This window comes from Nonomuraea sp. NPDC049141, assembly GCF_040648415.1.
GTDB lineage: Bacteria > Actinomycetota > Actinomycetes > Streptosporangiales > Streptosporangiaceae > Nonomuraea.
The window spans coordinates 1-225,953 of sequence record NZ_JBEZDR010000013.1 but is presented as its reverse complement, the minus strand read 5'-3'; the positions used below and the strand labels follow the sequence as shown (position 1 = coordinate 225,953).

211 protein-coding genes and 1 pseudogene (1 of these 212 running past the window's edge) are annotated in these 225,953 nt (G+C 70.5%); 78 read left to right on the top strand and 134 right to left on the bottom strand.

Annotated elements, in window-relative coordinates; all coding sequences use genetic code 11:
- Together AB0B91_RS36310 and AB0B91_RS36305 are read left to right on the top strand one after the other, a co-directional pair.
- Positions 1-1,838 carry the 3' portion of a family 43 glycosylhydrolase gene (locus AB0B91_RS36310; RefSeq protein ID WP_358329518.1) on the top strand. The gene continues 286 nt to the left of window position 1, outside the view, so the window shows 1,838 of its 2,124 coding nt (coding positions 287-2,124); its start codon lies beyond the left edge, outside the window; it ends in the stop codon at positions 1,836-1,838.
- A gap of 3 nt (positions 1,839-1,841) precedes the next feature.
- Entirely contained in the window at positions 1,842-3,308 is a 1,467-nt protein-coding gene (locus AB0B91_RS36305; RefSeq protein ID WP_358329516.1) for an alpha-N-arabinofuranosidase, read from the top strand.
- Between the two features lie 138 nt (positions 3,309-3,446).
- Here the strand turns inward: AB0B91_RS36305 and AB0B91_RS36300 are convergent, their stop codons facing one another.
- The 3 genes from AB0B91_RS36300 to AB0B91_RS36290 form a co-directional block, all read right to left on the bottom strand.
- Complete coding sequence (locus tag AB0B91_RS36300; protein ID WP_358329512.1) at positions 3,447-4,646, bottom strand: MFS transporter; 1,200 nt, start codon at positions 4,644-4,646, stop codon at positions 3,447-3,449.
- A gap of 8 nt (positions 4,647-4,654) precedes the next feature.
- Entirely contained in the window at positions 4,655-4,801 is a 147-nt protein-coding gene (locus AB0B91_RS36295) for a hypothetical protein (RefSeq protein WP_358329509.1), read from the bottom strand.
- Between the two features lie 131 nt (positions 4,802-4,932).
- Complete coding sequence (locus AB0B91_RS36290; protein ID WP_358329506.1) at positions 4,933-5,508, bottom strand: TetR/AcrR family transcriptional regulator; 576 nt, start codon at positions 5,506-5,508, stop codon at positions 4,933-4,935.
- Positions 5,509-5,622: 114 nt separating this feature from the next.
- Here AB0B91_RS36290 and AB0B91_RS36285 point away from each other — a divergent pair, with 114 nt between their 5' ends.
- The gene (locus tag AB0B91_RS36285) at positions 5,623-6,243 is read left to right on the top strand and encodes a DUF2218 domain-containing protein (RefSeq protein ID WP_358329503.1); all 621 of its coding nucleotides are present in this window, start codon (positions 5,623-5,625) and stop codon (positions 6,241-6,243) included.
- Between the two features lie 46 nt (positions 6,244-6,289).
- On the opposite strand, the gene AB0B91_RS36280 is transcribed toward AB0B91_RS36285, so the two are convergent.
- The 3 genes from AB0B91_RS36280 to AB0B91_RS36270 all read right to left on the bottom strand — a co-directional run bounded on the left by AB0B91_RS36280 (position 6,290) and on the right by AB0B91_RS36270 (position 7,826).
- Positions 6,290-6,637 (bottom strand): nuclear transport factor 2 family protein, encoded by a 348-nt coding sequence (locus AB0B91_RS36280; protein WP_358329500.1) that lies wholly within the window; start codon positions 6,635-6,637, stop codon positions 6,290-6,292.
- Positions 6,634-7,101 carry a MarR family winged helix-turn-helix transcriptional regulator gene (locus AB0B91_RS36275; RefSeq protein WP_358329497.1) on the bottom strand — a complete coding sequence of 156 codons (468 nt, stop codon included), beginning with the start codon at positions 7,099-7,101 and terminating at the stop codon, positions 6,634-6,636. Before AB0B91_RS36275 ends, AB0B91_RS36280 begins: the two co-directional genes overlap by 4 nt.
- Positions 7,102-7,187: 86 nt before the next feature.
- Positions 7,188-7,826 (bottom strand): NAD(P)H-binding protein, encoded by a 639-nt coding sequence (locus AB0B91_RS36270; protein WP_358329494.1) that lies wholly within the window; start codon positions 7,824-7,826, stop codon positions 7,188-7,190.
- 263 nt (positions 7,827-8,089) lie between these two features.
- On the opposite strand from AB0B91_RS36270, the gene AB0B91_RS36265 reads away from it, so the two are divergent.
- Positions 8,090-8,944 (top strand): helix-turn-helix transcriptional regulator, encoded by an 855-nt coding sequence (locus tag AB0B91_RS36265; RefSeq protein WP_358329491.1) that lies wholly within the window; start codon positions 8,090-8,092, stop codon positions 8,942-8,944.
- A gap of 172 nt (positions 8,945-9,116) precedes the next feature.
- On the opposite strand, the gene AB0B91_RS36260 is transcribed toward AB0B91_RS36265, so the two are convergent.
- Positions 9,117-9,737 carry a pentapeptide repeat-containing protein gene (locus AB0B91_RS36260; protein WP_358329488.1) on the bottom strand — a complete coding sequence of 207 codons (621 nt, stop codon included), beginning with the start codon at positions 9,735-9,737 and terminating at the stop codon, positions 9,117-9,119.
- Positions 9,738-10,117: 380 nt separating this feature from the next.
- On the opposite strand from AB0B91_RS36260, the gene AB0B91_RS36255 reads away from it, so the two are divergent.
- On the top strand, positions 10,118-12,595 hold the full coding sequence (locus tag AB0B91_RS36255; RefSeq protein ID WP_358329486.1) for a glycoside hydrolase family 3 N-terminal domain-containing protein: 2,478 nt from the start codon (positions 10,118-10,120) through the stop codon (positions 12,593-12,595).
- A gap of 143 nt (positions 12,596-12,738) precedes the next feature.
- Positions 12,739-13,809 (top strand): PQQ-dependent sugar dehydrogenase, encoded by a 1,071-nt coding sequence (locus tag AB0B91_RS36250; RefSeq protein ID WP_358329483.1) that lies wholly within the window; start codon positions 12,739-12,741, stop codon positions 13,807-13,809.
- 68 nt (positions 13,810-13,877) lie between these two features.
- Here the strand turns inward: AB0B91_RS36250 and AB0B91_RS36245 are convergent, their stop codons facing one another.
- Positions 13,878-14,096: a hypothetical protein gene (locus tag AB0B91_RS36245; RefSeq protein WP_358329480.1), complete on the bottom strand. Its 219-nt coding sequence runs from the start codon at positions 14,094-14,096 to the stop codon at positions 13,878-13,880.
- Positions 14,097-14,181: 85 nt separating this feature from the next.
- Between AB0B91_RS36245 and AB0B91_RS36240 the strand changes: the two genes are divergently transcribed.
- Together AB0B91_RS36240 and AB0B91_RS36235 are read left to right on the top strand one after the other, a co-directional pair.
- On the top strand, positions 14,182-14,775 hold the full coding sequence (locus AB0B91_RS36240; RefSeq protein WP_358329477.1) for an MFS transporter: 594 nt from the start codon (positions 14,182-14,184) through the stop codon (positions 14,773-14,775).
- Positions 14,739-15,368 carry a copper resistance CopC family protein gene (locus AB0B91_RS36235; RefSeq protein ID WP_358329474.1) on the top strand — a complete coding sequence of 210 codons (630 nt, stop codon included), beginning with the start codon at positions 14,739-14,741 and terminating at the stop codon, positions 15,366-15,368. Before AB0B91_RS36240 ends, AB0B91_RS36235 begins: the two co-directional genes overlap by 37 nt.
- A gap of 51 nt (positions 15,369-15,419) precedes the next feature.
- Here AB0B91_RS36235 and AB0B91_RS36230 read toward each other — a convergent pair whose 3' ends face one another.
- Positions 15,420-17,066 (bottom strand): L-lactate permease, encoded by a 1,647-nt coding sequence (locus AB0B91_RS36230; RefSeq protein ID WP_358329471.1) that lies wholly within the window; start codon positions 17,064-17,066, stop codon positions 15,420-15,422.
- A gap of 88 nt (positions 17,067-17,154) precedes the next feature.
- On the opposite strand from AB0B91_RS36230, the gene kduI reads away from it, so the two are divergent.
- Genes kduI through AB0B91_RS36215 form a run of 3 tightly spaced genes read left to right on the top strand, consistent with a single transcriptional unit; the run spans position 17,155 to position 19,478 of the window.
- The gene (gene kduI, locus AB0B91_RS36225) at positions 17,155-17,961 is read left to right on the top strand and encodes a 5-dehydro-4-deoxy-D-glucuronate isomerase (protein WP_358329468.1); all 807 of its coding nucleotides are present in this window, start codon (positions 17,155-17,157) and stop codon (positions 17,959-17,961) included.
- Positions 17,962-17,964: 3 nt separating this feature from the next.
- Positions 17,965-18,696 carry an SDR family oxidoreductase gene (locus tag AB0B91_RS36220; protein WP_358329465.1) on the top strand — a complete coding sequence of 244 codons (732 nt, stop codon included), beginning with the start codon at positions 17,965-17,967 and terminating at the stop codon, positions 18,694-18,696.
- A 14-nt stretch (positions 18,697-18,710) separates the two neighbouring features.
- Positions 18,711-19,478 carry an IclR family transcriptional regulator gene (locus AB0B91_RS36215; RefSeq protein ID WP_358329462.1) on the top strand — a complete coding sequence of 256 codons (768 nt, stop codon included), beginning with the start codon at positions 18,711-18,713 and terminating at the stop codon, positions 19,476-19,478.
- 23 nt (positions 19,479-19,501) lie between these two features.
- On the opposite strand, the gene AB0B91_RS36210 is transcribed toward AB0B91_RS36215, so the two are convergent.
- From AB0B91_RS36210 to fxlM, 3 genes are read right to left on the bottom strand one after another with little or no spacing between them, the layout of a single operon-like run.
- Entirely contained in the window at positions 19,502-19,972 is a 471-nt protein-coding gene (locus AB0B91_RS36210) for a DUF6653 family protein (RefSeq protein WP_358329459.1), read from the bottom strand.
- 2 nt (positions 19,973-19,974) lie between these two features.
- Positions 19,975-20,571: a TetR/AcrR family transcriptional regulator gene (locus tag AB0B91_RS36205; protein ID WP_358329456.1), complete on the bottom strand. Its 597-nt coding sequence runs from the start codon at positions 20,569-20,571 to the stop codon at positions 19,975-19,977.
- Positions 20,572-20,598: 27 nt separating this feature from the next.
- Positions 20,599-21,837 (bottom strand): methyltransferase, FxLD system, encoded by a 1,239-nt coding sequence (gene fxlM / locus AB0B91_RS36200; RefSeq protein WP_358329453.1) that lies wholly within the window; start codon positions 21,835-21,837, stop codon positions 20,599-20,601.
- A gap of 157 nt (positions 21,838-21,994) precedes the next feature.
- Here fxlM and AB0B91_RS36195 point away from each other — a divergent pair, with 157 nt between their 5' ends.
- Complete coding sequence (locus AB0B91_RS36195) at positions 21,995-22,240, top strand: Fe-S cluster assembly protein HesB (protein ID WP_358329450.1); 246 nt, start codon at positions 21,995-21,997, stop codon at positions 22,238-22,240.
- Between the two features lie 99 nt (positions 22,241-22,339).
- Here AB0B91_RS36195 and AB0B91_RS36190 read toward each other — a convergent pair whose 3' ends face one another.
- Positions 22,340-23,320 carry an acetylxylan esterase gene (locus tag AB0B91_RS36190; RefSeq protein ID WP_358329447.1) on the bottom strand — a complete coding sequence of 327 codons (981 nt, stop codon included), beginning with the start codon at positions 23,318-23,320 and terminating at the stop codon, positions 22,340-22,342.
- Positions 23,321-23,479: 159 nt separating this feature from the next.
- Here AB0B91_RS36190 and AB0B91_RS36185 point away from each other — a divergent pair, with 159 nt between their 5' ends.
- The 3 genes from AB0B91_RS36185 to AB0B91_RS36175 are packed head-to-tail and all read left to right on the top strand — an operon-like array spanning position 23,480 to position 26,745.
- Positions 23,480-25,237: a glycoside hydrolase family 75 protein gene (locus AB0B91_RS36185; RefSeq protein ID WP_358329444.1), complete on the top strand. Its 1,758-nt coding sequence runs from the start codon at positions 23,480-23,482 to the stop codon at positions 25,235-25,237.
- 29 nt (positions 25,238-25,266) lie between these two features.
- Positions 25,267-25,542 (top strand): hypothetical protein, encoded by a 276-nt coding sequence (locus AB0B91_RS36180; RefSeq protein WP_358329441.1) that lies wholly within the window; start codon positions 25,267-25,269, stop codon positions 25,540-25,542.
- A 51-nt stretch (positions 25,543-25,593) separates the two neighbouring features.
- A complete protein-coding gene (locus AB0B91_RS36175; RefSeq protein ID WP_358329438.1) occupies positions 25,594-26,745 on the top strand; it encodes an alpha/beta hydrolase family protein in 1,152 nt (383 codons plus the stop codon).
- Between the two features lie 4 nt (positions 26,746-26,749).
- Here AB0B91_RS36175 and AB0B91_RS36170 read toward each other — a convergent pair whose 3' ends face one another.
- Complete coding sequence (locus AB0B91_RS36170) at positions 26,750-30,769, bottom strand: hypothetical protein (protein ID WP_358329435.1); 4,020 nt, start codon at positions 30,767-30,769, stop codon at positions 26,750-26,752.
- A 1,377-nt stretch (positions 30,770-32,146) separates the two neighbouring features.
- Here AB0B91_RS36170 and AB0B91_RS36165 point away from each other — a divergent pair.
- Complete coding sequence (locus AB0B91_RS36165) at positions 32,147-32,824, top strand: hypothetical protein (RefSeq protein ID WP_358329432.1); 678 nt, start codon at positions 32,147-32,149, stop codon at positions 32,822-32,824.
- A 269-nt stretch (positions 32,825-33,093) separates the two neighbouring features.
- Here the strand turns inward: AB0B91_RS36165 and AB0B91_RS36160 are convergent, their stop codons facing one another.
- The gene (locus tag AB0B91_RS36160) at positions 33,094-33,411 is read right to left on the bottom strand and encodes a hypothetical protein (protein ID WP_358329428.1); all 318 of its coding nucleotides are present in this window, start codon (positions 33,409-33,411) and stop codon (positions 33,094-33,096) included.
- 56 nt (positions 33,412-33,467) lie between these two features.
- Positions 33,468-34,031: an NADPH-dependent FMN reductase gene (locus tag AB0B91_RS36155; protein WP_358329425.1), complete on the bottom strand. Its 564-nt coding sequence runs from the start codon at positions 34,029-34,031 to the stop codon at positions 33,468-33,470.
- 19 nt (positions 34,032-34,050) lie between these two features.
- Between AB0B91_RS36155 and AB0B91_RS36150 the strand changes: the two genes are divergently transcribed.
- Positions 34,051-34,260, top strand: coding sequence for a hypothetical protein (locus tag AB0B91_RS36150; RefSeq protein ID WP_358329422.1), 210 nt, complete (start codon positions 34,051-34,053; stop codon positions 34,258-34,260).
- Positions 34,261-34,302: 42 nt separating this feature from the next.
- On the opposite strand, the gene AB0B91_RS36145 is transcribed toward AB0B91_RS36150, so the two are convergent.
- The 5 genes from AB0B91_RS36145 to AB0B91_RS36125 all read right to left on the bottom strand — a co-directional run bounded on the left by AB0B91_RS36145 (position 34,303) and on the right by AB0B91_RS36125 (position 38,104).
- Positions 34,303-34,479 (bottom strand): hypothetical protein, encoded by a 177-nt coding sequence (locus tag AB0B91_RS36145; protein ID WP_358329419.1) that lies wholly within the window; start codon positions 34,477-34,479, stop codon positions 34,303-34,305.
- Positions 34,480-34,496: 17 nt separating this feature from the next.
- A complete protein-coding gene (locus AB0B91_RS36140; protein WP_358329416.1) occupies positions 34,497-35,162 on the bottom strand; it encodes a nitroreductase in 666 nt (221 codons plus the stop codon).
- A gap of 513 nt (positions 35,163-35,675) precedes the next feature.
- Complete coding sequence (locus AB0B91_RS36135; protein ID WP_358329412.1) at positions 35,676-36,161, bottom strand: MarR family winged helix-turn-helix transcriptional regulator; 486 nt, start codon at positions 36,159-36,161, stop codon at positions 35,676-35,678.
- Between the two features lie 101 nt (positions 36,162-36,262).
- Positions 36,263-36,850 carry a TetR family transcriptional regulator gene (locus tag AB0B91_RS36130; RefSeq protein ID WP_358329408.1) on the bottom strand — a complete coding sequence of 196 codons (588 nt, stop codon included), beginning with the start codon at positions 36,848-36,850 and terminating at the stop codon, positions 36,263-36,265.
- Between the two features lie 99 nt (positions 36,851-36,949).
- Positions 36,950-38,104 carry a hypothetical protein gene (locus AB0B91_RS36125; RefSeq protein ID WP_358329405.1) on the bottom strand — a complete coding sequence of 385 codons (1,155 nt, stop codon included), beginning with the start codon at positions 38,102-38,104 and terminating at the stop codon, positions 36,950-36,952.
- Positions 38,105-38,226: 122 nt separating this feature from the next.
- Here AB0B91_RS36125 and AB0B91_RS36120 point away from each other — a divergent pair, with 122 nt between their 5' ends.
- A complete protein-coding gene (locus AB0B91_RS36120) occupies positions 38,227-38,772 on the top strand; it encodes a GNAT family N-acetyltransferase (RefSeq protein ID WP_358329402.1) in 546 nt (181 codons plus the stop codon).
- On the opposite strand, the gene AB0B91_RS36115 is transcribed toward AB0B91_RS36120, so the two are convergent.
- Positions 38,769-39,386 (bottom strand): hypothetical protein, encoded by a 618-nt coding sequence (locus tag AB0B91_RS36115; RefSeq protein WP_358329399.1) that lies wholly within the window; start codon positions 39,384-39,386, stop codon positions 38,769-38,771. The genes AB0B91_RS36120 and AB0B91_RS36115 overlap by 4 nt on opposite strands.
- Positions 39,387-39,515: 129 nt before the next feature.
- Between AB0B91_RS36115 and AB0B91_RS36110 the strand changes: the two genes are divergently transcribed.
- Positions 39,516-40,280 (top strand): SDR family NAD(P)-dependent oxidoreductase, encoded by a 765-nt coding sequence (locus tag AB0B91_RS36110; protein ID WP_358329396.1) that lies wholly within the window; start codon positions 39,516-39,518, stop codon positions 40,278-40,280.
- 88 nt (positions 40,281-40,368) lie between these two features.
- Here AB0B91_RS36110 and AB0B91_RS36105 read toward each other — a convergent pair whose 3' ends face one another.
- From AB0B91_RS36105 to AB0B91_RS36060, 10 genes are all read right to left on the bottom strand, one after another.
- The gene (locus tag AB0B91_RS36105; RefSeq protein ID WP_358329393.1) at positions 40,369-41,514 is read right to left on the bottom strand and encodes a hypothetical protein; all 1,146 of its coding nucleotides are present in this window, start codon (positions 41,512-41,514) and stop codon (positions 40,369-40,371) included.
- Positions 41,511-42,023 (bottom strand): SigE family RNA polymerase sigma factor, encoded by a 513-nt coding sequence (locus AB0B91_RS36100; RefSeq protein WP_358329390.1) that lies wholly within the window; start codon positions 42,021-42,023, stop codon positions 41,511-41,513. Before AB0B91_RS36100 ends, AB0B91_RS36105 begins: the two co-directional genes overlap by 4 nt.
- Before the next feature lie 124 nt (positions 42,024-42,147).
- Positions 42,148-43,584 (bottom strand): aldehyde dehydrogenase family protein, encoded by a 1,437-nt coding sequence (locus tag AB0B91_RS36095; protein WP_358329387.1) that lies wholly within the window; start codon positions 43,582-43,584, stop codon positions 42,148-42,150.
- Between the two features lies 1 nt (position 43,585).
- On the bottom strand, positions 43,586-44,692 hold the full coding sequence (locus tag AB0B91_RS36090; RefSeq protein WP_358329384.1) for a P1 family peptidase: 1,107 nt from the start codon (positions 44,690-44,692) through the stop codon (positions 43,586-43,588).
- A 31-nt stretch (positions 44,693-44,723) separates the two neighbouring features.
- The gene (locus tag AB0B91_RS36085) at positions 44,724-45,905 is read right to left on the bottom strand and encodes a M20 family metallopeptidase (protein WP_358329381.1); all 1,182 of its coding nucleotides are present in this window, start codon (positions 45,903-45,905) and stop codon (positions 44,724-44,726) included.
- The gene (locus AB0B91_RS36080; RefSeq protein ID WP_358329378.1) at positions 45,902-46,702 is read right to left on the bottom strand and encodes an ATP-binding cassette domain-containing protein; all 801 of its coding nucleotides are present in this window, start codon (positions 46,700-46,702) and stop codon (positions 45,902-45,904) included. The genes AB0B91_RS36085 and AB0B91_RS36080 overlap by 4 nt, the downstream gene beginning before the upstream one ends.
- Positions 46,671-47,600 (bottom strand): ABC transporter ATP-binding protein, encoded by a 930-nt coding sequence (locus tag AB0B91_RS36075; RefSeq protein WP_358329375.1) that lies wholly within the window; start codon positions 47,598-47,600, stop codon positions 46,671-46,673. The genes AB0B91_RS36080 and AB0B91_RS36075 overlap by 32 nt, the downstream gene beginning before the upstream one ends.
- On the bottom strand, positions 47,587-48,420 hold the full coding sequence (locus tag AB0B91_RS36070; protein ID WP_358329372.1) for an ABC transporter permease: 834 nt from the start codon (positions 48,418-48,420) through the stop codon (positions 47,587-47,589). The genes AB0B91_RS36075 and AB0B91_RS36070 overlap by 14 nt, the downstream gene beginning before the upstream one ends.
- Complete coding sequence (locus tag AB0B91_RS36065; protein WP_358329369.1) at positions 48,417-49,355, bottom strand: ABC transporter permease; 939 nt, start codon at positions 49,353-49,355, stop codon at positions 48,417-48,419. Before AB0B91_RS36065 ends, AB0B91_RS36070 begins: the two co-directional genes overlap by 4 nt.
- Complete coding sequence (locus AB0B91_RS36060; RefSeq protein WP_358329366.1) at positions 49,352-50,851, bottom strand: ABC transporter substrate-binding protein; 1,500 nt, start codon at positions 50,849-50,851, stop codon at positions 49,352-49,354. Before AB0B91_RS36060 ends, AB0B91_RS36065 begins: the two co-directional genes overlap by 4 nt.
- An 87-nt stretch (positions 50,852-50,938) precedes the next feature.
- Between AB0B91_RS36060 and AB0B91_RS36055 the strand changes: the two genes are divergently transcribed.
- The gene (locus tag AB0B91_RS36055; RefSeq protein WP_358329363.1) at positions 50,939-51,691 is read left to right on the top strand and encodes a FadR/GntR family transcriptional regulator; all 753 of its coding nucleotides are present in this window, start codon (positions 50,939-50,941) and stop codon (positions 51,689-51,691) included.
- 47 nt (positions 51,692-51,738) lie between these two features.
- On the opposite strand, the gene AB0B91_RS36050 is transcribed toward AB0B91_RS36055, so the two are convergent.
- Positions 51,739-52,557 carry a PaaX family transcriptional regulator C-terminal domain-containing protein gene (locus AB0B91_RS36050; protein WP_358329360.1) on the bottom strand — a complete coding sequence of 273 codons (819 nt, stop codon included), beginning with the start codon at positions 52,555-52,557 and terminating at the stop codon, positions 51,739-51,741.
- 110 nt (positions 52,558-52,667) lie between these two features.
- Between AB0B91_RS36050 and AB0B91_RS36045 the strand changes: the two genes are divergently transcribed.
- Entirely contained in the window at positions 52,668-54,257 is a 1,590-nt protein-coding gene (locus tag AB0B91_RS36045; RefSeq protein ID WP_358329357.1) for a benzoate-CoA ligase family protein, read from the top strand.
- Positions 54,258-54,477: 220 nt separating this feature from the next.
- On the opposite strand, the gene AB0B91_RS36040 is transcribed toward AB0B91_RS36045, so the two are convergent.
- The 9 genes from AB0B91_RS36040 to AB0B91_RS36000 form a co-directional block, all read right to left on the bottom strand.
- Complete coding sequence (locus tag AB0B91_RS36040; RefSeq protein ID WP_358329354.1) at positions 54,478-55,995, bottom strand: acyl-CoA synthetase; 1,518 nt, start codon at positions 55,993-55,995, stop codon at positions 54,478-54,480.
- Between the two features lie 89 nt (positions 55,996-56,084).
- On the bottom strand, positions 56,085-58,220 hold the full coding sequence (locus AB0B91_RS36035) for a choice-of-anchor J domain-containing protein (protein ID WP_358329351.1): 2,136 nt from the start codon (positions 58,218-58,220) through the stop codon (positions 56,085-56,087).
- 160 nt (positions 58,221-58,380) lie between these two features.
- Complete coding sequence (locus AB0B91_RS36030; protein WP_358329348.1) at positions 58,381-59,358, bottom strand: LLM class flavin-dependent oxidoreductase; 978 nt, start codon at positions 59,356-59,358, stop codon at positions 58,381-58,383.
- A 28-nt stretch (positions 59,359-59,386) separates the two neighbouring features.
- On the bottom strand, positions 59,387-60,406 hold the full coding sequence (locus AB0B91_RS36025; RefSeq protein WP_358329345.1) for a hypothetical protein: 1,020 nt from the start codon (positions 60,404-60,406) through the stop codon (positions 59,387-59,389).
- Positions 60,403-60,885: a SigE family RNA polymerase sigma factor gene (locus AB0B91_RS36020; RefSeq protein ID WP_358329342.1), complete on the bottom strand. Its 483-nt coding sequence runs from the start codon at positions 60,883-60,885 to the stop codon at positions 60,403-60,405. The genes AB0B91_RS36025 and AB0B91_RS36020 overlap by 4 nt, the downstream gene beginning before the upstream one ends.
- 52 nt (positions 60,886-60,937) lie before the next feature.
- Positions 60,938-61,909 (bottom strand): adenylate/guanylate cyclase domain-containing protein, encoded by a 972-nt coding sequence (locus AB0B91_RS36015; protein ID WP_358329339.1) that lies wholly within the window; start codon positions 61,907-61,909, stop codon positions 60,938-60,940.
- A gap of 38 nt (positions 61,910-61,947) precedes the next feature.
- Positions 61,948-62,775 carry an NUDIX domain-containing protein gene (locus tag AB0B91_RS36010; protein ID WP_358329336.1) on the bottom strand — a complete coding sequence of 276 codons (828 nt, stop codon included), beginning with the start codon at positions 62,773-62,775 and terminating at the stop codon, positions 61,948-61,950.
- Positions 62,776-62,821: 46 nt separating this feature from the next.
- A complete protein-coding gene (locus AB0B91_RS36005) occupies positions 62,822-64,063 on the bottom strand; it encodes an ATP-binding protein (protein ID WP_358329333.1) in 1,242 nt (413 codons plus the stop codon).
- Entirely contained in the window at positions 64,060-66,432 is a 2,373-nt protein-coding gene (locus AB0B91_RS36000) for a TerB N-terminal domain-containing protein (RefSeq protein WP_358329330.1), read from the bottom strand. The genes AB0B91_RS36005 and AB0B91_RS36000 overlap by 4 nt, the downstream gene beginning before the upstream one ends.
- Before the next feature lie 322 nt (positions 66,433-66,754).
- Between AB0B91_RS36000 and AB0B91_RS35995 the strand changes: the two genes are divergently transcribed.
- Together AB0B91_RS35995 and AB0B91_RS35990 are read left to right on the top strand one after the other, a co-directional pair.
- Positions 66,755-68,149 carry a tetratricopeptide repeat protein gene (locus AB0B91_RS35995; protein ID WP_358329327.1) on the top strand — a complete coding sequence of 465 codons (1,395 nt, stop codon included), beginning with the start codon at positions 66,755-66,757 and terminating at the stop codon, positions 68,147-68,149.
- Positions 68,150-68,208: 59 nt separating this feature from the next.
- Positions 68,209-69,030: a PIG-L family deacetylase gene (locus tag AB0B91_RS35990; RefSeq protein ID WP_358329324.1), complete on the top strand. Its 822-nt coding sequence runs from the start codon at positions 68,209-68,211 to the stop codon at positions 69,028-69,030.
- Positions 69,031-69,067: 37 nt separating this feature from the next.
- Here AB0B91_RS35990 and AB0B91_RS35985 read toward each other — a convergent pair whose 3' ends face one another.
- Genes AB0B91_RS35985 through AB0B91_RS35970 form a run of 4 tightly spaced genes read right to left on the bottom strand, consistent with a single transcriptional unit; the run spans position 69,068 to position 72,848 of the window.
- On the bottom strand, positions 69,068-70,078 hold the full coding sequence (locus AB0B91_RS35985) for a LacI family DNA-binding transcriptional regulator (protein ID WP_358329321.1): 1,011 nt from the start codon (positions 70,076-70,078) through the stop codon (positions 69,068-69,070).
- Between the two features lie 10 nt (positions 70,079-70,088).
- Positions 70,089-70,895 carry an ATP-binding cassette domain-containing protein gene (locus AB0B91_RS35980; RefSeq protein WP_358329318.1) on the bottom strand — a complete coding sequence of 269 codons (807 nt, stop codon included), beginning with the start codon at positions 70,893-70,895 and terminating at the stop codon, positions 70,089-70,091.
- Positions 70,892-71,854: an ABC transporter permease gene (locus AB0B91_RS35975; protein ID WP_358329315.1), complete on the bottom strand. Its 963-nt coding sequence runs from the start codon at positions 71,852-71,854 to the stop codon at positions 70,892-70,894. The genes AB0B91_RS35980 and AB0B91_RS35975 overlap by 4 nt, the downstream gene beginning before the upstream one ends.
- Before the next feature lie 10 nt (positions 71,855-71,864).
- Complete coding sequence (locus AB0B91_RS35970) at positions 71,865-72,848, bottom strand: sugar ABC transporter substrate-binding protein (protein ID WP_358329312.1); 984 nt, start codon at positions 72,846-72,848, stop codon at positions 71,865-71,867.
- Between the two features lie 150 nt (positions 72,849-72,998).
- Here AB0B91_RS35970 and AB0B91_RS35965 point away from each other — a divergent pair, with 150 nt between their 5' ends.
- Entirely contained in the window at positions 72,999-73,928 is a 930-nt protein-coding gene (locus AB0B91_RS35965) for a carbohydrate kinase (protein WP_358329309.1), read from the top strand.
- Positions 73,929-73,977: 49 nt separating this feature from the next.
- On the opposite strand, the gene AB0B91_RS35960 is transcribed toward AB0B91_RS35965, so the two are convergent.
- Both AB0B91_RS35960 and AB0B91_RS35955 read right to left on the bottom strand, forming a co-directional pair.
- A complete protein-coding gene (locus AB0B91_RS35960) occupies positions 73,978-76,128 on the bottom strand; it encodes a DEAD/DEAH box helicase (RefSeq protein WP_358329306.1) in 2,151 nt (716 codons plus the stop codon).
- Positions 76,129-76,164: 36 nt separating this feature from the next.
- Entirely contained in the window at positions 76,165-77,709 is a 1,545-nt protein-coding gene (locus tag AB0B91_RS35955; RefSeq protein WP_358329304.1) for a beta-N-acetylhexosaminidase, read from the bottom strand.
- A gap of 161 nt (positions 77,710-77,870) precedes the next feature.
- Here AB0B91_RS35955 and AB0B91_RS35950 point away from each other — a divergent pair, with 161 nt between their 5' ends.
- Positions 77,871-79,340, top strand: a complete 1,470-nt coding sequence (locus tag AB0B91_RS35950) for an alpha/beta hydrolase (RefSeq protein WP_358329301.1) — start codon at positions 77,871-77,873, stop codon at positions 79,338-79,340.
- Between the two features lie 41 nt (positions 79,341-79,381).
- Here AB0B91_RS35950 and AB0B91_RS35945 read toward each other — a convergent pair whose 3' ends face one another.
- From AB0B91_RS35945 to AB0B91_RS35930, 4 genes are all read right to left on the bottom strand, one after another.
- Positions 79,382-79,858 (bottom strand): DUF6328 family protein, encoded by a 477-nt coding sequence (locus AB0B91_RS35945; protein WP_358329298.1) that lies wholly within the window; start codon positions 79,856-79,858, stop codon positions 79,382-79,384.
- Positions 79,859-79,924: 66 nt separating this feature from the next.
- A complete protein-coding gene (locus AB0B91_RS35940; protein ID WP_358329295.1) occupies positions 79,925-81,946 on the bottom strand; it encodes a xanthine dehydrogenase family protein molybdopterin-binding subunit in 2,022 nt (673 codons plus the stop codon).
- Complete coding sequence (locus tag AB0B91_RS35935; RefSeq protein ID WP_358329292.1) at positions 81,943-82,914, bottom strand: xanthine dehydrogenase family protein subunit M; 972 nt, start codon at positions 82,912-82,914, stop codon at positions 81,943-81,945. The genes AB0B91_RS35940 and AB0B91_RS35935 overlap by 4 nt, the downstream gene beginning before the upstream one ends.
- Complete coding sequence (locus AB0B91_RS35930) at positions 82,911-83,399, bottom strand: 2Fe-2S iron-sulfur cluster-binding protein (protein ID WP_358329289.1); 489 nt, start codon at positions 83,397-83,399, stop codon at positions 82,911-82,913. Before AB0B91_RS35930 ends, AB0B91_RS35935 begins: the two co-directional genes overlap by 4 nt.
- A gap of 98 nt (positions 83,400-83,497) precedes the next feature.
- On the opposite strand from AB0B91_RS35930, the gene AB0B91_RS35925 reads away from it, so the two are divergent.
- Together AB0B91_RS35925 and AB0B91_RS35920 are read left to right on the top strand one after the other, a co-directional pair.
- Positions 83,498-83,860, top strand: a complete 363-nt coding sequence (locus tag AB0B91_RS35925; protein ID WP_219539445.1) for a cupin domain-containing protein — start codon at positions 83,498-83,500, stop codon at positions 83,858-83,860.
- Positions 83,861-83,953: 93 nt separating this feature from the next.
- Positions 83,954-84,544: a DUF4291 domain-containing protein gene (locus AB0B91_RS35920; RefSeq protein WP_358329286.1), complete on the top strand. Its 591-nt coding sequence runs from the start codon at positions 83,954-83,956 to the stop codon at positions 84,542-84,544.
- A gap of 145 nt (positions 84,545-84,689) precedes the next feature.
- Here AB0B91_RS35920 and AB0B91_RS35915 read toward each other — a convergent pair whose 3' ends face one another.
- Positions 84,690-85,466, bottom strand: a complete 777-nt coding sequence (locus tag AB0B91_RS35915) for an AraC family transcriptional regulator (protein WP_358329283.1) — start codon at positions 85,464-85,466, stop codon at positions 84,690-84,692.
- Between the two features lie 70 nt (positions 85,467-85,536).
- On the opposite strand from AB0B91_RS35915, the gene AB0B91_RS35910 reads away from it, so the two are divergent.
- Together AB0B91_RS35910 and AB0B91_RS35905 are read left to right on the top strand one after the other, a co-directional pair.
- Positions 85,537-86,343: a phytanoyl-CoA dioxygenase family protein gene (locus tag AB0B91_RS35910; RefSeq protein WP_358329280.1), complete on the top strand. Its 807-nt coding sequence runs from the start codon at positions 85,537-85,539 to the stop codon at positions 86,341-86,343.
- Positions 86,340-86,600 (top strand): hypothetical protein, encoded by a 261-nt coding sequence (locus AB0B91_RS35905; protein ID WP_358329277.1) that lies wholly within the window; start codon positions 86,340-86,342, stop codon positions 86,598-86,600. Before AB0B91_RS35910 ends, AB0B91_RS35905 begins: the two co-directional genes overlap by 4 nt.
- A gap of 6 nt (positions 86,601-86,606) precedes the next feature.
- Here AB0B91_RS35905 and AB0B91_RS35900 read toward each other — a convergent pair whose 3' ends face one another.
- The 3 genes from AB0B91_RS35900 to AB0B91_RS35890 all read right to left on the bottom strand — a co-directional run bounded on the left by AB0B91_RS35900 (position 86,607) and on the right by AB0B91_RS35890 (position 89,423).
- On the bottom strand, positions 86,607-87,593 hold the full coding sequence (locus tag AB0B91_RS35900) for an NAD(P)-dependent alcohol dehydrogenase (protein ID WP_358329274.1): 987 nt from the start codon (positions 87,591-87,593) through the stop codon (positions 86,607-86,609).
- Positions 87,594-87,706: 113 nt separating this feature from the next.
- Positions 87,707-88,408 carry a TetR/AcrR family transcriptional regulator C-terminal domain-containing protein gene (locus AB0B91_RS35895; protein WP_358329271.1) on the bottom strand — a complete coding sequence of 234 codons (702 nt, stop codon included), beginning with the start codon at positions 88,406-88,408 and terminating at the stop codon, positions 87,707-87,709.
- Positions 88,409-88,472: 64 nt separating this feature from the next.
- The gene (locus AB0B91_RS35890) at positions 88,473-89,423 is read right to left on the bottom strand and encodes a YafY family protein (RefSeq protein WP_358329268.1); all 951 of its coding nucleotides are present in this window, start codon (positions 89,421-89,423) and stop codon (positions 88,473-88,475) included.
- A gap of 89 nt (positions 89,424-89,512) precedes the next feature.
- Here AB0B91_RS35890 and AB0B91_RS35885 point away from each other — a divergent pair, with 89 nt between their 5' ends.
- Complete coding sequence (locus tag AB0B91_RS35885) at positions 89,513-89,929, top strand: VOC family protein (protein ID WP_358329266.1); 417 nt, start codon at positions 89,513-89,515, stop codon at positions 89,927-89,929.
- A 30-nt stretch (positions 89,930-89,959) separates the two neighbouring features.
- Here AB0B91_RS35885 and AB0B91_RS35880 read toward each other — a convergent pair whose 3' ends face one another.
- On the bottom strand, positions 89,960-91,081 hold the full coding sequence (locus AB0B91_RS35880) for a glycosyl hydrolase 53 family protein (RefSeq protein ID WP_358329263.1): 1,122 nt from the start codon (positions 91,079-91,081) through the stop codon (positions 89,960-89,962).
- Positions 91,082-91,278: 197 nt separating this feature from the next.
- Positions 91,279-92,532 (bottom strand): adenylate/guanylate cyclase domain-containing protein, encoded by a 1,254-nt coding sequence (locus AB0B91_RS35875; protein WP_358329260.1) that lies wholly within the window; start codon positions 92,530-92,532, stop codon positions 91,279-91,281.
- 86 nt (positions 92,533-92,618) lie between these two features.
- Between AB0B91_RS35875 and AB0B91_RS35870 the strand changes: the two genes are divergently transcribed.
- Positions 92,619-95,015 (top strand): DUF4132 domain-containing protein, encoded by a 2,397-nt coding sequence (locus AB0B91_RS35870; protein ID WP_358329257.1) that lies wholly within the window; start codon positions 92,619-92,621, stop codon positions 95,013-95,015.
- A 30-nt stretch (positions 95,016-95,045) separates the two neighbouring features.
- On the opposite strand, the gene AB0B91_RS35865 is transcribed toward AB0B91_RS35870, so the two are convergent.
- On the bottom strand, positions 95,046-95,633 hold the full coding sequence (locus tag AB0B91_RS35865) for a restriction endonuclease (RefSeq protein WP_358329254.1): 588 nt from the start codon (positions 95,631-95,633) through the stop codon (positions 95,046-95,048).
- Between the two features lie 189 nt (positions 95,634-95,822).
- The gene (locus AB0B91_RS35860) at positions 95,823-96,389 is read right to left on the bottom strand and encodes an NADAR family protein (protein WP_358329251.1); all 567 of its coding nucleotides are present in this window, start codon (positions 96,387-96,389) and stop codon (positions 95,823-95,825) included.
- A gap of 107 nt (positions 96,390-96,496) precedes the next feature.
- On the opposite strand from AB0B91_RS35860, the gene AB0B91_RS35855 reads away from it, so the two are divergent.
- Complete coding sequence (locus AB0B91_RS35855; protein WP_358329248.1) at positions 96,497-97,153, top strand: hypothetical protein; 657 nt, start codon at positions 96,497-96,499, stop codon at positions 97,151-97,153.
- A gap of 3 nt (positions 97,154-97,156) precedes the next feature.
- Here the strand turns inward: AB0B91_RS35855 and AB0B91_RS35850 are convergent, their stop codons facing one another.
- Entirely contained in the window at positions 97,157-97,555 is a 399-nt protein-coding gene (locus AB0B91_RS35850; protein ID WP_358329246.1) for a hypothetical protein, read from the bottom strand.
- 85 nt (positions 97,556-97,640) lie between these two features.
- Here AB0B91_RS35850 and AB0B91_RS35845 point away from each other — a divergent pair, with 85 nt between their 5' ends.
- Positions 97,641-98,123: a MarR family winged helix-turn-helix transcriptional regulator gene (locus AB0B91_RS35845; RefSeq protein WP_358329243.1), complete on the top strand. Its 483-nt coding sequence runs from the start codon at positions 97,641-97,643 to the stop codon at positions 98,121-98,123.
- A gap of 2 nt (positions 98,124-98,125) precedes the next feature.
- On the opposite strand, the gene AB0B91_RS35840 is transcribed toward AB0B91_RS35845, so the two are convergent.
- A complete protein-coding gene (locus tag AB0B91_RS35840) occupies positions 98,126-98,947 on the bottom strand; it encodes an integrase (protein WP_358329240.1) in 822 nt (273 codons plus the stop codon).
- A 97-nt stretch (positions 98,948-99,044) separates the two neighbouring features.
- Here AB0B91_RS35840 and AB0B91_RS35835 point away from each other — a divergent pair, with 97 nt between their 5' ends.
- Both AB0B91_RS35835 and AB0B91_RS35830 read left to right on the top strand, forming a co-directional pair.
- Positions 99,045-99,425: a helix-turn-helix transcriptional regulator gene (locus tag AB0B91_RS35835; protein WP_358329820.1), complete on the top strand. Its 381-nt coding sequence runs from the start codon at positions 99,045-99,047 to the stop codon at positions 99,423-99,425.
- A gap of 5 nt (positions 99,426-99,430) precedes the next feature.
- On the top strand, positions 99,431-99,847 hold the full coding sequence (locus AB0B91_RS35830) for a VOC family protein (RefSeq protein WP_358329237.1): 417 nt from the start codon (positions 99,431-99,433) through the stop codon (positions 99,845-99,847).
- Between the two features lie 79 nt (positions 99,848-99,926).
- On the opposite strand, the gene AB0B91_RS35825 is transcribed toward AB0B91_RS35830, so the two are convergent.
- Together AB0B91_RS35825 and AB0B91_RS35820 are read right to left on the bottom strand one after the other, a co-directional pair.
- Positions 99,927-102,320, bottom strand: coding sequence for an excinuclease ABC subunit UvrA (locus tag AB0B91_RS35825; protein WP_358329234.1), 2,394 nt, complete (start codon positions 102,318-102,320; stop codon positions 99,927-99,929).
- 96 nt (positions 102,321-102,416) lie between these two features.
- Complete coding sequence (locus AB0B91_RS35820; protein ID WP_358329231.1) at positions 102,417-102,806, bottom strand: VOC family protein; 390 nt, start codon at positions 102,804-102,806, stop codon at positions 102,417-102,419.
- 14 nt (positions 102,807-102,820) lie between these two features.
- Between AB0B91_RS35820 and AB0B91_RS35815 the strand changes: the two genes are divergently transcribed.
- Both AB0B91_RS35815 and AB0B91_RS35810 read left to right on the top strand, forming a co-directional pair.
- Positions 102,821-103,171 carry an aldo/keto reductase gene (locus tag AB0B91_RS35815; protein ID WP_358329228.1) on the top strand — a complete coding sequence of 117 codons (351 nt, stop codon included), beginning with the start codon at positions 102,821-102,823 and terminating at the stop codon, positions 103,169-103,171.
- Positions 103,114-103,392, top strand: coding sequence for a hypothetical protein (locus AB0B91_RS35810; protein WP_358329225.1), 279 nt, complete (start codon positions 103,114-103,116; stop codon positions 103,390-103,392). The genes AB0B91_RS35815 and AB0B91_RS35810 overlap by 58 nt, the downstream gene beginning before the upstream one ends.
- 8 nt (positions 103,393-103,400) lie before the next feature.
- On the opposite strand, the gene AB0B91_RS35805 is transcribed toward AB0B91_RS35810, so the two are convergent.
- The 7 genes from AB0B91_RS35805 to AB0B91_RS35775 all read right to left on the bottom strand — a co-directional run bounded on the left by AB0B91_RS35805 (position 103,401) and on the right by AB0B91_RS35775 (position 111,762).
- Positions 103,401-105,089, bottom strand: coding sequence for a CBM35 domain-containing protein (locus AB0B91_RS35805; protein WP_358329223.1), 1,689 nt, complete (start codon positions 105,087-105,089; stop codon positions 103,401-103,403).
- The gene (locus tag AB0B91_RS35800; protein ID WP_358329220.1) at positions 105,082-107,007 is read right to left on the bottom strand and encodes a beta-L-arabinofuranosidase domain-containing protein; all 1,926 of its coding nucleotides are present in this window, start codon (positions 107,005-107,007) and stop codon (positions 105,082-105,084) included. Before AB0B91_RS35800 ends, AB0B91_RS35805 begins: the two co-directional genes overlap by 8 nt.
- A gap of 16 nt (positions 107,008-107,023) precedes the next feature.
- Entirely contained in the window at positions 107,024-107,821 is a 798-nt protein-coding gene (locus AB0B91_RS35795; protein ID WP_358329217.1) for a carbohydrate ABC transporter permease, read from the bottom strand.
- The gene (locus AB0B91_RS35790) at positions 107,818-108,750 is read right to left on the bottom strand and encodes a sugar ABC transporter permease (protein ID WP_358329214.1); all 933 of its coding nucleotides are present in this window, start codon (positions 108,748-108,750) and stop codon (positions 107,818-107,820) included. Before AB0B91_RS35790 ends, AB0B91_RS35795 begins: the two co-directional genes overlap by 4 nt.
- 24 nt (positions 108,751-108,774) lie before the next feature.
- Positions 108,775-110,034, bottom strand: coding sequence for an extracellular solute-binding protein (locus tag AB0B91_RS35785; protein WP_358329211.1), 1,260 nt, complete (start codon positions 110,032-110,034; stop codon positions 108,775-108,777).
- Between the two features lie 67 nt (positions 110,035-110,101).
- Positions 110,102-111,133, bottom strand: a complete 1,032-nt coding sequence (locus tag AB0B91_RS35780; protein ID WP_358329208.1) for a LacI family DNA-binding transcriptional regulator — start codon at positions 111,131-111,133, stop codon at positions 110,102-110,104.
- A gap of 257 nt (positions 111,134-111,390) precedes the next feature.
- Entirely contained in the window at positions 111,391-111,762 is a 372-nt protein-coding gene (locus AB0B91_RS35775; RefSeq protein ID WP_358329205.1) for a helix-turn-helix domain-containing protein, read from the bottom strand.
- Positions 111,763-111,828: 66 nt separating this feature from the next.
- On the opposite strand from AB0B91_RS35775, the gene AB0B91_RS35770 reads away from it, so the two are divergent.
- Positions 111,829-112,665 carry an SDR family oxidoreductase gene (locus tag AB0B91_RS35770; protein WP_358329202.1) on the top strand — a complete coding sequence of 279 codons (837 nt, stop codon included), beginning with the start codon at positions 111,829-111,831 and terminating at the stop codon, positions 112,663-112,665.
- 4 nt (positions 112,666-112,669) lie between these two features.
- Here the strand turns inward: AB0B91_RS35770 and AB0B91_RS35765 are convergent, their stop codons facing one another.
- Both AB0B91_RS35765 and AB0B91_RS35760 read right to left on the bottom strand, forming a co-directional pair.
- Entirely contained in the window at positions 112,670-116,380 is a 3,711-nt protein-coding gene (locus AB0B91_RS35765) for an AAA family ATPase (protein WP_358329199.1), read from the bottom strand.
- A 65-nt stretch (positions 116,381-116,445) separates the two neighbouring features.
- Positions 116,446-117,333, bottom strand: a complete 888-nt coding sequence (locus tag AB0B91_RS35760; protein ID WP_358329196.1) for an NAD(P)H-binding protein — start codon at positions 117,331-117,333, stop codon at positions 116,446-116,448.
- 86 nt (positions 117,334-117,419) lie between these two features.
- Between AB0B91_RS35760 and AB0B91_RS35755 the strand changes: the two genes are divergently transcribed.
- Positions 117,420-118,058, top strand: a complete 639-nt coding sequence (locus AB0B91_RS35755; RefSeq protein ID WP_358329193.1) for a TetR/AcrR family transcriptional regulator — start codon at positions 117,420-117,422, stop codon at positions 118,056-118,058.
- Between the two features lie 30 nt (positions 118,059-118,088).
- Here AB0B91_RS35755 and AB0B91_RS35750 read toward each other — a convergent pair whose 3' ends face one another.
- The 3 genes from AB0B91_RS35750 to AB0B91_RS35740 form a co-directional block, all read right to left on the bottom strand.
- Positions 118,089-119,588 carry a carboxylesterase family protein gene (locus tag AB0B91_RS35750; RefSeq protein ID WP_358329190.1) on the bottom strand — a complete coding sequence of 500 codons (1,500 nt, stop codon included), beginning with the start codon at positions 119,586-119,588 and terminating at the stop codon, positions 118,089-118,091.
- Positions 119,589-119,716: 128 nt separating this feature from the next.
- Positions 119,717-120,445 (bottom strand): nucleotidyltransferase domain-containing protein, encoded by a 729-nt coding sequence (locus tag AB0B91_RS35745; RefSeq protein ID WP_358329186.1) that lies wholly within the window; start codon positions 120,443-120,445, stop codon positions 119,717-119,719.
- A 566-nt stretch (positions 120,446-121,011) separates the two neighbouring features.
- Positions 121,012-124,173, bottom strand: coding sequence for a BTAD domain-containing putative transcriptional regulator (locus AB0B91_RS35740; protein ID WP_358329183.1), 3,162 nt, complete (start codon positions 124,171-124,173; stop codon positions 121,012-121,014).
- Positions 124,174-124,346: 173 nt separating this feature from the next.
- Between AB0B91_RS35740 and AB0B91_RS35735 the strand changes: the two genes are divergently transcribed.
- A complete protein-coding gene (locus AB0B91_RS35735) occupies positions 124,347-124,829 on the top strand; it encodes a hypothetical protein (protein WP_358329180.1) in 483 nt (160 codons plus the stop codon).
- A 45-nt stretch (positions 124,830-124,874) separates the two neighbouring features.
- On the opposite strand, the gene AB0B91_RS35730 is transcribed toward AB0B91_RS35735, so the two are convergent.
- Positions 124,875-125,381, bottom strand: coding sequence for a MarR family winged helix-turn-helix transcriptional regulator (locus AB0B91_RS35730; RefSeq protein WP_358329177.1), 507 nt, complete (start codon positions 125,379-125,381; stop codon positions 124,875-124,877).
- A 151-nt stretch (positions 125,382-125,532) separates the two neighbouring features.
- Between AB0B91_RS35730 and AB0B91_RS35725 the strand changes: the two genes are divergently transcribed.
- Positions 125,533-126,825, top strand: a complete 1,293-nt coding sequence (locus AB0B91_RS35725; protein ID WP_358329174.1) for an amidohydrolase family protein — start codon at positions 125,533-125,535, stop codon at positions 126,823-126,825.
- A gap of 71 nt (positions 126,826-126,896) precedes the next feature.
- Here AB0B91_RS35725 and AB0B91_RS35720 read toward each other — a convergent pair whose 3' ends face one another.
- Both AB0B91_RS35720 and AB0B91_RS35715 read right to left on the bottom strand, forming a co-directional pair.
- Positions 126,897-127,313, bottom strand: coding sequence for a hypothetical protein (locus tag AB0B91_RS35720; RefSeq protein WP_358329171.1), 417 nt, complete (start codon positions 127,311-127,313; stop codon positions 126,897-126,899).
- Between the two features lie 83 nt (positions 127,314-127,396).
- The gene (locus AB0B91_RS35715) at positions 127,397-128,509 is read right to left on the bottom strand and encodes a HAMP domain-containing sensor histidine kinase (protein ID WP_358329168.1); all 1,113 of its coding nucleotides are present in this window, start codon (positions 128,507-128,509) and stop codon (positions 127,397-127,399) included.
- Between the two features lie 212 nt (positions 128,510-128,721).
- Here AB0B91_RS35715 and AB0B91_RS35710 point away from each other — a divergent pair, with 212 nt between their 5' ends.
- From AB0B91_RS35710 to AB0B91_RS35700, 3 genes are read left to right on the top strand one after another with little or no spacing between them, the layout of a single operon-like run.
- Complete coding sequence (locus AB0B91_RS35710) at positions 128,722-129,657, top strand: ATP-binding cassette domain-containing protein (protein WP_358329165.1); 936 nt, start codon at positions 128,722-128,724, stop codon at positions 129,655-129,657.
- Positions 129,654-131,171 (top strand): ABC transporter permease subunit, encoded by a 1,518-nt coding sequence (locus AB0B91_RS35705; RefSeq protein ID WP_358329162.1) that lies wholly within the window; start codon positions 129,654-129,656, stop codon positions 131,169-131,171. The genes AB0B91_RS35710 and AB0B91_RS35705 overlap by 4 nt, the downstream gene beginning before the upstream one ends.
- Positions 131,168-131,944 carry an ABC transporter permease subunit gene (locus AB0B91_RS35700; RefSeq protein WP_358329158.1) on the top strand — a complete coding sequence of 259 codons (777 nt, stop codon included), beginning with the start codon at positions 131,168-131,170 and terminating at the stop codon, positions 131,942-131,944. The genes AB0B91_RS35705 and AB0B91_RS35700 overlap by 4 nt, the downstream gene beginning before the upstream one ends.
- 60 nt (positions 131,945-132,004) lie before the next feature.
- On the opposite strand, the gene AB0B91_RS35695 is transcribed toward AB0B91_RS35700, so the two are convergent.
- Entirely contained in the window at positions 132,005-132,667 is a 663-nt protein-coding gene (locus tag AB0B91_RS35695; protein ID WP_358329155.1) for a response regulator transcription factor, read from the bottom strand.
- Positions 132,668-132,818: 151 nt separating this feature from the next.
- Here AB0B91_RS35695 and AB0B91_RS35690 point away from each other — a divergent pair, with 151 nt between their 5' ends.
- Positions 132,819-134,348 carry a hypothetical protein gene (locus AB0B91_RS35690; RefSeq protein ID WP_358329153.1) on the top strand — a complete coding sequence of 510 codons (1,530 nt, stop codon included), beginning with the start codon at positions 132,819-132,821 and terminating at the stop codon, positions 134,346-134,348.
- An 80-nt stretch (positions 134,349-134,428) separates the two neighbouring features.
- Positions 134,429-135,001 (top strand): hypothetical protein, encoded by a 573-nt coding sequence (locus AB0B91_RS35685; protein WP_358329150.1) that lies wholly within the window; start codon positions 134,429-134,431, stop codon positions 134,999-135,001.
- 133 nt (positions 135,002-135,134) lie between these two features.
- Here AB0B91_RS35685 and AB0B91_RS35680 read toward each other — a convergent pair whose 3' ends face one another.
- The 10 genes from AB0B91_RS35680 to AB0B91_RS35635 form a co-directional block, all read right to left on the bottom strand.
- On the bottom strand, positions 135,135-135,710 hold the full coding sequence (locus AB0B91_RS35680; protein WP_358329148.1) for a sarcosine oxidase subunit gamma family protein: 576 nt from the start codon (positions 135,708-135,710) through the stop codon (positions 135,135-135,137).
- A complete protein-coding gene (locus tag AB0B91_RS35675; RefSeq protein WP_358329145.1) occupies positions 135,703-138,465 on the bottom strand; it encodes a 2Fe-2S iron-sulfur cluster-binding protein in 2,763 nt (920 codons plus the stop codon). Before AB0B91_RS35675 ends, AB0B91_RS35680 begins: the two co-directional genes overlap by 8 nt.
- On the bottom strand, positions 138,462-138,740 hold the full coding sequence (locus tag AB0B91_RS35670; RefSeq protein WP_358329142.1) for a sarcosine oxidase subunit delta: 279 nt from the start codon (positions 138,738-138,740) through the stop codon (positions 138,462-138,464). The genes AB0B91_RS35675 and AB0B91_RS35670 overlap by 4 nt, the downstream gene beginning before the upstream one ends.
- 9 nt (positions 138,741-138,749) lie before the next feature.
- Positions 138,750-139,982, bottom strand: coding sequence for a sarcosine oxidase subunit beta family protein (locus AB0B91_RS35665; protein ID WP_358329139.1), 1,233 nt, complete (start codon positions 139,980-139,982; stop codon positions 138,750-138,752).
- A complete protein-coding gene (gene glyA / locus AB0B91_RS35660; RefSeq protein WP_358329137.1) occupies positions 139,979-141,235 on the bottom strand; it encodes a serine hydroxymethyltransferase in 1,257 nt (418 codons plus the stop codon). Before glyA ends, AB0B91_RS35665 begins: the two co-directional genes overlap by 4 nt.
- 13 nt (positions 141,236-141,248) lie before the next feature.
- Positions 141,249-143,651, bottom strand: a complete 2,403-nt coding sequence (locus AB0B91_RS35655) for an FAD-dependent oxidoreductase (protein ID WP_358329134.1) — start codon at positions 143,649-143,651, stop codon at positions 141,249-141,251.
- A gap of 202 nt (positions 143,652-143,853) precedes the next feature.
- Complete coding sequence (locus AB0B91_RS35650; protein WP_358329132.1) at positions 143,854-144,840, bottom strand: ABC transporter substrate-binding protein; 987 nt, start codon at positions 144,838-144,840, stop codon at positions 143,854-143,856.
- 46 nt (positions 144,841-144,886) lie between these two features.
- A complete protein-coding gene (locus AB0B91_RS35645) occupies positions 144,887-146,947 on the bottom strand; it encodes an ABC transporter permease subunit (protein WP_358329129.1) in 2,061 nt (686 codons plus the stop codon).
- Positions 146,944-148,005, bottom strand: a complete 1,062-nt coding sequence (locus AB0B91_RS35640) for a glycine betaine/L-proline ABC transporter ATP-binding protein (RefSeq protein ID WP_358329127.1) — start codon at positions 148,003-148,005, stop codon at positions 146,944-146,946. Before AB0B91_RS35640 ends, AB0B91_RS35645 begins: the two co-directional genes overlap by 4 nt.
- 24 nt (positions 148,006-148,029) lie before the next feature.
- Positions 148,030-149,490 (bottom strand): aldehyde dehydrogenase family protein, encoded by a 1,461-nt coding sequence (locus tag AB0B91_RS35635; RefSeq protein ID WP_358329125.1) that lies wholly within the window; start codon positions 149,488-149,490, stop codon positions 148,030-148,032.
- A 214-nt stretch (positions 149,491-149,704) separates the two neighbouring features.
- Here AB0B91_RS35635 and purU point away from each other — a divergent pair, with 214 nt between their 5' ends.
- A complete protein-coding gene (purU, locus tag AB0B91_RS35630) occupies positions 149,705-150,568 on the top strand; it encodes a formyltetrahydrofolate deformylase (RefSeq protein WP_358329122.1) in 864 nt (287 codons plus the stop codon).
- Between the two features lie 76 nt (positions 150,569-150,644).
- Here purU and betA read toward each other — a convergent pair whose 3' ends face one another.
- On the bottom strand, positions 150,645-152,282 hold the full coding sequence (gene betA / locus AB0B91_RS35625; RefSeq protein ID WP_358329119.1) for a choline dehydrogenase: 1,638 nt from the start codon (positions 152,280-152,282) through the stop codon (positions 150,645-150,647).
- Between the two features lie 127 nt (positions 152,283-152,409).
- Between betA and AB0B91_RS35620 the strand changes: the two genes are divergently transcribed.
- Entirely contained in the window at positions 152,410-153,189 is a 780-nt protein-coding gene (locus AB0B91_RS35620; RefSeq protein WP_358329116.1) for an IclR family transcriptional regulator, read from the top strand.
- Here the strand turns inward: AB0B91_RS35620 and AB0B91_RS35615 are convergent.
- The 8 genes from AB0B91_RS35615 to AB0B91_RS35580 form a co-directional block, all read right to left on the bottom strand.
- Positions 153,155-155,407 (bottom strand): FdhF/YdeP family oxidoreductase, encoded by a 2,253-nt coding sequence (locus tag AB0B91_RS35615; protein ID WP_358329114.1) that lies wholly within the window; start codon positions 155,405-155,407, stop codon positions 153,155-153,157. The two genes, AB0B91_RS35620 and AB0B91_RS35615, sit on opposite strands and share 35 nt — an antisense overlap.
- Positions 155,407-156,522 (bottom strand): aromatic ring-hydroxylating dioxygenase subunit alpha, encoded by a 1,116-nt coding sequence (locus tag AB0B91_RS35610; protein ID WP_358329111.1) that lies wholly within the window; start codon positions 156,520-156,522, stop codon positions 155,407-155,409. The genes AB0B91_RS35615 and AB0B91_RS35610 overlap by 1 nt, the downstream gene beginning before the upstream one ends.
- 29 nt (positions 156,523-156,551) lie before the next feature.
- The gene (locus AB0B91_RS35605) at positions 156,552-157,175 is read right to left on the bottom strand and encodes an MBL fold metallo-hydrolase (protein WP_358329108.1); all 624 of its coding nucleotides are present in this window, start codon (positions 157,173-157,175) and stop codon (positions 156,552-156,554) included.
- Positions 157,175-158,260: an S-(hydroxymethyl)mycothiol dehydrogenase gene (locus tag AB0B91_RS35600; RefSeq protein ID WP_358329105.1), complete on the bottom strand. Its 1,086-nt coding sequence runs from the start codon at positions 158,258-158,260 to the stop codon at positions 157,175-157,177. Before AB0B91_RS35600 ends, AB0B91_RS35605 begins: the two co-directional genes overlap by 1 nt.
- Before the next feature lie 14 nt (positions 158,261-158,274).
- Entirely contained in the window at positions 158,275-159,447 is a 1,173-nt protein-coding gene (locus AB0B91_RS35595; RefSeq protein WP_358329102.1) for an FAD-dependent oxidoreductase, read from the bottom strand.
- Positions 159,444-159,794 carry a bifunctional 3-phenylpropionate/cinnamic acid dioxygenase ferredoxin subunit gene (locus tag AB0B91_RS35590; RefSeq protein ID WP_358329099.1) on the bottom strand — a complete coding sequence of 117 codons (351 nt, stop codon included), beginning with the start codon at positions 159,792-159,794 and terminating at the stop codon, positions 159,444-159,446. Before AB0B91_RS35590 ends, AB0B91_RS35595 begins: the two co-directional genes overlap by 4 nt.
- Positions 159,795-160,036: 242 nt before the next feature.
- Positions 160,037-161,245: an acyl-CoA dehydrogenase family protein gene (locus tag AB0B91_RS35585; protein ID WP_358329096.1), complete on the bottom strand. Its 1,209-nt coding sequence runs from the start codon at positions 161,243-161,245 to the stop codon at positions 160,037-160,039.
- Positions 161,246-161,399: 154 nt separating this feature from the next.
- Complete coding sequence (locus AB0B91_RS35580) at positions 161,400-162,746, bottom strand: MFS transporter (RefSeq protein ID WP_358329093.1); 1,347 nt, start codon at positions 162,744-162,746, stop codon at positions 161,400-161,402.
- A gap of 88 nt (positions 162,747-162,834) precedes the next feature.
- Here AB0B91_RS35580 and AB0B91_RS35575 point away from each other — a divergent pair, with 88 nt between their 5' ends.
- Positions 162,835-163,413: a TetR family transcriptional regulator gene (locus AB0B91_RS35575; protein WP_358329090.1), complete on the top strand. Its 579-nt coding sequence runs from the start codon at positions 162,835-162,837 to the stop codon at positions 163,411-163,413.
- Positions 163,414-163,679: 266 nt separating this feature from the next.
- On the opposite strand, the gene AB0B91_RS35570 is transcribed toward AB0B91_RS35575, so the two are convergent.
- From AB0B91_RS35570 to AB0B91_RS35550, 5 genes are all read right to left on the bottom strand, one after another.
- Entirely contained in the window at positions 163,680-165,911 is a 2,232-nt protein-coding gene (locus AB0B91_RS35570) for a heavy metal translocating P-type ATPase (protein ID WP_358329087.1), read from the bottom strand.
- A gap of 31 nt (positions 165,912-165,942) precedes the next feature.
- A complete protein-coding gene (locus AB0B91_RS35565) occupies positions 165,943-166,902 on the bottom strand; it encodes a hypothetical protein (RefSeq protein WP_358329084.1) in 960 nt (319 codons plus the stop codon).
- Positions 166,899-167,111: a cation transporter gene (locus AB0B91_RS35560; RefSeq protein WP_358329081.1), complete on the bottom strand. Its 213-nt coding sequence runs from the start codon at positions 167,109-167,111 to the stop codon at positions 166,899-166,901. The genes AB0B91_RS35565 and AB0B91_RS35560 overlap by 4 nt, the downstream gene beginning before the upstream one ends.
- Positions 167,112-167,129: 18 nt before the next feature.
- Positions 167,130-167,411: a metal-sensitive transcriptional regulator gene (locus AB0B91_RS35555; protein WP_358329078.1), complete on the bottom strand. Its 282-nt coding sequence runs from the start codon at positions 167,409-167,411 to the stop codon at positions 167,130-167,132.
- Between the two features lie 746 nt (positions 167,412-168,157).
- The gene (locus AB0B91_RS35550; RefSeq protein WP_358329817.1) at positions 168,158-169,603 is read right to left on the bottom strand and encodes a helix-turn-helix domain-containing protein; all 1,446 of its coding nucleotides are present in this window, start codon (positions 169,601-169,603) and stop codon (positions 168,158-168,160) included.
- Positions 169,604-169,903: 300 nt separating this feature from the next.
- Between AB0B91_RS35550 and aceA the strand changes: the two genes are divergently transcribed.
- Both aceA and AB0B91_RS35540 read left to right on the top strand, forming a co-directional pair.
- The gene (aceA, locus tag AB0B91_RS35545) at positions 169,904-171,190 is read left to right on the top strand and encodes an isocitrate lyase (protein ID WP_358329075.1); all 1,287 of its coding nucleotides are present in this window, start codon (positions 169,904-169,906) and stop codon (positions 171,188-171,190) included.
- Positions 171,191-171,404: 214 nt separating this feature from the next.
- Entirely contained in the window at positions 171,405-171,713 is a 309-nt protein-coding gene (locus AB0B91_RS35540) for a hypothetical protein (RefSeq protein WP_358329072.1), read from the top strand.
- Positions 171,714-171,877: 164 nt separating this feature from the next.
- On the opposite strand, the gene AB0B91_RS35535 is transcribed toward AB0B91_RS35540, so the two are convergent.
- Positions 171,878-172,108, bottom strand: a complete 231-nt coding sequence (locus AB0B91_RS35535) for a GTP cyclohydrolase I (protein ID WP_358329815.1) — start codon at positions 172,106-172,108, stop codon at positions 171,878-171,880.
- Positions 172,109-172,511: 403 nt separating this feature from the next.
- On the opposite strand from AB0B91_RS35535, the gene AB0B91_RS35530 reads away from it, so the two are divergent.
- Entirely contained in the window at positions 172,512-172,685 is a 174-nt protein-coding gene (locus tag AB0B91_RS35530) for a hypothetical protein (protein ID WP_358329836.1), read from the top strand.
- Positions 172,686-173,317: 632 nt separating this feature from the next.
- Positions 173,318-173,422 (top strand): annotated as a pseudogene (locus AB0B91_RS35525) (glyoxalase/bleomycin resistance/dioxygenase family protein); the annotation flags it as partial.
- A gap of 8 nt (positions 173,423-173,430) precedes the next feature.
- Here the strand turns inward: AB0B91_RS35525 and AB0B91_RS35520 are convergent.
- The 4 genes from AB0B91_RS35520 to AB0B91_RS35505 form a co-directional block, all read right to left on the bottom strand.
- Complete coding sequence (locus AB0B91_RS35520; protein ID WP_358329069.1) at positions 173,431-175,416, bottom strand: serine/threonine-protein kinase; 1,986 nt, start codon at positions 175,414-175,416, stop codon at positions 173,431-173,433.
- Positions 175,417-175,418: 2 nt separating this feature from the next.
- Positions 175,419-177,542 carry a serine/threonine-protein kinase gene (locus tag AB0B91_RS35515; RefSeq protein ID WP_358329066.1) on the bottom strand — a complete coding sequence of 708 codons (2,124 nt, stop codon included), beginning with the start codon at positions 177,540-177,542 and terminating at the stop codon, positions 175,419-175,421.
- Between the two features lie 119 nt (positions 177,543-177,661).
- Positions 177,662-178,495, bottom strand: a complete 834-nt coding sequence (locus AB0B91_RS35510; protein WP_358329063.1) for a siderophore-interacting protein — start codon at positions 178,493-178,495, stop codon at positions 177,662-177,664.
- Positions 178,496-178,651: 156 nt separating this feature from the next.
- On the bottom strand, positions 178,652-179,626 hold the full coding sequence (locus tag AB0B91_RS35505; RefSeq protein ID WP_358329060.1) for an alpha/beta hydrolase: 975 nt from the start codon (positions 179,624-179,626) through the stop codon (positions 178,652-178,654).
- A 174-nt stretch (positions 179,627-179,800) separates the two neighbouring features.
- Here AB0B91_RS35505 and AB0B91_RS35500 point away from each other — a divergent pair, with 174 nt between their 5' ends.
- The 3 genes from AB0B91_RS35500 to AB0B91_RS35490 are packed head-to-tail and all read left to right on the top strand — an operon-like array spanning position 179,801 to position 182,185.
- Positions 179,801-180,640, top strand: coding sequence for an ABC-2 family transporter protein (locus AB0B91_RS35500; RefSeq protein WP_358329058.1), 840 nt, complete (start codon positions 179,801-179,803; stop codon positions 180,638-180,640).
- Positions 180,633-181,421, top strand: coding sequence for an ABC-2 family transporter protein (locus AB0B91_RS35495; protein WP_358329055.1), 789 nt, complete (start codon positions 180,633-180,635; stop codon positions 181,419-181,421). The genes AB0B91_RS35500 and AB0B91_RS35495 overlap by 8 nt, the downstream gene beginning before the upstream one ends.
- A gap of 2 nt (positions 181,422-181,423) precedes the next feature.
- Positions 181,424-182,185 (top strand): ATP-binding cassette domain-containing protein, encoded by a 762-nt coding sequence (locus tag AB0B91_RS35490; protein ID WP_358329053.1) that lies wholly within the window; start codon positions 181,424-181,426, stop codon positions 182,183-182,185.
- Positions 182,186-182,201: 16 nt separating this feature from the next.
- On the opposite strand, the gene AB0B91_RS35485 is transcribed toward AB0B91_RS35490, so the two are convergent.
- Positions 182,202-182,639, bottom strand: coding sequence for a hypothetical protein (locus tag AB0B91_RS35485; RefSeq protein WP_358329049.1), 438 nt, complete (start codon positions 182,637-182,639; stop codon positions 182,202-182,204).
- 146 nt (positions 182,640-182,785) lie between these two features.
- Here AB0B91_RS35485 and AB0B91_RS35480 point away from each other — a divergent pair, with 146 nt between their 5' ends.
- Positions 182,786-183,340, top strand: coding sequence for an MFS transporter (locus AB0B91_RS35480; RefSeq protein WP_358329046.1), 555 nt, complete (start codon positions 182,786-182,788; stop codon positions 183,338-183,340).
- A gap of 50 nt (positions 183,341-183,390) precedes the next feature.
- On the top strand, positions 183,391-184,122 hold the full coding sequence (locus AB0B91_RS35475; RefSeq protein WP_358329043.1) for a YcnI family protein: 732 nt from the start codon (positions 183,391-183,393) through the stop codon (positions 184,120-184,122).
- A 60-nt stretch (positions 184,123-184,182) separates the two neighbouring features.
- Here the strand turns inward: AB0B91_RS35475 and AB0B91_RS35470 are convergent, their stop codons facing one another.
- Genes AB0B91_RS35470 through AB0B91_RS35460 form a run of 3 tightly spaced genes read right to left on the bottom strand, consistent with a single transcriptional unit; the run spans position 184,183 to position 187,302 of the window.
- On the bottom strand, positions 184,183-185,169 hold the full coding sequence (locus tag AB0B91_RS35470; protein WP_358329040.1) for an ABC transporter permease: 987 nt from the start codon (positions 185,167-185,169) through the stop codon (positions 184,183-184,185).
- Entirely contained in the window at positions 185,156-186,139 is a 984-nt protein-coding gene (locus AB0B91_RS35465; RefSeq protein ID WP_358329037.1) for an ABC transporter ATP-binding protein, read from the bottom strand. Before AB0B91_RS35465 ends, AB0B91_RS35470 begins: the two co-directional genes overlap by 14 nt.
- Positions 186,136-187,302: a DUF2092 domain-containing protein gene (locus tag AB0B91_RS35460; protein ID WP_358329035.1), complete on the bottom strand. Its 1,167-nt coding sequence runs from the start codon at positions 187,300-187,302 to the stop codon at positions 186,136-186,138. Before AB0B91_RS35460 ends, AB0B91_RS35465 begins: the two co-directional genes overlap by 4 nt.
- 127 nt (positions 187,303-187,429) lie before the next feature.
- On the opposite strand from AB0B91_RS35460, the gene AB0B91_RS35455 reads away from it, so the two are divergent.
- A complete protein-coding gene (locus AB0B91_RS35455; protein WP_358329032.1) occupies positions 187,430-188,104 on the top strand; it encodes a response regulator transcription factor in 675 nt (224 codons plus the stop codon).
- Positions 188,097-189,443, top strand: coding sequence for an ATP-binding protein (locus AB0B91_RS35450; RefSeq protein ID WP_358329029.1), 1,347 nt, complete (start codon positions 188,097-188,099; stop codon positions 189,441-189,443). Before AB0B91_RS35455 ends, AB0B91_RS35450 begins: the two co-directional genes overlap by 8 nt.
- 74 nt (positions 189,444-189,517) lie before the next feature.
- Here the strand turns inward: AB0B91_RS35450 and AB0B91_RS35445 are convergent, their stop codons facing one another.
- Positions 189,518-190,387 (bottom strand): LysR family transcriptional regulator, encoded by an 870-nt coding sequence (locus tag AB0B91_RS35445; protein ID WP_358329026.1) that lies wholly within the window; start codon positions 190,385-190,387, stop codon positions 189,518-189,520.
- A 589-nt stretch (positions 190,388-190,976) separates the two neighbouring features.
- Between AB0B91_RS35445 and AB0B91_RS35440 the strand changes: the two genes are divergently transcribed.
- Entirely contained in the window at positions 190,977-191,960 is a 984-nt protein-coding gene (locus AB0B91_RS35440) for a neutral zinc metallopeptidase (RefSeq protein ID WP_358329023.1), read from the top strand.
- 136 nt (positions 191,961-192,096) lie between these two features.
- Positions 192,097-193,950 (top strand): LCP family protein, encoded by a 1,854-nt coding sequence (locus AB0B91_RS35435; protein ID WP_358329019.1) that lies wholly within the window; start codon positions 192,097-192,099, stop codon positions 193,948-193,950.
- A gap of 43 nt (positions 193,951-193,993) precedes the next feature.
- Here the strand turns inward: AB0B91_RS35435 and AB0B91_RS35430 are convergent, their stop codons facing one another.
- From AB0B91_RS35430 to AB0B91_RS35370, 13 genes are all read right to left on the bottom strand, one after another.
- The gene (locus tag AB0B91_RS35430; protein ID WP_358329016.1) at positions 193,994-194,755 is read right to left on the bottom strand and encodes a maleylpyruvate isomerase family mycothiol-dependent enzyme; all 762 of its coding nucleotides are present in this window, start codon (positions 194,753-194,755) and stop codon (positions 193,994-193,996) included.
- Between the two features lie 108 nt (positions 194,756-194,863).
- Entirely contained in the window at positions 194,864-195,358 is a 495-nt protein-coding gene (locus tag AB0B91_RS35425) for an ATP-binding protein (protein WP_358329014.1), read from the bottom strand.
- A gap of 108 nt (positions 195,359-195,466) precedes the next feature.
- Positions 195,467-196,420 carry a sugar-binding transcriptional regulator gene (locus tag AB0B91_RS35420; RefSeq protein WP_358329011.1) on the bottom strand — a complete coding sequence of 318 codons (954 nt, stop codon included), beginning with the start codon at positions 196,418-196,420 and terminating at the stop codon, positions 195,467-195,469.
- A 122-nt stretch (positions 196,421-196,542) separates the two neighbouring features.
- Positions 196,543-197,553: a D-ribose ABC transporter substrate-binding protein gene (locus tag AB0B91_RS35415; RefSeq protein ID WP_358329008.1), complete on the bottom strand. Its 1,011-nt coding sequence runs from the start codon at positions 197,551-197,553 to the stop codon at positions 196,543-196,545.
- A gap of 27 nt (positions 197,554-197,580) precedes the next feature.
- Positions 197,581-198,687 carry an ABC transporter permease gene (locus tag AB0B91_RS35410; protein WP_358329005.1) on the bottom strand — a complete coding sequence of 369 codons (1,107 nt, stop codon included), beginning with the start codon at positions 198,685-198,687 and terminating at the stop codon, positions 197,581-197,583.
- On the bottom strand, positions 198,684-200,198 hold the full coding sequence (locus tag AB0B91_RS35405; RefSeq protein ID WP_358329002.1) for a sugar ABC transporter ATP-binding protein: 1,515 nt from the start codon (positions 200,196-200,198) through the stop codon (positions 198,684-198,686). The genes AB0B91_RS35410 and AB0B91_RS35405 overlap by 4 nt, the downstream gene beginning before the upstream one ends.
- Positions 200,195-200,839 (bottom strand): DUF2291 domain-containing protein, encoded by a 645-nt coding sequence (locus tag AB0B91_RS35400; RefSeq protein WP_358328999.1) that lies wholly within the window; start codon positions 200,837-200,839, stop codon positions 200,195-200,197. The genes AB0B91_RS35405 and AB0B91_RS35400 overlap by 4 nt, the downstream gene beginning before the upstream one ends.
- Entirely contained in the window at positions 200,836-202,368 is a 1,533-nt protein-coding gene (locus tag AB0B91_RS35395) for an FGGY family carbohydrate kinase (RefSeq protein WP_358328996.1), read from the bottom strand. The genes AB0B91_RS35400 and AB0B91_RS35395 overlap by 4 nt, the downstream gene beginning before the upstream one ends.
- Entirely contained in the window at positions 202,361-203,314 is a 954-nt protein-coding gene (locus AB0B91_RS35390) for a transketolase C-terminal domain-containing protein (RefSeq protein ID WP_358328993.1), read from the bottom strand. Before AB0B91_RS35390 ends, AB0B91_RS35395 begins: the two co-directional genes overlap by 8 nt.
- Positions 203,311-204,198: a transketolase gene (locus AB0B91_RS35385; protein ID WP_358328990.1), complete on the bottom strand. Its 888-nt coding sequence runs from the start codon at positions 204,196-204,198 to the stop codon at positions 203,311-203,313. Before AB0B91_RS35385 ends, AB0B91_RS35390 begins: the two co-directional genes overlap by 4 nt.
- Positions 204,198-205,181, bottom strand: a complete 984-nt coding sequence (locus AB0B91_RS35380) for a TIM barrel protein (protein WP_358328987.1) — start codon at positions 205,179-205,181, stop codon at positions 204,198-204,200. Before AB0B91_RS35380 ends, AB0B91_RS35385 begins: the two co-directional genes overlap by 1 nt.
- Positions 205,182-205,297: 116 nt before the next feature.
- Entirely contained in the window at positions 205,298-206,344 is a 1,047-nt protein-coding gene (locus AB0B91_RS35375) for an aldehyde reductase (RefSeq protein ID WP_358328984.1), read from the bottom strand.
- 101 nt (positions 206,345-206,445) lie between these two features.
- Positions 206,446-206,742, bottom strand: a complete 297-nt coding sequence (locus tag AB0B91_RS35370; protein WP_358329833.1) for a hypothetical protein — start codon at positions 206,740-206,742, stop codon at positions 206,446-206,448.
- Here AB0B91_RS35370 and AB0B91_RS35365 point away from each other — a divergent pair.
- From AB0B91_RS35365 to AB0B91_RS35355, 3 genes are read left to right on the top strand one after another with little or no spacing between them, the layout of a single operon-like run.
- Positions 206,690-206,875, top strand: a complete 186-nt coding sequence (locus tag AB0B91_RS35365; protein WP_358329812.1) for a hypothetical protein — start codon at positions 206,690-206,692, stop codon at positions 206,873-206,875. The genes AB0B91_RS35370 and AB0B91_RS35365 overlap by 53 nt on opposite strands.
- 31 nt (positions 206,876-206,906) lie before the next feature.
- Complete coding sequence (locus AB0B91_RS35360) at positions 206,907-207,182, top strand: hypothetical protein (protein WP_358328981.1); 276 nt, start codon at positions 206,907-206,909, stop codon at positions 207,180-207,182.
- Between the two features lie 29 nt (positions 207,183-207,211).
- Positions 207,212-207,553 (top strand): hypothetical protein, encoded by a 342-nt coding sequence (locus AB0B91_RS35355; RefSeq protein ID WP_358328977.1) that lies wholly within the window; start codon positions 207,212-207,214, stop codon positions 207,551-207,553.
- A 137-nt stretch (positions 207,554-207,690) separates the two neighbouring features.
- Here the strand turns inward: AB0B91_RS35355 and AB0B91_RS35350 are convergent, their stop codons facing one another.
- The 3 genes from AB0B91_RS35350 to AB0B91_RS35340 form a co-directional block, all read right to left on the bottom strand.
- Complete coding sequence (locus AB0B91_RS35350; protein ID WP_358328974.1) at positions 207,691-208,587, bottom strand: hypothetical protein; 897 nt, start codon at positions 208,585-208,587, stop codon at positions 207,691-207,693.
- Positions 208,584-209,096 (bottom strand): RNA polymerase sigma factor, encoded by a 513-nt coding sequence (locus AB0B91_RS35345; protein ID WP_358328971.1) that lies wholly within the window; start codon positions 209,094-209,096, stop codon positions 208,584-208,586. Before AB0B91_RS35345 ends, AB0B91_RS35350 begins: the two co-directional genes overlap by 4 nt.
- Before the next feature lie 267 nt (positions 209,097-209,363).
- Positions 209,364-210,131, bottom strand: coding sequence for an alpha/beta hydrolase (locus AB0B91_RS35340; protein ID WP_358328968.1), 768 nt, complete (start codon positions 210,129-210,131; stop codon positions 209,364-209,366).
- Positions 210,132-210,372: 241 nt separating this feature from the next.
- Between AB0B91_RS35340 and AB0B91_RS35335 the strand changes: the two genes are divergently transcribed.
- Positions 210,373-210,975 (top strand): AAA family ATPase, encoded by a 603-nt coding sequence (locus AB0B91_RS35335; RefSeq protein WP_358328964.1) that lies wholly within the window; start codon positions 210,373-210,375, stop codon positions 210,973-210,975.
- Between the two features lie 167 nt (positions 210,976-211,142).
- Here the strand turns inward: AB0B91_RS35335 and AB0B91_RS35330 are convergent, their stop codons facing one another.
- Both AB0B91_RS35330 and AB0B91_RS35325 read right to left on the bottom strand, forming a co-directional pair.
- Positions 211,143-212,348, bottom strand: coding sequence for a prolyl oligopeptidase family serine peptidase (locus tag AB0B91_RS35330; RefSeq protein WP_358328961.1), 1,206 nt, complete (start codon positions 212,346-212,348; stop codon positions 211,143-211,145).
- Positions 212,349-212,388: 40 nt separating this feature from the next.
- A complete protein-coding gene (locus AB0B91_RS35325; RefSeq protein ID WP_358328958.1) occupies positions 212,389-213,339 on the bottom strand; it encodes an AraC family transcriptional regulator in 951 nt (316 codons plus the stop codon).
- Between the two features lie 61 nt (positions 213,340-213,400).
- Between AB0B91_RS35325 and AB0B91_RS35320 the strand changes: the two genes are divergently transcribed.
- The 8 genes from AB0B91_RS35320 to AB0B91_RS35285 all read left to right on the top strand — a co-directional run bounded on the left by AB0B91_RS35320 (position 213,401) and on the right by AB0B91_RS35285 (position 220,268).
- Positions 213,401-214,129 carry an SDR family NAD(P)-dependent oxidoreductase gene (locus AB0B91_RS35320; RefSeq protein WP_358328955.1) on the top strand — a complete coding sequence of 243 codons (729 nt, stop codon included), beginning with the start codon at positions 213,401-213,403 and terminating at the stop codon, positions 214,127-214,129.
- Positions 214,130-214,208: 79 nt separating this feature from the next.
- Positions 214,209-214,442 carry a hypothetical protein gene (locus AB0B91_RS35315; RefSeq protein WP_358328952.1) on the top strand — a complete coding sequence of 78 codons (234 nt, stop codon included), beginning with the start codon at positions 214,209-214,211 and terminating at the stop codon, positions 214,440-214,442.
- 602 nt (positions 214,443-215,044) lie between these two features.
- Positions 215,045-215,335, top strand: coding sequence for a hypothetical protein (locus tag AB0B91_RS35310; protein ID WP_358328949.1), 291 nt, complete (start codon positions 215,045-215,047; stop codon positions 215,333-215,335).
- Between the two features lie 132 nt (positions 215,336-215,467).
- Complete coding sequence (locus tag AB0B91_RS35305; protein ID WP_358328946.1) at positions 215,468-216,259, top strand: trypsin-like peptidase domain-containing protein; 792 nt, start codon at positions 215,468-215,470, stop codon at positions 216,257-216,259.
- Positions 216,260-216,279: 20 nt separating this feature from the next.
- Positions 216,280-217,269, top strand: a complete 990-nt coding sequence (locus AB0B91_RS35300; RefSeq protein WP_358328943.1) for a MoxR family ATPase — start codon at positions 216,280-216,282, stop codon at positions 217,267-217,269.
- 3 nt (positions 217,270-217,272) lie between these two features.
- On the top strand, positions 217,273-218,157 hold the full coding sequence (locus tag AB0B91_RS35295) for a DUF58 domain-containing protein (RefSeq protein WP_358328941.1): 885 nt from the start codon (positions 217,273-217,275) through the stop codon (positions 218,155-218,157).
- A 110-nt stretch (positions 218,158-218,267) separates the two neighbouring features.
- On the top strand, positions 218,268-219,218 hold the full coding sequence (locus AB0B91_RS35290) for a VWA domain-containing protein (RefSeq protein WP_358328939.1): 951 nt from the start codon (positions 218,268-218,270) through the stop codon (positions 219,216-219,218).
- The gene (locus AB0B91_RS35285; RefSeq protein WP_358328936.1) at positions 219,219-220,268 is read left to right on the top strand and encodes a VWA domain-containing protein; all 1,050 of its coding nucleotides are present in this window, start codon (positions 219,219-219,221) and stop codon (positions 220,266-220,268) included.
- A 290-nt stretch (positions 220,269-220,558) separates the two neighbouring features.
- On the opposite strand, the gene AB0B91_RS35280 is transcribed toward AB0B91_RS35285, so the two are convergent.
- Entirely contained in the window at positions 220,559-221,650 is a 1,092-nt protein-coding gene (locus tag AB0B91_RS35280) for a saccharopine dehydrogenase NADP-binding domain-containing protein (RefSeq protein WP_358328933.1), read from the bottom strand.
- A 111-nt stretch (positions 221,651-221,761) separates the two neighbouring features.
- Between AB0B91_RS35280 and AB0B91_RS35275 the strand changes: the two genes are divergently transcribed.
- Both AB0B91_RS35275 and AB0B91_RS35270 read left to right on the top strand, forming a co-directional pair.
- Positions 221,762-222,709 carry a helix-turn-helix domain-containing protein gene (locus AB0B91_RS35275; RefSeq protein ID WP_358328930.1) on the top strand — a complete coding sequence of 316 codons (948 nt, stop codon included), beginning with the start codon at positions 221,762-221,764 and terminating at the stop codon, positions 222,707-222,709.
- 179 nt (positions 222,710-222,888) lie between these two features.
- Positions 222,889-223,725: an HIT family protein gene (locus tag AB0B91_RS35270; RefSeq protein WP_358328927.1), complete on the top strand. Its 837-nt coding sequence runs from the start codon at positions 222,889-222,891 to the stop codon at positions 223,723-223,725.
- On the opposite strand, the gene AB0B91_RS35265 is transcribed toward AB0B91_RS35270, so the two are convergent.
- Positions 223,668-224,408, bottom strand: coding sequence for a class I SAM-dependent methyltransferase (locus tag AB0B91_RS35265; protein ID WP_358328924.1), 741 nt, complete (start codon positions 224,406-224,408; stop codon positions 223,668-223,670). The two genes, AB0B91_RS35270 and AB0B91_RS35265, sit on opposite strands and share 58 nt — an antisense overlap.
- Positions 224,409-224,562: 154 nt before the next feature.
- Here AB0B91_RS35265 and AB0B91_RS35260 point away from each other — a divergent pair, with 154 nt between their 5' ends.
- Both AB0B91_RS35260 and AB0B91_RS35255 read left to right on the top strand, forming a co-directional pair.
- Complete coding sequence (locus tag AB0B91_RS35260) at positions 224,563-225,495, top strand: hypothetical protein (RefSeq protein ID WP_358328921.1); 933 nt, start codon at positions 224,563-224,565, stop codon at positions 225,493-225,495.
- Positions 225,492-225,953: sulfotransferase (locus AB0B91_RS35255; RefSeq protein ID WP_358328918.1), on the top strand; the 462-nt coding region annotated here is incomplete at its 3' end. The genes AB0B91_RS35260 and AB0B91_RS35255, both read left to right, overlap by 4 nt.

Sequence of the window (225,953 nt, the reverse complement as noted above, 5' to 3'; positions counted from 1 at the left end):
TCCGTTACCTCGACGGCCGGTACGTCATGTACTTCACCGTCACCGACACCGCCACCACGCCCGCCAACTGGGACTACTCGATCGGCGCCGCCACGGCGCCCACGCCGACCGGCCCGTGGACGCACCTCGACGCCCCGGTCGTCGCCCCGCGCCCCTCGGGCAACTCGTACTGGAACACGATCGACCCCTCGCAGTTCACCGACGTGGACGGGCGCAAGTACCTGTATTTCGGCGGGTTCTTCGGCGGCCTGTGGGTGACCGAGCTGTCCGCCGACGGGCTGCACGCCACCGGGCAGCCGCAGCAGGTCGCGATCGACAACAAGTTCGAGGGCGCGTACGTGGTGCGCCACGACGGCTTCTACTACCTGCTCGGCTCCTCGGCGAACTGCTGCGCCGGGCCGACCACCGGCTACTCGGTGCTGGCCGGGCGCTCGACCAGCCCGCGCGGCCCGTTCACCGACCGCGAGGGCGTGCCGTTGCTGGCCTCGCGCGCCGGTGGCACCCCCGTCCTGGACCAGAACGGCAACCGCTTCATCGGCACCGGCCACCATGCCCAGCTCACCGACCTTTCCGGTCAGGACTGGATGCTCTACCACGCCATCGATCGAAGCGACCCGTTCCTGGACGAGCCGTACGGGATCAACGAGCGGCCCATGCTGCTGGACCGGCTGGACTGGATCGACGGCTGGCCGGCCGTGCGTGCGGGGGCCGGGCCTTCCGAGCAGTCGCGGGAGACGCCGGTGACCCGCGGCGTCGTGGACGATCGGTTCGCGGGCGATCTGTCGGGCTGGCGGAACACGGCCGGCTGGACCGTACAGGATGGACATGTCCATGGCCAGGGCACGCTCATCAGCCGCAGGTCGCTCGGCGGGGACGTCCGCGTCGAGACCGACCTCAGGACGGACAAGTCCGCCGGGATTCGCCTCGGCGGCACGACCGCGGTCGTTTCGCGCGACGGGTTGACGCTTACCTCGGGTGGCGCGTCCCGTACGGTGGCGCTGCCCGGAGGGGCCGCGACCTGGCACAACCTGGCCGTCACCGTCAAGGGACGGACGATCACCGCCGAGGTGACCGAGGCCCGGCTCCGTGACCCGCGGGCGAGCGTCACCGTCACGGGCAGCGCGAACGGCCCGATCGGGCTGGTCGCCGACGGGGGCGCCGACTTCGACAACGTCTCCGCCGCCCCGCTGTTCAAGGCCGTCACCAAGGCGGCGCCGACGCCGCGTACGGGCAGGCTGCTGGACGCCGACGAGTTCAACGGGCCGCTCGACTCCCGCTGGACCTGGGTGCGGCAGGACGCCGCAACCAAGATCGAGGAGGGCGTGCTGCGCTGGCCCGTCCAGGGCGCCGACCTGGTCGGGGCCGGCAACAAGGCGTCGGTGCTGCTGCGCGAGGCCCCCAAGGGCGACTACGTCGTGGAGGCCAAGGTCACGCTCGACCTGGGCGAGGACGCCGTACGCAACTACCAGCAGGCCGGCCTGGTCGCCTACGCCTCCGACGACGACTTCGCCCGCCTGTCCCAGGTCGCCATCTGGAACACCCGCCAGGTCGAGTACGGCCGCGAGCTGACCTTCGCCGGCCGCCTGTCCTACGGCGGCAACATCGTCGGCCCGCCGGCCAAGACCACCTGGCTGCGGCTGGCGCACCACGTGGACCCGGCCAACGGGGAGCACGAGTTCCGCGCCGGATCCAGCCGCGACGGCAAGACCTGGACCTGGGGCGGCGTGTGGACCTTCCCCAAGGACACGGCCGTGCGCATCGGCCTGGTCGCCCACGGAGGGGCCCAGCCGGCCGTCAACGCCGACTTCGACTACGTACGCGTCTACCGAGGAGCCTGACCTGTGCCGCAAGCACACCTGACCCTTGACCCCTCTTTCCGCATCGCCCCCGTCAACCGGCGCCTGTTCGGCTCGTTCGTCGAGCACATGGGCCGGTGCGTCTACACCGGCATTTTCGAGCCGGGGCACCCGGCGGCGGACGACAACGGCTTCCGCACCGACGTGCTGGAGCTGACCCGCGAGATGGGCGTGAGCGTGGTCCGCTACCCGGGAGGCAACTTCGTCTCCGGCTACCGCTGGGAGGACGGCGTCGGCCCCGACCGGCCCTCCCGGCTGGACCTGGCCTGGCGGCAGATCGAGACGAACGCGTTCGGGCTCAACGAGTTCATGACCTGGACCCGGGCCGCCGGGGTGGAGCCGATGATGGCCGTCAACCTCGGCACCCGGGGTATCCAGGAGGCCTGTGACCTGCTCGAATACACCAACCACCCCTCGGGTACGCAGTGGTCGGACCTGCGCGTCAAACACGGAGTGACCGACCCGTACGGGATCAAGCTCTGGTGTCTCGGCAACGAGATGGACGGACCCTGGCAGATCGGCCACAAGACCGCGCACGAGTACGGACGGCTCGCCAACGAGACCGCCAAGGCCATGCGGCTCGTCGACCCCGACCTTGAGCTGGTGCTGTGCGGCAGCTCCAACAGCGGGATGCCGACGTTCGGCGCGTGGGAGGCCACCGTGCTCGAACACGCCTACGACGCGGTCGACTACCTGTCGCTGCACAACTACTACGAGGAGAACGGCGACCTGCCCGGCTTCCTCTGCAGCGCCGTGGACATGGATCGCTACATCTCGGCCATCGTGGCCACGGCCGACCACATTGGGGCGAAACTCCGGCGCACGAAGAAGATCAACCTGTCCTTCGACGAGTGGAACGTCTGGAACCAGAGCCGGTTCACCGGGCGCGAGCGCTCGCCGTTCCAGGAGGCGCCGGAGCTGATCGAGGACACCTTCACCGCCGCCGACGCCGTGGTGGTGGGCGACTTCCTGATCACGCTGCTGCGGCACGCCGACCGGGTGAGCATCGCCTGCCAGGCGCAGCTCGCCAACATCATCGCGCCGATCAGGACCGAGCCCGGCGGCCCGGCCTGGCGTCAGACGATCTTCCACCCGTTCGCGCTGACGGCCCGGCACGCGCGCGGCACCGTGCTGCGGGTGGAGCCGTCCGGACCGCTCCTGGAGACCGAACGGTACGGCGAGGCGCCCGCGCTGTCGGCGGTGGCCACCGTCGACGGGTCCCAGGTGGCGCTGTTCGCCGTCAACCGGTCGCCCGACCAGGACCTCGACCTCACCGTCCGGCTCCCGGCGGCGGTCAGGCCGGTGTCGGCCTCGGTGATCGCCGCCGGGGACGACCCGCACCGGGTGGAGGCCCTTCCGCGGCCGCTGACCGTACAGGCTGACGGTGACCGGCTGACGGCGCGGTTGCCCGCCGCCTCGTGGACGATGATTCTCGCGGAGTGCGACCTGTAGACCGGAGGCATGACCGGGCTACTGCTCTGTCGAGGCCGCGCTCCAGCTCGCGCTGGAGCGCGGCCTCGACGACGTCCGGGTCGAGGACATGGCGGAGGCGGCGGGTGTCCATCTCTGCCGCCGGGCTGAATGCGGTGCTCAGCGAGATGTCCTTTCCGTAGGGAGGCGGGAGATCAGCCACGTGACCAACAGGGCGGCGGCGCACAGACCGGCCAGCGTCCACAGGCCGCCGTCGAAGGAGCCGGTCGCATCCTTGAACGCGCCCAGCCCGAAGGAGAAGACCACTCCCCCGAGGTTGGCGCAGAAGTTGCTGAAGCCTGTGACCAGGCCCGTGTTGGCGGTGCCGACGTACTGCAGCGGCACGGCGAACAGCGGCCCGAAGTAGAGCTGAAGGAAGATCGAGTTCACCGCGATCACCGCGATCAGCGCGGGGAGAGTGTCGACGAAGGGGATCAGGAAGATCGTGACGGCCAGCATGGCCAGGGAGGTTCCGACGACGGCCAGGGGCCGGCCGAGGCGGTCGGACACCCAGCCGCCGAGGAAGTTGGACGGGGCCGTGACCGCCGCTCCGATGGCCACGACGACGCCGGCCATGCCCAGGGAGTAGCCCTTTTCCTCGACGATGAGGCTGGGTAACCAGAACGCCATCCCGGTGACCACCGCGAGGCGGACGAACTGGATGAAGCCACTCAGCCACACGGCACGGTGAGACAGGAGCTCGCGGGCGTCCGCCCAGGTCGGCGGCCTGGCATCGGCCTTGGGCGGGGCCGAGTCGCCCAGCTTGGCGAAGGCCAGCACAACCAGCATGCCGGTGGCCGCGAAGAGCACCATCAGCCAGCGCCAGCCCAATGGACCGACCAGCACCGGGCCGAGCGCGTTGAGCAGGATGTTGGAGGAGAATCCGCCCGCCACGTAGAGGCCCATGGCCGTGGCCCGGCGATCCTCGCGGAACTGGCGGCTGATCAGCATGAGGCCAGGTGCGAACACCAGCGCCCGGAAGACTCCGGAGACCGCCTGGTTCGCCAGCAACCAGCCATAGGAGTCGAGCAGGGAGAAGGTGAGCGAGAGCACGTTGACGCCGAGCAGGCCCACCACGAACAGGCGTTTGGTGTCGAACCTGTCCGAGAGATACCCGGACGGGATCTGCATGAGCGCGTACGTGAATGTGCCGGAGGCGGCCAGCAGCCCCGCCTGCGAGGGGCTGATGCCGAGGTCGTGCCGGATGAGCGGGAGGAACAGGGCGATAGCCCCGAAGGCGAGACCCTGCATGCTCTGGCACACCACGATCAACGTGGAGTTGAGCGCCCGGGCCGGAGGCGCGCCGGCCTCTACGGTCACGCCCCCCATCAGAAGCGCATGATGGACGCGGGCGACGGTAGCTCGCCGATGTAGACGTTCTTGGTGTCGGTGGGATCGTGCGAGGCGAACGTGCGGGCGGCGAGTCGCCGCATCATCAGCGGGTCCTCGATCGGTGTCGTGAACTGCGGCGTCATACCCCGCTTCATTGTGCGCACATATTGGACCATAGCGTCCAGCGCACCGACGCCGACGCCCGCCACCTCGCTCGACGAAGCCGCACCCCAGGAGTTGTGCGAGCGGGTGCGGCACCAGTTTTTCGGAGCGGTCATGGACGTAGTCCGGCCAGGGTGACGGCGACCAGGCGGTGGATCGCGTCGTGGCCGGGGGCGGCGCCGGCCGCCGTGAGGGCGTGCAGGCAGTAGTCGGCCAGTTCATCAGCCGGTACGTCGTCGCGCACCTCACCCGCCCTGGCGGCCTCGGCGAGCAGACCCTGAACGAAGTCGCGTAGTCGTCGCCGCGCGCGGTCGACGTGCTCGTCGCGGTGCAGCAGCGTGGCGAGTTCGCCGCCGTGGTGGGCCGCCGCCGAGTGGTGCTGGATCCGCGCGTAGGTCTCCAGGACAGCTTGCAGGCGTGCAAGTGCCGGGTCAGCGGGCTCGGCGGCGGCGGCGAGTTGGTCGAGGTGCGTGGTGATCTGACGTTCGTGCCAGGCGGTGAGGACGGCGTGGGCGTCGGGGAAGTACTTGTACAGCGTCGCCCGGCCGATGCCGGCCCGCTCGGCGATCTGCGACATCGTCAACGCGACCAGGCCGTGCTCCGCCACCAGCGTGGCCATGGCGTCCAGGGCCGCGTCCCGCACCGCGGCGCGATGCTTGTCGATCGTCTCGTTCCACAACTTGGGCACGGCCTCGATCGTACATGCCGTTGATGACCGAAACATAGTGACGTTGACAGAGACAGTATGTATCGATAAATCTGATGTCGGCAGAACGCCACCCCGGCGACCAGAAGGAATGCGATGCCGACCCTGACAGCCCAGATCGAGACCGAGCGTGCGAGCCGGTACCTCGTCCAGTTCTGCAAGCACGCCGCCGCCATGGGCCGCGGCGGCGGTCACACGCCGCGCATGCACCTGCGCGGCATGATGGCCCGCCGCGAGTTGCAGGTCACCGCTGAATGGTCCGACACCGACGGGACGGTCACCTTCGTCCCGTGGGGCCGGTGCACGCTCACCGCCGAGGCCGGCGCCCTTACACTGCTCATCGAGGCCGCCGATGAAGACGGCCTACGTCAGATCCGGGACGTCGTCAGCCGGGACTTCGAGCGCTTCAGCCAACGCGATCCGCTGACCGTGACCTGGCATCAGTCCGAGACCTCCGACGCTCCGGAGACGTTGACACCCACGCGCCGGCGAGGCCGGCTGCGCTCCAACCTCCAGGCGATCCTGCTCGCGGCGGCCGTGGTCGTGATCATCGGCCTGCATGTCGGGCTGGCCGGCACCGTCGTGGCGAACTCGGCGTGGACCGGCATGGCCGCCAACGTCGTCGTGGCGCTGGTCGTCCTGAAGGTCGCGTTCATCGCCCTGGCCCGCTTCGGCTTCCGGCGCCGCAAGGCCGCCAAGACGCCCGACGGCGGCTGAAGGAAGGCCGCGTCACGCGGTCAGTACAGCTCTCCCCACCGGGCGGTCACCTCAGTGTGGACACGCCCCACAACTCGGCGATGCGCCCGTCCCGCACTCGGAAGATCTCCAGCATCGTCGGCGGACGCTGCTCGACGGCGTCGGCCGGGATCCCGCGCAGGGTGGTGCGGACGGCGACCTTGTCCCCGTCGACGAGCATGTCCTCGACGACCACCCGGACGTCGGGGAACCTCTCGTGGAACCGCGTCCACGCTCGGGTGACGCTTTCCACGCCCGTGGTGCCCAACGGGTGGCTGACGAAATCCGCCGAGAAGATCCCCTCGGCGGCCCCGAAGTCCTGGGTGTTGAACGCCTCGTACATGCGCCGCCCAACGGCCCTTACGTCGTCGGTCATCTGCTCGTTCCTGTCTCAGGGCGGGCTTTCGGCCCGGCAGCCGGGTCGATCCCGGCCATGGTGGCGCGCAAGCGCTCCAGGGCGCTCAGGACGATCTCCCGTTCATGCGCGGGGATGCCGTCGAGCAGCCGCACCTGGTAGGCCTGATGAGACCGCTCGAGGTCGGCGGCGGCTCGTTCGCCGACGGGTGTCAGGCTGGCCAGCGTGTAACGGTTGTCCGCCGGATCGATGCGGCGGCCGACCATCCCCTCGGCCTCGAACTCTTTGATCAGCCGGGTGACGCTCGCCCCGTCGAGAGACAGGGCCTGACGCAGATCGCTGTGGCTGGTCTCCCCGTTCCTCCACAGCCGCATCAGCAACTGAAGCCTGGACGAACTCATCCCCACATGCCGCGCGAACGCCTGGCGCATCTCGGCGCAGGCGCCGCCCAACTCGCGGAAGAACCGGTCCTCGGAAGTCTCCACGCCTCATCTTTCTGCCATCGGAACGATCACCTCTACTCTTTCTATCAACAACTCTTGATGGCATCAAGAGTATGCGGCGTCAAGAATTAGGAGGCCACCGAGACGGCGTGGCGCACCGACGCGGGATCAGCGGCCAGCGCGAGCAGGCAGTGCGCCAGGTCGGCGCGGGTCGTACTGAGGCCGCCCCGGAGATTGGTGTCCCACGCTGTGCGGTAACGGCCCGTCAGTCCGGCGTCGGTCAGGCGGCTCGGCCGGACGATGGTCCAGTCAAGGTTCGTCGCCCGCAGCCGCCGTTCGGCTTCGCGCAGGTCGGCATAGGAGTGTTTGAAGAGCCGCTGCACGATGAGCGGCTTGACCACGTACCGGACGATCACTCCGTCGCCCGCGTCGGTCACGAGGCCGCCGGCGCTGGTCATGAGCAGGCGCCGCGCGCGGCCGAGCGCCATCGCCGCGGCGATGGCGCTGATACTGTCGGCGCACACCGTCGTGGGCGCCCGACCGCGGGAGCCCATCGCGGACAGTACGGCATCGCGGTCCTTCACGGTGGGCGCGATGGCGTCGGGGTCCATCAGGTCGGCCTGGCGGATGTCGAGACCGGACGGCAGGTCGGCGGGCAGCCGCCGGGGATCGCGGACCACCGCGGTCACCTCGTGCCCGGCGGCGAGCGCCTGACGAAGCAGCTCGACGCCGGTGCCTCCGGTAGCTCCGAAGATCGTCAGCTTCATGGTGGATCCTCCTCAGCTCATCGCCTATCGTGAGTGAGCACTCACCAACCCGTCAAGTCCGAAGTGCCGGTGGTCGCCGGCGCGCCCGGCTCTCAGCGGCGAGCCCTACTCGGTGACCCACCGCGCGGCCGAATCGGCCCTGCCGATCAGCACCGCGGGCTTGAGAATCTGCGTCTTTGTCATGTACGCGCCGTCCACCTCCCTGGAAGGCGGGCACTGACAGGGCCACGATCCGCCGGAGCCGGGCCGGTAGTGTCCGTGGCGTGAGTACGAACGAGCTGGGCGCCTTCCTGCGTGCCCGACGCGAGGCCATCACGCCTGCCGAGGCCGGGCTGCCCAGCGGCGCCCGCCGGCGCACGCCCGGCCTGCGCCGCTCGGAGCTGGCCACCCTGGCCGGGATCAGCGTCGAATACCTCGCGCGCCTGGAGCAGGGCCGCGACCGCCACCCTTCGAGCCAGGTGCTCGGCGCCCTCGCCGACGCCCTGCGCCTCGGCTCGGCCGAACGCCTCCACCTGCGCCGCCTGTCCAAGGTCGTCGACGGCGACTCCCTCTGCCCGTCCGCCATCCCGCCGGCCCGCGTCGTCCGGCCCACCGTACGAGCCCTGCTCGACCGGCTTGAGCCGGCGCCCGCCATTCTCGTCAACCGGCTGGGCGAGATACTCGCCCACACCACCGGTTATGAACGTCTCGCCGCCCCCATCGGCCTGCTCGACGGGGAGCCGCCCAGCCTCGTCCGGTTCGTGTTCACCGATGTCCGGGCGCGGGCGGCCTACCCCGACTGGGAGCGGGTCGCGGACGAGCAGGTGGCCAGCCTCAAGATCGAGTCGTCCCGCGCCGATCCGCATGTCCGTCACCTGTCGGAGGAGCTGACCGTCCTCGCGGGCGCCCCGTTCGCCACCCGCCTGTCGAAACCGGCCGGCCTGCCCCAGCGCGCGGGGACGCAACGGCTGGTGCATCCCCTGGCGGGCGAGCTGCGGCTGTCGTACGAGACGCTCGACCTCCCGGACATCGAGGGCCAGCGCCTGATCGTCTACCTGCCGGCCGACGAGGCCACCTCGACCGCCCTCGACCGCCTCACCGGCCGCCAACCGGGAGCCCTCCGCGCGGTCACCGGCTGACGAAGGCTGCCGATGCCGGTGGCTTCGCGGACGCCGGCACGCTCCTCGATCCCCCGGGGGTGACGTCCGCCCCCGCAGTCAGCGGACTCCCGTTCGCTCCTCGACCTCTTCGGGCGTTCGGCACGCCGCACGCGACCATGGGGACGATGTGATCATCATCAAGGCGACCCTCCTACGCGCGGACGTCGAAGCCCAGTGCGGTGGCCACCACGGTCGCCTGGAAGGAGTCGATGATCGCCTTCTTCAGCGTGACGGTCGACGGGTCCAGGTCGGACAGGTCGCTGCCGCGCAGATCGCAGCCCGTGAGGTCGGCGCCGTTGAGCCACGCCCCCGAAAGGTCGCAGCGCAACACCTCGGCCTTCTCCAGCCGGGCGCCCGTCAGGTCGGCCTCGCGTAGGCGTACTCCGTGAAAGGCGCTGCCCCGCAGGTCGGCGCCGGGCAGACCGGTGAACGACCAGTCGCCACCCTCGACCTTCAGCAGCCCGTAGGAGCAGCCGTCGAACATGCTGCCCGTCATCTTGCACGCCTTGAACCTCGCGTCGAAGAACGAGCAGCGCGAGAACGTGCAGTTGAGGAACATGGCGTCCTCGTGCTCGGACACGTTGAAACGGACGCCGCTGAACGTGCACTCCTCGAAGACGCAGCCGCTGTTCGTCAGCTCCGTCATGTCCACATCGACGAACAGGACCTGATGGTAGGTCTCCTGCGCCAGGTCGCGGCCGTCCCAGTCGGCCGATCGGACCGCCGTGCGGGTCGGGAGCGCGGGACGGCCCTGTCTGCGGTCGGCCATCATCCGGCGCCCTCCGTTCGCTCGACGGCGACCACAACCGGGCTGTCCGTGATCTCCCGCGCCTCCATGAAGCCCCTCCTTCCGCGTCCTCGCGAGCCTCCCACGCGCGACCGACAGAAACCGTTCCGGCCCGCGTGCAGGATGTGGCACGGCTCGCTCGATACCGGAGCGACGCACAGCCGCTCCCGCTGGTTGAGCGCGTCGGGGGCCAAGCGACAAGTGAAAGTTTCACCCGATCTCGGCTGTTTCCGCTGGTGTCGCAGGCGGGCCAGGGTGGGGTTGTGGGCGGGCAGGGGAATGGCGGAGCGGTGACCTAGAGTCGAGGTTGGGAGCGCTCCCAACCTTCACCTCGACGCACTGACCAAGAACGGCGGGCCAGGGCCATGAGAAACGCGAGCCTGAAATGGACGACGCGGGCGGCCGTGACGTTACTGGTCGCCGCCGTGCTGAGCGTTCCCGGGGGGCCCGGGCCGGCCGTTTTCGCGTCGGCCGCGTACCCGTACCAGGATCCGAGCCTGCCCGTGCCGACCCGGGTGGCCGACCTGATGGGCCGGATGTCGCTGGACGAGAAGCTCGGGCAGATGACGCAGGCCGAGCGCGGCTCGGTCAGCGCCGCCGACGTCACGACGTACCGGCTCGGTTCGGTGCTGTCGGGCGGCGGCTCCGGGCCGTCCCCGAACACGGCCGCGTCCTGGGCGGACATGTACGACAATTTCCAGAACGCGGCCCTGGGCACGCCGCTGGGCATCCCCATCCTGTACGGCGTCGACGCCGTGCACGGCCACAACAACGTCGTCGGCGCCACGATCTTCCCGCACAACATCGGGCTCGGCGCGACCCGGGACCCCGCGCTGGCGCAGCGGGTCGGCCGGGCCGTGGCCGAGGAGGTCTCCGGCACCGGCGTGGACTGGAATTTCGCGCCCTGCCTGTGCGTGGCACGCAACGACCGATGGGGCCGCACGTACGAGTCCTTCGGCGAGACGCCCGAGCTGGCCTCGTCGATGACCACGATCGTGACCGGCCTGCAGGGCGCCGTGCTGAACGGCCCGGCCTCCGTACTGGCCACGGCCAAGCACTACCTCGGCGACGGCGGCACCACGGGCGGCGTGGACCAGGGCGACACCCAGCTGCCCGAGAGCGACCTGCGGGCGATCCACCTGCCGCCGTTCAAGGCCGCGGTGGAGCGCGGGGTGGGCTCGGTGATGATCTCGTTCAGCAGTTGGAACGCCGCCAAGCTGCACGGGCACCAGTACCTGATCACCACCCTGCTCAAGGGTGAGCTGGGCTTCTCCGGCTTCGTGGTCTCCGACTGGGACGGCATCGACCAGATCGACGGCGCCGCCGGCACCTCCGCGCTCGACGTGCGCACGGCCGTGAACGCCGGCATCGACATGGTGATGGTTCCCACGGCCTGGCGGCGGTTCATCGACCTGCTGCGGGCCGAGGTGCAGGCGGGCCGGGTGACCACGGCCCGGGTCGACGACGCGGTCCGGCGCGTCCTGACGAAGAAGTTCGAGCTCGGCCTGTTCGAGAAACCGCTGACCGACCGGTCCTACACCGCGACCGTCGGCAGCTCGGCGCACCGCGCCCTGGCCCGCGAGGCGGTGGCCAAGTCGCAGGTCGTGCTGAAGAACGGCGGGAACATCCTGCCGCTCGCCCGGGGTGGCAAGATCTTCGTGGCGGGCAAGAGCGCGGACGACATCGGCAACCAGAGCGGCGGCTGGACGATCTCCTGGCAGGGCTCGTCCGGCGCCATCACCCCCGGCACCACCATCCTTCAGGGCATCAGGAACAGCGCCGGCTCGGCCACAACCGTCACCTACGGCCGCGACGGCAGCGGCATCGACGGCTCCTATCGCGTGGCGATCGCCGTGGTCGGCGAAACGCCGTACGCCGAGGGCCAGGGCGACCGCCCAGGCGGCCTGGGCCTGGACACCACCGACCTGAACACCATCGCCACCCTGCGCGCGGCCGGGGTGCCCGTCGTGGTCGTGCTGGTCTCGGGGCGCCCGCTCGACATCGCGGCCCAGCTACCCGGCTGGAACGCCCTGGTGGCCGCCTGGCTGCCGGGCACCGAGGGCCAGGGTGTGGCCGACGTGCTGTTCGGCACGGTGCAGCCCACCGGCAAGCTGCCCGTGACCTGGATGAGCAGCGCCTCCCAGCAGCCGATCAACGCGGGCGACGGCAAGACGCCGCTGTTTCCGTACGGCTTCGGCCTGACGTACGGGCAGCCGCAGGACGACACCAGCCCGCCCACCGCGCCCGGCACACCGATCGCGTCCGAGATCACCTCCTCGTCCACGAGCCTGTCGTGGTCCGCCTCGTCCGACAACGTGGGTGTGACCGGCTACGACGTGGTCCGCGTGCAACCGACGGGCGAGACGACGGTGGCCACGGCCGCGACCGCGACGGCCACCGTCACCGGCCTGGCCGCGAGCACGTCCCACACCTTCGCCGTCTACGCCAAGGACGCCGCCGGCAACCGCTCGCCGCGCTCGGGGACGGTCACCGTGACCACGCGCGCCGACGGCGGGACGGGCGGCTGCACGGTCACCGCGACGGCGCAGAGCCAGTGGAGCACCGGCTACGTCATGCAGGTGGCGGTGACCAACACCGGCACGAGCACCGCGAACGGCTGGGGCGTCACCTTCACCCTGCCGTCCGGCCATCAGATCACCGGGTCGTGGAACGCCTCCCTGACGGTGAGCGGCCAGGCCGCCACGGCAGGCAACGCCACGCACAACGGGACGCTCGCGCCCGGCGCGAGCACCTCCTTCGGTTTCCAGGCCAGTCGCCCATCCAGCGACACCCGCCTGCCATCCGGCTACGCATGCGCGTTGAAGACCGCCCGCGGACCCTGAAAATTACATCGTCGGCGGCGGCCGAACGCGCAGCTTGCGGGCCCGCGCCGCGGCAGGTGACGGATCAGATCATTGTTGACGCGTCGAAAACTGCATAGGGTGCCATTGACAATGATCTCGACAGATCAGTCAAGGAGCCCGCCATGCGCGTGCGAACGACCCCGTCCCTGATCATGATTCTCTTAGCCGCCGTGGGGCTCGTGGTCACGAGCCCCACCGCCGCGCAGGCGATCGGCGGATTCGACTACTCCCGGGCGCAGGTGTCCACCACCGGCCTGCAGGTGCCGTGGGGGCTGGCCTTCCTGCCCGACGGCAGCGCGCTGGTCTCCGAGCGCGGCACCGCCAGGATTCTCCAGGTACGCCCCGGTCAGACCCCGGTTCGTGTGGCCACCGTCAACGGGGTGGCCGCCTCCGGCGAGGGCGGGCTGCTCGGCATCGCCGTGTCGCCGACGTACGCCCAGGACCAGTGGGTCTACGCCTACTTCTCCACGAGCAACGACAACCGGCTGGTCCGGTTCCGGCTGAGCGCGCCGCAGACCCAGAACGTCCTCTTCTCCGGCGTGCCGCGGGCCGCCAACCACAACGGTGGCCGCATCGCCTTCGGCCCCGACGGCCAGCTGTACGTGTCCACCGGGGACGCCGGCAACACCGCCAACGCACAGAACCTGAACACCCCGGCGGGCAAGATCCTGCGCATGACGCCGAGCGGCGGCGTCCCGCCGGACAATCCCTTCGCCGGCTCCCGGGTTTACAGCTACGGCCACCGCAACGTGCAGGGCCTGGCCTGGGACGCGCAGGGCAGGATGTACGCCTCCGAGTTCGGTCAGAACACCCGGGACGAGGTCAACCGGATCGTCGCCGGCGGCAACTACGGCTGGCCCACCTGCGAAGGCGTCTGCGGCAACCCGTCCTTCCGCGACCCGATCGTCACGTGGTCGACGGCCGAGGCGTCGCCGAGCGGGCTCGCGTACGCCAACGGCACGCTGTTCGCCGCCGCCTTGGGCGGGACCCGGCTGTGGACCGTCCCCCTGACGAGTAGCGGCGGGGCCGGGACCCCGGTCGCCGAGCTGCGGGGAGCCTACGGGCGGCTGCGCGCGGTCGCGGTGGGGCCGGACGGCTGGCTGTGGGTGACGACGAGCAACCGCGACGGGCGCGGCTCCCCGGTGGCCCAGGACGACCGCATCATCCGCATTCCGCCCACCGGCACGCCCTGAGGCATGGCGGTGGGCTCGGCTCACGTGCCTGGTGGCTGACGGCGCCCTGCGGGCGATTCGCGCGGACGTCAGTGCCCGGCGTGCTCCTGAGGCTTGGCCACCACCCAGGCCCGGGCGGAGCCCACCTGCCGCTCCAGGTCGGACAGGAGGGCGGCGAGGTTCTCGTGGTCCATGTACGCGGTCTGCTCGATGCTCGATCGGTGTGCCTCCACCTGCCCCGCCAGGCTGTTGATCTTGCTCAGGGTGTCGCCGAGGTCCCGACTTTCCTGCTGACTCAGATCGCACATGCCTTAACAGTAAATACAGTCCCTCAGGCCGTACATATGTCTGACAAGTAGGTTGTGCGTGTCCGAACGCTGAAAGGATGGGCGTATGCGCCTCGCCCGAGCCATCGTCTTCGCGGTGGTGTGTGCCGCCGTGTCGGCGGCCGGGCATGCCTTCGCGGGCGGCGCGGCGGTCGCGCCCGGCGTCATGGTGGTGGGCGGGCTGGGCGCGCTCGTGCTGGCGTACGTTCTGAGCGGGCGCGAGCGTGGCCCCGCGGTGGTGCTGGGCGCCACGGTGGGGGCGCAGGTATCGCTGCACAAGCTGTTCGAGCTGACCGCGCCCGGCACCGGGCACGTGCATTTCGCCGTGGGCATGGCGCTGGTCCACCTGACGATCGCCGTGCTGACGGGCTGGTGGCTGCATCGGGGTGAGAGCGCGTTCTGGCTCATGCTGCGCCTGTCGGGGCGGCCCCGGCTCGCCCTGCCGCGGCCGTTCCGCGCGATTCCCGCGATCGACCCGGCTCCGCCACGGCCGGCGCCGGCTCGGCGGGCGCCGCTCAGGCCGTCGGTCACGGGCCGGATCGCGACCGCGGAGCCACGGAGAGGACCTCCCACGAGGGGAGACACCGCATCGCCAACAAAGCTTCCCTCGTCATGGAGTTCACCTTGTCCTTTCTTCTTCGCAGAACCCTTGTGGCGGTGATCGGGTGCGGGCTGTTCCTGGCCGCTACCGCGCCCGCCGCGCTCGCCCACGACAGTCTCAAGAGCAGTTCGCCCGCCAAGGGCGCCACCGTGTCCAGCGTCGAGACGATCGAGCTGGAGTACTCCTCTCGCGTCCGCTTCCCGCTGGTGGTGCTGCGCACCGCCGCCGGCCAGCTGATCAAGCTCGGCGAGCCGCAGGCCGACGGGCCCAAGGTGCGGACCGCCGTGCCCGGCCCGCTGGCGGGCGGCTCGTACGTCATCGCCTGGCGGGTGGTCTCGTCCGACGGCCACCCGATCGAGGGCGAGATCCCCTTCACCGTGAAGGGGACCTCGTCCGGCACGACCGCGCCCGCGGCGGCGGCTGCCACGACCGCACCCGCCGCCTCGGCGCAGACCACCCGACCTGCCGCTGCGGCGCAGGGCGGGGGCGGCATCCCCGGCTGGCTCTGGGCCGGACTCGCCGCGCTGGTCGTGCTCGGCCTGGTGATCTGGCTGCTGTCCAGACGGACGAGCGGCCCCGGCGAGCCCGCCGGGCAACCGGACGCACCAGCCGAACCGGCCGGGCAGCCGGACGGCCCGGTCGGACGTACCTGACCGGTCGAACCGGGCCAGGCCAGGCAGGCCGGGCGGATCGGCCGCCCGGCATCAGGGCACCAGCCACCCCAGCACCGGCGTCGACTGCAGGAACACCAGCACGCACAGGATGAGCAGCAACACCGCGCTCCAGCCGATCACCCGGCGGAACAGGTTGCCCTCCTCCCCCACCAGGCCGACCGCGGCCGTGCCGATGGCCAGGTTCTGCGGCGAGATCATCTTGCCCATCACCCCGCCCGAGCTGTTGGCCGCGCCGAACAGCTCCGGCGGGATGTTCAGCTGGCCCGCCGCGGTGGTCTGGAGCTTGGCGAACAGGGCGTTGGCGCCGGCGTCCGTACCGGTGATCGCGACGCCGAACCAGCCGACGACCGGTGACAGGAACGCGAAGAACGCGCCCGCGCCCGCCAGGAACAGGCCGAGCGTCTGGATCTGCCCCGAGAACTGCATCACGAAGGCCAGGGCGAAGACCGACAGGATGGTGACGATGGCCCAGCCGAACTGCCGGATCGTCGCCCCGTAGGTCGCCAGCGCCGAGGCCGGACTGATCCGCAGCACCAGGAGCGTGAGCAGCCCGGAGACGAACAGCAGCGTCCCGGGGTGCGCCGCCCAAGGCAGTTCGTAGACCACGGGCACCGCCTTGCCCGCCGGGTTCACCAGGTCGAGCCCGGGCCAAGTGGGCTTGACGGTGAAGCCGGCGAGGAAGGTCTTGATCGCGGGGATCTGCGCGATGGAGAACAGCGCGATGATGATCGCGTACGGGGCGAAGGCCGTGAGCTTGTCGCCGGTGGTGTCGCCGCCGGGGCGGCCGTGGACGCGGACGAACGCGGGGTCGTCCACGGACCCGCCCGCGATCGGCGTGGGGCTCGGCGTGAACCCGACCGTCTCGGCCGGCTTCCAGATCTTGCCGAAAGCGACCAGCACGATCGCCGAGACCAGGGCCGCCGCGATGTCCGTGAGCAGATAGTTGACCTGCGACATCAGGATCTGCGTGGCGCCGAAGCTGACCCCGGCGACGAGCGCGGCGGGCCACGCCTGGCGCAGGCCGCGCCGCCCGTCGGCGACGAAGACCAGGATGAACGGCACGAGCAGCGCGATGAACGCGGTCTGGCGGCCCGCCATCACGCCGAACGGCTCGGGCGGCAGTTCGGTGACGCTGCCCAGGATCGTGATCGGGTTGCCCATGCCGCCGAAGGCGACGGGCGCGGTGTTGGCGATGAGCGCGATGACCGCGGCGCGCATCGGCTCGAAGCCGAGCGCGATGAGCATGACCGCGCAGATGGCGATCGGCGAGCCGCCGCCGGCCAGGGCCTCGATGAGCGCGCCGAAGGAGAACGCGATGACGATCGCGGTGATCCGCTTGTCGTCGCTGATGCCCTGGAAGGCCCGGCGCAGTACGGCGAAGTGGCCGCTGCGCTCGGTCATCTTGTAGATCCAGATGGCGTTGAAGGTGATCCACAGGATCAGGAGCACCGCCCTGGCCGCGCCGTACACGGCGGAGTCGAGTGCCTGGCCGATCGGCATGCCGTACGCGAACGGCAGGACCGCGATCAGGAAGCCGACGACCAGGCCGGAGATGCCCGCCCAGTGGGCTTTCCACTTGAAGACGCCCAGCAGCACCAGCACCGCGAGCAGGGGCAGGGCGGCAAGGAGGGCGGACAGCCATAAGGAGCCGGTGGGGTTGAAGTTCTGCTGGTACACCGCGCGCCTCCGAGGGTTAGGCGTTCCATTGGATAGAACAGTGTTCCGTGTCTAGGATCGTAGGACGCGGATCAACCGGAGGGAAGAGATGGAAATACGGCATGCCACCGCACCCGATCAGATCCACCACTTCGGCACCGCGGAGCTCCGCGCCCGCTACCTCGTCGAGGGCCTGTTCGGGCCGGAGGTGGACGGTGTCTACACGCATCAGGACCGGATGGTCGTCGCCGGGGTGCGGCCGAGCGGGAAGGCGCGGCTGACGGCGTTCGACCCGCTGCGCTCGGAGCACTTCCTGGAGCGCCGCGAGCTGGGCGTGATCAACATCGGGGAGACGGGCACCGTGGAGGTCGACGGCGTGCCGTACGAGCTGGACCCCAAGGACTGCCTGTACGTCGGCAGGGGCGCGCGCGAGGTGACGTTCGAGCGCGGCACGTTCTACCTGGTCTCCGCCCCCGCGCACGAGACGTTCCCGACCACGCACGCGCGGCTGAAGGACGTGGATCCGGTACGGCTGGGCAGCGCCGGCGGCTCGAACGACCGGACCATCTACAAGTACATCCACCTCGACGGCATCCGCAGCTGCCAGCTCGTCATGGGCGTGACGGTGCTGGAGCCGGGCAGCATGTGGAACACCATGCCGTGCCACACCCACGACCGCCGTACCGAGGTCTACCTGTACTTCGACCTGCCGCGCGACGAGCGCGTCGTGCACCTGATGGGCCGCCCCGACGAGACCCGCAACCTGATCGTGGCCAACGAGCAGGCGGTGATCTCGCCGAGCTGGTCGGTGCACTGCGGGTTCGGCACCCGCAGCTACGCGTTCGTGTGGGCGATGGCCGGGGAGAACCAGGCGTTCGACGACATGGACCAGGTCGCGATCACCGAGATGCGGTGACGGATGGAGCCGTTCTCTTTGACCGGCCGGACGGCATTGGTCACCGGGGCGCGGTCGGGGATCGGCCGGGCGATCGCGGTCGGCCTCGCGCGGGCCGGGGCCGACCTGATCCTGCACGGCCACCGCGACGACCTCGACGAGACCGAGCGCCAGGTGAAGCCGCTTGGGAGCGACGTGCGCAAGCTCGTCCTCGATCTGAGCGACCCGGCCGCGATCAGGCCCGCGCTGGAGCCGGTCCTGGCCCGGCGCGAGGTGGACATCCTGGTCAACAACGCGGGCACGATCAGCCGGGGCTCGACCAGCCTGGACGACTGGCGCCGGGTGCTGGCCGTCAACCTCGACGCCGTGTACGTGCTCAGCCAGGCGCTGCTGGAGCACGGCGCCACGAAGGTGATCTCGATCGCGTCGCTGCTGTCGTTCCAGGGCGGCATCAACGTGGCGTCCTACGCGGCGGCCAAGCACGCGGTGGCCGGGCTGACCAAGGCGCTGTCCAACGAGTGGGCGCCGCGCGGCGCGCAGGTCAACGCCATCGCCCCCGGCTACATCGCCACCGACAACACCACGGCCCTGCGGGAGGACGCGCGGCGCGAGCAGGAGATCAGGTCGCGGATCCCGGCCGGGCGCTGGGGCGAGCCCGCGGACCTGGCGGGCGCGGCCGTCTTCCTCGCCTCGCGCGCCTCCGACTACGTCACGGGCCACATACTGGTCGTGGACGGCGGCTGGCTGGCCCGCTGAGTATGCTTGATCGGGTGGACAACCGGCCGAGCACCGCCATCGACAAGGCGCTCTGGGTGCTGGAGGCCCTCGCCGAGCACGAGAGCGTGACCAAGATCGCGACGGCGACGGGCCTGCCCAAGTCGACGACCCACCGCATCCTGCAGTCGCTGGCCGAGCACGGCTTCGCCCGGCCCGACGGCACCGGCGGCTACCTGCCGGGCCCCAAGATCCTCACGCTGGCCGGCCGGATGCTGGCCCGCTTCGATCCGGTACGCCAGGCGTCGCCGGTGCTGCAGCGCCTGCACGACCAGACCGGCTACACCGTGCACCTGGCCGTGCTCAACGGCGACGAGGCCGTCTACGCCGCCAAGCTGGAGGGGCGCAAGCCCTACCAGATGCCCTCGCGTGTCGGCATGTCGCTGTGGCTGCACACCAGCGCGATCGGCAAGGCGATGCTCGCGGCCATGTCCGACGACGAGGTGGCGGGCATCACCACCCGCACCGGGCTGACCAGGCGCACGCCCGCCACGATCACCACCCTGGCCGCGCTCCGCCGCCACCTGGCGCGGGTGCGGGAGTGCGGCTTCGCGATCGACGACGAGGAGAACGAGGCGGGCATCCGCTGCGTCGGCGCGGCCGTGTTCGACCACACCGGGCACGTGGTGGCCGGGGTGAGCATCTCGACGCTGACCCACGAGCTGTCGGTCGACGACGCGCAGGAGCTGGGACCACTGGTCGCGGGCACCGCCCACGAGGTCTCCCGCACCCTGGGCGCGCCGATGGAGCTACCTACTGCCTGAGCGGCTGCCCGTGCAACCGGTCTCTAAGCGGCCCGGTGCTGCTCGTACAGCTGGCCGAGGCGGTCGATGCGCCAGAGCTGGCCGAGCACGATCAGCGTCGCGCCGAAGACGGCGGGCCACACCTCCAGCGCGACCAGCCCCCAGGCCAGCAGTGCGAACCCGGCCGAGCCCACGCCGATGAGCAGGCGCTGCACCTTGCGGTGGTCGCCGGACACCAGCGACCGGTCCCGCAGCCACATCTTCTCGCCATAGATGCCCTTGGCCGCCCAGCTCGACGGACGCTCGACCGCCGGGAAGGCGTGCGGGTTGACGATCAGCCAGACGACGACCAGCGCCACGGGCACCAGCGACCACCAGCCGATCCACGTCCGGCTCCAGATGGCCAGCATCATCAGCGGGATCGCGGCGAACCTGGTCCAGACGCTCCACGGGTTGGCGTGCCGCTTCCACGCCTCGTCGGTCATCCCCACGGCCCGTGCGTATCTCTTCAGCACGCTCATACGATGAGCCCCCTTGCCAGCGTGTCGATGGTGGCGTCGAGCACCTGCTCGAAGTCGGGTCCGTACCTGTCGCGGTTGACCACCAGCAGGCCCGCGGTGCGCAGCACGCCCATCAGCACCTCCGGCGGGACGTCCGCGACGATGACGCCGTCGCTCTGCCCCTGGGCGAGGTAGTCGATCAGCGGCGTCACCAGGTGCGGGGTGACTCGGGCGAGCTCCTCGGGGCCGACCCTGCGGGCCACCGCCGCCAGCTCGTCGGGGCGGGTGAGCAGCCGCCGGTAGAACGGGTCAGTGGTGAGCGCCTCGACCATGCCCCGCATGAGGCCGGCCAGCGCCGCCACACTGGGCGGCTGGTCGAGCGCGGCGAGGAGCAGCTTGCCCATCAGCGGCGCCCGGCGGACCATGACCTCCTTGTAGAGCTCCTCCTTCGACTCGAAGAACGCGTAGAAGCTGCCTTTCGCGATGCCCGAGGGGGCGACCAGCTCGTCGAGCGAGGTCTTCTTCAACCCTTGGGCGGCGAAGAGCTCTTCGGCGGTGTCGAGCAGGCACGCGGTGATGCGCGCCCGGTCGTCCGCCGTGAACGCCACGGCCATGTGAATCCCTATGACTGGTTCGGATATTCAGTCATAGCTTAACACCAGGCGGGTGTGCCGCTTGGCGATGACGACCATGCCATCCGGCGCGGGGCCGGGGTAGGCGTCTATGCGCAGGTCGCCGGCCTCCGGGCGGCCCGCCGCGTCCCACGCCTGGACGTGCGCGGCCAGCTCCGCCGCCAGCCCGGCCCCGTCCGGCCCGTATCCGCGGACCAGCAGTTCCTGCCCGGCCTCGCCGGGCCCGGATCCGCGGCCGAGGCGCTCCTGCCCAGCCCCGCCGGGCCTGGATCCGCGGGCGAGCAGCTCCTGCCCGGCCGCCAGTACGGCCAGGCCGTCCGGGCCGGTGAGGCCCACCGTCATGCCGTACCCCTGGGTGGCCACCGGGGCCCACGGCAGCCGCCCGGTCAACGCGCACCAGCGGGGCTCGTGCATCGCCAGCCACAGGCCGATCCCGCCGCCCATCAGCGACATCCGCGGCAGCGGCGGCACACCGGCGGCCAGCTCGGCGGCGGGGCCGTCCAGCATCGCCAGGACGTCGCCCACCTCGCGCGGCTCCGGCAGCGTGAGCATCAGGTCGGCCTCGCCGTCCAGCATGAGCATGACCTCGGGCCCGGCGGAGGGGCCGCGCATGCGCATGAAGCCGCACGGCTCCACCGACCGGCTGGACCAGTGGTCGCCCGCGTACTCCATGGCCACCGACACCTGCACGCCGCGCAGGTCGAGCGGCACCACGAGCCGGCCGCCCGGCGCCAGCTGCGCCAGCCAGGCCGGGGACAGGTCCCACACGCCGACGGTGGCGATCACCCGGTCGTACGGCGCCGCGTCCGGGAAGCCGGCCGCGCCGTCGGCGCACGCGACGACCACCTCGGGACATCCGGCGGCGTCGAGATGCCGCCGGGCCGCCGCGACCACGTCGGCGTCGATGTCGACGCTGACCACGCGGCCCTCCGGCCCGGCCAGGTACGCGAGCAGGGCGGCGTTGTAGCCGGTGCCCGCGCCGATCTCCAGCACCCGATCGCCGGGCCGGACGTCGAGCTGGTCGAGCATGATGCCCATGATCGCGGGCTGCGAGGAGGAGCTGATCGGCCGGCCCTCCTCGTCGCGTTTGGTGACGATGGGCTCGTCCCGGTAGGCCGCCGCCGGGTCGAACTCCGGCAGGAAGAGATGGCGCGGGACCAGGCGGAAGCCCTCCGCCACCCGATCGCTCACCTCCCCGCGCTCCAGCAGCTGGGCGACCATGGCCTCGCGGTGCTCGTCGAACTCCATATCTGACATGATCCCCCGCAGAAATGCCGGTAAAGATGTCAAGCCAGAGGGTTTGACCCGCTAAATGAGGGAAGGGCGGGGAGTTCATGTACGTCGATCGTGAGGAGGAGCCGTAGTGCTCACCCTGACAACTAACGCAGCTCAGGCGATTCGTGACTTGACCGCGTCTGCTCCTGAGCCTGCCCAGAGCGGCATCCGCATCTCGTCGCAGGGCGAGGGCGCGAGTTCGCTGACCCTGTCTCTGGCCAACGCGCCGGAGCCGGCCGACGAGGTCGTCGAGGCCGAGGGTGCGCGTGTGTACCTCGACCCGGTGGCCGCCACCGTCCTGGAGGACAAGTCTCTGGACGCGGGAGCGGACGACCAGGGCTCCGTGTCCTTCCTGGTGACCGACCAGCCCGCCTAGACGGGCCCTATCGGCCTGGCGGCCGGCCAGGCCGACCTGAACGGACCACCGCTGGTCCGGTATGACCGGATGTATCGGACGTACCGGACCAGCGGTCTGTCAGCCGTCGGCGAGCAGCTTGTGCAGGTAGTGGATCTGCTCCTCGCCCTGGAAGCCGCCGCCGCCCTCGTGCCCGTTCCACGGCCAGACGCTGATCTCCTTGGGCCCGCGCCAGTGGTTGTAGGCCGCGAAGACCGTGGAGGGCGGGCAGACCTGATCCATCAGCGCCACCGAGTAGAGCGCGGGCACCTGTCCGCGGGCGGCGAAGTTCACGCCGTCGAAGTACGACAGCGTCCGGAACACTTGCTCGGCGCTCTCCCGCCGGGTGGACAGGAAGCGGACGATCTCCTGGTACGGGTCCTTGTCGGTGATCTCCACGGCCCGGCGGAAGTGCGTCAGGAACGGCACGTCGATCAGCGCCGCCTTGATCGACGGGTGCAGCGCGGCCGCCGCCTGGGCGATGCCGCCACCCTGGCTGCCGCCCGAGGCGACGATCCGCGAGGCGTCCACGGCCGGGTGCGCGGCGGCCACGTCGACCGCCCGGACCGCGTCGGTGAAGACCCGCCGGTAGTAGTACTGGTCGGGGTCGAGGATGCCGCGGGTCATCATGCCGGGGGCCTGGGCGTTGTCGCCGCCGTACGGGTCGCCGGTGACGCCGGGGCTGCCCGGGTTGGCGCCGCCATGGCCCCGGGTCTCCATCACGAACACCGCGTAGCCCACGGCGGGCCAGCCCAGGTGATCCTTCGGGAAACCGCGGCCGCCGCTGTAGCCGATGTAGTGCATCACGCACGGCACCGGCCCCTCCGCGCCACGCGGCACCAGGAACCAGCCATTGATCCGATGACCTCCCCAGCCCGCGAAGGAGACGTCGTACACGTCGACCGAGGCGAGCGGCAGGTCGTAGCGAGTGAACTCGGCCGCCGGGTCGAACTCGCGCGCCTCCGCCAGTGTGCGCGTCCAGAACTCGTCGAAGTCGGCGGGCTCGTCACGGTCGGGGAGATAGGAACGGAGCTGCTCAAGCGGCAGGTCGAACAGGGCCACGTAGGTCTCCAGCCTTGTAGAAGGGTGGTGCTATTTCATCGCATTGATAGGCGTTCGCGCTATTTGGGCCCCTCTACGGGGTTGACTGTGCATTGACGGAGTGGTCCCATCTCCAGTTGTTAGGAAGCCTTCCTAACGAATTCGGCAGAAGGGCCAGCCGTGCACTCTCCAGCCCGGGCTCGCTTACGCCCGCTGATCCTGCTTCCCCTCCTCACCCTCCTCGCCGCCGGCCTGACCGCGCTGCCCGCGCGGGCGGCCACGGTCCGCTACGAGGCCGAGAACGCCACCGTCAGCCAGGGCGTGGTCGAGGCCAACCACACCGGCTTCTCCGGCACCGGTTTCGTCAACGGCGACAACGTCGTAGGCCCGTACACCGAGTGGACGGTCAACGCGCCCTCGGCGGGCACCGCGACGCTGGCCATCCGCTACTCCAACGGCACCACCTCGGCCCGCACCGCGGACGTCTCGGTGAACGGCACCGTCGTCTCGGCCGGCCGCTCCTTCGGCACCACCGCCAACTGGAACACCTGGGCCACCTCCACGCTGACCGCGACGCTGAACGCGGGTGACAACAAGATCCGCGTCATCTCGACGAACGCCGGCGGCAACCCGAACCTCGACTACCTGGAGGCCACGGTCGCCGGCGCCCCCGCCACCGAGTACCAGGCGGAGGCGGCCACCCTGTCGGAGGCCAGCGTGGCGACCAACCACACCGGCTACACCGGCACCGGCTTCGTCGACTACGTCAACGCCGTCGGCGGGTACATCGAGTGGAGCGTCAGCGTCGCCGACGCCGGCACCCACACCCTGACCTTCCGCTACGCCAACGGCACCACGGTGACGCGGCCGATGGACATCGCGGTCAACGGCTCCGTGGCCGCCGCCGGCGTGAACTTCGCCAGTACCACCAACTGGGACACCTGGGCCGACGGCCAGGTCACGGTCACCCTGAACGCCGGAGTCAACACGATCCGCGCGACCGGCACCTCCGCCAACGGCGGCCCGAACGTGGACCGGCTGTCGGTCAGCGGCTCCGGCGGCCCGGACGGCCAGGCGCCGAGCGTGCCCGCCAGTCCCCGCGTGACCGGCACCTCGGCCAGCAGCATCTCGCTGGCCTGGAACGACTCCTCGGACAACGTCGGCGTGACCGGCTACAAGGTCTACGAGGGCACCACCGTGGTGGCCACCTCGCCGACGGCCAGCGCCACGATCAACGGCCTGACCTCCGGCTCCACGCACAGCTACACGGTCACCGCCGTGGACGCGGCCGGCAACGAGTCCGGCCACAGCGCCACGGTCACCGGCACCGCCACCGGCGGCACCACCGGGCCCACCGCCGACCAGCTGCTGGCCAAGGTCACGGCGTGCAGTCAGATCTCCAACGGCAAGTACAAGACCGACTCCGACGTCAGCACGGCGACGGTGGCGGTGTGCGAGAAGACCGGCGCGGTGTTCTGGAAGGGAGACATGGACATCGACTGCGACGGCGTCCGCACGACGCAGTGCAACGAGGACACCGACTGCTGCTTCCAGAACGAGACGTTCTGCCAGACCACCTCCGACGGCCCGCTCAACGCGGCGCAGCTCGCCTACATGGTGGTGCCCAGCCCCAGCAGCACCTGGGACTACCGGACCAAGGGAATCGGCTGCGGGACGGTGGTGGCGATCGTCTACAACGGCCAAGTGGAGTACGCCGTCATGGGTGATACCGGGCCGACGGGCATCATCGGTGAGGCGTCGTACCGTACGGCCGCCGACCTGGGCATCAACCCGGACCCGAGCAACGGCGGCACCGACTCCGGCGTCACCTACATCGTGTTCACCGGGTCGGGCACCAAGGTGTCGACGATCGAGAACCACACCCAGGCCGTGAACCTGGGCAGGACGCTCGCACAGCAGTTCCTCAACAACAACTGAAACCGCCCGGCCGGGGTAGGGGCGTCCGGGTGAACGACCACGTGATCCGGATCCCGGACCCCCACCTCCGTCCCGGCCTCATCCTCGACACCCCGGCCGATCCGGCGGACTTCCTGCTGATCTTCGCTGACGACTCGGAGTCGCGGGTGCAGCTCGTCACCGACGACACCGGACGTCCCGTGCTCCGGGTGGGCGGATACGTGACCACCCGGGGCGACGTCGTACAGGAGCGGGTGTGGACGGTGCGGGAGATGGCGCGCCGCGACGGCCACCTCCGGCTCCGGCTGGGGCGCTCGCTCCCCTGACGGCTTCTCGATTCACCCTCCCGCGCGGGTGGTTTCAGCTAGTTTCGGCCTGTGCGTACTTTTGCCAGACGAGCCGGCCGGCTGCTGACAGGGCTCGTGATCCTGGCGCTCTCCCCGATCCCGGGCCTGGCGGCGCTGGCCGGCATGGCGATGCTCGGCGCCGGGCCGGACGTCTTCACCGTGACGGGGCTCGCGGTGTTCGCGTCGGTGTTCTTCCTCGGCCTGCTGCTGTGCGTGCCGAGACCGCGCCCGGTCTGGGGGCGCTGGCTGCGGGCCCTGGTCATCCTGTCGGTGGAGGCCGCCGTGGTCTGGCAGGTCGCGGCCGCCACCCTGCACGCGCCGCCGGGCGACCCCGCGCCGCTGGAACCGGCGGCCGGTCAGCGGGAGTGGCGGCTGGCGACGGGCTCCCAGCTGGCCTACGTACGGCTGGCGCCCAAGCGGGTCACGCGGCCGGAGCCGGTGGTGTTCCTGCACGGCGGGCCCGGACTGGCCGACCTGGCCGGCGACTCGGCGTTCTTCGCCGGGCTGGCCGCCGACGGCTACACCGTCTACGTCTACGACCAGCTCGGCGCGGGCCGGTCCGAGCGGCTGGCGGACCCGCGCGGGTACAGCCTGCCCCGCGACGTGGCCGACCTGGAGGCGGTACGGCAGGAGATCGGCGCCCAACGGATGATCCTCATCGGCCAGGACTACGGCGCCCGGCTGGCCGCGGCCTACCTGGCGGAGCATCCCGACCAGGTCGCCAAGGCCGTCTTCGCCGCCCCCGCCGCCCTCGACCGCCCGCAGGCCGCCTCCTTCTTCACCGGCCCGGACGTTCTCTCACCCCGTCTGCTCGCGGTCTACACGCTCCTGAGATCGAGTCCCCCGGCCGCCCACGCCTTCGCCGGAGACCGCGAACTCGAGCACGACCACGCCGGCGGCTACGCCCGGCTGGCCCAGCGCACCGCCCCCACCGGCCTGCGGCAGGGCCTGGCCGACTCGGCGGTCCCGGCCCTGATCGTCAAAGGGGCTCGTGACCGGCAGGAGTGGTCGGCCGTGGACGGTTACCACGCCGCCCTCCCCCAGGCAGGCATCGCCTACCTGGCGGACGGCTCGTACCGGGGCAAGCCCTACCTGAGCACCCTGCGCGCCTTCTTGGCCGGCCGCCCGGTGCGTACGTATGACGGCGCCGGCCCGCCACCCGGCTACCTGGGCCCCCGCTGACGACTCAGGCTTTGGGACTGCCCGTGGCGCAGTGTCCGGCCTTGGCCCCCGCCACCTTCCAGTCGGCGCCGGGGAACGGCGACATGAAGTGCGTCAGCAGGTCCACCGCGTAGTCGGGCACCTGCCCGCCGGGGTCGAGCAGCGAGACCATCTGCGGGCCGTCCGCGCCGCGCAGCGTGATCGAGTTCGTGCCCTTGGCGGCGTAGCCCGGCTTCGCGTCGACGGTCAGGCAGGCCAGCTGCACGCCGGCCGCGCTGATCGCCTGCTTGGCGCCGATCCGCCGCATCCGCTGGTCGTAGCGGCGCATGGCGAGCGAGGTGGCCGGGCCGATACGGACCGCGTCACTGAAGATGTCGTTGCCGAGCTTCCTGCTCAGCTTGACGTTCAGGTTGACGTCGGGGCGCAGGTTCACCCCGCTCGCGGCGAGGGCGAGGCGCCCGTAGTCGCCCTCGAAGCCGGGGGCGACATAGCCCAGCGCGGGCGGCGCCTTCATGCCGAACGGGATCTTGCCCGGCCTGACGCGCAGCCACGCCATGCGGCGGACGTCCAGCGACACGTCCTTGATGGTGCTCTTGCCGAGCCCGAAGGCGCCGCCGACCTGGTAGGACAGGAAGCCCGTGGTGTACGGGATCTCCTTGCTGACCGCGATGCGCTGTGGCGCGACCGGGTCGATGGCGAGCCCGGCGTGCACCTGGATCCGCCCCGTGGGCACCGGCTTGGACACCAGGTCGAGCGACTGGTCGGGGTTGAGCCGCACGGTGGTGTCGGCGGCCAGGTCGGTGACGGCGAGCGACACGTCGCCCAGCTTCCCCTGCGGGTCGATCAGCCCGCCTTCCACGCCGAGGTAGCCGTCGAGCGTGTTGACGCCGCCCAGCGCCTTGTAGGTGACGGCGGGCATCCGCAGGTTCGCGCCGGACGCGTCCGCGTCCACGCCGAACCTGGCGGGCACGTCGCCGAAGCGCAGCTCGCCGGTGCCCGCCCCGTCCACGGTGACCTTCGCGCTGAGGCGCTTGACGGCCGCGGAGTTCGTCACCCGGATGCGGGTCTGCGCACCATAGCTGCCCTGCACGGCGACGGCGGCCGGCACCGGGTCGATGGCCACATGACCGCGTAGGTTGCCCGCTTCGGCCAGCAGGTCCAGCGAGCCGAGCGTGGCGGCCGGCTCGATCCGGTAGTTCGCCTGCACGGCGTTGCCCTGTGTCACGTCGAACGGGCCGACGGACATGCTGGTGATCTTGGAAGGCAGCCCGGTGAGCGTGGCCCGCGCCTTGATCGGCACCGGTGCCAGGATCGTACTGGCCAAGTAGACCCCCAGCGAGCGGCGCTTGGGCGCGAATCCGGCGAACGTGAACGACTTCTTGGCCAGGTCGACCGTGACCTGGTCCGGCAGTCCTTGCACGTCGAGGTAGCCCTGGACGCCGAAGCAGCCGCGGTCCGTGCAGAAGGCGCCCGGCTGGCAGCCGGGAGATCCGGCGACGCAGCCGCCGTCCACCAGCGAGATGCCGCCGGGCACGGCCGGCGCGGCGGCCATGTTCTTGAGCGCGCCCGCCTTGCCGAGCCAGGCACGGGCCGTCACGTCGAGCCGGGACCCCGAGTACGTCAGCGCGCCGCCGGCCGCCGAGACCGCCAGGCGGCCGGGCAGCGGTCCGAGCCTGCCCAGCAGCCCGAAGCGCAGGTCGCCCTGGGTGACGTCGGTGTCGAGGGCGAGCGTCTGCCGAGCCGCCTTGAAGTCGGCGGTGAAGCCCTGCTCCCCCGGGCTGAACTCGACCGCCGACAGGCCCTTGACCCGCACGCTCGCGTCGAGGTCGCCGGTGGCCTGGTCGTAGTGGGCGGCCAGGTGCGGCCCGGCGGGCGCCTTGGCGCCGTCGTGGTTGGTGAACGCCACGGCCGCCGAGCCGACCGGGCCCGACAGGCCGCGGAAGCGGTAGGCGCCGCCGTTCCAGGAGGCGTCGAAGCGGGCGGGCACGCCGGTCACCTCGGCGGCGGCGGTGATGTAGCGGCCCTGCGCGTTCGCGCGGGCCAGCGCGGAGACCGAGCGCACCGGGCCGTCCGAGGTCCAGGTCAGTGTCTTGGCGGCGGTGTCGGCCACCAGTTCGACGTGCTTGCGCACGCCGGACACCGCGGCCTGGACGTCCTCGCCCTGGGGCTTGGTGACGTAGGCCTTGTTCGCGTAGATCTGCACCTGGCCCAGCGTGGAGGAGGAGGTGATGTCGACCGTCGAGCGCTCCCCCAGCTCCCAGGCGGCCTTGACGTCGTCGTGCACGCCCTGGATGGTGCCGTCGATCGTGGGCCCCGACTTGGTGTCGGTGTAGGCGGCCCTGACCTTGTCGATCACGCCGCTGGCCTGGTAGACCGCCTTCCGCGCGGCCGGGTCGAGCGTCACGTCGACCTTGGCGGGCGTGTTGGAGATCTCCAGCCTGGCCAGGCGGGTGCCGTCGATACTGGCCGCGCCGAGGAAGGACCGGCCGCTGGAGCCGACCTCCAGGCGGGCGTGAGGCACCGCGCCGTAGGTGACGTCGAAGCCGGACAGGCCCGTCAGCAGCCCGGACACGCCGACGGCGTCCCCGTTCTTGATCATCGTGACGTGGCCGCCGCGCGGGCTGGAGATGGCGCCTTCATCGCGCTGCAGCACGACCGCGAACCGGCCGATCTTCGAGCTGGAGGTGTGCGTCACGCGGTGCTCGGCCAGGTCGTTCACCAGGCGGACCTTGGCGGGCAGGCCGCTGAGCTCGGCCCGCAGCACGGTCTTGGCGGCGGCCCGGTCGAAGTAGAGCAGCTTGGCCGAACCGGCCCGCGGGCGGCCCGAGTCGACCGTGAGGATCTGCTTGCCGTTCGCGGCGGTGTACGCGGCGGTCATGGACGGCGGGACGTCGCGGGCCTCGACGCTCGCCGCCCTGGCGAGAGCGCCGTCGCTGTAGACGTAGCTGTGCAGCTCGGCGTGGCGGATCGAGCTCGGGCTGCTGAAGCGGATCCGGGCTCCGTCCTCGCCCCGGGTCAGCGCGATCTTGGCCCTGGCCGGCATCTTGTCCAGCACCGTCTGGGTGAAGCGGCTGCCGCTGACGGCCAGCGCGTCGAGCTTGGCGGAGGCCGAGCTGGTGACGTCCAGGGTGGTCGAGTCAAGGTTCACGTCGACCGAGAGCTTCTCGGTGGCCGGCGTCTGGCGCAGGCTCACCACACTGCGGCCGGTCAGCCCGGCCACGATCGCGGCCGACGCGCCGGGGTCGGTACGCTCGACGCTCGCCTTCACCCGCTTGCCCGTGAGGTCAACGGTGAAGGTGCCCCAGTCGAAGCCGGACAGCGACGCGCCCCGGTGCAGCCCGTCGAAGCCGACCGACACGCGGCCGTCATACTCCGCCCAGACCTGCGCCTTGAGGTTCGTCTCGGCGCCGGGCAGCCGCCTGACCGCGAAGCCCAGCCCGACGGCCGAGTCCTTGGGACTGGCCGTGGGCACCAGGTCGGCGGCCAGGTCGGGCATGCCGTCGCCGGTGATGTCGGCGGCGGCGGGCACCCCCACGGGCCGGGAGACCGAGCAGGAGACCGGTACCGCCGCACTCTCCACGCAGAGCCGGTAGGACAGCGACGACGCGACCTTCTGGGCGGCGAGCTTGTCGAACAGCCCCGCGACCGGATTCTTCACCGCCAGCGTGGCCGCCTGGCCGGTATCGGGCAGCACCTGCTTCGGGTCGGGCCGCTTCGCGCCGACGCGCTTGGCCGCCTCCGCGGTGATCTCGTTGACCAGCGTGGGCCCGGCGGGCGTCGTCACCTCCGGCGCCTGCGGGCCGACGCTTTCGGCGCCCGCGTCCCTGCGGGCCAGCGACGGCTCCAGCGGCACGTTCACGGCGGCGGGCGCCGGCTGCCGCACGGCGGGCACCGGGCGGATCTTGGGTCTGGCCGCCTGTCTACCGGCCGCCTGTCTTTCCGACGGCCGCTCGTACGACAGCTGCTCGTACGACGGCGCGGCCGCCTGCGCGGCGACGGGCACGGCCACCAGGGCCGCGCTGGTCATGGAAGCGGAAACGAGCACGCGCATGAGGGCGTGCCATGGATACCGCACGGAACACTTACCCCCGAAGCGGTGCGATTTACCCCATCAGAAACATAGGTCACAACCCGACCACACTTCATCACTTACCGTCAAATTAGACCCAACATGGGGCCCCAACCTCGGGAAATGACCGGACGGATGTTCTGGTTCAGGTCAGGGCTTCTCCGCCACATAGGAGCGCCGGCGGGGCCACCAGCCCGGCACGGCCGCGCGGCACCTGTCGTGCTCGGTGCCGAACAGCCTCCGCAGCGTCGGCCTCGTACCACCGGACGAACGACGCCACGGGCAGCCACGCGCAATGCTCCGAGGGCGAGGTCTGGTTCGATGAGGGAGCAAGTCCGTTCAGCGGACTGGGCCGGACGATCCGCTGACAGCGGCATCCGCCAGGCTCAAAGGACTGAAGCGTCTGTTCCAGACCTCCCCGCGCACCTATCGCCGAAAATCGCACCTCCCATTCCGGCGAACTGCGCTCAAAACGATGGGCGATGGGGTGTTGTCCGAAAACGGCGTCACAGGACGCTTGAGGGCTCACTGATCACATGGCTGACCTGGTGGGGCTCTCAAGAGCAGCGGGGACTTTCCCCACCGATGCGAGGTGTTGCCCCCAAAAAGGACATAAGCCCCGACGACGGGCGCGAGCCTGCCCATTTTCGCGCCGCTCGCGTGACGCTGTGCCATCCATGATCAGCATCGGCGGCTCGCCACGAAGCCGGTCACCCCGTCAGTCCGGGCTCACGCACATTGCGCGGACCCATCCGGTCCATACTCCAGAACCTGGAGATTCCGCGACAACCACACACCACACCGCCTGATCGTCATCATGTCGCCTTGTCTCTGTGCTGGGGGCGGGGCGATTTCTGTATGCAGGTGCTCCTCCGTCGCGCCCTGTCGCGTTGCCGTGCGCGCGGTCGGTGGGCCCACTCCCGCAGATGTCGCAGGACGAGGTGGCCGATGCCTAGGCCGGCAACATGCCGATGGCTGACATCGTCGCCCAGTTCGCGGTGTGTGACGAGACCATGCGCCGGATCGCGGATGCGGCCGATTCGGGCCGCGATCGAGCAGAAGGCGAACCAGGCGGAGATCGCCCCACCGGTGACAGTGGCTCTCTCGGCGGTGGCGCGGATGGCCGAGCGGGAAGGGCTTGAACTCTTCAGGGGAATCGGCTGTCGTGGGATGTGGACCGGGCTCGCCAGCTGCGCGCCAACAGCAACTCCTACGAGCGGATCGCTCACGAGCCTGGTGTGGCCGCGCGGAGAACACGACCAGTCGAGATGGAGGCCGAGCCCGACACCTGGCAGGCCCTGGCTGGACGGGTGATCTCTGGACAGCGGCACACGGGGCCAGCAAGATGCCCCCATGGGTGAGCTCTGGGAGTTATGGACGCGCTGGCTGGACGGTCAGCAACTCACCGGTGCCACGCTGTGGGGCCAGCCTCTCTATATCTGGGGTCGCTTGGGGAAGGCGCTCCAGTTCCTTGCGGGCCTTACCGTCGTCCTCGATCTGATCGGGCCTGAGCCGCTGCGCGCATTCGGGCGGCGGATGAATAAAATCCCGCGAGTCGATTTTCTTAAGGAGCAGGCAAAAAAGCCACTGAATATCACTGCCAACCAATTCGTGTTGGTAATCCTAGCTTCCTTGCTGATCGCGACATGGCCACTGACCCAGTATACCCGGTCCGAGATTTGGCGATTTCTTTGGACGTCTCATCTCTGGATCGCCCTTGTCGTTATATGCGCAGGTATCACTGTTTGGGCAGCTCTATACCTCTTCGACGACGTTGAGGTCGACTCCTTGCCGGACAAGCTGATCCCTGCGCTATTTGCCGGTGTTGCGCTGACACCCGTCGCGGTCGTGTCTGTCCCACTCGTTCTCGCGATGGCGATTATGTGGGTAGTTACCGTCTACGGCGTCTTACTCCCGGTAAGTTTCACCTTGGCATTCCTCTTGGATCGGGCTCGGCCGGCGCACCCCGCTCGCTGGGCCGCAGTGCTGCTTTTTCTTGCCGGATTCCACTTGGACTTCCTTTCCTCCTGAAGAGCGGGGGGCCGCCGTTGTACTTGTGATCGGGAGCTTCTTGTGGTGGCCGGCCCTTCGGCGGAGCGCTGGCGGAGGCCGTTACAAGTCCGCCTGCGGGGGAGCCCCGGCGCTCCGCATCGTGGAAACCGAACCAAGGGAGGACACATGGCAGACGCGCGATGCCGAGCAAGGACGGCTTGTTCATCATCTGCAGCCCTGAGGTACAGCACGCTGGGATCGCGCATGTTGGAGTCACCGAGAAGCGGATCAGCGCCGCCGTGCGAGGATCACCGCTGGACGGCGCTGGCAAGTCCCGGGCGTTGAGCCGGGCCATTGCGGGCCGACCTCGCATTCTGACCGGCGACTGGGGCTTCCTGATCGGCGATCAGATCGGCTCTGGCCGGTCCTGCGTCGCCCCTCGGGTAGCCCTCCTCGTAGACCTGACGAGGGGGCCATGCTGGTCGTGGCAGGCGGACCTCTCGCTCCGGCGGGTGGGTGGCCGCTCCGCCAGGCATGAGCGACTCCCAGCGGCGGGCCATGACCAGCGACCCGCCCAGGCTGAGGAAGTGCGAGCCCGACACGCCGGCCAGAGTCAGAGTGTGCACGTAGGCCAGCCGACCGACGCCGGCGGCGACGATGACGCCTCACTCTCAGAGTGGGGCTACAGGTCCGAGGTGTGGTGGTGGCGCCGGATGTGCGCTGTAAAGGCCCGCATGTAGCCGGTCAGAAATTCGGCGGTCGACGGCACCTGGATGGCTCCCTCGTCGTCGATCAGTCCCTTGGTGAACTGGATGTAGGCCTCGGGCTGACCCAGCACCGGGGAGTTGGTGAAGGACAGGATGGTCTTGAGGTGCTGCTGTGCGACCGCGGTGGAGATCGGGCCGGGTGAGGTGCCGATGATCGCGGCCGGCTTGCCGTTCAGCACGTTGGCTCCATAGGGCCGGGTCGCCCAGTCGATGGCGTTCTTCAGCGCGCCCGGGATGGACCGGTTGTACTCCGGGGTGATGAACAGGAGGGCGTCGGAGGCTTTGATCGCATCCTTGAACTCCTGGGCCACGGCTGGGTAGTCCGAGTCGTGGTCGTGGCTGTACAAGGGCAGTTCGCCGATGGGGATCTCCGTGAGGTGGAGTTCCGGCGGCGCGAGACGGGTCAAAGCCAGCGCGAGCTTCCTGTTGATCGACTTCAGGGACAGGCTCCCGACGATGTAACCAACGGTGTAAGTCATTGCGTTTTCCTTTCGAGGTGTGAACTTGCCGCCGTCACCATTGACGGGCTGGCCGGTGATGAAGCCGGCGTTGGAAGAGTCGATAAAGACGACCGCGCCGAGAGGGCTTCTGGTCGCGTCGCAGGGCGCGGGTGTCGCGCTGCGCTTCCGGCAGCGCCGCGGGGAACGTCTTGCGCGCCTGTTCGGTAATGGCGAGGCCGAAGTGATCCCTTTGGCGGTGATGTTGTAGCCGCCCGGTTCACGGGCTAGAGAACGGGCGAACCCGACGACGTCAGCCTTGGCCGCGACGTAATGCGTCTGGCCGTGCGACGTTGACGACCATGCCGGCATTCAGCGCCTCGTCGGTGGCATCGGTGGCGATGGCGGTGTCGCCGATGCGCGGTAAACGTCCGGCCAGGAGAGTTCCGCCGCCTTCGGCGGTTGCGGTGATGATTTGTTCGGCGTTCAAGATCTTTCCCCTGTGGGCTAACCCTCGACGAAGGTGACCGTCTCCCCGAGCGGCGCCCGGCCCGTACGGACGTAACTCACCGTGGTGTCTTCGAACCCGATGGACATGCCACAGAAGAGGATGAGCTCGTCCGAGGGCGACAGGGCCTCCGCGACGGTCTTGCGATACATCGACCACGCCATCTGCGGGCAACTGTGCAACCCTTCGGCGCGGAGCAGCAGCATGACCGTCTGCAGGTACATGCCGAGGTCGGACCATTGGGGCAGGCCCAGGTCGCGGTCGATGTAGCAGAACAGGGCGGCGGGCGCGCCGAAACAGTCCCAGTTCGCCGAAGCGGCCCGCTGGCGCGACTCCAAGTCGTCACGCGAAATGCCGAGTGCGCCGTAGCGCTCCTCGCCGAAGGCGAATCGGCGCTCGCGGTACGGGGACTTCAGTGCGAGCGGGTACGTCTCGTACTCCCGCTCGTCCCAGGGGTCGCCTGCGGCCAGGCGTTCCCCGGCGCGCTTCTTGAGCTCGGCCAGCGGCTGACCGGTCACCACGTAGGCGCGCCATGGCTGGAGGTTCGAGCCGGACGGCGACCAAGCCGCGGCGGACAGCACGCGCTCCAGCACCTCCCTCGGGACAGGCCGGTCGGTGTATCCGCGCACCGCCCGTCGGCTCGTTACCGCCTCATAGACGTCCAAGGTCGCTAGCTCCCCACCTGCTCAACGTGTCTAACTTCGCTACGTTCACGACGGTATCATTCGTAACTGTATCATTCAATACTATATGACAAGAGATGTAAGCCCCGCGCATCGCGAGGAAGCTGACTCGTGAAGGAACCGACCACGAACATCGCCGTCGTCCACTAGCGCACTACAGGAACAACTTCACGCCGGCCGACGCGGTACGCGCCACCGCAGGGGCCGAGGCCGAGGTCCGCCTATGGCACGTCCAGGAACCCTCGCCTTCGGCAATGTCGCGGCCCGGCTCAAGGCGTTCAGGGATACCGCGTCCGACTGCCTCTGGCGCTAGAACCTGCCCCCGACAAGGTCTACAGCGACCTCACCTCGACCGCCTCGCGCCACGACGGACAGGGGAACCGCCGTACAACTCGGTCGCCCATTTCGGCGGCATCCTCGCCACGCCCAACTACAGGGGACACGTGGTCGATGGCCCCGGCAGACCGTACTGCGCCGGCTATCTCGTGGGCGCGCTTACGCCTCGCCGCCTGCGGGATAAGCAAACCGGGTCAACAGATCTCTCAGCTGCTCGGGCCCGCCGGGCTCCAGTCCGGCAACCAGCCGCTCAGCCAGCGGCTCCGCCGCCACATGGGCCGCATCGAAAAGCTCGACGCCCTGGGGCGTGATCTCCACCGCCCGCGCCCGCCGGTCCCCCGGAACGGGCTTGCGCACGGCCAGCCCCTTACGCTCCAGGTCGTCCACGACCCGCATGATTCCCGCCTTGTCCGACCCCGTCGCCGCCGCCAAGTCCCGCTGCATCGTGGGCCCGCGGTCGACCAGCACGATCAGCACGGCAAAGTGCCGCAACTCAATGCCGAGCGGTCGAAGCGCGTCTGCCATCACCGTGGCCGCGCGCCAGTGCGCCTGCCGCAGCAGCAAGCCGAGAGCGAAAGGCGAGGCATCCCCGGGGCGGTCGGTCGCACGCGAGACGGTGGCCGCGTGCGGAACGTCAGCGCTCATGAACCTATGTTACCAGCTATCATTTCATTCAATACGGTATCATTTGAGATTACTCAGCTGGCACGCCACCGGCCCGGCGAGCCGTCAGCGGCCCCGCACACTTAGATGAGCGCGTCGAGAAGGCGTTCGGCCTGGGCGAGGACGGCGGTGAGCACAGCGGCCCGGTCGTCGGCGCGGGCGATGAGCATCCCGCCCTCGCACAGCGCTCCGAAGATCAGGTGCGCGCGGACCGTCACGTCGCCGGGCGCGATGCCGCCCTGGTCGGCCGCCACCTCCAGGCCGGTGCGCAGCAGCTTGAGCGTGTGCTCGTACTCGATCTCCCGTACCCCGTCCCAGCCCAGGACGGCGGGCCCGTCGAGCAGGACGATCCGCCGCACCTCGGGCCCGGCGCAGGCCCGCAGGAAGGCTAGCGCGCCCAGCCGGACCGCCTCCCGGGGATCGTCGGTCCCGGTGGAGGCGGCGGCGATCAGCTCGGCCAGCCGCTCCTCCTGCCGGACGAACACGGCCCTGAACACGTCGGCCTTTCCGGCGAAGTGGTGGTAGACCGCGCCCTTGGTCATGCCGCTCTCGCGCGCGATGTCGTCGATCGAGGTCGCCGCGTAGCCGTCCCTGCCGAACAGCCGCAGCGCGGTCTCGATCAGCTCGCCGGTCGTCACCCTGGTCCGCTCGGCCTGCGTCCGCCGCCTCAATCCCACCTCCTGCGCCGCTCAAACCACACAATCACACGAGGAGTGGCGGGATCGCCGGCTGGTGTCGCAGCGCGGTGGCCAGTTTCTCGAGAGCACGGCTCAGGGACGTCTGAACCCGGTGATCTCGCGGCCCCCGATGGTGGTCGGCCGGCTGGCGTCGGCCATCCGGTACCAGGCGAGTGCTCCCGCGGCCGCCGCCGGCGCGAACTGCGCGCAGGACAGGATCACCATGGCCAGCCGGGTGCCGAGGAACTCGGTGACGGGGCGCAGGGCGGGGTTGACCCGGGCCGCGATTCCGGCGCCCGCGATGGCGGCCAGGCTGACGGCGGAGAACGCCAGCGCGATGAGGTGGATCCGGTCGAGGTCCCGAACCGTATCGGACAGCGCGGCGGACAGGCGGCGCGTCCTCTCGGTCACATGGTTGCCCGCGGCGATGAACTCGACCAGCCTCAGGTCGGCGGAGTCCTTGGCGAGCCCGTCCCAGGACGCGGCGATGGCCTCCCGGACGGCCCGGGTGTCGTGTCCGAAGATCTGTCCGCAGTCGTAGGCGAGGCTGTCCCAGCCCGCGATCGCGCGGTCGATGTCCTCGTCCGAAGGGACGATCATGGAGGCCCAGGCGAGTCCGGCGGCTGCCGCCGTATAGCAGAACGCCTTGGCGTACGTCAGGTTCCTCAGCGTGGCCTGGCTCCGCTCGGCGAGCTTCGACAAGGCCTCCGCACGAAGCGAAGGGGACCGGTAGGTGTTCCGTACCCAGGCCTGGTCATTGGCCGCACGGAGCAGTGCCTCCTCCTTCTCCCATGCCACGCCGAACCGGGCGACCAAGCCCGTCGACGCGACGCCCGCGCCGCCGGCGAACGACCACGGAAAGGGCGTATCCAGACTATAGGGATCATGGTCCATGTAGGGTTCGGGAACCTCGGCGGGCTTCGCCTCCTGGGATTCGGCCACGGCGGCGAGGACCGTGCGGGCGCTCTCACTCTCAGCCGTGTTGTAGCCGTCCTCGGTCTTCTTCAGCAGACCGGCCAGGGTCGTGGCCTCTTTGTCGCCGTAGCGGCACTCCTGCTTGAGGTCTTCCCAGGTGTTCATGTACTCGTGCCGGGCAGGCCACTCGCACGCCGCGCTCAGGGCGAACATGCCGAGCGAGACCTCATGTCCCGCGTAATAGTTCGCGCCCAGACCTTCCGCCGCCGATTCCAGGCTCATCTGCGCGTTCGCGAAGCCGCCCTTCCCGAAGGCGAATCCATCACCAGCCATGTGACCATCCCATCGCGTAGCAACCGTCCCGCAAGTGTGATCACACGCTATCGGTTCGGGACGTTGCGTCCGGACGGGAAAAGGTGTCGAGGAGCGACAGGCCCGCTGACTAGCGTGGGCGCGTGCACAGCTACCTGGAGACCGACCGCCTGACCCTGCGCCGCTTCACCGAGGCCGACGCCGACGACCTCGTCGAGCTGCACAACGACCCCGACGTGATGCGCTACCTCAACGGCGGCAAGGCCACCCCGCGCGAGGTGATCGTCGGCGAGACCCTGCCCGCCTTCATCCACGGCGGCTTCTTCGCGGCCATCGAGCGGGAGACGGGCGAGTTCCTGGGCTGGTTCCACCTGCGGGCGCCCAAGGGCGGCGCCGAGGACGAGCCCGAGCTGGGCTACCGGCTGCGCAAGTCGTCCTGGGGCAAGGGGTACGCCACGGAGGGCTCGCTGGCCCTCATCGACAAGGCGTTCGGCGAGCTGGGCGCCCGCCGGGTCTTCGCCCAGACGATGTCGGTGAACCGCGGCTCCCGGCGGGTGATGGAGAAGTGCGGGCTGCGCTTCGTCCGCAGGTTCTTCGCGGACTGGCCGGACGTCATCGACGGCTCCGACCAGGGCGAGGTGGAGTACGAGCTGCTCAGGCCGGATTGGGCGACCCAGGCGAAGCGCTAGGCGCTGAGCGCGGGCGCGCCGGGGCCCCGGCCGAGCAGCAGCGCGCCCAGCCACAGCACCGCCATCCCCACCGCGACCAGCGCCGAGTCGCGGCCCACCCCGAACATCGCCACGGCCATCACCACGACCCCGGCCGCGAGCACCACGGCGCTGAGCGAGGTGGCCCGCCGCAGCACCGCCATGATCCCGGCCAGCACCAGGAGCGCCACGAAGAACAGCTGGGCCCCCACCGAGTACACGACCAGGTCCACCCCCGGATAACCCCGCATCTGGTCGAACACCGCCCGCATCGCCGCCCCGTCCGCCGAGGTGAACCCGGCCACCAGGTCGATGACGAGCTGGACCACGTTCGCCAGGACACTGAACAGCGCCACCCCGGTCGCCGCCCACACCGCCGCCTTCTGCCGGCCGGTCGCGGGCGCCGCCATCCGCCGCAACTCCAGCACCATGACGCCGAACAGCAGGAATCCCAGCAGCCACACGGCGTGCGCGGCCGTCCACCACGGACCGGGCACGAGGTCGCCGTCGATGGGACGCATGAGGAGCCAGCCGCCGAGGAACGCGGCGGGCCCGGCCGTGAAGGAGGCCCGGGCGAGGTTGTTGGTGGGGGTCATGACACCACGATCCCGCGCCACCCTCGCCCGCCTCATCGGTGATCACCCCTGACCTGTCCCTGGGAATCACCGACGCCACCTCAGGGCAGACCTGGTGTACTGGTCAGACCAGTCGCTAGGCTGGTCGGCATGACGGCATACGACGCGTTGTTCCGCCTCGATGGGCGGCGCGCTGTGGTGATCGGGTCCGGAAGCGGGATCGGGCGGGAGTCGGCGCTGGCGCTGGCCGCGCACGGAGCCGAGGTGGTCTGCGCGGACCTCGACCGCGCCGCCGCCGAGGAGACCGCGCGGCGGTGCGGCGGGGCGGCGCGCGCAGTGGACGTCCTCGACGCCGAGGCCGTGCGGGCGCTCGCCGCCGATGTGCCGGCCGACGTGGTGGTCTTCACCGCCGCCACGAACGTGCGCAAGCGGCTGCTCGACTACTCCGGCGAGGAGTTCGAGCGCGTCGTACGCCTGAACCTGCGGGCCTCCTTCGACGTGATCCGGGCCTTCGGCGCGGGGATGGTGGAGCGCGGGCGCGGGTCGATCATCGGGTTCGCGTCGATCCGGGCCTCGGTGACAGAGCCCGGCCAGGGCGTCTACTCCGCCACCAAGGCGGGGCTGGTGCAGTTGCTGCGCACCGCCGCCGCCGAGTTCGGCCCGCATGGCGTGCGGGTCAACGCGGTGGCGCCGGGCGTGGTCGAGACGCCGCTGACCAGGCAGATCAAGGACAACCCCGCCTGGTACGACGCGTACGCCGCCAAGAGCGCGCTCGGCCGGTGGGCCCAGGCGGAGGAGATGGCGGGCGCCGTGGTCTACCTGGCGAGCGACGCGGCGAGCTTCGTCACCGGCTCCGTCCTGTACGTGGACGGCGGCTGGACCGCCGTGGACGGCCGCTTCGACCCGCCCAACTGATGCCTCGGCTGGACTTCGGCCTGCCACCCCGCTCGCATGCCATGGACGTCCGCAGGGCGTGCCACCTGCTCAGCTACTGAGCGGCTCGTCAAAAGGCGGCTGCGGCCCCGGGGATGACCAGGTGCATCACGCTCTGGGGATGGTAGACGGCGAGCTGTCTCACTTGGCCGGTCTCCACGTTCACCGCGTAGGTGATCTGACGGTTGTCCCTCCAATGGTCTGACGGGGAGGTGGCGAGCGTTACCTCGGCCGCGTTCAGCCAGACGCCGAGGGTGAGCGTGCGACTGCCCTTCGGCAGACCCCGCATGGTCGCCGTCTTCTTGACTTTGCCGGTCCTGGCATCGAGCACGGTGATCGTGTCGTCATTTGAGTCCCGGGACTGAGCCCGCCGCAGCGCGGCCACTGCGGCGCCATCGGGGGCGAGCGCGCTGAAGCGTGTGTAGCTCTCGCCCACCGCGATGGGTGAACCGCCTCCGGTCAGAGGCATCACCCAGATCCCTGGCTTCTGCCCGTACAGCCCGTTCCGGGTCAAGGTCACGGTCGTGCCGTCGATGCTCCTGGGATCCCACCCGACCGGCAGGGGCATCGTGGTTCTTGCTCGCATATCGATGATCAGGCCGTCCTCCTTTTTCGACGGATAGCCGGTGAAGGCGAGGTACCGGCCGTCGCCGGAGAGCTCCAGGTGCGCGTTGCCGCCCAGCTTCGCTTCGGCGATGGCGAGGGGCGCGGTCTGCTCGGCGCCGCTTGCCAGGTCTCGTACCTTGAACGTCATGGCCGCTCGGCTGTAGTAGGCGATGATGCGCCCGTCGCGGCTGATCGCCAGGGGGTAGAAGTGCGGTCCGCTCTTCGTACCCAGCGCCTGCGGCAGGTGGTACGTCCCGCCGGAGCGAGTGACCACGCGCCACTCGCCGTTCCTGCAGTCGGGCGGGATAGGGCCGCCGACGAGGCAGAAGGTCCGGTAGGCGTGGCTGAGCGGCCCGACACCTCGGCTGGGCAGATCGGCGATCTTGCCGGTCCGCACCGCGACCACGGGCTTGTCGGCCATCAACGGCCCGATGCCGGGGAATATGCCCAGCGTGATGCCGACGAGCACCACCAGCCCCATCACGGCAGCCGACCCCGCGGCCATGCGGGTCCGCCGCCTGCGCCGGCTGCTCGTGATCGCCCAGTCGGCCAGATTGAGGGCCGGGGCGTCGGCGGCCACATCGTCCAGCGCCTCGCGCAGCCTGCTCATCGGCGCACCTCCTCGATTTGGGCGAACAACTGGGACAGCTCGGGCGCGAGCATGCGCAGGCGGCCGAGCGCGTGGTGGGTCTGGCTCTTGACTGTGCCGAGTGAACAGCCGAGGATCTCAGCGGTCGCCCGCTCGCTGAGATCCTCGTAGAAGCGCAGGACGATCACAGCGCGCTGCCGGGGCGTCAATCTGGCAAGCGCTTGACGCATGATGATGCGATCGATCGAGGCGTCATCGTGAGTGTGTCCGCGCTCCGGCGGGTCGGTGCTGGGCGTCTCCGGCTGTTTGCGCCGTCGCCACGAGATGTACTGGTTGACCATGGCCTTGCGCGTGTACGCCTCGGGGATGCCCTGCCGTACCAGTCTGGGCCAGTGGTTGGCGACCTTGAGCAGGACGCTCTGCATCAGGTCCTCGGCCAGGTGGACATCTCCCGTGAGCAGGTACGCGCTCCGCGTAAGCGCCTGCTGGCGGGCGAGCACGAACTCGCGGAAGCCTTCATAACGATCCAAGGTGGATGATCTCCTCTCACCGGTTCTCACGCCCGTGAGAGGCAGAAAGGTTGGAACCTTGGCCCAGGGACAAGCGCTGACGATGCTCTTCAGCAGGTCGGTGCGGGCCCGCAAGGTGACCGTGTCAAGGGCGGATGATCGCCATCCGGGTGACGGTGAGCTCCTCGATGGCGAACCTGGGTCCTTCCCGGCCGGCACCCGAGTCCTTGACGCCGCCATAGGGCATGTTGTCCGCCCGGAACCCCGGCACCTCGTTGACCACCACGCCACCGGCCTCGATCCGGTCGATCGCGGCGAAGGCCGTGGCCAGCGTGCGGGTGAACACCGCGGCGTGCAGGCCGTACCTGGAGGCGTTCACGGCGGCGAAGGCGGCGTCCATGCCGGGCACCGAGCGTACGCACACCACTGGGCCGAAGATCTCCTCGTCCCAGGCGACGGCCCCGTCGGGCACGTCGGCGAGCACGGTGGGCACGATGGCCCGCCCGTCGAGTTCGCCGCCGGTGACGAGCGTGGCGCCCGAGTCGCGTACCCAGCCGAGCACCCGCTCGGTCGCGGCAGGGTCGATCAGCGGCGCGACCCGGGTCCGCGGGTCGCGGGGGTCGCCCACCACCACGTCCTTCATCCGCCCGGCCAGCAGCGACAGGAACTCCTCGCGTACCGGCTCCTCCACCAGCACCCGCTGCACCGAGATGCACGCCTGCCCGGAGGCGTAGTAGCCGCCCCGCACCACCGCCGCGGCGGCGGCCTCCAGGTCGGCGTCGGCCGCCACCACGAGCGCGGCGTTCGAGCCCAGCTCCAGCAGCACCTTGGTGGGCGCCGCGCTCTTCGCGATGGCGTGCCCGGCCGCCGCCGAGCCGGTGAACGACACGGCCCCGATCCGCCGGTCCTCGACCAGCGTCCTGCCCACCTCGACGTCGCCGGTGACGAGCTGCACCCCCGACGGGGGCAGCGCGCCCGATTCGCGGAGCAGGTGGACGAGCCAGAGCGTCGCCAGGGGCGTCGCGGGCGCGGGCTTGACGATGACCGGGCAGCCCGCGGCCACCGCCGGGGCGATCTTGTGCGCGGCCAGCAGCAGTGGGTAGTTGAAGCCGGTGATCCCGACCACCACCCCGATCGGCCGCCGCGTCCAGAACCCGATCAGCCCCTCCCCCGACGGCAGCAGGTCCAGCGGCACGGTCTCGCCGTGCAGCCGGGCCACCTCCTCGGCGGCGGTGAGGAGCGTGACGAGCGTCCGCGCCACCTCGACCTGGCAGTCCACCAGCGGTTTGCCGGTCTCGAGTACGAGCAGGCGCTCGAACTCCGCGCGCTGCGCGGCCAGGGCGTCGTGGGCGGCCATGAGCGCGGCGCGGCGGGCGTGCGAAGGGAGCGCGGCCATGCCGGGAGCGGCCGCCAGCGCGGCCTCTACGGCCTGCCGGGCCAGCGCGACCGTGCCGACGGGCGCGGCCGTCACCACCGAGCCGTCGTACGGGAAGATCACATCGGTGGTGTCCGCGACCTCGACCCACCCGTCACCCACGGGCAGCCCGGCGGGCCAGGCCCCGAACCAGTCCTGAAATGTCACGCTAGTTCCCCCAAGCGCTTGGAAACACGTCTCGATAGGCGGGCGCGCCGTCGCGGCCGGTGGCGGCGAGCATGGCGTGTGCCACGGCCCGGCTGAACACGTCGGCCCCGGCGGCGAGCACGTCATGCAGCCCGGCGGCCCCGGGCGCGTTCCGCCCGGCACCGACAGGTTCAGGCGTGCTCCCGGCGGCGCCTTCAGGGGCCGGGTGGGGGAAGGGGCGGGCGCAGGTCGAGAGGCCGAAGATGGTGTCGCCGTCGACCATGGTGTGGGCGGGTCTGATCGCCCGGGCCAGCCCGTCGTGCGCCACACCGGCCAGTTTGCCGCACTGCGCCTTGGTGAGCGTCAGATCGGTGGCCACCACGCCGATCGTCGTGTTGAACGAGGTCACCATGGCGCCCCGCCAGGCCGCCACCTCCTCCTCGCGGGGCTCGCGCAGGTGGTCGAACTCGCCGGGCAGCCCGTACCGGGTGCCGGACAGCCGTCCGCCCGCCGGGTCGAGCACGGACCCGACGGCGTTGACGACGGCCATCGCGGCCACGGTGACCCCCGAGGGCAGGACGACACTGGCGGTACCGATGCCGCCGGCCAGCCCGCCCGCCACGGCGCCGGTACCCGCCCCGACCGACCCGCTCACCCACGGGTCCGGGCCGTCCGGCCCACTCGCCCGCAGGTCCGGACCGTGCGACCGGACGGCGGCGTCGTACGCCTCGGCACCCAAGCGGCCGTCCGGGACCGCGCGGAACAAGCCGCCGCGTCCCAGGTCGTAGATGACGGCGGCGGGCACGATCGGCACCACGCCGCCCTCCACCGGGAAGCCGATCCCGGCGTCCGCCAGCCGCTCCATGACCCCGCAGGCCGCGCTGAGCCCGTACGCGCTGCCGCCCGTCAGGACGATGGCGTGCACCCGTTCCACCAGGTTGCGCGGGTCGAGGAGCTCGGTCTCCCGGGTGCCCGGCGCGGCTCCTCGCACGTCCACCCCGGCCACCATGCCGCCGGGCGGCGCGAGCACGACGGTGGTCCCCGTGCGGTACCCGTCGCCCACCCGCTGGGCATGCCCGACCCGCAGCCCGGCGACGTCGACCAGCGAGTTCGTCGCTCCGGCCGTCACGACGCGGACCGAGTGAGGAAGAGCCGGGCCGTCACGACGCGGACCCGGTGAGGAAGAGCCGGGCCGCCTCGGCGAACACGCGGGTGCAGCGCACGATCTCCGCCACCTCGACGTACTCGTCCGCCTGGTGCGCGATCCACTTGCCGCCGGGCCCGTACACGACCGACGGGATCCCGCCCCAGTGCGTCAGCACGGTGCCGTCGGTGGACCCGGGCACGCCGCCGTAGACGGGCGCGGCGCCCGTCACCCGCTGGTGCGCGGCGGCCAGCGCCACCACCACGGGGTCGGAGACGGGCACGTCCACCGGCGGCCGGTCCACCAGGATCGACACCTCGGCGGAGATCCCGTCGAAGGCGGCCAGCGCGGCCACCCGTTCGGCCACCACCTTGTGCTCCAGGCCGGGGATCGTCCGCACGTCGATGAACACCGACGCCGTCGCCGGGATGACGTTCACCTGCTCCTCGGTCCCGGCTCGTACCACGGTCGGCGTCACGTACACCTCGCCGAGGTGCTCGTGCGCGGGGTGCAGGCCCTGCAGCTCCGATTCCAGCGCCCGCAGCGCCACCAGCAGCGCCCCCACCGCCTGGATGGGGTTGCGGCCGTGCTGCGGCATCGCGCCGTGCGCCATCTTGCCGGTGAAGTCGGCCCGCAGCCGCAGCGCGCCCTTGGCGACCGCGCAGATCTCCCCGGCCTCGGGCTCGGCGACGATGGCGCCGTCCACGTCGGCGGCCAGGCCGGAGGCGACGAAGTGGTGGGCGCCGAGCATCAGCCCCTCCTCGTCGGCCAGCGCGCACACCTTGATCCGGCCGGGGAACGGCCCGGCGAGCTGCAGGGCGCGGGTGGCGTAGAGGGTGGCGGCCAGCCCCGACTTCATGTCCGCGCTGCCGCGCCCCCACAACCGCCCGTCGCGGATCTCCCCGCCGAACGGGTCCACGGTCCAGGTCGACAGGTCGCCCTCGGTGACCACGTCGGTGTGTCCCTCGAACATCAGCGTCGGCCCGTCGCCCCCGCCGCCCTCGACCACCGCCACCACGTTGGGCCGGCCGGGCGCGGCCTCGTCCACCACCGGCTCCCAGCCCCACTCGCGCATCTTGGCCGCGACCAGCTCGGCGGCGGGCCGCTCGGCCCGGCCGCGCGCCGGGTCGTTGGTGCTCGGGATGCGGACCAGCGCCTGGGTGAAGGCCACGACCCCCTGCTCGTCGACCTCGATCACAGCAGTCCCTCCAATGTCGGTACGGCCTGCAGCAGCGTCCGCGTGTAGGAGTGCCGCGGCGCGGCCCAGACCTCGTCCACGGGCCCGGTCTCCACGATCGAGCCGTTGTTCATGACCGCGACGGTCTCGCAGACATGCCGTACGACGGACAGATCGTGCGAGACGAAGACCAGCGTGAGACCGAGCTCGTCGACCAGGTCGGCCAGCAGGTTGAGGATCTGGCCGCGGACCGACACGTCGAGGGCGCTGACCGGCTCGTCGGCGACCAGCACCTTGGGCCTGGGCGCGAGCGCGCGGGCGATGGCGATGCGCTGCCGCTGCCCGCCGGAGAACTGGTGCGGGTAGCGGTCGGCGGCCGAGGCGGGCAGGCCGACCGCGTCGAGCAGCTCGCTCACCCGGCCGCCGACCGGCTCGCCGAGCGCGACCAGGGGCTCGGCGACGAGGTCACGCACCCGCATCCGGGGGTCGAGCGAGCTCATCGGGTCCTGGAAGACGATCTGGAGGCTGTGCCGCAGGAACTTCAGCGCCCGTTCCGGCCGGCCGGTGATCTCCTGGCCGTCGAAACGGATCGACCCACTGGTGGGCTGGTCGAGCGCGCACAGCAGGCGCAGCAGCGTCGACTTGCCGGAGCCCGACTCGCCGACGATGCCGAACCGCTCGCCCCGCCCCACGGTGAGCGACACCTCGCGCAGCGCGTGCACGGCCTCGCCCTGCCGGGCGAGCGAGGTGCGGGGACGGCGGTAGACGCGGGTGAGGTCGCGGGCCTCAATCAGCGGGGTGCCAGCATGCGTGGGCATGACCGTCTCCTGTCAGCGCCGGTTCTAATGGGGCCGGGTCCGTCTTGCACTTCTCCGAGGCGTAAGGGCAGCGGTTCCTGAACACGCACCCGTCGGGGAAACGCCCCGCGGCCGGGACGCTGCCCTTGATGGTGGGCAGCCGGGTGCCGCGCGGCGTCAGCTTGGAGGCGGCCAGCAGGCCCTCGGTGTAACGGTGGCGGGGCCTGGTGAAGACCTCGCGGATCGGGCCGCTCTCCACGACCCGCCCGCCGTACATGACCAGGACCCGCTCGCACACGGCGGCGACCACGGCGAGGTCGTGGGTGATGAACAGCAGGGCGGGGGCGACCTCGGCGATGAGCTCCAGCATCTGCTTCTGCACGGTGACGTCGAGCGCGGTGGTGGGCTCGTCGCAGATGAGCAGGCCGGGCTCGTTGGCCAGGGCGATGGCGAGCATGACGCGCTGCCGCTGGCCGCCGGAGAGCTGGTGGGGGTAGGAGCGGGCGAGCTGTTCCGGGTGCGGGAGGCGTACCCGGTCGAGGAGTTCGACCGCGCGGGCGCGGGCCTCGACGCGTGGCCTGCCGTGCAGCGTCATGACCTCGGCGACCTGCGCGCCGACGCGCATGAGCGGATTGAGCGCGGTCATCGGCTCCTGGAAGACCATCGACACCTCGCGCCCGCGCAGGTCCTTGATCCGCCCTTCCGGCACGCCGACCAGGTCGCGCTCGCCCAGCCGGGCCGTGCCCGAGGCCCGCACGCCTTCGGGCAGCAGGCCCATCAGCGACAGCGCGGTCAGCGACTTGCCCGAGCCGGACTCACCGATCAGGCCGACCCGCTCGCCGGGCGCGATGTCGAAGGACACCTCGCGGACCAGCTCCACCGCGTCGGCGCGGACGGTGAGCCCCTCAACGCTCAGCACGGATCCTCCTGAGCTTGGGGTCGAGATAGTCACGCAGCCCGTCGCCCAGGAGATTGAACCCGAGTACGGCCAGCGCGATCGCCAGGCCCGGCCACAGGGCCAGGCGCGGGGTGGAGAAGAGCAGTTCCTGCGACTCCTGCAGCATGCGGCCCCACGACGGGATCGGCGGCCGGGTGCCGAAGCCGAGGAACGACAGCGCGGCCTCGGCCAGGATCGCGATGGCGAACGACACCGACGCCTGCACGATCAGCATCGAGCCGATGTTGGGCAGCACGTGCCGTACGGCTATCGCGGCCCGGCGGCGCCCGGCGGCCCTGGCGGCGAGGATGTAGTCGGTCACCATGACCTGCATCGTGGCAGCCCTGGCCACGCGGGCGAAGGCAGGCACGGTGGCCACGCCGATCGCGATCATGGCGGTGAGCGTCCCGGCCCCGTAGACGGCGCCGAGCATGACGGCCAGCAGCAGCGCGGGGAAGGCGAACACGAGGTCGTTGACCCGCATGATCAGCTCCGACAGCCAGCCGCGCGGCGTCATCCCGGCGATCATGCCGAGGGGCGTGCCGATCAACGCCGCGATGCCGACAGCCACGATGCCCACGTAGAGCGTGGTGCGGGCGCCGACCATGAGCTGGCTGAAGGTGTCGCGGCCGAACTTGTCGGCGCCGAGGAGGTAGCCGCCACCGGGTTCGCGCAGCTTGTTCGAGGCGTCGACGAGCGTGGGGTCGTGCGGCGTCCACACGAACGACACCAGCGCGGCCAGGACGACGATCCCGACCAGCACGCCCCCGGCGACCAGCCCGGCGTTGACCCGGCCCCTCATCGCAGCCTCGGATCGAGCACGGCGTAGGTCACGTCGACCACGAAGTTGATCAGCAGTACGGCCACCACCAGCACCATCACCACACCTTGGACGAGCAGCAGGTCGCGCCCGGCGACGCCGTTCAGCAGCAGGTCGCCCAGCCCCGGGATGACGAACACCCGCTCGACCACGACCGCGCCGACGAGCAGGGTGGCCAGTTGCAGGCCGAGCACGGTGACCACGGGGATGGAGGCGTTGCGCAGGCCGTGCCGCCACAGGGCGCCCATCCGGCCCCGGCCCTTGGCGCGGGCGGTGCGCAGGTAGTCCTCGCGCATCACGTCGAGCACGGCGCTGCGGACGTACCTGGTCAGGACTGCACCCTGCACCAGGCCGAGCGAGAGCCAGGGCAGCAGCAGGCCGAGCAGCCACGCGCGGGGGTCCTCGGCGATCGGCACGTAGCCGCCCGACGGCAGCGCCTGCGCCTTCACCGCGAAGACGAACACCAGCAGGATGCCGGCCAGGAACGCGGGGATCGCGATGCCGACCTGGCTGGCCGCGCTGATGGCCACGCCGAGCGGATTGCGGTGGTGCACGGCGGCGAACGTGCCCGCGGGCACCGCGATGAGCAGCGCGATCACCATGCCGCCGAGCACCAGCACCGCCGTCACGCCCAGGCGGTCGCCGATCTGCGGGCCGATGGGCGAGCTGGTCACGTAGGAGGTGCCGAAGTCGCCCTGGATCAGCCCGCCGAACCAGTCGGCGAACTGGGCCAGCGGCGGCCGGTCGGTGCCGAACCGCTCGCGCAGCGCGGCCACCGCCTCGGGCGTCGCGTTGACGCCCAGCGCGATCTCGGCCGGGTCGCCGGGCAGCAGCGCCATGAAGGCGAAGACGGCCACCCCGGCGACGGCGGTGCTCGCGATGAGCACCGCCAGCCGCTTCAGCAGGTACAGGATCACTGCTTGGCGAGGGCCGTGAAGTCGAAGGCCTCCGCGATACCGTTCTTCGGCAGCCCGGTGACGCCCTTCTTCGCCACGATCAGGTTGGGGAAGAGGAACAACCAGTCGGCCGCGGCGTCGTCGGACAGCAGCTTGGCGGCCTGCTTGAGGTCGTCGACCTGCTGCTGCTCGGTGCCCTCGTCGGCGGCGGCGAGCAGCTTGCCGTACTCCGGATTGTCGTAACGGAAGTAGTACGATTTGTCCGCAAAAATCCCCATATCGCGGGGCTCTACGTGGTTGATGATGGACATGTCGTAGTCGCCTTGCTTGAACACCACGTCCAGCCACCGGGCCGGGAACTCCAGCGGCTCGATGTCGGCCGTGATGCCCACCTGGGCCAGCTGGGACTTGACCACCTGCGCGCTCGCGACCGCGTAGGGCAGGTTCGGGATGCGCATCTTGACGTTGTACGTCTTGCCGCCGAGCAGTTCCTTGGCCTTGGCGACATTGAAGGGGTAGTCGCCGGTGCGGTCCTCGTACCAGGGGTCGGTGGGCGGCACCATCGAGCCGATGAGCTGGCCGCGGCCCGCCCAGGCGGTGTCGAGCAGCGCCTTGTGGTCGATCGCGTAGCGGACGGCCTGCCGCACCTTCTTGTCGTTGAACGGCGGGCGGCCGTTGTTCATCGACAGCACCACCTCGCCGTTCGTGGTGCCCTCGACCGTCTCGAAGCGGTTGGGGTCGGCGAACTGCTGCAGCGACTCGGGCGCCTGGACGCTGGAGATGACGTCGATGCCGCCGGTCAGCAGCGCGTTGTTCATCGCCGTGGCGTCCTTGAAGTACTTCAGTGTGACGGCCGAGAGCTTCGGCTTGGTGCCCCAGTACTTGGCGTTGGCGGCGAGCTGGATGGAGTCGCCGCGCTTCCACGAGCCGAGCTGGTAAGGGCCGGTGCCGACGGGCTTGTTGGCCAGGTCGGCGACGCCGGTGCGGCTGAACATCGCGCCGAGCCTGGTCGCCATCGAGTAGAGGAAGCCGTTGCTCGGGTGCTTGAGCGTCACGATGACGGTGGACTCGTCCTCTTTCTCGACCTTGTCCACCACGTCGAGCTGCGCCTTGATCTTGAGCTGCCAGTCCTTCTTCACCCGGTCCAGCGAGAAGATCACGTCGTCGGCGGTGAACGGGGCGCCGTTGGTGAACGTGACGCCCTTGCGCAGGGTGAAGGTGTAGGTCTTGCGGTCGGCCGAGACGTCCCACTTCTCGGCGAGCAGCGGCTGGATCTTGCCGTCCTGGTCCAGCTTGACCAGGCCCTCGTAGACGTTGACCAGCAGGGCCTGCGGGATCGCGGCGCCCTCGGTGGAGGTGAAGTCGAGGTTGGCCGGCTCGGCCACGAACCCGACCGCCAGTGACTCGCTCTTGGCGGCCTGCCCGCCGGTGCCGCCCTTCGATCCACCACCGCCGCCGCACGCGGCCGTGGCCAGCAGGAGACCGCCCACGGCGATCCAGGTGCCGATTCGCCTCATGTCTTACAGCCTCCTGGCTAGTGCACTGGTCGGACCAGTAGGCTACGCAGATTGCCAGTCCACGACGGCTCAGGTCAAGGGGGCTTCATGAGTGGTCCACGGTTCGAGCCCGTGCGTACCGTACGTGCCTACGAGCGCATCGTGGAGCAGGTCGAGGAGGCCATCGAGAGCGGCGCGCTGTGTCCCGGCGAGCGGCTGCCGAGCGAGCGTGATCTCATGGTCCAGTTCTCGGTGAGCCGCTCGACCGTCCGTGAGGCGCTACGGGTACTGCAGGCGCGCGGCCTGGTCAGGTCGCGGCCCGGCGACCCGCACGGCGCCGAGGTGCAGCCCTTCTCCCCCGCCGCGTTGCACAAGTCGATGACCACGCTGGCCCGGGTGGACGAGCTGTCGCTCGGGGAGCTGGTGCAGTTCCGCATGGTGCTCGACGCCTCGGCCAACCTGCTGGCGGCCCGGCTGCGTACCGACGAGCAGCTCGCGGAGATGGACGCCGCCATCGCGGGCATGCGCGCGGCGGTGGAGGTGGGCTACGACGAGTTCAGCGCCGCCGACATCGCCTTCCACGACGCGGTGGCGCGGGCCAGCCGCAACAAGCTCATCCAGATCTGCACGGACGTGGTCCGCTCGATCGTCCTCGGCCTGGTCTCCGGCAAGATCGCCGCCGCCGCCGACCGGGAGGCGCTGATGCGGCAGAGCATCGGGCATCACGAGGAGGTGCTGGCCGCCGTCCGCGCCGGCGACGGCCCGCTGGCCGCCCGGCTGTCCCGGCAGACGATGTACGACTATTACCTGGGATACGTCCCGGTAGATGAGCGGCCCGCGCTGCGCGCGCTGCTGGAGTAGAGACCGGGCCTCACTTGACAATGTCGTGACGCCCAGCAGGCGAGGTGTTACATATTCCGCAGCTCGTCCCACTGCTGGCGCCCGCCCGCCAGCCAGGTGCCGTGCAGGTCGTTGAAGACGTTGGCCGCGCGCACCCCGATCCAGTTCGGGGGCAGCAGCTCCAGCGGCAGCCGGGGGTCGAGCATCGGGAAGCGCCGCCACTCGTGGACGAGCCGGACCTGCGCCAGCAGCACCGGATCGCCCGGCTCGGGCCGCAGGCCGGCGAACTCCTGGATGAACTCCTGGTAGTGCGCCGCCAGGTCCCCCAGATGCCAGGCCTGCTCCACCAGCGTCCGCTCGGAGCCGATCCCCGCAAAGGGACCGTTGAACGAGAACACGGCCACGTCGAGCCCCAGCCCCTCGACCACCTGCTTGGCCTCGGCCTCGCGGGTGGCGTGCGGGCTGACCCACACACCGGGCACAGGGCTGCCGAATCCCGCCCAGGTCAGGCCGGTGCGCAACTGGTGGCGCAGCTCGCGCCGGGACTCGGGCACGCTCGCGATCAGCACCACCCAGCGCCCGTCCCACGGCTCGCGGTCGCGGCCGAACGCGTAGATCCGCTCGGCCCCCTCGGTCAGCAGTTCGCGGCCGCGCCGCGTCAGCGACCAGCGCACCCGCCGCCCGGACCGCGCCGACACGATCCACCCGTCGGATGCCATCCGCGCCAGCGCCTGCCTGGCCGACTTCTCCTCCACCCCGAGCCCGCCCATCACGTGCAGCAGCGCGGACGTCCACGCGGGCTCGCCGGACGGCAGCACGTACTCGCCCAGCACGGTCAGCAGCATCGACCTGGCGCTCGTCTGGTGGCGGCGGGGCGGCCTGGCCATTAACGCTCCTTACGCGGCGGGAGTCTGATTCAATGCTACAAGTAGTTGACGATGCATCAATTCTCTATAGAAGATTCTCGTACGGAGTCTCCCTCCCCGTAAGGACGACCATGTCATCCGAGTCGTTCAACGCCAGTCTCTATCTTGTGGATCGTCAGGTCGAAGCCGGTCGCGGCGAGCGCACCGCTGTCGCGGGCCCGGCAGGGACCCTCACCTACGCCCAGCTCGCGGCCCGGGTCGGCGAGCTCTCCTCCGGACTGCGGGTGCTCGGTGTCCGGCCCGAGGAACGGGTCGTGCTCGTCATGTCCGACCGCCCGGAGACGCTCGTCACCATCCTGGCCGTCATGCGCATGGGCGGGGTCGCCGTGCCGCTGTCCACCATGTACAACGGTGCGGAGCTGGGCACGCTCATCCGCGACTCGCGGGCCCGCGTGGTGGTGGCGACCCCCGAGTACGAGGCGACGGTCCGGGTGGCACTGGCGAACGCCCCCGAGGTCGCCCTGCTCGTCCTCACCGGCAACGTGGGCCACCGGGCCGCCGATGTCGTCCCCGGGTCCGACGCGGATGCCGGGATCCCGGTGTGCTCGCTGGCGGACGTGGTGGACGCCGGCCGTACGGTGGCCGAGCCGTACCAGAGCTGGACGGATTCGCCCGCGCTGTGGCTCTACACCTCGGGCACGACCGGCGCGCCGAAGGCCGCCATGCACCGGCACGGCGCCATCAGGGACGTCTGCGAGACCTACGGCCGTGAGGTTCTCGGCATCACGCCGGACGACCGGTGCTTCTCGGTCGCCCGGCTGTTCTTCGCCTACGGCATCGGCAACTCGCTGTTCTTCCCGCTGTCGGTGGGCGCGACCACGGTGCTCGACCCCTTCAGGCCCACCCCGCCGGGGGTGGTCGCGCGGGTGGTGGCCGAGCGGCCGACGCTGTTCTTCGCCGGGCCGACGTTCTACGCGAGCCTGCTCGCCTCCGACGCCCCCGACGACACCTTCTCCTCGGTACGGCTGGCGGTCTCGGCGGGCGAGGCGTTGCCCGCGGAGATCTACCGGCGCTTCACCGAGAGGTTCGGCGTCGACATCATCGACGGCATCGGCTCGACCGAGGCCCTGCACATCTTCATCTCCAACCGGCCCGGCCAGGTCAGACCGGGCACCACGGGCACCGTGGTGCCCGGGTATGAGGGCAAGCTGCTCGACGACTCCGGCAACCCCGTGGCGGACGGCCAGCCGGGCCACCTGTACGTACGCGGTGACTCCATCGCCACCGGTTACTGGTGCCGGACCGACACCACCCGGCAGGTGTTCCAGGGGGAGTGGTTACGCACCGGCGACACCTACCTGCGCGACGCCGACGGCGTCTACCAGTGCCTCGGCCGCTCGAACGACATGATCAAGGCGGGTGGCATCTGGGTGTCGCCGATGGAGGTCGAGTCCCGGCTGCTGCTGCACGAGTCGGTCGGGGAGGCCGCGGTCGTGGCCTACACCGACGCGAACGGGCTGGAGAAGCCGGTCGCCTGCGTGGTGCCCGCCGCCGGGAAGACGGTGGACGCGGCGGAGCTCATCGCGTTCTGCCGCGACGGGCTGGCGGCCTTCAAACGGCCGCGCGAGGTGCTGGTCCTGGAGGAACTGCCCAAGACCGCCACCGGCAAGATCCAGCGCGTGATCATCCGTCAGATCGCCACCGACCTGCTGGGCAAATAAGCGCTCAGGCCGGGCAGTGCCGTTCGAGCCAGGCCAGCCCGCGCGCGGCCACCTCTTCCAGATGGCCCTCCATGGTGTGGTCCGCCCCTGGGATGACGTCCAGCCGCGAGCCGGCCGACAGTGACGGCAGCCGCTCCCCCGCCAGCCGTGCGCGAACACCACCACTGCGCCCGCCTCCGGCCCCTCTCGCTCGGCCGCCAGCCGTACCCGGCCTCGGATGTCAGAACGCGTCACGCAGCTCTCTCTTCAGCACCTTTCCGCTGGCGTTCTTGGGCAGTGACCGCACGAAGACCACCGTCTTCGGGGTCTTGAAGGCCGCCAGGCGTTCCCGCAGGAAGGAGGTCAGCTCGTCGGCGGTCAGGGCGGCGCCCGCGCGCAGGACGACGGCGGCCGTCACCGCCTCGATCCACCGCGGGTCGGGCACCCCGAACACGGCCGCCTCCGCGACGGCCGGGTGCTGGTAGATGGCCTCCTCGACCTCCCGGCTTGCCACGTTCTCGCCGCCGGACTTGATCATGTCCTTCTTGCGGTCGACGATCGACAGGTAGCCGTCGGCGTCCAGCACGCCCAGGTCACCGCTGTGGAACCAGCCGCCGCGGAACGCCTCGGCGGTCTTGTCCGGGTCGTTCCAGTAGCCGAGCATGGCGTGCGGGCTGCGGTGCACGATCTCGCCGACCACGCCGGGCGGCACCGGCTCGTCGTCGGCGTCGACGATCCGGGTCTCGACGTTCAGGGCGGGCCGGCCCGCCGAGCCGAGCCTGGTCAGCTGGTCGTCCGGGCCCAGGATGGTGGCCACGGGCGCCATCTCGGTCTGGCCGTAGAAGTTGAACAGCCGCACCCCCGGCAGCCGCGCGGCGATCTCCTTCAGCACCTCGACCGGCATGATCGACGCGCCGTAGTAGCCCTTGCGCAGCGACGACAGGTCGCGGCGGTCGAAGTCGGGATGGCGCAGCAGCCCGATCCAGACGGTCGGCGGGCAGAACAGCTTGGTCGCGCCCTCGGCCTCGATCGCCGCCAGGATCGCCGCCGGGTCGGCGCCGGGCAGGATCACGTTCGTGGCGCCGAGGTAGAGGCCGGGGGTGAGGAAGCAGTGCAGTTGCGCGCAGTGGTAGAGCGGCAGCGCGTGCACCTCCACGTCGGTGGCGCTCATCTCGCCGTCGATCACGCAGGAGGTGTACTGGGCGATCAGGCCGCGGCTCGACAGGGTGGCGCCCTTGGGTCTGGACTCGGTGCCGCTGGTGTACATGAGCTGGATCGGGTCGTCGTCGGCGATCTCCACCGGCGGCTCGGCGTCGTCCTCGTACGCCATCCAGTCGGTGACCGGCTCCCACCCGTCGGCGTGCCCGATCACCCCGCGCACCGCGACCCCGTCGGAGACGGCCCGCTCGGCCACGGGCAGGAGCGCCTGCTCCACCAACAGGCCCGTCGCACCCGAGTGCCCGAGGATGTAGGAGACCTCCTCGGCCCCCAGCATGAAGTTGATCGGCACGGAGATCGCGCCCAGCCGGGCCAGCGCGAAGTAGGCCACCACGAAGGCGTCGTTGTTGTGGCTGAACACGGCGAACCTGTCGCCCTTGCTCACGCCCCGGGCGGCCAGCGCGTTGGCCATGCGGTTCGCCGCGCGGTCCAGCTCGGCGTAGGTCCATCGCGCCTCGCCGTACACGATCGCGGTCTTGGCGGGAGACCGCGCGGCCGAACGCCGCAGCAGGTCGCCGATGGCATGCTGGCGAGTCGTCATGCGCACTCCTCCGAACTTTGTTCGGTGATCCTAGCGAACGCGGAGGGCGCCCGCCGCAGGGTGCGGCGGGCGCCCTCAGATCACCACCGTCAGGTCAGCGGGCGACCTCCCGGCTGGGTGACGCCGTTGACCTTGAGCGTGTACGGCGCGTACTGGCCGACCTGCTCCGTCGACTCGTCGTAGGCCACCACCGCGACCACCGTCTGGAACGGCAGCATGGTGGCCAGCTGCAGCCGGTTGAGGCTGACGCTGGTCTTGCCGTTGGACTCCAGCTGCAGCGCCACCGAGTGCTTCTCGTCCAGGCCGATCAGCCGGACGTTCCAGTTCTCGACCGGAGTCGGGAAGACCTCGGTCGGCGAGTCGAACGGGTTGAGCGACGAGCCGTCGCTGACCGCGGTGGCGCCGACCGTGATGTCGTCGATCTTCCAGCCGCCCTCGTTGACCCCCGCGTCGCTGACGTAGCGGAAGCCGAGGAGGATCTCCTTGCCGGTGTAGGCCGACAGGCTGTAGCTGTGCGGCTCGAAGCCGGTCGTGGTGCCGTTGACCGCGGGGCCGAGCGGGCCCGCGACCGTCCTGTCACCGGCGATCGAGGTGTAGGTCTTGCCGCCGTCCGTGGAGACGATCACATAGCCGTAGTCGAAGCCCTGCTCCGCGCCGTACTTGGCGAGGAAGCGCAGCGTCGGGTCGGCGGCCGGGACGGTCACCTTGGTGACGGCGGCGGCGTTGGTGTTGCTGTCGTTGCCGGAGAACAGCACCGGGTTGCCCGCGCGGTCCGGGTCGTCGGAGACGACGGTCCAGGCCAGCGGGAGGGCGGGCAGCGTCTTGGCGCCCTCGAACGACAGCGAGCGCAGGTCCACCCCGCGCAGGAACGTGCCGTCCGCCTTCTGCAGCGGCACGTAGTCGGCGCCGTTGGGGGCGGCGCCTGCGGTCTTGTAGGTGGCCGGGTTCGCCAGGTTGACGGTCGCGTTCAGGCTGGCGGTCGTGACCCGCTTCTTGGGCACGCCCAGCATGACGCCCTTGGTCCCGCCGACGATCCGGTCGACCAGGGTGGAGGTCTGGAAGTCGTGGATCACCTGGTACATGTTCGTGACGCCCTTGGCCGCCAGCGCCGCCTTCAAGCTGGCCAGGCCCTGCAGCGCGCCGTCACGGTGCAGCGTGGACATGAACGCCGTGCCGTACCTGTCGTACAGGAACAGCATGAACGAGTACGCGTTGCCGTAGTCGGCCAGCACGCCGTTGGCGTTGGCGCCCTCACCCCAGATGTTGAGGGAGTTCTCCGGGCCGCCGCAGTCGCGCGGGTTGGTGTTGTACGGCGTCTGGACGATGCCGAAGCCCTGGAAGCAGTAGATGTGGCTGTCGGTGCCGCGCTCGGACACGGTGGCCTTGGGGTTGGAGTAGCCCGTCAGCGTCATCGCGAGGTCCGACAGGCCCTCGTTCATCCAGGTGGTCTCGAGCGGGTCGGTGTAGTAGTGCGCCAGGTGCTGCCACTCGTGCGCGAACGTGCCCTCGTACTGGCGCGGCCTGGCCGGGCGCGAGGTGCACAGGTCGGCGGTCGGCTCGTCGGGCGGGTTCGCGCCGGTGCGGTGCGTCCAGTCGAACGCGTCGATCGTCATGACGTTGCGGTCGAGCAGCTCGTTGAACTGGGCGGAGAAGAAGCCCGCGATGTACGTCGGAGCGGCCGGGAAGCTGTAGTAGTTGTCGTCCCTGACGTTGTCGACCAGGGTGACGGTCTTGTTGCCGCCGCCGGTGTAGACGCCGCCGTTGCCGTTGGCGTCGGGGCCGAGGACGGCGTTGGTGCCGTCGCGGTCCGGCGGCGTGCTGAAGGCGGCGGTCTCCTTCGGGTACATGTTCGTGTCGAACTGGGTGACCAGGTCCGCCACCTGCGCGTCGGTGACCGTCGTGGACGTGGGGATCTGCGCCCGGCAGTCACCGGCGGGGAAGGCCAGGTCGTTGGCGACCCAGACCTCGATGTTGTTGCCCACGCCGCGCAGCGTGTAGTCCTTGCGGTAGAGCCTGCCGTTGAAGTCGTCCAGGCCCAGCCACTGCCGGACGGTGCCGACCGGCGGCGTGTCGGCGGCGGCCTTCGTCCTGGCCTGCGCCTTGGCCTCGTACTTGGCGGGTACCTTGACGGGCTTGCCGTCGAGCGTGAAGTCCTTGCGGGAAAGCTCCCGGATGTCGCTTGACGGTGGAGCCTTGGGATCGGCGTGCGCCGGGATAGCGGACAAAAGGGGTAATGCGAGAATAGCGGCCGCGATTCCGATGAATCGGTTGCGCGCCATGGAGCCCCCTAAGCGTGGTCAGTGAGGGTGACAAAATGTGACTATCCGATCAAGGGACCGGCGCGCAAGTAAGTCAGTTGCCAACAAAGCAGCAATGAATTCGTGCTCAGACGGCTGTCCGAGCGAGCCGCCGGTAGGAATCGAGCCGCCGATCCAGGTCGTAGCTGTTCATGGTCACCAGGACCTCGTCGGCGCCGGTGAGCTCTATCAGAGCCCCGAGCTCGATCTCCACCTCCTGCCCGGTGCCGTGGATCTGCCCCTTGCGCGACTCCTCGAACAGCGCCCGCTCCCGCTCGGTCATCTCCGTCGCCAGCACCCGCTCGGCCGGGGAGAGCGGCGGGAAGGCGCCGCTCGTACGCGATCGCGCGGTCGCCCACGCCTCCGGCACCTGCAGCAGCGCCGCCTCGCGGGCCGTCTCGCCGACCGCGACGTTCGCCGCCAGGACGACGTACGGCCGAGCCGCCCAGGCCGACGGGCGGAACCCGGCACGATACCGCGAGATCGCCTCCCGCAGCCGGGCCCCGCCGCCCCCGATCACCATCGGCAGCCCGTGCTCGGCGGCGATGTCCGCCCCCGAGCCCATGGCCAGCACGAACACCTGCGGCCGCAGCCCCTCGGCGGGCAGCGCGTGCACACCGGGATGCCCCCGCTGGTCCCCGGTGAAGTAGCCGAGCAGCTCCGCCAGTTGCCCGCCGAACTCGTCGGCGTCCTCCTTGCCGTGGCCCAGTGCCTTCCTGATGCCGCCGGTGAAGCCCACCGAGCGGCCGAGCCCCATGTCGACGCGGCCCGGGTTCAGCGACTCCAGCACGCCGAACTGCTCGGCCACCACCAGCGGCCGGTGGTTGGGCAGCATCACGCCGCCGGTGCCCACCCGGATCCGGTCGGTGGCCGAGGCGACGGCGGCGGCCAGCACGGTCGGTGCCGAGCCGGCCACCCCCGGCACGCTGTGGTGCTCCGACACCCAGAACCGGTGGTAGCCGAGCTCCTCCGCCTGCCGCGCGAACCTGATGGTCTCGCGCAGCGCCGTCGCCGGGTCGTGCCCCTCGCGGACGAGGGAGCGGTCGAGAATCGAAAGCTTCGTCACATATGTCGGCAACAGAACCGAGGCGTGACTACTTCCGGTAGAGGCCGACCGACCAGCGGACCGGGCGGTTGATGCCGCTGCCCCTCAGCATCCACGTGACCTTGACAGTGGTCGTCCGGTCCGTGGGATAGGAGAATTCGCTTACCGCCGAGGGGAAGGCGCCACCTTCCCATACGCCGCAGGCGCCCGCGCTGCCCTCCATGCGGCCGTTCGCCTCGATGCTGAACCACAGGTTCCCGGCCAGTGCGCTGGTGCACAAGGTGTCGAAGCCGACCTTGCCTCGGACCTTGAAGGTGGCGGAGGTGTCCTGCGGCCAGACGCCGGTCTTCGTCTCCGCGAGCCGCGCCTTCCCCACGTGGTCCGGCAGGGTTTTGAGTTTCGCCGGCTTGACCGGCCGCGCGGGCGGCGTCCATTCGTACACGGCCAGTGCCCAGACGCCGCGGGTCTTCTTCTGCGGCACGCACTTGCCGTCCCGCACCGTACAACCCCAGCCGGTCGTGGTCGTGTCGAACGTGACCTTGAGCTCCGTGCCGCTCGTGGCGGCCGGCACCTGGAGCGGCCGCAACTGCATGCGCCTTGAGCACGTGCCGAAGTGGGCCGACGCGGGCCCGTCGGCGCCGATCGACGCTCTGGCCACGCTGGTGTCCGGCCCCGCGCAGACCGCTCCGACGTCGAGCGGTTTCCCGGAGAACGGGATCGTCACCGAGACCTTGGTCGGCCCCGTCCTCTTGATCGACGCGGTGGCGATCCGCCGGTACTTCGTGCCGTCCGCGGCGGTGAAGCGCTCCGGCAGGAGGCCCGCGAGCTGGGCGGCGAAGGTGGTGGGCTCATCAGCGGTCTCGAGCCGCGGCTCCGCCGTGCCAGGCAGGAGAGAGAAACCCAGCGCGACGGCCGCCGCCACCGCGACCACCCCGCCGCCGCCCAGCGCGCGCCTGCGCAGGCGGATCCGGCGGATGCGGGCCCGCACCTGCTCGGGCCGGGCCGGGTTGGCGGGGGAGGGGCCGTCGCCGTGCTCGCGCAGGACGTCCCGCAGGTCGGGCAGGGTCATCGGTGCAGCTCCTTCACGATCGACTCGTCCACGCGCAGCTTGGCCAGCGCCTTGGCGCTCTGGCTCTTGACCGTGCCGGGCTCGCAGCCCAGCAGGCGGGCCACCTCCGTCACCGGCAGGTCCTCGTAGAAGCGCAGCACGACCACCGCCCGCTGCCTGGCCGTCAGCCGGCCGAGGGCTCGCCAGAGCGCGTCGCGCTCATCGGAGACCGGGTCGCTGGTCGGCGTGTCGGGCAGGTCGTCGCTCGGCAGCTCGCGGCGCCATCTCCTGCGCCACCACGAGGTGTAGGTGGTCACCAGGACCCGGCGCACGTACGCCTCGGGCTCGTCCACGCCGGGCCAGGCGAACCACGCCTTGGCCAGCGACTCCTGCAGCAGGTCCTCCGCGGTCGCCCAGTTGCGGGTCAGCAGGTACGCCGTGCGTAACAGCCGATCCGACCGAGTGGCCACGAAGTCCTGATATATCCCCCGGTCCGCCACGTACCGCCTCCTGTTATCGCCTGTCGACGACAGGGACGCATCCAGTGCGGAGTCAGGTTGCCCGGTCGGTGTGGCGGATGAGCGTGAAGGGGACCAGCTCGCCCAGCCCGCGTACGGACAGCCGGTCGACCGGGCGCAGCTCGAAGGCCCGGTCGCCCTCCAGCTCCTCGGCCATCTCCGGGCCGGCCAGGATCGTTCCCGGATGGGCCAGCGCGGTCAGCCGGCTGGCCAGGTTGACGGGGGTGCCGAACACGTCGCCCATCCGGCCGAGCACCGGCCCCACGGCCAGGCCCACGCGCAACTGCGGCATGCCCTTGTCCTTGGCGTGGGTCTCGATCAGGCGCAGGCCGATCTCGGCCGCCTCGTGCGCCTTGCCCGACACGAACAGCACCGAGTCGCCCAGTGTCTTGACGATCCGCCCGCCACCCGAGGTCACCACGTCGGCCGAACGGCCCTCGAACCTGTCGACCAGCCCGGCCAGCTCGGTCTCGGAGATCTGCCTGCTCAGCCTGGTGAACCCGACCAGGTCGGCGAACCCCACCGCCAGCCGGGCCGCGCTCGTCTCCTGCTCGACCAGCCGGTGGGCGGAGGCCGCCAACTGGCGGCGCCACGCGTAGACCAGCAGCCGGGCCAGGTCGGGCAGCACCCGATCCGCCCGCCTGCGCCACGCCCTGGGCCGCTCGCTCAGCGGCACGCCCGCCTGGTCGAGCGCCTCGGCGCCCAGCTCGGCCTGCGACTCGGCGAGCCGGGCCGTCGCCCTGCCCAGGGACCTGGCCATCAGGAGCACGTGCTCCTCGTCGTAGACGCCGTCGCTCACCATGCCGAGCAGCGTCCGCAGGGCGTCCACGTCGGAGTCGGTGAACTCCAGGGCGTCGTCGGCGACGTTCGCGAAACCCAGCGCGCGCCAGAACCTGCGGGCACGGTAAACAGGGACGCCGGCCATGTCGGCGACCTGGTGGCTGGTGTAGCGACGGGGCTCGCGGAGGAACGCCTCCGTCAGCCCGTCCGGATCCTCGCGCGCCACGACCGCAACATACACCGTTCACCAGGGTATGGAGGCACCTAGGTGATTCGTCTGCCCGTAGACCATCCGTACAGCGCGAACGGCTCCTCCGCCAACACCCTGGCGATGGCGGCGGCCGGGTAGCCGATCGTGTCGTCGGGCAACTCGCCGAGCGGCCGCCAGGCGAGTTCGGAGCACTTGTGCGGCTCGGCGTTGTAGGGCTCGCCTGCCCACTTCCTGGCGACGAAGAACAGGCCCACACGGTCGGGGGCGCGGTGCATGACGTGGGCGAACTTCAGATCGTCCGGCCGGATGGTGACGCCAACCTCCTCACGAGCCTCCCTGACGGCCGCGCCGACCACCGACTCACCGGGCTCCAGATGGCCCGAGGGCAGGTGCCATTGGCCGTCACCGTAACCAGTATTGGCCCGTTTGCCGAGAAGTACGGTGCCGTCACGGACGAGCATCACGTGCACGTCGACGATGGCCCGGAACCTGTCGGGACGCGACTCCCCAGCGGCCGACCGCTCGACGCCCGCAGGGCGGCGGTCGAGTGCCTGGGCCCATTTGACGGCGACCGCGGCCACCTGGATCAGCTCGGTGCGGAGCAGCTCGGGGTCCGACTCGGCGAACGCCTCCAGGACCTCCTCGCGCAGGATGTGCCGCCAGGTCAGCTCCCCGCGCCGGCCCGCCTCATCGGTCTCCCGCCTGGCCCGGTCGGCCTCGGCCACCGCGTCCTCGGCCCCGGTGCCGTCGGGCACGGCCTGCATGCCCCACCTGGCGTCCTGCGCCGCCCGTTCGGCCGCCACATCGCCAAGCACCCTGGCCAGCGACCCCGGCACCCCCGCGTCACCGTCGCGCGCAACTCCATCGCCATCCCACGTCATGAACGACGAGTCTGCCGGATCCAGCGGGAAGGCGGGCGCGCGATCGTCAGGCCGGGCGGTCGTCGATCTCCTCCGCCGACAGGTCCACTCCGGGCAGGAGCCGCCGCCAGCTCTCCCCGGCATCCCGCTCCAGTACGGCCAGCAGGTCGCAGAACGCCTTGAACGTCGTCCGCGGCCGGCGAAAATACGACTCCCCCACCCGCCCGAAGCAGTGGTGCATGAAGGCCACCAGCGCGTCGTCGTCCACGAGGTACCGCCCGCCCTCGCCGGAGGCGTACACGAACCGGATCTTGGCCAGCACCACGTACACCTCCTCGGCCGTCAGCGCGGCCAGCCGGAGCACCGGCCCCGAGTGATCCACCGGCCCGACCGCGGCGAAGGCACCGGCGCCCAGCCGCCTGCGCAGCGCGGGATGGCTGAAAAGCCCGCTGTGCCCGTCTCTGAGGAACACGGGGGTGCCCCCGAACACGAAACCCAGATGGGCGACCCCGCTGCTGACGAGGCCCAGGATCTGGTCGTAGTTGGCGTCCCGGGCCAGGGGATCGGCCAGCGTGTACAGGTTGACCATCTCGTCCAGGCAGACGAGCAGCCCGTCGTACCCGGCCAGCCGGACGAACCGGCTCATCAGCGCGATGTGATCGGGCACGGTCGCGTCGTCGATGATCGACCGTACGCCGAGCGCCGACCTGGCCTCCGCCGCGGTCGGGTACTCGGCGCGCAGCCAGCGCAGCGCGGCCGACTTGAGGTGGTCGTCGCCCGTGTCGTGGCCGCGCCAGTACGCGCCGATGACCTCGGCGAAGTCGTGGCCGCCCGGCCGCGTCGCCAGGTACGCCAGGCGTTCCCCGATCGTCAGGGCCGGGTCGGTGCGCGTCTGGCGGGCCTCGTCGAGCGCGGTGGACAGGAAGCGTTCGACGATACCGGCGAGCGCGCCGCCGCCGGGGGTGCCCCGGGTGGCCATGCTGCGGGTCAGCTCGGTGTAGAGGGCGCGGGCCCGGCCCTCGTTCGAGTGCAGCAGGTGCTCGGCGGTGATGTCGGCGTGCATGGTGACCAGCCGCTTCTCCAGCGCCAGCGAGCGCGTCAGGCGCAGCAGGAACGTCTTGCCCGCGCCGTGCTCGCCGATGACGAACCGGACGGCCGTGCCGCCTACGGCGACGCGTTCGACATCGGCGTTCAGCGCCGCCACCTCGGCGGTACGGCCGGCCTGGATGTGGTGCTGGCCGATCAGCGGGACCACCCCTGCCCGCAGCGCCTTGAGGAGGGCGTCGCGTTCGCGGGCGCGAACGGTCACTTCAGCATCTCCCCCAGCACTCGCCGGTCGACCAGGATCGGGTCGTCACCGTCGAGCAGCGGATCGCCCACGGTCTCGTAGGCGGCCTCGTTGACCCGGTCCATCACGCCTTCCGGCAGCAGGTTCCAGGCGTCCGCGAGAGTCTCGAACTGGCCCCGGCCGATGTGCGGCTCATCGACGGCGGCCAGGGCGCGGACCAGGCCGGAGTGGCGGCCGTCCAGGCCCGCCAGCGGGGTGACCTCGGGCGGCGGGGCGGGCGGGAGGATCGGCTCTTCGCCGGCGAGCAGCGAATCGAGCCGCGTCCCCAACTGGGCCGTCTCGGCCAGCCTGGCGACCGCCCCCCAGACGGGCACCGTCGGAGCACCGAAGACGTGCCCCAGGGGTACGCCCTGCGACACGGAGACGTGCGGCACCGGCGACGACACGGCGAGGTCCTGCGGAATGGGGTCCTCCTGCGCGGATAAGTAGGACGCGGGCCCGTAGGGCGTGGAGGCATCGGGCACGGGCCCGTTGGGCGTGGAGGGGTAAGGCGCGGACCCGTTGGGCGTGGTGCTGTAAGGCGTAGAGGTGTAAGGCGCCGGCCCGTTGGGGGTGGACGTGTTGGGCACCGGCCCGAAGGGCGGAGAGGTGAAAGGCCCTGACGGGTGGTGCGGCATGATGACGCGTGGCGGCGGCACCGGCTGGGCGGGGGCGTGCGGCACGTACGCGAGCTGGATCGGCGCATGCCGCACGGCGGCGTACGACCCGGCTCCCAATTGCCCGCCCCCCGCCGTGTCCTGGTCGAGCCCGAGCAGCCAGTGGATCCGGGCGAGGATCTGGGCCTCCTCCGGCGCGATGTGCCCGTCGGCGGCGGCCACGTCCCTCAGAAACTCCGCCACGTGGGCGCGCTGGGCCGCGCCGATCTCCTGGACCCGTTCGATCAGCCCGATCAGCGGCACCTCCGCACCGAGCAGCCACTCCAGATGCGCCCGCAGGCGGGCCCGCTCGCCGGCCGTCAGATGCAGCGCCCGCTCAAGATGCTCGCCCAACCGGCGGTAGGCGACCTCGGGCGTCTGGCCGTCCGCCGTGCTCGCGGCGCCCAGGTGCAGCAGCGCGGTAGCCGCCCGGTACGCGTCGGACGCCGCGGCCGTCGGCCCGTCCGGCGCGGCGAACAAGGCCATCACCCCCGCGGCCGGCACCGGACCTCCCAGACGCGGGTCCGGTTCGATCCCGACCCCGGCCCGGCCGAGGATCTGGGCGAGCGCGATGACGTCCTTCCTGGCGGGAACGGGCGTGGACAGCAGGGCGACGAACTCCTCGGCGGGCACGAGCGCGGTCTGCTGCTGCCCGAGCCGGCGCAGCGCCCACCGCACCGCCCCGCCCGCCCCGCCGGAGCCCAGGTCGAGCAGCTCCGCGGGCAGCAGCGCCTGGGCGCGCACGCTCTGCCTGGCGCCGGGCAGCCGGCCGAGGAAGCGGCTGTACGCCTCCAGCTCGGAGCCGCACTCCTCGGCCAGCCCGAACAGCTCCCGGGTGGGCGCCGCGAGCGTCAGCACATCGGGTACGCCCGGCAGCACCGGCGGGGCCCCGGCGAACCCGGAGCTCGCGGGCCGGTAGTCGAAGGCCAGCTCCTTGGCGCCGGGCTGGACGACGAGCCCTTCACCGTGACGTGCCGTGTACCTCCGCTGGAACAGCGCGCCGAACTCCTCCGGGCAGCGCGTCGCGGGCGTGCCCGGCCGGTAGGCGGGGTGGCCGTGCAGCCAGGCCAGCGCCCAGTCGGCGGGCACCGGGCGGCCCTGCGCGGCGAGCTCCCCCAGCCGGGCTCGCAACGCGAACACCGCGCCGGTCACCTCGGGCTCGCGGAGGGCCGCCAGCAGCGCCTCGAACGGCGCCGCGTGCCGCTGGAAGGCGTCGTGCCCGGCGTACAGGCCGATGAGGCGCCGCACCTCCTCGTGGATCACCGGCAGTTCCTCTTGGGCCATGGAGCGGTCCAAGTGCAGGTCGTGTAGCACGCGGCGTTCGAGGCCGTAGAAATAAAGGAACACGTAGCCGAGGGGCGTTCGCGGATAGCATCGCCCGTCGGCGAGCCAGCTCAGATAGGCCGCCCGCGACGGCGGCGGCAGCGCGGCATAGCTCGGCCACCGGTCGAGCCCCTGACCGTCCCAGTCCGGCTGCGTCATGTCCACGGGCAGTTCGGGGTCGATCAGCGCCGGCTCCACCGACATCCCGGACGCGGAAGGCAGCTCGGAACCCACATAGAGCAGACCGCCGATGATGGTCAGCCCGGCGAGATGGATACCGCTGCCCGGGGGCAGCCACGGCCCCTCCGAGGACAAGGGCAGGGCGGGCTTGGCCTGGCCGGATGACGCATGACGGCCACGCGCGCGGTACACCAGCGGCCCTCCCTCCGCCTCACCACGGATTTGATGAGGATTGCACCCTAGCGCTCCTCCGATTGCACGACATATCGCTCAACACCCTCGTTACAATCTTGAATCCCGACTCAGCCGACCATTTAGCGGTCCGCCCGAAAATCTTTTTCTCACCGAACCGATGACCGGGGTCCGCTGCCATCGGTAAGGCAGCCGCGACGACCAGGCGCTTCCCCCGCCGGACCGGCTTACACCCGACGACGGCCGGACCCGCACGGGAGCCCTTCCGACCTGCGACGCACTCGCCCGGCTCGTGCCGAACGGCCGCCTTTATAGTGGCTGCGTGATCGACGACCAGCACGGGCTGGCGATGAGCGGCGCGGGCGGCGCCGCCGCCCGCCACTACGACCAGGCGATCGACGAACTGCTGCACTTCCGTGCGGAGGTCGACGCCGAGGCCACGGCCGCCCTGTCCGAGTCGCCCGACTTCCCGATGGGCCAGGTCCTGACCGCCTACCTCGGGCTCCTGACCACGGAGGTGGAGGACGCGCGCACGGCCAGGCAGCGGTTCGCGGCCTGGCGCGCCCGCACCGGCGGCTCCGGCGGACTGCTGCCCCGCGAACGCGCGCACGTCGAGGCCGTCCAGGCACTGCTCGACGGTGACTTCCTGACCTGCGGCAGTCTCCTCGGCGCGATCACCGAGCAGTATCCCCGCGACGCCCTGGCGCTGGCGGCCGGGCACCAGGTCGACTTCTTCACCGGCGACGCCCGCTCGCTGCGCGACCGGATCGGCGGCGCGCTCAACGCCTGGCACGAGGACGACCGGCATTACGGCCACGTGCTGGGGATGTACGCGTTCGGGCTGGAGGAGTCCGGCCACTACGACCGGTCGGAGGACGTGGGACTGCGCGCGGTCGAGCTGAACGCGCGCGACGTCTGGGGCATCCACGCGGTCGTGCACACGTACGAGATGCAGGGCCGCTTCGGCGACGGCATCCGCTACCTCGACGCCCGGCTCGGCGACTGGTCGACCGGGACGTTCTTCAACGTGCACACCTGGTGGCACTACGCCCTGTACGCGCTGGAGTCCGGCGACACCGGCCGCGCCCTGGCCATCCACGACGCGGCGCTGGCGGGCGGCCAGGGCTCGATGGAGCTGCTCGACGCCGCCGCGCTGCTGTGGCGGCTCCTCCTGGAGGGCTCCCGCCAGGATGAACGCTGGCGGGAGCTCGCCGACGCGTGGCCGGCCAAGATCGCGGAGCCGTACTACGCCTTCAACGACATGCACGCCGTCATGTCGTACGTGGGCGCGGGCCGCGTCGCGGAGGCCGAGAAGCTCATCGCGAGCCGGGAGGCGTACCTCACCGAACCCCACCCGGACATCACCAACCACGCCATGACCGCCCGGGTCGGCCTGCCGGTCTGCCGGTCGCTGGTGGCCTTCGGCCGGGGCGACTTCGACACGGTCGTGGACCTGCTGTATCCGATCAGGCATCGGATCAACGAGTTCGGCGGCAGCCACGCGCAACGCGACGCCGTGCAGAAGACGCTCCTGGAGGCCGCCCTGCGTGGTGGCCGCCGGGACCTGGCGCGGGTGCTGATCAGCGAGCGGATCAGCGTACGGCCGTGCAGCCCGTTCAACTGGCTCAAGCAGGGCGCACTCGCCGAGGCCCTGGGCGACCGCGCGGCGGCCGCGACGGCCCGCCACCGAGCCGACCAGCTGGCCCGCCAGACCTGACCCCTGTTCCAAAAGCCTCGGTTCCAGAAGTGTCGGTTCCGCCCAGTAGGGTCGGCAGCATGGATCGGCAACTCACCCTGATGGCGGTGCACGCTCACCCCGACGACGAATGCCTGAGCACCGGCGGCATCCTCGCCCGCTACTCCGACGAGGGCATCCGCACGGTCCTGGTCACCTGCACCAACGGCGAGCAGGGCGACGGACCCGGCGGCGTCAAGCCCGGCGACCCCGGCCACAACGACGCCGAGGTGGCGGAGCGGAGGCTGGCGGAGCTGCAGGAGTCGGTGCAGCACCTGGGCGTCGACCACCTGGAGCTGCTCGGCTACCGCGACTCCGGCATGGACGGCTGGGACACCAACAAGCACCCCGACGCGTTCGCCAACGTGCCCGTCGACGTGGCCGCCACCCGCCTCGGCGAGCTGATCAAGCAGTATCGCCCGCAGGTCGTGGTCACCTACGACGAAACAGGCGGCAGCGGCTACAACCACCCCGACCACGTCCAGGCCCACCGCATCACGGTCGCGGCCGTCGAGGCGACCGGCATCCCCGACAAGTTCTACTACACGGCCATCCCCCGGGCCGCGATCAAGCGCATGTTCGAGTTCATGCGCAGCAGCGGTGTCGACCTGGGCGACTTCCAGCCCTCCGACGACTTCGGCACCCCCGACGAGCTGGTGACGGCCGTCGTCGACGTCGCCCCCTATGTCGAGCGCAAGCTCAAGGCCCTGCAGTCACACGAGAGCCAGGGCGAGAACATCTTCCTGCTCCGCATGCCCGAGGAGGCCCAGCAGCAGGCATTCTCCGCCGAGTCCTTCACTCGGGTGGTCAACCGCGTCACCGCACCGGACCACGAGGACGACCTGTTCGCGGGACTCCGCTGACAGACGGGCCCCGCGCATGCGCGGGGCCTTTCACAGCTCAAGAGACCGGGGACAATTCCCCCGATCCCCTGACGATCAATCGCGTGGGCACCAGGGTGCGCCGGGCCCGGGAGCGGTCGCCGTCCAACCGGGACAGCACGAGCTCCGCCGCCACCTCCCCGATGGCCGCCGGATCCTGCGCCACGACGGTCAGCGGCGGATCCAGCACCTCCGCCAGCGGCAGATCGTCGAAGCCCACCAGCGCCACATCCCGCCGCCCCGCCCGGGCCAGCGCCACCACCGCCCCCATGGAGGCGAAGTTGTTGGCCGCGAACAGCGCGGTGGGCGGGTCTTCGAGGGCCAGGAGCCGCAGGGTGGCCGCGCGGGCCGCCTCCTGGTCGTGGCCCGTCTCCACCAGGGCACGGTCGAAGGGCAGGCCCGCCTCCTCCAGGGCGTCACGGTAGCCCTGGAAACGTTCGCGGCGGGTGTAGAGGGTGGCGGGCAGGTCACCGATGAAGCCGATCCGCCGGTGACCGTACCCGATCAGGTGGGCGATGCCCGCCTGAGCGCCGGAACGGTTGCCGCTGACCACGCTGTCGGCGGTCAGGCCGACGGCGGGCCGGTCGAGGAAGACGATGGGCAGGCCGGCGACGCGTTCCGACCGCAGGTAGCGGTGGTCTCCGGTGGCCGAGGGGACCACGATGAGGGCGCTGACCCGGCGGGCCAGGAAGGTGGCGATCAGGGACTGCTCCAGGTCGGCGGTCTCGCTGGAGGAGCCGACGATGAGGGTCAGGCCGCGGGCCCTGACGGCGCTCTCGATGCCGCCCGCCACCGTGCCGAAGAACGGGTTGCCCATCTCGGGGATGACCAGCCCGATCGCGGCGTCCCTGGCCCCGACCCGCATGTTGCGTGCCATCAGGTTGGGTTGGTAGCCCAGTTTGCGGACCGCGGCCATGACGCGTTCGCGCGTCTCGATGGCCACGGGTCCGTCGTCGTTGAGCACCCGTGAGACGGTCTTGGCGGTGACACCCACCTCACGGGCCACGTCTGTCATGGTGGGACGCCGCATTTCGACCATGCTAGAGGCCGATCGCCTCCGCCGCGTCCTTGTCCGTCACGACCGACTTGCCTTCCGAAACCTGGAGAGCACCGGTCATGATGGCGACGACCTCGGCCATGCTGTGGTCGCCCGGCTTGATCTGGGCGACGCGGCGGCCGAGCCGCTGGACGTGGATCCGGTCGGCGATCTCGAAGACGTGGGGCATGTTGTGACTGATCAGTACGACGGGCATGCCGCGGTCGCGGACCCGCTTGATCATGTCGAGCACCTGTCCCGACTCCTTGACCCCGAGAGCGGCGGTCGGCTCGTCCATCACGACGACGTGCCGGGCCCACGCCACGGCCCTGGCCACGGCCACACCCTGCCGCTGGCCGCCGGACAGCGACTCGACGGGCTGGGTGAGCGAGCGCAGGCCGATCTTCAGGTCGGCCATGTGCTTGGCCGACTCCTCGCGCATCCGCTTCTTGTCGAGCTTGCGGAAGATCGCGCCGAGCGGTCCCGGCTTGCGGAGCTCGCGGCCGAGGAACAGGTTCGTCGCGATGTCGAGCGAGGCGGCGACGGCGAGCTCCTGGTAGACGGTCTCGATGCCGAGCCTGCGCGCTTCCAGGGGGTCGCGGATGCGGACGGGCTTGCCATCGAGCAGGATCTCGCCCTCGTCCGGCTGCAGCGCGCCGGTCAGCGCCTTGATCAGGCTGGTCTTGCCGGCGCCGTTGTCACCGATGACGGCGAGCACCTCGCCGGGCATCAGGTCGAAGTCGGCGCCGTCGAGCGCGACCACGTGGCCGTAGCGCTTCACCAGGCCGCGGGCCTGGAGTACGGGGGTCATCGGGTCCTCCTCCGGGAGAGCTGGTCGACGGTGACGGCGAGGATCACCAGGATGCCGGTGATGAGCGTCTGATAAATCGACGGTACGCCCATGAGCTGCAGGCCGTTACGGAAGACTCCGACGATGAGCGCGCCGATCAGCGTGCCGATCACCAGGCCGCGGCCGCCGAACAGGCTGGTCCCGCCGAGGACGACGGCGGTGATGCTGTCGAGGTTGTCGGTCTGCCCGGCCTGCGGGTCGCCCACACCGGTCCTGGAGACGAGCAGCAGGGCGGCGATGCCGTACACGAGGCCCGCGATGGTGTACACGCTGATCGTCAGCCGCTGCGTGCGGATGCCGGTCAGCCGGGCGACCTCCTGGCTGTTGCCGAGCGCGTACACGTGGCGGCCCCAGGCGGTCTGCCCGAGCACGTACGCGAAGAACAGGAACAGCAGGATCGTGAGCAGTGACCCGTAGGTCACGTTCGTCTCGCCGAGCTTGAACGTCTGCCCGAGGAAGGTCAGCGCGGGCGGCAGGTCGGTGACCGTCTGGTCCTCGGAGTAGATGTGGGTCAGCGCGAACACCACGTTCAGCATGCCGAGCGTGACGATGAACGGCGGCAGCGAGATCTTCGTCACCAGCAGCCCGTTCGCCAGCCCGAACGCCGCGCAGACGGCCAGTCCGCCGGCGACGGCGAGCAGCGGCGGCAGGCCGCTGCCGACGGCCAGCTTGGTCATCACGATGCCGCCGAACGCCATGATCGCGCCGTTGGACAGGTCGATGCCGGCCGTCAGGATGATCAGCGTCTGCCCGATGGCGAGCGTGCCGACGACCATCACCTGCTGGATGATCAGCGAGAAGTTGCCGCCGGTGAGGAACTGGTCGCTGTTGACCGCGAAGAACACGCAGGCCAGCAGGAGCGCGCCCAGCGGCCCCGCGGTCGGTGTGGAGATGATGCGGCGCGGCAGCGTCGCTTCCATGACAGCCATGTCAGCCCCAGCAGTTCGCCAGGCCGAAGGCGGTGTCCTTGGCCTCGACACCCTGGACGGCCTTGTCGGTGATCAGGGTGACGCCGGTGTCGGTGTACCCCTTGGGCTTGGCGCCGCCCTTGGCGAAGGCGGCGACGGCCTTGACGCCGTCCTCGGCCATCTTCAGCGGGTACTGCTGCGAGGTCGCGGCGATCTCCCCGCTCTTCACGGCCTTGACGCCGGTGCAACCGCCGTCGACCGAGACGATCAGCACCTCCTTCTCGCGGCCCTTGGCCTTGAGCGCGGTGTAGGCGCCGAGGGCGGCCGGCTCGTTGATGGTGTAGACGAGGTTGATGTCGGGCGCCTTCTGCAGGCAGTTCTCCATCGCCTCCTGGCCCTTGGCCTGGTCGCCGCGCGTGTCCTGGGAGCAGACGACCGACGGGTCGCCCTCGGCGATGCCGAAGCCCTTCAGGAAGCCGTCGTGGCGGAGCTGCCCGACCGTGATGCCGGGGGCCAGGTCGAGGGTGGCGATCTTCGCGGTCTTGCCGGCCATCGCGCCCTTGGCGTACTGGCCGATCAGCTCGCCCGCCTTGAGGTTGTCGGTGGCGAACAGCGCGTCGGTGGCGTCCTGCGGGTCCGTCGGCGTGTCCAGCGCGATCACCACGACGCCGGCGTCCCGGGCCTTCTTGATCGCGGGCACGATCGCCTTGGTGTCGTTGGGCGTGATGAGGATGCCCTTCACCCCGGCCGCGACCATGTTCTCGATGGCGGTGAGCTGGGAGGCGTTGTCCCCGTCGAACTTGCCGGCGGCGGTCATCAACTCCATGCCCGCTGCCTTGGCGGCGGTCTGCGCGCCTTCCTTCATCTTGACGAAGAACGGGTTGGTCTCCGTCTTCGTGATCAGCCCGACCTTGGCGGAGCTGGTGGAGGCCTTTTGCTCGCCACCGCCGCAGCCGGTGACGAGGAGAGCGGCGGCCAGCAGTCCGGCCGAGAGCCTAGCAATCATGGTGGCTTCCTATCAGGGATGATTCAATGTCATCGTTGACATATGTCAACGTTGACATTCGCCGTGCTGCGATGATGGACTCCGTTTCTAGAAACGTCAATGCCCCCGCGACGTAACAAATCTGCAAACATGGCAGAAAGGTTGACCCTGATGATCGCTGTCCTGGGCGAATGCGTCGCTGACGCCTTCGCTGACCGGCGTCCCGGTGAGCTGGAGCTCCGGGTGCTGCCGGGCGGGGGGCCCGCGAACACGGCAGTGGCTCTGGCCCGCCTCGGCACCTCGACCCGGTTCCTGGGGCGGGTGTCCGGGGACGTGTTCGGGGAGCTGTTCCGCGAGCACCTCGCCTCCTCCGGGGTGGACCTGTCGGCCTGCGTGTCCGCCGGTGAGCCGAGCACGCTGGCGGTGGCCTCGCTCGACGAGCGGGGTCAGGCGGCCTACAGCTTCCACGCCGAGGGCACCGCCGACTGGCAGTGGACGCCCGAGGAGCTCGCCGCCGTCGACCCACGCGGCTGGTCCTGCCTGCACACGGGATCTCTCGCGCTGGTCAGGCGGCCGGGCGGCGCCGCGGTGGAGGCGTTCGCGGCGGACGCCCGCGAGCACGCGACGATCTCGATCGACCCCAACGTACGGCCCAGCCTGGCCGGCCGGGAGGACTACCCGGTGGAGCGCTGGTGCGCGGTGGCCGACATACTCAAGCTCAGCGACGACGACCTGTCCTTCCTGGCGCCGGACGTGCCGGTGGAACGTGCCTGCGACGCCTGGCACACGGCGGGCGCCCGGCTCATCGTGATCACCCGGGGCGCGGCGGGCGCGCTGGTGTCACTGGACGGGAAACGGACATCGGTGCCGGCGCCGCAGATCAAGGTCGTCGACACCGTGGGGGCCGGTGACTCCTTCACCGCCGGGCTGCTGCACCGGCTGGGCGTGCGGGGACTGCTCGGGGGCCGCCTTGCGGGGCTCGACCTGGAGACGGCCGCCGACGCCGCCGGCTTCGCGGCCCGGGTGGCGGCGCGGACGTGCTCGGTCGCGGGAGCGAACCCGCCGTGGGCGCACCAGCTCAACGAGCCCGCGGGACTGTGACGCGATACGCGACCCAGCGCTACGAGACCCGGCCGCGCAGGACCCAGCGCTACCGAACGGAAGCCCCGCCCAGGAGCCGGGCCTGCTCCTCCTCGACGATCTGGCGGGCCAGCGCCTGCTCGGAGACGTCGATCGCGTCGGGCGCGGACTCGGCCAGATCGCTACGCCGGGCGTACGCGTCGAACAGCGCCGTCTTGGCGTGCAGGATCTTCAGCAGCCGCTCGTCCACCCCGCCGGGCGAGAGCAGCCGGTGCACCTGGACCCGGCGCACCTGCCCCATACGGTGCGCGCGGGCCACGGCCTGGCTCTCCATGGTGGGCTTGACCTGCGGTTCGCAGATGATCACGACGGAGGCGGCCTGCAGGTTGAGCCCGACCCCGCCGGCCTGGATCTGGGCGAGCAGCACGGCGTGCCCCGGCACCGCGCTGAAGGCGTCCACGGTCTCCTGGCGGCGCTCCGGCCGCAGGTCACCGGTGAGCGGCCCGTGGACCGCCGGGCCGAGGGCGTCCCGCACCGCGGTCAGGACGTCGCGGAAGTAGGAGAAGACCACCACCTTCAGCCCGCTGTCCGCCGCCTCGTCGACCAGTTCGCGCAGCCGTTCGAGCTTGGCCGACTTGTCCGGCACCGCGTAGGCGGCGCGGCGCATGGCCATGAAGTTGCCCGCCGCGACCGCCTCCCGGTAGGCGTCGGCGTCCGCGGCACTGAGCTCCTCCCACTCGTCGACGCGCACGAGATCGGGCAGCTCGGTGAGCACGTCCTCCTGGTTGCGGCGCAGGTAGACGGGCGCCACCGCGCGCCGGAACGCCTGCGCGCCGGCCGCGGCGTCGCTGCCGCGCACCTGGGCGAGCAGCTCGGGCTGGAGGGGGCGGACCAGGTTGCGGAACTCCTCCACCCGGTTCTCCATCGGCGTGCCCGTCATGAACAGCACCCGCTCGACCCGCCCGCACCATGCGGCGACGGTCCTGGACCTGCGGGCCTCGGGGTTCTTGGCGTAGTGGGCCTCGTCGACCACCAGCATGCCCACCTCGGCGGGCACGTCGTCGAGCCGATGCAGCCCGTCGAAGGTGGTCACGGCCACGCCGCCGCGCTCCAGCCACTCCGCCAGGGCGGTGTCCCGCTCGCCGCCGTGCAGCCGGTAGGCGGGCAGCGTGCTGCGGGTCTCGATCTCGCGGATCCAGTTGATCAGTACGCTGGCCGGGCAGACCACCAGGAAGTGGCTCATGCCGCGCGCCTTGAGGTGCGCGAGCGCGGCGACGGCCTGCACGGTCTTGCCGAGCCCCATCTCGTCGCCGAGGATCACCCGGCGCTGCGCCAGCGCGAACCGGGCCCCGAACGCCTGGTAGCCACGGAGCGAGACCCGGCGGTGGGTGTCGTCGAGCTCCTGGTTCCTGACCCGCTCGGCCAGGTCGTCGGGCAGGAACCCCTCGGCGGCGACCCGGTCGCCCGGCTCCAGGGCGGCGATCTCGGCCAGCAGGTTGTAGTAGTCGGCCGCGCGGATCTCGAAGTCGATCCACACCTCCGCCCCGGAGGGCGCCGGCCGCAGCAGGTCCACGGTCGCCTGCGTGATGAGCAGCCGCGTCTCGGTCTCCCCGGCGAGGATCTCGGAGATCCCGGCGACGGCCTCCTCCGCCCGCCGCCGCTTCTCCTCGCCGGACAGCAGCCGGCGCCACCAGCCGCTCACCGCCCGGGCCACCGGCATCAGCGCGGCGAGCCGCTCCTCGACCGCGCCGGCCGTCCGGCGGGCGCGCGGCAACTCGGGCCCCGCGGCCACCAACGGGTGCAGGGCGGCGAGCAGCGCCGTGGTCTCGGCGTCCTGGCGCTCGACGTCGATCTGGACGGCGGTGACCTCCCGCGCGGCGCGCTCGATCTGCTTGGCCGCCGCGTGCACCTGCCGCTGCGTCTGCGGCCCGATCCCCGGCAACCGCTGCAGCTCGTACGGCGTGGCGTCCAGAACGTCGAGCACCGTCGTGTAGCCCATGCGCTCCAGCATCCCGAGCCGCAGCCGCCCGCCGGTCACGTCCTTGAGCCGGCCCACCGGGATGCCCGCGAGCTCGGCTCTGGCCTGCGGCTTGCGCAGCGCGGACATGGCCGCCACGACCCGGGTCAGCGCGCGCTCGTGCTCCGCACGCAGCTCCCGCGCCCCGGCATGCAGCCGCGCCGCCTGCCGCAGCACGGCCCGCACTTCCCTGGCACCGCTCACGAGCCTGAACGGTACCGTCCCGGCGGCGCGATCAGCTCAGGAACCGGCAGGCCAGGCAATCTGCCCGGAGTGGTAGTAATTCACGCCCATGACGCGCCAGCGCGGCCCCTGCGCCCCGAGGCGCTTCTTGAAGGCGGTCCAGTCGTGCTTGCCGTACGGGGACCAGGCCAGTTCGGCCAGGGCGGGCAGGCGCGGGAAGGCCATGTACTCGATGTCGGCCGACGTCCTGATCGTCTCGGTCCACAGCGGCGCCTCCACGCCCAGGACCTGTTGGGACGGCAGGCCGGTCAGGTAGGAGCCGGGGTTCCAGCCGTAGGCGTCCTTGACCTCGATCAGCCCGGCCCAGTCCTGGCCTAGCTGGGTGCGCGAGTTGTACTTCATGTCGAGGTAGGCGCGGCTGGCCGGGGACATGATGACCTTCCGCCCGGCACCGGCGACGGCGCTGTCGTCCGGCGTGGTGCCCCAGTACTGGGCGACCGTGGAGGGCAGCGGCGTGGCCTTGACGATGTCGTGCCAGCCGATGACGGTCTTGCCGTGCGCGGCGGCGATGGCCTGCGCCCGGTTCATGAACGCGGCGTAGTCGGCCGGCTTGGTGGAGCTGGCCTCGTCGCCGCCGAGGTGCAGGTAGGGGCCGGGGGTGATCGCGGCCAGCTCGCCCACCACCTGGTCGATGAAGGTGTAGGTGATCTCCTTCGACGTGCACAGCGAGCTGAACCCGACATCGGTCCCGGTGTAGAGGGGCGGCGCGACGCCGCCGCAGTTCAGCTCGGCGTACGAGGCCAGGGCGGCGTTCGTGTGCCCGGGCATGTCGATCTCGGGCACGATCGTGATGTTGCGGGCCGCGGCGTAGGCGACGAGCTCCTGGTACTGGGCCTTGGTGTAGTAGCCGCCCGGGTCGCCGCCGACGGCGGTGCTGCCGCCGTACGTGGCCAGCCTGGGCCAGGAGTCGATGACGATGCGCCAGCCCTGGTCGTCGGAGAGATGGAGATGCAGGTAGTTGATCTTGTACAGGGCGATCTGGTCGATGTACCGCTGGACGGCGGCCACCGGGAAGAAGTGGCGGGCGACGTCGAGCATGGCGCCCCGGTAGGCGTACCGCGGCGCGTCGGTGATCCGCCCGCCCTGCACGGGCCACGGTCCCGGCTGGACGGTCGCGGCGTCGGCCGCGTACGGCAGGAGCTGGCGCAGCGTCTGCACCCCGTTGAACAGCCCGGCGGCCCTGTTGGCCAGCACGGTGATCCCGGCGGCGGTCACGTCGAGCTGATAGGCCTCCTCCCCGCCGCTCACGCTGCCCAGCCGCAGCGAGATGCCGCCGGCGGCCGGCGCCGCGACGATGGGCACGGGGTAGCCGGTCGAGCGCCGCAACTGCCGCGCGAGCTGGTCGCCCACGGCGGGGACGTCGGTGTAGAGGCTCGTGGACGAGGTGATCCGGTAGGTGACCCCGGCCGCGGGCGTCGCGCTGACCGGCACGGGGACCACGCCACCGAAGCTCAGGGGCGCGGCGGCGGGCGCGCTGGGGGATGCCGACACCGAAGTGGCCACGAGGGCCGCCACCAGGACCAGCACTGTGCGCAGGCTCATGGCATCACCATACGGATGCGACCAGCACTAGTAAAGAAACTTTCCAAATACGCTTGCACGCCGCTTGGCCAGTGGCCTTAAAGAGCCTCGCAAGCAGTAGCCCCAACCATCGGAGAGTCAGCTAAGCGATATCCACTCGGCCGCCAGACGAGGACAGAGATATGCGACGCCTACTCGGGATCATCACCCCGTTAGTCATCGGCCTGCTGTCAGCAGGTTTCGTCACCGCCGGGCCGGCGGCGGCCCAGCCCGCACAGGCGTCCGACGGCGGCCTGAGTGCCTACTACGGCCAGCGGCTTGCCTGGACCCCCTGCAAGGGCGGTTTCCAGTGCGCGAAGCTCAAGGTTCCGCTCGACTACACCAAGCCGTCGGGCAAGCGGATCGAGATCGCGGTGATCAAGCTGCCGGCCAGGGGCGGCAAGCGGCTCGGCTCCGTGGTGACCAACTTCGGCGGCCCCGGCGGGTCGGGCATCGACCTCCTGAGAGCCACCGCGAAGACGAAGTTCACCGCCACCCTCCGCTCGCGCTTCGACCTGGTCAGCTTCGATCCGCGTGGCGTGGGCGCCTCCGCCCCCGTGCGGTGCATGCCCACCGCGGTGGCCGACTGGTACCACTCCGTCGACGACACCCCGGACTCGCGGGCCGAGGTGAAGATGTACAACTACGCGCAGCTGCGGCTCGCGCAGGCCTGCCAGGCCAACTCCGGCGCGCTCCTGCCGTTCGTGGGCACGCCGAACGCCGCGCGTGACATGGACGTGCTCAGAGCCGGTCTCGGCGAGTCGCGCCTGACCTACATCGGCTTCTCCTACGGCACCCTGCTCGGCGCCACCTACGCGGACCTGTTCCCGGCCAGGGTGCGCGCGCTGGTGCTCGACGGCGCGGAGGACCCCTCCGTGAAGGCGGGCGACTTCGGCGCCGACCAGAGCGCCGGTTTCGGGGTGGCGTTCGACTCGTTCGCGCGTGACTGCTTCAAGCGCAAGGACTGCCCGTTCACCAAGCGCACAGCCGTCAAGCGGATGCGGGCCCTGCACGACCGGACCGAGAAGGCGCCGCTGGTCAACACCTACGACGGCAGGCAGGCCACCCAGGCCATCGTGTACACCGGCATCCAGGGTCTCCTGTACGACCAGGGGGCATGGCCGGCCCTCCGGCAGGCGCTCGGCCAGGCCTTCAAGGGCGACGGCACGCTCCTGCTGCGGTACGCCGACGGTTACAACGAGCGGGGACCCGACGCGACCTACACCAACCTGATGGAGGCACACACGGCCATCGACTGCCTCGACCACCCGACCTGGAGGCAGGCGGTGCGCCACGCCAAGGCGATCAGGTCCGGCAAGCGCATGGCCGGCCCGTGCGACTTCTGGCCGGTCAGGAGCAAGACCGTCAACAAGGCGATCCACGCCAAGGGCGCGCCGCCCATCCTGGTGGTCGGCACCCTGCGCGACCCCGCCACGCCGTACAAGTGGGCCAAGGCGCTGGCCGCCCAGCTCTCGTCGGGCGTGCTGCTGAGCTTCGACGGCGACGGCCACACCGCCTACGGCACCGGCTCGGCCTGCGTCGACAGGACGGTGGACCGCTACCTGATCACCCGGGTCCCGCCGCGTGCCGGGAAGATGTGCCCGAAGATCTGATCCTCGGCTCCACCTGACCCCGGTCGCCCACGCGGCCGGGGTCAGCCGTTGTCGTCGTCCCCGTTGGCCGAGCGGTCGATCGCCGGTTGCACGAACCAGCTCCACACGGCCAGCAGGGCGATGAAGACGGCTGTGATCACCGCCATCGTGTTGTGGAACAGGTAGTCGACCACCAGCATGGTGGCCGCGGTCATCGAGACGGCCAGGGCCAGCGCCCCCGCGATGCCGTACAGGTTGGACCGGCGGACCAGCGTCTCCTTCAGCCCTTGCCGGAACAGCACCCGGTGCTGGGCGGCCGGGGCGATGTAGCAGATCGACGCGATCGCGGCACTGACCAGCGCCACGTAGAACAGCCGCCGATCGGCCAGGCTCAGTTTGTCGAACCCCTGCGAGAACGGGACCGTCAGCAGGAACGCGAACAGCACCTGAACCCCGGTCACCGCCACACGGGCGCTCTGCAGCAGCTCCACGAAGTTGCGGTCGGCCCGCTCTTTACGGGTCTCCTTGTCCGGTTCCATGTGCCTTCATCTACCGAAGACAGGGCATTTCATACCAAAAGCACGATCTATCAGCGCATTCCCGGGTCAGGCGAGCAGGCGGGCGGGGGTGATGGGCAGGTCGCGGACCCGGATGCCGGTGGCGTGGTAGACGGCGTTGCCGATGGCCGCGGCGGTGCCGACGATGCCGATCTCACCGATGCCCTTGGCGCCCAGCGGGTTGAGGTGCCGGTCGTCCTCCTCGATCCAGGCCGCGTCGATCCGCTCGATGTCCGCGCACACCGGGACGTGGTACTGGGCCAGGTCGCGGTTGCTGAATCCGCCGAACTCGTCGTCGGTGACGGTCGCCTCCATGAGCGCCATGCCCAGGCCCATCGTCATGCCGCCGACGAACTGCGACCTGGCCAGGTCCTCGTCGATGATCCGCCCGGCGGCGAATATGCCCAGCAGGTGCGACACGCGTACCTCGCCGGTGTCCATGTCCACCCGGACCCGGGCGAACTGGGCACCGAAGGCGTGCCTGGCCAGGTCCTCCTGCGCTTTGATGGCGTCGGTGGTGTCGGCGCCCCCGTGCTTGCCGTCGCGCAGCGCCTCCTCGCAGGCGGCCACGACGGCCGAGCCCCAGGAGGCCGTGCCCATGGAGCCGCCGGCCAGCGGGGCGGTGGGCAGGTCGCTGTCGCCCAGCTCGACACGTACCTGTTCGGGCGGGACGCCGAGCGCGGTCGCGGCGATCCTGGTCAGCGCGGTACGGGCGCCGGTGCCGAGGTCGACGGCGGCCACGCGGACCACGTAGCCGCCGTTCTCGACGGTGGCGGTGGCCTGGGACGGGCGCCGCATGGCCGGGTAGGTCGAGGAGGCGACGCCGGTGCCGATGAGCCAGCGCCCCTGGCGGCGGACGCCGGGTGTGGGATCGCGTCCCTCCCAGCCGAACCGGCGGGCGCCTTCCAGCAGGCAGGCCACCAGGTTGCGGGAGCTGAACGGCCGGCCGCCCGCCGGCTCGGCCTCCGGGTCGTTGAGCACGCGCAGCTCGACGGGGTCCATACCGGCGGCGATGGCCAGCTCGTCCATGGCCGATTCCAGCGCGTACATGCCGGGGCATTCGCCCGGAGCACGCATCCACGACGGGGTGGCGACGTCCAGCCGGACCAGCCGGTGGGCCGTGCGCAGCGCGGGTGTCTCGTACATGGTGCGGGCCGGGACGGCGGTCTGCTCGGCGAACTCGACCAGCGTCGAGCTCTGCTCGGCGACCTCGTGTTCGACGGCGGTCAGGCGCCCGTCGGCGTCGGCGCCGAGCCGCACCCGCTGGATCGTCGGCGTGCGGTAGCCGGTCACGTCGAACAATTGCTGGCGGGTCAGCGCCACCTTCACCGGCCGCCCGGCGGCGCGCGCCGCGAGGACGGCGAGCATGGTGCCGGGCCGGATGGTGCCCTTGGACCCGAAGCCGCCGCCGACGTGCCGGCACACCACGCGCACCCGCTCGGCAGGCAGACCGAGTGTCTTGGCGATCATGTCGCGAGCGGTGGACACGCCCTGCGTCGCGTCGTAGACGGTCAGGTCTCCGTCACCGCTCCAGACGGCGAGCGTGGCGTGCGGCTCCATCGGGTTGTTGTGCATGGCCGGCGTCGTGTACGTGACGTCCACGGTGAAGGCCGCCGCGGCCAGCCCGGCCGCCACGTCGCCCTTCTCGGTGTCGGCGGGATACCACGGGTTCACCTTCTCCGGCCGGTAGAGCCCGGGATGGTCGCCACGCAGCCGTACGTCGTGCGGATCCTTCTGGTAAGTGACCCGCACCGCCCGCGCGGCCGCGCGGGCGTTGTCGTAGGTGTCGGCGACGACCGCGGCGACGATCTGCCCCCGGTAGGCGACCTCGCGGCGCTGGAACAGCCCGAGCTCGGGATCCACGTCGGGCGCCAGCTCGGGGGGATCCTCGCTGGACAGTACGCTCAGCACGCCCGGCATGGCGAGCGCCTCCGCCGCGTCGATCGAGGTGATGCGGCCCCTGGCGATCTCGGCCTGGACCGGGTAGGCGTAGGTGACGCCCTCGACGGGGTATTCGGCCGCGTAGGTCGCGTGGCCGGTGACCTTGTCGTGCCCCTCGATCCGGTTCATGGCGCCAGCTCCAGCAGGGTGCGGACGATGAGGTTGCGGGACAGCGGCACCTTGTGCGCGTTGCGCGGCAGCGGACGGGCCTGGGCGAGTTCGGCGTCCGCGGCCCGGCCGAAGCTCTCCTCGCCCGCCCGGACGCCGCGCAGCGCCTGTTCCGCGCGCTCGCACCGCCACGGCGCGTGCGCCACTCCCCCGAGCGCGATCCGGCACTCGCGCACGGTCCCGTCCCCGTCGACGTCGAGGACGGCGGCGATGGACACCAGCGCGAACGCGAACGAGGCACGCTCGCGGACCTTGCGGTAGCGGGAGGCGCCCGGCGGCGGGGCGGGCAGGTGCACGGCGGTGACCAGCTCGCCGGGCTCCAGCACGGTGTCCCTGCCGGGCTCGTCGCCGGGCAGCCGGTGCAGCCCCGGCATCGGGATCACCCGGTCGCCGCCGGGCCCCGTGACGTGCACGCGGGCGTCGAGCGCGGCCAGCGCCACCGCCATGTCGGACGGATGGGTCGCCACGCAGGCGGTGGAATGCCCCAGGACCGCCAGGTTGCTGTGGTCGCCGTCGATCGCCGGGCAGCCGGATCCGGGCCGCCGCTTGTTGCACGGCTTGGAGACGTCCTGGAAGTACGGGCAGCGGGTGCGTTGCAGCAGGTTGCCGCCGACGGTCGCCATGTTGCGGATCTGCCCGGAGGCCCCGGACAGCACCGCCCGCGCCAGCATCGGGTAGCGCTCGCGGACCAGCGGGTGGGCGCCGACGTCGCTGTTGCGCACGGCGGCGCCGATCCGCAGCCCGTCGCCGTCGGGCTCGACGCGGTCGAGCGGCAGCCGGCTCACGTCCACCAGGAACTCGGGCTCGGCCACGCCCAGGCGCATGAGATCGACGAGGTTGGTGCCACCGCCCAGGTACATCGTGCCGGGCCGGAACCTGGCCACGGCGTCGGCGGGGTCGCCGGCCCGCGCGTACTCGAAGGATCTCACCGCGCCACCTCCACGATCGCGGTGACGATGTTCGGGTAGGCGCCGCACCGGCACAGGTTGCCGCTCATCCGCTCGCGGATCTCCTCGGCCGTCAGCGCCGGGTCGGTGGCCAGGTCGTCGGTGATGGCGCTCGGACCGCCCTCGGCCAGCATCCCGGCGGCCGAGCAGAGCTGGCCGGGGGTGCAGTAGCCGCACTGGAAGGCGTCGTGCTCGATGAAGGCCGCCTGGAGCGGGTGCGGACGGTCGCCGTCCGCCAGACCCTCGACGGTGGTGATGTCCGACCCGTCCTGCGCCACGGCCAGCGCCAGGCAGGCGAGGGCCCGCCGGCCGTCGATCAGCACGGTGCACGCGCCGCACTGACCGTGATCGCAGCCCTTCTTCGAGCCGGTCAGCCCGAGCCGTTCGCGCAGCAGATCCAGCAGCGAGACCCGCGGGTCCACGTCCACCGTCCGCCGAGTGCCGTTGACCTGCAGGGAGACCTCCATGGCGCTCGCCTACCCGGTGCGCGAACGGCTCAACCCGCCTCCGCCTTGTCCGGAGGAATGGGCGGTGAAAGACTTGACTATGACGAAGGGGGATCGTCATGATCGAAGTCAAGAGCATCGACAAGCCCGACGAACGCCGCGACTTCCCGATGGGGCATCTCGAGGTATGCAACCTGACGGGCCTGGCCTTCGGTGTCGCCACGTTCGAACCCGGATGGCGCTGGTCGGCGTCCATCAAACCGATCGTGGGCACCGATTCGTGCCAGGTCCACCACAACGGGTTCGTCGTCCGCGGCCGGCTCCGCATCCGGATGGACGACGGCACCGAGGCCGAGATCGGGCCGGGAGAGGTCTTCGTCGCCCCGCCCGGACACGATGCCTGGGTGGTCGGTAACGAGCAGGTCGAGGTGTACGACTTCGCGGGCGGCGCCGCGGAATACGCCAAGGCACGCAGCTTCTAGACAGCGGCTTGCCGCGGGGGTGACGCTTCGCGGCGAGCCCATAAGCGTTAATCCCGTTGCCGGGTCTGGACCCTGTTCGCCAGGCTGAGCGGCATGAACGTGCCCTACCGCCAGATCCGCGCCGCCTACACCGAGGAGTCGATCACCGTCTACCAGGCGTACGACCCGGCCATCGCCGCTCCCGCGGTCGCCGCGCAGCGGTTCGTGGCGCCCTTCAAACGGGACCGGATGACCTGGATCAAGCCGTCGTTCCTCTGGATGATGTACCGCTGCGGCTACGCGACCAAGCCCGGCCAGACCCGCGTCCTGGCCATCGACCTCACCCGTGACGGTTTCGCCTGGGCGCTGGCCCACGCCTGCCTCAGCCACCCTGACCGGGACGGCGATCAGGAGAGCTGGAAGGAACGCCTGCGGCGCAGCCCGGTCCGCGTCCAATGGGATCCCGAGCGCGGCCCGCGCCACAACGCCCTCCCCCACCGATCCATCCAGATCGGCCTGTCGGGCCGGGCCGTCGACCACTACCTCGACGACTGGACGGTCGCGATCACCGACATCACCGACCGGGTCCGCGATCTCCACACCGCGCTCCGCGACCGCCGGGACGTGACCGGCCTGCTCCCGCTGGAACGCCCCTACCCGCTGCCGGAAGACCTCGCGCAGACCATCGGCGCGACCACCGCCTGACCCACGCGCCCCACGATCGGCCCCGCACCGCACACGTGATCCCCGTGCCCCGCGATCGACCCACACCACTCACGTGATCCCCGTGCCCCGCGATCGACCCACACCACTCACGTGATCCCCGTGCCCCGCGATCGACCCACACCACTCACGTGATGCGACCGCGGCCCCGGATGGCCCGTGGCGACGCGCCGAGTTCGCGACGGCAGGCCTTGTTGAACGCCTGCAGGTCGGGGATCCCGACCACCGCGGCGATGGCCGAGATCGACAGCGTCGACTCCCGGAGCAGGTGGCGGGCCCGTTCCATGCGGCGGCGCCGGATGTAGGCGATCACCGTGTCTCCGGTCTCGGCGCGGAGCAGCCGGGTGAGCTGGTTGTGCGACATTCCGGCCGCGGCGGCGACCTCCGGAACCGTCAACGGCCCGGCCAGGTTGGCCTCGATGTGGGCGACGGCGGCCGAGACGGCGGCGTGCGAGCGGCCGCCCTCCCGGTCGGGAGAGAGCTGGGCGATGCGCCAGAGCACCGCCCACACTTCGGCGACGGCCCGCGACGGCGTTCCCGGCGACGCCGCGACGGCCTGCCGGAGCATCCCGGCCAGCAGCGGCGCCTCGGCACCGGCGTCCTGCATCACCGGCACCGTATGCGCCTGGCCTGCCTCCGCCGGGCGCAGGTGCGCGTACAGGTGCTCCGAGCGGCCCCGATAGCGGTAACGCACCTGTGTGCCCGGCGGTATCAGGCTCACGCGGCCCGGCCTGATCGGATGCGTCGTGCCGTCGATCTCCACCTCGGCCGGGTAACCGTACAGGTGCAGCTGCCACAGGTCGGGCAGCCGGAACACGTCTGTCAGGCTGCGGATCCCATGCACGCCCACCCCGACGTTCGCCACCGACGGCGGCTCGTCCAGCCTGATGAGCACTCGATCCATGGTGAAACTTAACCACAAGTCGGTGAATGCATCCCATTACAAGGATGTGTGGTGTCTTTAGGTTCGACGTATGCAAACCACCTTGCTGACCTCAGTACAGATGGCCCGCTTCGTGGCACATGGCGCCCTGCGGATGGACGCGGTCGTGCCCGCGGAGATGAACGAGCAGGCGATCGACGTGCTGGAGGCGGGAATCCCGGCCGTGCCGTACGGCACGCCCGTGACCGAAGCCTTTCCGGCGGGCTCCTTCGCCCGCCGGCTCGTCGAACTGCCCGCCGTCGCGGGCGCGCTGCGGAGCCTGGTCGGGCCGGACCCGACCGTCGACCATCACGCCGTGCACATCCGTGAGCCGCACGGAGGAAGCGCCCAGCCGCTGCACGGCGACGCGATCATCGACACCCGGATGGACGCCTTCGACGTGCAGCTCATGTACTACCCGCACGAGGTGACCGCCGACATGGGCGGCACCCTGAGCGTGCCGGGCAGCCATCTGCGCCGCACCAACGAGAGCGACACCGGCCGCTACCAGAACCTGCGTGGTCAGACCCGGCTGACCTGCCCCGCGGGCACCGTCGTCATCCTGCACCACGGCCTCTGGCACGGCGGGCGGCGCAACGACGGTGACGTCCGCAGGTACATGTTCAAGATCCGGTTCAATCCCACCGTGCCGCAGGTCCGCCTGTGGGACACCTCCGACCTCGACAAGCCGGACGTGCTCACCGAGCTGAGCCGTCGTTTCCCCTGGTACGAGCCGGCCACCGGGCGTCTGGAGGTCTACAACCGGGTCAGGCTCTGGCGGGCGCTGACCGGCGACGCCACCTTCGACATCGACTACTTCATGACCCGCGTCAGCAACCGCCCTGGGAGGGTCGCGTGAAGCAGCATGTTCTCGTTCTCTATCTGGCCACTTCGGCGCTCGACGCCGCTGTCGTCGGCTGGTCCCAATACGACGGCACCGGTGCGACCAACCCCACAACGGGCGACGGCGACGAGCCGCCCTATGAGACGGGTGTCGAGGCGCTGCGTGACGGCTGGCGGCTGTTCCAGGCCTCCCAGCTGATCCCGCCGTACCCCGGCCACGAGTACGACACCTCGTTCCTCAAGCACGAGTTCTTCTTCGAGAAGCTGTCCTGAGCCCGCTCAGACCGCTATGACGACCTTGCCCGGGACGTGCCCCTCTTCCTGGTATTTGACGGCCGCCGGGATCTCCTCGAACGGGTAGCTGCGGTCGATGACCGGAGTGACCTTGCCGGCTTCGATGAACTGGGTCAGCGTCATCAGGTTCTGTCGGTTCTCGGTGCATCTGACCACGTCTGTCATGACCATTCTCTGGGACACGAACGGCGACACCGCCAGCGCCGCGAACACGTGACCAGCCGGTTGGAGCCATCGGCTGGGCGCCCCGCCGATGGCGACGTAGGTCCCCTTGGGCGTCAGCACCCGCCGGCAGGCCGTTCCTGAGCGGCCTCCGGCGATGTCCAGCAGGAGATCGTAACGCCGGCCGTTCCGTGTGAAGTCCTCTTTGGTGTAGTCGATGATCTCGTCCGCGCCGATGGATCGGACCAGGTCGGCGTTCCGGGTGCTGCAGACGCCGGTGACCTCCGCGCCGAACGCCTTGGCGAGCTGCACGGCGAAGGTCCCCACACCCCCCGAAGCCCCGTTGATGAGGACCTTCTGCCCCGGCTGGATCCGCCCCTGGTCGCGCAGGCCCAGCAGGGCGGTGTTGGCCGCCATCGGCACCGCCGCCGCCTGCTCGAAAGTGAGGTTCTTCGGCTTCGGCGCCAGTTCGCCCTCCCGGACGCAGACGTAATCGGCGAAGCCGCCCTGGTTGACCTGCGCGAACACCTCATCACCGGGGCTGAACCCCGTCACGTCCGCGCCGACCGCCTCGACCTGTCCCGCCATGTCGGCGCCCAGGATGCTGATCTTCGGCCCGCGTAGCCCGAGGCTGCCGGGCATGAGGCGCGCGATGTACGGCTCGCCTCTGAGGTGGTGCCAGTCGTAGGGCTGGACGGAGGTGGCCCGCACCCGGACCAGCACCTCGTCGTCGCGGGGCACGGGCTTGTCGATCTCGGTGACGGCCAGGTCATCGGGTGAGCCGTACGAGCGTAAGACGATCGCCTTCATCACGCCTCCTTGGTTTCGTACAACGTAAGTCGTACGTCGTAAGGTACTCTTACGGCGTAAGGCAGTCAAGGAGGGCTGTCCATGAGAAGTACCGGCGATCGGTGTCGCGAAGGTCAGGCGGTCTCGCGCATCCTGTCGAGCCCGTCGAGGATCAGATCGAGCCCGAACTCGAACTCGGTCTGGTCGTCGCACCAGCCCAACGTGGAGTCGGGGTCGTCATGGGCGATCTCCCTGAGCATGCCGACAAGGTGGGGCAGCTTCTCCGCCATGCTTTCGAGCATGGCCGTGGATTCCTCGTCACCGGCCCCGTCACCCGGATCGAACATCTCCTGGGTGAACCCCAGAGCCCGGCTCCCCAGGGCGTGCAGCGCGTGGTGGGCCAGGTCGTAGGAGAAGCCGCCGTCTCGCATGAGCCCGATCAGGGCATCGAAATACTGCACGACGGGTGGACTCACGTCGGCACGTGTCTCGAAGACGCGCGGCGCCCAGGGGTGGCGCAGGAAGACCTCGCGGGCGGTCAGAACTCTCTGACGCACGGCCGTCTTCCAGGCCGCGCCCTTGGAAGGCACGTCGATCCGGCCGACGGCCTCGTTGATCTCCCCGGCGATCACCTCGACGATGCCGTCCAGCACGTCTTCCTTCTTGGCCACGTGGTAGTAGAGCGACATCGCCTCGGCGCCGACCTCTTCCGCGAGGCGGCGCATCGTGAGCGACTCGATGCCGCTCTCGTCGGCGAGCTTGACCGCGGCCCGTAGCACCCGATCTCTGCTCAACGGGATGCGGGGTTCGGTCCTTGGTTCGTTCCGGGTGGCCACCTAGATCAACCCTCCTCCGCGCCCCATCGTACAAGGTAAGTTTGCGCCCCGAACTGCCGTCGGATCAGCGCTCGCCGGCGTAGCGACCGGCCAGCTCGGCGCCGATCCGCGCCAGCTCGGCCTGGACGGATCGCGGCTCGACCACCTCGATCATCGCACCCCAACCGGCGAGGTTCCGGGCGATGTCCAGTGGGGTCGGTGCGGCGAGGCGGACCCGGACCCGGCCGTCATCGAGCTCGCCGTCGGTGTGGCAGTGGCGTCCGAAGTGGGTGCGCAGCACCGGGACAAACCTGGCCTCGATGAGCACGGTCGCCCAGGTTTGTGACCGCCGCCGCTCCACCTCGCCGACGACCTGCTGCCAGGCCGTGTCGAGCGCGAAGTCGTCCGGGCGCTCGGCGGGCTGGTCGGTCGGCTCGGCCTCGATGATCCGGTCGACGCGGAAGGTGCGCTGCCCGCGTTCGGTCCCGGCGATCAGGTACCAGATGTCGTCCTTGTCGACCAGGCCCCACGGGTCGACCAGCCGTTCGCTCCGTTCGCGGGCGCCGCTGGTGTAGGTCAGGCGGACTTTCCGCCGGCGGATCACCGCGGCCTGCAGCAGATCGACCATCTCGGGCCGGCGACGATCCCGCTCGCCCCACCGGGTCGGGTCGATCATCGTGGCACTGGCGGCCGCCTCGGCGTCGGCCCGGAAAGTCTGCGGCAGCGCCCGTACGAGCTTGCGCAGCGCCGCCTTGGCCTCGCCCGAAACGGCCGCGGCCGGGCCGACCAGCAGGAACAGCGCCTGCGCCTCGGTCGCCGACAAGCCACTGAGGTCGGTACGGGCCCCGCCGACGAGCGACCAGCCGCCACCGCGTCCGGCCTGCGGATATACCGGGATGCCCGCCGCGGACAGCGCCTCCAGGTCGCGGCGCGCGGTGGCGACGGACACCTCGAGCTCGTCGGCCAACTCGGCGGCGGTCACCCGGCCACGGCTCTGCATGAGCAGGAGGGCGGCGACGAGTCGATCAGCGCGCATATCCCTCCAGAAAAGTGCTCAATTGGTGAGCACTTTAGCTTGGAAGATAGTCCTTGTCACCGACCCTCGACCGAAAGAAGGAACCACCGATGCTGCGAGGACTCACCACCGTCAGCTTCTTCGCCGACGACATCAAGGCCGCCCAGGAGTGGTACACGGAGCTGCTCGGCATCGAGCCGTACTTCGTCCGCCCGATCGAGGGGCCGCCCGCGTACGTGGAGTTCCGCATCGGCGACTACCAGCACGAGCTCGGCATCGTCGACAGCCGATTCGCCCCCCACGGCCGGTCAGGCCAGGCCGGCGGCGCGGTGACCTACTGGCACGTGGACGATGTCCAGGCCGCCTTCGACCGGCTGCTCTCCCTGGGCGCCACAGAGCACGAGAAGCCGGTCGAGCGCGGCCCCGGATTCGTCACCGCGTCCGTGGTCGACCCCTTCGGGAACCTCCTCGGCGTGATGTACAACCAGCACTACCTGGACGTTCTCGGCTCGCGGGCGGAGGCGTGATCTTCTACGCGAGCACCACCGCCGAGCTCGCTACGGGGTCCACCTGATGCTCGGGTTGATGCTGCCGGTCCAGTTGAAGGTGGCCATGTTGTCCCACTGGTCGCCGGTGCCGTTGATGTTGGCCGGGTCCCAGCCGTTGCCGGAGATGGCGTACCAGGTCGGTTCCCAGTAGAAGACGCCGATCGCGCCCGCGCCGCGGGCGGTGTTCTGGACCGCGGTGAACTCGCTCGCCTGCCCCGCCCACGTGGCCGGGTAGCCCGAGCACGGCGCCGATCCGGTCACGACGTTCCCCTCGCTGTCGGCGTTGGCCGCGGTGAACGGGTAGGCGGTCTCCGCCACGATGACCGGCTTGCCGTACCGGGACCTCGCGTCGGTGATCACGCTGGACAGGGTGGACAGCGAGCCGTGCCACATGCAGTAGTACGACAGGGCGGTGATGTCCCACGGCACGCCCTTGGCCTTGATGCCGTCGTAGAACCAGCGTGCGTTCGCGAGGCTGTCGGCGTCCGCGGTGTGGATGATCACCTGGGTGCCGCTGTTGCAGGCCTTGGTCGCGTTGTAGCCGGCCTTCAGCAGCAGGCTCAGGTTGGTGAAATCGTTGTTGATGACCTTGCCGTCGTTCCAGAGCATCCCGACGTTGATCTCGTTGCCGATCTGCACGCTGTCCGGTGTGGTGCCCTGCGCCTTCAGGCTGTTGCAGATGTCGTAGGTGTAGTTGTAGACGTCGGTCTGGAGCTGGCTGATGCCGTGACTCGCCCACGCCGCCGGCTTGAACTGCTTGCCCGGGTCGGCCCAGGTGTCCGAATAGTGGAAGTCGATCATCAGGCCGAGCCCCCTGGCCTTGACCGTCTTGGCGTAGGCCAGGACCTTCGCCTTGTTGTTGTAGCCGCTTGCCGGGTTGTTCCAGATGCGTAAGCGGACGTAGTTGACGCCGACACCGGCGAGGATGTCCAGCGGGTCGGCGGCCGTACCGGCGGCGTTGTAGTACTTGGCGCCGAGGTCCAGGCTCCGCTGGACCGACGAGATGTCGGCGCCGCGCATGGTCAGCGTGGCGGCCGAGGCGGGCGCGGGGTTCACCAGGACGACCGCGAGCAGCGTCGGCAGTGTCAGCAGCAGCGCGCCCCCGATCCTCCGAACGCGGTACGCGGTCATGGGCTCTCCTTGATCGGTCGGGGTGGTCCTGTGAACGTTCACGGACTACTGCCAGGCCATAAATCTAGACAATTCGCCCATTTTGGCCCGCTTCATGCTGTGAACGTTCACAGATGCTCTTGAGGTTGAGGATAAAGAAGGACCCCGCACTGGGGAAGAGCGAGTTTCGACTTCGTTTCCCAGGGGCGGCCGAGCCGTCATCCCTCGAAATAGGCCATCCGCACCCCGGAGACAGTGCGCTGGACGGCGGCGAACCCGTCCAGATGGATGTGCTCGCGCAGAGCCTCGCTCAGATAGACGCGACCGGGCGCGCCGAGATCCTGCGCCATCTTGGAGGCGAGATTCACCGGCGCACCGGCGATGTCCCAGCCGCCCCCAGGCGTCTGTCCGGCCAGCACCGGCCCGTCGGCCACCCCGATCCGGCAACTGATCTCGTGCTCGGCCAGTCCCGCGCGCAGGCTCTGCGCGAACCGTACGGCCGGCCCCGGATCCTCGAACAAGTAGATGGCCAGCGGACCGGCGATCTTGATCTCGACCGCGCCCCGCGCGGGCATGAGACGGAGTCCGGTCTCCTTCATCACGGCCGACAGGCTCAGCCCTCTCAGCAACCCGAGCTCAGGCGTCTCGGCCGGGGCGACGCTCCGTTCGACCAGGACCACGGTCCGGTGCTGAAGATGCTCGGCGGTGAGTTGTTCGGCCAACTCGGCGTCTTCGGGACTGTGCTCCAGCCGCAGCAGGTCGGCGTAGAAGGCCGCGGAGTAGGGAATGGGGTACGGCTGGTCCTCGACCGGTCGCACATCATCCAGCCGGGGGCCGTCGAGCACCTGGTACACGGCGCCGACCGGACTCTCGGGGCCGTCTTTGCGCCGTATGACGAAGGAATGGTCACCGGGCAGCCGGTCGACGACCGCCGCCGTGACCGCGAGCTCCCCGCCTTCGGTGTGGTTCTCGGCGATCTCCTCGATCGCGTCCGCCTCCGCGCCGTACAGCCCACCGGACAGGTCGTAGAAACTCCCGTGATGCACGCCGATGCCGACCCGGGCCCGGCAACAACGTTCGATCTCGTCCTGAACCTTCAACAGGGCCGACAGCAGCACCCGCGCGTCTGTCGCGTCCGAATGGAACATCTGGGCGTTGTCGGCCGCCCACACGCCCACCGCCTCTCCCCCGATCGCCTTGGTGCAGGCGTACAGGATCCGCTTGGGCCGGTCGATGACCGCCAGCACCTCCAGCAGGCCCAGCCGCTGACTGAGCTTCGTCAGCCCGGCCGAGTCGGACACCACGTTGTAACCGCGAGTGGCATGCCGGCTCAGGAGACGCCGCGCGTCAGTGGCGCTCTGACCGCTGTCCCGCCACTGCTCGATCACCGCCAGCGGCAGGCCGGTGGCGGCGCCTTGCGCGGTGTCGAAACGGCCTGGGATGTACGCGCCCGTGGGGGGTTCGGAAGCCACCCGACCAGCGTATATCACTTAGTGAAATCGCATGAACACCTTCCGTGATCGGCTTTTCTGTCGGAGGGCCTCGGCAAGATCCTCACATGCGCGAATTCACCGTGGATGAGACGGTCACGGCCGCCTTCGCCTCCGCGAGCTGGGTCATGGAGACGGTCGAACGAGAACGTGATCTGCAGGGACGATCCCACGCCGCGCTCAGACAGGATGACCGAGACGAGCGGCGGGCCATGAAGCTACGGCATGAGGCCGAGCAGGTCCGGCGGGAACTGGGGCGGCGGCTGCGCCGCGCGGAGGGCGCCGAGCGCCGGGCCGCCGCGATCTGCCTGGCGCGACCCGAGCTGGCCGACCACCCCCGGGAACTGGAGTGGGCCCTGTCCGACTCCAGCGGCTGGACCGCCACCGACGTGGCCGCGCTGATCTCCGTCCTGGACTGCCGGGAGCCCTACGACTGGGACGACACCTGGGTGTCCCGGGTCGTGGACCTGGCGCTGGAGTTCGACATCACCGGGCGGCATCCCCTGCGGGAACCGCTCACCCGGCTGATCGAAGGCATGGCCGACAGCTGCCTGCCCGCCGACGACCGGCGACGCCTGCAGCGCCGGATCGCGCTGGCCCTGCGCGACGATCCGGCGGCACTGCCACTGTCGGCGCTGGTACGGGCCGACGCCTGGGCCTCGTCCGTGCGTGAGTATCTCGGTGACGCGCCCGCGCCCCACCTGGTCGAGCTGGTCGAGCATCTGTGCGAGCTGCGAACGCCGCGGCCCGGTCAGAAGTGGCGTGCCCGATGCCTGACCCTGCTGGAGCCCGCCGGTGCGCGTGAGCTCGTGCGATTCGCGCTGGCGGCCTTCGTCTGCGAGCCGTCCTTCGGCAGGTACCGGCGCGTGGTGTCCGATTCGAACACCGAGGTGGCCCGCGGAGCCATCTGGGCGGCGACGCTGGCCCGGGTCGACGGTCTGGTGGCCGGTTTGACGTGGTTGGCCGACCAGCTCGGTGGTGACCGTACCGGATTCGTGCAGGACCTGGCCGTCGCGGGTGCCGCGATCAACGCGCTCGGCGAGTGCGAAGACCCACAGCCACTCTGGCGGCTGCGGACCTCGCTCAAGAACCGGGCACTGCGCAAGCAGGTCGACGCCGCGCTCGCCACGGCCGCCGGACACGTCGGGACGACACCGGCCCGCATGCTGGAGCGGGGGGTGCCGACACACGGACTCGCCGCCGACGGGACCCGGTCGTGGCGCCTGGGCGACCACACCGTGGTGCTGACCGTCCAGGACGCGGTCACCGTACGGCTCGGCTTCACCGCCCCCGACGACACCGCGATCCGTGCTCTGCCCCCGGCGGTCAGCGAAAGGCATGCCAAGGAGCTCAAGGCCATCAAGTCCGTCCAGCAAGAGGTCCGCCAGACACTGGCCGCCGAGCGCGTCCGCTTGGAGGAGCTGTTCACCGTCGACCGGACCTGGTCGCATGAGGACTGGATCCGTCACTACCTGGACCATCCGATCACCGCGGTGGTGGCGCGCGGGCTGATCTGGGAGGCGGATGGGAAGGCCTTCCTTCCCGGCGACGCCCCGCCCGGGGCCGAGGTCCGGCTGTGGCATCCCGCGCGCGCCCCGCTGGGAGAAGTGACGGCCTGGCGGGAGATGATGACCGGGCGACGGCTGCGCCAGCCGTACAAGCAGGCCTTCCGGGAGGTCTACCTGCTCACCCCCGCCGAGGAGACCACCGGCGTCTACTCCAACCGGTTCGCCGCCCACATAGTCGACCACCCGCGGTTGTACGCGCTGCTCAAGAAGCGCGGCTGGCAGACCACCTGGCTGCGGGCCTCCGGCGACGATGCCGTGGCCAAGAAGGAACTGGCCGAGGGCGCCTGGCGGGCCCGCTTCCGGTATGAGACCGCAGCCGTGGCCGACCACGCGGTGACGCTGGCCGCCACCGACCAGGTCCGCTTCGACCGGCGCCACGGGCGTGCCTGGCGGGAGACGCCACTGGCGCAGGTGCCGCCGCTGGTGTTCAGCGAGGCGATGCGGGACGTGGACCTGTTCGTCGCGGTCACCTCGATCGCCGCCGACCCGGACTGGATCGACCGGGGCGAGGAGCGTTTCGGCGGCTACTGGCGCGAGGTCTCCGTCGGCGCGCTGGCTCCGTCGGCCGAGGTCCGCCGCGACGCGCTGGCCCGGATCCTCCCCCGTACGGCGATCGCCGACCGCTGCACGCTCACCGACCGCTACCTGGTCGTCCGCGGCGACCTACGCACCTACAGGATTCACCTGGGCAGCGGCAACATCCTCATGAACCCCGGCGACGTCTACCTCTGCATCGTCACCGCCCGCAAGCGCGACGCCAAGCTGTTCCTGCCCTTCGAGGAGGACGGCCAACTGGCTCTCATCCTCAGCAAGGCCTTCCTCCTCGCCCACGACAACAAGATCACCGACGAGACCATCCTCCGGCAGATCCAGGCCGCGTCCATACCGCTGCACTAATACCGTCCACCAACGCAATTGTTCACGGGATCAGCCTGCGGGCTCGTCTCCTTCGATCAGGATCCCAGCCGGCCGTGCGGGCAGGAGCGAGACGGCGCCCACCAGCCAGTCGGCCAGCCGATCGCGTTCGACCAGGATCACCGGCTCCCGGGCGCCGAGCGCTTCCAGCCGGGCCTGCCGGGTCAGCCGTCCCGAGGTGACCAGGACTCCGGTGTGCCCGGCGAAGGTGTTGGCGAGCGCTCCCAGGAAGTTGCGGACCTCGGGCGCACCCACTGTCCTGCTGTAGCGCTTGCACTGGACGGCGTACTTCCCGCATCCCGAGGCGATGGCGGTGATGTCCACCCCGCCGTCGCCACTGCGGCCTCGTTCCCGGACCTGGCGGAAGCCGTCGGCGATCATCCGCTCGGCGACCAGGTGTTCGAACTGCGATCCGGACATCCGGTCGACCTTCTCCAACTCGACGTTGGCCGCCAGGAACCGCCGTCTACGTGCCTCGATGACCCGGTATCGGAGGAGGAGCCCGCCGCCGAACACCGCCAGGGCCAGGCAGGCGATCACGGCCGCCCATCCTGGGTAGTGGCGGACGAACTGCACCACGACCGCCCCTGCGATGACCACACCCACAGCTCCCAGGACCCATATGTCCTGTCTGCTCCGTGGCCTTCTCTTGCCGGTTCCCCGCCTGGATCCCCTCGCCATGGGTTCCTCCTGAATGGGTGACGTCATGGCGAGTGTGAGCCGACGGTCCGACAGAATCGCCATACTCGCCGGACGAACGAGCTCCGACGGACCGCACAAGACTCCCGGCTACAGTCCCGTCACCAGCGCGTCGCGGGCGGCCATCAGGGCGAAGCCCAGCAGGTTCACGCCCCGCCAGGTTGCCGGGGAGGCGGCGCGCTCGTCGTGGGCGGTCAGGCCGATGCCCCAGACGCGGTCCACCGGGCTGGCCTCGACCAGGACCCGGTCGCGGGTGGCCAGCAGGAACTCCCGGAGGTCGGGGTGCTGCCCGAACTTGGCGGAGTTGCCGCGGACCACGATGTCGAACCGGCGAGCATCCCAGACCGCTTCGTCGAAGCCACCCACGGTCCGGCCGAGCGCCTTGGCCTCCCCCGGGTGACCCGCGGCGAGGATCTGGGCGGCGGTGGCGTGGTCGTCGAACAGCCAGGCCTTGTGAGCCATCATGTAGTGCTCGGCCGAGGCGAAGACGTGCCCGTCCTCGGTGAAAGAGACCGGCCACCACTGCGACAAGCACCCAGGACCGACGCTCCCATCACGAGTGGGCCGGTGCCCCCAGAAGAACAGGTAGCGCAGGATCTGGCCCGCCTGCTCGGCGGCGATCGCCTCGTCCACGGTGTACGGGAGTCGCTTGACCACGTCGACACCGTCCCACAGACACCCTGACCTCGGCCAACCGGTTTTCGGCTGGATCGGCGACCACACGTGGTCGATGATGGCCGAACAGCACCAAAGGGGGGAACGGCATGGCTACCACGGACCCCAGCAGCGACCAGGGCGACGACGGCTCGCGACCGGTACACCAAAGGACGGCGAGCGTGGCCTTTCGCCGGGCCGGCGCGGCCTGCGCGGTGGTGCTGGTCATCGCATATCTCGCTTATCTGGTGGTGATTCCTTTCGGGCTGGTTGACGGTGGTGACCGGCTGGGGCTTCCAGAGATCGTGCTGGCCATCGCGCTGCTCGTCGGTGCGAGTTTCTCGGCTTCTTCCTACTCCATCACCGACTTCACGATCGGACCCGGCGGATTCAGCGCGCGGCTCGCCCAGTATGAGAAGCGCCAGAACTCACTCGAAGCCGACGTGAACGCGTTACGGATCGCGCTGACCGGCTTGGTGACCAAATTCGAGTGGGATCATCTGCGGCGGCTGACGGAACAGCCGATGGTGATGGTCAGATTCCGCGAAGACCGGAAACTCCAGCTCGAACTCGAGCGGCTCGACGCGATGGGCTTCATCAAACCCAAGGACAACGTACGCGGCCTCAACGCCATAGTGGATGACCACGCGGGCGATTCCGATGAATTCGACCTGAAGAACTACGTGGAGATCACTGATGACGGCGCGGACTATCTGGAACTCCGCAAGCGCCTGAAGGACGGCGAAAGCGGCTCCACCCCCGATTGACGCTCAGCCGGCCGGGGGCGGATCGACGTCGCCGCCGACGCCGGAACGTCCCGCGGGAACGCCGACGACGTACACGGTCACCTGCTGCCGGATGGACTCGCCGAAGACTTCGACCACGGCATCGGTGATGGACGCGATCAGCCGCGTGGGGGCGGCGTCGACGCCCGGAAGGTTCAACGCCACTTCTCGTAGGTTCAGCGAGACGATCGGGGCGTTCACCGTGGCGGGTACGCCGCCGATGCCCCAGCGGTGGCGTGGGATGCCGAACAGCTCGACGACCGCCATGGAGCGCGCTCGCTCCCCGTATACCTTGACCAGCGCGTCGGTCAGAGCGGCGATGAGTTTCGGCTCGACTTTGCCGTCAAGCTCTTCTTCGTGGATCCGTACCTCGAAATGCGGCATCACAGCTCCGTTTCGTTACCATGAAGTCAGTTTTGCTTTGCAAGGTAAATATCTTTGCTACCAAAGCTAAATGGAAGGGTGGTCGATGTCAACCGAGGGCCAGGACCGGGCCGGATCCGAGCCGGGGGTCGACGAGGCGATCAGGGCACTGTTGCTGCTCATGCCCCGCATGGTCGGGCGGGCGAAGCGGATCCGGGTGCCCGAAGAGCTCCAGTCGCTCGCGCTGGCGCCGCGGCACCTGTCACTGCTGTCCTACCTGCTGTTCGACGGCCCGATGACCGTGAACGAGCTGGCCACCCGCTTGGAGGTCGCCCCGACCACCGTCAGCCTCATGGTCGGCGAGCTGAGCCGGAAGGGCATCCTGGAGCGGCGCGAGGACGAGTCGGATCGGCGTCGGCGCATCGTCAGCATCACCGACAGCAAACGACCGTCCATCGACGGCTGGCTGGCGCGGGGGGCGCATGCCTGGCGTCAGGCACTGAGTCCGCTGGCCCCCGAGGAGCGGCAGCTGTTCGTCCGAACTCTGCGGGCTTATGAGGCAGCCATGACCGTCGACGAAGACGACTAGTTTCAGGCTTCGCCGAGGTCCGTACAGTGGGCGATCGTCGCATCGTCCGCCGCCACCGCGTGGTGCGCCTCCGCCTGCCGGACACGACGGATGATCTCGGCCGGCCCGCTCGACGCCAGGACGGCCATGACCCCTGGCCAGTCGGCGAGCCGGAACCGGTCCACGATGCGACTGGCTCCGTTGCTGAGCAGGACGGCGCCGGTCAGCTCGGAGATCGGGCAGCTTCCGGTGATCGCCTCGTCCGCCGCCCGCGGGTCGTCCTTGGCCAGCCAGAAGCCGCCCGGCTGGTTCCGGTTGGCGCGCAGCTCTCCCAGGACTCGGCGGTACTCCTCGCTACCATTGGCGACGGCCTCGAGCGCGGGCTCGTACGACCGGCTGATGATCACCTCCCGGGGATCGGAGACGACGAGCGGCGCCCCCTCCGCCGTGTCGAGCACGAGGAACGAGTCACCGAGCACCAGGTACTCGATGAGGCCGTCGGACAGGCGCAGCATGGCCACGGTCGCCGACGGACTGATGGGGTCGGCGACGTCGCAGGTGTCCCGGTGATCGTCCGTCACCTGCTCGATGGCCTCGGCGAGCACCGCCGAAAGGCCGCGGTCCCGCTCACGTGACACGAGGCTGAGGAGGCTGCCTCCCAGACTCCTGGCGTACCAGGCCACGCCGTGCCGGCAGATCGATTCGGTGCCGGAGATGCCGGCGCCGTCGATCAACACCGCCGCCGTCGGTACGGCACCGGTGAAGTCCTCGTTCGCCCGGCCAGACCGTGCCGCCGCACTCGTCATCGTCACCCGCATGTCCTGCCGCCCCCTCCCGCCGATCAAGGCGCCCAACTCTAACCACCGCCGGGGCGCGGCGCTGTGCGATGCTGGCCGGGTGACGTTGGAGGACCTCGTACGGCTGCGCCGGGCCCGTGACCGAATGGACCGCGACTACGCGAAGCCGCTCGACGTTCCCGCACTGGCACGCGGCGCCTTCATGTCGCCAGGCCATTTCTCCCGCAGCTTCCGCGCCGCCTTCGGCGAGACGCCGTACAGCTACCTGATGACGCGCCGGATCGAACGGGCCAAGGCGCTGCTGCGGCGGGGTGACCTGACGGTGACGGAGGTCTGCTTCGCGGTCGGATGTACGTCGCTGGGGTCGTTCAGCTCGCGGTTCACCGACCTGGTCGGCGAGAGCCCGAGCTCATATCGGGCCCGTCCCCATGACGATGGCGCCGCCATCCCGGCATGCGTCGCCAAGATCCACACGCGACCGGTCAGGAACGGAGAAGCGAAAACTGCTCCCCGCTCCCTATCGTGAAATGCATGGACATCAAGCTTTCACAGAGCTTCATCGCGGTAGACGACCATGACAAGGCGCTCGCTTTTTACCGGGACGTTCTCGGCCTCGAGGTGCGCAACGATGCCGGGTTCGAGGGGATGCGCTGGGTGACCGTCGGGGCGCCGTCGCAGCCCGACGTGGACATCGTCCTCGAACCGCCCGTCGCGAACCCGAACGCCTCACCCGCCGACAAGCAGGCCATGGCCGAACTCCTGGCGAAGGGCCTGCTGAGCGGCGTCATCTTCAGGACCGACGACTGCGACGCCACCTTCGAACGCATCCGCGCCGCGGGTGCCGAGGTGCTGCAGGAGCCGATCGACCAGCCGTACGGCGTCCGCGACTGCGCCTTCCGCGACCCCTCCGGCAACCTGCTGCGTTTCAGCCAGCCCCGGGGGCAGTGAGCTCCGCTCCCGCGAACCGGCCGCCCCTGTCGAACACGCCCCGTTCCCGGTTCACGGGGACGGGGCGTGAAGGGTTCGGTCAGGTGCCGACGTAGGCCGCGAGGTGCTCGCCGGTGAGGGTGGAGCGGGCGGCGACGAGGTCGGCGGGGGTGCCTTCGAAGACGATCCGGCCGCCGTCGTGGCCGGCGCCGGGGCCCAGGTCGATGATCCAGTCGGCGTGTGCCATGACCGCCTGGTGGTGCTCGATGACGATGACCGACTTGCCGGCGTCGACGAGCCGGTCGAGCAGGCCGAGCAACTGCTCGACGTCGGCCAGGTGCAGGCCGGTGGTCGGCTCGTCCAGGACGTAGACGCCGCCCTTGGCGGCCATGTGGGTGGCCAGCTTGAGGCGCTGCCGCTCGCCGCCGGACAGCGTGGTCAGCGGCTGGCCGAGGCTGAGATAGCCGAGCCCGACGTCGGCCAGCCGGCCGAGGATCGTGTGCGCGGCCGGCGTACGCGCCTCGCCGGCGCCGAAGAACTCTCCGGCCTCGCTCACCGACATCGCGAGCACCTCACTGATGTCACGGCCACCGAGGTGGTATTCCAGCACCGAGGCCTGGAACCGCTTCCCCTCGCAGTCCTCGCAGGTGCTGGCCACGCCGGCCATCATCGCCAGGTCGGTGAAGATGACGCCGGCGCCGTTGCAGGTGGGGCAGGCGCCCTCGGAGTTGGCGCTGAACAGCGCCGGCTTCACCCCGTTGGCCTTCGCGAACGCCTTGCGGATCGGGTCGAGCAGCCCGGTGTAGGTCGCCGGGTTGCTCCGTCGCGAGCCGCGGATCGCGCCCTGGTCGACCGACACCACACCCGCCCCGGCGGGGATCGATCCGTGGATCAGCGAGCTCTTGCCGGAGCCGGCGACCCCGGTGACGACGACCAGCACGCCGAGCGGGATATCGACGTCGACGTCGCGCAGGTTGTTCGCGGTGGCGCCGCGGATGTCCAGCGTGCCGGTGGACTTCCGCACCGTCTTCTTGACGGCGGCCCGGTCGTCGAAATGACGGCCGGTGATGGTGCCGCTGGCTCGCAGCCCCTCGACGGTCCCCTCGTAGCAGACGGCGCCGCCCGCCGTACCGGCGCCGGGGCCGAGGTCGACGACGTGGTCGGCGATCCCGATCGTCTCCGGCTTGTGCTCCACGACGAGCACCGTGTTGCCCTTGTCCCGCAGTCGCAGTAGCAGGTCGTTCATCCGCTGGATGTCATGCGGGTGCAGGCCCGCGGTGGGCTCGTCGAAGACGTAGGTCGTGTCGGTGAGCGAGGAGCCGAGGTGGCGGATCATCTTGACGCGCTGCGCCTCGCCGCCCGACAGCGTGCCGGCCGGCCGTTCGAGCGAGAGGTAGCCCAGCCCGATCTCCACGAACGAGCCGAGGGTGCGCTCCAGCGTCACGAGCAGCGGCGCCACCGACGGCTCGTCGAGGCCGCGGACCCATTCGGCCAGGTCGCTGATCTGCATCGCGCAGGCGTCCGCGATGTTGATCCCCTTGATCTTCGACGACCGGGCCGCCTCGGCGAGCCGGGTGCCGTCGCACTCGGGACAGGTCGTGAACGTCACCGCCCGCTCCACGAAGGCGCGGATGTGCGGCTGCAGCGCGTCGACGTCCTTGGACAGGAACGACTTCTGGATCTTCGGGATCAGCCCCTCGTAGGTCAGGTTGATCCCGTCGACCTTGATCTTGGTCGGCTCCTTGTGGAGCAGGTCGTACAGTTCCTGCTTGGTGTACTTGCGCAGGGGCTTGTCCGGGTCGAAGAAGCCGCTGCCGCGGTAGATGCGGCCGTACCAGCCGTCCATGCTGTAGCCGGGGATCGTGAGCGCGCCCTCGTTGAGCGACAGGCTGTCGTCGTACAGCACGGTCAGGTCGAAGTCGGTGACCGAGCCCATGCCCTCGCAGCGCGGGCACATGCCGCCGAGCCGGTTGAAGGTCGCCTTCTCGGTCTTCGTCTTGCCGTCGCCGCGCTCGATGGTGATCCCGCCGCTGGCCCGCACCGAGGGGACGTTGAACGAGTACGCGTTGGGCGAGCCGATGTGCGGCTGCCCGAGCCTGCTGAACAGGATGCGCAGCATCGCGTTGGCGTCGGTGGCGGTGCCGACCGTGGAGCGGACGTTGGCCCCCATCCGCTCCTGGTCGACGAGGATCGCGGTGGTCAGCCCGTCGAGCACGTCGACCTCGGGCCGGGCCAGCGTCGGCATGAAACCCTGTACGAAGGCGCTGTACGTCTCGTTGATCAGCCGCTGCGACTCCGCGGCGATCGTGCCGAACACCAGCGAGCTCTTGCCCGAGCCGGAGACACCGGTGAACACCGTCAGTCGGCGCTTGGGGATCTCAACGCTGACGTCCTTGAGGTTGTTCACCCGCGCGCCGTGCACGCGGATCAGATCGTGACTGTCGGCGATGTGCGGCGCAGGCGACTGCGTGTCCGTCCTCGTGGTGGTGCTCATTGTGTCTCCATATCTGTTACCGCGGGGGCCGCCGTCACGACGTCATTTGGGTCGATCTAACCAGCTTCGAGCAGTACGCCCGGTCTTCGGTGCTTCTCATTGGTCCTGAAGCAGCCCGAGGACGTTGCCGTCGGGGTCGGTGACGGTGGCCACCAGGCGGCCGCCGCCGACGTCGTGCGCGGGCTCCTTCACCGTGGCGCCCGCGGCGGTCACCTCGGCCAGCTTCGCCTCGATGTCCGGTACGTGCCAGTAGGCCACCGGCGAGGTCATGCCCTGCGGTCCACCGCCCGGCACCAGCCCGATGTGCTGGCCATCGGCCTCGAAGCCGACATAGTAGGGCCCGTCGGCCTGCGGCTGTACGCCGAGCAGCGCGGCGTACACCTTCTTGGCCGCCGCCAGGTCGGAAACGGGATGCAGCACGGTCTTGATTCCCTGGGTGGAAGAGCTGGTCATGGTCACTCCTGACGTCGTGGTGGTGATGTCCATGACGGTCAGGCTAGGTGCGGTTCGCGGGTGCGCGCTTCTCGATTCCTGACCGGTACGGCGCCGCGGACGACGCGCAGTCGATCGCGACGCTGCGCCACGCCCTCGACCTCGGGGTGACCCTCCTCGACACCGCCTACGTGCGGCAGGCGTGCGAGGCGTCGCTGCGCCGGCTCGGGGTCGACCACATCGACCTCTACTACCAGCACCGGGTCGATCCGCAGGTGCCGATTGCGGTGCACCCGATCGCCGCGCTGCAGAGCGAGTGGTCGCTGTGGACCCGCGACCTGGAGGCGGAGATCGCCCCGGTATGCCGGGAGCTCGGCATCGGCTGGTCCCGTTCTCCCCGCTCGGGCGCCGCTTCCTGACCGGCCGGTACAGCCCGGTCGAAGGGCTGGCGGAGACGGACCTGCGGCGCGGCCAGCCGCGTTTCGGCGACGGCAACCTCGCCCGGAACCTGGCGATCGTCGCGAAGCTGAACGAGCTGGCGGCGGCGAAGGACCTCGCCGCCATCGAGGCCGCCGCCCCGCCCGAGCAGGTCGCGGACACCCGCTACGACGCGACCAGCCTCACCTTCGTCAACGGCTGAGAGCGCCGTCAGGTGAGCTGGATGTAGTCCAGTTCGGCGTAGCCGGTGCCGCCCGCGAAGTACGGCGAGCCCTTGGCCAGGCGGATCACGTTGTAACCGGCCGTGAGCGTGACGGTGGTGGCGATCGTGGCGCCGAACTGGCCCCAGGCCGGGGTGGGCGGGTAACTGACCGTGGTCCAGGCTCCGCCGTTGTACGCCAGGCCCTGGGTGGCGGTGGCGCCGGTGGCGTTGGCGTAGCCGATGGTCATCGTGTACGCGCGGGCGCTCGGCACGTTCACCACGAAGTCGACGTAGCTGTCGGTACGCGGCGTGCCCGAGTTGTCGATCCGGCCCACGTAGCCGCCGCCCGACGCGCTGGAGGCGCTCAGCCGCTGGGCGCGGAACACCGAGGCGTTCTCGGCCTCGTACCGCTGCTGGTAGGCGGGCACTCCGCTGACCGGTTCGACGACGAGCTGGTAGGCGCTGGTGACGGACATGTTGGGCACCGACACGCTGAGCTGCCCGCCGCTGACCGTCCGGGTCGTCGTGGAGATCGTGGTGGGCGCGCTCACGGCGGTGAAGCGGCCACTGGACGGGGTGGACAGCAGCGTGACGCGGACGCTGGAGCCCAAGGCGCCGATGCCGGTCAGGTTGACGGTGTTGGTGCCCGCCTCGTTGCCGAACACCACGTTGACGATCTTGCGGGTGCCGTCGTAGGAGGCGAATCCGTCCAGGCCGGTCTGCGTGTTCGGCGTCGTCGTGACCATGGTGCCGGCCATGTCGCCGTACCACTTGTACAGCCACCAGGTGCCGGTCGGCTGGTTGTTGTTGACGACCAGGCCGTTCATGGTGCCGTACTCGTACCAGAAGGCCCGGTGCGCGGACTCCACGCCGCCGCGCTCGAACTTGGCGACGTAGCTGGCGATCCGGCCGGGTACGTCCACCTCGGTGGTGGCGGCGTACTCGTTGATGGAGACGCGGCGCGGGCTGATGCCCAGCGAGGACTCCAGGTTCCGGTAGTCGGCGAGGTCGGCGGCGATCCGGTCGGGGTTCACCAGCTCGTGCCAGCAGATGATGTCGGGCAGCGTGCCGGTGTCCCTGGCCCGGGTCAGGAACGACTGCATCCAGGAGCGGTTGTACGTGGCGGTGCTGGGGCCGACGATCGGCGTCAGCGTGTCGAGGGCGCGTACCGCCCGGTAGGTGCGTACCCAGCCGTCGTTGAAGGCGCCCGCGGCGGCGGTGTTCCAGGTCCAGTCGGGTTCGTTCCAGAGCTCCCAGCCGAGCACGTTCGTGACCGTCGAGGCAGAGAGACGGGCGTTGACCATGGTGTTCACCTTGGCCAGCCAGTCGTCCCAGCTCACCCACCGATAGGGGAAGTCCGGGTAGATGTCGGGCATCCGGATGAACTCGCCCGCGCCGACGCGGGTGGCCTGCGGGGCCACCAGCAGGGAGTCGCCGCCGGGCGGCTGGCCGTTGGGGCGCTGGCCCACGCCGGGCGCGGGCTGGGTCAGCGAGTTCACCTTGATCGGTAACAGGGTGGAGTCGGCCGGCCTGCCGTTCTCCGCGAGGCCGTACAGGCCGCCCGAGGCGACGTGGGTCACCGGCCGGAACGGCTGGGCGACGTTGACGGTCAGTGTCGCGCCCGCCGCCTCGGCCGGGGGTGCGAAGGTCGCCAGGATCGCGGCCGCGGTGATCATGGCTAAGAGGGGTTTACGCACGTTGCTCTCCTTCGGGGGGTAGGGATGCGGGCAACCAGATGCGCATGCTCGACGGCCCGCGATGAGCCCATGAGTGGTAGGGCCGCAGCGGCACGTCGAACCATTCGGTGTCGTCGACGGAATCGGTGGCGGAGGGATAGGGCCATGGCCTGTCGGGGTGTCCGGGCAGCCGGCCGCGGACCCGGACGCCGCCGGCGTCCGCGCGCGGGCCGGACAGGGGGTCGATCGCCAGAGCGTCGAGCCCGCCGGCGTGCGGGAGGTCGCGGGACTCGACGCACAGGACCTCCGGACCGCGCTCGACGGCGACGCAGCCGCGCACGGCGTCGATGCGGGGGTCCGGCCACGTGACGCGCGGCGCCATCGGCAGTTCGAGGGTGATGACGTCGCCCGCGCGGAAGGCGCGCCGCACCTCGACCATGCCGGGTTCGACGGGCCGGGCCCACCCGTCGGTGATCAGTGTGGCTCCGGCGGCCCAGGCCGGAACCCGCAGCGCGAGCGTCCAGGGCGACGGCTCGTCGGCCGCTATCCGGACGCGGATGGTCCCGGTCTCGGGGTAACCGGTCTCGACGTCCACGGCCACCCGCCTGCCGTCCGGCAGTTCGGTGTTGATGGCGCACGGCGCGTACTGGTGGATCTGGAGGCCGTCGCCGTCCGCGGTGGCGAGGTAGCCGCCGAGGCTCGCCAGCGTCCGCGCGACGTTGGTGGGGCAGCAGGAGACGTCGAACCAGGCGGCCCGGCTGCCTCCCTCGGCGCGCGGGCTCACCTCGGTCCCGTCCGCCGGCCGGCCCGGCGCCCGCTGGTGCAGGGGGTTGGCGTAGAAGAAGGCCCGGCCGTCGGGGCTCGGGGAGGTCGCGATGATGTTGTAGAGCGTGCGCTCGATCAGGTCGGTGTAGCGGACGTCGGCGGTGGCCAGGTAGAGCCGCCACGAGACCATGATCGAGGCGACCCCCGCGCACGTCTCGCAGTACGCCCGGTCCGGCGGCAGCTCCCAGTCCTCGCCGAACCCCTCGTCCTGGTGGCGCGAGCCCATGCCTCCGGTGATGTACGTCCGGCGGGCGACCGAGCGCTCCCATTGCCGTTCCACGGCGCGCAGCAGCTCGTCGTCGCCGCGCTCGACGGCGACGTCCACCGCCGCGGCGGTGAGGTAGAGCGCGCGGACCGCGTGACCGCGCCACACCTCGGCCTCCCGGATCGGGAGGTCGTCCTGGAAGTAGGCGCGTCCCAGCGGGATGTCCTGGAGCGTGCCGTGCCCGCGGCGGTCGAGGAACAGGCGGGCCTGCTCGACGTAGCGCTCCTCGCCCAGGGCCCGGCCGAACTCCGCCAGGCCCACTTCGATCTCCGGGTGCCCGCAGATCTTGGGCAGGCCGTCCGCGCCGAAGGTCCGGCACACGTGGTCGGCGGCCCGCCGCGCGACCCGTACCAGGTCGTCCTCCCCCGCCGTGCGCAGCCGCGCGACCGCGGCCTGCAGAAGGTGGCCGAGGTTGTAGAGCTCGTGCCCGCCTTCGAGGTCGCTGTAGCGCGGCCGCTGCTCGCCGTGCCCGAAGCAGGTGTTGAGGTATCCGTCCGGGTCCTGCGCCCGGGTGACGCGCGCGGTGAGCCGCTTGATCGCGACCTCCGCCTCCGGGTCACCGGTACGGCCCGTCTCCCAGGCCAGAGCCTCCAGGAGCTTGTAGACCTCCGAGTCGGAGAACGGCCAGCCGGGCCGGTCGGGCGTAGTCGTCCCGTCGGCGACCCGATCGAAGTTCGCCAGCCAGCCCAGGCGCTCCATCCACGACTCGCAGTGGGCCAGCGTCGCCGTGGCGTTGACGGCCTGGCGGGTGGCCCAGAAGCCGCCGGTGATGGAGACCTGCGCGACAGGGCGTACCCGTCCGTGGGACGGCAGCACGGGGCAGACGCCCTCCGGCGTGCCTTCGGTCATGTCGTGAGCCTTTCGATCAGTCTTTGACGGCCCCTGCGGTGACCCCGGCGGCGATGTAGCGCTGCGCGAGGACCAGCAGGAAGGCCGCCGGGATGGACGCGATCACGGCGGTCGCCATGATCGAGTTCCACTGCGTGGTGTTGTTGCCGATGTAGCGGTAGATGCCGAGGGTGATCGGGATGGTGTCACTGTTGCGGTTGAGGGTCGAGGCGAAGATGAAGTCCGACCAGGCCCACAGGAAGGCGAAGAGCGAGACCGTGATCACCGAGTTGCGGCTCAGCGGCAGGATGATGGAGCGGAACGTACGCCAGGTGCTCGCCCCATCGATCTGGGCCGCGGCCATGAGCTCGCGGGGGATGCTCGCCATGAACGCCCGGAAGAGCAGCACCGCGAACGGCACGGCCAGCGTCGAGTCGGCGACGATCAGGCCCGCCACGGTGTTCAGCATGCCGAGCTTGATGTAGATCGTGTAGAAGCCCATGGCCATGACGACGGCGGGGATCATCTGGGCGACGAGCAGCACGAAGTCGATCCCGCGGGCGCCGCGCGGCCGGAGTTTCGCCAGCGAGTAGCCCGCGGGCAGGGCCACGACCAGCGTGAGCGCGACGGTGCCAAGGCCGATGAAGAGGCTGGTGGCGAGGGCGGGCAACTGCTGGCCGAGCGCCGCGGTGTAGCCCTCGAACGTGGGGTTCCAGGGGAACCAGTGGGGCGGATCGGCCCGCATGTCGCTCGTCCTGGTGAGCGAGACGTTGAACATCCAGTAGACCGGGAAGAGCATCACCCCCACCAGGACGACCCCGACCGCGCTTTTCATGGTTCCTCCTTGCGCTGCAGGCGCACGTAGGCGAGTCCGGCGGTGAACGCGATGAGGATGAGCAGGTTGCCGACGGCCGCCGCCGGGGAGAAGTCGGGCTGGCCGGTGCCGAACGCCTCCCGGTAGGACCAGATCGCCAGCGTCGTCGACGCGTCCGCCGGGCCCCCCTTCGTCATGATCCAGATGATGTCGACGACCTTGAGCGTGTAGATCAGCCCGAGCAGCAGGGTGATCGCCGACACCGGGCGCAGCAGGGGGAAGGTGATGCGCCAGAACCGCTGCCACGAGTCCGCCCCGTCCAGGCCGGCGGCCTCGTACAGGTCGGCCGGGATGTTCTGCAGCCCGGCGTAGAGGATCACCAGGTTGAAGGGAACCCCGAGCCAGATGTTGGCGACCGTGACAGACAGCAGCGAGGTGTCGGGGGACGTCAGCCAGTTGATCTGGCCGATGCCGAACGCCTGCAGGACCGTGTTGACGATGCCGTTGTCGCTGTTGAGCATCCACGACCAGGTCGAGGCCGAGACGATCAGCGGCAGCAGCCACGGCACGAGGAACATCGCCCGCAGCACCACGGACAGGCGGAAGTTGCGGTGGAAGAAGACCGCGAGGGCCAGGCCGAGGGCGTACTGGACGGCGATGGACCCCAGGGTGAACAGGGCCGTGTTGCGCAGGGCCGCCAGGAACGTGTCGTCGGTGACGACGTCCAGGTAGTTGGTCAGCCCGGTGAACTCCGGGTCGCCCCGCACGAAGGCGCGCGGCGTGTAGTCGTGCACGCTGAGGTCGATGTTGCGGTAGAGCGGATAGGCGTAGAAGACGGCCAGGTAGACGACGAGCGGCGCGAGGAAGGCGAAGGCGGTCCACTGCCGCGAGCGGCGCCGGGCGGTGAAGTCCGCTGCCCGGCTCGCCGCGCTGTCGTCGAAGGCCGCCACCGCGCGCGTCCTCGTGAGCACCGCTCAGCCGCCGATCGCCCGCTTGGCCTGGGCTTGGGCCGCCTTGAGCGCGTCAGCCGGGCTCGCCGTGCCGCTCAGCGCCTTCTGCACCGCCGTCCACATGGCCTCGGAGATCTTCGGGTACTTGGTGCCGAGGTTGTCGCTCGTACGACCCTTGGCCGACCGCACCGCTTCGACCCATGGCCGCAGGCTGGGCTCCTTGGCCAGGATCGCCTTCTGCCCGTCCGCGGTGGAGGGGATGTAGTAGGCGAACGTCGTACCGGTCTCCACCAGACCCTCGGGCGTCGTCATGCAGTCGAGGATCTTCTTGGTGGTGGTGTAGCGCTGGGTGTCCTTCTGCACCGGGACCGTGATGAACTCGCCGCCCGTGGGTGTGGGGGCGGCCCCGCCGTCCTTGCCCGGGATCTGCACGATGCCGGTGGGGAAGCCGGCCTTGGCGGCGCTGTTGATCTGCCAGGTGCCGTTCTCGGCGAACGCGAACTCGCCGGTGAGGAACTCCTCCCAGGTGGTGTTCTGGGAGTTGCTGATGACCGAGTTGGGCGCCGTGCCGTCCTTGATCCACGTGTTCCACAGGGTGAGCGCCTCGACGGCCTGGGGCGAGTCGAGCTGGGTGAGCTGCGCGCCGGCGCCCCAGAACCACGGCAGGAACTGGAACGAGCCCTCCTCCGTGCCGATGGCCGAGAAGGTGATCGGCTTCTTGCCCGCGGCCTTGACCTTCTTCAGCGCCGCGTTGAGCGAGGCCCAGTCCTTGATCGATTTCGGGTCGACGCCGGCGGCGTCGAGGATCTTCTTGTTGTAGTACAGGGCGAGGGTGTTCGCGCCGATGGGGATGCCGTACGTCTTGCCGTCCAGCTCTCCGGCGGCGATGAGGTTCTTGTCGAATTTCGCCGTGTCGAGGCCGAACTCGTCCATCGAGGTGAGCATCCCCGCGTCCGCCAGGGTGGAGACGGCGGGGTTGTCGAGGAGGATGACGTCGGGCGCGTTGCCTTCCTGGCCCGCGAGCAGGGCCTGGTTCGTCAGGGCGGTCGTGTCGTACGCGGTGCGCTGGATGGTGACACCGGCCTGCTGCCCGCAGGCGTTCACCCGCTTGGCCCAGGCGGAGGCCGGGTCGTGCTGCGGGTACGGGTCCCACCACGTGTAGGTGCCGCCGGCGGACGCGCTGCTGGTGGCGACGCCGCCCTGGGGAGCGGATGAGCAGGCGGCCAGGGCGGACAGTGCCAGGACGGCGGCACCGAGCTTCGTGGACGTGGACGGACGGGGCATTGGATTCCTCCAATGTTAGCGCTCACATTTTACTGTGGCCGGACGGTCGCGGGGCTGTGGGCCGCATTCAGCGGGTGGGCGGGGCTTTCGGGGGTGCGGTGCTTCCCCGGGAGACGAGTTCGGGAGAGATGAAGCGCACGACGAACGGCTCGGTCCGGGCCGTCGGCGATTCCACGCGGCGTACGAGCTGGCGTACCGCCATGGCGCCCAACCGGTCGGGTGCGCTCTCGATGAACGAATAGGGCAGAGAGAAGGTGGCGGCGAACTCGGCGGAGTAGCGCCCGATGACCGACAGGTCCTCGGGCACCCGGAGTCCCCGCTCGTAGGTGACGGAGGGCAGGGCCGCGGCGGCCGCCTCGTTGTTGATCAGCAGGCCCGTCGCCGAGGGGTGCGCGTCGAGCAATGCGTTGAGCAGGCGTCCGACGGCCGGCTGCCGGGACTCGCCGTACACCGCGTGCAGGGTGACGCCGAGCTGCCGCGCGCGTTCGAGGGCGGCGTCCCTCAGCCGCCACACGTACGCGCCGCCGCGCTCGACGACGTGTTCCGGCTGCGAGACCAGGATGAGCTCGCGATGACCGAGCCGGTGGAGGTGCTCCACCATGCCCCTTCCGGCCTCCTCGAAGTCGAGGTCGAACACGTCGAGCCCCGAACAGTCGCCCGGCAGGCCGACCAACGCGCCCGGCTGCGGCGCCGCACGCAGGATGGGCAGCCGCGAGTCCTCCTGCGCGATGTTCATCAGGACGACGCCGTCCACCATCCGGGAGTCGGTGATGCGCCGCAGCGCCCGCGCGCCGTCGGCCTCGGTGACCAGCAGCGTGTCGTAGCCCAGGTCACGGGCGGTGTCCGTGACACCCAGGATGTACTGCATCATCGCGGGCGCGAACTCGTCTTCGTGGAACTGGGCGAGCAGACCGAGGACCTTGGTCTGGGAGGTGGCCAGGGCGCGAGCGCCGGCGTTCGGCGTGTACGCGAGCGCCTCGGCCGCCGCCAGCACGCGCAGGCGGACCTCTTCCGAGATGGGCCGCTTGCCCGACAGCGCGTAAGACGCCGTGCTGCGGCTCACCCCGGCCTCCCGGGCCACGTCTCCGATCGTCGCCACATTCACCTCCTCTTATCGTCGAACCGGTTCGACGATAATGTCCAGAATCCCTACGTCGAAGACCGGAAAGCCGGGCAGAAAGCGCTATTACCTCGGGTTTTTCCATGCTGACGCCCCCGCGACACGGGAGCATCCGCCTACGGCTCCTCGGAATCGAGCGAACCGGTTCAACGATGTGGCTCGACTTTCACCCACGAGACGGCGGACGTCAAGGGTGCGATATCGAATCGTGACATGCTGGAAACAACCAGGCGCGCCTAACGCCCCTGATAGCTCTCGCGGGCGCAGGTGACCTGGGGCATGCGGTCCTCCAGCCAGGAGATGAGGGGGACCAGGTGCTCGGCGGCTTCGCGGCCGAGCGGGGTGAGGCTGTATTCGACCCGGGGCGGGATCGTGTGCTCGGCCACGCGCAGCACCATGCCGTCGCGTTCGAGGGCCTGGAGGGTCTGGGACAGCATCTTCTCGCTCACCCCGTCGACGCGGCGGCGCAGCGCGTTGAACCGGTAAGACCCCTCATACAGGGCCACCAGCGCCAGGATCGCCCAGCGGCCGGTGATGGTCTCCAGCACCGTGCGGGAGGTGCAGTTGCGTGCGAAGACATCGGCCACCAGGTTCTCGAACTCCTCCATACGTGCTAGCTTACGCCCTAGCAGGCACTAACCTTTCGAAAGTACTAACTTCTAGGGAGCACAACAATGATCGTGGTGACCGGAGCCAGCGGACAGCTGGGCCGACTGGTGATCGAGGACCTGAAGCAGCGCGTGGCGGCATCGGAGATCGTCGCGGCCGCACGCACCCCGGAGAAGGCCGCCGACCTGGGCGTCGAGGTCCGGGAGCTCGACTACGACCGGCCGGAGACGTTCAAGAGCGCGCTCCAGGGCGCCACCAAGGTGCTGCTCATCTCGGGCATCGACGCCAACCGGGTCCAGCAGCACGCGGCGGTCGTGGACGCGGCCAAGGAGGCCGGCGCCACGCTCGTCTACACCAGCGCGGCCAAGGCCGACACCACCGAGGCCGGCCTCGCCGCCGATCACCGGGCCACCGAGGAATACATCAAGGCGTCCGGCGTGACGTACACGATCCTGCGCAACAACTGGTATCACGAGAACTACCAGCAGTCGATCACGACGGCCCCCCAGCTCGGCGCCGTCTACGGTGCCGCCGGCGACGGCCGGATCGCGTCGGCCTCCCGCGCGGACTATGCCGCGGGAGCGGCCGCCGTGCTGACCGCGACGGGCCACGAAGGCAGGGTGTACGAGCTGGCGGGTGACACCGCCTGGACCCTCGCCGACCTGGCCGCCGAGATCTCCCAGGTCACCGGCAAGGAGGTCACCTATCAGAACCTGCCGAAGGACGACTACGCGGGTGTCCTGGCCGGCGCCGGCCTCCCGGCTCCGTTCGCGGAGCTCATGGCCGACGTGGACGTCAACGTCTCCCGTGGCTGGCTCGCCGACACGCCCGGCACGCTGAGCGACCTCATCGGCCGCCCGACCGGGACGGTCGGCGAGTACGTCCGCTCCCTGCTCGGCTGACCACCTATGGGCATACCTGCCGGAATTCCTCCCCGGCCACATAGCGCTGCCATTCGGCGCGGGTGAAGGAACGGCCCGCGTTGGCGCAGACCGTGGCCGCGGCGTCGGCGGGGGCGGCGACGTTCCACAACCGCAGGGTCCTGTCGGCGCTCACCGTGGCGAGCGTGGTCCCGTCCGGGCTGTAGGCGACCCCGACCACGGTCTTCGTATGGCCGGTCAGCGGAGGGCCGATCTGACGAAGAGTCGGCACGTCCCAGAGCCGTACGGTGTGATCCGCGGAGGCGGTGACAAGAGTGCTGCCGTCGGGGCTGAACGCCATCGCGGCGACGATGTCGGTGTGACCGGTCAGGATGGCTCCGATCTCACGTTGACCGGCCACGTCCCACAGTCGTACGGTCCCGTCCTCCGCCGTGGTGGCGAGGGTCTTGCCGTCGAGGCTGAATGTCAGAGCGATGCGGAAGCTCGTGACGCCGGCGGGCAAGGGGGCGCCGATCTGGCGGTGCGTGGCCACGTCGAAAAGCCGCACGGTACGGTCGTTGCCCGCCAGGGCGAGGGTGGCGCCGTCAGGGCTGAACGCCATCGCGTGAACGAGGTCGGTGTGGCCGGGAACGGTGATGCGGGGCCCGATCTCGCGGTGGCCCACGACGTCCCAGAATCCGATGGAACCACCACGTATCGAGGTGGCGAGCAGCCCGCCGTCGGGGCTCAGCTCCGCGTTGGGACCGAGAAGGGCGGCGTTGCCGATCTGACGGTGGGTCGCGGTGTCCCACAGCCGGACGGTGCCGTCGGTGCTCGCCGTGCTGAGTGTCCTCCCGTCGCGGCTGAATCTGATCGAGTGGACGACGGCGTTGGCGTCGGGCGCGGGGTCGCCTTCGGGGCGCGGGCGACGGCCCGCTTCGCGCTGGGTGGCCACGTCGTAGAACCGGACGCCGCGATCGGCCTCGCCGGTGCCCAGGGCGACCACGGGGTCGGAGGCGGCCAGGGTCTTTCCGTCCGGGCTGAAGACGACCTCCAACGTGGCGGGCATCCCGGTGCCGATCTGGCGGTCCACCCTCGGGTCCCATAACCACACCTTGCCGTCCCCGCCGGCGGCCGCGAGGGTCCTCCCGTCCGGGCTGAAGGCCACTCTCTCGACGTTCGATCGCCTGCTCGTCAGCGGCGGGCCCACCGGTTGGCGGCCGGAGGTGTCCCACAGCCTGGTCAAGCCGTCTCCTCCGGTGGTGGCGAGCCTCTTCCCGTCCGGGCTGAAGGCGATTCCGCGGAAGCCTCCGGGTTCGCGCAGGGCGCCGCCGATCTGCTTGTGGGTGGTGAGGTCCCACAGCCGGAGGGTCCGGTCCACGCTGATCGTCGCGAGCGTGGATCCGTCCGGGCTGAGGGACATGCCGCTGATGTCGCCGGTGTGCCCGGTGAGCGCCTTGCCGACCTGGCGGTGGGTGGCGACATCCCAGATCCGCGCCGTGTCGTCGGCCCCGGCGGTGATCAGGCGTTTCCCGTCCGGGCTGAAGGCCACCTCCTTGACGGCCTTTCGGACGGACCCGTGGTCGGCGCGTCCGATGTCGGCTCCGAGCTGGCGGCGGGTGGCCACGTCCCACAACCGTACGGTGCCCTCGGGGGTCGAGGTCGCGAGGGTCCTGCCGTCCGGGCTGAACGTCATCGCCGTCACCCCGTCCTTGGCGTCCAGCGGGCCGCCCAGCGGCCGGCGCGTGGACACGTCCCAGAACAGGACGCCGGTGAAGCAGGCCGTGGCCAGGACCTTCCCATCCGGGCTGAAGGCCGCCTGGAAGGCCAGGACGCACAAGTTCTCCTTGTGGACGATCGGGGCGCCGAGCTGCCGGTGCGACACCGTGTCCCACAGCCGCACGACGCCGTCGTCGCCTCCGGTCGCGATGATCGAGCCGTCGCGGTTGAACAGCAGCTCGGTGACGGAGCCGTGCTGCGCCGCGAAAACCCCCCGGTCCGCATGAGCCGCCGCGTCCAGCATGCGGTGGCGGGCGTCGGGGGTGCGGTCGATCCGCCATGCCGTCACGGCCAGCAGCGCGGACGTCACCGGGTCGTCGGCGACCTCGCTCTTCGCGGCCAGCTCGCGCGAGAGCGCCAGCCGTCGCTGCCGGTCGGCCCTGTCCGCCTGCCGGTCGGCGTTGCTGGCCGCGTTGACGGCGGCCCCGGCCGCGATCAGGGCGAGCACCGACAGCGCCGCGAGACCGGCCATGACGAAGGCACGGCGGCGACCCGCCCGCCGCGCCGCCCCTGTCGAGGCCGTGACGAAGCGCTCCACCGTGAGGCCGGGCGGCGGGAAGCTGTCGGGGTCGCGGTCCCAGCGGGGCCGGCTGTCCTGGACCGCCAGCAGCCGGGCACCCCGGTAGAGGTAGGCGGGGTCGCGGTGGTGCCCGGCCCATTGCGTGGCGTCCTCGACGAGCTGGTCGTACACCGCCTGCGCGGTCATGTCGGGTTCGAGCCACTGCCGCAGCGTGGGCCAGGCGGTCAGTAAGGCGTCGTGGGCGATCTCGGCGCCGTCCTCGTGCAGCGTGAGCAGCCGCCGGTCGGCGAACGCCGAGAGCAGTTCCTCGACCTGGGCACGCCGCTCCGCCGAGTGCGCGGACCCGGCGGCGTGGATCTCGGAAAGCGTCACCCTGCGCCGCGCCAGCCGCCCGCCCGCGGTGATCAGCGCCATCCGCCGGAAGATCCGGAGCGCGGCCTTGCGGTCCTCGGCCGGCAGCCGCTCCAGGACCTCGTCGGCCGTACGCCGCACGGAGTCGCGGACCCGGCCGGACTCCTCATAACCCCGGACGGTCAGCCGGCCCTTCTCGCGCCTCTCCCAGGTGTTGAGCAGGGCCTGTGACAGCAGCGGCAGGGAGGCGGCCTCGAACCCTTCGACATACCCCTGCGCGCTGTCGGGGCGATCGCCGGCGCGCAGCTCACTCAGGATGATCTCCACCAGGCCGGGTTCGATCTCGAGGCCCACCGCGGCGGCGGGGCCGGTGATGGCCAGCCGCAGATCCGGCTCCGTCATCGGCTCGACGATGACCTGGCCGTCCTGGATGGCCCCGGCGAACTGCGGGTAGGCCGCGCAGCGGTCCCAGTAGTCCGCGCGCACCCCGATGATCACCCCTGCGCGCGGCGCGCCTTCGGCCATGGCCTGCAGGGCCCGTACGTACGCCTGGCGCTCCTGCTCGTCGGTCACCAGGGTGAACAGTTCCTCGAACTGATCGACGACCAGGACGAAGCGGCCGGCCGCCGCGAGAGCCGCCCGCGGATCGTCCCGGAGCGTCTCGTACACCGTCTCGACGTGCCCGCCGTACGTCTCCGCCCACGCCTCGGCCAGCGCGCGCAAGGGGTCGGCGGTGGGTGTGAGCAGCAGCCGGGGCCACTCCCCCGAGCCGGGCACCGGCAACATGCCCTCGCCCAGCGCGGGCATCAGACCGGCCCGTAACAGCGACGACTTGCCCACACCTGAGGCACCCGACACCAGCAGGACGCACCCGTCCTCGGTCAGCCTCGGCCCGAGCCGCTCCAGCAGGTTGCGGATCGCCCGCCGGCGCCCGAAGAACAGCTCGCTCCTGTCGCTCTCGAACGGCGCCAGCCCTTGGTACGGGCACACCCCATCCCACTCCCGGGGCTCCCGCCGGGTGCCAGGGGCCTCCCGCCGCCGAAGCGCTTCCCCTACCCGCGCACGCGCCCAGGCCAGCGCTCGACGGAGGCCGCCCGCATTCCCCATGATCTCATTCTGACCACGCACGGCCTCACCGATCAACGTCGCTCATGGGTGCGGGGGGGCCGGCCTCAGCCTCCTTCACGGCCGCTCGGGCGATTGATCTTCAGCCACGCGGACAGGGACAGCGGCTCGCCGAACCGGGCCCAGACCGCGCTGGAGTCGACGATCTGCGGCTGGGTGTCCAGCAGTGCCCCCATCTGCATCCGCCGGGCGAGGACCTCGTTGAACGGCCCGGTCAGCGGGCTCATCGCCCGGAGCATCCCGACCGGCATCTTGTTCTCGCCGTTGATCCGCAGGCCCAGCGAGGTCGCGATGAGTTCGTTGACCTTCGTGAGCGACAGCGCTTCGGGGCCGCCGAGGTCGGCGGACCAGCCTTCGCCGGGGCGGACGGCGAGCGCGGCGGCGACCCTGGCGACGTCCTTCCCGGCCACCCACGAGACGGGGCTGGCGCCCGATCCGAATACGGTGGCCTTCCCCTTCTCGGTGATCGACCCGGCGAGCAGCTCCACCCAGGTGTCCATCAGGTGGGTGGGCCGGAGGATCGAGTACGGCAGGCCGCTGGTGCGCAGAAGGCGCTCGACCTCGAACTTGAGCCGGAAGAACCCGACGGGGCTGTCGGCGCGGGCGCTTGCGGACGAGACGTACACGAAGTTCTGGACCGCGGTGTCGCGTGCGACGCCGATGAGGCTCGGGATCCCCGCGCCCTCGATGCCCTTGGGGCCGTTGTTCCCCTTGCCGTCGCCGCCCTGGACGGTGCAGACGATCGCTTCCGCGCCGGACGCGGCCCGCACCAGCGTGCGCTGGTCGTGGAGGTCGCCCGCGACGACCTCCACGCCCTGAACAGCGTGCGCCGAGGTCGGATCGCGGGTGACGACGCGCACCGCCTTTCCCTCATGGCGGAGCTGCTCCACGATCTGACGGCCCACCCTGCCTGTCCCGCCGAACACAACGATCACGTTTCTCTCCTAACAATGTTCATTGATCTAACAATGTTAGACATTAGACCGGCGATAGGATGACGGCGTCAATGGGAGGACGCATCGTGACGACGAAGGCCCAGCCCGAACCGAGCGCCAGCCAGAAGCGGCGCGAGCGGGAGCGACGGGAAATGCGGGTCCGGCTGCTGGAGGCCGCCCGGACCATCGCCTCCGAGGAGGGCTGGAACGCGGTCACGATCCGCCGCATCGCCGGCAAGCTCGAATACAGCGCGCCGATCCTCTACCAGCACTTCTCGAACAAGGAGGAACTGTTCGTCGAGCTGATGATGGTCGGCTTCGCCGAGCTGGCCGAGCGCCTGCGCCTGGCCGCGGCGGGCTCCCCTGAGGGGCGGCTGGTCGCGATGGCCGAGGCGTACTGGGCGTTCGCGTTCGCCTCGCCGGAGCTCTACCAGGCGATGAACGGCATGGACGGGGTGCCGTTCGGCACGGCCGAGACGCCGTGGGAAGCCAAGAACGCCTTCCGGGTCTTTCGCAGCGCGTTGCAGGACATCGCGGAAGCGCGGGGCACCGAATTGGCCGATCCCCCTGGCGCGGTCGACACGATCTGGGCGTTCCTGCACGGCTGCGTGTCACTGGCGATGGCGGGCAGGGTCGCCGGCGGAACCGAGCGCTCCAGAACGCTCATGTTGAACGCCCTGGAGCCATTGTTCGCCGCCCAGCTGAGGGATCAGCCAGGAGGTTAGCGGGTGAGCGTGGCCACCAGCTCGCTACGGTCACGCCCGCAACGTGAGGGGGGCGAAGGTGTGGCCGGCCCACAACGCACGGGAGGCCTCCTCCGGATACGCCGCTGTGCCGGGCTCGGCGTCGATGACCCAGGTATGCCTGTTCTGCGGCTCGTACGCCGGCCAGCCCGGATCCCCGGTCGTGGCGAAGGCGATCCAGGCCGCGCGGACCCGAGCCGACAGCTCGGCCGCGGCTGGTGGCGGCTCCTGTCCCAGCAGTAGTCCTCCCGCTCCAGCGGTCAGGTTGCCGAACGTCAGTGGCAGGCCGAGCCCGTGGCAGGCACCGAGCACATCGCCGCCCATGCCGGGAGCCGGCCAGGTCAGCTCGTACAGGTGGGCCCGGCCGTGCCGTTGGTGGGTCTCGGCCAGCCGGACGGAAGGCATCCGGAACACCCAGTCGGAGTGCACCAGCTCGTACAGCCGCTCTTCGTCGGCCCCGGGGTAGGCGGCCCGGTAGGCCGCCGCGTCCGGGGCGAGCTCCCGCAGCGCGGTGGCCGCCCGCTCGGCGGTGACCTGACCGATGTCGCCCTTGATGGCCATGAACAGCCGATACTCGTCGCGGGTGTGCCCCACGATCAGCTCCACATCGCGCGCGGCCCCGTCCGCCAGTGACCGCCACGGCACCGCGGGCAGCACCTCGCCGTCCACGACCGGCGCGAACGGCGACTGGATGTACGCGGCCAGTCCCCACTGCGAGCGGTCGCCCATCTTGTCCGCCACCGCGTCCCCGGCGTCGATCAGCTGCTCCGGCGACAGGCGGGCGAGCTCGCCGGCGAGCGGGGCCACGCCCAGCTCACCGGCTACGGCGGCGGCGATGTCGGCGGCCAGCTCAGCGGAGAAGAACAGGCTTGGCACGCTCTGCGCGATCGCCCTGCGGAACAGACCGGCGGCTTGGGGCATCACCATCAGCGCCGCGATGCTCCCGGCTCCGGCGGATTCCCCGAACACGGTGACCCGGTCCGGATCTCCGCCGAAAGCCGCGATGTTGTCGTGCACCCAGCGCAGGGCGGCCACCTGGTCCAGTAACCCGCGGTTGGCCGGTGCCCCCTGGAAGTGTCCGAAGCCCTCGGCGGAGAGCCGGTAGTTGAAGGTGACCACGATGACGCCGTCCCGGGCGAGCACGCGGCCGTCGAAGACCGGGTCCCCGGACCACCCGTACATGTAGCCCCCGCCCTGGATCCACACCATCACCGGTAGCCGGGCGGCGCCCAGGTCGGGGGACCAGACATTGACGGTCAGCCAGTCGCCGTCCGCGCCGTCCGCGCCGGACCTGCCCAGCAACCTGGACTGCGGCGGCGGCGGACCGAACGCGCCGGCCTCGCGCACCCCGTCCCACGGCTCGGCCGGCACCGGTGCGGCCAGCCGCAGGTCGCCCACCGGCGGGCGCGCGAACGGTACGCCGCGGAAGACGGTCACGTCATCCTCCATCCGCCCGCGCACCCTTCCCGTGGTCACCCGGGCCTCCGGGCCCGCGGATCCGATGGCGCTCATGGCACACTCCTCTTCCGGGGGTGCCGGCTCCCATAGCCGGGCGCGGCCATCCTCGCCCAAACCGCGGGCCCGCCGCACCTCGTTATCGAGCGGACGCGCAGGATCTCGGTGTCCGCGGTGTGGTCGTCTCAGTCGCTGCCGATCGCCGCGAACACCGACGTGGGTGGCTCCCAGTAGGTGACGCGGACCTGCCGCAGCCATTCCTCCACCGCGGCATGGTGGGGCTGGGCGGGCAGCGGTGTGTGCGCGGTGTCGAAGGCCTCCTCCGTGGCAGCCAGTAGCGTGCGCGCTTCCTCGGTGTCGCCGGCGGCGATCCGCTCACCGAACGCGCGGATGGCGTCGGGGTCAGGCAGCCGGATCGGCAGGTGCCCGGTCTCGTACAGTTCGCGGCCCTGATACAGGAGCCGGGCGAGATGGCGGGCATGCTTCGCGGTGCGCTTACGGGTGTCGGCCGAGAACGAGCCGTCGCCGCGCTGGTCGAGGCGGCGGAACTGCTGGGTGGCGTAACCCAGGTAGGCGTCGCGGACGCGCGGCGCCGACAGGAACGCGTCCCTGATCGATATGAGCCGGTCACCGAGCGGGGTGCGGGTCTCGTACAGGTCGTCCGGCAGCCACAGCAGCTCCATCACGGTCGGGTTGCCGCCCAAGGTGAGCGCGCACCACTTGCCGGCCTCGTGCAGCGTCCGGTCCGGGCCGGTGGAGACGATGCTCTCCTTGGGGCGGGCCAGGCCGACCAGGTCGAAGGTGAGGGCGGCGTAGATGCCCAGCCGGTCAACGTCGCTGTCGGGCCCCGCCAGGCCGTACGCGGTCGAGCCAACGATGCCGGCGAGTAACACGTTCGCGGGGGTGGTGGTCATAGTGTGTCCTCCGGAGGGCAGCACTGGCGAGCAGGTGCGCGAAAAACTACCAGTAACCCGAAGTCGCCCATGATCTGCCGACATTCGGCCCGAATCCGAAGCCCACCGATGGCCCTACGCCGACAGAGGTCGAACCGGCCGAGCTTCCGTCACCCTTGTACCACTCTGTGCCTATATCGACCTTGCCCACGCCCAGGCTTGGACTCCGCGGCATGACATAGGTCCCCGTGCCGCCTTGGTTGGCGACGTTGGCATTGGAGCCCTTGACCGACACGTTGGCGTTCGCGCCCACGCCGAGCCCGGGCCGCCGGGGCCGCCGTCTGCGTGATCGCCACCGGCACCAGGAACATGCAGCTCAGGACCGCTGCGAGTGACAGTCTCCACGTGTTGCCGCGCATGAGTGGATTCCCTTTCCCGCCGCCCCGCCGACGATCTACGAGCGAGAGTCTGCGCTCAGAAGGAGCACGGGACCAGGCAATCAACCGGACATTGACCGGACACTTTCCGCGGCCGCTACCCTTCCGGCCACCCGGCCGTCAGTCCCGGCTTGGGAGGCGGTGAAACGGTCAACCGAGCCGGGCGGCCACCTCCTGGGCGCGGCGCAGGTCGTACGGTGCCGACAGGCGTTCGGCCGCCCGTACCGCCTGCCCGGCGGCCTTCGCCGCCGCCCGCCGTTCGCCCGCCGCGGCCAGGACGAGCGCGCGGGCCCAGCCGATGCGGGCGGCGGCTCCCGGATGGCGGGCCTGGTACTCGGCGAGGTGCCGGTGGAGCCTCCGGGCCGTCGCGGGGTCCGGGGACCTGCGGCAGAGCAGCTCGGCCAGGCCCGACCAGCACTCCAGCATGCCGCGCTGGGCCTTCGGCAGGCGGGCGGCCAGATCCAGCGCCCGGGCCAGCGCCTCCCGCGGGCCGTCCGCGATCCTCGAGTCGTCTGATCGCGGGCCGTCCGCGATCAGCCGGGCCGAGGCCGTGAGCAGGCGCAGCTCCTGGATCACCGGCATGACCGCGCCGTCCCGCAGGCCGAGCCGCTGCTCGTGGGCGCGGCGGCGCTCGGTCGAGGCGCGGGCCGCCGCCAGCACCCCGGCGACACGATCGGGGCTGGTCCCCTCGATCCGCAGCAGGGCCTCGGCCTGGCCCGTCAGGCACCAGTGGCGGCCGATGTCGTCGCCGCCGACCCGGCTCGCCGCCTGTTCCGCCGTGGCGGCGTACAGGTTCGCGGCCTGCTCGAAGTCGCCCCGCCAGAGCGCCGTCTCCGCGAGCATGCCCGCGCAGTTCTCGGCCACCCGCGGGTCCAGCGTCCTGGCCCGGCACTCGGCGAACGACTCCCGGGCCGCCTCGAACTCCCCGGCCGAGAGCTGGTCCAGGCCCCGGGCCAGGCGGGCGCGGCTCGCGGGCTCCGTGGGATGCGCGATGCCGGTCAGGGCTCTGTCGGCGAGCGCGCCGTAGCGACCGGCCAGGCGGTGGCGGCCGGCGACGCGGGCAATGGTGGCGAAGTTCGCGTACGCCTCCGCGCGCAGGTCCGGGGCGGAGGTGCGGTCGGCGGCGTTGAGCTGGCGCAACGAGACCGCCAGCATCGTCGGCACATCCTGCCGGTGGTAGGCCAGCCGCGCCAGGAACGTCAGCGCCTGCGCCACCTCGGCGTCCCGCTCGGACCGGGGCACCGGCAGGACCCGATGGAGGACCTGGCGCGCGGCGGCCGTCAGGATGGCGGCGACCAGGCCGGGCCGGGAGGCCGGCAGCGGCCTGCCGACCGTGTCGAGCGCCGCCCGGACCAGCCGGTACGCCTCCCGCTCCCGGGCAAGCTGATGCTCGCTCACGCACGCCATCCGCAACCACCGCGCCCGCAGGCGGGGAGCCTCGGGCGTACGGGCGAGATGCCACCGCACGACGGCCCCCGACTCCTCGTACAGCCGCAGCCGCAGGCACAACACCCAGTAGTTGTCCAGGAACCCGGGCTCCCGGGACACCGCCCAGGCCAGCCGGATGTTGTCCATCTCGGCCCCCAGCACGCGGGTCACCTCCGCGTCCGAGGCATCCTGCAGGGCGGCGGCGCGCCGGTCGAGCAGGCGCGAGAAGTACGCGGCGTGCCGCTCCCGCACCGCCCGCCGCTCGCCCGGCGACAATCGCTCGGCGGCGAACTGCTGGATGAGCGGGTGGATGACGTACCGCCCGGCCGGGGTGAGCTCGATCATGCTCTGGTCGATCAGGCGGACCAGCACGGGCGGCGCGGTCCTGGCCACCTCCAGCGCCGCGGGCAGCGTGCAGCCGCCGCCGAACACCGCCAGCGCCGCCAGCGTCTTCTGCCCGGCCGGGTCGAGGAGCCGCCAGGAGGTCTCGAACACCGTACGCATGCAGGCGTGCCGCGACCGGGCTGCCGGTCCCGCGGCCGACAGCAGGCCGGGGTCCACGCCGAGGCGGCGGCCCAGCTCGGCGGGCGGCACGGCCCGCAGCAGCCCGGCCGCCAGCTCGATGGCCAGCGGCAGACCGCCTGTGGCGGCGCAGATCGCGGCCACGGCGGCGGCGTTCCGGTCGGCGTCGAACGCCGGTTGCGCCCGCGTCGCCCTGGCCGCGAACAGGGCCTCGGCCGCCGGTCCCGGCAGGCCCGCCACCTCGAACGTCACCTGACCGGGCAGGTCGAGCCGTCGCCTGCTCGTCGCCAGGACCCGCGTGCCCGGGGCCGTACTCAGGATGCGCCCGATGACCGCGTCGAAGGCGGGCAGGTGCTCGATGTTGTCCAGCACCAGGAGGTCCTCCTGCCGGGCCAGCGCCGCCAGGAGCAGGTCCAGGGCGGGGCGCTGCGGCGTGAGGTCCACACCGAGGCGGCGGGCGAGCGTGGTGACGGCCGCCTCCGGACGTACCCCGGCGAAGGAGACGAAACGGGCCGAGCCCGAGGCGGCCGCGATGGCCAGGCGGGTCTTGCCGACGCCGCCCGGGCCCAGCAGGGTGACCAGGCGTTCGGCGGCCAGCAGCGTGCGCACCCGCCCAAGCTCCTCCTCCCGGCCGAACAGCTCCGTGCCGGGCACCGGCGGGGCCGCGCGCCGGACGGCCGTCCGCTGGATGAGCAGGCGCCGCCTGGCCGCCGCGGTCTCCGGCGCGGGCTCGACGCCCAGGTCGTCGGCCAGCCGCCGCCGCAGGTCGTCGTAGCAGGCCAGGGCCGCCGCCCGGTTGCCCGCCGCGGCCAGGCCCGCCATCAGCAGCCGGTGCGCCTCCTCGTCGTACGGGTCCAGCCCGGCCACCAGGCGCGCCAGCCGTACGAGATCGGCCGGTGGCGCGGAGCCGGAGCGCAACAGCTCGCGCAGCCGCAGCCGGGCTTGCCCGCGCTCCGACTCCAGCCATCCGCCGAAGGCCGGGGCGTCGCAGAACCACACCCCGTCCATGAAGTCGCCCCGCCACAACCGCAGCGCCTCCGCCACGGTCGCCGTCTCAGCCAGGCGTCCGTGGTCCACGTAGCAGCCGCCGGGGCGGAACCGTACGTGGTCGCGGGTGATGTCCAGCCACCCGCCCACCTCCTTGCGCAGCTCCGACAGCGCCAGGCGCAGACTGCCGCGGGCGTTGGCGTCCGGCCGCTCGCCCCACAGCAGCGCGGCCAGCTCGGAGCGCGGGCGCGGGCCCGGCATGGTGGCGAGATAGCAGAGCAGGGCGCGGGTCTTGGCGGAGCGGATGCCCACCGGCCGCCCCCCGACGGCCAGCTCAGGCGGGCCGAGCAGCAGCAGGATCAGCGAGTCTCCCATAGCCACAGCAGGGTAGGCGCGTCCCCGCCGCGCGACTGTGAAAAAGGGCGTGCACGGAACGTGCCCTGCGCCACTGACCAGCGCTCTCACGATGTGCTCACGCTGACTGCCCCACTCTGATGCCACGTTTCGCGAGAACCGCGAGACGCGATCCTCTCCAAAGGAGAAGCAGTATGCGCTCTCAGAAGCTGATCCCCGCACTCGCCCTGGCGGCGGGACTGGCCGTCCCTGCAGTGCTGGCCGCGGCCCCGCCAGCCGGCGCGACCGCCTTGGCCGCGAACTGCTCGGTCGCGTTCTACGACCTCGACGCGTCCGCCGTGGACGAGGTCGACGGCAAGGACGAGCTCAGGCTCGAGGTCGGATCCAGGATCTTCCCCACCTCCTGGGTCAACATGCAAGCCGGCGACGACGCCGACCCGGTGGACTTCGACTACGCGAGCGTCAACGTCAGCAGTACCTCGTCGTTGGCCTTCAACCTGCGCGAGGTCCAGCCGCCGATCGTCAAGTCCGGCTTCAACCTCGGCACGATCATCGTGGACGGCGCCGACTGCTCCGGGCTCTCCACCGGCCAGTACGCCATCGTCGGAGGCATCGTCTCCGGCACCCATGACAGCTACTACGAATACAACCTCAGGTTCAAGATGACCGGGCTGTAACCCGCCCGAACGTGAAGGCCCCGCCGTGGTCCCGAGGCGGGGTCTTCACCTTGGACCAGCCACGCCGCCCTGGCTCGTAGCGGGACCCTCGCCGCCGTCAGGCTCGATGTGGTCGATCAGCTGCTCGCTCCAGGTCCGGATAGCGGCGGCCTGCTCGGGCGTGAGCGAGTCGAGAAAGTAACGGCGGACGTTGCCGGCGTGCACGAGGATGGCGTTCTGCGCGGCGCGGCGGCCATCGGCGGTCAGTCCGATCCCCGTGCGGCGGCCGTCGGCTCCGCTCTGGGTCCGCTCCACGAAGCCGCGGTTCTCCATGCGCGTCAGCAGGTGCGAGACACGGCTCTTCTCCCAGTCGAGCGACTCGGAGAGCTCGCCGACGCGCATCTCGCGACCGAGCGCCTGCCACAGCGTCACCAGCACGCTGAACTCAGCCTTCGAGATGCCGCAGTCGCGCTGCAGACCACGGTCGAGCTCCCGCGCGAGCAGGCGCTGCGCGCGCATCCAGGTGTCCCAGAACTCCCACTCCTCGGGTTCCAGCGCATGGGTTTCCGCCATGGCGGGAATCATACCGAGTTGACGCGTCAACTCAGCTTCCTTAGAGTTGACGCGTCAACTCTTCGGGAAAGGACGCCATGGCATTCCGCATCGGCACCATCACCGGCCGTACGCGCCCCGGACAACGGGCATTCGGGGAGGTGCTCCCCCGATGAGGACGCTGTTACGTGGCGGCATGGTGATCAGCATGGACCCAGCCGTCGGGGATCTCCCGCAGGGCGACGTGCTCATCGAGGACGGCCTGATCGCCGCGGTCGCCGCCACCGTCGACGCGGCCGACGCCGAGGTCGTGGACGCCACGGGCAAGATCGTGATGCCCGGTTTCGTGGACACCCACCGGCACACCTGGCAGACCGCGTTCCGCGGCATCGGCGCGGACTGGACGTTCGACCAGTACCGCGTCGGCATGCACGGCACGATCCGGCCGCACTACCAGCCGGAAGACGTCTACCTGGGCAACCTGCTCGGCCGGATCGAGGCGCTCAGCTCGGGCGTCACGACCATGCTCGACTGGTTCCACTGCTCCCACCGCCCGGAGAACGCCGACGCCGCGATCCAGGCACTGCGCGCGGCACCCGGCCGCTCGGTGTTCTGCTATTGCGCGGGCTTCACCGACGACCCGATCGCACCCGAGATCACGCGCGTACGGTCGCAGCTGTCCGACGGCGACATGATGCTGGGCCTGCGCGGGCCGCAACTGACCACGATGGACACCACCGCCGCCGACGTCGCGCTGGCGCGGGAACTCGGGCTGCGGGTGAGCGTGCACGTGCACGGCGCTACGGGCTGGCCTCGTGGTCGCCGCCCGATCGCCGACATGCGTGACCGCGGGCTGCTCGACGACCGCACGACCTTCGTGCACGGCAACGGCATCTCCGACGACCAGGTGGCGATGATGGCCGATGCGGGTTGCTCGGTGTCGATCAGCCCGGACGTCGAGCTGAACATGGGCCTCGGCTGGCCCGAGACCGGCCGTATGCTGGCCGCCGGAATCCGCCCGTCGCTGTCCATCGACAACTGCCCGTCCGTCGGCGGCGACATGTTCACCACCATGCGCACGGCGCTCGCCACCCAGCGCGGCCTGGACGGCGGCCTCACAGCGCGCGACGTCGCCGAGTTCGCCACGGTGGACGGCGCCCGCGCGTGCGGACTCGACTCCCGAACCGGCAGCATCTCCATCGGCAAGGACGCCGACCTGATCCTGCTCGACGCCGAGGACCTCTCGGTCTTCCCCGTCGGCAACCCCGTCGGCACGATCGTCGCTTCCGGCCATCCCGGCCTGGTGGACAGCGTCTTCGTCGCCGGCAGAGCGGTCAAGCGGCACGGTCGGCTGCTCGGCGTGGACCTGGCGGCGTTGCGGGGCCGGCTGCTGGAGTCCCGCGATCGGATCGCCGCGGCCGCCGGCATCGCGGTCGACGGATCATGGACACCGCCGACACGATGAGCGCCTCGAAACACTGGCCAGGAGCGATCAGGGCCGCCGTCATCAGAGCAGGAAGACCGGGCTGGGGGCGGTCAGCCGCGCGCCCGCTCGACGAGGGCGGCCATGGTGGCAGGCCAGTCGGCGGTGACCGCGGGGCCGATCTGTGGCCCGAGTTCATCGGCCGCGGCACCCGTGATCTCCATCCGGTACACCACCCGAGTGCGGAGTCGCTCGCCCCGGTCCAGCCGGTGGACAGTGCGCAGGAGCAGGCCGTCGATACGAGCCTCGTCCACGAACAACTCGTCGACCGTCGCCTCGGCGACGCGCAGGTGCACCGGGTCCTCCCCGGCCGGAGTCATCACGATCTCAGCACCCGCCGCGAACGTGCCGCTGATCTGGATGCTCTCGATGTCGGCGTTCCAGGCTCCCCAGTTCTCGACATCGGCCCACAGACGCCAGATCGCCTCGGGCATGGCATTGGTCTCGACGCTGTGCTCGTACGTCCACATGAGTGACTCCCCCGCTCTCGGCAGACAATCTATGCGAAGACTATCTACGCGAAGACTATCTGTCCACCGGTCGTCCTCGGACGTCAGGGATGGTGCGGATGAGATCCGTGCGCGAACCACACGGTGATGGACAGGCCGCCTTCGGGGCGTGCGCTGGTGGTGAGAATGGCGTGGTGAGCTTGCGTGACGGCATTGACGATGGCCAGGCCGAGACCGTAGCCGTCGCGGCCGTGACGATCAGGCGCCAGTTTCTGGAAGGGTTGAAAGAGGCGCTGGATCTGGTCGTCGGGGATGACCGGCCCGCTGTTGGTGACCGTAAGGGCCACCTGGGTGCCGGAGGTCCGCACAGTGACATGGACGTGCCCGCCTAGGTGATTGTGACGGACGGCGTTGTCGATGAGGTTGGCGACGAGACTCTCGATCAGTCTCGGGTCCCCGGCCGTCATGGCGGGCGTCAGGTGTTCGGTGAGGTCGATGCCTGCTTCCGTTGCCCGGTCGCGGCGGGAGGCGAGCACTCCTTCGACGACGTGGGCGAGGTCGAGGGCGTCCCAGCGGGTGACGCCGCGCTCGCTGGTGGCCAGGGCGAGCAGTGCTTGGACGAGCCGCTCCTGGTGTCCGCCCAGGGCGAGGGCCTCCTGGCAGGCCGCGCGCAGGGCGTCGGCGTCGGCATCGGGGTCGGCGAGCGCGACTTCGAGCAGGGTACGCAGGCCGGCCAGAGGGGTGCGCAGCTCGTGGGAGGCGTTGGCGATGAAATGTCGTTGGGCGTCGAAGGATGCCTGCAGGCGGGCGAACAGGTCGTCGAGGATGTGACCGAGCTCGGTCAGCTCGTCGCCGGGCTCACCGAGGCCGAGGCGCTGGTGGAGGTTTCCGGCGGAGATGATCTGGGCGGTGGCGGTGATGGCGCGTAGCGGGCGCAGGAACCGGCCGGCGACGAACCAGCCCAGAGCCAGGGCGACGGGAATCAGAATGACCAGGGCGACGGCGGATCCGGCGAGGAGTTGGGGCAGGCCGATCCCGGGCCCGGTTTCGGTGATCGCGCTCGATGAGGGGTGGCCCTTGGGGGTGGTCGCCTGGACGCTGGCGAGCGGGACGGCGACGAAGAGGACCACCAAGACCCCGGCGGCGTAGATGCCCGCCGCGTAGGCGAGCGCGAGCCGCGTCTGCAGGGACCTTCTGGCCGGCTGCTTGGGAGTCATGACGGTCCGATGCGGTGGCGGCGCAACCCGGTGCCGATGGAGCGGCCCGGGCGAGGAGAGCGGCGGAACGGGCCGCCGATTTGACGCGTCACGCACCCAACATTGCCAGGTCGCAGGTTCCAACCGGGTCGCAGCAGCTGAGACCGGGCTGGAACCGGGAGCGATGTACACCTGTCCCGCATGAGACCACACCGAACCGACTGCTCACCCCGATGAGCGCCCCAGGGATTGTCGTCGCCGGGCTGCGTAAGCGGTACGGGGCGACCCAAGCCCTCGACGGCATGTCCTTTTCCGTCCATCCGGGGCGGGTGACCGGCTTCGTGGGGCCGAACGGGGCCGGGAAGTCGACCACGATGCGCGTGATCCTGGGCCTGGACGCGGTGGACGAGGGCACCGCGCTGATCGAGGGGAGGCCGTACCGCAGCCTTCGGCAGCCGCTGAGCCACCTCGGTTCGCTGCTGGACGCGGCGGCGTTGCACCCGAGCCGGAGTGCCCGCAACCACCTGCTCTGGCTGGCGCATTCGCAGGGCCTGGCGGCGCGGCGGGTGGACCAGGTGATCGAGCAGGTCGGCCTGGCCTCGGCCGCCCGGCGCAAGGCCGGAGGCTACTCGCTCGGCATGCGGCAACGGCTCGGGATCGCCGCGGCCCTGCTGGGCGACCCGCCGATCGTCATGCTCGATGAGCCGTTCAACGGCATGGATCCCGACGGCATCATCTGGATGCGTGGGTTCCTGCGGTCACTGGCCGCTCAGGGCCGTGCCGTGCTGGTGTCCAGCCACCTGATGAGCGAGTTGCAGGACATGGCCGATCATCTCGTCCTGGTCGGGCGGGGCAAGGTCATCGCCGACGCCGGCGTGGCCGACCTGCTCGCGGCCGCGTCCAGGAACCGGGTGGTCCTGCGCACCACGGCCCGCCAGGAGGCGATGAGGGTGCTCGCGCGGGCCGGCGCGACCGTGGCGGCCACCGGCCTGGACGCCGTCACCGTCTCCGGTCTGCCTTCGGATCGGGTCGTGACGCTGCTGCGCGAGAGCGCGGTCGCGTTCTCCGAGGTGTCAGCGCACCGCGCCACGTTGGAGGACGTCTATCTGGAGCTCACCCGCGAGGCGGTCGAGTTCCGCGCCGCGACGCCCGCGCGGGTGCGGCGGTGACCCCCACCATGACGCGGCATCCATCGGCCCAGCGGGCCGGGCGCGACGGCTTCCCCCAGGTGCTGCACGCGGAGTGGACCAAGTTCCGCTCTGTCCGGGCGTGGGTGCTCGGTATGGTGGCCGCGGCGCTGATGATGGTGCTGGTCGCCCTGCTCGCCGGGATCAGCAGCGATCAGCGCGGCTCGCCGGCCGTCCCGGTCGGACCCGATGGCGGACCGGTTACCGACAGCTTCTCCTTCGTGCACCGGCCGCTGACCGGAGACGGCAGCATCACCGTCTCCGTTTCCGCGCTCAGGAGCAGCATCGCCACGGGTCTGGCGAACCTGCGGCCTGCCAGCGTGCCGTGGGCGAAGGCCGGGCTCATCCTCAAGGGGGACACCCGCCAGGGATCACCGTACGCGGCGATCATGGTCACCGGCGCCCACGGCGTGCGGATGCAGCACAACTACGTCAACGACACGGCCGGCCCTTCCGGCTCCGTCTCCTGGCTGCGGCTGGACCGCTCCGGGGACGCGATCACCGGCTATGCCTCCGCCGACGGCACGCACTGGACCAAGGTGAGCACCGTGCAGGTGAAGGGCCTCGGACCGACCGCGCAAGGCGGGTTGTTCGTCGCGTCTCCGTCCTCCGTGGACGGCATGGGCACGGTCCCCAGTGTGTCCACGGCCGTCTTCGGGGATCTTCGTAGCCAGGGGCGCTGGGCCGGGGGAAACTGGACAGGCGACCAGGTGGGACCCGAATCCCCCAGCTTCCCCGGCTACCCGCGGAACACCTCGGGTTCGTTCCCGGGATCTGACGGCCGCTTCACGGTGACCGGCTCCGGCGACATAGCACCCGCCGTACGCCTGGCTCTGGCAACCGGCGGCACTCTCGGAGAAATCCTCACCGGCACGTTCGCCGCGCTGATCACGGTGATCGTCGTGGGCACGCGGTTCATCACCGCCGAATACCGGGAAGGCATGATCCACGTCACTCTGGCCGCCAGCCCGAGGCGGAGCCGGGTGCTGGCGGCCAAGGCCATCGTCCTGGGCGCCGTCACCTTCGTCGCCGGGCTGGCGGGATCGGCCGTCGCGATTCCACTCGGCGAGAGGCTCGCGCGGGCCAACGGCGTGTACCTGTTCCCGGTGACGTTCTCGGCCCAGCTCCGGATCGCGTTCGGGACCGCGGCCCTGCTCGCGGCCGCCTCGATTCTGGCTCTCGCCGTCGGCACCATATTCCGGCGCGGTGCCGGGGCGGTCACCAGCGTGGTCGCGGCCATCGTGCTGCCCTACATCCTGTTCGCCCAGGTCCCGTTCCTGCCCGCGGGCGTGTCGAACGTGCTGGCCCGGGTGACACCGGCCGCGGCCTTCGCCGTCCAGCAGACGCTGGTGCCATATCGCCAGGTCACGAGCGTCTATACGCCGTACAACGGCTATTACCCGATGACGCCGTGGGCGGGGTTCGCCGTCCTGGCCGGTTACGCGGTGGTGAGCCTGGCCGTGGCAGCCGTCGTTCTCCGCAGGAGGGACGCATGAGGCCGGCCCTGCACGCGGAGTGGACGAAGCTGCGGACCGTCGCCGGCTCCCTGTGGCTGCTGCTCGGCACCATCGCGCTGACCGTGGCCGTGAGCGTCGCGGTGACCTCGGTGATGACCTGCGGCGCCGCCGGCTGCGGCTACGACACGACCAGACTCAGCCTCACCGGCGTCATGCTGGGCCAGGCGCTGGTCGCCATCCTGGCCGTGCTGGTCATCAGCCGCGAGTACAGCTCGGGTCTCATCCGTACCACGCTGGCGGCGATGCCGCATCGGGGCACCGTCCTCGCGGCCAAAGCCGTCACCCTCACCGGCGTCGTGGCCGCGGCCGGGACCGTCGCCGTCCTCGGGTCGCTGCTGGCGGGGCGGCTCATCCTGCCCGGCCACGGTTTCACCGCTGACCGCGGCTACCCGGCCTTGACCCTGACCGACGGGCCCACGCTGCGTGCGACCGTCGGATCGATCCTCTATCTGGCGCTGATCGCCCTGCTCAGCCTCGGCGTCGCCACAGTCGTACGGGACTCCGCGACCAGTATCGGGATTGTCCTCGGCCTGCTCTACCTGTTCCCCATCCTCTCCCAGGCGATCGGCGATCCGCACTGGCAGCGCCTGCTTCAGCGGATCGGGCCCATGAGCGCCGGGCTGGCCATCCAGGCCACCACCGATCTCCGCAGCCTGCCCGTCAGCCCGTGGGCGGGCCTCGGCATCCTCGCCGCCTGGGCCGCTGCCGCGCTGGTGGCCGGAGCACTGGTGCTGCGGCTGCGTGACGCCTGACGGCACCGTCAAGGCAGGGTGTGCGATCACCCTGCCTTGAGCCGGGCACCTATGACGGGGTCAGGACGGTCCGATGCGGTAGCCGCCTTCGCGGATGGTCTCGATCACGGGCGGGTCACCGAGCTTGGCCCGCAACCGGTGCATGGTGTGCTTGACGGCGCTGCTGAAGGGGTCGGCGGCCTCGTCCCAGACGCGCTCCAGCAGTTCTTCGGCGGAGATGACCAGGCCGGGTACGGCGAGCAGGCATTCGAGCAGGGCGAATTCCCTGGGGCTCAGCTCAAGGCGCCGCCCGGCCCGGAACGCGGTGCGGCGGGCCGGATCGAGGGTGATGTCCCCGCAGGCCAGCGTGGGCGGCAGCGGCGGGGTGGCGCGGCGGGCCAGAGCACGGACGCGGGCGACCAGTTCGGCGAACGCGAACGGCTTGGGCAGGTAGTCGTCGGCACCGAGGCTGAGCCCGTGGACGCGATCCTCGATGGTGCCGGAGGCGGTGAGCATCAGTACGCGGGTCTCGCAGCGGCCGTGGGCCAGGCGCCGGCAGATCTCGTCCCCATGCACGCCGGGCAGGTCGCGATCGAGGATCACCACGTCGTAGCGGGTGACGGCCAGGCGGTCGAGGGCGGCGGTGCCATCCAGGACGACGTCGACGGCCATGCCCTCGCGGCGCAGCCCGGTGCCGATGGAGCGGGCGAGGACCTCGAAGTCCTCGACGACGAGGACCCTCACCGCCACTCACCGCCGGTCGTCGCGCGGGCGGGGCGGCCGGACCGGCCGCCGGGTCGAGGTGCCATGGGTCAACGATGCCAGATCCCCGGTTCCAGCCGGGTCGCAGCCGCTGCGACCCGGCTGGAACCGGGGGCCGCGTACAACCGTCGGCATGAGTTCATTCACGCCGTACCGATCCAGCCAACGGGTCGGCTTCCTCCAGGTGCTGCGCGCGGAGTGGACCAAGTTCCGCTCCGCGCGCGGCTGGGTGCTCACCATGGCGGCCTCCGTGCTGGTCACCGTGTCGCTCGGACTGCTGATCGCCGGGGGCTCCCGCACCACCTGCGTGACGGGGAAGGGCGAGGGCGCCTGCCCCGCGCCCTTGGTGGGACCCGATGGTACGGCGGTGAGCGACAGGTACTACTTCGTGCACCAGCCACTCAAGGGGAACGGCAGCATCACCGCCCGGGTGTCGGACATGACCGGGCAGATGCGACTGCCGGACGTCGTACCCGGGTTGCGTAACGTCAAGGAGGGAGTGGTGCCGTGGGCGAAGGCCGGGCTCCTGATCAGGCAGAGCCTCACGCAGGGCACGCCGTACGCCGCCGTCATGCTCACCGGAGATCACGGCGTACGGATGCAGTACAACTTCACCCACGACGTGCCCGGCGGTCCGCACAACGGCCCGCAGTGGCTGCGGCTGACCAGGTCGGGCGACACCATCACCGGCTACGAGTCAGACGACGGCAAGGCGTGGACCGAGGTCAGCACGGTCAAGCTGACCGGGCTGCCGGAGTCGGTCGAGATCGGGATGTTCGCCGCCTCGCCGGGCGCCTTGTGGGAGATGGCGAAAGCCTTCGCCCAGGCCACCGCCACCTTCGACCGGATCACGCTGCAGGGCGCGAACGGTTCGTGGCGCCGCGACGACGTCGGTGTCTCCATGGAGTCCGACGGCAAGACCCCGCATCACCCGGGCGGGGCCGTCAAGTCCGGCGACAAGCTCATCGTGACCGGGGGCGGTGACATCGGGCCCGCCACGGTGGAGGGCGGCGTGCGCGCTGACCTCATGCTGATCGGCGGCGCCCTGGGGCTGGTCCTGGTGCTCGTGGTGGCGGTCCTGTTCTTCACGGCGGAACACCGGCGCGGGCTGATCGGGACCGGCCCGCCGGCCGAGCCGCAGCCGGCGCTGCTGCTGGCGGCCAAGGCCGTGGTGGTCGGCGCGGTCGCGTTCGTGGCGGGGCTGGTGACCTCGGGAGTCGTCATCCCTGTCGGCCTGGCGATGTTGCGTGCCCATCAGAACCCGGTTCAGCCGATCACCTTGGCGACCGAGCTCCGGGTGATCGTCGGCTACGCGGCGCTGACCGCGGCCGCCGCCGTGCTGGCTCTGGGCCTGGCCGCGCTGGTCAAGCGGGCCGTGATCGCCATCGGGCTGGCCATCGGGCTGGTCGTCGTGCCGTACGTGCTGGCGACCGCGGGTCTGGTGCCATGGCTACTGATGATCACTCCTGCCGCCGGGTTCGCGATCACGCAGAGCATCCCCACGTTCGCGCATGTGGACGTGGACCAGTCGCTGCTCGGGGGCTACTACCCGCTCCCGCCTTGGGCAGGTTTGGCGGTGACCTGCGGATATGCCGCCCTCGCCCTTGGGGCGGCGATAGCCGTACACCGCAGGAAGACTTCACGTCAGGCTCCGCTCACCTAAAAGTGCGGAGGCCCGCGTTGCCATCCCCAAGCCAGTCTTCTACGCTATATCGTAATTCTGGAAAAGCGTAGGAGAGTGCGATGAGTGAGGAAAGATTCGCCGAGCTCGAGGCCCGGATCGCCCGCCTGGAGGGGCTGGCCGACACCGCCGACCCACCGCGACGTTCACCGGAGTCGCCGTCCCTCATGGGTGTGATTCATGAGATGCGCCGCCAGGCGGAGAAAGACAACGGATCCGGGACGGTCGGCTACGTCGGAGCCGTACGACTGCCCGACGGTGAGAGGTTCTGGGCCAGGGAACTACCCCTGTCAGAGTTGATGTCGGCCGACTGGGCGCGGGTCGCCGACATCCTGGAGTCTCTCGGCAGCCAGCCGCGGCTGGCGCTGCTCGGCGCACTCATCCGACAGGGCCGATGCACCCGAGCCGATCTCCAGGAAGCCCTCGGCGGAGACGGCGAGCAGACCACGAGTGGCCAGCTCTATCACCACCTGCGCGCGCTGCAGAGCGCCAGGCTGATCAAACAACGGCGGCGTGGCGACTACGAGTTCGCGCCCGAAGCCGTGAGCCAGGTCCTCACCATCCTCACCGCCGCACTCAACCTCGCCACCGACCCCCCGCTCGGCCCCCCGTTCGATCTCCCCGAACCGGAATGACCAAGCGGGCGACAAAGGGCGTCCTGGGCGAGGTTTGATCAGCTCGTCGATGCGCCGTACGACAAGACGCCGACGAAGCACCTCCCTTGCGGATTTGGGGGTGTCGCATGACCACTCATAGCGATGCCGAGGCTCATCCGAGGTGTTCTGTCGCCGCGTCGAGGAGCCACTCAGCCAGGTACGCCGCGAAGGACGAGCGGACGAGTACGAGGAAGCCATCGGGCCGGGCCAGGAGCACGACCTGGGCCCGTGCCAGCATGGTCTGCGCGCAGCTCCCCGGCCCGAAAACGCTGGGGTGCAGGTCGAGCGCGCAGCCATGGGCCAGCAGGTCGCGCGCGCGGGGGCCCGACACCAGCAGCGTGGTGCGCTGGGCCGACACGTCCACGATCGACCCGTGCCGGTCGCCGAGCGCCTTGCGCAGCAGCTCGTGCCGGTAGCCCTCGGGTCCGATCACCAGCCACTCGTCCGGACCGAGCCAGGCCACCGTAATGTCCTCGACCCCGGAGCCGGTCTGTACGGCGGTGCACGGCTCGACGGGCAGCGGCACCCCCAGCACGGCGCCGAGGTCCTCGGCCGGCGGGCTCGCCGGGTCGACGCGTACGTTGACGTGGGTGAGGAACGGCAGCTCCGCGAGCCGCAGTCCTCCACCTTCGGACGCGGCGGCGAACCGGCCGGCGAAGGCCGCGGCCGGGCTCCTGCGCTCAGCCATCACGGCGCGCTCCTTCCGGGTCGTACAGGACGTGAGAGGCGACGGTCACCGGCACGAACGTGCCCGCGACAGGCGCGTACAGCCGCTCTCCGAGCCGGCCCTGCCCGCCGCTGACCAGCGCCAGCGCGAACGTGCGGCCCAGGACCGCGCTGCGATAACTGGAGGTGACGTGGCCGAGCGTGGGCACGGGCGGCTGCGGCAGCGAGTCCGTGGCGACCAGGTGCGCCCCTTCGGGCAGCAGGAAGTCCGGGTCCTCCGGAAGCAGACCGACGAGTTGCTTGCGGTCCGCCCGCGAGGTGTCGGCCCGCGCGAACGATCGCTTGCCGATGAAGTCGGGTTTCTTCTTCGACACCACCCAGGACATGCCCAGGTCCTGCGGGGTTACCGTGCCGTCGGTGTCCTGGCCCACGATCGGGTAGCCCTTCTCGGCTCGCAGCACGTGCATGGTCTCGGTCCCGTACGGGGTCACGCGACCGGTATCCATGATCGCCGTCCACAGGCGCAGGCCGTCCCAGGACGTCACGTTGATCTCGAAGGCCAGCTCGCCGGAGAAACTGATCCGGCACACCCGCGCCGGGATCCCGGCCACGTCCGCGTCCCGCCAGGTCATGAACGGGAAGCCCGCCGCGTCCACCGCGAGCCCCGGCGCGAGCTCGGCGAGTACCTCACGCGACGCCGGCCCGACGAGGGCGACCGTGGCCCACTGCTCGGTGACCGACGTGCAGTGCACCCGCAGCCACGGCCACTCGGTCTGCAGCCACTCCTCCATCCAGTCCAGGACGGTCGCCGCGTTGCCCGTCGTGGTGGTGATGAGGAAGTGGTCCTCGGCGAGGCGGATGACCGTGCCGTCGTCGAAGACCATCCCGTCGGGGCGGCACATGACGCCGTAGCGGATGGCGCCGGCCTTCAGCGAGCTCATCAGGTTGGTGTAGAGCCGGTCGAGGAACTCCCCCGCGTCGGGCCCGATCACGTCGATCTTGCCGAGGGTGGAGGCGTCCATCGCCGCCACCCCCTCGCGGGCCGCCCGGCACTCGCGCAGCACGGCGGCCTCCATGTCCTCGCCGGGACGCGGGTAGTACCACGGCCGCTTCCACTGGCCGACGTTCTCGAAGAGCGCGCCGTGGGCGACGTGCCACTCGTGCAGCGCCGTCACTCTGACGGGATCGTGCAGCAGGCCGCGGTCCCGGCCGGCCAGCGCCGCGAAGCTCACGGGCAGGTACGGCGCGCGGAACGTGGTGATGCCCAGCTCGGCCACCGGGGCGCCCAGCGCGTGGGCCACGACCGCCGAGGTGAGCAGCCCGGAGGTCTTGCCCTGGTCGTGGGCCGTCGCGGCGGTGGTGTAGCGCTTGACGTGCTCGACGGAGCGCAGGCCGGCGCCGGTCGCCCGCTGGATGTCGGCGACGGTCACGTCCCGCTGCAGGTCGACGAAGTGCGCCGAGTAGTCGCTCGCGGGGACCAGCCAGTACGCCTCCCCCGCCGTCTCCAGGTCTCCCGCCGCCGCCCCGGCGACGTCGACGGCCTGCCGGGACCGGTCGGGGACCAGCGTGCCGAGCGCCTCGTCGTAGCGGAGCGTGCCGCCCGACTGGCTGAACAGGTGGACGACCGGGTTCCAGCCGCCCGACACGAGCAGCAGATCGGCGTCGAGCGCCCGCTCCCCTGCCGCGGGAGCGGTCGGAGCAGCGTCCGTTCCTGCCGCGGAAGCGGTGGGAACGGCGTCCGTCGCCTCGGCGACCAGCACCGACGAGACCTGGCCGTCGCCACGGGCCGCGGTGACCACGTGGCCGGGCAGCAGCGAGATGCCGCGCTCGCGTGCCCGTTCGGCCCAGCCCGCGCCGGGAGCGGGCCGGACGTCGATGATGGCCGCCACCTCCACACCCGCCTCGGCGAGGTCGAGGGCGGCGGCGTAGGCGCTGTCGTTCGCGGTGAACACCACCGCGCGGCGGCCCGGCAGCACGCCGTACCTGTTGGCGTAGGTGCGAGCGGCGCCGGCCAGCATCACGCCGGGCAGGTCGTTGCCGGCGAAGGCGATCGGCCGCTCGTGCGCGCCGGTGGCCAGGACCACCCGTCGCGCCCTGATGCGCCAGACCCGCTCGCGCGCCACCGCGGCGGGCGCCGCCCCGCCGAGATGGTTGGTGCGCCGCTCGACGGCGACCAGGTAGTTGTCGTCGTAGTAGCCGAAGACGGTGGTGCGCCGCAGCACCCGCACCTCGGGCAGCCCCTCCAGCGCCGCCGCCGTCGCGGCGGCCCACGCGGCGCCCGGCACGCCGTCCACGAGGTCGGTGGTGCCCAGCAGGCTGCCGCCCGGCTCGGGCTGCTCGTCGGCGAGGATCACCCGCGCGCCGGTGCTCGCCGCCTCGCGGGCGGCGGCCAGCCCGGCCGGCCCGGCGCCGACCACCAGGACGTCGCAGTGGGCGTGGACGGCGTCGTACCGGGCCGGGTCGGGCTCGGTCGCCAGCCGGCCCTGGCCGGCGAGGCTGTTCGCGACCAGGCCGTCGTACAGCTCGACCGTGGTGGCGGGCAGCATCGGCTCGGGGAACGGCTCCACGATCTGGACGACCGCGTTGGGCTCCTCGCTGCCCGCGGCGAAGATCCCGCGCGGGCGGCCCAGCCTGACACTGGTGGCGACCTGGCGTACGCCGTTGGCCAGCAGTGCGGAGGCGAGGGTGTCACCGGGGTGGCCGGTGTACACCTGCCCGTCGAACCGGAAGCGCAGGACGCGGGAGCGGTCGATCCGGCCGCCGCTCTCCCGCCTCATGAGGTCACCGGCCGTGGCTCGCCCGCACGGTAGACGGCGTGGATCTCGTTGGTCGCGGTGTCGCGCAGGGCGTTGAACCACCGGCGGCAGCCCGCGGAGTGGCTCCAGCGCTCGGCGAAGACGCCCTTGGGGTTGTCGCGGAAGAACAGGTAGCGGGCCCACTCCTCATCGGAGAGCGCGGCCGGGTTCTCCGGGTAGGCGACGTGTGCCTGCCCGCCGTAGTGGAACTCGGCCTCCTCGCGTGGGCCGCACCAGGGGCATGGGATCAGCAGCATGTGACGTCCTCAGTGGGCGACCGCGGCGGCACCGTGCTCGTCGACGAGCGCCCCGGTGACGAATCGGTCAAGGGAGAAGGGAGCGTTGAGCGGGTGCGGCTCGTCGTTGGCCACCGTGTGGGCGAAACACCAGCCCACGCCGGGGGTGGCCTTGAAGCCGCCGGTGCCCCACCCGCAGTTGAGGTAGAGGCCGCCGACCGGGGTCAGCCCGACGATCGGCGAGGCGTCCGGCGAGACGTCCACGACGCCGCCCCAGGTCCGCAGCACGTGCGCCCTGGCGAAGATCGGGAACAGCTCCAGCGCCGCGGCCATCTGCCGCTCGATGATGTGGAAGGCGCCGCGCTGGCGGTAGGAGTTGGCCGCGTCGATGCCCGCCCCCATCACCAGCTCGCCTTTGTGCGCCTGGCTGACGTACACGTGGACGGCGTTGGACATGACGACCGTCGGGTGCACGGGCTCCAGCAGCTCGGAGACCAGCGCCTGCAGCGGATGGCTCTGCAGCGGCAGGTCGATGCCGGCGGTGGCGGCGACGATCGAGCTGTGCCCGGCCGCGCACAGCGCCACCCGGCCCGCCGAGATCGTGCCGCGGGTGGTGTCCACGCCGGTGACCCGGCCGTCGCTCACCCGCAGCCCCGTAACCTCGCAGTGCTCGATGAAGTCGACCCCGAGCGCCGCGGCCGCCCGGGCCAGCCCCCACGCGACGTAGTCGTGCTTGGCGATGCCCGCGCGGGGCTGGAAGGTGGCCCCCAGCACCGGATAGCGCACGTCGGGCGAGATGTTGACGATCGGGCAGACCTCCTTGACCTGCTGGGGGTCCAGCCATTCCGCGTCCACGCCGTTGAGCCGGTTCGCCTCCACCCGGCGGACGCTGTCACGCACGTCCTGCAGGCTGTGCGCGAGGTTGAGCACGCCGCGCTGGCTGAACAGCAGCGGGTAGTCGAGCTCCTCCTCCAAGCCCTCCCAGAGCTTGAGCGCGTGCTCGTAGATGCCCGCGCTCTCGTCCCACAGGTAGTTGGAGCGGATGATGGTGGTGTTGCGCGCCATGTTGCCGCCGGCCAGCCAGCCTCGCTCCAAGACCGCGACGTTGGTGATGCCGTGGTTCTTGGCCAGATAGTAGGCGGTGGCGAGGCCGTGGCCGCCCCCGCCGACGATCACCACGTCGTAGGAGGCTTTCGGCTCGGCTGCGCTCCACAGCCGGTCGGGGTGCTCGGGCAGGTCTGCTCCGGGGGGCCGCGGGGTCATCGGACCTCTCCATAGAGCGGGTGCTTGCCGGCGAGGGCCTCGACCCTGCCGCGCAGGAACGCCAGGTCGGCGTCCGGTGTCAGGGCGCTCGCGATGATGTCGGCGACCTCCGTGAAGTCCGCCGCGCCGAACCCGCGCGTCGCCAGGGCGGGCGTGCCGATCCGCAGCCCGGAGGTGACCATGGGCGGGCGCGGGTCGAAGGGCACGGCGTTGCGGTTCACCGTGATGCCCGCCGTGTGCAGCCGGTCCTCGGCCTGCTTGCCGTCCAGCTCGGAGTCGCGCAGATCGACCAGCACGAGGTGTACGTCGGTGCCGCCGGTGAGCACCCTGACCCCGGCGGCCACCGCGTCGGGAGCGAGCAACCGGTCGGCGAGGATGCGCGCGCCCTCCAGCGTGCGCCGCTGCCGGTCGCGGAACGCCTCCTCGGCCGCGACCTTGAACGCGACGGCCTTGGCCGCGATGACGTGCTCCAGCGGCCCACCCTGCTGACCGGGGAACACGGCCGAGTTGATCTTCTTGCTGAGGTCCGCGATGGACAGGATGACCCCGCCGCGCGGGCCGCCGAGGGTCTTGTGCGTGGTCGTGGTGACCACGTGGGCATGCGGCACGGGCGAGGGGTGCAGACCCGCCGCCACCAGGCCGGCGAAGTGCGCCATGTCGACCATGAGGTAGGCGCCCACCTCGTCGGCGATCCGGCGGAAGGCCGCGAAGTCGAGCTGACGGGGATAGGCCGACCAGCCGGCGATGACGAGCTTCGGCCGGTGCTCGCGGGCCAGCCGCTCGACCTCCTCCATGTCCACCAGGTGGTCGCTCTCGCGCACGTGGTAGGCGACCACGTTGTAGAGCCGGCCGGAGAAGTTGATGCGCATGCCGTGCGTGAGGTGGCCGCCGTGGGCCAGGTCGAGGCCGAGAATGGTGTCGCCCGGCTCCAGCAGGGCCGCCATGGCCGCGGCGTTGGCCTGCGCGCCCGAGTGGGGCTGCACGTTGGCCGCCTCGGCGCCGAACAGCGCCCGCACCCGGTCGATGGCGAGCCGCTCGATCACGTCGACATGCTCGCAGCCGCCGTAGTAACGCCTGCCCGGGTAGCCTTCGGCGTACTTGTTGGTGAGCACCGAGCCCTGGGCGGCCATGACGGCCACGGGCGCGAAGTTCTCCGAGGCGATCATCTCCAGCGTCGATCGCTGCCGGGCCAGCTCCGCGCCGATGGCGGCGTGAACCTCCGGATCTACCACGTCCAGTGGGGTGTCGATCATCTGATGTCCTCTCCTAACCGCGCAGCCGGGTCATCGCCGGGTCGAACAAGGGCTCCTCGGCCACGACGGCGGCCACCCGCCGGTCGAAGTAGCCGACGTGGACGGTCTGGCCGGGGTTCGCGAGCGAGGCGGGCAGCCACGCGTAGGCGATCCCTCTGCCGATCGTGTATCCGTAGGCGGCGCTGGTGACGTAACCGACCGGCCGCTCGCCGTCGTACACCGGCTCCCTGCCCATGACGACCTCGTCGGTGAGCAGGCAGGTGAGGCGGCGGCCGACCGACTCCTTGCGGGCGAGCAGCGCCTCGCGGCCGATGAAGTCGCCCTTGTCCAGCTTGACGGCGAACCCCACGCCCGCCTCGTACGGGTCGTGCTCGAAGGTCATGTCGGTGCCGAAGGAGCGGTAGCCCTTCTCCAGGCGCAGGCTGGTGAAGGCGCCCCGGCCGGCGGCGATGACGCCATGGTCCTGGCCGGCCTCCCACAGGGTGTCCCACAGCTTGAGGCCCATGTCCGCGGTGGTGTAGATCTCCCAGCCGAGCTCGCCGACGTAGGACAGGCGGAGCATGGTGACCGGCACGTTGCCGAGGTGGGCGCGGGTGCCGCGGAAGTAGCGCAGCGCGGTCAGGTCGGCGGTGGCCAGCGGCTGGACGAGGTCGCGGGCCCTGGGCCCCCAGAGGCCGATGCAGCAGGTCCCCGGGGTGAGGTCGCGGAGGTACACGTCGGCGGGCCGGTGCCGGTCGAACCAGTCAAGGTCGAGGTTGCCGTTGGCACCGACCTGGAACTCCTGCGGGCCGAGGCGGGCCACGGTGACGTCGCTGCGGATGCCGCCGTCGGCGTTGAGCAGCAGGCAGTACGTCACGGAGCCGACAGACTTGTCGACGTTGCCGGTGGTGAGACGCTGCAGGAAGGCGACGGCTCCCGGGCCGCTGACCTCCAGGCGCTTGAGCGCGGTCATGTCGTACATGGCGACGCTCTCGCGGGTGGCCTGAGCCTCCGCGCCGACGATGGGCGACCAGTAACGCGCCGCCCAGTCTCCCGGCGTGGGGATGTCGCGGCCCTCCAGCAGCGGGGCGTTGGCGTCGTACCACTGCGGGCGTTCCCAGCCCGACGCCTCCAGGAAGGTCGCGCGAAGCTCCCGCTGCCGGGGGTGGAACGGGCTGGTACGCAGCGGGCGGGGGTCCTCCATCGGCTGGAGCGGGTGGAGGATGTCGTAGACCTCGACGTAGTTCTGGCAGCCGCGGGCCAGCACGTAGTCGGGCGCGAGCTGGTGCGGCTCGAACCGGTTGACGTCGCACTCATGCAGGTCGAACGTCGTGCAGTGGCCGTCGACGAGCCATTCGGCCATCGCCCGGCCGACTCCGGCGGAGTGGGTGACCCAGACGGCCTCGGCCACCCAGAAGCCCTCGACCTCGCGGGACTCGCCCATCAGCGGCAGGTGGTCGGTGGTGAACGAGAACAGCCCGTTGATGCCGTCCTCCACCTTGGCGGAGCGGGTGGACGGGAGCAGGTCCCGGGTCTGCGTCCAGGCTTCGGCGAAGTCGTCGGGGGTGAAGGTGAGCACGGACGGCATCACCTCGGCGGCATCGACGGACAGGATGTCGTCGGAGTTGATCGGCATGGGCCGGTGACCGTAGTAGCCGATGCCGAGCGTGTCGTAGCGCTCGCGGTAGTACAGGTCGGCGTCCTGGTGGCGGAGGATCGGCCGGGACGCCTCGACGGTCTGACCCGCCAGGTCGGGCACCTGCCCGGTCCAGGCGAGCTGGTGCGCGAGCGGGGTGAGCGGCAGCTCCATGCCGACCATGCGGGCGACCCGCGGGCCCCAGATCCCGGCGCAGCACACCACGATGTCGGCGGGGATCTCGCCCTGGTCGGTCACCACCGCGCTGACCCGGCCGTCCTCACTCCTGATGTCCAGCACCTCGTGCCTGCCGAGCACCCGTACGCCGCGCTCCTGTGCCCGCGCGAGCTGCGCGTCGACCGCCTTGACCGCCTTGGCCAGCCCGTCGGTGGGGATGAACAGGCCGCCGAGCACTTTGTCGCGGTCGAGGAGGGAGTGCTTGGCCACGCTCTCCTCCGGCGAGAGCAGGTGGGCCTCGATCCCCCAGGAGGTGGCCCAGCCGTGGCGGCGCCGCAGCTCGGCGAGCCGCTCGGGGGTGGTGGCCACCTCGAGCCCGCCCACCTGGAGGAAGCTGTCCAGCTCGACGAACTTCTCGATGGTGTAGCGGGCCATCTCGGTCATGGTCTTCGATCCGTTGATCTGGAACACCAGACCTGGAGCATGGGAGGAGGAGCCGCCGGTGGCGGGCACGTCTCCCTGATCGACGACCGTGACGCCGGTCCAGCCGCGGGCGGACAGCTCGTCGGCCAGAGCCGCGCCGACCACACCCGCGCCGATGATGACGACGCTCGGGCCCGTCATAGCCACCTCCGTTGTTGCCTAATATGCAACCAAGCGCACTTTCCGCAACAAGCGTCGCTCGCCGCGTTCGGGGTGTCAAGAGTGCGTTGCGCCTTATTCCCTACGGTTTGCACGGCCGCCGAATCTGGCCGCCCGCCACCCCCGGACACGCATGCGCCCGGCCCGGTCGCCGAACGTCGACCGGGCCGGGCGCATGCGGATCTCAGCCGGCGGGCAGCCAGGCCTTGACCTTGTCGGGGTTGTCGGCCACCCACTTGGCGGCCGCCTCATCGGCCGTCATCTTGTCCTCGGCGATGTACTTGGCCACGAGGTTCTGGTCGTCGTTCGTCCAGGTGAAGTTCTTGACCAGCGTGTACGCGGGACTGCCGGAGTCGGCGAACTTCTTGCTCACGATCTTGTCCAGCTCGTACGGCGGATAGTCGCACGCCACCTTGGCCGCGTCGGTGTCGCAGCCCTTGGTGTAGGCAGGCAGGTTGACCTTGACCAGCCTGAGCTCCGACAGGAACCACTGCGGCTCGTAGAAGTAGCCGAGGATCGGCTGCTGTTGTTTCTCCGACTGGCGGAAGGCGGTGATGAGCGCGGTCTCGCTGCCCGCGTACACGACCTTGTAGTCGAGCTTGAGGTTCTTCACCAGCGCGGCGTCGTTGGTGACGAACGACGGGTCGCCGTCGAGGAACTGGCCCTTGCCGTCGGACTCGGAGGTCTTGAACAGCGAGGCGTACTTGTTGAGGTTCTTCCAGTCGGTGATGTCCGGGTACTTCTTGGCCATCCACGGCGCCACGTACCAGCCGATGACGCCCTTGTTGCCGGTCGGCCCTGCTGACACGGCGACCTTCTGGTCATCGATGTACTTCTTCTTGAGATCGTCGTGGGCCCAGTTCTCCACGACGGCGTCGACCTCACCGGTGGCGAAGCCCTGCCAGGCAACCTCCTCCTTCAGGTCCTTCTTGACCACCTTGCAACCGAGCTGTTTCTCGGCCACCTGCGCGATCACCGCCGCGTTGGCCTCGTAGCCCACCCACGGGTTCACCGCGAGATTGACGGTTCCGCAGCTCTTCGCACCGCCGGCACTGCTGCTCGCGGCAGTCTCGACCTGCCCGACCTTAGCCCCTCCGCACGCGGTGAGCAGGAGGCCGGCGCCGGTCACGAACACGACGGCCCGGACCTTTCCACTCCTGGTTACTGACACCTGGTCCTCCTGTAAGTTCCGCCGGCCTGAACCGGCCGGTAAACGTTCATCTCTGATGAAGCCCGCCGTGCGCGGCGGCGTCCGCCCGCTCGGTGGCGGCCCGCGTCACGCGGTCGAGCACGATGCCGAGCACGACGATCGCGAGCCCGGCGGCCAGCCCCTTGCCTCGCAGCTGGTGCTGCGAGAACCCGGCGACGACGTCGTAGCCGAGCGCTCCCGCGCCGACCAGACCGCCGACGACCACCATGGAGAGCACGTAGATCAGCCCCTGGCTCGTCGCCAGGGTCACGGCGGCGCGGGCCATCGGCAGCTGCACCTTGGAGATGAGCTGCCAGGTGCTGGCCCCCGCCGAGGTCGCCGCCTCGACGGTGGTGGCCGAAACCCCCCTGATGCCCTCCGCGACCAGCTTGATCGCGACCGGCGCGGCGAACACCACGGCCGCGATGATCGCGGTGAACCGCGTCGGCCCGAACAGGCCGAGGATGGGCACCAGGTAGACGAAGGCCGGCATGGTCTGGCCGGCGTCCAGCACGGGGCGCAGCAGGGTGTCGACCCGGTCGCTGCGGCCCATCCACACCCCGACGACCACGCCCAGCAGCATGACCAGGACCGTCGCGACGAGCGTCGAGGCCAGCGTGACCATGCCGTCCTGCCAGAGCCCGAGCAGCACCAGCAGCAGCAGCCCGGTCGTGGTGACCAGCGCGGCCCGCACGCTGCCCACCAGCAGGACGACGGCCACGGCCACGGCGGCGACCAGCCACCAGGGCGAGCCCGTCAGCAGCTTCTCGAAGGGGTTGAGCAGCCCGTTGGTGAGCAGGTTCTTCAGCGCGTTCGTGTAGGTGACCAGACTGTCCTGCACCCACATGCTCGCGGCGTCGGCCGCGCGGCGTACGTACGAGCCGAGGTTGGCGTCGGCGGGGAACTCCGCCGCCCAGATGTAGGTGTAGGACAGGTAGCCGAGCACGGCGGCGATCCCGAGCACGCCCGCCACCTCGACGCGGCGCCCCCGCACGGTGCGCAGCCGCCCGGCCCGGCGCGCGACCTCCACGCGGCGGCTGGCCGCCGAGGTCACCCGGTCGAGCACCACGGCCATGATGACGATGGCCAGCCCGGCGTTGAACGCGGTGCCCACATCGAGCGTCTGCAGCGCCTTCAGGACCGTCTGCCCCAGGCCGGGGGCGTCGATGAGCGCCGCGATGGTGGCCATGGACAGGGCGGCCATGATGGTCTGGTTCACCCCGACGATGATCGTCTGCTTGGCCATGGGGAGCCGTACGAGCCTCAGCGCCTGCGCGGGCGTGGCACCCAGCGAGGCGCCGGCCTCCAGCGTCTCGGGTGAGACCTGCCGGATACCGAGCGAGGTGATCCGGATGGCCGGCGGGATCGCGTAGACCATCGTGGCGACCGTCGCGCTGGCCGGGCCGATCAGGAAGAACAGCGTGAGCGGCGCCAGGTAGACGAAGGTCGGCATGGTCTGCATGAAGTCCAGCACCGGCGTCACCAGCCGGTTGAACCGCTCGCTCAGCCCGGCCCACACCCCGAGCGGGATGCCCACGGCCAGCGACAGCACCACGGCGGTCAGCGTGAGCGCCAGCGTGTCCATGCTCTCCTGCCAGAGGCCCAGGACGCCGAAGGAGAGGAATCCGGCGGCGGTGAGCAGCGCCACTTTCCTGTTGCCGTACAGCAGGGCGACGGCGGTCGCCAGGCCGGTCACGCCGAGCCAGCCGAGCACCGGCACCGGCCGGTCGAAGGACGGCTGGCTGATCAGGGCCTGGACGAACCGCACGGCCTCGTCGATGAAGAGCCGGATGTAGTTGATGAAGTAGAGGAAGAACGGGTTGCTGTTGCGGCTGTCGTCGATGGCGTCCATGCCGGTGTTCAGCCCGCCGTGCAGCGGGGTCAGCTCCGCGCCGCCGAGCGCCAGCGTGTCCCGCCCGCGCAGCAATGCCCAGCCCAGCACCCACACCGCGAGCGTCGCCACGACCAGGTAGCCGCGGGCCGGCAGCCTGGCGGCCACCCGCGACGCCACCACGGACAGCGTGCCCTCCTTCGCCGGTTTCATGGCCACGGCGCCGCGGCTCTTGATGATGTCACCGCGCCCGGTCATGCCTGCGGCCCTCCGGCGATCACTTCGAGGATCTCCGCGCTGGTGACCACGCCGAGCAGCGTCTCCCCGTCCATCACGCGCACCGGCCGCTCGGCCGAGAGCACGGCGTGCACGGCGTCCCTGATGACCACGTCGGGACCGAGCGCGGGACCGTCGAGCGGGTCGTCGGGCCGGGCCGGGCGCATGATCCAGCGGAGTGTCAGCACGTGCGAGCGCGGGATGTCACTGACGAAGTCTCTGACGTAGTCGTCGGCCGGCGCGCCCACCACCTGGTCGGGCGTGCCCACCTGGACGAGCTCGCCGTCGCGCATGATGAGGATCCGGTCGCCCAGCTTGAGCGCCTCGCTGAGATCGTGGGTGATGAAGATCATGGTCTTGCCGACCTCGTGGTGCAGCCGGATGACCTCGTTCTGCATCTCGCGCCGGATCAGCGGGTCCAGCGCGGAGAACGGCTCGTCGAACAGGAGCACCTCGGGGTCGGCCGCGAGCGCCCGCGCCAGGCCCACCCGCTGCTGCATGCCGCCGGAGAGCTGGTCGGGGTAGGAGTCCTCGAAGCCGTCGAGGCCGACGAGCTCGATCACCTCGCGGGCCCGCGTGTAGCGCTCCCGCTTGGAGACCCCGCGGATCTCCAGCCCGAAGGCGACGTTGTGCAGGACGCACCGGTGCGGCAGCAGCCCGAAGTGCTGGAAGACCATGGCCATGCGGTGCCTGCGCAGCTCGCGCAGGCTGCGGTCGTCGGCCTTGCGCACGTCCTCGCCGTCCAGCAGGATCTCGCCCGCCGTGGGTTCGATCAGCCGGGTCAGGCAGCGGACCAGGGTGGACTTGCCCGAACCGGACAGGCCCATGACGACGAACACCTCGCCCCGCCGCACCTCGAAGGAGACGTCGCGGACGGCGGCGACGCAGCCGCTCTGCTGCTTGAGCTCGTCGCGGGTGAGCGTGCTGCCGACGACGCTCTCGGCCTTGGGGCCGAACACCTTCCACAGGCCGCGCACGGCGAGGATGGGAGGGGCGTCGATGTCGGGCGCACTACGTTCGGCCACTGACGGCACAGTCATGACCACCTCTTGGTCGTCGGAGCGTCAGTTCGCTGGGAACCACCGCTGGGGTCGCGGACGGGTGTTCTGCCACACATGTTTGATCTCGCGATATTCGTCCAGGCCGGTCGGTCCGAGCTCGCGGCCGATACCCGACTGTTTGAAGCCACCCCATTCGGCCTGCGGGACGTAGGGGTGGTAGTCGTTGATCCATACCGTGCCGTGCCGCAGCCGCCCCGCGACCCGCTGCGCCTTGCCGGCGTCCTGGGTCCACACGGCGCCCGCCAGGCCGTACTCGGTGTCGTTGGCGAGGCTGACGGCCTCGTCCTCGGTGGTGAAGCGCTCCACGGTCAGCACGGGGCCGAACGACTCCTCGCGCACCACCCGCATGCCCTGCTTGCACGCGTCGAGCACGGTCGGCCGGTAGTAGAAGCCGTCACCGGCCGGCCGGTGGCCACCGCAGCGCAGCACGGCGCCCTCGGCGAGCCCGGCCGCCACGTACTCCTCCACCTTGGCCAGGTGCGCGGCGGAGATGAGCGGACCGGTCTGGGCCTCCGGGTCGAAGGGGCCGCCGAGGCGGATCGACTCGGCCCGCCGTACGACCTCGTCCACGAACGAGTCGTGCAGCGAGTCCTCCACCAGGAGCCGGGCGCCGGCCGAGCACACCTGCCCGGAGTGCAGGAAGACGGCCGTGAGCGCGAAGTCCACCGCCGTGTCGAAGTCGGCGTCGGCGAAGACGATGTTGGGGTTCTTGCCGCCGAGCTCCAGCGCGACCCGCTTGACCGTGGCGGCCGCCGCGGCCATGATCCGCCGCCCGGTGGCCGCGCCGCCGGTGAAGGAGACCAGGTCCACGTCAGGGTGCTCGGCGAGCGGCGCGCCCGCGGCCGGTCCGGCGCCGAGCACGAGGTTGGCGACGCCCGCCGGCAGGCCCGCCTCCTCCAGCGCGCGGATCAGCAGGATCGCGGTGCTCGGGGTCAGCTCGCTCGGCTTGAGCACGAAGGTGTTGCCCGCGGCGAGCGCGGGCGCCACCTTCCACGTCGCCTGCAGCAAGGGGTAGTTCCACGGCGTGATCAGGCCGCATACGCCGACCGGCTCATAGACGACCCGGCTGATCGCGTCGTCACGGCCGGTGTCGATCACCCGCCCGGCGTCGGTGCCGGCGACGCCGGCGAAGTAGCGCAGGCTCGCCACGGAGTCGTCGACGTCGTACTCGCTCTCCACGAGCCGCTTGCCGGTGTCGGACGACTCCGCGTGGGCGAAGACCGCTTTGTCCCGCTCCAGCAGCTCGGCCACCCGATACAGCAGCGCGCCGCGCTCGCGAGCCGGCGTGCCGGGCCACTCGCCCCGGTCGAAGGCGTGCCGGGCCGCCAGGATCGCGGCCACCGTGTCGGCCGCGGTAGCCTCCGCGACCGTGGTGACGAGGCTGCCGTCGGCAGGGCAGCGGATGTCGCGTCGTCCACCGTCGGCCGGCTTGGTCCACGTGCCGCCGATGTAGAGATCGATCATCGGCACACCCCTGATCGTTGCGTATCGCGCAAGACAATGCTTAGTGGGGAACAGCATTGACGGGCTTACTCGGATAAGTCAAGGGGTGGCCGAAATCACATCCGGAATCCTTGCCACGTGATTTCCGCAGGCTCTCTTGACTGAACGGCCTCCAGACCTCACTCTGTTGCGCATACATCACCGCTTTGCGCTATACGCAACACTAGGAGGTGTGATGTCTCCCAGGCCCGATCCTGGACGCGAGTTCATCCTCACGGTCTCCTGCTCCGACAAGCCGGGCATCGTGTACGCCGTGACCAGCTTCCTGGTGCAGCACGGCGGCAACATGCTGCAGAGCAAGCAGTTCAACGACCGCCAGGGCGGCGGTTTCTTCATGCGCGTGCACTTCGCGGCCCAGCACGGGCTGGAGGAGCTGCGCGCCGGCTTCACCTACGTCGCCGAGTCCTTCCAGATGACCTGGCAGCTCAAGGACGCCGCGACCCCCACCAGGTCGCTCATCATGGTGTCGAAGTTCGCCCACTGCGTGAACGACCTGCTCTTCCGCCGCCAGGTGGGCGGGCTGAACATCGACATCCCCGCGATCGTCTCCAACCACCCCGACCTCGAACCGCTGGCCGCCTCCTACGGCGTGCCCTTCCACCACGTGCCGGTCACGCCCCAGAGCAAGGCCGAGGCCGAGGCCAGGGTGCTGGAACTGGTGGCGGAGTACGAGGCGGACCTGGTGGTGCTCGCCCGCTACATGCAGGTCCTGTCGGACGACATGTGCAAGCGGCTCGAAGGCCGGGCCATCAACATCCACCACTCGTTCCTGCCGGGGTTCAAGGGCGCCAAGCCGTACCACCAGGCGCACGAGCGCGGGGTGAAGCTCATCGGCGCGACCGCGCACTACGTCACGGCCGACCTCGACGAGGGGCCGATCATCGAGCAGGACGTGGCCAGGGTGGACCACGAGCTGGACCCCGAGGACCTGATCGCGGCGGGCCGCGACGTCGAGGCCCAGGTGCTCGCCCGGGCCGTGAAGTGGCACAGCGAGCAGCGCGTGCTGCTCAACGGCGACCGCACGGTCGTCTTCCGCTGAGGAGCCGCACATGAGGGGCCGCGCGTGAGGGGCGCGCGGCCCCTTTACCTGCCGGCGGGGGCCGCGCCGCCTCTCCTCACGCGCGGTGCCGGTAGAACTCGGTCGTCTCGGCCGGGAGCGGGGTGTTGCCGAGGATCAGGTCGGCCGCCTTCTCCGCCAGCATCATGACCGGCGCGTAGATGTTGCCGTTGGTCACGTAGGGCATGGCCGAGGCGTCCACCACGCGCAGCCCCTCCAGGCCGTGCACGCGCATGGTCTCCGGGTCGACCACCGACAGCTCGTCGGTGCCCATCCGGGCCGTGCACGAGGGGTGCAGAGCCGTCTCGGCGTCCTTGGCGACCCAGTCCAGGATCTCCTCGTCGGTCTCGACGGACGGCCCGGGTGACAGCTCTCCGGTGCTGAACTTGGCCAGGGCGGGCGCGCCGAGAATGGCGCGGGTCACCCTGATGGCCTCCACCCACTCCCGCCGGTCCTGCTCTGTGGACAGGTAGTTGAACCGCAGGGCGGGGTGCTGCCGCGGGTCGACACTCTTGATCTTGACCGAACCGCGGGCGTCGGAGTACATCGGCCCGACGTGCACCTGGTACCCGTGCCCGGCCGCCGGCGCCGAGCCGTCGTAGCGCACGGCGATGGGCAGGAAGTGGAACATCAGGTTGGGGTAGTCGACGTCGTCGTTGGACCGCACGAAGCCGCCCGCCTCGAAGTGGTTGGTCGCCCCCGGCCCACTGCGCGCGAACAGCCACTGGGCGCCGATCCAGGGATGGCGCCACTTCTGCAGGTTCGGCTGCATGGTGACCGGCTGGGCGCAGCCGTGCTGGATGTAGACCTCGAGGTGGTCCTGCAGGTTCTCGCCGACGCCCGGCAGGTCGTGCACCACGTCGACGCCGAGGGCGGCCAGCTCCCCCGCGTTGCCGACGCCGGACAACTGCAGCAACTGGGGCGAGTTGATGGCGCCGCCGGAGAGGATGACCTCCTTGGCGCGTACGGTGCCGCCGTCGTACTCCACCCCGACCGCTCGCGTGCCCTCGAAGAGGATCCTCCTCACGAACGCCCGGGTCTTGACCGTGAGGTTCGGGCGCTTCAGCACCGGGTGCAGGTAGGCCCGCGCGGCGCTGAGCCGCCGGCCGCACCGGATGTTGCGGTCGAAGCGGGCGAAGCCCTCCTGGCGGTAGCCGTTGACGTCGTCCGTGAGCGGGTAGCCGGCCTGCTGGACGGCCTCGAAGAACGCCCCGAACAGAGGGCTGCTCGCGGCCCCGCGCTCCAGCGCCAGCGGCCCGTCGTGGCCGCGGAAGGGGGTGCCGGGGTCGGCCAGGCAGTTCTCCATCCGCTTGAAGTACGGCAGGCAGTGCGCGTAGTCCCAGCTCTTCATTCCCGGGTCGGCGCCCCAGCGCTCGTAGTCGAGGGGGTTGCCGCGCTGGAAGATCATGCCGTTGATGCTGCTGGAGCCGCCGAGCACCTTCCCGCGGGCGTGGTGGATCCGCCTGCCGTGCATGTACGGCTCCGGCTCGGACTCGTAGCGCCAGTCATAGAAACGGTTGCCGCAGGGAAAGGGCAGAGCCGCGGGCATGTGGATGAACACGTCCCACGGATAGTCCGGCCGGCCGGCCTCCAGGACCAGCACCTGCGTAGCGGGGTCCGCGGAGAGCCGGTTCGCCAGGGCGCACCCCGCCGAGCCGCCGCCGACGATGACGAAGTCGTACTGCTGTGGCGTCATAGTGCCTCGTCTCATCACACGTTTCACCAAATCGTAGCGCTATACGCATCGCGTTTCACTAGTCGCAACAACAGATCTTTTTGCCTGGCAGATCGACGGAGTTCCCCGTAGCACTTACAGTTTCGCTATGAGCAACGATTCGGGCAGTGGAGGCGTACAGTCAGTCGACAGAGCGATCAGCGTGCTGGAGATCCTCTCCCAGCGCGGCGAGGCCGGCGTGAGCGAGGTAGCCGCCGAGATCGACGTGCACAAGTCGACGGCCTTCCGGCTGCTCGGCGCGCTCGAGGCCCGCGGCCTGGTCGAGCAGGCCGAGGATCGCGGCAAATACCGTCTGGGCTTCGGCATCATCCGGCTGGCCGGCGGGGTCAGCACGCAGATGGACATCACCGGGCGGGCCCGGCCGATCTGCCAGGAGCTGGCCGGGGAGATCGGCGAGACGGTGAACATCGCCGTGCTCCGCTCCGCCCACGCGGTCAACCTCGACCAGGTGCGCGGCCCCTCGACGATCACCACCTACAACTGGGTCGGCCAGATCACCCCGCTGCACGCCACGTCCAGCGGCAAGGTGCTGCTCGCCTACCTGGACGACGGCGAACGCGCCCGGCTGCTGTCGGACGGCGAGCTGGAGAGCTTCACCCCCAAGACGATGGTCGACGCCGACGCGCTGGAGCTGCAGCTCGCGCGGACGCGGGAGACGGGCTACGCCTACTGCCTGGAGGAGCTCGAAGAGGGACTGAACGCCATGGCCGCGCCCATCCGCTCCTATCACGGCGAGGTCGTGGCCGCGGTCAGCGTCTCGGGGCCGGCCTACCGCTTCACCGTCGAGCGCATCCACGAACTCGCCCCCATGCTCATCAGCGGAGCCGACGAGATCAGCCGCCGGCTGGGCTACGCGGACCGGTCCTGAGCAGCCGGATCACCACGCTCTTCGAGGTCGGGGTGTTGGACGTCTCGGCCACCGAGTCGAGTGGCACCAGCACGTTCGTCTCCGGGAAGTAGGCCGCGCAGCAGCCTCGGGCCGTGGGGTAGGCGATCACTCTGAACCCCCCGGCCGTGCGCTCGCCGTCGGGCCACTCGCTGACCAGGTCCACCAGGTCGCCGTCGGCCAGCTCGCGCTCGGCGAGGTCGTCCGGGTGAACGAAGATCACCCGGCGGCCCGCCTTGACCCCTCGGTAGCGGTCGTCGAGCCCGTAGATCGTCGTGTTGTACTGGTCGTGGCTGCGGACGGTCTGCAGCAGCAGCCGGCCGGGAGGCACCCGCAGCACCTCCAGCTCGTTGACGGTGAAGTTGGCCTTGCCCGTCGCGGTCGGGAAGCGGCGCTCGTCCCTCGGCGCGTTGGGCAGCGCGAACCCGGCGGGCGCCCGCGCGTTGAAGTCCTCGAAACCGGGGACGACCCGCGCGATGCGGTCCCTGATCGCGCCGTAGTCGCGCTCGAACTCCGCCCACGGCACGTGCGGGTCGTCGGGGAAGAGCTCGCGCGCCAGCCGGCTGACCACGGCCACCTCCGGCAGCAGGTCCGGGGAGCCGGGCTTGAGCCTGCCCCGGGAGGCGTGGACGAGCCCCATCGAGTCCTCGACGGTCACGTAGCCGCCGGGATCGCGCTCGGTGCGCCCGAGCACCGGCAGGATCAGCGCCTCCTCGCCGCACACCGCGTGGGAGCGGTTCAGCTTGGTGGACACCTGCACGGTCAGCCTGGTACGGCGCAGCGCGGCCTCCGTCACGTCGCTGTCGGGCGTGGCCCGGACGAAGTTGCCGCCCATGCCGAAGAAGACCTTGGCGGCCCCGTCACGCATGGCACGGATCGCGTCGACCGTGTCGAGCCCGTGGCGGCGGGGCGGCTCGAACCCGAACTCCGCGCGCAGCGCGTCGAGAAAGGCCGCGGCCGGCTTCTCGTAGATGCCCATCGTCCGGTCGCCCTGCACGTTCGAGTGGCCGCGCACCGGGCACACGCCCGCCCCGCTCCGGCCGACGTTGCCGCGCAGCAGCAGGAAGTTGACCACCTCCCTGATCGTCGCCACGGAGTTGCGGTGCTGGGTGAGGCCCATGGCCCAGCAGACGACGACCGAGCGGGCCGTACGGACCTCGCGCGCCGTCTCCTCCAGCTCCGCCCGGGTCAGGCCGGTCGCCTGGCGGACCTTCTCCCAGTCGAGCGCGCGCAGCTGCTTCTCCCACGCCTCGAACCCGTACGTGTGCTCGTCGATGAAGGCCCGGTCGGCGCTGTCGAGAAGGAGGAGGGACAGCGCCTGGAACAGCGCCATGTCGCCGTTGAGCCGGATCTGCAGGAACCGGTCGGCGAGCGCGGTGCCGCGGCCCGCCCCGGAAGGGCGCTGCGGGTTCTTGAAGCGCAGCAGGCCCGCCTCGGGCAGTGGGTTGACCGCGATGATCCGCGCCCCGCCGCGCTTGGCCCGCTCCAGCGCGGTGAGCATGCGGGGATGGTTGGTGCCGGGGTTCTGGCCCACCACGAAGATGAGCTCGGCCCGGTGCAGGTCCTCCAGCGACACCGTGCCCTTGCCGATTCCGAGCGTCTCGGTCAGGGCCGACCCGCTGGACTCGTGGCACATGTTGGAGCAGTCGGGCAGGTTGTTGGTGCCCAGTCTGCGCACGAGGAGCTGGTAGGCGAAGGCCGCCTCGTTGGAGGTGCGGCCGGAGGTGTAGAAGACGGCCTCGTCGGGGCTGTCGAGGGCGCGCAACTCCCTGGCGATGATCTCGAACGCCCGCGACCAGGTGATCGGCTGGTAGTGCTCCGCGCCGGGCGGCTTGTGCATCGGCTCGGTCAGCCGGCCCTGCCCGCCGAGCCAGTGGTCGCTGCGGACGGCCAGGTCCGCCACCGGGCGCGCGGCGAAGAACTCCCGCCCGACCCGGCGCGTGGTGGCCTCCTCGGCGACGGCCTTCGCGCCGTTCTCACAGAACTCGGCGGGGCTGCGGTGCTCGCCCTCGGGCCAGGCGCAGCCGGGACAGTCGAAGCCGTCCTTCTGGTTGACCCGCAGCAGCGTGCGCACGGTGCGAGCGGCGCCCATCTCGCGATGGGCGATCTCCAGCGCGTGCCCCACGGCGGGCAGCCCGCCCGCCCACTCCTTGGGCGGGCCGACCCTCAGCCCTTCGTCTTCGTTCTCGCCCGTCCCCATCAGCCGATCCGGTCCTGGACCCACTCGTGGAAGGCGCCGATGTGGTGCTCGCTGGGCACCAGCACGCCGCCATCGCGGTACGTACGCGAGCTCATGGCGGGCTGGCAGCGCTCGCAGGCGTCGAAGTCCTGCTCGTTGACCCGGTGGAAGAGCTCGACCGACTTGTCCAGGTCCTTGCCCGCGGCCACCACGTCGGGCAGGTAGAGCCAGTCGCATTCGACCACCGTGCGATCGACCGCGAGCGGGAACATGCGGTGCAGGATCACGTGATCGGGCACCAGGTTGATGAAGACCTGTGGCTTGATGGTGATGGCGTAGTAGCGCCGGTCCTGGTCCTCGGTCACGCCCGGGATGCGGCTGAGCCCGGCCGAGCCGTCGACGGTGAAGCCCTCGATCCGCTCGCCGAACTCCGCGCCGTGGCCGACGAAGTACTGGGCGGCGAACCCGTCGGCGAACTCGGGCAGCACCTCGGTCAGCTCGGGGTGGATCGTGGCGCAGTGGTAGCACTCCATGAAGTTCTCGACGATGAGCTTCCAGTTGGCCTTGACGTCGTAGACGATCCGCCGGCCCACCGACAGTCCGGCCACGTCGTAGTTGTCGATCAGGTCCAGCGCGCCCAGCCGCTCGGCCACCGCGCCCTGCACGTCCCGCTCGAACGGCGGCGGCTCGTCGGCCAGGCAGATCCACACGTAGCCGAGCCACTCGCGCACATGCGCCTTGACCAGCCCGTACCGCACCCGGTCCAGGTCGGCCATCTTGGTCAGGTTGGGCGCCGCGATCAGCTTGCCGTCGAGGTCGTAGGTCCACGCGTGATACGGGCACTGGAAGGACCGCTTGACCTCGCCCGACTCCTCCGTGCGCAAGGTGGCGCCCCGGTGCCGGCAGACGTTGAAGAAGGCGCGGACCGACCCGTCGCGTGCCCGGCTGATGAGCATGCTCTCGGTGCCGACCTGCACCGTCTTGAAGGCACCCGGCTTGGGCAGGTCGGACGAGCGCACCGCGCAGAACCACATCGTCTCGAAGATGTTCCGCTGCTCCAGCGCGAAGATCTCCGGATCGGTGTAGTAGCGGCCCGGGAGGGTGGGGATCACGCTGGAGGTGGTTGAAGTGGTCACAGGACTACTCCTCTGTGTAACGGGCCGGGTCAGTGTCCTCGGCGGATCCAGTCCTCGAGCTGCGGAGCCTCGGCTCCGATGCTGGTGTCGTCGCCGTGCCCCGTGTGCACCACCGTCTCCGGGGGCAGCGTGAGCAGGGACCGGCTGATCGACGCGATGATCGTGGGGAAGTCGCTGTACGACCTGCCCGTGGCTCCCGGTCCGCCCTGGAAGAGGGTGTCACCGGAGAACAGTACGCCGTGCTCGGGCACGTACAGGCACACCGCTCCCGGGGCGTGCCCGGGGGTGTGCAGGACGTGCACGGCCGAGTCGCCGATCCGGAGGATCTGCCCGTTCTCCAGCGTCCGGTCCGGCACCGCGCCGGGGTGCGCGAGCTTCCACAGCGGCTCGTCGTCCGGGTGCAGGAGCACCGGCGCCCCGGTGCGCGCGGCCAGTTCGGGGGCGGCGTTCACGTGGTCGTCGTGGGCGTGCGTGCACACGATCCCGGCCACCCGGCGATCGCCCACGGCCCGCGCGATCGCCTCGGCGTCGTGCGCCGCGTCGATCACGAGGACCTGGTCGTCGTCACCCAGCAGCCAGACGTTGTTGTCGACCTCCCACGTCCCGCCGTCCAGGCTGAACGTGCCCGAGGTGACCAGGCGCTCGATCCGCATCACAGCACCACCACAGAGCGAAGTACCTCGCCGTGGTGCATCTTGGTGAAGGCGTCCTCGACGTCGTCCAGCCCGATGGTCTCGGTGACGAACGCGTCGAGGTCGAAGCGGCCCTGGAGGTAGAGGGAGATGAGCGTGGGGAAGTCGCGGCTCGGCAGGCAGTCGCCGTACCAGCTCGACTTCAGCGCGCCGCCGCGGCCGAACACGTCGAGCAGCGGCAGCTCCAGCGTCATCTCCGGGGTGGGCACGCCCACGAGGACGGCGGTCCCGGCCAGGTCCCGGGCGTAGAACGCCTGCTTGAACGTCTCCGGCCGGCCCACGGCGTCGATCACCACGTCGGCGCCGAAGCCGCCGGTGAGCTCCCTGATCCGCTCGACGGGGTCGGTCTGCCCGGCGTTCACGGTGTGGGTCGCGCCGATGCCGCGCGCCCAGTCGAGCTTCCGGTCGTCCACGTCGACGGCGATGATCGTCGTGGCGCCGGCCAGCCGCGCTCCGGCGATCGCCGCGTTGCCGACGCCGCCGCAGCCGATGACCGCGACCGAGTCGCCGCGGCCGACCGCGCCGGTGTTCACGGCGGCACCCAGCCCGGCCATCACGCCGCAGCCGAGCAGCCCGGCGGCGGCCGGGGAGGCGGCCGGGTCGACCTTGGTGCACTGCCCCGCGGCCACCAGCGTCTTGTCGGCGAACGCGCCGATACCGAGCGCGGGGCTGAGCGGCGTGCCGTCGGCCAGGGTCATCTTCTGGGTGGCGTTGTGGGTGGCGAAGCAGTACTGCGGGCGGCCCCTCAAGCAGGACCGGCAGGACCCGCACACCGCCCGCCAGTTGAGGATCACGAAATCGCCGGGCGCCACGTCGCTGACATCGGGGCCGACGGCCTCGACCACTCCGGCGGCCTCGTGGCCGAGCAGGAACGGGAAGTCGTCGTTGATGCCGCCCTCGCGATAGTGCAGATCGGTGTGGCAGACCCCGCAGGCCTGCACCTTGACCAGCGCCTCGCCGGGCCCCGGGTCCGGCACGAGGATCGTCTCCAGGCTGACCGGCTTGCCCTTGCCCATCGCGACCACGCCGCGTACTTCATGAGCCATGATTCACTCCTGTTTCAGCCGGTCTGGACCGGCGCGGTCTCCAAGTGGCGGCGCCAGCGGGTGAACAGCCGGACCTGGTTGACGCCCAGCACCGCCACGAGCCGCTCCCCCTGCCGGTAGACGGCGAGGAAGCTGTGCTCCGCCGGGTCGCCCTCCTCCACGGTCACCGTGTCGGCGTCGCCGGCGTGCCCGATGAACTGGATCTTCACGTCGAACTGGTCGGACCAGAAGTAGGCCGGACGCGCGGGCTCGGGGCGGGCGGTGCCGCCGGACAGCAGCGTCGCCGCCGCGACGGCGGCCCGCTGGCGGGCGCCGGTCCAGTGTTCGACCCGGTGGTGCCCGCCCCATGCCGGGTCGTACCAGGCCGCGCAGTCGCCGACCGCGACGATGCCCGGCGCGGAGGTGCCGCCGCCCTCGTCGCAGAGCACCCCGTCGCCCAGGTCGACACCGCTTCCGTGGAGCCAGCCGGTGCTGGGCACCGCGCCGATCCCGACGACCACGACATCGGCGGGCAGGTGCGTGCCGTCGGCCAGCCGTACGCCATCGGCCCGGTCCGTTCCGGTCACCTCGGTGACGTACGCGTGGCGTACCAGCCGGACGCCGTGCCGCTCGTGCAGGTCGGCGACGACACGCCCCATCGTGCGGCCGACGACGGAGGCCAGTGGCGCCTCCCCCGATTCGACGAGGGTCACCTCGAGGCCGAGTTCGCGGGCGGTGGCGGCGACCTCGGCGCCGATGAAGCCGCCGCCGATCACCACCAGCCTCCTGGCGGTCGCCAGGTCGGCGCGCAGCGCGCGAGCGTCGTCGAGGGTGCGCAGCGTGTGCACCCCGCGCAGCGCCTCCGTCCCCGGCAGCGTGCGCGCCGCCGCGCCGGTGGCGATCACGATGCCGTCCGCCACGAGCGACGTGCCGTCGCTCAGCGTGATCCGGCGGGCGATCGCGTCCAGGCCGGTGGCGGCCACACCCAGCCGCCATTCGATGTCCTGGTGCTCGGCATCGCCCTCCAGCGCCAGGTCGGCCTCATCGATCGCGCCCTTGAGGAAGTCCTTGGACAGGGGTGGCCGGTCGTAGGGCCGGTGCTCCTCGGCGCCGACGACGACCAGCCGCCCCCCATAGCCCTGGCTCCGCAGGGCCCGCGCCGTCAGCAGCCCGGCCAGCGAGGCGCCGACCACGCAGACCGTGTTCACGCCTGCCCTTTCAGGGTGACGCCCGGCGGCAGGTTGGGCGGCGCGTCCGACGGCACGACGTAGATGACGTCGTTCTCGACGACGACCTGGTGGATGCGGACCGGCCGCTTCGCGGGAGGAGCGTCCACCTCGCCGGTGCGCAGGTTGAACCGCGAGGCGTGCAGCGGGCACTCGACCTCGCAGCCCTCCAGCCAGCCGTCGGCCAGCGAGGCATCCTGATGGGTGCAGGTGTCGTCGATCGCCAGGATGTCGCCCTCGTCCGTGTGGAAGACCGCTATGGGCGGATCGATATCGAGACGGAGGGCCTCGCCTCGCGGCAGCGACGCGAGAGGGCACGCTGGGATCATCTCACACCCCGGTTTCACAACGAGCAACGTCTAGCGCTATACGCAACAGATTGAGGGTGTGGAATGCGGATGTCAAGACTGTTTGCGATGACTTCCGATGGGGTTTCCGATTAGCCCGATTGCGGCCAGTCTCGCCTAGGAACCGGCCAGCCGTCATGTCACGCCGCCCGGCGGTCTGAGCGCACGGCAAAAGGCCGGTCCCGGCAAGGGACCGGCCGTCACCAGAAGCTGTTACGACGCGATCAACGAACGGGCAGGCCGGTGACGGCGCGGCCGATGATCAACCGCTGAATCTCGGACGTCCCTTCGAAAATGGTGTAGATCTTGGCATCCCGGTGGAAACGCTCCACCGGATGCTCCCTCGTGTACCCCGCCCCGCCCAGGATCTGGATCGCCTGCTCCGTCACCCAGACCGCCGTCTCCCCCGCCACCAGCTTGGACATCGAGCCCTCTGCCTGCCCGAACTGCCTGCCCTTCCGGGCCATCCACGCCGCACGCCACGTCAGCAGCCGGGCCATGTCCACGCGGGTCGCCATGTCGGCGAGGAGGAAGGCGATCGCCTGGTTCTCGCCGATCTTCCGGCCGAACTGCTCGCGTTCCCGCGCGTAGTCCCTGGCGTACTCGAAGGCGGCCCGCGCGATGCCGACCGCCATGGCGGCCACCGAGGGGCGGGTGGTTTCGAACGTACGCATCGCCCCCTGCTCGCCGGCACGTTCGCCGTTGCGTACGCGGGCGAGACGAGCGTCGAGCTTGTCCTTGCCGCCCAGGAGGCAGGAGCCGGGGATGCGAACGTTGTCCAGGACCACCTCGGCGGTGTGGGAGGCGCGGATGCCGTGTTTGCGGAACTTCTGCCCCATCGACAGGCCGGGAGTGCCGGGCGGGATGACGAAGGTGGCCTGGCCTCGGGTGCCCAGCGACGGTTCCACCGAGGCGACCACGACGTGGACGTTCGCGATGCCGCCGTTGGTGGCCCAGGTCTTGACGCCGTTCAGGACCCAGTCGCCGCCGGAGTACACGGCGCGGGTACGGATCGACCCGACGTCGGAACCCGCGTCCGGCTCCGAGGCGCAGAAGGCGCCGAGCTTGACGTCGTTCTCCGTGCCGAACATCTGCGGCAGCCACTCCCCCATCTGCTCCGGAGTGCCGTTCGCGGACAGGGCGGCGGCGGCCAGGCCGGTGCCGACGATGGACAGGCCGATGCCCGCGTCACCCCAGAAGATCTCCTCGAAGGCCACCGGCAGCGCCAGGCCGCTCTCCTCGAACCACTGGGTGGCGAAGAAGTCGAGCGAGTACAGGCCGATCTTGGCGGCCTCCTGGATGACGGGCCAGGGGGTTTCCTCGCGTTCGTCCCACTCCGCGCCCGCCGGGCGGATCACGTCGAGGGCGAAGTCGTGCACCCAGTCGCGCACCTCGGCGACGTCATCGCTCAACTCCGGACTGAAGCCGCCCATGTCGTTACTCCCTGAAATATCGCGTTAAAGGCGCCTGACGAAGGTACGGCACGCAGACTCCCGGCCGTTACCGTTGGTAACACCGTACCGGCCAGTAGCTCCCACCGGAAGTCGGCTTCGGCGCAGTCCGCACCCCCGCCAACGCCCGCTACCGTCAGTGACCGCGCACGGCCGCCGCCTCCGCTGCGGCCGGGCGCCTGGGCAGGGTCGAGGCCAGTACGGCGACTGCGGCCAGAACCATCGCGATCGACAGGCCGTACATGAGCGGGCCGAACCCGCCGAACGCGGCGGCGACCTGGGGACCGACGCTGCCACCGACGGCGAGCGCGAAGGAGAACAGCGCCAGAGCCGTGCCCCGCGCCCGCCCCGCCCGTGCGGAGACCGCTTCATTGAGGCTCGGCAGTCCACCCGTGATCGAGGCGACATAGACGGCGAGCAGGAGCACCAGGCCCAGCGCGGCGGCTGCCGTCCAGCCGACGACGGCCAGCGCGACGGCCCCCGCGAACAGCAGCGACACCGCCCGAGTGGTCGCCGAGACCCGGCCCAGCCAGGGCATGAGCAGCGGCATGAGCACGATCGAGGGAAGGCCACCGGCGCGCAGCAGGAGCAGTTCGCGCGGCGTCGCCATGCCGTAGATCTGCAATCCGGTGTAGACGGCCACGAAGCCAACCATCAACACGATCGTCGCGACGTACCGCAGCAGCAGCACCCGGTCGAACAGCAACCCCGGCACCGACCGGTACACCGACAGCAGCGACCCCGTCCCCTCACCCGGCAGGTCTGGCAGCATGACGGCCCGCAAGCCGAGCGCGGCCAGCGCGAACCCGGCCGCCGACAGCCCGAACAGGCCCCGCCAGCCGATCACCTCCACCAGCACCTGCGCGGCTACCTGCAGCAGTACGGCCGAGGCGAGGAACGCGCCGGTCACCGCGGCGATCGCCACCACCCTGCGCCTCGGCTCGATGCGCTCGACCAGGTACGCCATACCCGCCGGCGGGAACATCGCCACGACCACCCCCTGCACCGCCCGCAGCACGAAGGCCACCTCGGGAGAGGGACTCACGGCCACCAGCGCGGTGGCGACGGCGGCCAGCGGCAGGCCCAGCATGAGCAGTCGCCTGCGCCCGAACCGGTCGGACAACGGACCGAACACCAGGAAACCGACGCCATACCCGATACCGAAGGCGGTGACCAGCCAGGTCAAGGCACTGGTGGATGCGCCCCACCCGCTCGCCATGTCGTGCAAAAGCGGGATCACGACGTACAACTGACCGCTGACGAGGACGGCGGTGAGCACGAAGGCCACCATCGTCCGCCCGAACGCCGCCGCACCTCCGGCGGTCTCAACACGCGCCCGTTCGCCGACGCCGGCCGGAATGGAACCCACACCATCGCGAGCAGCGGCCGTGGGAGCCGCCCCATCACGGATCGCCGAGGCCGGACGCAGGCCTTTGCGGGCGGCGCGCCGGCCGCGGGCCATACGAGGAGAGGAAATAGTCATGTGCCGGGACGGTAGCCAACCAACTAGTTGGATGTCAACCGTTCGGTTGGGTTACAACCAACCAGTTGGTCGTGGCAAGATGGACACCATGGCACCCAAGGTCTCGACCGCCGCCACCCGGGCCGCTCTCCTGGAGGCCGCGCGGGAGGAGTTCGCCGCGTACGGCATCGCGGGCGCCCGCGTGGATCGCATCGCCGAGCGCGCAGGCGTCAACAAGGAGCGCATCTACGGCCACTTCGGCAACAAGGAGAAGCTGTTCGACGCGGTCATCACCGAGGCGCTCGACGACCTGACCGCGCAGATCGCGCTACCGGGTGCCGATCCGGCCGCCTACGTGGCCAGGCTGACCGACTACTACCGCGAGCACCCCGACCTGGTGCGCCTGCTGATGTGGGAGGCGCTCAACTACCGCGGCCAGGACCTGCTCCCCGGCCAGGAGGCCCGCGTCGCGCGGTGCGCGCGCAAGACGGCCTCGCTCGCCGAGGGCCGGGGCGAGGAGCCGGACGCGGCGACGGCGCGCAGGTTGTTCCTGCTGACGGGGCTGGCGTTGTTCCAGTCGATGATGCCGCAGCTCGCGCGCATCATGTTGGGCGACGACGCAGACTCCCCCGAGACCCGCCTCGCCCTCCGCGACCAAGCCGCCGCCCTGGCAGCGCCCGATTCTTAATGGACCGCGCGTTCCTTAGGGACGGCCCGTTTCTTAAGGCCTGCGGGTTTCATAAGGGCCGCGCGGACCTTCCCGTTTTTAACGACATTCCTCTTGTACGGCAAGCCCGGGAAGACCCACCCGCCGACCAGGGCTGAGGACCTCCAGGAATACGGCCGCTGAGCCCGCACAGGGCCGGGCGCCGCAACAAGACGGCGAAAAGCCCCGCTGAACCAGAACGCCGAAGTGACCGGAGGCGAACAACCCCCGGCCACCTTCGATCATCGTTACCTGAACCGGCGCAGCCGCAAGCTGTTGCTGACCACGAAGACGCTGGAGAACGCCATCGCGGCTCCGGCGATCATCGGGTTGAGCAGGCCGAGCGCGGCCAGCGGCAGGGCGGCCACGTTGTAGGCGAATGCCCAGAACAGGTTCGTCTTGATCGTCCCAAGTGTCCGGCGGGACAGCCGGAGGGCGTCGGCCGTCACCCGCAGGTCGCCGCGGACCAGCGTCAGGTCGGCGGCCTCGATGGCCGCGTCGGTGCCGGTGCCCATGGCGAGGCCGAGATCGGCCTGGGCCAGCGCGGCGGCGTCGTTGACGCCGTCGCCGACCATGGCCACCACCTTGCCCTCGCCCTGGAGCCGCTTGACCACGTCCACCTTGTCGGCGGGCAGCACCTCCGCGATCACCTCGTCGATGCCCACCTCGGCCGCGACCGTCCTGGCCACGGCCTCGTTGTCACCGGTCAGCAGCACCGGGGTCAGGCCCAGGCCACGTAGTTGCCCGATGGCCTCCTTGCTGGTCGGCTTGATCACGTCGGCCACCACGAGCACCGCGCGCGCCTGACCGTCCCAGCCCACCGCCACCGCCGTGCGGCCCGCGGCCTGCTCGTCGGCCAGCTTGCGTTCCAGGTCCACGGGCAGGTGCTGCGACCATTCCGTGAGCAGCTTCGGGCGGCCGACCAGCACCGCGTGCCCGTCGACGATGCCCTGCACGCCGAGACCCTCGATGTTGGCGAAGTCCTCGACCACGGCGTCGGAGCCGGCCGCCCGGGCGATGGCCTGGGCGATCGGGTGCTCGGAGGCGTGTTCCAGCGCGCCGGCGAGTCTGAGGACCTCGTCGCGGTTCTCGCCGTCGGCCAGGTGCACGCTGGTGAGGGTCATCTTGCCCTCGGTGACCGTGCCGGTCTTGTCCAGCACGATCGTGTCGATCCGGCGCGTGGACTCCAGCACCTCCGGCCCCTTGATCAGGATGCCGAGCTGGGCGCCCCTGCCGGTGCCGACCAGCAGCGCCGTCGGAGTGGCCAGGCCGAGGGCGCACGGGCAGGCGATGATCAGTACGGCCACCGCCGCGGTGAACGCCGCCCCGGCCCCGCCGCCGGTGCCGAGCCAGAAGCCCAGGGTGGCGACCGCGAGGCCGATCACGATGGGCACGAAGATGCCGGAGATGCGGTCGGCCAGCCGCTGGACCTGCGCCTTGCCGGTCTGCGCCTCTTCCACGAGCTTGGCCATCTGGGCGAGCTGGGTGTCGGCACCGACCCGGGTCGCGCGGACCACGAGCCGACCGCCCGCGTTCACGGTGGCGCCGGTGACCGCGTCGCCGGGCCGTACCTCCACCGGCACCGACTCGCCGGTCAGCATCGAGGCGTCGACGGCCGAGGCGCCCTCCTCGATCACGCCGTCGGTGGCGATCTTCTCGCCGGGCCGCACGACGAACGTGTCGCCGGCCTGGAGCTGGTCGGCGGGGATGCGGGTCTCGACGCCGTCGCGCAGCACCGAGACCTCCTTGGCGCCCAGTTCCAGCAGGGCGCGCAGGGCCGCTCCGGCGCGGCGCTTGGAGCGCGCCTCGAAGTAGCGGCCGGCCAGGATGAACGCGGTCACCCCCGCGGCGGCCTCCAGGTAGATGTTGCCGGAGCCGTCGGTGCGCTGGATCGTGAACTCGAACGGATGCGTCATGCCGGGGGTCCCGGCCGTACCGAAGAACAGGGCCCACAGCGACCAGCCGAGCGCGGCGATGGTGCCGACCGAGATCAGCGTGTCCATCGTCGCCGCGCCATGGCGCAGGTTGGTCCAGGCGGCCTTGTGGAACGGCCAGCCCGCGTAGACCACCACCGGCGCGGCCAGCGTCAGCGACAGCCACTGCCAGTTGGTGAACTGCAGCGGCGGGATCATCGCCATCGCGATCACCGGCACGGCCAGCACCACCGAGGTGACCAGCCGCTCGCGCAGCGGCCGGAGCTCGTCCTGCGGCTCCTGGTCGGCGGTCTCCGCATCGGTCTTGGGTGGTGCGGGCAGCGCGGCGGTGTAGCCGGCCTTCTCCACTTCCGAGATGAGCTGCTGCGCATCGACGTCGCTGGAGAAAGTGACTTTCGCCTTCTCCGTCGCGTAGTTGACCGTCGCCGTCACGCCGTCCATCTTGTTGAGCTTGCGCTCGATCCGGTTGGCGCAGGACGCGCAGGTCATGCCACCGATCGAGAGTTCGACCGCGTTGTGTGGCCGGTCATCGGTGAGGGGAGACATCACCTTTCTCCTTTCTCGCGTCGCGTCCTGGTCAGTGTTCGCCGTGGGTGGTCGCTGGTGCGGGGGTCGCTGGTGCGGGGGTCGCCGGTGCGGAGGCCGGCGTGCCCGCCGGGGCGGGGGCCGCCTTGGCGGTGAAGTCGGCGGTCCGTACGGTGCCCTCGTGCTGGAAGTCGAGGAACAGCCGGTAGTCGCCGCCGCTGGGCACCTCGGCATAGAAGGTTATCTCCGGACCCGCGGCGGTCTTGCCGTCGCCGGGGGCGCCGTCGGGGTGTACGTGCAGGTAGGCCAGGTCCCCGCCGCGCAGTGCGACCAGGTGGCCGTAGGCGCCGAGGTAGGGCTGCAGGTCGGTGACGGGCTTGCCGTCCTTGCTGACCTTGAGGGTGAGCTTGCTGGCCTGGCCGGGGATCAGGTCGCCGTCGAGGGTGACGGTGTAGCCGTCCACGGTGGACGTACGGCCGACCGGCGGGAGCGCCTTGGGCGCGTAGTCACCGGCGACGAGCACGTCCGTGCCCAGCGTCAGCCCGTCGGCGCCCGTGGGGGCGAAGTCGGCGAAGGCGCGGTAGGCGCCCGGCTCGGGCAGCGTCAGCTTGATCGTCCAGACGCCGCCGCCGGCTTCGGCCGGGTGCACGTGCTGGAAGCTCGTCAGGTCGCGGGAGACCACGATGAAGTGCAGCTTCTTGTCGTGCTTCACCTGGTAGTCGGTCACCGGCCCGCCGCCGGGGCCGGTCACCTTGAACTGGAAGTCGGTGGGCTCGCCGGGGCGGATCGTGGAGGTCAGAGGGGTGAGCGTGTAGCCGTTCTCGGACATCTGAAGCCCTCCGGGGGTATCCGCTTGCGCCACGGCCGCCGTCTCGGTGGAGTGGGCGGCACCGTGGCCCTCCTCGGCCGGAGCCGGGGCCACTTCGCCGACCGCGCTGCCCACGCCCAGGGCGCCGCCGAAGATGACGGCCAGCCCCAGGACGTAGGCGCCGAGCTTGGCTGCGGCGTTCACGAGGGAATCGCCACTTCGTATCCGGCCTCCTCGACCGCGGCGACGATCTTCGCCTCGTCGATCGGGCTCTCACTTCCGACGGTCAGCAGGCCGCTGGCCAGATCGACCTCGACGCCCGTGACGCCGGGGACCTCGCCGACCTCTTCCTTGACCGAGCTGACGCAGTGGCCGCAGGTCATGCCCTTGACGGTGTAGGTGGCGGTGCTCATATCGATCAACCTTTCAAGTCAGGAACGAACAAGACGGGCGATGGCGTCACTGGCCTCTTTGACCTTGGCCTGGGCCTCGGGGCCGCCCTTGAGCGTGGCCTCGGCGACGCAGTGACTCAGGTGCTCTTCGAGCAGGGAGAGGGCGAACGACTGCAGCGCGCTGGTCGCCGCGGAGACCTGGGTGAGGATGTCGATGCAGTATTTGTCCTCGTCCACCATCCGCTGCAGGCCGCGGATCTGACCCTCCACCCGGCGCAGTCGTCGTTGGTGGTCTTGCTTGCTGTGGGCGTAGCCGGTCATCCGCTTCTCCCCTCCCGCGCTTCTTTGATGGACATTACCATACCCCCCTACCCTATACAAAGCGCGGCCCATGAGCTCGCCTCTGTCTGCGGATGCGGGGGACGACTCGACAACCCGACCCAGGCAACCCGCAGGTCAGCGGCGGGATCGCGGGGATCGTGAGGAGATCGCGGGGGTCGCGAGAAGATCGCGGCGGACCGAAGTGAGCCGAGACCAGCCGCAGCCAGTCGGGCGCGGTCGACCCGGCGGCCGGTAGGCAGGCCGCAGCCGGCCAGCGGGGTCGACAGGCGTAGCCGATCAGGCACGGCCGGCCAGGCGCGGTCGATCAGGCGCGGTCGATCAGGCGCGGTCGATCAGGCGCGGTCGATCAGGCGCGGTCGATCAGGCGATGGCGAGCTTCCCCGGCCGGGACGAGCCAGCGGCCAAGCTACGTCCTTGGCGGGCGGCGTGCCTCCATCTGCAGCAGCATCGGGCGAAGGTCTTGGCGGCGCTGGGCATCAGGAGCGGCCGATCCCACAAGCCGATCTCACAAGCCGGTCCCACAAGCCAGTACCGCAGGCCCGCCGCCACGTGCAGGGCAGGCAAGGCGGTCTCACCAGGCCAAGGGCGAAGCATCGCCGAATGCATACCGGCACGCCGCTGCCGGGTGCACTGACCATGCCGGCCCAAGCCCAGCGGCGCCCACTCCTGAGTCGGCCGAGTGTCGAGGCGGCGCTGCGCGATCTCTCCGGCGTACGAGGACGACGTCAGGAAGCGGTCGCGGCCGCGTGCCGTTCCAGGAAGGTGTAGACGTCGGCCTCGTCCACCCCCGGGAACGACCCCGGCGGCAGGGCGGCCAGAACGTGCGAGTTGGCGCGGGCCGACGGCCAGGCGTAGCCCTCCCAGCGTTCGGCCAGTTCAGTAGGCGGGCGGCGGCAGCAGTCGCCGGTCGGGCAGTTGGATTTGGTGCGGTTGGTGGTCTCCCTGCCCCGGAACCACCGCGACTCCCTGAACGGCACCCCGAGCGTGATCGCGAAGTCCCGCTCCCGCGACGGGTCCACGTGCGCGACGCAGAAATAGGTGCCCGTGGGCGAATCCGAGTACTGGTAGAACACCGAGAACCGGTCCGGCGAGGAGAACACCTGGCGCCCCGACCACTGCAGGCACATCCGCTGCCCCTCGATCGCCCCCTGCTCGTCGGCGGGGAAGACGATCCCGTCGTTCTCGTACGCCTTGTAGATCGTGCCGCCCGCGTCGTTGCGGACGAAGTGGCAGACCAGGTCGAGGTGGTGGGTGGCCAGGTTCGTGAAGCGGTGGGCGGCCATCTCATACGACACGGCGAACACGTCGCGCAGGTCCTCCACCGACAGCGCCCGGTTCGACTTGGCCTCCTGCAGGTAGAGGGCGGCGGCCTTCTCCGGTACGAGCACGGCGGCGGCGAAGTAGTTGGCCTCGGTGCGCTGGCGCAGGAAGTCGGCGAAGTCGCGTGGCTTGCCGTGGCCGAGCGCGAGGTGGCCGAGGGTCTGCAGCAGGATCGTCCGGGGGGTATGCATGCCGAGCTGCTCGTGCTTGACGTAGATGCGGCGGTTGCGGAGGTCCGTGATGGAACGTACGGACCTGGGGAGGTCCTGGGCGGTGTGCACCGTGAAGCCGAAATGGGTGACCAGGCCCTGGATCATGCTCTGCGACAGGGCGCCGGTGCGGTAGCCGACCGAGGTCAGCGCCTCGGCGGCGGCCTTCTCGATCTCGGGGAAGTAGTTGCCGACCTCGCGCTGGCGGCGCCTCAGCTCGGCGTTCGCGGCTCTGGCCTCTTCCGGGGTGGCGGTGCCCCGTGCTTGCCTCGCGCGCAGCTCGCCGTACAGGCCGAGGAGGTGTTCGAGGACGTCGTTCGGGACGCGCGCGGAGACCTTGAGCCGCGGCAGGCCGAGGCTCGCGTAGATCGGGTCGCGCTGGGCCTCTTCCAGCGCGATCTCGAGCTGGGCGCGGCGGTTCGGCGGCTGGCGGCGCAGCAGCTCCTCGACGGGGACGCCCAGCGCGGCCGCCAGGGATTTGAGCAGCGTGAGCTTCGGTTCGCGCTTGCCGTTCTCCAGCAGCGACAGCTGGCTGGGCGCCCTGCTGACCCGCGACCCCAGGTCGGAAAGGGTCAGACCACGCTGTTTGCGCAGGTGGCGAAGGCGTTGCCCAAACGCGATGAGATCGAGCTCCTGCGTCAAAGACAGCGGTTCTTCGCCTAGCAAGGACGCCATGTGAGCATCTTAGACAGAAATTCCAGCCATTTTCTAGACATCGGAGGACCAGGGCCGGAGGTGTCTTGGGACCACGGAGGGGAGCCGTCGCCTCATGACATTGGTCTAGTCCATTGGGAAAACTTGGCTTTTATTCTCGGCTGAATACCCGCGAGTATTCATATCAGCAGAAATTCGCCGCTTCTTCTGGCCAGAGCAGGCTATTGGCCCCTACCCGCCCGGGCACAGACTCGGCACAGGCCCCAGGGGACGACAAAGGAGTGCAAAATGAACGATCGCCTCAAGGGAGCTGCTGAGCAGCTGCAGGACGAATGGGACAGCGACCCTCGCTGGGCGGGCGTCGAACGGACTTATCGCGCCGAGGACGTGATCAGGCTGCGCGGAAGCGTCCAGGAGGAGCACACGCTGGCCCGGCGCGGCGCCGAGCGGCTGTGGAACCTCCTGCAGACCGAGGACTACGTGCACGCGCTCGGCGCGCTCACCGGAAACCAGGCGGTCCAGCAGGTGAAGGCCGGGCTGCAGGCCATCTACCTGTCCGGCTGGCAGGTCGCGGCCGACGCGAACCTGGGCGGCCAGACCTACCCGGACCAGAGCCTCTATCCGGCGAACTCCGTGCCCGCCGTCGTGCGCCGGATCAACAACGCGTTGCTGCGTGCCGACCAGATCACCTGGTCGGAGGGCCTCCAGGACGGGCCGCACTGGCTGGCGCCGATCGTGGCGGACGCCGAGGCGGGGTTCGGTGGCGTGCTGAACGCGTACGAGCTCATGAAGGGCATGATCGCCGCAGGCGCGGCGGGCGTGCACTGGGAGGACCAGCTCGCCTCCGAGAAGAAGTGCGGCCACCTGGGCGGCAAGGTGCTGATCCCGACCGGCCAGCACGTCAAGACGCTGAACGCCGCCCGCCTGGCCGCCGACGTGGCCGGTGTCCCGACTCTGATCATCGCGCGGACCGACGCCCAGGCCGCGACGCTCCTGACCAGCGACGTGGACCCCCGCGACCAGGCGTTCGCCACCGGCGAGCGGACCGCCGAGGGCTTCTACCGGGTCCGCAACGGCGTCAAGTCGTGCATCGCGCGCGGCCTGGCCTACTCGCCGCACTCCGACCTGCTCTGGATGGAGACCGGCACGCCCGACCTCGACGTGGCCCGCGAGTTCGCCGAGGCCATCAAGGCGGAGTACCCGGACCAAATGCTGGCCTACAACTGCTCACCGTCGTTCAACTGGAAGAAGCACCTGGACGACTCCACGATCGCCAAGTTCCAGCGGGAGCTGGGGCATATGGGGTACAAATTCCAGTTCATTACGCTGGCCGGCTTCCACTCGCTGAACTACTCGATGTTCAGCCTGGCACAGGGGTACGCCAACGACGGCATGACCGCGTACGTCGACCTGCAGGAGGCCGAGTTCGCGGCCGAGTCGCGCGGCTACACCGCGACCCGCCACCAGCGCGAGGTCGGCACCGGCTACTTCGACCTGATCAGCACCGCCGTCGCCCCCGACTCCTCGACGACCGCGCTGCGCGGCTCCACCGAGGAAGAGCAGTTCAGCCACTAGATCCGCTGATCTCGCCGGCCACCTCCAGGGCATGGGATGGTTCCCCGGCGAATGGGCCGCGCCAGACTCCCCCCGGCCTGGCGCGGCCCGCTCTGGAAACCGCAGCCGCCGCACGCTTGTCAGGGGGTCAACCCATCCTCAACAGGTCCTCAACGTCCCCGCTCCTACGGTTTGCGTGACATTTCCGAGGAAGACAGGGACCCGCAAGATGAGCATGAGGAGAAAGATCCGACTCGCGGCGATGGCGGCGCTCACCTCTGTCGCTCTGGTCGCGCTGCCCGCCTACGCCGCTTCAGCCTCAACCGCGTCGGCCCTGGACGGCGCCCCAGACTGCGCCACGACCTGGACCGGAAGCGACTACAACAAGTGGGTGAAGGTCCGCAACGACTGCGGGCGCACCATACGCGTGAAGATCGTCATCCAGTACAACTTCGACAGTGAGTGCAAGGTGCTCAAGCCGGGCAAGACTTTCTTCTTCCGGCACGGCTGGGGTTCCTACCTCGACGAAGTCAGGGCCTGCTGACCTGTCGGCCAGGGGCGGGAGTGCGCGCTCCAGCACACGGCCCTTTTTTTGGGGTTTTTTGTACGGCAAGCATGGGCCAGCCCCAAACGCCGCACAGGGCTGAGGGCCTCCAGGGACACGGCCGCTGATCCCGCACGGGGTCGGCCGCCGTGACGAGACGGTGCTCATTCAGGCTGGTCGTCAGCCGATTCCCTCAGCCCAGCAGGCCTTCGATCAGGTCGGCGGCCCGTGCGATGCCGCGCTGGAGCACGTTCTTTCGACAAGCCCGCCAACCTGCCGTCCTTCACCAGGTAGCCGACCGCCACTGTGCCGTGGAACAGCAACAGATGGTGCTCGCACTGGCTCGCGAACCGGATACCCTCGACGACCTCCTGCCGAGCGTGTCGGTCCCCGATAGATCGCCGGACGGCTCACCCCAGCTTGGCGGCCATCTCCCGCACCGCTCCTTCCCGCGCGTCGTACATCGCCTTCGCCCGATGGGCGCCACGCCTTGTCCGGGCGGGCGGTGCCGCCGTCCTTCGTAGTCGTCCGGTGGAGGACGCCATCCAGGATGTCTCGGCGGACCACTTCGGCCTGATCGTGAGCATGCCGGGTGTCCAGCCTCGGTAAGACCCGCTTTTCCTTGAGACACGCCAATGGCAAAACTGCGCGAAATCGTGGGCGCGTCCGGTAGGGCGCCGTATCGTGCGAGGTAGAGGGCCTTCTCCTACTGGATCCACCCCGGACGGCGTCCACTGCGCATCGCGCGCATGGAGCCTGCTTCGGATGGGGTTCTTCGTTGGATAGGAGTTGGTTCCTATGGACACGCAACGCGCGCTTCTTATCGCGCTCGCGATAGTCGCCTGCACCAGCATCGCGACCGCTCTCATGCTCGCGGACGGCTCCACGTGGCCCGCCGCACTCCTCACCGGACTCACCGCCGGCGGCGCCGTTCTGTGGGGACTGCTCGGCTGTTTCAACCGCCACCCATAGACGCAAGGAAGAGGCCCGGATCTTCTCCAGGCTGGGCCCCTTCCTCGTCACCCCAGCACGGTTGGGTGCGCCGAGAACGGCCCGACGCCCTCGCCCGTCGCGCTGTTCGACGGTCGCCACCCAGCCGTGCCGCGCCGGCTCGACGAGTGCGGCCAGGACGCGGCTCACGCTCGCCTGTGTCCGAGCGCGGTTACGGCGGCTCTCGCCGAGCTGGGCTCGATGACCGGACGATGCCTGGCCGCGTCCGCGAGGACGCTCACGCCTCCGTCCGCCGTGCGGGAGCTGAGGTGAGGTGAGGTCGGCGATCAAGGCGTGCACGCGGGCCTCGATCGCGTCCCGGATCGGCCGTACAGCCTCGAGCCCTTGTCCGGCGGGGTCGTCCAGCTCCCAGTCCTCATACCGTTTGCGCACCCGGACGCGGTCGCCTGCGAGGTGGGTGAGGAAGGCGGCGGCCATCTGAGAGCGGCCGGCGTTGTGCACGCAGACGAACAACACCGCTGGTCGGACACCGTTTCTCCTATCGAGGCAGGTCGGCCGAGGCCGCCGGACACCATCAGGGACGGGCGCGGGCGGCGCGGCCCTCGGCGGATACAGGGCGGCCAGCAGCAGAGCACCGAGCGCGGCCCCAGCCACAGGTCGACGCCGCCACCCAGCACCTCAAGGACGCCGGGCTGGCCACGTTCGAGGAGAACGACACCTCCTGCTGCTACGCCCTCCAGGACAAGGTGTGGGTCCACCGGAAAGATCACTTCGTGCTGTACCAGAGGCTGATCGCCTTGAGTTGCTTCGCTGGTCCCTCGGCCAGGAGCCGCTTGATCTTGCCATCGAAACCGGCCAGGACCACGCGGGTGGTGCCGCCCTTGGTGACCAGGGCGAGGATGTGCTCGCCGTCCAGCCAGCCGCTGAACGTCGTGATCTCGCCTCCCGGCACGACGGCCTTCCTGGTGCCGGTGACCACGTCCCACAGGCAGACGTCCCTGGGCTTGCCCGGGCAGGCGGTGGAGAACACCGTGGCGGTCCCCGTGCCGATGCGCAGTGTGGCGGCGCTCCTGTGCATGAGGTCGCCCATGCCGCGGAATGAGCGGATCACCGCGCCGTCCAGCCCGACGAAGCTGATCGCACCGTCCCTTTCCTGGCGCATCAGGGTCGAGGCGTCCGGGCCCCAGGAGTAGCTGCCCTTGTACCCTCCGGCCATCAGGCGGGTGCGGACGCTCTTGGTCGCGGCGTCCACGATCACGAACCCGGCCATGGTCAGCGAGCCCGTCTTGCCCGTGTAGATCGTCATGAGCAGGTGACGGCCGTCCTCGTTCCACACCGCACCGAGCGTTTCGCCGGGTTTGTCGGCGGTGCGGAGTTCCACGTCCTCGCCGGTGGCCGTGGTGACCAACCTGATCGTGTTGTAATCGGTACGGCTCAGCGTCGTGGTGGACAGAGCGGCCACATAGGTGCCGTGCGGTGAGACCGCCGGCTGCTGGAAATTTCCGAAGTATTCGAATTTGGCGGTCTTGGCGTCGCGGACGTAGGCGGGAGCGCCATCACTCAGCGGCACGATTCCGTAGGCGGAGCTGGCCCAGACGGGGTCGGCGGGGTTCTCGTGCAAGGTGATCTTCGTGCCGGGTATCTTCGCCGTGGTCGTCGCGGTCGTGGGGATCACTTGGGCGACCGAGACCGTGGGCGTGCCGGACGACGCCGAGGATGGGATGGAGCTCGGGCCGGTGGTGGCGGTGGCGGTCCCCGCCGTGCCGGTCACGGTCGCCGTACGGGTGAGCTTGATCGTGACGGTCACCGCGACGGCGGCCACCAGCACCGCGGCGGCGCCCGCCCCGGCCCGCGCGAGCCGCCGCCCGAAGCGCCGGACAGGAACCGGCGCCGAAGCGGCAGGGGGCGGGGCGGCGGATCTGGTGCCCTCGGTGAGCAGGCCCTGTGGCGGGACCGGATGGCCGAGCAGGGTGAGCAGGGCGCGGGCGGCCGTCGGGCGGGCGGCGGGGTCCTTGGCCAGGCAGCGGGCCACCAGGTCACGCAGGTCGCCCCGCAGGTCGCCGAGGTCCGGCTCCGCGGTCAGGATCCGGTTGAGCACGGACGGCAGGTCGCCCGAGCCGAAGGGCGGCTTGCCCGTCGCGGCGCACACCACCGTGGCCGCCCAGGCGAACAGGTCCGCCGGCGGCCCGGAGCCGGCGCCGCCGAACTGCTCGGGAGCCATGTACGGCGGGGTGCCCACCAACTGGTCGCCGGTCAGCTCACTGGAGTCCAGCGCCCGCGAGATACCGAAGTCGATCACCCGGGGGCCGTCCCTGCCGAGCAGCACGTTGCCCGGTTTGAGGTCCCGGTGCACCACGCCGGCCTGGTGGATGGCGGCCAGCGCGGTCAGGCTGCCGATCGCCAGGCGGCGCAGTTCGGCCTGCCGCAGCGGGCCCCGCTCGGCCAGGACCCTGGCGAGTGAGGGACCGTCGACGTACTCGCTGACGACGTACGGGACACCGTTCAGCTCGCCGGTCGCCAGCACGGTCGCCGTGCAGAACGCCTTGACGCGCCGCGCGAGCTCGATCTCCTTGGCGAACCCGGCCCGGTCCTCCTCCCCGGCCGCGCGCGTGAGCAGCTTGATCGCGACCCGCTCCCCGTCGGCCGACTCGCCGAGGTAGACGACCCCTTGGCCGCCGTGGCCGAGCCGGCCCGCGACACGGTACGACCCCACCTGGGCGGGATCACCCGTGAGCAAGGGGCGCGGTTCCATGGTCACGGCGCCTTGGCCGCGAACTGCCGGGCGCTGTTGTGCGGGGCGAGGTCCACGAGCACCCGCTCGACCTTGCCCAAGAAGTCGACGATCTCGACCTGGGCCCGGCCCTTCTTGGCGTTCTCCTGCACCAGGATGTGGTCCTCGTCGAACCAGCCGAGCAGGAGGGAGCCGTCCTTGACGGAGGGCACGGTGGCCTTGCGGTCACCGGTCGTGGCGTCCCAGACGCAGACCTCCTTGCCGGTGGGGCAGACCGTCATGAACTGCTTGCCCGACGGGGAGTACCAGGAGACGTCACGGGGCCTGCCCACCCAGTGCATGCTGTGCGTGACTTTTCCCGACATGTCGTACGTCTCGATGCCGTTGCTCTTGGGGCTGCTGTAGCCTCTGGCGATCTTGCCGTCCGGGGTGAACGCGAACGGCAGGCTGCTGTCGTCGGTGTACTGGGTCTTCACGACGGTGGCCGTCCGCGCCCGCACGTCGACGGCCACGAAGCCGGTGATCCGGTCCCGCTTGGCGTTCGTGATCGACAGCAGCACCCGCCCGCCGTCCCGCGACCAGGAGGGGTACCAGGTCTGCGCGGGTTTCTGCACCGTGTTGACGGTGAAGGACTCCTTGGTGTTCAGGTTGGTGAACCGCACGTGATCCATGCCGGAACTCTGGAACTTGATCCACGGGTTGAGCGCCACCCAGTCGCCCATCGGCGACACGCGCGGCTCCTCGGCCAGACCGACCTCCTGGAACTGGCCGGCCCGGTCCCTGGCGAACGCCTTGAACGGCCTCTTGACCTGGAGGTAGGCGGCCAGCCGTACGGGATCGGCGGAGTTCTCGTGCAGGACGGCGTCGATGTCGGTGAGTTTGACGTCCTTGTCGGCCTTGGGCGCGACGCTGGCGACCGGCGCGCTGGTCACGCTCGGTGTGATCGTGGGCGCGGCGGTGATGACCGAGGTGGGCAGGTTCGTACCGGCGTCGGATCGGACGGCCCCGGACGGACGGGGGGCGGACGGACCGGCGGCCACCACGATCGGCCGGCGGGTCAGCGCGTAGACGCCGACGCCGGACACCAGGGCCCCCGCGACGAACGCCACCACGGCGATCAGCACCCCGCGACCCCGCCGAACCGGCACAGTGGCCGCGACGCCGGCCGGCTCCTGCCCGTCCTGCGGTGACGGCTGCGGCGAATCCGACGAAAACGACGGCGACTGCGATGGCTGCCACCGCAGCGGTGGGGAATCCAGCGATGAAGGCGGCTGCGAGTCCGGGGGTAATCGCGGCGGCGGCAGACTGTACGGCAGCCCGGACGGCGGCGGCAGCCGCGCGGTCAGGAAGTTGGTCTCCCCGACCAGCCGCAGCAGCACGTCGCTCGACGTGGGACGCAGCGCGGGATCCTTCGCCAGGCAGGCCACCACCAGCTCGCGCAGGTCCCCGAGGTCGGGCAGGTCCGGCTCGCCGTTGGTGATCCGGTTGACCGTGCCCGCCATCGAGCCGCCGTCGAAGGGAGAGCGGCCGGACGCCGCGGCCACCAACGTCGCCGCCCAGGAGAACAGGTCGGCCGGCGGTTCCGCCGTGGCCCCGCCGAGCCGTTCCGGCGGGGTGAAGGCGGGAACGTCCACCTTGCGGGTCGTGGCGGAGGCCGTGCCCGCCATCGCCCGGCCGATGCCGAAATTGATCAGCCTGGGCCCGTCAGGGCCGAGCACCACGTTGCCGGGCCGGATGTCGCCGTGCACGACGTTCGCCTGGTGGATGGCCACCAGCGCGGTCGCGGTCCCGACCGCGAGCCGGTGCAGCGCCGCGTTCCGCAGCCGCGTGCCCGCCGCGGTCGCCCGCTCCAGCGTGGGGCCGTCGATGTACTCGCTCACCACGTACGGCCGGTCGTCCAGCAGCCCCGACCCGAGCACCTGGGCCGTGCAGAACGCGGAGACCTCCTGGAAGGGCTCGATCATGCGCAGGAAGCGCTCCTGGTCGACCTCCGGGTCCAGCAGCTTCACCACGACGAGCTCCGGAGCGCCCTCTTCCGGTTCAGCGTTCACCCGTCCGACGAACACGTCCGGGCTCAGCCGTCCGATCAGCCGGTACTCACCCACCTGGATGGGGTCTTGCTCGCGCAGCGGTTCGAATTCCGGCATGCGGATTTCTCCTCCCGGCACAACCAGGCCGTAGATCACCAATTATGGTGACTCGTCGCCGGGAATTGGAGAGGTTGCCCGTGATCCCGCGATCAGGTGAGCGTCGCGCTGGGCGTCTCCTAGCCGAGTGCCGCGGCCTCCTCGGCTTCGACCTGGCGGTTCCAGTCGCGCTTCACGGCTCGCCAGCCCTCGTCGTCGGCCCCGAGCCGCCAGTAGCCGGAGATCGACAGCCGCTCCATCGGCACCTTGCGATCGACCCGGAGGTGCCGCCGCAGCTCCTTGACGAACCCCGCCTCGCCGTGGACGAACGCGTGCACATCACCCTCGGGGAACTCCAGCTCACGCACCGCCTTCACCAGCGCCTCGCCGACGGGCGCGCCGCCGCGGTGCAGCCAGACCAGCCGCGTGTCACCGGCGACCCGCAGCTTCTGCTCCTCCTCCGGCCCGTCCACCTCGATGAAGGCGTGGGCGAGGGCGCCGTCGGGCAGCGCCTCCAGCGAGGCCGCGATCGCCGGGAGCGCGCTCTCGTCACCCACGAGCAGGTGCCAGCCGGCCTCCGGGCTCGGCACGTAGCCGCCGCCGGGGCCCAGCATGAACAGCTCGTCGCCGGGCACGGCCCGCGCGGCCCACGGCCCGGCGATGCCCTCGTCGCCGTGGTAGACGAAGTCCAGCGTCATCTCCTGGGCGTCGGAGTCCCAGGCCCGCACGGTGTAGGTGCGCAGCCGCGGCCAGACCTCCCGCGGCATGGTCTCGCGTACGTGCTGGACGTTGAAGGGAACCGGGTAGTCGACACCCTCGTGCGGGAAGACGAGCTTGACGTAGTGGTCGGTGAGACCCGAGGTGGCGAAGTCACGCAGATCCTCACCACCGACCACCACGCGGATCATGTGGGGCGAGATCCGCTCCGTACGGACGACGACGCCGCGATGGTGATCTCTGGGCTTGTCAGCCATCGGTCACTCCTCGAAATATTAGGTATGCCTAACCTACACTGTCATGCTCCGGTCCGCAGGTGAGCGGCCACGGCGACCAGGCACCATTCAGGCGATACCAGCCGCGATCTCCCCAGCATGGCATCACCAAAGAGAGCCTCGGGTATCAAGGGGGCTTCAGGCCGCATCCTCCAGCGAGGACGACCGGACGGCCGCGACGGCGGCGAAGAAGCGCGCCATGTGCCGGAAGGCCAGCCGGCCCTCGGGCAGCACGTCTGCCAGGATCGGGAACACGTGCGGCATCCGCCGCCACTCCTCGTACGTCACCGGCACCCCCGCCCGCCTGGCCTTGACCGCCACGCGCCGCGCCTCGTCCCGGAGCACCTCCGTCGAACCGGTGACGATCATGAGCGGCGGCAGGCCGGTGAAGTCGCCGTGCACGGGCGACACGAGGGGATCGCGCGGGTCCAGGCCGGAGGTCCAGCGCCGGGCCAGCCAGCGGATGCGGCCGGCCGCCAGCATGGGGTCCTGCCAGCGGTTCGCGCGCTTGGGCAGGTCCGTCAGGTCGGCCCAGGGCGACAGGCAGACGGCCGCGGCCGGCAGCGGCAGGCCCCGGTCGCGCAGGGCGAGCAGGGTGGCCAGCGTGAGATGCCCGCCCGCCGAGTCGCCGGCGAACACGACGTCCTCGGGCGCGTACCCGCGGTTCAGTAAGCAGTCGTAGGCGTCCAGCGCGTCACTCAGGGAGTCGGCCAGCTTGTGGACCGGCCCCTGGCGGTAGTCGAGGGCGAGCACCGGGCGGTGGGCCGCGACGGACAGGCGCCAGGTGATCGGCCGGTGGGTCCTGGGCGAGCAGGAGAAGTAGCCGCCGCCGTGAAAGTACAGCAGCACCTTGCCCTCGTCGGGAGCGGCGCCCGCGCGCACCCACTCCCCGCCGCACGCCGAGAAGGCGGCCGGCTCGATGTCCACGTGGCCGGGCGGGCGCAGCGGCAGCAGCCGGGCCAGGTCGCCGAAGCGGGCGGCGCAGTCGATCGTGAGGGGGTGGCGCATCAGGAGGTGGGAGGCCGGCTTGAGGGTCCCGCGCATCAGACCGGTGAGCGCGCGAGCCTGCCAGCTCAACGGGTAGTCGGGAGTGTCATCCCTGTCCAGGTCCATGTGTCCTCCGATGAATATCCTTCCCCTAGAACATCGCTCTACTCGCAAGTAAGTATCTCCTCGCTTACGGGATTATTTCGGCGATGTGTCGCGCGGTGCCGCGTTCCGTTTATCGCGTTGCGGAGCCCCGACCGGAAAGCAGATAATTCAAGGCTTCCATCGGCCGACCCACGTATGGGTCCGGGCACGGCTGGTCACCGTGTCATCACTCTCCGGAGGTGCAGAACCATACCCCTCTATGCCCGGCTGGTCCGGTACGGCTTCCGCAAGCACGCCACCTACGTCTGGGCCACGGTCGCGGGCGCCTTCACCAACAGCGTCTTCGGCATCCTTCGCGCCTACATCCTCATCGCCCTCTGGCAGGCCAGGCCCGGTCTGGCCGGCTACGACGTCACCCAGGCCGTCACGTTCTGCTTCATCACCCAGGCCTGCATCGGCCCGATGCAGCTGTTCGGCACCGGTCTCACCATCCCCGAGCGGATCCGCAGCGGCGACATCGCGCTCGACCTCGTCCGCCCCGCCTCGCTCCAGCTCTGGTCCCTCGCCGAGGACCTGGGCAGGGCCGCCTACCTGTTCTTCGCTCGCGGCATCCCGCCGATGCTGCTGGGCGCCGCGCTGTTCGGCATCGCCCATCCCGCGGAGCCGGGGCAGTGGCTCGCCTTCCTCGCCGGCTTCCTGGCCGGGGTGATCGTCAGCTTCGCCTGGCGCTACCTGGTCGCGCTGTCGGTCTGCTGGCTGATCGACGACCGTGGCGTGGGGGCGTTCTCACTGGTGCTCACCACGCTCTTCAGCGGGATGCTGCTGCCGCTCAGCCTGTTCCCGGGCATCGTCGGCGAGCTGGCCAGGGCGCTGCCGTGGGCCGCGATGGTCCAGGCCCCCACCGACCTCTACCTCGGCAAGGCGCCCGTCCTGGAGACCCTGGCGTTCCAGGGCTGCTGGGCGGCGGTGCTGCTCGCCGCCGGCGCGCTCGGCACGCGGGCCATCCGCCACAAGGTGGTGATCCAGGGTGGTTAGCGCCTATTTCCGGCTGGCCTGGACCTGGACCCGAGCCGCGATGGCCTACCCGGCCTCGTTCGCCCTGATGTCCGTGCTCGGTCTCATCGTGGCGGGCACCGACGTGGCGGTGATCCTCATCATCTTCGCCAACACCACCTCTCTGGCCGGCTTCTCCCGCGCGGAGACGCTCTTCCTGTACGGCACGGCGAACGTGGCCTTCTGCCTCTGCGACATGTTCGTCAGCAACATCGACCGGATCAGCCAGCACGTCAAGGCGGGCACGTTCGACACCATGCTGATCAGGCCCGTCAGCACCTGGATCCAGATGGCGGCCGACCGTTTCCTGCCCACCCGCATCGGCCGCGTCCTGCAGGCGGTGCTCGTGCTCGGCTACTCGATCAGCGCCCTCGACCTCGACTCCGGGCGGCTCTGGATGATCCCCGTCATGATCGCGACGGGGGTGGTCATCTTCGCGGCACTGTGGACGCTGGCCGGGGCGGTGCAGTTCGTGCTGACCGACGCGTCCGAGGTGACCAACGCCTTCACCTACGGCTCCGGCCAGCTCACCCAGTACCCGTTCGCGATCTACGGCCGCGAGCTGGTGCGCGGGGTGACCTACGGGCTGCCGCTGGCCTTCGTCAACTGGCAGCCGGCCCTCTACGTGCTGGACAGGGACGACCCGTTCGGCACCCCGGGCTTCATGCGCTTTCTCGGGCCGGTCGCGGCCCTGGTCCTCGCCCTGCTCGCCGGGTTCGCCTGGCGGCTGGGCATCCGGCACTACCGATCCACGGGGAGTTAGGGATGATCGAGCTCGACCGGGCCGGGCGCTCGTTCAAGGTGAAGAGGAGCCTCAAGCTCGAAGGGAACGTCGTCCACGCCGTACGCGATCTGTCGTTCACCGTGGCGCCGGGAGAGTTCGTCGGCTACCTCGGCCCCAACGGCGCCGGCAAGTCCACCACGATCAAGATGCTCTGCGGCATCCTGACGCCCACCTCGGGCCGGGTGCGGGTGGCCGGGCTCGACCCCTCGCGCAAGCGCACGACGCTGGCGCGGCGCATCGGCGTGGTGTTCGGGCAGCGGACGACGCTGTGGTGGGACCTGCCGCTGCGGGACAGCTTCGAACTGATCCGGCACCTTTACAAAGTAGATCGCCATATCTTCAAGACGCGGCTCGACGAGCTGACCGAGACGCTCGACCTGGGCGGTTTCACCCGCACGCCGGTGCGCCAGCTCAGCCTGGGCCAGCGCATGCGCGGTGACCTGGCCGCCGCGCTGCTGCACGCGCCCGACGTGCTGGTGCTCGACGAGCCGACGATCGGGCTCGACGTGGTCAGCAAGGCGAGCATCCGGGCGTTCCTGCGCCGGCTCAACACCGAGCAGGGCACGACCGTGCTGCTGACCACGCACGACCTGGGCGACATCGAACGGCTCTGCCGCCGGGTCATGCTGATCGACCACGGGCGGCTGGCGTTCGACGGCACACTCGACGAGCTGATGGCCACGGCACCCGAGCAGTCCACGATCGAGGACGTGGTCACCCGCCTCTACACCGGCAGCCGCTGAGCCCGAACGCCAAGGATCAGTAGTAGCTGCCCTGGGGGCTCTCCTCGTAGTCCTCGTCCAGGTCCTCGTCCCGTCGCGCCCAGCGGGACGGGATCAGCACCGGGATGAACATCGCCACGCCGAGCAGTGCGAAGAAGCCCGTGGTCAGCATGGTCTTGTCACCGAACCCGATGTCTCTGATGATCTGGTTCACCGACGGCTCGTCAGGGATCAGGGAGATCGCCCGGTTCATGTCGAGGGAGTAGACCACCGTCCAGGCCAGGAGCACCATCGAGGGCACGAACGTGGCCAGCGGAGACACCCGTCCCGCCACCACGAGTCCGACGACCAGTCCCACCGCCGCCATCGCGCCGAGCGCGATCCACATCTTCTGCCCGCCCGCCGGGTTGCCCGCCGCGCTCGTTAACGCCTGCTGCACGGCCCATCCGCCACCGCCCAGCACTGCTGCGGTCACCACAACTCCGATGAGCAATCCCGCAAAGTGCCGCAACGTTCTCACCTCAATGTCTACGTGGTTCGGCACGACCCTAGCGACAATTGACGCAAATCGACCAGGCCTTGCGCAGCATGGGAGTAGAGGCCTCCCTGGACCCTGCCCCCGTGAGAGCATGTGACACACTCATGCGCGCGCAACTTCCCCTCAGGCTCGCGCGGACGGCCGCCTTCGCCGCCGTCTGCGTGGGACTCGCCGCGCTCGCCCACGCGATGGGGGGCGGCTCGGTCCCCGCGCCGCACACGGCCGCGCTCGGCCTCGGCGCCGTGCTGCTGGCGGCCCTGGCGCTGGGCGGCCGGGAGCGCTCAGCCCCGACGATCAACGTCGCGCTGATGTGCGCCCAGCTCGGGCTGCACGAGTGGTTCGGCACCGACGGCACCGCCTACGTCATCACGCACCCGCACGGCCGCGGGCTCAGCGAGGGCATCGGCATGCTGCTGGCCCACCTGACGGCCACGCTGATCACGGGGTGGTGGCTGGCGCGCGGCGAGAGCGCGCTCTGGGCGCTGCTGCACCGCCTCGGCCACCGCCTGGTGCTGCTGCGCCCGGTCGCCGTCGCGGCTGTGGGACAGATTGTCCCGATGGTGATCGTCAGGATCGTCCCGGTCGATCCGTTTCTCCTCCACTGTGTCGCCAGGCGTGGTCCTCCACTGCCCGCCTGAACCTCTGACACCTTTTTCGATTCTTCGATCATTCCCAGTGGAGTTTCCCCATGTCCTTCACGCGTCGTGCCGCGACCGTTCTCGCCGCCGCCACCGCGATCACCGCCGGCCTCGCCCTTCCCGCGCTGGCCCATGTCACGATCAACCCGGGCACCGCCGAGCAGGGCGGCTTCTCCAAGGTCGCCTTCCGGGTGCCGAACGAGCGTGACGACGCCTCGACCGTCAAGGTCGAGGTCGCCTTCCCCACCGATCACCCGCTGGCGTTCGTCTCGGTCAAGCCGCTGCCGGGATGGAGCGTCAAAGTCACCGAGGGCAAGCTGCCCAAGCCGGTCAAGACCGAGTACGGCGAGCTGAAGGAGGCCGTCACCCAGGTCGTCTGGTCGGGCGGGAAGATCGGCAAGGGTGAGTTCCAGGAGTTCGAGGTGTCCATGGGGCAGTTGCCCGAGGACGTCGATGAGCTCACGTTCCCGACCACGCAGACCTACACCGGCGGCGAAGTGGTCAAGTGGGCCGACGCCCCGAAGGCGGACGGCAGCGAGGCGGAACACCCGGTTCCGACGCTCAAGCTGACGCCCGCGACCGCGTCCGATTCACACCACGCCGGGGCGTCAGCCCCCGCGGCCTCGGCCTCCGCGAGCAACGTGGCGGCCCCGTCCGTCACCCAGGTGTCCGCTGGCTCGTCCTCGGACGGCACCGCGCGGCTGCTGGGTGGCGCGGGGCTCGTGGTGGGCGTCATCGGCATCGTGGTCGCCATCCTGGCCCTGCGCCGCCGCCCGTCCTGACGTCCGGGAGGGCGACGCTCTCCTAAGGGGCCCGGGTCGGATCTCACCGGCCCGGGCCGGTCAGGACGTGATGTCCTTGCCCGAGAAGCGGGCCCATGCGATGGAGCCGAACAGCAGGATGTACGCGCCGAAGACCAGCAGCCCCTGACCGAGGTTCGCGAAGTCGACCGGACTGCGCAGCACCGCGTCGAACCGGGTCCACCAGGTGGGCAGCAGGTAGGGCATGATCCCGTCGAGCTGCGGGATGGCCCGCAGCACCTGGGTGACGATGACCAGGACCATCGTCGCCGCGATCGCGCCGATGGACACCTCGGTGAACGTCGACAGGGCCACCGCCACGGCCGCCAGCGCCGCCATGCCCGCGCCCACGTACCCCATGCTGATCAGGATCCGCAGCAGGCCGTCGGCCACCGAGACCGTGCTGCCCGACAGCAGCGTCACCGGCCCCACCGGGAACAGGATCAACCCGGTGACGAGCGCCGACAGCGCCACCACCGCGGTGACCGCGTAGGCGAACACCACCACGTTGAGGTACTTCACGACCAGCAGCCTCGTCCGGCCGGCCGGCGCGGCGAGCAGGTACCGCAGCGTCCCCGCGCCCGCCTCACCGGCGATCGAGTCGCCGCCCACCACACTCACCGCGATCGGCATCAGCAGCAGCACCAGGAAGGAGAACGAGGCGAAGGTCAGCATGAGGCTGTTGCCCGCCACGGCGCCGATGAGCCCGCCGACGGCGTCGTCGCCGCTGGCGATGCGCAGCCCGATGCCGATCAGCACCGGCACGCTCGCCAGTACGGCCAGCATCACCTGGTTGCGCGGGCGCCGGAACGTCAGGCCCAGCTCGGAGCCGAGCAGCCGCCAGAACGCCGACGGCAGACGGGCCGGTGGCTCCGCGCTGCCGGGCGGCTCGGGCGGGCGCCGCTCGGCGGTGCGCATCGTCTCGGTCACCGGCACCAGCCCCGGCGTCCGGCGCTCCCGTGTCCCCGCCGCCGGACCGTCCGATGGCTCGCCCGGCGTCTGACGGGTCTGCGTCTCAGCCGTCGACATCGAATCCCTCCCCTGTCAGTCCGACGAACACGTCCTCCAGGCTCGGCCGCACGACGGCCAGCCCCCGTACGGCGACGCCCTCGCGTACCAGCGCCGCGTTGATGGCCTCGGGCGCCTGCGCGCCCAGCTCCGCCGTCACCGAGGCGGCGCCCTCGTCGGAGATGCGCACGTCGGCCAGGCCGAGCGTGCCGAGCACCCGCGCGGCGTCGGCGACGTCCGGCGTCTCGACCCTGACGCGGGTGGCGAGGCCGCCGTTGAGCGAGGCGATCGTGCCCTGGGCGACCAGGTTGCCGGTCCGCATGATCGCGGCGTGCGTGCACATCTGCTCGACCTCGGTCAGCAGGTGCGAGGAGACGAAGACCGTGGTGCCGTCGGCGGCGATCTCCTTGACCAGCGCGCGCACCTCGCGGGTGCCCTGCGGGTCGAGCCCGTTGGTGGGCTCGTCGAGTATGAGCAGCTCACGCGGCCCGAGCAGGGCGGCGGCGATGGCCAGGCGCTGGCGCATGCCGAGGGAGTAGTTGCGGAAGCGCTTCCCCGCCGCCGCGGACAGGCCGACCCGCTCCAGCGCCTCGCCGACCCGCCGCTTGGCGGTGCCGCCGGGAGCGGTGGGGTCGGCGGCGTCGAAGCGGAACAGGTTCGCCTCGCCCGACAGGTACGGGTAGAACGCCGGCCCCTCGACCAGCGCCCCGACGCGGGGCAGCGCGTCCGCCAGGGGCAGGCCGAGCACCGAGTACTCGCCGGCCGTGGGCGTCACCAGGCCGAGCAGCATGCGGATCGTGGTGGTCTTGCCTGAGCCGTTGGGCCCGAGGAAGCCGAAGACCGATCCGCGCGGCACGGTCAGGTCCAGTGCGTCGACCGCGACCTGGCCCCCGCGAAACTGCTTGGTCAGGCCCCGGGTGACGATCGCCGAGTCGCCGGAGGGCGGGGCCGCCCCGAAGGGCGCCCCCGCTTCCTGTGTGACGACGGTCACTTGGTGCCCGCCGCTTTGGTGATCTCCTCCGGCGTGACCGCGCCGACCAGCAGCCGGCCGTCGTCGGTCAGCAGCGCGGTGACGAGCTTGGTCTTGATCAGCTTGCCCGAGCCCCACGTGCCGCTGACCGGGGTGGCCGACTTGAGCACGTTGTCGACCAGCGCCTTCGTGTCGGTGCCGTCCGCGCCGTCCTTCCACGGCTTGTGCGACTGGCTGTCGGCCGGGGTCTGCTCCGGCTTGGCCGTCAGGTCCTCCAGCGAGGCGGGCACGACGGCGACGCTGGTCCAGCCGGCGCCGACGACCTTGACGCCCTCGGCCCTCTCCTTGGCCTTCTCCGCCTGCTGTTCGCTGTGGTCGCCGCCGCCACCGATCGTCTGCTCCTTCACCTTGGCCCCGGCGGGCGGGGTGAAGGTGAAGTTCTCGGCCGCCGGCGGCGTGAACGTCACCTGGGTGAAGCCGACCTGGAAGGCCGGTTCGGCCGAGCCCTTGGCGTAGACCTGGACCTGCAACGGCACGTACGTCTCACCGTCGAGCGCCAGCCGCACCTCCTGGACCAGCGAGCCCTCGTCCTTGGGGGCGAGCACGAGCTGGTAGGCGGACCGGCCGGCCACCTGGGCGGTGTTGGTCACCCGGATGGCGGTGTGCTCGTCGGCCTTGGCCAGCAGCTTCTCCGCCACCTGCTGCGGGGTCACATCCGCCGGCCCCGGCGTGGGCGTGGCGTGCCGCGCCGTGGCGTCACCCGCCATCTTGATCTTGGTGGCGGTGTTGTCGCCGCTGTCCCAGTACCAGGCCTGGTCGCCGTTGACGATCAGGTTGGACTCGTCGAACTGCGTCGGCATGGCGACCCGCATCTTGCCGTCGCCGCCGTACCAGAGCTTCACCTCGTGCGAGCCGGACAGCAGGCTCAGCGGTGACGCCCCGCCCATGTCGGGCAGCGCGGGCAGACCCAGCGACGCGGTCTGCTGCACGGTGCCGGACATGGGCGGCGGCGCCTTGTCCTTGGTGGCCGCCACGGCGTCGGCGAGCAACTGCTGCGCCGTACGCTCGGGTAGCACGGGATCGCCGCTCACCGCGGCGATGACCGGGCCGGCCCCCATCGCTCCGGCGATCACGGCCGCGGCCGCGATCGGAACTCCCCATCTCACGAACGTGCCTCTGCGCATCTCACTCCTTAACGGTATGTCGATGACCAGAGCCTGCGTCATGCATGCTTAGGCGAGCCTGAGACCGGCTGAGACGGCTCTCAGCCTTCTCAGCGTGGTCTCAGGGCAGAAAATGGAGAATCGCCACATGAGAGTACTTGTCGTCGAGGACGAGCGGCGGATGGCGGCCGCGCTGCAGCGGGGGCTGCAGGCCGAGGGTTTCGCCGTGGACCTCGCCCATGACGGCGAGCAAGGGTTGCACGAGGCCAGGCACGGCGACTACGACATCGTGGTGCTCGACATCATGCTGCCGCGCCTGTCGGGCTACAACGTGTGCAAGCAGTTGCGCGCCGAGGAGAACTGGGTGCCGATCCTGATGCTCTCCGCCAAGGACGGCGAGTACGACATGGCCGACGGGCTCGACCTGGGCGCCGACGACTACCTGACCAAGCCCTTCTCGTACGTGGTGCTGGTGGCCAGGCTGCGCGCGCTGCTGCGGCGCGACTCCGGGCGGCGGCCCGCCGTGCTGGCGGCGGGCGACCTGTCGCTGGATCCGGCGCGGCGCCGGGTGCAGCGGGGCGAGAGCTCGATCGAGCTGACGCCCAGGGAGTTCGCGCTGCTGGAATACCTGCTGCGCCGGCGCGACGAGGTGGTGTCGAAGTCGGAGATCCTGGAGCACGTGTGGGACACCTTCGACACCGACCCGAACGTGGTCGAGGTGTACGTGGGCTACCTGCGGCGCAAGGTCGACTCCCCGTTCGGCAGGAACGCGATCCAGACCGTGCGAGGAGCGGGCTACCGGCTGGCGGGCGACGGTGGCTGACTCGCCGTTGACCTGGTGGCGGCGCCAGGGGCTGCGCTTCCGGCTGACGGTCGTGGCCGCCGCGGTGCTCGCGCTGGCGCTGGCGATCTCGGCGTCGGTGCTGCTGACCGTGCTCGACCGGGCGCTGATCGGCACCGTGGACGACTCGACGCGGCAGCAGGCCCAGACCGTCCGGGTGCAGGCCGACGCGGGCACGCTGACCAGCCCGATCGCCACCCACGACGGCACGATCGTGCAGGTGATCGACGCGCAGGGGCGCATCACGGACGTCACCTACGGCGCCGACCGGCTGGTCCCGCTGCTGGACGCGCGGGCGCGGGCCGAGGTGCTGCGCGAGGGCCAAGCCACGTTCCTGGACGGCCGGCCGTACGCGATCTCGGGGCCGCTGCGCGTGGTGGTCATCAGCGCCGACCACGGCAGGACGGTGATCGCGGCCCGGCCCATCGGCGAGATCCAGACCAGCCTCGGTACGGCCGGCCGGATCCTGCTGGTCGGCACGCCGATGCTCATCGTGCTGCTGGCCGTGGCCAGCTGGCTGATCATCGGCCGGACACTGCGGCCGATCGCCGCGCTGCGCAGGGGCGCCGCCGAGATCACGCACACCGCCAGGTCACGCAGGCTGCCGGTGCCCGAGTCGCGCGACGAGGTGCACTCGCTGGCCACCACGCTCAACGACATGCTGGCCCGGCTGGAGGAGGCCGAGCAGCGGCAGCGGGCGCTGGTCTCCGACGCCGCGCACGAGCTGCGCAGCCCGCTCGCCAGCATCCGGCTGCAGCTGGAGGTGGCGCTCGGCCATCCGGAGGGCCAGGACTGGCCCGAGACGGCCGAGGGCGTGATGGAGGACGCGATGCGGCTGTCCAGGCTCGCCGAGGACCTGCTGGCGCTGGCCCGCCTCGACGAGCGCGGCGGCGTGCCCGCCAGGAGCGAGCCGGTCGACCTCGACGAGGTGGTGCGTCAGACCGTCGACAGGTACGGCGAGGCGCGGCTGACCGTGTGCGATCCCGTCGTGGTCCGCGGCGACGCGCTGGACCTGAGCCGGGTGCTGACGAACCTGGTGGACAACGCCGTACGCCACACCTCGTCGAAAGTGGAGGTGGCGCTGACCGCCGACGGGATGCTGACGGTGACCGACGACGGGCCCGGCATTCCCGAGCAGGATCGCGAGCGGGTCTTCAACCGGTTCACGCGGCTCGACTCCGGTCGCAGTCGCGACGAGGGCGGCGCTGGGCTGGGCCTGGCCATCGTGCGGGAGACCGTGCGGGCCCACGGGGGCGGGGTCCATCTGGAGGATGCCTCACCGGGGCTGCGGGCGGTCGTGCGGCTGCCGGTGGCGAGGTGAGGTGAGTTGAGGGGTGAGGGTCTCGCATCCGGCCGGGCGCGGTAGCGGCCGAAAGCGATGTGCGCAGGACGGGGTCAGGCCGCCGTGCCTTTCTCGGCGGTGGCCAGGAAGTCCTGGGCGATCAGCGGCAGGCGGCGACGGGCGTGCACGACGGCGATGACCCGGCGGACCGCGGGTTCCAGCGAACGGACCACGAGGCCCGCCCGGCCGGCCTGGTCGGCCATGCCGCGGTACCACAGCAGTGACGCCTGGCCGGTGCGTACGGCGTTGAGCCAGCCGTTGCGCTCGTCGGTTTCGAGCACCACGACCGGGCTGACGGCGTACTTGCCGAACATCGCGTCGAGCTCCCTGCGCCGGACGCTGCCCCGTGCGGGCAGGGCCAGGCGCATGCCGTCGAGCTTGCCCATGGGCACGGGATTGGGCAGGTCGAGGCCGGGCGGGGAGATCAGCACGATCTCCTGGCGTTCGAGCGGATGGGTGATCAGATCGGTGGGTACGGGGAGATCGGTCAGGCCGAGGTCGGCCCGCTGATCCCTGATGGCGTTGACGACGGCGTCACGGCCCTCGCAACGGACGATGTGCACGCGGACACCTGGGTGCTCGGCGGTGTAGGCGGGCAGCAGCCGTCCGGCCAGGCCGGGTTCGAGGCTGGGCGTGGCGGCGATGCGGAGCTCCGCCTCCCCTGTGCTGCCCTGATGGGTGAGGCTCTCGATCTCGTGTACGGCGCCGAGTGCCTCCCTTGCCAGTTTGACCACTCGCCGGCCTTGTGCGGTGACGACGACACCGCGTCCGGACCTGGCGAAGAGCGTCATGCCGAGTTCCCGTTCCAGATCGCGGATCGCGCGCGAAAGCGCAGGTTGCGCGATATACAGCGATCTGGCCGCGTCGGTCATGGTGCGGTGCTCCGCCGTCGCGACCACGTAGCGGAGCTGCTGGAGGTTCATGTCAAAGAAGCTAGGACACCACCTGCCGCGCGGTCCGGGACATAGCGGAGATCACCTCGAATGATTTCGGACCGTAGCCAGGTACTGCGACTTCTGTGACGGGTGATAAATCGGTATGCTTCTGCCCAAAATTCGGCAAATGCCAGAGGGGTGACGCCCCAAGTCACTCATTACGGACAACCGGAGTAAAGGGGGATACACGGTGACAGGCAACGGGCAGCATCCACCCCCGCCTCAAGGGCCAGGTCAGCCTCAGCGGCCTCCTTCTCGGCCGTGGCCGCCGCCGGGGCACCGGGAGCCGCAGCCTCAGGGTTACGGCCATCCGCACCCGGTGCCGGGACAGCAACCGCCACCCCCGGCATATCCGCCTCCCCCGCAGGGGCCCGTGTATCCGCCGCAGGGGCCCGCGTATCCACCGCAGGGGCAGCCGTACCCGCCTCCACCGCAGTACCCGCCTCAGGGGCAGCCGTATCAGCAGGGTGGGCCGTACGGGCCGCCGCAGGGTGGGCCGTGGCATCCCCAGCAGCCCCCGCCGCGTCCGCCGATGCCGCCGGGGCAGTGGGGGCCGCCGCCGAGGAAGAAGTCGGGCATGGGAGTGGCCGGCGTCCTCGGGGCGGTGTTCGGGTCCCTGGCGGCGTTGTTCGTGCTACTGGTGATCGGCGCGGCCATGTTCAAGGGCTCGTCCAGGCATGACACGACCACGCCGGTCGCGATCCCCTCCTCGTACACGTATGACGACGACGAGACGCCCTCCCCGGACGAATCAGAGAGCCATACGCGGTCGAGCGAGCCGACCGCGACGCGGTCCGCCGAGCCCGAGACGCCGACCCGGGCCACGCTCAACACGAGCACGAAGAACAACACCCTGTACCGGGCCGGCGCCCTGCCGAGGGTGAGCTGCCCGGCCGGCGGCGCGAACATCTTCAGCCACAGCCAGCTCAAGGCGCTGATCCTGAAGACCGGCAGGTGCATGGACCGGGCATGGGGGCCGATCATGCAGAGGCAGGGCATCCAGTTCTCGCCGCCGAGCTACTCGATCGTGGCCACGCGCGGCAGGGGCGCCTGCGGCGACTACCCGTCGCCGGGGAGCATGGTGCCGTACTACTGCCCGCGCAACAACACCATCTACGCCTCCACCTCGGCCATGGCCAAGGGCAACGGCAACGCGCGCGGCTACGGCGAGATCATCTCCTGGCACGGCGGGATCATCAGCATGCTGGCCCACGAGTACGGGCACCACGTCCAGAACATCTCGGGCGTGATGGACTCCTGGTGGAAGCAGACGGTCGACTCAGGCAGCAGGAGCGGCAAGCTGGCACTCAGCAGAAAACTGGAGCTCCAGGCGACCTGCTTCGGCGGCATGTGGATGAGGTCCGTGGCCGCCTCCTATCCGGTCAGCACCTCGAACCGCGCCCGCCTCTTCTGGTTCTACGGGCAGGTGGGCGACTATCCCGGATATCCCCGCGACCACGGGAACAGAGTGAACAACAACCGGTGGTTCCGGCAGGGCTGGGAGAAGAACCAGGCCTTCCAGTGCAACACCTGGATGGCCGCTTCGTCGACGACCTCGTGAAGTCACGGCATGTTCATCTCAGGTTGGGTACATGTCTTGGATGTCCCTATATGGGGGCTAGACTCCTGGCAATCTTGTGCCCTACGGGGCGCTAAAACCCATGGGTTTCGCCAGGTAGGCGTGTGAAGGAGCCGGTGTGAGCAAGCGCGATGGGGTGGACACCGCGCCCGAGGGCAGAAAACGGCGCGCTCCCCGCCGCTCGGGCACAGCATCCGAAGCCGGACCGGGAAACGGTCCGGGCACCAGTCCCACGGGCGAGACGGCGGACGCGGACGACGTACCGCTGGACGGCTCCCCCACGGACGGTCCCCCAGTCGCGGGCACCCACGGCACCCATCCGGCCGGCGCCCATCCGGCCGGTCCGAGCGGCACCGGCCCGAGCGGCACAGGTCCGGGCGAGAAGGCTCCAGGCGGGAAGGGCCCCGGCGGTAAGGGCCCTGGTGGTAAGGCTCCGAGCGGCAAGGGCGGCCGCGGTCCCGGGTCTCCCGGTGCCGGGCGGCCCAAGCCGCGGTCCCGGCCGGGCTCGGGGGCGCCGCAGTTCGCCAAGCCGCTCACCCTGGGCTCCGTGCTCGGCTGGACCCTGCTGTCCGCCCTCGCGCCCGGCGTCGGCCACCTACGCGCCGGGCGCCGCCGAACCGGTTTGATCCTGCTCGGCATCTACGTGGTGCTGCTGGCGGCCGGGGCGGCGTACGGGCTGACGCGCGACTCGTCCAACATCGCCGTGTTCGCCGGCGCCGACGCGCAGATGACGGTCATTGTCATCGCCTCGGTGCTCGCGCTGTGCTGGTTCGCCGTCATCGTGACGTCGTACGTGGCACTCGGCCCGAACCGGCTGAACCAGCAGGGCCAGATCATCTCCGGCATCGTGGTCGGCGTGCTCTGCGTCTCGGTCATGGCCCCCTTCGCTCTCACCGCGACCGCCGTCCAGACCGTACGCGACGCGTCCCAGAAGATCTTCAAGCCCATCGCCGAGAGCACGGACCCGAATATCGCGCCGGTCAAGGAGGACGATCCCTGGAACGGCAAGGACCGGGTGAACTTCCTGCTGATCGGCGGCGACGCGGCCGGCGACCGTACCGGCGTGCGTACCGACAGCATGACGATCGCCAGCGTGGACACCCATACCGGCAACACAGTCCTGTTCAGCCTGCCGCGCAACCTGCAGCACGTGCACTTCCCGACGACCTCTCCGCTGCGCAAGCAGTTCCCCAACGGCTTCATGGCGGAGCTGCCCAACGGCGGCCTGCTCAACGAGGTCTGGCAGTACGCCACTGACAACCCGCAGGTCATGGGCGGCAAGAGCAGGGGGCCGCGCGCGCTGATGGACGCCATCGGCTACACGCTCAACCTGAAGATCGACTACTACGCCATGATGAACATGTACGGCTTCGCGGACCTGGTCGACGCCATCGGCGGCCTCAAGATCCGGGTGGAGCGCGACATCAAGTGGGGTGGCCACTACGGCACCGCGGGCACGATCAAGGCGGGCTACAAGAAGCTGACCGGCGAACAGGCCCTGTGGTACGGCCGGTCGCGGGTGGACAGCGACGACTTCTCGCGCATGGCCCGCCAGCGCTGCGTCATCGGCGCGTTCGCGCAGCAGGCGACGCCCGACAAGATCATTCTCAACTTCGGCAAGATCGCCAATGCGACGAAGCGACTCGCGCAGACGAACATCCCGCAGGAGCTGGTGGAGCCGCTCGTGGGGCTGGCCGTCAAGGTGAAGAGCGCCAAGATCACCAGCTTGCAGTTCGTGCCGCCGGAGTTTCTGTCGGGGCGTCCTGACTGGCTGAAGATCCGCCACGCCGCGGCCAAGGCGATCGCCGACTCGACCCGGACGGCTCGGACCGCGCAGGCGGCGGACGTCACGTCCTCCCCCGGAACGCCCACGGTCAAGCCCTCGCGCTCGTACGCCGCCAAGCCGACCCAGACGCCCACCCAGAACAGCCAGAAGTCCGCCAAGAGCCTCTCGGAGCTCTGCGGCCTGTAAGCCCCGCCGCCTCCCGGCCGCACCAGGTGCGGCCGGGACCGTGCTACTGGGTCGCGAGGGAGACGAGCTTGCGCAAGTAGGCGGCATGGCCGGGGTTACCGGTGACCGACACCTCACCGCCCCTGCCCCACACCCAGCGCAACAGCTCGTCGGGTGACCCGGACACGACGGTCTCGGCCTGCTCGACCGCCCTGTCGGCGGTCTCGTCCTCGACGACGACCTCGGTGGGCGACGGCCGGACGAGCCAGGCCCGCTCCCCGCCGACGACCGCGATGACCGCCCCCTTCGGGTCGTCGGGCACGGCCTCGGCGAAGTCCTCGGGATAGCGGGCGAAGTCGTACGCGAGCATCACCTTGAGCCCTTCGTCCACCCCGTCGAGGGCCAGGTCACCGGCGGCGGGCGTCACGGGCAGGCCGGCCGCGAGCTCGGCGTCGACGCGGTGGATCACCGTCTCCTGCGCCATGCGCCTGATCCAGAACCCGACGCTCTGGTCGGGCTCGTACCAGGTGAGCGCGTGCTCGTCCGGGGTCCGCGCGGCGAACTCCGCCACCAGCTCGGCATAGGACCGCTCAAGCGCCGCCAGCGGCTCCTCACCGGACAGATCGGGCGGCCACGGCTCCGGCCACTCCCCGCGCAACATCGTCTCGGCCTTGTGCAGATAGACCTCGGTGACGTGCGCGACCAGATCGGCGGTGGTCCACCCGGGACAGCTCGGCACCGGCGCCGCGTCCGGCGCGGCGCGGACCGCGGCTCTGAGCAACGCGTATTCTTCGGCCAGGCAGGCCATCAAGCGAGTGGCGTCCATATGACATCCAACCACGCGGCCCCGGGCCTGGCATCGCATTAATTCCGCGTCTCGACCAGCGGATCGAACAGGCGCCCCCACAGCGCCCGTTCCTCTCCCGCTCCAGCGCTAGGCGGCGCTACCGGGCCCGCTCGCCACGGACATCCCGCCCCGCCGTACGGCCGGCATCCCGGGACGCCGGTACGGCAAGGCGAACCACGTCGCCTTCCCGATGCGCCCGGGACTGGTGACGTGTTTCTGGGGATGGCATCCCCAGAAGCCCTCGGAGAGCGCGGCGACGATGCACAGTCCCCGCCCACGCTCGCTGTCGGCCTCGACGACACGGGCCACCGGCAGCGGCGAACCGCAGTCCACCACCATGCACACGATCTCCTCGGGATCGGTGTGGAGCACCAGCTCATAGGGTGCCTCTCCATACAGGAAGGCATTTGTCACCAATTCGCTGGCCATCAGCACGGCGTCATCGACGAGATCGGGACTCAGCTCCAGTCCGGTCAGAGCGTCACGGACGACCGTTCGGGCATACCGGACGGCCTGCGCGTCGTCGCACAGGGGCCAGGCATGCTGGGTGTGTGTTCGCGGGACGGATCGCAGTGGGGTCATGGCTTCTCCTTCCGCGTTCAACTGTCGAAACGTGTACGGAAGAGAGGCCGAAAAGGGCGGATCTTGGAAAAATCAGGTTTCAGCGGTCCTCGGCGGTGATCGTGCGGGCTAGCCCGCCTCGGCGCGCAGGCGCTCGGCCACGTGGAGGTCGGTGATGAGGACGTTGACCCAGCCGCCGTCCAGCGCGGCCTTGATCGCCGAGTATTTGCGCAGGCCGCCCGCCACCGCGACCCGCCGCTCGACGGCCCGGAAGGCCCCTACGTCGATGCCGACCACCCGCCGGTCGAAGGCCGAGTCGACCGCGCTGCCCTTGGCGTCGAAGAAGTGCAGGCAGACGTCGCCGACGGCGCCCAGCGAGCGCAGCTCTTCCTGGTCGGCCTGCTTGACCGCGTTGCCGCTGCTCAGCAGCAGGGGCGAGGGTTCGAGGCTGCCGATGCCGACCAGCACGAGGGTCAGCTCGCGCCATTGGGCCATGACATCGACGACGCCGGGGTCCTCCAGCAGCGCGTCGCGGATCGCGGCGGTGCCGACGACGCCGGGCGAGGGGACGAAGACGGGGCGGGCGCGGGTGATGTCGGCCAGGCGGCCGATGAGCCGGGTGGCGTGCACCTGCGCCTCGGGGCTGCCCACGCCGCCGACGAGCTGCATGACCCGGTCGGCGACCTGGGTGTTCTTGGGCTGCATGCGTTCGACGGTGGCCAGCAGCGTCTCGCTCCAGGAGGAGATGCCGATCACGTCGCCGCCGGTGAAGGTGGCGTCGAAGTAGGCGGCGGCGGCCGAGGCGAGCGACGGGATGGCGTCTTCGCGGGCGTCCTCGATGTCGACGACCACGACGTCGCGCAGGCCGTAGCGGCGCTGCAGCTCCTCTTCCAGCTCGGTGTGCACGCCATCGGGCAGGACGACGACCGTGCGCACGATGCCGCGCGTGACCGCCTCCTTGAGCAGGCGGGAGACGCGCGGCTGGGAGATGCTGAGCGCCGCGGCTATCTCGGGCTGCCGCATGCTCTGCTCGTGGTACATGCGGGCCACCCTGGCCAGGAGCCGCAGATGCTCCGTGCTCACACCGCGCCCCCGTCCCAGACTCGGGACCACCGGCCACCGCCTCCCCGTACCCCGTGAATCGATGTTTCAGCCTACCGTTCGGCCTGTCCGAGGGGGACTCTCGCGCGTCCCCCTCGCGGCCGCTACTTCCTGGCGAAAACGCCGTAGTCGTCGGCGTTCTCGGCGGTCACCAGCTCGCAGTCGATGGACTGCTTCTCCTCCTTGCTCGCCTTGCCGGTCTTGATGTACTGGTCGGCCTGCTCGACGGCGCTCTGCGCGCCGAGCGCGGCGGGCTGGAGCGCGGTCGCGTGCATCTGACCGGCCTTGACGGCGGCGATGGCGTCGGGGCTGCCGTCGAAGCCGACGACCGTCACCTTGCCGAGCAGCCCCGCGGCCTTGAGCGCGGCGACCGCGCCGAGCGCCATGGTGTCGTTGCCGGCGATGACGCCCTGGATGTCACGGCTCTTCTGGATGATGGTCTCCATCTTGGTGAAGGCCTCCTGCTGGTCCCAGTTCGCGCTCTCCTTGGCCACCTGCTTGAGGTCCGGGTACTGGGAGATCACGTCGGCGAAGCCCTTGGAGCGGACGCTGGCGTTCGTGTCGGACTCCTTGCCCACCAGCTCGACGTAGTTGCCCTTGTTCTTCATCTTCTCCACGAACGACTGGGCGACCAGCTGCGCGCCCTGGGCGTTGTTGGAGACGATCTGGGCGGTCGCGACGCCGGTGGCGTTGATCTCGCGGTCGATCAGGAAGACGGGGATGCCGCCGGTGACGGCCTTGCGGACCGGGCCGATCGAGGCGTCCGCGCCGGCGTTGTCGAGGATGATCGCCTTCGCCTTGCGGGAGATGGCGGCGTCGATCAGCTCGCTCTGCTTGTTGGGGTCGTCGTCGTGGGAGGCCACGGACGTCTCGTAGCCGAGCGCCTCGGCCTTGGCCTTGGCGGCGTCGGCTTCGGCCTTGAAGAAGGGGTTGTCGTGGGAGGGGGTGATGATGGCGACGAGCCCACCGGCCGTGCCGGCGCTGGTCGCGGACGGCGCGGTGGCGGCCTTCTGCTCACCGCCACCGCCGCCACCGCACGCCGCCAGCAGGGAGCCGGTGGCGAGGAGCGACAGTACGACGAGCAGGCGGCGGGCCGGTCTTGGTGCAGCGGACATGGACGACCTCCAGATGGGGTGGGCGGGCTAGGTGGGCCGGGCGCTCGCGGCGACCGCCGATGCGGCGGCGCCCCTGCGCTTGAACCGCTGCTGGCCCTGGTCGAGCATCACAGCGAGGATGATCACGGCGCCCTTGATGAGGATCTGCCAGAACGTCGAGACGCCCAGGATCACCAGGCCGTCGGCGAGGAAACCGATCACGAAGGCGCCGACGAGCGTTCCGCGCACGGTGCCCCGGCCACCGCTCAACGCCGCGCCGCCGATGACCACCGCGGCGATCGCGTTCAGCTCGTACGTCTCACCCGCCTGCGGGGCGGCCGAGGTGAGCTCCGAGGCGATGATGAGGCCGGCGATCGCGGCGCAGGCGCCGGAGACCACGTACACGATGGTCTTGACCCGGCGGATCGGCACGCCGGACAGGTCCGCGGCCCGCTCGTTGCCGCCCGTCGCGTACAGCCACCGGCCGAAGGGCGACTTGGCCAGCAGCAGCACGGCCGCCGCCGCGAGCACGATCATGATCCAGATCGAGGTGGGCAGCCCGAGCGGCCGCCCGCTGCCGAGCAGGTCGAAGCCGGTGTTGCCGAGGGCGGGGTTGCCGCCCAGGTTGGGATAGGTGGCGCCGTTGGAGATGAGCATCGCCGCGCCGCGGGCCACGTACAGCATGCCGAGCGTGGCGATGAACGGCGCGACGTTGAACCGCGTGACCAGCACGCCGTTGAGCAGCCCGACCCCCATGCCCACCGCGACGCACAGCACGATCACCACCCACACGGGCGGGTAGGCGATCACGCCGCCGAGCGCGACGCCCTGCAGCAGCTCTCCGGCGACGACCCCGGACAGGCCCACGATGGAGCCCACCGACAGGTCGATGCCGCCCTTGAGGATGACCAGCAGCATGCCCAGGGCGATGACGCCGTTGATGGCGACGTGCTTGGTCATCGTGATCAGGTTGTCCACGGTGAGGAAGGAGTCCGACAGCAGGCCGAAGACCACGATGAGGACGGCCAGCGCGATGAAGGCACGCAGCTCGAAGGCGACGTTCAGCAGCGACAGCCGCCGGGCCCTGGCGGCCGCCTCGGGCGGCTGGGGCGGGTCCGGGGCGACGCGGGCGGTGGTGGTTCCCTGGCTGCTCATACGGCGCCGCCGTCGGACACGCTCATCAGTTCCTCCCGGGTCAGCTCGCCGCGTCGGTACTCCCCTGCGACGGCGCCGCGGGCGAGCACCAGCAGCCGATCGGGGATGTGCAGGGCCTCTTCGGCGTCGGAGGTGGTGAACAGGACGGCGAGACCCTGCCGGGCCTGGGCCGCCATGAGCTCGAAGATGTCGGCCTTGGCGCCCACGTCCACGCCGCGCGAGGGCTCGTCGAGCAGTAGCACCCTGGGGCCGGTGAGCAGGGCCTTGCCGATCACCACCTTCTGCTGGTTGCCGCCGCTGAGCGAGCCGATGGCCGCCTTCGGGCCGCTGGCCTTGACGGTGATGTCGGCGATGGTCCGCTCGACCGCGCCGCGTTCGAGGTCGGCCGAGACGAACAGCCCGCGGACGAACGAGCGCAGGCCCGCCAGGGACAGGTTCTCCCCCACCGACATGGTCTGGACCAGGCCGTCGCGCTGCCGGTCCTCGGGGACCAGCACCACTCCCCTGCCGATGCGCTCGCGGATGCCGCTCCCGTCGAGCGCCTCGCCGGCCAGCTCCACCTGCCCGGACGCGGGCGCGATCCGGCCCGCGAGCGCTTCGAGCAGTTCGGTACGGCCCGAGCCCATCAGGCCGTACACACCGACGATCTCGCCGGCGCGCACGGTCAGCGAGACGTCGTCGATCGCCAGCCGGTCGGGGTTCGCGGGGTCGGCGACCATGAGGTCGCGCACGGTCAGCAGGTCCTCGCCGAGCACCGGCTCGCGCCGCGGGAACAGGGCGTCCTGGTCACGGCCGACCATCCGCTCGACGATCCAGCGGATGTCCACCTCGGCGGCGTCGGCCGTGGCGACCAGGCGGCCGTCACGCAGGACCACCACGTCGTCGGCGATGTCGAGTGCCTCGTCCAGGTGGTGGGAGATGTAGACGACGGCGACGCCGCCGCCCGTCAGCTCCCTGATGACCCGGAACAGCACCTCCACCTCGGGCGCGGTGAGCGCCGACGTGGGCTCGTCCATGATCAGCACGCGGGCGTCCTGGAGCAGGGCCCGCGCGATCTCGACGACCTGCTGCTGCCCGAGCCGCAGGTCGCCGACGAGCCCGTCGGGATCGACGTTCTCCTCCAGGCGGCGCAGGACCGCCGTGGTGGCCTCGCGCTGGGCCTTCCTGTCGACCGCGCCGAACCGGCCGGGCAGCTCACGGGCCAGGAACAGGTTGTCCTGGACGCTGAGGTTCGGGCAGAGGCTCAGCTCCTGGTGGATGATCGAGATGCCGTGGTCGGCGGCGTCGCGTGAGGAGACGAGCTCGACCGGGTGGCCGTCGAGCTCCACGCGGCCCGTGGTGGGGTGCTCGATGCCCGCGAGGATCTTCATGAGCGTGGACTTGCCGGCGCCGTTCTCGCCGAACAGCGCGGTCACCCGCCCGGCGGCGACGCCGAAATCGACCCCCTTGAGGGCGTGCGTCCCGCCGTACACCTTGGTGACGTCGCAGGCCCGCAGCACGTGCCCGGTCACGAGATCGCCACCGGGGTGATCGTCACGGTGGCGGGCGTGAGCAGGGTGAACGCGCCGGTGAAGGCGATCTTCTTGCCCTTCAGGCCGGCGGCGTCGAGGCCGGTCAGCAGCTTCTGCCGCATCTGGTTGTTGAGCGCGGTCGCGGCGTCGGCGTACTCGACCTGGTTCACGAACTGGCCGAAGGTGATGTAACCGGCGGCGTCGCGCAGGGCCGTGCCGTTGACGGCCGGGCCGATCTGGATCGACACCCGGGTGCCGTCGGGCAGCCCGTCCACGGTCACCGGCAGCAGGCCCGACTTCGCCTCGCCGGCCACGCCCGTGGCCTTCACCGCGAAGTTGTAGGGGCTGGTGCCCTGGCGCTTGCCGTACCTGGCGCCGGCCGCGTCCTTGTCGGCGGTGATCGCCTTCAGCAGGACGGGCAGCTCGACGGCGCTCTCCTGGATGGCGGGGACGACCTTGGCCTCGTAGTTCTGGGCGCCGAACGTGGCGGGGTCGAACTTCTTCGGCGCCGCCGCGCTCGCCGACTCCGCGGAGCGGTACTCGGTGCTCAGCGCCATGGCCACCACGAGGGCGGCGACGGCCCCGGCGGCGATCCACCGCGCCGGCCATCGGCGGCGCGCGGCTGGCGATGTGCCCGTCATGTGCTGCTCCTCTCCCCGTGGGCTGACCTGTTCTCCCCGCGTGCCGACCCGTTCTCGCCGCGGGCCGGTCTGTCTCCTGCCGGGCGGGCGCGGTCGACGGCCTCGTGCCAGGCGGCCAGGCGCGCGGCGCGTTCGCCCGGGTCGCCTTCCGGGCGGAACTCCTCCGCCGGCCGTGGCCGTGCCTCCAGCTCGTCGTACGTGCACAGCCCGGCCGACAGCGCGGCGGCGTCGGCGGCGCCCAGGCAGGACAGGTCGTGCTCGCCGGACCGGACGACCACGCGGCCGGAGATCTCGGCCTGCGACCGCATCAACCGGGCGCTGCGGGTCAGACCGCCGTCGGCCAGGAGCACCCGTACCTGCCCGGTGGCCCGCTCGACGGCCGCCACCACGTCCTCCACCTGGAACGCGACGGACTCCAGCGCGGCGGCCACGAGCTGCCCGCGCCGGGTGCCCGCGGTCAGGCCGGTGAGCACCGCCGTCGCGTCGGGCTCCCACCAGGGCGCGCCCAGCCCGCCGAACGCCGGCACGAGGTGCACGCCGCCCGGTTCGTCGTCCCCGGTCTCGGCCAGCAGCCGCTCGGAGGTGACGCCGAACAGCTCGGCCAGCCAGCTGACCGCGCGCCCGGTGGCGCGGATGTTGCCCTCCACGGCGAGCACCCGGCCGCCGAGGTCCCAGGCGATGCTCCGGCACAGCCCGGGAGCGTCACCGCCGTCGCCGATGGCCATCACCGACGAACCGGTGCCGTACGTGGCCTTCACCACCCCCGGCCGCCACCCCGCGTGCGCGAACATCGCCGCGTGCGAGTCGCCCAGCACGGCCAGCACCGGCACCCCGTCGGGCACCGGGTCCAGCCCGCGTACCGCCGGGAAGTCACCGTCCGAGGCGACCACCCGGGGCAGCACCTGCCGCGGCACCCCGAACAGTTCCAGGAGCCGCTCGTCCCACTGCCCGGCCCGCACGTCGAGGAGCTGGGTGCGGGAGGCGTTCCCGGCCTCGATGACGTGGTCGCCGCCGAAGCGGCTGAGCAGCCAGGAGTCGACCGTGCCCAGGCACAGCTCGCCCGCCAGGCTGCGGCTCCGGTCAGGGTCGTAGGCGTCCAGCAGCCAGCGGGCCTTCAGCGCCGAGAACATCGGGTCGAGCGGCATCCCGCTGACCGAGCGCACCAGGTCACCGGCGCCCGTGGCGGCCAGTTCCCGGCACTGGGCGACGGTCCGCTGGTCCTGCCAGCTGATCAGCGGGCCGGCGGGGCGGCCGGTGGAGCGTTCCCAGAGCACCAGCGACTCGCGCTGGTTGCTGATGCCGACCCCGGCGATCCTGCCCGCCTCCGACGGGTCGACGCACGCGCGTACCGCCAGCCGTACGCTCTCCCAGAGCTCGTCCGGCGACTGCTCCACCCAGCCGGGCCGAGGCTGCCGCTCGGTGAGCGGCGCGGTGCCGCGCGCGACCACCCGGCCGCCCGCGTCCACGAGCAGCGCCTTGGTGGAGCTGGTGCCCTGGTCGATGGCCAGGACGAGCGGTCCGCTAGACATGGCCGAGCACGTCCTTCACCGCCGCGATGATCCCGTCGGCCGACAGCCGGAAGTGATCCAGCAGGAACGCCGTGTCCCCCGTGGGGGCGAACACGCGCGGCACACCGAGGATCCGCATCGGGCACGGCTGATGGGTGACGACCGTGGCCGCGACGGCGGCGCCCAGGCCGCCGCTGGTGGTGGCCTCCTCGGCGGTGACGATCCCGCGCGTCTCCCTGGCCGCCGCGATGACGGCGTCCTCGTCGATCGGGTCGAGGAAGGGCGTGTTCAGTACGCGTACGGACACGCCCTCGTCCCGCAGCCGGTCCGCGGCCTCAAGTGCGCGCGAGGTGAGCGAGCCGATGGCGATCACCGTGACGTCGTTCCCGTCCCGCAGCAGTACGGCCCGGCGCGGCGCGAAGGGCGCGTCAGGAGGCGTCACCTCCGGCACCTTGAAGCGGGGAACGCGCAGGTAGACGGGCCGTCGCGCCGACGCGGCCCAGCGGACGGCGGCGCGGGTCTGCACCGGGTCCGAGGGGACGATGACGTCGAGGTTGGCGACCGCGCGGAGCCAGGACAGGTCCTCGATCGAGTGGTGGGTGGGCCCGAGCTCGCCGTACGCCATGCCGGGGCTCTGACCGCACAGAACGACGTGTGCCTCGCTGTAGGCGACGTCGGCCTTGATCTGCTCCATGGCGCGGCCGGTGAGGAACGGCGCCGCGGCGCAGACGAAGGGGATCTTCCCGGCGTTGGCCAGTCCGGCCGCCACCCCGACGAGGTCCTGCTCGGCGATGCCGACGTTGATGAGGCGGTCGGGGAAGCGTTCGCGGAAGCCGACGAGGTTGCTGGAGCCGACAGAGTCGTTGCAGACGGCGACGATCCGCTCGTCCTGGCTCGCCAGGGAGATGAGCTCCTCGGCGAAGGCCTGACGGCAGTCGAACGTCGCCCGCTGGTCGGTCACGGTCATCCGGCCAGCTCCGCCAGCGCCGTCTCGACCTGCTCGGCGGTGGGCACCTTGTGATGCCACTCCACCCGGTCCTCCATGAACGACACGCCCTTTCCCTTGATCGTGTTGGCGATGACCGCGACCGGACGCCCGGTGGACGAGCCGCTCATGGCCTCCAGCAGGGCGAGGTGGTCGTGGCCGTCGACCTCGCGTACCTCCCAGCCGAAGCTGCGCCATTTGTCGGGCAGCGAGTCCAGGGCGTTGGTGTCCTCGGTCCTGGCCCCCTGCTGGAGGCGGTTGCGGTCGACGACGGCCGTCAGGGACGACAGCCCGTGGTGCGCGGCCGCCATCGCCGCCTCCCAGTTGCTGCCCTCCTGCAGCTCACCGTCACCCAGCACCACGAACGTGCGCCAGGACGCGCCGTCCATCTTGGCGGCGATCGCGCAGCCGGTGGCCACGGGCAGGCCGTGACCCAGGGCGCCGGTGTTGGTCTCCACGCCGGGCACCTTGACCTTGTTGGGGTGCCCGTTGAGCGCCGACAGCGGGGCCATGAAGGTGTCCAGCTCGGCGGTGTCGAAGAAGCCGCAGTGGGCGAGGGTGGAGTACAGGGCGGCGGCGCAGTGGCCCTTGCTCAGCACGAAACGGTCGCGTCCCGGCCAGTGGGGGTGTTCGGGGTCTACTGACATGACGCCGTAGAAGCAGGTCACCAGGATGTCGGTGACCGACAGGTCGCCGCCGATGTGACCCATGCGGGCGCGGTCGATCATGCGGACGACGCTCCGGCGCACGTCGGTGGCCACCCGGGCGAGCTCCGCCTCGCGGTCGGGCCGGGCGGCCCGCCGGATCCGGGCGGTCAGCTCGCGGTAGCCGGCCGACCGCTCGGCGTCGGGGGGGAGCAGGGCCATCACTGATCCGCCATGACGCTCAGCAGCGCCCGCTGGACGATCCGCTGGGCCGCCAGCGCGTCCTGTGCCCGCTGCGCGGCGGCCAGGGCCTCACGGTCGACGAGGCCGAGGGCGCGGTGAATGGCCTTCATCACGCGGATCCCCGCGCGGGCCGCCTCGACCGAGTCCTCACGGAACGGGAACTGGTCGAGCTGCCACACCCCGTCCCAGCCGGCCTCACGCAAGGCGTAGAAGAACTCGAAGGTCTCGGTCAGGTGCACCGAGCCGACGACCATGTCGTCGTCCCAGCCCCGGTAGTTGTCGTTGACGTCGATCGCGAACAGCCGCCCGCGCGAGATCGCCAGTCGCGCCGCGTCGGCGGGCGACTCGCCGCCGTAGAGCGAGTGGCCGAAGTCGAGCAGGATGCCGACGTTGGGCAGGCCGATCTCCTCGATCCCCAGCAACGTCTTGGCCACCGAGGAGAACACCATCGTGTTACGCGGCTCGCGCGGCTTGTACTCGATGGCGAACCGCAGGTCGGGGAAGTTCGTCGCCAGCTCGCGCACCGCGTCCAGCGACAGGCGCCACAGCTCGGCGTGGTCGGCCTGGAACGGGTAGTCCCAGCCGTCCTGCCCTGGCCACAGCTTCACGTAATCGCAGCCCAGCCGCCTGGCCACCTCGGCGGCCTCGGACACCAACTCGATCGCCTGGCGGCGTACTCCCTCGTCGGGGTTGGTGAACGCGCCACGGGAGAAACGCCGGGTATAGATCTCCGGGGTCACCGCGATGGCCCGCAGCCCGTTGCCCTTGAGCGCCTCCTCCACCCGCTCGACCGGGAGGTCCACCGGGTCGAACGGGTAGGTCAGGTCCACGACGGACAGCTCGCCCACCTGCCCGGCCAGGTCGATGGCGCCAAGGGTGTCCACCGGCGGGCCGTAGCCGTCGGTCGCGTAGCGGTCGACGTACCGGCCGAAGTGCCAGATGCCGGCACCGAACAAGGGCATTTGAATATCTATTCGCGACTGACTAGACATACGACAGACCGTACGATTACGCCCGCGCCATGTCAATGAAATCCGCGCGCAACCTGAGACTTGCCGCCTTGGACCCCTGCCAGGCGTCAGGAACGCTTGGCTTGCTTGACCAGGCCGAGGTCGAGCAGGCTTTGCGCGGTCGCGGTGACGCTGTCCTCGCTGGAGCGCGGCCGCCAGTCCAGGACGGTGCGGGCCTTGGCGTTGTCGACGTGCCGGACGAGGCCGAGGTCGCCGGCGATCCCGCGCATCGCGGGCGCGAAGCGGGCGACGAAGCGGATTAACCAGCTCGGCAGCCTGCGGGCCGGGACCTTCCGGGCGCCCTCGCCGAGCCGCCGCCGCAGGGTCAGGCAGACCTGGTGGAGGGAGACGGTGTCCCCGGCGGTGGCGATGAACCGCTGGCCGGCCGCGCCGGGATCGGTCATCGCCCGCAGGTGCAGGTCGGCGGCGTCACGGACGTCGACCACCGCGAAGGACAGGTCCGGCGCTCCCAGCAACCGCCCGTCCATCAGGCTCTTGATCAGACCGACGGAGCTGGCCAGGTGCGGGCCGATTACGGGCCCGAAGATGCCGACCGGGTTGACCACGGCCAGCTCCAGCGAGCCGCCCTCACGGTCCATGAAGTCCCAGGCGGCCCGTTCGGCCAGCACCTTGGACTTGACGTACGGGGTGACGCCCGGGCCATCGGTGTCGGTCCAGTCCTCTTCGGTGAACGCGCGGTCGGTGGCGGGGTGTCCGTAGCCGATCGCGACGAAGGAGGAGGTGACCACGATGCGCCGCACTCCGGCGTCCCGCGCCGCGCGCAGCACCCGCAGCGTCCCCTCCACGGCGGGGACGAGCACCTCGTTCTCGTCCTTCGGGGCGACGGCGGGCAACGGCGAGGCGACGTGCAGCACGTAGGCACAGCCTTCGACGGCCTCGGCCCAGTGCGCGTCCGAGGTCAGATCCGCGACCACGAACGACAACGAGTCCCCCGCCACCACTCCGGCGACCTCCATGGCCTCGCGGACCTCACGCTCCCGGGCGGCGGAACGCACGGTGGTCCGCACGCGGTAGCCCTCCTGGAGCAGCCGAGCGACGCAGAAGCCCGCCAGGAAGCCCGACCCTCCGGTCACCAGCACGGTGTCGCCGTTCATCGCATCCCCTGCCCTCATCGGATTGCGGATCTGACGGCCGTTCGGTTTTTTCCGGCTTAAGACACCATTTCATCGCATAAGCAGTCGGCGCCAGGCCCATGTCAGTAATACGCCAGCACAACGACAGCCAGAACAGCGACCATGATTTCGACAAGCGGCCCCGGAATGGCCACCCCATAAGAAATCCTGGAGAGATCCGCGACGAAAGGACGGCCCGCCTTGAGAATGACAGCCCGGTTACTCGCGATGACAGCACTGGCCGCAGGCATTGCGCTCTTCGCGGCACCCGCGGACGCCGCCACGGGAACGCTGATTCTTTCCTCCGGTCCGACCGGACCAAGAATAGTGTTCAACAATCCAACGGCCGGCTGCCACAGCACCACGTCGGCCTTCACCACGGTCACCAATCGTACGGACGTCTTCGTCACCGTCTACCAAGGAGCGCAATGCCAGGGATCATCGCTGGTCGTCGCGCCGGGAACGATTCCCATGCAGGTAGGAGATCGCCTGAGCGTCTCTATTCCGAGCTGACCGAAAAAAGGGAGAAAACATGCTCGATCGCATGGCAAGACGAGTAGTCACCGGTGCGGCCGGCCTGGCCCTGGCGTTGACTCCCATGGTCCCGGCATTCGCCACGCAGAGCGACTCGGCGAGCCGGCAGTCGGCGGGTCCCGCGCAGGTGGCCAGCCATCAAGAATTTGGCGGCTGGTATTCCAGCGCGCAGAGCTGCGCCGAAGTCGGCCGGGACTACGTGCACGGGAACGGCGCGATCGGATTCACCTGCCGGCCACTCGACGGCCGGTGGGCGCTCTGGGTCATCTACGACCCTTCGCCCTGACGTACGACGCGACAATCCAGGAGAGAACTATGCAGAAAACCAAGAAAGCCGCGACGACGCTCGCCATCATGGTCGCGCTGGGAGCCGGCGGCCTGACCCTGGCCGCGCCACCCACATGGGCGGACAGCGCTCCGTCCGCCGTGAGCTCGAACGCGACACCAGGAGTCTGGTACATCTTCAATTTCTACCCAGACGAGGGGACCTGCGAGGCGCAGCGCAGATGGGGTGCCAGTCAAGGCTGGTGGACCTGGGACCATTCGGCCTGCGCGACCAACGGGCGAGACTGGGCGCTCTTCCTTTACTACGACGCGGCGCCCGGCCAGCAGCGAGCGACCCTTCCGGGCCTTCCTGAGGGCTGGCAGCGAGCTTGATCGCCCGACGAATGTGAGATAGCAGGAAAAGGTGCCTTCTATGCCTGCCTGGCGTAGGAGGCACCTTTTCCGCGCACATGCGATACCGCTACCTCACCGGCATTCCCATCAGCTGCAGCATCGGGGCCTGATTCCTCTCAGTTGGTGAGGTCGTCGTACCAATGGGGAGCGGCGACCTTCAGCGGGTCAGGGGCCGGCCCGGCGCCAGGACCGGGGACGACGTAGAGATCGACCGTGTCCGAGCTGTGGTCGCGGGAGCCGTCGACGATCCAGTCGTCCTTGACGCGGTCCACGGTGACGGGCTGCTGGAAGAAGCTGCCCTCGCGATAGTTCCACAGCAGGCGGTAGCCGACCTTCAGGCCGCGCCGGCGCAGCTCGGCACGGACCGCCGCGACCGTCTTGCCGTGGACCTTGTAGCCGTCCAGCGCCTCGTCGGCGGGAGCGTAGTCATCGTTGTCGGTGTAAGGCTCTCCCGGCCTGGCGGGGCGACCCACCCCGAGGACGACCCAGCCGGGGAAGTCGGCGGGCATCCAGACCTTGCCGCAGAAGACCGACGCGCACGGCCGCACCGCCTGTACTCCAATGCTTCCGTGCCATTTGAAGCCCTCCGGAACGATCGGGCCGATCAGCGTGCCCACCTCGTCCGGTGCCACGGGGATGACCTTCACCCTGACGTTCAGCCCGACCGCGCGGAACGCCTCCTCGAAGCGCCGGTAGTCGGCCGCGGGGTCGGTGATGGTGACGCTGAAATGATCGTCGGCCTTCTTGATGGAGACGGCCGCGTTGGCGTACTCGGTGGCCGGACCGCCGGACGGCAGACCGATGCCGATGGCGACGGCCACGGCCAGGGCGGTGACCGCCGAGATCAATACGGGCCAGCGGCCTAGGACCCCCACTCCGGGGAGCCAGGACAGCCGGCGACGCGGGAGTGAGGTCGCCATGATCGCCGCACGCAGCTCGCGCGCGCCGGGCCCCTGATCCGGCGCGTACGGTGTGGGATCGATGGCCTTCACCAGGTGGTCGATGTCCTTCATGCTTCCCCCATCACGATCGTCGAGGACGGCTGCCGCTCCAGCGTCGCCGCCAGCCGTTTGCGCGCCCGGTGCAGACGGGTCCGGGCGGCGATCGCCGTACATCCCACGACTTTGGCGATCTGCTCGCTGGTCAGCTCCTCCCAGCAGGCCAGCGCCAGGACCTCCCGGTCCCGCTCGGACAGGTCGTCGAAGGCGGTTCGGACGTACTCCAGATCGACCGGTGTGCCCGTCCGGTCGGCGGCCAGCTCGTCACGGAGCCGCTCGGCGAGCACGGCCCGGCGTGAGGCACCGCGTTTCTGGTTGGCCAGCACGCGGCGGGCCACGCCGTACAGCCACAGCAACGCCCGCTCCCCCTCGGGCACGTCGCCGATACGCCGCCAGGCGGTGAGGAACGTCTCGGAGATGACGTCGGCGGTGTCGTCGGGGGAGCCGGTACGGCGGGCGGCGTACTGATATATCGCCGGGTAGTACGCGTCATAGACCGCTTCGAAGCGATCTCGGTGTGTCACAGAGTCTCCTTGCCACAAGGTGCCGGACACCCTGGTTAGTGTCCGGCATCCTTCGGGGCGTTGCAGATCGCCTGAGCGGTTCGCGCCGGGGTCACTTCCTGTCGTTCAATCACCGGCTACGGCGTGTCACTGATCTGCTGGTCGGCGGCAGGAATCTCGGCTGGGGACGCGTCGATGGCGACCTGGTAGATCGACGGCTGGGCCGTGACGACAGCGAGAAGACGCCTTCCGGCTTGCGCTTACGCCGGGCTGTTCTGCGACGGCAGGTCAGGCGCGGGTGCGGGCGTGGGGGTAGAGAGTGGAGAGCCAGCGGCCGAGTAGGCCCGCGAACGCCTGGGGGCGTTCCAGATGCAGGAAATGCCCCGTGCCGTCCCACGTGACCATCTGTGACCCGGAAGGCGCGGGGATCGAGGACTCCCAGGCGGCCGGCTCGCTCAGTGAGCGGACGCAGAGCACCGGGCGGGTGCGCCTGGCCAGGTACCGGCGCGTCGCGGGGCGGGCGCCGAACGCGTCCGGGCCCAGGTACATGCCCTCGTAGCAGGCGGCCAGCACATGGCCGGGAGTGGCGAGCAGTTGGTCGCGTACCGCGGCGGGCAAGGAGCCGAGCTGGCGGACGGCGGCCCGCGCACCGTCGGCCCGCAGGGCGGCCAGCCGTTTGGCGAACAGTCGCTCCTCGGCGGCGTCGGCCCCATAGGCGGGATCGACGACCACCAGCGCCGAGACGTGTTCGGGGTGCTCCACGGCCATGGCGGTGACGACCTGGGCGCCCATCGAGTGCCCCACCGCCACGACCGGCCCGGCGCCGAGGCGGTCGAGCAGGGCGACGAGGTCGCCCGCCAGGTCGGCGGGCCGGTAGCCGTCCAGGGTCACGGGCGACTTCCCGTGCCCGCGCAGGTCGGCGGCGATCACGCGGTGGCCGGGCTGGAGCGCGTCGGCGATGGGATCCCAGGTACGGGCGTGCCCGCCCCAGCCGTGCACGAGCAGCAGGGTCTCGCCCTCGCCGCGATCGGTGTGGCACAGCGTTACGGGGGCCATCAGTGTGAGCCCTGGCGGATCATGGGACGCCCTCCTTGAAAGCGCTTTCCCGCCATACTAGCGGTCACCCGTCCGATGAGCCCGACACCGAGCCCGGCCGATCGCCGAGATCGGTCCCCAGTCGAGGTCATCAGGCGAGGAGAAGGGGAGCAGGCTCACCAATGCTGCACGCTTATGGCCTGACATGCAGCAAAATGTGACCGAGGCGGGTGTCCGTCCTATCGGGGTGAAGGTGAGGATCTTGGCAATCTCGGCGCCGTCGGCTCCGGAGTCCGCTGGGACGTTGCGCTATCCGGCCGGATCCCTGGTGATCCTGACCGGCCTGCCCGGTGCGGGCAAGACCACATTGCTGCGCCGCCTGTACGCCCTGGACGGCACGGAGAGCCGCCCGGTCGTGGCGGGCTCGGTGGTGGTGATCGACTCGTCGCAGTCGCGGCTGCGGTGGAGCGTCAGCCTGGGCTGGGCGCCCAAGCCGGTACGTACGGCGGTGGTGTTCACGACGCACGTGTGGCGCATCGGCCGGGCGTTGCGGGGCGGGTCCGCGGTGATCGCGCACAATCGCGGCTGCGGGCCGGCCGTGCTGCACGGGTTCGCCTGGCTGGCACGACGGTCGGCGGTGCCGTTCCACCTGCTGTTGCTGGACGCTCCTCCCGAGGACGCGCTGGCCGGTCAGCAGGCCAGAGGGCGGGTCGTGGCGACGCGGACGTTCGCGCAGCACCATCGCCGCTGGGAGGCGCTGCTGGCGCGGGTCCGTGGCGGTCAGGCCGGTCCGGCCACCGGCGCGTACGTCCTGGACCGGCCCGCCGCCGACCTCCTCGAAGGCATCCACTTCGACGTCCACTGACGGGATCCCGCCGATCGGCTGACGAGGTTCCCCCGCCGACCTCCATGTGAGGCGGCGGAGTGGCCGGAACGCGGCGCCACCCCGGCTACGCCAAGGGCTCCGGTCAGGCGATGGGGCTGTGGAACACGTTCGTGACCACGACGCTGCGGCGAACAAGGGCAGAACTACTACGAGGTGGTCGGCTCGGCATGCTGACCGGGCCCCAGTACGCGAGCGAGGAAGCCGGACAGCGAGCTCTCGTAGCGGGCGCGGTCGGTGTTCCACTCCTGCGTGTGCCCGGCGCCCGGGAACTCCACGTACTGGATGGCCCACCCCAGCCGAGCCCCCGCCGCGGCGAAGTCCCGTGACGTCTGGACGGGGACCTCGACGTCGGCGTCCCCCTGGAGCACCAGCGCCGGCGGCTTCACCCTCGGCGGATGACGGAGCAGGTCGATCTGGCTGACGTCGATCCCGGCCCGCCACCCGGCGATCAGGTCGCCGGCCCGGGCCATCATCGTCGGCATGTGCATCAGACCGACCTGGAAGTCACTCGTCAGGGGCGCGCTGAGCAGCGGGTTCTCCAGGACGACGGCGGCGACGACCTCGGCCGACCGCGAGTGGGTGAGGAACTGGCCGACGACGGCCCCGCCCATGGACCCCCCGAACAGCACCACCCGGCGGGCGCCCCTGCCCTGCGCGGTGCGGACCGCGGACTCCAGGTCGCGCCATTCGGACGCGCCGAGGTGGATGAGCCCGTCGGGAGAGGCCGGAGCCCCCAAGTCGTTGCGGTAGGTGATGTCGAGCACCTGCAGCCCGAAGCGGTGCATCGCGGGGATGGCGTGCAGGGTCGCCTGGCGCCGGCCGTTGCTGCCGTGCACCATGATGGCCCAGGTCGTGGCGGCGGGGTCGGCGGCGGGGATGTACCAGGCGGGGGCGTCGCCGAGTTCGGTGGGCACGGTGATCTCGGTGAAGCCGAGGCCGAGCGAGGTCTTCGGGTCGCCCTGGAAGGTGGACGTCACGCTCACCGGCTGGCCGGTCGGCGGGGCGGTACCGCCTAGCAGTTCGCGCTCCACGCGCCCCGGCGCCTGGCCGACGATGTCGCCGAGCATGGCCGCGCCTCCGTCCCAGACCAGCCCCCACGCGCCGGGGCGCGCGGTGGCGGCGGACGAGGTGAGCGCGACGACCTTCCCGCCGCCGGCCGTCCGTACGCCGAGCACGCGTTCGGCGTGGTCACCGCCGGTCGGGTGAACGGGGTCGAGCATGACGCCGCTGCCGTACCAGCCGCCACCGAGCGTCCCACCCACCAGGAGCACGGCCAGAACGACGACCACCAGCACGATCCGCCGCCACCGGGGGCTGCGGCGAACCACCTTGTCTACACCGTAAACGTTCACGTTTACACCGTATACACGAGGGCGGCGGCCGTACAGCCGGTCAGGTGGAGCCGCGCCAGGCCGAGGGCGTGCGTCCGCGGGCGCGCTTGAACGCCACGCTGAACGCGAACGGATCCTGGTAGCCGACCTGACGGGCCACGATGGCGACGGTCTGCCGGGTGTCGCGGAGCAGGTCGGCCGCGAGGGTCATGCGCCAGTCGGTGAGATAGCCGAGCGGCGGCTGACCGGCCAGGGCGGCGAAGCGCTGGGCGAAGGCGGCGCGGGACATGCCGACCTTGGCGGCCAGCGAGGCGACCGTCCACCGGTGGGCGGGTTCTTCGTGCATGAGGCGCAGCGCCTCGCCGATCGCCGGGTCGGTCAGCGCCCGGTACCAAGCGGGCGGCGTCGCCTCCGGCCTGGTGCACCAGGCCCGCAACGCGATCACGAAGACCAGATCCAGGAGCCGGGCCAGAACCGCGTCCTGGCCCGGCTCGTCGCGGGCGGCCTCGGCGGAGAGCAGATCGAGGGCGGCCCGGGTACGCGGCCCCGCGGGCACGACCGCCAGCGGCGGAAGCAGGCCCAGCAGGCGGGAGGCCGCATCGCCGTGCAGCTCGTACGCGCCACGGAGCATGATGGTGGCCCCGGACACGTCGGCGCCGTACGTGCGGGGGGCCGGCATCGGGCGGGGGGCCGCCGGTGCGCCGGTGGGGAGATACTTGCGCCCGTCCCGGATCACGAACTGGGGCGCGGTCGCCGGGGCGTCCGAGATCGTGTACCCGCCCGGGTCGGTGATCAGGGCGATGTCACCCGCGGCAAGGCGCGTGGGAGCGGAATCCCCGAGCCGGATCGAGGCATGGCCGCCGAGCGTGGCCGCGACCGTGAGCGGCGGCGCGTCGGCGTACGTCATCCCCCACGGAGGCCGCTGGATCAGTCGTCTGACCAGGGCGTTCTGCGCGCGGGCCCGGTGCAGCAAGTCCGTCAGCACATCCACCCGCTCAGCGTAGACGATCACAAAGGTATTGCAGATGTTCTCCCATGGATCGTCTCGGCACCGGTGAGGTTGGCTGGACGGCATGACGAAATCCATCGCAGTGTTCGGAACCGGTCCAGGTGTCGGCCAGGCAGTCGCCCGCCGATACGGAAAGGAAGGGTACGACGTCGTCCTGGTCGCCCGCCGCCGGGGACCCTTGGACCTGCTCGCCCGGGATCTGTCCGCCGATGGCATCACCGCCCACGTGATCACCGCCGACCTCGACCAGACCAGCGCCGTCCCGGCGCTCGCCGAGCAGATCCGCGCGAGCGTCGGGAACCCCACGGCCCTCTATTACGGCCCGGTCCCCACGGACCCGGGCTTCGTTCCCGCCGTCGACCTCACCCCGGAGCGGCTTCAGGACCGCATGCCGATCACGATGTACACACTCCTGGCCCTGGTCCGGGAGTTCCTCCCCGCCATGGTCGAGCGGCGCGACGGCGCCATCCTCAGCGCCCAAGGGGCCGCCGCCGTCCGTGGCCGGCCGAACATGAGCGGCTGGCCCACGGTCCTGGCCGCCCAGCGGAACTACCTTCAGTCGCTCGCGGCCGAGGTCTCCGGCAAGGGCGTCTATGTCGGCATGCTCTACATCGGCGCACGCATCGCGGGCACCCCCTTCGACGCCGACTATGAGCGACGCCGGGCCCAGGGCGAACCCATGCCCGACATGGCCGCCGCCGACCCCGCCGAACTGGCCGACATCCTCTGGGACATGCACGCCCAGCGGAATCGGCACGAAACCGTCGTCCCCACCGGCCTCCTGGACGGATAACGCCGAACGCCATCAGCAAGCGGCTGGCAGGCAGAGCGTCGGCTGGTTCTGTTCCGCGACGGGCCCCGCTCCCCATCCGGTGGAAGGTCCGTACGCGCTGGAGAATGTGCCGGGAGAGCTGCTGTTCTGGGGCGTTCTCCTGCAGCCGGTCGTCGTGGCCGGCCTTCTTCTGCGCGGGTCACGCCGGGCCACGCTCACCGCTGTCGTCGTGGTCGGCACCGTGCTCGCGTTCGGGCTGGTCACCGCGCTTCTCCTGCCGGGCCCCGACCCGTGCACCGGACAGGAACGTGCGTCCTACCGCCCTGGCCCTTGATCGTCTGTTACCCGGTGGCTGCGGGGCCGCTGCTCCTGACGGCTCGGTCACCCCTGAACCGGAGACCGTACGGGCTCATCCTGTGGGCAGGGGCCGTGGGCACGGCGGCGTGGGCGGCGATCCCCGGGTGCGAATCTCCTGGGCTGGGATCGTCCGCCTGGCACGAAGCATGATCCGCGGACGGGCCAAGGATCTCGCCGTCGCAGTTGTACTCGTGGCCGGCAGCGTCTGGCTGATCGCCTCGTCCTTCACACCGACGCGGTAGGAGGGCAAGCGCCCACGGCGTCCCCGCGCGTGATCGGGTGGTGACTGATTACGGATCTTGACCGGACGTGGGTTCTCTGGCTCGATCATGGCGTTCTCGTTTCGTTCTCGCCTTGCTCGGAGTGGAGTACACGTGCGCTTCTCACCCTCGAAATGGTCGGACGTCGTCCGGCCCATACGCCGATTAGGCGCCCTTCTGAGCACCATGACCATGACGGCCGGCCTCGTCGTCGCCGTGGCGCCTGTGGCCTCGGCCGCCGACTCGATAACAGACCTCGGCGTGTCCGTCGGCATCACCTGCGCGTAGTGATGTGGTCGCGGGAGGAGGCAAGGTCTTCGTGGCCGCCGGGGACCGCATCGTGGTCACGGACACCGCTGGTGTGCTGATCGGCGCGGTCACCGATCTGTCGGGTGTGGCAGGTCTCGCGGTGGCACCGGATGGCGCCCATGTGTTCGCGGCGCTGCATGACTCGCACGAGGTCGTCGAGATCGACACCACGACCCTCGTGGTCACCCGGCGGATCGACCTCGCGGCGTACCCGTGCCCGACCGACCTGGCGCTGTCCGGCGAGGTGCTGTGGACCGCCTATGGGTGCGAACCGGACCTGCTGCCGTCGAACGTGACCTGACGGCGCGAACAGCCGCAGACGGTACGTGCACCATCGCCCGCGCTGCCCGCGTTGAGCTGCGGGGACCGGTTCCCAGGGAGTTCACAGGCGGAGTTTGTAGCACTTTCGACTGAGATTTATGAATATGGGGCGATGGAGCGCGTGCCGCAGGAGGCTGGTGCGGCCGAGGCTCAGGGAGTCGAAGCCGGAAGGGCTCGGCGGTTTGCCATCGGGGGCGGCGTACTTGTCGTCGTGGCGGTGCTGGCGTACTGGCTGGGAAGCAGCGGTGGGAACGGCGAAGCAGCCGCGCCCAGGCCGAGCGCGACGCCGACGCCCAGTGCGACGCTCACGGTGCCCGACGTCTACAAGAGGGTCGGGCCGTCGGTGGTGGTCATCCGGGCCGGGAAGTCGTTCGGTACCGGGGTGATCGCGGCCGAGGATGGGACGGTTCTGACCGCGCACCACGTCATCAAGGGCACGAAGGACATCAATCTGACGTTCGCCGACGGCACCAAGGCGAAGGCCGTTGTCGTGTCGTCGAATCCCAAGCTCGACGTCGCGACCCTCAAGCCCGCCAAGCTGCCGGAGATCGTCGTGCCGGCGACGATCGGCGGCGCCGTGGCCGTGGGCGCGCCCGTCGTGGCGATCGGCAATCCGCTGGGCCTGACCTACAGCGTCTCCACCGGCGTCGTGTCGGGCCTGAACCGGACCACCGGCCGGCCCGCCGATGACGGCGAACTGGGCGGGCTCATCCAGTTCGACGCCTCCGTCAACCCGGGCAGCTCCGGCGGTCCCCTGCTCGACGCTCGCGGCCTGGTCATCGGGATCGTCATCTCGATGGCCGACCCGGGAGGCGACGACGCGTTCGCCGGCATCGCGTTCGCGGTGCCGATCGGCGTGGCCCTGGGCAGCGAAGGCGACGGCCCCGACGGGCCCCAGATTTGACCGACGAGAAGGAACACCAGATGACCTCGACCAGATCCCCCGAGTCGGCCCATCCGCTCGAACATGTGCTGTTCGAGGTCAAACGTACGATCGTCGGGCAGGACGTGCTGCTGGAGCGCATGGCCGTCGCGCTGATCGCCGACGGTCACCTGCTCGTCGAGGGCGTGCCGGGCCTGGCCAAGACGCTCGCGGTGCGGTCGCTGGCCGCCGCGATCGCCGGGAGTTTCCAGCGCGTGCAGTTCACCCCCGACCTGGTGCCCGCCGACCTCGTGGGCACGCGGGTCTACCACCAGCACTCCGGGGAGTTCCGGACCGAGCTCGGCCCGGTGTTCGCGAACCTGCTGCTGGCCGACGAGATCAACCGCGCCCCCGCCAAGGTGCAGAGCGCCCTGCTGGAAGTGATGCAGGAGCATCAGGTGACGATCGGCCGGGAGACGTTCCGGGTGCCCGAGCCGTTCCTGGTCATGGCGACGGAGAACCCGATCGAGTCGGAGGGCACCTATCCCCTGCCGGAGGCGCAGGTCGACCGTTTCATGATGAAGGTGGTCGTCGACTATCCGACGCAGGCCGAAGAGCAGGCGATCGTCGACCGGGCGCTGCGTCCGCCGGAGCCGCCGCAGCCGATGGTGACCGCCGAGGACCTGATCGCGATGCGCGCCCGCGCTCAGGAGGTGTACGTCGATCCGGCGATCGTCGACTACGCGGTACGGCTGGTCGCCGTGACGCGCTCCCCCGCGACGGCCGGGCTCGGCGAGCTGGAACGGTACGTCACCTACGGGGCGAGCCCGCGAGCATCCATCGCGCTCGTCAAGGGCGCCCAGGCGCTGGCGTTCCTGCGCGGCCGCGACTACACCCTGCCGCACGACCTGTCCGAGCTCGCGCTCGACGTGCTGCGCCACCGCCTCGTGCTGTCGTACGAGGCCCTGGCGGACGACGTCGACGCCGACACGATCATCACCAGGGTGCTCGGGGCCGTCCGGGCGCCCGACGTCGTCCTGCAGAATCGCTGAGCCATGGCCACCGCCCCCGACAGGCTCCTGCTCCGCCTGGAGTGGAAGGTCGTCCGCAGACTCGACGGCCGGCTCCAGGGCGCCCACCGCACCGCGCACCGCGGCTCCGGGATCGACTTCACCGGATTGCGCGCCTACAGCGACGGCGACGACGCCCGGCACATCGACTGGAACGTGACCGCACGGCTGGACGAGCCGCACCTGCGCGTGTTCACCGAGGACCGCGAGCTGACGGTGTGGCTCGTACTCGACCGGTCGGCGTCGATGGCGGCCGGTCGGCCGGGGCGTGGCAAACACGACGTGCTCGCCGACCTCGCGCTCGTCCTGGCCCGGCTGTTCGGCCGGGGCGGCAACCGCGTCGGCGCCCTGCTGTTCGACACCGGGATCGTGCGCGTCGTGCCCCCCGGCACCTCCCGGCGGCACGCGCTGCGGATCGGCGCCGAGCTGGAACGCACCTCCACGGTACGCGGCGGCGCCACCACCGACCTGGCGGAGATGCTCGACGCGGCCGGACGGATCGCGCGCCGCCGCGCACTCATCGTCGTACTGTCGGACTTCATCGGCGACGGCGACTGGGAACGCTCGCTCCAGCGCCTGGCCCGGCGGCACGAGGTGGTCGCCCTGCGGATCGTGGACACCGCCGACGACGTCCTGCCCGAAGCCGGGCTGATCGTGGTCGAGGACGCCGAGACCGGCGAGCAACTCGTCGTCGACTCCGCCGACCCGCTGCTCCGGGTCCGCTTCCGCGAGGCCGTCGACGCCCGCGACGCCCGGCTCGAAGCGGGCATGCGCCGGGCCGGGGTGCCCGTCCACCGCATCGACACCGAACGCGATCTGGCCGAGGCGCTCGTCGAGGTCGTCGCCCGAACCCGGGACCGGTCGTCATGACCGGGTCCGTCGCCCGTATCTGGGAGCGGTCGCCATGACCGAGTTCGTCGCCCGTACCTGGGACCGGTCGTCATGACCGAATTCGTGCTCCGGACCTGGGAGCGGTCACCATGACCCTGTCATCCCCGCTGCTGCTGGCCGTCGGGCTGCTCGTCACGGCGGCGCTCGCCTGGGCGGTCGTCGTCTCGGCACGCCGCCGGACGGCCGCCCTCGCCGCGGCCGGCGTCGCCGTGCCGGGCGGCCGGCGTACGCAGCTCGGCGTCGGCCTGACGGTCGCCGGCGTCGCGGTGCTCGCGATCGCCACCGCCGGACCGACGGCCATGCTGCCGGTCCCGCGGGCCGCGGGCACCGTCATCCTCGCCATGGACGTCTCCAACAGCATGGGTGCCGACGACGTGGCGCCCACCCGGCTGGCGGCGGCGCAGCGGGCGGCCCGCGCGTTCGTGGCGGCGCAGCCCGGCAGCGTCGACATCGGGGTCGTCGCGTTCGAGCGGGGCGCGCTCACAGTCGCACGGCCCGACGCCGACCACTCCCTCGCGCTCAAGGCCATCGACCGGCTGAAGATCACCGGCAGTACCTCGCTGGGGACGGCCATCACGGCCTCGCTGTCGGCGATCACCGGCAAGCCGGTGGCCATCGGCCGCGACGGCACCGCGCCCGACATCGGCTACTGGCCGTCGGCGACGATCGTGATGTTCTCCGACGGCCAGAACCAGGGCCCGAACATCGAACAGGCCGCGGCCGTGGCTCAGAAGGCGGGCGTACACATCCACACCGTCGGCGTCGGCACCACGGCCGGGGCGACGGTGAAGGTCGACGGCTACCTCCTGCAGACCTCGCTCGAGGAGGACACCCTCACCTTGATCGCGCAGACCACCGGCGGCGCCTACCACCCCGCCGCCGACGCCGCGCGGCTCGACGGGATCGCCGACACGATCAATCTGCGGCTCACCGTCTCCGACGAGCCGCTGCCCCTCGCCGGCGGGCTGATCGGCCTCGCCCTCGCGCTGCTCACCGGCGGCGCGGCGCTCACCGTGCTCCGGTCTGGACGGGTGATCTGAATGTCGTTCTCATGGCCGTGGGCGCTGTTGTCGGTCTTGGTCATCCCGCTGATCTTCGCCATCCGCGAGTGGGCGCGGCGCCGCCGCCGGCGGGCCGCCGTACGCGTCACCTCGATCGCGCTCGTACGGACTGCCCTGCCCGGCCGTACGCGCTGGACCCGGAAGATCCCCCCGGCGCTGTTCATCGCCGGGCTCACCCTGCTCGTGGTCGGCGCCGCGCGACCGCAGGCCTCGGTGCCGGTGCCGCAGACGTCGGCGACGATCCTGCTCGCGCTCGACACCTCCGGCTCCATGTGTTCCACGGACGTCGACCCCAACCGCATCACCGCCGCGAAGAAGGCCGCCACGGACTTCATCGAGTCACAGCGGGGCGGACCGCACATCGGCCTGGTCACCTTCGCAGGCACCGCAGGGTTGCTCGTCCCTCCCACCGACGACACCGACTCGCTGATCAAGGCGCTGGACAACCTCACCGTGTCCCGCGGCACCGCGATCGGGCAGGCGATGCTCGCCTCGATCGACGCGATCGCGGAGGTCGACCCCTCGGTCGCCCCCACCGGGGCGAAGCCCGGCGGCGGCGGGGCCGGGTACGCCGGTGCCGCGATCGTCGTGCTCACCGACGGCGCCAACACCCAGGGCGTCGACCCGCAGCTCGCCGCACAGGAGGCGGCCCTGCGCCGCGTCCGGGTCTTCCCCATCGGCTTCGGCACCACGAACCCCGCCCCGATGGTCTGCGACAACTCACAGTTCGACGGCGGCTGGGGCGGCGGCGGCTTCGGTGGCCGCGGCGGATTCGACAGGGGCCGCAACCCCCGTACCATCGACGAACCCGCACTCAAGCAGATCGCCCAGACCACCGGCGGCTCCTACCACCGCGCGGAGAACGCCGACCAGCTCCAAAGCGCCCTCAACGCCCTGCCCGGCAGCTTCACCGTCATCCGCCAGCAGGTCGACACAGCTGCCGCCTTCGCCGCCGGCGGCGCCATCCTCATCGCCGCGGCCCTGTCCCTTTCCCTCTGGTGGAACCGCCCCCGGACCCCGACCCGCTGACGGTACCTGTAGCCGGTCCAGTGGATCCGCCCCGGAGCCTGGCCCGCTTATGGCACCTGTAGCCGGAACGCCTCAGCGGTCCCCGGCCGGTTCGCGGCCGTTCACGTCCCCTGGTGGGACCTGGACCGCATGACCGGACACGGGCGGCACCGGCCCAGGAGGTCGGCGGGCACACAGCCATCTCCAGCTGATTTCCTGGCACCGGCCCTGCTGACGGCCGCCCCGCAGGGGTGATCGGCCTGTCCATCTACCGCACTGACCACGGTCTGGATCCCGGTACGGGTCGCCGGTCAGCCGCGTGTGCCGAGCGGGGCGGTCAGCGGGGCGGTCAGCGGGGCGGTCGGCGGGGCGGTCGGCGGGTCGGTCAGCGAGAGATGCGCGGACAGGGCGCGGAGGAAGTCCGGGGCGTCGAAGATCGCGCCAGCGGAGGCGACGCCGGTGGTCCTGGTCCGGCCGGTGAGGATGCGGTCGACGGCCTCCACCGCGAGCGGCGCGCTGATGGCGTAGATGTCCTGACCGGCGGCGACCACGCGGCGTTCCGTACCGCCGGAGCGGACGAGGACGTCGATGACGAAGGTCTGCGCGGAGCGGCCGCGCTCGTCCACGGCGGTCGGCGCCGAGGCGCCAGGAGCGGACAGGTCCGCGGCCGCCTTGGCGGTCATGTAGGTACGCACCTCCGGAATGGCCAGGTGGCTGGGAACGGTGACGACGTCGGCCATGGTGAACTCTCCGATGACGCTCTGGGGGCCGAGCGGAGCCGGGAAGGGCCACTCCAGGGTCGGCAGGGCGTCGTCGTGGTACTCCAGCCGTCCGCCGGTGAAGCGGACGCGGCGGCCACCCCGTCGCTGCCCCGAGACCACGCCCGCGGCGAGCGTTCCGGCAGTGGGGTGCCAACTGCTCAGACCGTAGGCGATGTGCGCCTCATCCGCCGCCGTCCAGTCACCCATCGCGGTGGTGACCAACAGGTCGCCGAGTCCGCCGTAGAAGGCCATCGCCGGAACTACCACGGTGCCCGCGGCGCGGGCGCGCTCCGCGAAATGCGCGAACGTGTCAGCGTTCGCCTCGATCTCCGCCGCCACGTCCACATACGGGATGCCGGCCCGCAGCGCCGCCTCGACCAGCGGGGCGGCGGTCGCGGCGAAGGGCCCGGCGCAGTTGATCACGGCGACAGCGCCGTTCAGCGCGCGGTCGAGCGCGGCCGGATCGTCGACCGACGCCTGCCGCGCCTCGAGCCCCGGCTGGGCGTGCGCCAGCGCCAGCAACTTGTCCTGGTCGCGCCCGAGGAGCAGCGGAACGTATCCGCGCTCGCACAACTCCGCGACCACGAACCGCCCGGTGTGCCCGTACGCGCCGAACACCGCCACATTCCGACCCGATCCCATGCCTGCTCCTTGCGTACTCGAAGTGCTCGAAGTGCTTCAGTGCGTAAATCCTGTCCCGTTGAAGCATCGATGCCCAGCGTCCGGAACGACACGATCCGTACAATTACCGACATGAGTTCCTTCCCGCGCTCCGTCGCGGTCGCCGCCACCGACGGGATGCTGCACTTCGAGCTGGCCCTGGCCTACGAGGTCTTCGGCTCCGCCCCGGACGCCGTGCCAGGCCCCTGGTACGACGTCAAGGTGTGCGGCACGCACGCCGTCCGGGTCGGCCGGTGGCTGATGGAGCCGGACTGCGGCCTCGACCGGCTGGCGCACGCTGACACCGTGATCGTCCCCGCCCTGGCGGACGTCGACCAGGACCCACCGGCCGACCTGGTCGAGGCGGTGCGCGCGGCCCACGAGTCGGGCGCGCGGGTGGTCTCCCTATGCACGGGCGTGTTCGTGCTCGCCGCCGGCGGCCTGCTGGACGGGCTGCGCGCGACCACGCACTGGGCCCACACCGAACAACTGGCCGCGCGCTATCCCCGGGTGGAGGTCGACCCGGACGTGCTCTACGTCGACAACGGCAGCGTGCTGACGTCCGCGGGCAAGGCCGCGGCGATGGACCTGTGCCTGCATCTGGTCCGCCGCGACCACGGCTCGGCGATCGCCAACGTGGTCGCCCGCCGCCTGGTCGTGCCACCCCACCGTGCCGGTGGCCAGGCCCAGTTCGTCACCACTCCGGTGCCCGCCCAGGACGGCCACCCCCTGGCCGAGCTGCTCCCCTGGGTGATGCGACGACTGGACCAGCCACTCACCGTGGAGGACCTGGCCCGCCAGGCGAACATGAGCTCACGCCACCTGGCCCGCCATTTCCACGCGGTCACCGGCACCACCCCGCTGCAGTGGCTGCTGACGCAGCGGATCCGCCGCGCGCAGGAACTGCTGGAGACCACGGATGACAGCGTCGACGCCATCGCTTCGGCTGCGGGCATGGGCACGGGGACGACACTGCGCCGCCATTTCCAGCGCACCGTCGGCGTACCGCCGGACGCCTATCGCCGCACGTTCCGGGTGTGAGGCCGCGGTCCTCGGTTTCCGGGAACGCAACATCTGCTGTCGCATGTCCCAGGCCGTCGAGACGGCCGTATGAGGGCTTCAAGCAGGTCAGGAGACGCGATGTCGCTTGCCCTGCGTGCTGAGTCATCCAGATATGCAGGCGCCGCCATACCGCTGCTGCGGAAGTCGTAAATATAGCCATGACGCCATCTCAAGGTGGCAATCCCAGCACTATTCCTTACGCCGCATTACCCGTATCAGGAGAAGTGACACAAGTGCGCATCGGGGTGAGACGATCGGCATCCGCATTAAGGTGGCGTCACGTGGGGATTTTTGACCGGACTCTTGAGTGTCCTTTCTGTGTCCTGATAGCAGAGGGGCGATCGCCCGTTTGGAACCATTTATTTCATGCCGAAAATGGCGATGAGGTCATCTTCCAAACTGAATCCTTCTTGGTCGTCCTCGACACCGCGCCACTGGCGGAAGGGCACCTGCTCATCATCACCGATCGTCACATGCCCTCACTCGCGGGCCTGTCGAAAACCGAACGCGATGAACTCCACGCGGTCAAGCGCGACGCGGAATCGAAACTCAGAGAGGTTTACGGCCCGATCACCTACTTCGAGCATGGGGCGGAGAGTTTCACCCGGCACGCCGGGGCGTGCATCGACCATGCCCATCTGCACCTGGTCCCGGGGGACATCGACATGCTCCCCGCGTCGCTCGCGACTACCCGAATATCGAATCGTTCGTCTCGCACAAGGACGCGCTCGACAACCTCGCCGGCCAGGCCTACCTCATGTTCGGACGGGAGGCGGGCCCAGCATACGGAGCGCACGCCCCCGCCTGCATCACACAATACCTCCGACGTCTGGTCTCTGAAGCGGCCGAGTCCAAAGTCATGTGGAACTGGCGTGACTGCGTTCGCTGGGCCGATGCCCTCTCGGTCCGCGAGCAGCTTCTCAATGCCAGGAACAAACTACGTGCTTAGCCCCTGCGAACGGTGCGCGGAGCACTGCACTACACTTGCGCGATGATTGTAGATGAGCTCGTCGCACAGCGTAAGGCTGTCGACCGTGAAGCGTCCTTCAGCGGAGAGGACGTGCCGTGTGTACTCCTCGCTGAAGAAATGCCTGATCTGGCCTCGGCTCAGGAAGAGGTCAGGACCGAGTTCGTCGCCTTCGCCGTAGAGTGGGTCGTCGGTTGACCTGCAGGTGAACAGGATCTTTCCGGCAGGGCGTAGCACGCGATGTATCTCACGGAAGATCTCCCGGGTCACGGTGTCGGAGAAATAATGCAACGAAAGTCGTGCGTAGACCGTGTCGAAGGCTCCGTCCGGGAAAGCCAGGGACGCTCGCAGATCCTGGACGGAAAAGTGGACCCCGGACACTTCCTGGAAGCGCGTGTTCTCATGGATGGCGAACTCTGAGAAGTCCGTCGCGGTGACCGCATGCCCCTGTTTCTGCAGGAAGACGGCATCACTTCCGCTACCGCACCCCAGTTCGAGCACCCGCTGACTACGGCTGAGACTGTCGGCGAGAAGGCGAGCGAGCGGAGTCGGGCTCATTCGCTCCGCGCTGTTCCAGTATTTGCGATGGTACTCATTCCAGAGGTGCAGCTGATCGACGTCGACGCTCAACGGGAGCGGCGTCCCGTTCGGTGGATAGATGTCGTCGATGTCCTGAATGCCTACCGCTTGGTCCTTGATCAGGGAGGCCATAGCTGACCCTACCAAGGGCAGGCCAAGTCCGAGCGAGATTGGTCGCAGATTTAGCTTTCTTTACACATACCGGTCCGCTGCTACACTCAAGATTGATTGCACGGTCGGAAGTAACGCCGGGCTGGCTGGAAGGCCTGAATGCTCAGGACGACGCATGTCTAGCGAACCAACGGCGACGTGGAGCCCTGTTGAGCATGAGCGGGTCTTTCGGGTGCCCGGCCGCCGCGATCTGGCACCCCAAGCCGATATTCGTTCCAGTGCCGACCTAATTACCGCCTGTCCATTCTGCACCGGGGCAGGGGGTGCGCTGGCAGGGGGCGGCGTCCGGCTGGTGCCGAGCAAGCATCCCATGATTGCCTTGACGGAGCCAGGTTCCCTGACACAGGAACAGTTGCACTGGGTGCTCGTCTACGGCAGCTCTCATTCCCGGCGGTTAGGCGACCTTCCGGCCACGGTCACCCAGGAATTCCTGGAACTTGTCTCTCACAAGACCTCGCGCCTTTTCGCCCACCCTTCGGTGAAGGCCGTTTTCGCCTTCGAGTCCGTGGGGGACCACTTCGGGCCCACGGTCGCGCATCCACACGGTCAGGTCGTCGGACTGCCCTTCGTCCCAAGACGTTTGACTCTCGCGCAAGCCGCTGAATCGTGTGCGGTTTGCGACTCCGTCATCAGACAAGACCTCACAGTGATGATCACGAGCCACGCACTGGTTCAGGTGCCCGCATGGTCGAGGCTGCCCTTTGAGATGATCATCTTGCCGAGAGTGCATCGGCCGGATCTCGCGTCGCTGTCCGCCGAGGAGACCACGGCGATGGCGGACTGCTTGCACACGGGCCTGCGGCTGTGCCGGTTGACCCATGGGGGCGAGATGCCGCCCTACCTGATCAACGTAATGCAGGCCCCCAGGGGCGACACATCTCATCACCTGCGGATTGAACTGGTTCCGCTGCACAAGGACGAAAGGACGCTCAAGCGGCCGGGTGGCATGGAGCTGGGCCTGGGAATCTACCTCAACCCACTTCTCCCCGAGGTCGCTGCCGGGATTCTTCGCGAGGTACTGCCGGGCGCGCGGAGGTGCCCGCCATGAAGCGTGTCCAGATCGTCGGGACCCAGCGTTCCGGATCGAACTTACTTCGCCTGCTGTTGGGGTCGCTCCCGAGCGTCTTCGCTCCGCCTTCGGCGCACAAGCTGCGGGACTTCCAAGACTTGGTCTCCCGGTATGGCTCGTTAGAGGCACCTTCGAACAAGAGGCGCCTGGCTGAGGACATGGGCCGGCTCGTCGATCTGAATGCCCTCGCATGGCCTCGCATCCCGGATCGGAGCCAAGCGGTTCTGGCAAATATGGGCGGATCTAGCCTTGCCCACGCCGTTTTAGCCTTTTACCAGGCTCACGCCAGATATTTTGGCAAGGAGGTATGGGTCAGCAAGTGTCTGGAGAACATCCACTTCATTGAACCCATTTCAACCTCACGCGGTCTGGGCGACGCGATGGTTTTGAAGGACGGCAATGGCCTTACAGAGGTGGCCGGCCTTGGACGGGCTGCA

What these genes read in the sequence shown, in the direction of transcription:
- AB0B91_RS36295 (WP_358329509.1), bottom strand. Translation starts at nt 4,801, where the DNA reads ATGACGCCGCAGTTCACGACACCGATCGAGGACCCGCTGATGATGCGG.
- AB0B91_RS36285 (WP_358329503.1), top strand. Translation starts at nt 5,623, where the DNA reads ATGCCGACCCTGACAGCCCAGATCGAGACCGAGCGTGCGAGCCGGTAC.
- AB0B91_RS36280 (WP_358329500.1), bottom strand. Translation starts at nt 6,637, where the DNA reads ATGACCGACGACGTAAGGGCCGTTGGGCGGCGCATGTACGAGGCGTTC.
- AB0B91_RS36270 (WP_358329494.1), bottom strand. Translation starts at nt 7,826, where the DNA reads ATGAAGCTGACGATCTTCGGAGCTACCGGAGGCACCGGCGTCGAGCTG.
- AB0B91_RS36260 (WP_358329488.1), bottom strand. Translation starts at nt 9,737, where the DNA reads ATGATGGCCGACCGCAGACAGGGCCGTCCCGCGCTCCCGACCCGCACG.
- AB0B91_RS36255 (WP_358329486.1), top strand. Translation starts at nt 10,118, where the DNA reads ATGAGAAACGCGAGCCTGAAATGGACGACGCGGGCGGCCGTGACGTTA.
- AB0B91_RS36250 (WP_358329483.1), top strand. Translation starts at nt 12,739, where the DNA reads ATGCGCGTGCGAACGACCCCGTCCCTGATCATGATTCTCTTAGCCGCC.
- AB0B91_RS36245 (WP_358329480.1), bottom strand. Translation starts at nt 14,096, where the DNA reads ATGTGCGATCTGAGTCAGCAGGAAAGTCGGGACCTCGGCGACACCCTG.
- AB0B91_RS36240 (WP_358329477.1), top strand. Translation starts at nt 14,182, where the DNA reads ATGCGCCTCGCCCGAGCCATCGTCTTCGCGGTGGTGTGTGCCGCCGTG.
- kduI (WP_358329468.1), top strand. Translation starts at nt 17,155, where the DNA reads ATGGAAATACGGCATGCCACCGCACCCGATCAGATCCACCACTTCGGC.
- AB0B91_RS36220 (WP_358329465.1), top strand. Translation starts at nt 17,965, where the DNA reads ATGGAGCCGTTCTCTTTGACCGGCCGGACGGCATTGGTCACCGGGGCG.
- AB0B91_RS36205 (WP_358329456.1), bottom strand. Translation starts at nt 20,571, where the DNA reads ATGGCCGTGGCGTTCACGGCGGACGACCGGGCGCGCATCACCGCGTGC.
- fxlM (WP_358329453.1), bottom strand. Translation starts at nt 21,837, where the DNA reads ATGGAGTTCGACGAGCACCGCGAGGCCATGGTCGCCCAGCTGCTGGAG.
- AB0B91_RS36165 (WP_358329432.1), top strand. Translation starts at nt 32,147, where the DNA reads ATGGGTGAGCTCTGGGAGTTATGGACGCGCTGGCTGGACGGTCAGCAA.
- AB0B91_RS36155 (WP_358329425.1), bottom strand. Translation starts at nt 34,031, where the DNA reads ATGACTTACACCGTTGGTTACATCGTCGGGAGCCTGTCCCTGAAGTCG.
- AB0B91_RS36135 (WP_358329412.1), bottom strand. Translation starts at nt 36,161, where the DNA reads ATGAGCGCTGACGTTCCGCACGCGGCCACCGTCTCGCGTGCGACCGAC.
- AB0B91_RS36125 (WP_358329405.1), bottom strand. Translation starts at nt 38,104, where the DNA reads ATGGCTGGTGATGGATTCGCCTTCGGGAAGGGCGGCTTCGCGAACGCG.
- AB0B91_RS36115 (WP_358329399.1), bottom strand. Translation starts at nt 39,386, where the DNA reads ATGACCCCCACCAACAACCTCGCCCGGGCCTCCTTCACGGCCGGGCCC.
- AB0B91_RS36110 (WP_358329396.1), top strand. Translation starts at nt 39,516, where the DNA reads ATGACGGCATACGACGCGTTGTTCCGCCTCGATGGGCGGCGCGCTGTG.
- AB0B91_RS36105 (WP_358329393.1), bottom strand. Translation starts at nt 41,514, where the DNA reads ATGAGCAGGCTGCGCGAGGCGCTGGACGATGTGGCCGCCGACGCCCCG.
- AB0B91_RS36080 (WP_358329378.1), bottom strand. Translation starts at nt 46,702, where the DNA reads ATGCCCACGCATGCTGGCACCCCGCTGATTGAGGCCCGCGACCTCACC.
- AB0B91_RS36070 (WP_358329372.1), bottom strand. Translation starts at nt 48,420, where the DNA reads ATGAGGGGCCGGGTCAACGCCGGGCTGGTCGCCGGGGGCGTGCTGGTC.
- AB0B91_RS36060 (WP_358329366.1), bottom strand. Translation starts at nt 50,851, where the DNA reads ATGAGGCGAATCGGCACCTGGATCGCCGTGGGCGGTCTCCTGCTGGCC.
- AB0B91_RS36055 (WP_358329363.1), top strand. Translation starts at nt 50,939, where the DNA reads ATGAGTGGTCCACGGTTCGAGCCCGTGCGTACCGTACGTGCCTACGAG.
- AB0B91_RS36050 (WP_358329360.1), bottom strand. Translation starts at nt 52,557, where the DNA reads ATGGCCAGGCCGCCCCGCCGCCACCAGACGAGCGCCAGGTCGATGCTG.
- AB0B91_RS36045 (WP_358329357.1), top strand. Translation starts at nt 52,668, where the DNA reads ATGTCATCCGAGTCGTTCAACGCCAGTCTCTATCTTGTGGATCGTCAG.
- AB0B91_RS36040 (WP_358329354.1), bottom strand. Translation starts at nt 55,995, where the DNA reads ATGACGACTCGCCAGCATGCCATCGGCGACCTGCTGCGGCGTTCGGCC.
- AB0B91_RS36025 (WP_358329345.1), bottom strand. Translation starts at nt 60,406, where the DNA reads ATGACCCTGCCCGACCTGCGGGACGTCCTGCGCGAGCACGGCGACGGC.
- AB0B91_RS36010 (WP_358329336.1), bottom strand. Translation starts at nt 62,775, where the DNA reads ATGACGTGGGATGGCGATGGAGTTGCGCGCGACGGTGACGCGGGGGTG.
- AB0B91_RS35990 (WP_358329324.1), top strand. Translation starts at nt 68,209, where the DNA reads ATGGATCGGCAACTCACCCTGATGGCGGTGCACGCTCACCCCGACGAC.
- AB0B91_RS35985 (WP_358329321.1), bottom strand. Translation starts at nt 70,078, where the DNA reads ATGCGGCGTCCCACCATGACAGACGTGGCCCGTGAGGTGGGTGTCACC.
- AB0B91_RS35980 (WP_358329318.1), bottom strand. Translation starts at nt 70,895, where the DNA reads ATGACCCCCGTACTCCAGGCCCGCGGCCTGGTGAAGCGCTACGGCCAC.
- AB0B91_RS35975 (WP_358329315.1), bottom strand. Translation starts at nt 71,854, where the DNA reads ATGGAAGCGACGCTGCCGCGCCGCATCATCTCCACACCGACCGCGGGG.
- AB0B91_RS35970 (WP_358329312.1), bottom strand. Translation starts at nt 72,848, where the DNA reads ATGATTGCTAGGCTCTCGGCCGGACTGCTGGCCGCCGCTCTCCTCGTC.
- AB0B91_RS35965 (WP_358329309.1), top strand. Translation starts at nt 72,999, where the DNA reads ATGATCGCTGTCCTGGGCGAATGCGTCGCTGACGCCTTCGCTGACCGG.
- AB0B91_RS35955 (WP_358329304.1), bottom strand. Translation starts at nt 77,709, where the DNA reads ATGAGCCTGCGCACAGTGCTGGTCCTGGTGGCGGCCCTCGTGGCCACT.
- AB0B91_RS35950 (WP_358329301.1), top strand. Translation starts at nt 77,871, where the DNA reads ATGCGACGCCTACTCGGGATCATCACCCCGTTAGTCATCGGCCTGCTG.
- AB0B91_RS35945 (WP_358329298.1), bottom strand. Translation starts at nt 79,858, where the DNA reads ATGGAACCGGACAAGGAGACCCGTAAAGAGCGGGCCGACCGCAACTTC.
- AB0B91_RS35940 (WP_358329295.1), bottom strand. Translation starts at nt 81,946, where the DNA reads ATGAACCGGATCGAGGGGCACGACAAGGTCACCGGCCACGCGACCTAC.
- AB0B91_RS35930 (WP_358329289.1), bottom strand. Translation starts at nt 83,399, where the DNA reads ATGGAGGTCTCCCTGCAGGTCAACGGCACTCGGCGGACGGTGGACGTG.
- AB0B91_RS35925 (WP_219539445.1), top strand. Translation starts at nt 83,498, where the DNA reads ATGATCGAAGTCAAGAGCATCGACAAGCCCGACGAACGCCGCGACTTC.
- AB0B91_RS35920 (WP_358329286.1), top strand. Translation starts at nt 83,954, where the DNA reads ATGAACGTGCCCTACCGCCAGATCCGCGCCGCCTACACCGAGGAGTCG.
- AB0B91_RS35915 (WP_358329283.1), bottom strand. Translation starts at nt 85,466, where the DNA reads ATGGATCGAGTGCTCATCAGGCTGGACGAGCCGCCGTCGGTGGCGAAC.
- AB0B91_RS35910 (WP_358329280.1), top strand. Translation starts at nt 85,537, where the DNA reads ATGCAAACCACCTTGCTGACCTCAGTACAGATGGCCCGCTTCGTGGCA.
- AB0B91_RS35900 (WP_358329274.1), bottom strand. Translation starts at nt 87,593, where the DNA reads ATGAAGGCGATCGTCTTACGCTCGTACGGCTCACCCGATGACCTGGCC.
- AB0B91_RS35890 (WP_358329268.1), bottom strand. Translation starts at nt 89,423, where the DNA reads ATGCGCGCTGATCGACTCGTCGCCGCCCTCCTGCTCATGCAGAGCCGT.
- AB0B91_RS35885 (WP_358329266.1), top strand. Translation starts at nt 89,513, where the DNA reads ATGCTGCGAGGACTCACCACCGTCAGCTTCTTCGCCGACGACATCAAG.
- AB0B91_RS35880 (WP_358329263.1), bottom strand. Translation starts at nt 91,081, where the DNA reads ATGACCGCGTACCGCGTTCGGAGGATCGGGGGCGCGCTGCTGCTGACA.
- AB0B91_RS35870 (WP_358329257.1), top strand. Translation starts at nt 92,619, where the DNA reads ATGCGCGAATTCACCGTGGATGAGACGGTCACGGCCGCCTTCGCCTCC.
- AB0B91_RS35855 (WP_358329248.1), top strand. Translation starts at nt 96,497, where the DNA reads ATGGCTACCACGGACCCCAGCAGCGACCAGGGCGACGACGGCTCGCGA.
- AB0B91_RS35850 (WP_358329246.1), bottom strand. Translation starts at nt 97,555, where the DNA reads ATGCCGCATTTCGAGGTACGGATCCACGAAGAAGAGCTTGACGGCAAA.
- AB0B91_RS35845 (WP_358329243.1), top strand. Translation starts at nt 97,641, where the DNA reads ATGTCAACCGAGGGCCAGGACCGGGCCGGATCCGAGCCGGGGGTCGAC.
- AB0B91_RS35835 (WP_358329820.1), top strand. Translation starts at nt 99,045, where the DNA reads ATGGACCGCGACTACGCGAAGCCGCTCGACGTTCCCGCACTGGCACGC.
- AB0B91_RS35830 (WP_358329237.1), top strand. Translation starts at nt 99,431, where the DNA reads ATGGACATCAAGCTTTCACAGAGCTTCATCGCGGTAGACGACCATGAC.
- AB0B91_RS35825 (WP_358329234.1), bottom strand. Translation starts at nt 102,320, where the DNA reads ATGAGCACCACCACGAGGACGGACACGCAGTCGCCTGCGCCGCACATC.
- AB0B91_RS35820 (WP_358329231.1), bottom strand. Translation starts at nt 102,806, where the DNA reads ATGGACATCACCACCACGACGTCAGGAGTGACCATGACCAGCTCTTCC.
- AB0B91_RS35810 (WP_358329225.1), top strand. Translation starts at nt 103,114, where the DNA reads ATGCCGGGAGCTCGGCATCGGCTGGTCCCGTTCTCCCCGCTCGGGCGC.
- AB0B91_RS35800 (WP_358329220.1), bottom strand. Translation starts at nt 107,007, where the DNA reads ATGACCGAAGGCACGCCGGAGGGCGTCTGCCCCGTGCTGCCGTCCCAC.
- AB0B91_RS35795 (WP_358329217.1), bottom strand. Translation starts at nt 107,821, where the DNA reads ATGAAAAGCGCGGTCGGGGTCGTCCTGGTGGGGGTGATGCTCTTCCCG.
- AB0B91_RS35785 (WP_358329211.1), bottom strand. Translation starts at nt 110,034, where the DNA reads ATGCCCCGTCCGTCCACGTCCACGAAGCTCGGTGCCGCCGTCCTGGCA.
- AB0B91_RS35775 (WP_358329205.1), bottom strand. Translation starts at nt 111,762, where the DNA reads ATGGAGGAGTTCGAGAACCTGGTGGCCGATGTCTTCGCACGCAACTGC.
- AB0B91_RS35770 (WP_358329202.1), top strand. Translation starts at nt 111,829, where the DNA reads ATGATCGTGGTGACCGGAGCCAGCGGACAGCTGGGCCGACTGGTGATC.
- AB0B91_RS35765 (WP_358329199.1), bottom strand. Translation starts at nt 116,380, where the DNA reads ATGGGGAATGCGGGCGGCCTCCGTCGAGCGCTGGCCTGGGCGCGTGCG.
- AB0B91_RS35750 (WP_358329190.1), bottom strand. Translation starts at nt 119,588, where the DNA reads ATGAGCGCCATCGGATCCGCGGGCCCGGAGGCCCGGGTGACCACGGGA.
- AB0B91_RS35745 (WP_358329186.1), bottom strand. Translation starts at nt 120,445, where the DNA reads ATGACCACCACCCCCGCGAACGTGTTACTCGCCGGCATCGTTGGCTCG.
- AB0B91_RS35740 (WP_358329183.1), bottom strand. Translation starts at nt 124,173, where the DNA reads ATGGGAGACTCGCTGATCCTGCTGCTGCTCGGCCCGCCTGAGCTGGCC.
- AB0B91_RS35735 (WP_358329180.1), top strand. Translation starts at nt 124,347, where the DNA reads ATGCGCTCTCAGAAGCTGATCCCCGCACTCGCCCTGGCGGCGGGACTG.
- AB0B91_RS35730 (WP_358329177.1), bottom strand. Translation starts at nt 125,381, where the DNA reads ATGGCGGAAACCCATGCGCTGGAACCCGAGGAGTGGGAGTTCTGGGAC.
- AB0B91_RS35725 (WP_358329174.1), top strand. Translation starts at nt 125,533, where the DNA reads ATGAGGACGCTGTTACGTGGCGGCATGGTGATCAGCATGGACCCAGCC.
- AB0B91_RS35720 (WP_358329171.1), bottom strand. Translation starts at nt 127,313, where the DNA reads ATGTGGACGTACGAGCACAGCGTCGAGACCAATGCCATGCCCGAGGCG.
- AB0B91_RS35715 (WP_358329168.1), bottom strand. Translation starts at nt 128,509, where the DNA reads ATGACTCCCAAGCAGCCGGCCAGAAGGTCCCTGCAGACGCGGCTCGCG.
- AB0B91_RS35710 (WP_358329165.1), top strand. Translation starts at nt 128,722, where the DNA reads ATGAGCGCCCCAGGGATTGTCGTCGCCGGGCTGCGTAAGCGGTACGGG.
- AB0B91_RS35700 (WP_358329158.1), top strand. Translation starts at nt 131,168, where the DNA reads ATGAGGCCGGCCCTGCACGCGGAGTGGACGAAGCTGCGGACCGTCGCC.
- AB0B91_RS35690 (WP_358329153.1), top strand. Translation starts at nt 132,819, where the DNA reads ATGAGTTCATTCACGCCGTACCGATCCAGCCAACGGGTCGGCTTCCTC.
- AB0B91_RS35685 (WP_358329150.1), top strand. Translation starts at nt 134,429, where the DNA reads ATGAGTGAGGAAAGATTCGCCGAGCTCGAGGCCCGGATCGCCCGCCTG.
- AB0B91_RS35680 (WP_358329148.1), bottom strand. Translation starts at nt 135,710, where the DNA reads ATGGCTGAGCGCAGGAGCCCGGCCGCGGCCTTCGCCGGCCGGTTCGCC.
- AB0B91_RS35675 (WP_358329145.1), bottom strand. Translation starts at nt 138,465, where the DNA reads ATGAGGCGGGAGAGCGGCGGCCGGATCGACCGCTCCCGCGTCCTGCGC.
- AB0B91_RS35670 (WP_358329142.1), bottom strand. Translation starts at nt 138,740, where the DNA reads ATGCTGCTGATCCCATGCCCCTGGTGCGGCCCACGCGAGGAGGCCGAG.
- AB0B91_RS35665 (WP_358329139.1), bottom strand. Translation starts at nt 139,982, where the DNA reads ATGACCCCGCGGCCCCCCGGAGCAGACCTGCCCGAGCACCCCGACCGG.
- glyA (WP_358329137.1), bottom strand. Translation starts at nt 141,235, where the DNA reads ATGATCGACACCCCACTGGACGTGGTAGATCCGGAGGTTCACGCCGCC.
- AB0B91_RS35655 (WP_358329134.1), bottom strand. Translation starts at nt 143,651, where the DNA reads ATGACGGGCCCGAGCGTCGTCATCATCGGCGCGGGTGTGGTCGGCGCG.
- AB0B91_RS35645 (WP_358329129.1), bottom strand. Translation starts at nt 146,947, where the DNA reads ATGACCGGGCGCGGTGACATCATCAAGAGCCGCGGCGCCGTGGCCATG.
- AB0B91_RS35640 (WP_358329127.1), bottom strand. Translation starts at nt 148,005, where the DNA reads ATGACTGTGCCGTCAGTGGCCGAACGTAGTGCGCCCGACATCGACGCC.
- AB0B91_RS35635 (WP_358329125.1), bottom strand. Translation starts at nt 149,490, where the DNA reads ATGATCGATCTCTACATCGGCGGCACGTGGACCAAGCCGGCCGACGGT.
- purU (WP_358329122.1), top strand. Translation starts at nt 149,705, where the DNA reads ATGTCTCCCAGGCCCGATCCTGGACGCGAGTTCATCCTCACGGTCTCC.
- betA (WP_358329119.1), bottom strand. Translation starts at nt 152,282, where the DNA reads ATGACGCCACAGCAGTACGACTTCGTCATCGTCGGCGGCGGCTCGGCG.
- AB0B91_RS35620 (WP_358329116.1), top strand. Translation starts at nt 152,410, where the DNA reads ATGAGCAACGATTCGGGCAGTGGAGGCGTACAGTCAGTCGACAGAGCG.
- AB0B91_RS35615 (WP_358329114.1), bottom strand. Translation starts at nt 155,407, where the DNA reads ATGGGGACGGGCGAGAACGAAGACGAAGGGCTGAGGGTCGGCCCGCCC.
- AB0B91_RS35605 (WP_358329108.1), bottom strand. Translation starts at nt 157,175, where the DNA reads ATGCGGATCGAGCGCCTGGTCACCTCGGGCACGTTCAGCCTGGACGGC.
- AB0B91_RS35600 (WP_358329105.1), bottom strand. Translation starts at nt 158,260, where the DNA reads ATGGCTCATGAAGTACGCGGCGTGGTCGCGATGGGCAAGGGCAAGCCG.
- AB0B91_RS35590 (WP_358329099.1), bottom strand. Translation starts at nt 159,794, where the DNA reads ATGATCCCAGCGTGCCCTCTCGCGTCGCTGCCGCGAGGCGAGGCCCTC.
- AB0B91_RS35585 (WP_358329096.1), bottom strand. Translation starts at nt 161,245, where the DNA reads ATGGGCGGCTTCAGTCCGGAGTTGAGCGATGACGTCGCCGAGGTGCGC.
- AB0B91_RS35580 (WP_358329093.1), bottom strand. Translation starts at nt 162,746, where the DNA reads ATGACTATTTCCTCTCCTCGTATGGCCCGCGGCCGGCGCGCCGCCCGC.
- AB0B91_RS35575 (WP_358329090.1), top strand. Translation starts at nt 162,835, where the DNA reads ATGGCACCCAAGGTCTCGACCGCCGCCACCCGGGCCGCTCTCCTGGAG.
- AB0B91_RS35570 (WP_358329087.1), bottom strand. Translation starts at nt 165,911, where the DNA reads ATGTCTCCCCTCACCGATGACCGGCCACACAACGCGGTCGAACTCTCG.
- AB0B91_RS35560 (WP_358329081.1), bottom strand. Translation starts at nt 167,111, where the DNA reads ATGAGCACCGCCACCTACACCGTCAAGGGCATGACCTGCGGCCACTGC.
- AB0B91_RS35555 (WP_358329078.1), bottom strand. Translation starts at nt 167,411, where the DNA reads ATGACCGGCTACGCCCACAGCAAGCAAGACCACCAACGACGACTGCGC.
- aceA (WP_358329075.1), top strand. Translation starts at nt 169,904, where the DNA reads ATGAACGATCGCCTCAAGGGAGCTGCTGAGCAGCTGCAGGACGAATGG.
- AB0B91_RS35540 (WP_358329072.1), top strand. Translation starts at nt 171,405, where the DNA reads ATGAGGAGAAAGATCCGACTCGCGGCGATGGCGGCGCTCACCTCTGTC.
- AB0B91_RS35530 (WP_358329836.1), top strand. Translation starts at nt 172,512, where the DNA reads ATGGACACGCAACGCGCGCTTCTTATCGCGCTCGCGATAGTCGCCTGC.
- AB0B91_RS35520 (WP_358329069.1), bottom strand. Translation starts at nt 175,416, where the DNA reads ATGGAACCGCGCCCCTTGCTCACGGGTGATCCCGCCCAGGTGGGGTCG.
- AB0B91_RS35515 (WP_358329066.1), bottom strand. Translation starts at nt 177,542, where the DNA reads ATGCCGGAATTCGAACCGCTGCGCGAGCAAGACCCCATCCAGGTGGGT.
- AB0B91_RS35510 (WP_358329063.1), bottom strand. Translation starts at nt 178,495, where the DNA reads ATGGCTGACAAGCCCAGAGATCACCATCGCGGCGTCGTCGTCCGTACG.
- AB0B91_RS35505 (WP_358329060.1), bottom strand. Translation starts at nt 179,626, where the DNA reads ATGGACCTGGACAGGGATGACACTCCCGACTACCCGTTGAGCTGGCAG.
- AB0B91_RS35500 (WP_358329058.1), top strand. Translation starts at nt 179,801, where the DNA reads ATGGGTCCGGGCACGGCTGGTCACCGTGTCATCACTCTCCGGAGGTGC.
- AB0B91_RS35490 (WP_358329053.1), top strand. Translation starts at nt 181,424, where the DNA reads ATGATCGAGCTCGACCGGGCCGGGCGCTCGTTCAAGGTGAAGAGGAGC.
- AB0B91_RS35475 (WP_358329043.1), top strand. Translation starts at nt 183,391, where the DNA reads ATGTCCTTCACGCGTCGTGCCGCGACCGTTCTCGCCGCCGCCACCGCG.
- AB0B91_RS35470 (WP_358329040.1), bottom strand. Translation starts at nt 185,169, where the DNA reads ATGTCGACGGCTGAGACGCAGACCCGTCAGACGCCGGGCGAGCCATCG.
- AB0B91_RS35460 (WP_358329035.1), bottom strand. Translation starts at nt 187,302, where the DNA reads ATGCGCAGAGGCACGTTCGTGAGATGGGGAGTTCCGATCGCGGCCGCG.
- AB0B91_RS35455 (WP_358329032.1), top strand. Translation starts at nt 187,430, where the DNA reads ATGAGAGTACTTGTCGTCGAGGACGAGCGGCGGATGGCGGCCGCGCTG.
- AB0B91_RS35445 (WP_358329026.1), bottom strand. Translation starts at nt 190,387, where the DNA reads ATGAACCTCCAGCAGCTCCGCTACGTGGTCGCGACGGCGGAGCACCGC.
- AB0B91_RS35440 (WP_358329023.1), top strand. Translation starts at nt 190,977, where the DNA reads ATGGGAGTGGCCGGCGTCCTCGGGGCGGTGTTCGGGTCCCTGGCGGCG.
- AB0B91_RS35430 (WP_358329016.1), bottom strand. Translation starts at nt 194,755, where the DNA reads ATGGACGCCACTCGCTTGATGGCCTGCCTGGCCGAAGAATACGCGTTG.
- AB0B91_RS35425 (WP_358329014.1), bottom strand. Translation starts at nt 195,358, where the DNA reads ATGACCCCACTGCGATCCGTCCCGCGAACACACACCCAGCATGCCTGG.
- AB0B91_RS35415 (WP_358329008.1), bottom strand. Translation starts at nt 197,553, where the DNA reads ATGTCCGCTGCACCAAGACCGGCCCGCCGCCTGCTCGTCGTACTGTCG.
- AB0B91_RS35410 (WP_358329005.1), bottom strand. Translation starts at nt 198,687, where the DNA reads ATGAGCAGCCAGGGAACCACCACCGCCCGCGTCGCCCCGGACCCGCCC.
- AB0B91_RS35400 (WP_358328999.1), bottom strand. Translation starts at nt 200,839, where the DNA reads ATGACGGGCACATCGCCAGCCGCGCGCCGCCGATGGCCGGCGCGGTGG.
- AB0B91_RS35395 (WP_358328996.1), bottom strand. Translation starts at nt 202,368, where the DNA reads ATGTCTAGCGGACCGCTCGTCCTGGCCATCGACCAGGGCACCAGCTCC.
- AB0B91_RS35390 (WP_358328993.1), bottom strand. Translation starts at nt 203,314, where the DNA reads ATGACCGTGACCGACCAGCGGGCGACGTTCGACTGCCGTCAGGCCTTC.
- AB0B91_RS35385 (WP_358328990.1), bottom strand. Translation starts at nt 204,198, where the DNA reads ATGGCCCTGCTCCCCCCCGACGCCGAGCGGTCGGCCGGCTACCGCGAG.
- AB0B91_RS35380 (WP_358328987.1), bottom strand. Translation starts at nt 205,181, where the DNA reads ATGCCCTTGTTCGGTGCCGGCATCTGGCACTTCGGCCGGTACGTCGAC.
- AB0B91_RS35375 (WP_358328984.1), bottom strand. Translation starts at nt 206,344, where the DNA reads ATGAACGGCGACACCGTGCTGGTGACCGGAGGGTCGGGCTTCCTGGCG.
- AB0B91_RS35360 (WP_358328981.1), top strand. Translation starts at nt 206,907, where the DNA reads ATGGCAAGACGAGTAGTCACCGGTGCGGCCGGCCTGGCCCTGGCGTTG.
- AB0B91_RS35355 (WP_358328977.1), top strand. Translation starts at nt 207,212, where the DNA reads ATGCAGAAAACCAAGAAAGCCGCGACGACGCTCGCCATCATGGTCGCG.
- AB0B91_RS35350 (WP_358328974.1), bottom strand. Translation starts at nt 208,587, where the DNA reads ATGAAGGACATCGACCACCTGGTGAAGGCCATCGATCCCACACCGTAC.
- AB0B91_RS35340 (WP_358328968.1), bottom strand. Translation starts at nt 210,131, where the DNA reads ATGGCCCCCGTAACGCTGTGCCACACCGATCGCGGCGAGGGCGAGACC.
- AB0B91_RS35320 (WP_358328955.1), top strand. Translation starts at nt 213,401, where the DNA reads ATGACGAAATCCATCGCAGTGTTCGGAACCGGTCCAGGTGTCGGCCAG.
- AB0B91_RS35305 (WP_358328946.1), top strand. Translation starts at nt 215,468, where the DNA reads ATGGAGCGCGTGCCGCAGGAGGCTGGTGCGGCCGAGGCTCAGGGAGTC.
- AB0B91_RS35300 (WP_358328943.1), top strand. Translation starts at nt 216,280, where the DNA reads ATGACCTCGACCAGATCCCCCGAGTCGGCCCATCCGCTCGAACATGTG.
- AB0B91_RS35295 (WP_358328941.1), top strand. Translation starts at nt 217,273, where the DNA reads ATGGCCACCGCCCCCGACAGGCTCCTGCTCCGCCTGGAGTGGAAGGTC.
- AB0B91_RS35290 (WP_358328939.1), top strand. Translation starts at nt 218,268, where the DNA reads ATGACCCTGTCATCCCCGCTGCTGCTGGCCGTCGGGCTGCTCGTCACG.
- AB0B91_RS35285 (WP_358328936.1), top strand. Translation starts at nt 219,219, where the DNA reads ATGTCGTTCTCATGGCCGTGGGCGCTGTTGTCGGTCTTGGTCATCCCG.
- AB0B91_RS35280 (WP_358328933.1), bottom strand. Translation starts at nt 221,650, where the DNA reads ATGGGATCGGGTCGGAATGTGGCGGTGTTCGGCGCGTACGGGCACACC.
- AB0B91_RS35275 (WP_358328930.1), top strand. Translation starts at nt 221,762, where the DNA reads ATGAGTTCCTTCCCGCGCTCCGTCGCGGTCGCCGCCACCGACGGGATG.
- AB0B91_RS35270 (WP_358328927.1), top strand. Translation starts at nt 222,889, where the DNA reads ATGACGCCATCTCAAGGTGGCAATCCCAGCACTATTCCTTACGCCGCA.
- AB0B91_RS35265 (WP_358328924.1), bottom strand. Translation starts at nt 224,408, where the DNA reads ATGGCCTCCCTGATCAAGGACCAAGCGGTAGGCATTCAGGACATCGAC.
- AB0B91_RS35260 (WP_358328921.1), top strand. Translation starts at nt 224,563, where the DNA reads ATGTCTAGCGAACCAACGGCGACGTGGAGCCCTGTTGAGCATGAGCGG.